General features: G+C 52.1%; 160 protein-coding genes and 1 riboswitch (1 of these 161 running past the window's edge). Of the genes, 89 read left to right on the top strand and 71 right to left on the bottom strand.

What is annotated here, in order from left to right; all coding sequences use genetic code 11:
• The first annotated feature begins 355 nt into the window (after window positions 1-355).
• From HMPREF9081_RS07160 to HMPREF9081_RS06890, 55 genes are all read left to right on the top strand, one after another.
• Window positions 356-5,194 (top strand): TonB-dependent receptor plug domain-containing protein, encoded by a 4,839-nt coding sequence (locus tag HMPREF9081_RS07160; protein ID WP_006306446.1) that lies wholly within the window; start codon window positions 356-358, stop codon window positions 5,192-5,194.
• 130 nt (window positions 5,195-5,324) lie between these two features.
• Window positions 5,325-5,999 carry an energy-coupling factor transporter transmembrane component T gene (locus HMPREF9081_RS07155; RefSeq protein WP_071778224.1) on the top strand — a complete coding sequence of 225 codons (675 nt, stop codon included), beginning with the start codon at window positions 5,325-5,327 and terminating at the stop codon, window positions 5,997-5,999.
• Window positions 6,000-6,010: 11 nt separating this feature from the next.
• Complete coding sequence (locus tag HMPREF9081_RS07150; protein WP_006306444.1) at window positions 6,011-7,483, top strand: ABC transporter ATP-binding protein; 1,473 nt, start codon at window positions 6,011-6,013, stop codon at window positions 7,481-7,483.
• 23 nt (window positions 7,484-7,506) lie between these two features.
• Window positions 7,507-8,094, top strand: a complete 588-nt coding sequence (locus tag HMPREF9081_RS07145; RefSeq protein WP_006306443.1) for an MptD family putative ECF transporter S component — start codon at window positions 7,507-7,509, stop codon at window positions 8,092-8,094.
• Between the two features lie 180 nt (window positions 8,095-8,274).
• Complete coding sequence (locus HMPREF9081_RS07140) at window positions 8,275-8,547, top strand: ACT domain-containing protein (RefSeq protein ID WP_006306442.1); 273 nt, start codon at window positions 8,275-8,277, stop codon at window positions 8,545-8,547.
• A gap of 15 nt (window positions 8,548-8,562) precedes the next feature.
• Window positions 8,563-9,924, top strand: a complete 1,362-nt coding sequence (locus HMPREF9081_RS07135) for a PFL family protein (protein WP_040394742.1) — start codon at window positions 8,563-8,565, stop codon at window positions 9,922-9,924.
• Between the two features lies 1 nt (window position 9,925).
• Window positions 9,926-10,558 carry an endonuclease III gene (nth, locus tag HMPREF9081_RS07130; protein WP_006306440.1) on the top strand — a complete coding sequence of 211 codons (633 nt, stop codon included), beginning with the start codon at window positions 9,926-9,928 and terminating at the stop codon, window positions 10,556-10,558.
• A 19-nt stretch (window positions 10,559-10,577) separates the two neighbouring features.
• The gene (locus tag HMPREF9081_RS07125; RefSeq protein WP_006306439.1) at window positions 10,578-11,027 is read left to right on the top strand and encodes an N-acetyltransferase; all 450 of its coding nucleotides are present in this window, start codon (window positions 10,578-10,580) and stop codon (window positions 11,025-11,027) included.
• Window positions 11,028-11,039: 12 nt separating this feature from the next.
• Window positions 11,040-12,053, top strand: a complete 1,014-nt coding sequence (gene aroF, locus HMPREF9081_RS07120) for a 3-deoxy-7-phosphoheptulonate synthase (RefSeq protein ID WP_006306438.1) — start codon at window positions 11,040-11,042, stop codon at window positions 12,051-12,053.
• Window positions 12,050-12,940 (top strand): prephenate dehydrogenase, encoded by an 891-nt coding sequence (locus HMPREF9081_RS07115; protein ID WP_006306437.1) that lies wholly within the window; start codon window positions 12,050-12,052, stop codon window positions 12,938-12,940. Before aroF ends, HMPREF9081_RS07115 begins: the two co-directional genes overlap by 4 nt.
• Window positions 12,941-13,031: 91 nt before the next feature.
• A complete protein-coding gene (gene lexA, locus HMPREF9081_RS07110; protein WP_040394738.1) occupies window positions 13,032-13,646 on the top strand; it encodes a transcriptional repressor LexA in 615 nt (204 codons plus the stop codon).
• A 267-nt stretch (window positions 13,647-13,913) separates the two neighbouring features.
• Complete coding sequence (cbiD, locus tag HMPREF9081_RS07105) at window positions 13,914-15,020, top strand: cobalt-precorrin-5B (C(1))-methyltransferase CbiD (protein WP_006306435.1); 1,107 nt, start codon at window positions 13,914-13,916, stop codon at window positions 15,018-15,020.
• On the top strand, window positions 15,017-15,658 hold the full coding sequence (gene cbiE / locus HMPREF9081_RS07100; protein WP_006306434.1) for a precorrin-6y C5,15-methyltransferase (decarboxylating) subunit CbiE: 642 nt from the start codon (window positions 15,017-15,019) through the stop codon (window positions 15,656-15,658). The genes cbiD and cbiE overlap by 4 nt, the downstream gene beginning before the upstream one ends.
• Window positions 15,655-16,230: a precorrin-6Y C5,15-methyltransferase (decarboxylating) subunit CbiT gene (gene cbiT / locus HMPREF9081_RS07095; RefSeq protein WP_006306433.1), complete on the top strand. Its 576-nt coding sequence runs from the start codon at window positions 15,655-15,657 to the stop codon at window positions 16,228-16,230. The genes cbiE and cbiT overlap by 4 nt, the downstream gene beginning before the upstream one ends.
• Before the next feature lie 9 nt (window positions 16,231-16,239).
• Window positions 16,240-16,995 (top strand): precorrin-4 C(11)-methyltransferase, encoded by a 756-nt coding sequence (gene cobM, locus HMPREF9081_RS07090; RefSeq protein ID WP_006306432.1) that lies wholly within the window; start codon window positions 16,240-16,242, stop codon window positions 16,993-16,995.
• Window positions 16,992-18,080: a cobalt-precorrin 5A hydrolase gene (locus tag HMPREF9081_RS07085; protein WP_006306431.1), complete on the top strand. Its 1,089-nt coding sequence runs from the start codon at window positions 16,992-16,994 to the stop codon at window positions 18,078-18,080. The genes cobM and HMPREF9081_RS07085 overlap by 4 nt, the downstream gene beginning before the upstream one ends.
• Complete coding sequence (gene cobJ / locus HMPREF9081_RS07080; protein ID WP_006306430.1) at window positions 18,068-18,823, top strand: precorrin-3B C(17)-methyltransferase; 756 nt, start codon at window positions 18,068-18,070, stop codon at window positions 18,821-18,823. The genes HMPREF9081_RS07085 and cobJ overlap by 13 nt, the downstream gene beginning before the upstream one ends.
• Entirely contained in the window at window positions 18,820-19,602 is a 783-nt protein-coding gene (cobK, locus tag HMPREF9081_RS07075; protein WP_006306429.1) for a precorrin-6A reductase, read from the top strand. Before cobJ ends, cobK begins: the two co-directional genes overlap by 4 nt.
• Before the next feature lie 15 nt (window positions 19,603-19,617).
• A complete protein-coding gene (locus HMPREF9081_RS07070) occupies window positions 19,618-20,253 on the top strand; it encodes a precorrin-8X methylmutase (RefSeq protein ID WP_006306428.1) in 636 nt (211 codons plus the stop codon).
• Window positions 20,254-20,262: 9 nt separating this feature from the next.
• Complete coding sequence (locus HMPREF9081_RS07065) at window positions 20,263-21,630, top strand: cobyrinic acid a,c-diamide synthase CobB (protein WP_006306427.1); 1,368 nt, start codon at window positions 20,263-20,265, stop codon at window positions 21,628-21,630.
• A complete protein-coding gene (gene cobU, locus HMPREF9081_RS07060) occupies window positions 21,618-22,190 on the top strand; it encodes a bifunctional adenosylcobinamide kinase/adenosylcobinamide-phosphate guanylyltransferase (protein ID WP_006306426.1) in 573 nt (190 codons plus the stop codon). Before HMPREF9081_RS07065 ends, cobU begins: the two co-directional genes overlap by 13 nt.
• Window positions 22,190-23,722 (top strand): cobyric acid synthase, encoded by a 1,533-nt coding sequence (locus tag HMPREF9081_RS07055; RefSeq protein ID WP_006306425.1) that lies wholly within the window; start codon window positions 22,190-22,192, stop codon window positions 23,720-23,722. The genes cobU and HMPREF9081_RS07055 overlap by 1 nt, the downstream gene beginning before the upstream one ends.
• Complete coding sequence (cbiB, locus tag HMPREF9081_RS07050; protein WP_006306424.1) at window positions 23,719-24,687, top strand: adenosylcobinamide-phosphate synthase CbiB; 969 nt, start codon at window positions 23,719-23,721, stop codon at window positions 24,685-24,687. The genes HMPREF9081_RS07055 and cbiB overlap by 4 nt, the downstream gene beginning before the upstream one ends.
• Window positions 24,684-25,472 (top strand): adenosylcobinamide-GDP ribazoletransferase, encoded by a 789-nt coding sequence (gene cobS, locus HMPREF9081_RS07045; protein WP_006306423.1) that lies wholly within the window; start codon window positions 24,684-24,686, stop codon window positions 25,470-25,472. The genes cbiB and cobS overlap by 4 nt, the downstream gene beginning before the upstream one ends.
• Window positions 25,463-26,341 carry a GHMP family kinase ATP-binding protein gene (locus tag HMPREF9081_RS07040; protein ID WP_006306422.1) on the top strand — a complete coding sequence of 293 codons (879 nt, stop codon included), beginning with the start codon at window positions 25,463-25,465 and terminating at the stop codon, window positions 26,339-26,341. Before cobS ends, HMPREF9081_RS07040 begins: the two co-directional genes overlap by 10 nt.
• A 21-nt stretch (window positions 26,342-26,362) precedes the next feature.
• Window positions 26,363-26,986 carry a histidine phosphatase family protein gene (locus tag HMPREF9081_RS07035; protein WP_006306421.1) on the top strand — a complete coding sequence of 208 codons (624 nt, stop codon included), beginning with the start codon at window positions 26,363-26,365 and terminating at the stop codon, window positions 26,984-26,986.
• Window positions 26,983-27,357, top strand: a complete 375-nt coding sequence (gene crcB / locus HMPREF9081_RS07030) for a fluoride efflux transporter CrcB (RefSeq protein ID WP_006306420.1) — start codon at window positions 26,983-26,985, stop codon at window positions 27,355-27,357. The genes HMPREF9081_RS07035 and crcB overlap by 4 nt, the downstream gene beginning before the upstream one ends.
• 122 nt (window positions 27,358-27,479) lie before the next feature.
• Window positions 27,480-28,310, top strand: coding sequence for a 4-hydroxy-3-methylbut-2-enyl diphosphate reductase (ispH, locus tag HMPREF9081_RS07025; RefSeq protein WP_006306419.1), 831 nt, complete (start codon window positions 27,480-27,482; stop codon window positions 28,308-28,310).
• A complete protein-coding gene (rpsA, locus tag HMPREF9081_RS07020) occupies window positions 28,307-29,461 on the top strand; it encodes a 30S ribosomal protein S1 (protein ID WP_006306418.1) in 1,155 nt (384 codons plus the stop codon). Before ispH ends, rpsA begins: the two co-directional genes overlap by 4 nt.
• Window positions 29,462-29,706: 245 nt before the next feature.
• Window positions 29,707-31,101 (top strand): DUF512 domain-containing protein, encoded by a 1,395-nt coding sequence (locus tag HMPREF9081_RS07015; protein WP_006306417.1) that lies wholly within the window; start codon window positions 29,707-29,709, stop codon window positions 31,099-31,101.
• A gap of 27 nt (window positions 31,102-31,128) precedes the next feature.
• Entirely contained in the window at window positions 31,129-32,454 is a 1,326-nt protein-coding gene (gene der, locus HMPREF9081_RS07010; RefSeq protein ID WP_040394728.1) for a ribosome biogenesis GTPase Der, read from the top strand.
• Window positions 32,454-33,035, top strand: coding sequence for a glycerol-3-phosphate 1-O-acyltransferase PlsY (plsY, locus tag HMPREF9081_RS07005; protein WP_006306415.1), 582 nt, complete (start codon window positions 32,454-32,456; stop codon window positions 33,033-33,035). Before der ends, plsY begins: the two co-directional genes overlap by 1 nt.
• 89 nt (window positions 33,036-33,124) lie before the next feature.
• Entirely contained in the window at window positions 33,125-33,571 is a 447-nt protein-coding gene (locus HMPREF9081_RS07000) for an ACT domain-containing protein (RefSeq protein WP_006306414.1), read from the top strand.
• Between the two features lie 18 nt (window positions 33,572-33,589).
• The gene (locus HMPREF9081_RS06995) at window positions 33,590-34,891 is read left to right on the top strand and encodes a homoserine dehydrogenase (protein ID WP_006306413.1); all 1,302 of its coding nucleotides are present in this window, start codon (window positions 33,590-33,592) and stop codon (window positions 34,889-34,891) included.
• On the top strand, window positions 34,888-35,841 hold the full coding sequence (gene thrB / locus HMPREF9081_RS06990; RefSeq protein ID WP_006306412.1) for a homoserine kinase: 954 nt from the start codon (window positions 34,888-34,890) through the stop codon (window positions 35,839-35,841). The genes HMPREF9081_RS06995 and thrB overlap by 4 nt, the downstream gene beginning before the upstream one ends.
• A gap of 135 nt (window positions 35,842-35,976) precedes the next feature.
• On the top strand, window positions 35,977-37,011 hold the full coding sequence (argC, locus tag HMPREF9081_RS06985; RefSeq protein ID WP_006306411.1) for an N-acetyl-gamma-glutamyl-phosphate reductase: 1,035 nt from the start codon (window positions 35,977-35,979) through the stop codon (window positions 37,009-37,011).
• 31 nt (window positions 37,012-37,042) lie between these two features.
• Window positions 37,043-38,254 carry a bifunctional glutamate N-acetyltransferase/amino-acid acetyltransferase ArgJ gene (argJ, locus tag HMPREF9081_RS06980; RefSeq protein WP_006306410.1) on the top strand — a complete coding sequence of 404 codons (1,212 nt, stop codon included), beginning with the start codon at window positions 37,043-37,045 and terminating at the stop codon, window positions 38,252-38,254.
• 13 nt (window positions 38,255-38,267) lie between these two features.
• Window positions 38,268-39,152: an acetylglutamate kinase gene (gene argB, locus HMPREF9081_RS06975; RefSeq protein ID WP_006306409.1), complete on the top strand. Its 885-nt coding sequence runs from the start codon at window positions 38,268-38,270 to the stop codon at window positions 39,150-39,152.
• 12 nt (window positions 39,153-39,164) lie between these two features.
• Window positions 39,165-40,382 (top strand): acetylornithine transaminase, encoded by a 1,218-nt coding sequence (locus HMPREF9081_RS06970; protein ID WP_006306408.1) that lies wholly within the window; start codon window positions 39,165-39,167, stop codon window positions 40,380-40,382.
• Window positions 40,382-41,317: an ornithine carbamoyltransferase gene (argF, locus tag HMPREF9081_RS06965; protein WP_040394725.1), complete on the top strand. Its 936-nt coding sequence runs from the start codon at window positions 40,382-40,384 to the stop codon at window positions 41,315-41,317. Before HMPREF9081_RS06970 ends, argF begins: the two co-directional genes overlap by 1 nt.
• Window positions 41,318-41,505: 188 nt before the next feature.
• The gene (locus HMPREF9081_RS06960; protein WP_006306406.1) at window positions 41,506-42,720 is read left to right on the top strand and encodes an argininosuccinate synthase; all 1,215 of its coding nucleotides are present in this window, start codon (window positions 41,506-41,508) and stop codon (window positions 42,718-42,720) included.
• Window positions 42,717-44,141, top strand: a complete 1,425-nt coding sequence (gene argH / locus HMPREF9081_RS06955; RefSeq protein WP_006306405.1) for an argininosuccinate lyase — start codon at window positions 42,717-42,719, stop codon at window positions 44,139-44,141. Before HMPREF9081_RS06960 ends, argH begins: the two co-directional genes overlap by 4 nt.
• 107 nt (window positions 44,142-44,248) lie before the next feature.
• On the top strand, window positions 44,249-44,758 hold the full coding sequence (locus HMPREF9081_RS06950) for a hypothetical protein (RefSeq protein ID WP_006306404.1): 510 nt from the start codon (window positions 44,249-44,251) through the stop codon (window positions 44,756-44,758).
• A gap of 319 nt (window positions 44,759-45,077) precedes the next feature.
• Window positions 45,078-46,781 carry a ribonuclease J gene (locus tag HMPREF9081_RS06945; RefSeq protein WP_006306402.1) on the top strand — a complete coding sequence of 568 codons (1,704 nt, stop codon included), beginning with the start codon at window positions 45,078-45,080 and terminating at the stop codon, window positions 46,779-46,781.
• Between the two features lie 157 nt (window positions 46,782-46,938).
• The gene (locus HMPREF9081_RS06940; protein ID WP_006306401.1) at window positions 46,939-47,790 is read left to right on the top strand and encodes a transketolase; all 852 of its coding nucleotides are present in this window, start codon (window positions 46,939-46,941) and stop codon (window positions 47,788-47,790) included.
• 2 nt (window positions 47,791-47,792) lie between these two features.
• On the top strand, window positions 47,793-48,734 hold the full coding sequence (locus HMPREF9081_RS06935) for a transketolase family protein (RefSeq protein ID WP_040394722.1): 942 nt from the start codon (window positions 47,793-47,795) through the stop codon (window positions 48,732-48,734).
• A gap of 313 nt (window positions 48,735-49,047) precedes the next feature.
• Entirely contained in the window at window positions 49,048-50,097 is a 1,050-nt protein-coding gene (locus tag HMPREF9081_RS06930) for an ABC transporter substrate-binding protein (RefSeq protein ID WP_006306399.1), read from the top strand.
• 24 nt (window positions 50,098-50,121) lie between these two features.
• Entirely contained in the window at window positions 50,122-51,450 is a 1,329-nt protein-coding gene (gene rimO, locus HMPREF9081_RS06925) for a 30S ribosomal protein S12 methylthiotransferase RimO (protein WP_006306398.1), read from the top strand.
• Window positions 51,450-51,941: a CinA family protein gene (locus HMPREF9081_RS06920; RefSeq protein WP_006306397.1), complete on the top strand. Its 492-nt coding sequence runs from the start codon at window positions 51,450-51,452 to the stop codon at window positions 51,939-51,941. Before rimO ends, HMPREF9081_RS06920 begins: the two co-directional genes overlap by 1 nt.
• Entirely contained in the window at window positions 51,938-52,588 is a 651-nt protein-coding gene (locus HMPREF9081_RS06915; RefSeq protein WP_006306396.1) for a hypothetical protein, read from the top strand. Before HMPREF9081_RS06920 ends, HMPREF9081_RS06915 begins: the two co-directional genes overlap by 4 nt.
• Window positions 52,589-52,631: 43 nt before the next feature.
• Window positions 52,632-54,206: a hypothetical protein gene (locus HMPREF9081_RS14475; protein WP_006306395.1), complete on the top strand. Its 1,575-nt coding sequence runs from the start codon at window positions 52,632-52,634 to the stop codon at window positions 54,204-54,206.
• 23 nt (window positions 54,207-54,229) lie between these two features.
• On the top strand, window positions 54,230-55,294 hold the full coding sequence (locus HMPREF9081_RS06905; RefSeq protein ID WP_006306394.1) for a tartrate dehydrogenase: 1,065 nt from the start codon (window positions 54,230-54,232) through the stop codon (window positions 55,292-55,294).
• Between the two features lie 72 nt (window positions 55,295-55,366).
• Complete coding sequence (galU, locus tag HMPREF9081_RS06900; RefSeq protein WP_040394719.1) at window positions 55,367-56,248, top strand: UTP--glucose-1-phosphate uridylyltransferase GalU; 882 nt, start codon at window positions 55,367-55,369, stop codon at window positions 56,246-56,248.
• 10 nt (window positions 56,249-56,258) lie between these two features.
• Window positions 56,259-57,488: a DUF445 domain-containing protein gene (locus HMPREF9081_RS06895; protein WP_006306392.1), complete on the top strand. Its 1,230-nt coding sequence runs from the start codon at window positions 56,259-56,261 to the stop codon at window positions 57,486-57,488.
• Window positions 57,485-58,774, top strand: a complete 1,290-nt coding sequence (locus tag HMPREF9081_RS06890) for a DUF445 domain-containing protein (protein WP_006306391.1) — start codon at window positions 57,485-57,487, stop codon at window positions 58,772-58,774. Before HMPREF9081_RS06895 ends, HMPREF9081_RS06890 begins: the two co-directional genes overlap by 4 nt.
• A gap of 4 nt (window positions 58,775-58,778) precedes the next feature.
• Here the strand turns inward: HMPREF9081_RS06890 and HMPREF9081_RS06885 are convergent, their stop codons facing one another.
• From HMPREF9081_RS06885 to rplM, 3 genes are all read right to left on the bottom strand, one after another.
• Entirely contained in the window at window positions 58,779-59,222 is a 444-nt protein-coding gene (locus tag HMPREF9081_RS06885; RefSeq protein ID WP_006306390.1) for an RrF2 family transcriptional regulator, read from the bottom strand.
• Window positions 59,223-59,343: 121 nt separating this feature from the next.
• A complete protein-coding gene (gene rpsI / locus HMPREF9081_RS06880) occupies window positions 59,344-59,736 on the bottom strand; it encodes a 30S ribosomal protein S9 (RefSeq protein ID WP_006306389.1) in 393 nt (130 codons plus the stop codon).
• A gap of 26 nt (window positions 59,737-59,762) precedes the next feature.
• Window positions 59,763-60,188, bottom strand: a complete 426-nt coding sequence (gene rplM, locus HMPREF9081_RS06875; RefSeq protein WP_006306388.1) for a 50S ribosomal protein L13 — start codon at window positions 60,186-60,188, stop codon at window positions 59,763-59,765.
• Window positions 60,189-60,594: 406 nt separating this feature from the next.
• Here rplM and rplU point away from each other — a divergent pair, with 406 nt between their 5' ends.
• The 20 genes from rplU to purD all read left to right on the top strand — a co-directional run bounded on the left by rplU (window position 60,595) and on the right by purD (window position 76,691).
• Entirely contained in the window at window positions 60,595-60,906 is a 312-nt protein-coding gene (gene rplU, locus HMPREF9081_RS06870; RefSeq protein WP_006306387.1) for a 50S ribosomal protein L21, read from the top strand.
• Between the two features lie 3 nt (window positions 60,907-60,909).
• Window positions 60,910-61,230 (top strand): ribosomal-processing cysteine protease Prp, encoded by a 321-nt coding sequence (locus tag HMPREF9081_RS06865; protein ID WP_006306386.1) that lies wholly within the window; start codon window positions 60,910-60,912, stop codon window positions 61,228-61,230.
• Complete coding sequence (gene rpmA, locus HMPREF9081_RS06860; RefSeq protein ID WP_006306385.1) at window positions 61,227-61,529, top strand: 50S ribosomal protein L27; 303 nt, start codon at window positions 61,227-61,229, stop codon at window positions 61,527-61,529. Before HMPREF9081_RS06865 ends, rpmA begins: the two co-directional genes overlap by 4 nt.
• Window positions 61,530-61,593: 64 nt before the next feature.
• Complete coding sequence (obgE, locus tag HMPREF9081_RS06855; protein WP_006306384.1) at window positions 61,594-62,877, top strand: GTPase ObgE; 1,284 nt, start codon at window positions 61,594-61,596, stop codon at window positions 62,875-62,877.
• 13 nt (window positions 62,878-62,890) lie between these two features.
• A complete protein-coding gene (locus HMPREF9081_RS06850) occupies window positions 62,891-63,190 on the top strand; it encodes a YhbY family RNA-binding protein (RefSeq protein ID WP_006306383.1) in 300 nt (99 codons plus the stop codon).
• Window positions 63,187-64,311: a glutamate 5-kinase gene (gene proB, locus HMPREF9081_RS06845; RefSeq protein WP_006306382.1), complete on the top strand. Its 1,125-nt coding sequence runs from the start codon at window positions 63,187-63,189 to the stop codon at window positions 64,309-64,311. Before HMPREF9081_RS06850 ends, proB begins: the two co-directional genes overlap by 4 nt.
• 9 nt (window positions 64,312-64,320) lie before the next feature.
• Window positions 64,321-65,577 carry a glutamate-5-semialdehyde dehydrogenase gene (locus HMPREF9081_RS06840; protein WP_006306381.1) on the top strand — a complete coding sequence of 419 codons (1,257 nt, stop codon included), beginning with the start codon at window positions 64,321-64,323 and terminating at the stop codon, window positions 65,575-65,577.
• Between the two features lie 161 nt (window positions 65,578-65,738).
• Window positions 65,739-66,359 carry a nicotinate-nucleotide adenylyltransferase gene (gene nadD / locus HMPREF9081_RS06835; protein WP_040394711.1) on the top strand — a complete coding sequence of 207 codons (621 nt, stop codon included), beginning with the start codon at window positions 65,739-65,741 and terminating at the stop codon, window positions 66,357-66,359.
• Window positions 66,343-66,918 (top strand): bis(5'-nucleosyl)-tetraphosphatase (symmetrical) YqeK, encoded by a 576-nt coding sequence (gene yqeK, locus HMPREF9081_RS06830; RefSeq protein WP_006306378.1) that lies wholly within the window; start codon window positions 66,343-66,345, stop codon window positions 66,916-66,918. The genes nadD and yqeK overlap by 17 nt, the downstream gene beginning before the upstream one ends.
• A 37-nt stretch (window positions 66,919-66,955) precedes the next feature.
• Window positions 66,956-68,005, top strand: a complete 1,050-nt coding sequence (locus HMPREF9081_RS06825; protein ID WP_006306377.1) for an LCP family protein — start codon at window positions 66,956-66,958, stop codon at window positions 68,003-68,005.
• A gap of 14 nt (window positions 68,006-68,019) precedes the next feature.
• Window positions 68,020-68,364 carry a ribosome silencing factor gene (gene rsfS / locus HMPREF9081_RS06820; protein WP_006306376.1) on the top strand — a complete coding sequence of 115 codons (345 nt, stop codon included), beginning with the start codon at window positions 68,020-68,022 and terminating at the stop codon, window positions 68,362-68,364.
• A gap of 7 nt (window positions 68,365-68,371) precedes the next feature.
• Complete coding sequence (locus HMPREF9081_RS06815) at window positions 68,372-69,280, top strand: CvfB family protein (RefSeq protein ID WP_006306375.1); 909 nt, start codon at window positions 68,372-68,374, stop codon at window positions 69,278-69,280.
• A gap of 89 nt (window positions 69,281-69,369) precedes the next feature.
• A complete protein-coding gene (locus tag HMPREF9081_RS06810; protein ID WP_006306374.1) occupies window positions 69,370-70,320 on the top strand; it encodes a chemotaxis protein in 951 nt (316 codons plus the stop codon).
• A 106-nt stretch (window positions 70,321-70,426) separates the two neighbouring features.
• Window positions 70,427-70,915, top strand: a complete 489-nt coding sequence (gene purE / locus HMPREF9081_RS06805) for a 5-(carboxyamino)imidazole ribonucleotide mutase (RefSeq protein WP_006306373.1) — start codon at window positions 70,427-70,429, stop codon at window positions 70,913-70,915.
• A 64-nt stretch (window positions 70,916-70,979) separates the two neighbouring features.
• Window positions 70,980-71,693 (top strand): phosphoribosylaminoimidazolesuccinocarboxamide synthase, encoded by a 714-nt coding sequence (gene purC, locus HMPREF9081_RS06800; RefSeq protein WP_040394708.1) that lies wholly within the window; start codon window positions 70,980-70,982, stop codon window positions 71,691-71,693.
• A 5-nt stretch (window positions 71,694-71,698) separates the two neighbouring features.
• Window positions 71,699-73,150, top strand: coding sequence for an amidophosphoribosyltransferase (gene purF / locus HMPREF9081_RS06795; protein ID WP_006306371.1), 1,452 nt, complete (start codon window positions 71,699-71,701; stop codon window positions 73,148-73,150).
• A 6-nt stretch (window positions 73,151-73,156) separates the two neighbouring features.
• Window positions 73,157-74,206 carry a phosphoribosylformylglycinamidine cyclo-ligase gene (gene purM / locus HMPREF9081_RS06790; RefSeq protein ID WP_006306370.1) on the top strand — a complete coding sequence of 350 codons (1,050 nt, stop codon included), beginning with the start codon at window positions 73,157-73,159 and terminating at the stop codon, window positions 74,204-74,206.
• Window positions 74,199-74,831, top strand: a complete 633-nt coding sequence (gene purN, locus HMPREF9081_RS06785) for a phosphoribosylglycinamide formyltransferase (RefSeq protein WP_006306369.1) — start codon at window positions 74,199-74,201, stop codon at window positions 74,829-74,831. Before purM ends, purN begins: the two co-directional genes overlap by 8 nt.
• The gene (locus HMPREF9081_RS06780; protein ID WP_006306368.1) at window positions 74,828-75,421 is read left to right on the top strand and encodes an IMP cyclohydrolase; all 594 of its coding nucleotides are present in this window, start codon (window positions 74,828-74,830) and stop codon (window positions 75,419-75,421) included. The genes purN and HMPREF9081_RS06780 overlap by 4 nt, the downstream gene beginning before the upstream one ends.
• A gap of 10 nt (window positions 75,422-75,431) precedes the next feature.
• On the top strand, window positions 75,432-76,691 hold the full coding sequence (gene purD / locus HMPREF9081_RS06775) for a phosphoribosylamine--glycine ligase (RefSeq protein ID WP_006306367.1): 1,260 nt from the start codon (window positions 75,432-75,434) through the stop codon (window positions 76,689-76,691).
• Window positions 76,692-76,756: 65 nt separating this feature from the next.
• On the opposite strand, the gene HMPREF9081_RS06770 is transcribed toward purD, so the two are convergent.
• Window positions 76,757-77,515, bottom strand: a complete 759-nt coding sequence (locus HMPREF9081_RS06770; protein WP_040394705.1) for an HAD hydrolase family protein — start codon at window positions 77,513-77,515, stop codon at window positions 76,757-76,759.
• 156 nt (window positions 77,516-77,671) lie between these two features.
• Here HMPREF9081_RS06770 and HMPREF9081_RS06765 point away from each other — a divergent pair, with 156 nt between their 5' ends.
• From HMPREF9081_RS06765 to HMPREF9081_RS06725, 9 genes are all read left to right on the top strand, one after another.
• Window positions 77,672-79,006, top strand: a complete 1,335-nt coding sequence (locus HMPREF9081_RS06765) for an MATE family efflux transporter (protein ID WP_006306365.1) — start codon at window positions 77,672-77,674, stop codon at window positions 79,004-79,006.
• 149 nt (window positions 79,007-79,155) lie between these two features.
• A riboswitch (cobalamin riboswitch) is annotated at window positions 79,156-79,355 on the top strand.
• Between the two features lie 139 nt (window positions 79,356-79,494).
• Window positions 79,495-80,439, top strand: a complete 945-nt coding sequence (gene nikB, locus HMPREF9081_RS06760) for a nickel ABC transporter permease (protein WP_006306364.1) — start codon at window positions 79,495-79,497, stop codon at window positions 80,437-80,439.
• Window positions 80,436-81,248 carry a nickel transporter permease gene (gene nikC, locus HMPREF9081_RS06755; RefSeq protein WP_006306363.1) on the top strand — a complete coding sequence of 271 codons (813 nt, stop codon included), beginning with the start codon at window positions 80,436-80,438 and terminating at the stop codon, window positions 81,246-81,248. Before nikB ends, nikC begins: the two co-directional genes overlap by 4 nt.
• An 11-nt stretch (window positions 81,249-81,259) precedes the next feature.
• Window positions 81,260-82,825: an ABC transporter substrate-binding protein gene (locus HMPREF9081_RS06750; RefSeq protein WP_006306362.1), complete on the top strand. Its 1,566-nt coding sequence runs from the start codon at window positions 81,260-81,262 to the stop codon at window positions 82,823-82,825.
• 18 nt (window positions 82,826-82,843) lie between these two features.
• Window positions 82,844-83,641 (top strand): ABC transporter ATP-binding protein, encoded by a 798-nt coding sequence (locus tag HMPREF9081_RS06745; protein ID WP_006306361.1) that lies wholly within the window; start codon window positions 82,844-82,846, stop codon window positions 83,639-83,641.
• A complete protein-coding gene (locus HMPREF9081_RS06740) occupies window positions 83,622-84,452 on the top strand; it encodes an ABC transporter ATP-binding protein (RefSeq protein ID WP_006306360.1) in 831 nt (276 codons plus the stop codon). Before HMPREF9081_RS06745 ends, HMPREF9081_RS06740 begins: the two co-directional genes overlap by 20 nt.
• 235 nt (window positions 84,453-84,687) lie before the next feature.
• A complete protein-coding gene (locus HMPREF9081_RS06735; RefSeq protein ID WP_006306359.1) occupies window positions 84,688-85,314 on the top strand; it encodes a DUF47 domain-containing protein in 627 nt (208 codons plus the stop codon).
• Entirely contained in the window at window positions 85,307-86,305 is a 999-nt protein-coding gene (locus HMPREF9081_RS06730; protein ID WP_006306358.1) for an inorganic phosphate transporter, read from the top strand. Before HMPREF9081_RS06735 ends, HMPREF9081_RS06730 begins: the two co-directional genes overlap by 8 nt.
• 78 nt (window positions 86,306-86,383) lie before the next feature.
• Window positions 86,384-88,000 carry a nucleoside kinase gene (locus HMPREF9081_RS06725; protein ID WP_006306357.1) on the top strand — a complete coding sequence of 539 codons (1,617 nt, stop codon included), beginning with the start codon at window positions 86,384-86,386 and terminating at the stop codon, window positions 87,998-88,000.
• Between the two features lie 54 nt (window positions 88,001-88,054).
• Here HMPREF9081_RS06725 and HMPREF9081_RS06720 read toward each other — a convergent pair whose 3' ends face one another.
• The 9 genes from HMPREF9081_RS06720 to hisG all read right to left on the bottom strand — a co-directional run bounded on the left by HMPREF9081_RS06720 (window position 88,055) and on the right by hisG (window position 96,170).
• Window positions 88,055-89,443, bottom strand: coding sequence for a pyruvate carboxylase subunit B (locus HMPREF9081_RS06720; RefSeq protein ID WP_006306356.1), 1,389 nt, complete (start codon window positions 89,441-89,443; stop codon window positions 88,055-88,057).
• A gap of 201 nt (window positions 89,444-89,644) precedes the next feature.
• Window positions 89,645-90,349 (bottom strand): bifunctional phosphoribosyl-AMP cyclohydrolase/phosphoribosyl-ATP diphosphatase HisIE, encoded by a 705-nt coding sequence (hisIE, locus tag HMPREF9081_RS06715; protein ID WP_006306355.1) that lies wholly within the window; start codon window positions 90,347-90,349, stop codon window positions 89,645-89,647.
• The gene (gene hisF / locus HMPREF9081_RS06710) at window positions 90,349-91,149 is read right to left on the bottom strand and encodes an imidazole glycerol phosphate synthase subunit HisF (RefSeq protein WP_006306354.1); all 801 of its coding nucleotides are present in this window, start codon (window positions 91,147-91,149) and stop codon (window positions 90,349-90,351) included. Before hisF ends, hisIE begins: the two co-directional genes overlap by 1 nt.
• A 1-nt stretch (window position 91,150) precedes the next feature.
• A complete protein-coding gene (gene hisA / locus HMPREF9081_RS06705; protein WP_006306353.1) occupies window positions 91,151-91,873 on the bottom strand; it encodes a 1-(5-phosphoribosyl)-5-[(5-phosphoribosylamino)methylideneamino]imidazole-4-carboxamide isomerase in 723 nt (240 codons plus the stop codon).
• Window positions 91,870-92,499, bottom strand: a complete 630-nt coding sequence (gene hisH / locus HMPREF9081_RS06700) for an imidazole glycerol phosphate synthase subunit HisH (protein ID WP_006306352.1) — start codon at window positions 92,497-92,499, stop codon at window positions 91,870-91,872. Before hisH ends, hisA begins: the two co-directional genes overlap by 4 nt.
• Before the next feature lie 9 nt (window positions 92,500-92,508).
• On the bottom strand, window positions 92,509-93,108 hold the full coding sequence (gene hisB / locus HMPREF9081_RS06695) for an imidazoleglycerol-phosphate dehydratase HisB (RefSeq protein WP_006306351.1): 600 nt from the start codon (window positions 93,106-93,108) through the stop codon (window positions 92,509-92,511).
• The gene (gene hisC, locus HMPREF9081_RS06690) at window positions 93,105-94,169 is read right to left on the bottom strand and encodes a histidinol-phosphate transaminase (RefSeq protein WP_006306350.1); all 1,065 of its coding nucleotides are present in this window, start codon (window positions 94,167-94,169) and stop codon (window positions 93,105-93,107) included. Before hisC ends, hisB begins: the two co-directional genes overlap by 4 nt.
• Complete coding sequence (gene hisD / locus HMPREF9081_RS06685) at window positions 94,153-95,508, bottom strand: histidinol dehydrogenase (RefSeq protein WP_006306349.1); 1,356 nt, start codon at window positions 95,506-95,508, stop codon at window positions 94,153-94,155. Before hisD ends, hisC begins: the two co-directional genes overlap by 17 nt.
• Complete coding sequence (hisG, locus tag HMPREF9081_RS06680) at window positions 95,508-96,170, bottom strand: ATP phosphoribosyltransferase (protein WP_006306348.1); 663 nt, start codon at window positions 96,168-96,170, stop codon at window positions 95,508-95,510. Before hisG ends, hisD begins: the two co-directional genes overlap by 1 nt.
• A gap of 154 nt (window positions 96,171-96,324) precedes the next feature.
• Here hisG and HMPREF9081_RS06675 point away from each other — a divergent pair, with 154 nt between their 5' ends.
• Window positions 96,325-97,281, top strand: a complete 957-nt coding sequence (locus tag HMPREF9081_RS06675; protein WP_006306347.1) for a D-2-hydroxyacid dehydrogenase — start codon at window positions 96,325-96,327, stop codon at window positions 97,279-97,281.
• A 6-nt stretch (window positions 97,282-97,287) separates the two neighbouring features.
• Here HMPREF9081_RS06675 and HMPREF9081_RS06670 read toward each other — a convergent pair whose 3' ends face one another.
• The 16 genes from HMPREF9081_RS06670 to cobO form a co-directional block, all read right to left on the bottom strand.
• Window positions 97,288-97,824: an HD-GYP domain-containing protein gene (locus HMPREF9081_RS06670; protein WP_006306346.1), complete on the bottom strand. Its 537-nt coding sequence runs from the start codon at window positions 97,822-97,824 to the stop codon at window positions 97,288-97,290.
• Window positions 97,821-98,999, bottom strand: coding sequence for an ATP phosphoribosyltransferase regulatory subunit (gene hisZ / locus HMPREF9081_RS06665; protein WP_006306345.1), 1,179 nt, complete (start codon window positions 98,997-98,999; stop codon window positions 97,821-97,823). The genes HMPREF9081_RS06670 and hisZ overlap by 4 nt, the downstream gene beginning before the upstream one ends.
• A complete protein-coding gene (locus HMPREF9081_RS06660) occupies window positions 98,996-99,316 on the bottom strand; it encodes a YerC/YecD family TrpR-related protein (protein WP_040394699.1) in 321 nt (106 codons plus the stop codon). Before HMPREF9081_RS06660 ends, hisZ begins: the two co-directional genes overlap by 4 nt.
• Window positions 99,317-99,419: 103 nt before the next feature.
• Window positions 99,420-100,352, bottom strand: a complete 933-nt coding sequence (locus tag HMPREF9081_RS06655) for an HlyD family secretion protein (protein ID WP_040394697.1) — start codon at window positions 100,350-100,352, stop codon at window positions 99,420-99,422.
• A 79-nt stretch (window positions 100,353-100,431) separates the two neighbouring features.
• A complete protein-coding gene (gene alaS, locus HMPREF9081_RS06650; protein WP_050795061.1) occupies window positions 100,432-103,053 on the bottom strand; it encodes an alanine--tRNA ligase in 2,622 nt (873 codons plus the stop codon).
• A 133-nt stretch (window positions 103,054-103,186) separates the two neighbouring features.
• The gene (locus HMPREF9081_RS06645) at window positions 103,187-105,781 is read right to left on the bottom strand and encodes an FtsK/SpoIIIE family DNA translocase (RefSeq protein ID WP_006306341.1); all 2,595 of its coding nucleotides are present in this window, start codon (window positions 105,779-105,781) and stop codon (window positions 103,187-103,189) included.
• A gap of 73 nt (window positions 105,782-105,854) precedes the next feature.
• The gene (locus tag HMPREF9081_RS06640) at window positions 105,855-107,132 is read right to left on the bottom strand and encodes an amidohydrolase (protein ID WP_006306340.1); all 1,278 of its coding nucleotides are present in this window, start codon (window positions 107,130-107,132) and stop codon (window positions 105,855-105,857) included.
• 11 nt (window positions 107,133-107,143) lie between these two features.
• Complete coding sequence (locus HMPREF9081_RS06635; protein ID WP_006306339.1) at window positions 107,144-108,385, bottom strand: adenosylhomocysteinase; 1,242 nt, start codon at window positions 108,383-108,385, stop codon at window positions 107,144-107,146.
• A gap of 13 nt (window positions 108,386-108,398) precedes the next feature.
• Window positions 108,399-108,968 carry a cob(I)yrinic acid a,c-diamide adenosyltransferase gene (locus tag HMPREF9081_RS06630; protein ID WP_006306338.1) on the bottom strand — a complete coding sequence of 190 codons (570 nt, stop codon included), beginning with the start codon at window positions 108,966-108,968 and terminating at the stop codon, window positions 108,399-108,401.
• Window positions 108,968-111,037 (bottom strand): polyribonucleotide nucleotidyltransferase, encoded by a 2,070-nt coding sequence (locus HMPREF9081_RS06625; protein WP_006306337.1) that lies wholly within the window; start codon window positions 111,035-111,037, stop codon window positions 108,968-108,970. The genes HMPREF9081_RS06630 and HMPREF9081_RS06625 overlap by 1 nt, the downstream gene beginning before the upstream one ends.
• Window positions 111,038-111,159: 122 nt before the next feature.
• Complete coding sequence (rpsO, locus tag HMPREF9081_RS06620; protein WP_006306336.1) at window positions 111,160-111,426, bottom strand: 30S ribosomal protein S15; 267 nt, start codon at window positions 111,424-111,426, stop codon at window positions 111,160-111,162.
• A gap of 85 nt (window positions 111,427-111,511) precedes the next feature.
• Complete coding sequence (locus HMPREF9081_RS06615) at window positions 111,512-112,471, bottom strand: bifunctional riboflavin kinase/FAD synthetase (RefSeq protein ID WP_006306335.1); 960 nt, start codon at window positions 112,469-112,471, stop codon at window positions 111,512-111,514.
• A gap of 38 nt (window positions 112,472-112,509) precedes the next feature.
• On the bottom strand, window positions 112,510-113,421 hold the full coding sequence (gene murB / locus HMPREF9081_RS06610; protein WP_006306334.1) for a UDP-N-acetylmuramate dehydrogenase: 912 nt from the start codon (window positions 113,419-113,421) through the stop codon (window positions 112,510-112,512).
• Entirely contained in the window at window positions 113,418-113,912 is a 495-nt protein-coding gene (trmL, locus tag HMPREF9081_RS06605) for a tRNA (uridine(34)/cytosine(34)/5-carboxymethylaminomethyluridine(34)-2'-O)-methyltransferase TrmL (protein WP_006306333.1), read from the bottom strand. The genes murB and trmL overlap by 4 nt, the downstream gene beginning before the upstream one ends.
• Before the next feature lie 110 nt (window positions 113,913-114,022).
• A complete protein-coding gene (gene ilvD / locus HMPREF9081_RS06600; protein WP_006306332.1) occupies window positions 114,023-115,675 on the bottom strand; it encodes a dihydroxy-acid dehydratase in 1,653 nt (550 codons plus the stop codon).
• 172 nt (window positions 115,676-115,847) lie between these two features.
• On the bottom strand, window positions 115,848-116,384 hold the full coding sequence (gene cobO, locus HMPREF9081_RS06595) for a cob(I)yrinic acid a,c-diamide adenosyltransferase (protein ID WP_006306331.1): 537 nt from the start codon (window positions 116,382-116,384) through the stop codon (window positions 115,848-115,850).
• 56 nt (window positions 116,385-116,440) lie between these two features.
• Here cobO and HMPREF9081_RS06590 point away from each other — a divergent pair, with 56 nt between their 5' ends.
• The gene (locus HMPREF9081_RS06590; RefSeq protein WP_006306330.1) at window positions 116,441-118,063 is read left to right on the top strand and encodes an SGNH/GDSL hydrolase family protein; all 1,623 of its coding nucleotides are present in this window, start codon (window positions 116,441-116,443) and stop codon (window positions 118,061-118,063) included.
• A gap of 35 nt (window positions 118,064-118,098) precedes the next feature.
• Here the strand turns inward: HMPREF9081_RS06590 and queA are convergent, their stop codons facing one another.
• The 17 genes from queA to smc all read right to left on the bottom strand — a co-directional run bounded on the left by queA (window position 118,099) and on the right by smc (window position 139,400).
• Window positions 118,099-119,130, bottom strand: coding sequence for a tRNA preQ1(34) S-adenosylmethionine ribosyltransferase-isomerase QueA (gene queA, locus HMPREF9081_RS06585; protein WP_006306329.1), 1,032 nt, complete (start codon window positions 119,128-119,130; stop codon window positions 118,099-118,101).
• Window positions 119,131-119,146: 16 nt separating this feature from the next.
• Window positions 119,147-120,226 carry a SpoIID/LytB domain-containing protein gene (locus HMPREF9081_RS06580; RefSeq protein ID WP_006306328.1) on the bottom strand — a complete coding sequence of 360 codons (1,080 nt, stop codon included), beginning with the start codon at window positions 120,224-120,226 and terminating at the stop codon, window positions 119,147-119,149.
• An 88-nt stretch (window positions 120,227-120,314) separates the two neighbouring features.
• A complete protein-coding gene (locus HMPREF9081_RS06575; RefSeq protein WP_006306327.1) occupies window positions 120,315-120,911 on the bottom strand; it encodes an epoxyqueuosine reductase QueH in 597 nt (198 codons plus the stop codon).
• A gap of 1 nt (window position 120,912) precedes the next feature.
• Window positions 120,913-121,941 (bottom strand): Holliday junction branch migration DNA helicase RuvB, encoded by a 1,029-nt coding sequence (gene ruvB, locus HMPREF9081_RS06570; protein WP_040395518.1) that lies wholly within the window; start codon window positions 121,939-121,941, stop codon window positions 120,913-120,915.
• Between the two features lie 24 nt (window positions 121,942-121,965).
• Window positions 121,966-122,568, bottom strand: coding sequence for a Holliday junction branch migration protein RuvA (ruvA, locus tag HMPREF9081_RS06565; protein WP_006306325.1), 603 nt, complete (start codon window positions 122,566-122,568; stop codon window positions 121,966-121,968).
• Window positions 122,569-122,664: 96 nt separating this feature from the next.
• Complete coding sequence (ruvC, locus tag HMPREF9081_RS06560; protein WP_040394693.1) at window positions 122,665-123,159, bottom strand: crossover junction endodeoxyribonuclease RuvC; 495 nt, start codon at window positions 123,157-123,159, stop codon at window positions 122,665-122,667.
• A gap of 59 nt (window positions 123,160-123,218) precedes the next feature.
• On the bottom strand, window positions 123,219-123,947 hold the full coding sequence (locus tag HMPREF9081_RS06555; protein ID WP_006306323.1) for a YebC/PmpR family DNA-binding transcriptional regulator: 729 nt from the start codon (window positions 123,945-123,947) through the stop codon (window positions 123,219-123,221).
• A gap of 41 nt (window positions 123,948-123,988) precedes the next feature.
• Entirely contained in the window at window positions 123,989-125,194 is a 1,206-nt protein-coding gene (gene tyrS, locus HMPREF9081_RS06550) for a tyrosine--tRNA ligase (RefSeq protein WP_006306322.1), read from the bottom strand.
• 13 nt (window positions 125,195-125,207) lie between these two features.
• Complete coding sequence (locus HMPREF9081_RS06545) at window positions 125,208-127,292, bottom strand: transglycosylase domain-containing protein (RefSeq protein WP_006306321.1); 2,085 nt, start codon at window positions 127,290-127,292, stop codon at window positions 125,208-125,210.
• A gap of 105 nt (window positions 127,293-127,397) precedes the next feature.
• Entirely contained in the window at window positions 127,398-129,752 is a 2,355-nt protein-coding gene (locus HMPREF9081_RS06540; RefSeq protein ID WP_006306320.1) for an endonuclease MutS2, read from the bottom strand.
• A 9-nt stretch (window positions 129,753-129,761) separates the two neighbouring features.
• Window positions 129,762-132,275 (bottom strand): U32 family peptidase, encoded by a 2,514-nt coding sequence (locus HMPREF9081_RS06535; RefSeq protein WP_006306319.1) that lies wholly within the window; start codon window positions 132,273-132,275, stop codon window positions 129,762-129,764.
• The gene (gene scpB / locus HMPREF9081_RS06530) at window positions 132,272-132,931 is read right to left on the bottom strand and encodes an SMC-Scp complex subunit ScpB (protein WP_006306318.1); all 660 of its coding nucleotides are present in this window, start codon (window positions 132,929-132,931) and stop codon (window positions 132,272-132,274) included. Before scpB ends, HMPREF9081_RS06535 begins: the two co-directional genes overlap by 4 nt.
• Entirely contained in the window at window positions 132,918-133,646 is a 729-nt protein-coding gene (locus tag HMPREF9081_RS06525) for a segregation and condensation protein A (RefSeq protein WP_006306317.1), read from the bottom strand. The genes scpB and HMPREF9081_RS06525 overlap by 14 nt, the downstream gene beginning before the upstream one ends.
• Before the next feature lie 8 nt (window positions 133,647-133,654).
• Window positions 133,655-134,284: a site-2 protease family protein gene (locus HMPREF9081_RS06520; RefSeq protein WP_006306316.1), complete on the bottom strand. Its 630-nt coding sequence runs from the start codon at window positions 134,282-134,284 to the stop codon at window positions 133,655-133,657.
• A gap of 16 nt (window positions 134,285-134,300) precedes the next feature.
• Window positions 134,301-134,846 carry an NUDIX domain-containing protein gene (locus HMPREF9081_RS06515; protein WP_006306315.1) on the bottom strand — a complete coding sequence of 182 codons (546 nt, stop codon included), beginning with the start codon at window positions 134,844-134,846 and terminating at the stop codon, window positions 134,301-134,303.
• Between the two features lie 35 nt (window positions 134,847-134,881).
• Window positions 134,882-135,817, bottom strand: coding sequence for a signal recognition particle-docking protein FtsY (ftsY, locus tag HMPREF9081_RS06510; RefSeq protein ID WP_006306314.1), 936 nt, complete (start codon window positions 135,815-135,817; stop codon window positions 134,882-134,884).
• Window positions 135,818-135,836: 19 nt separating this feature from the next.
• Entirely contained in the window at window positions 135,837-139,400 is a 3,564-nt protein-coding gene (gene smc / locus HMPREF9081_RS06505; RefSeq protein ID WP_006306313.1) for a chromosome segregation protein SMC, read from the bottom strand.
• A 142-nt stretch (window positions 139,401-139,542) separates the two neighbouring features.
• Between smc and fba the strand changes: the two genes are divergently transcribed.
• A complete protein-coding gene (fba, locus tag HMPREF9081_RS06500; RefSeq protein ID WP_006306312.1) occupies window positions 139,543-140,541 on the top strand; it encodes a class II fructose-1,6-bisphosphate aldolase in 999 nt (332 codons plus the stop codon).
• A 320-nt stretch (window positions 140,542-140,861) separates the two neighbouring features.
• Here the strand turns inward: fba and HMPREF9081_RS06495 are convergent, their stop codons facing one another.
• Together HMPREF9081_RS06495 and HMPREF9081_RS13850 are read right to left on the bottom strand one after the other, a co-directional pair.
• Window positions 140,862-141,599 (bottom strand): UTRA domain-containing protein, encoded by a 738-nt coding sequence (locus tag HMPREF9081_RS06495; RefSeq protein ID WP_040394690.1) that lies wholly within the window; start codon window positions 141,597-141,599, stop codon window positions 140,862-140,864.
• 200 nt (window positions 141,600-141,799) lie between these two features.
• Window positions 141,800-142,138, bottom strand: coding sequence for a hypothetical protein (locus HMPREF9081_RS13850; RefSeq protein WP_154647295.1), 339 nt, complete (start codon window positions 142,136-142,138; stop codon window positions 141,800-141,802).
• Between HMPREF9081_RS13850 and HMPREF9081_RS06490 the strand changes: the two genes are divergently transcribed.
• Complete coding sequence (locus HMPREF9081_RS06490; protein ID WP_154647294.1) at window positions 142,029-143,177, top strand: glucose PTS transporter subunit IIA; 1,149 nt, start codon at window positions 142,029-142,031, stop codon at window positions 143,175-143,177. The two genes, HMPREF9081_RS13850 and HMPREF9081_RS06490, sit on opposite strands and share 110 nt — an antisense overlap.
• 73 nt (window positions 143,178-143,250) lie before the next feature.
• Entirely contained in the window at window positions 143,251-144,909 is a 1,659-nt protein-coding gene (treC, locus tag HMPREF9081_RS06485) for an alpha,alpha-phosphotrehalase (protein ID WP_040395517.1), read from the top strand.
• A 145-nt stretch (window positions 144,910-145,054) separates the two neighbouring features.
• Here treC and HMPREF9081_RS06480 read toward each other — a convergent pair whose 3' ends face one another.
• The 23 genes from HMPREF9081_RS06480 to coaD all read right to left on the bottom strand — a co-directional run.
• Complete coding sequence (locus HMPREF9081_RS06480) at window positions 145,055-148,246, bottom strand: efflux RND transporter permease subunit (protein ID WP_006306306.1); 3,192 nt, start codon at window positions 148,244-148,246, stop codon at window positions 145,055-145,057.
• A 12-nt stretch (window positions 148,247-148,258) separates the two neighbouring features.
• Window positions 148,259-149,389: an efflux RND transporter periplasmic adaptor subunit gene (locus HMPREF9081_RS06475; RefSeq protein ID WP_425358246.1), complete on the bottom strand. Its 1,131-nt coding sequence runs from the start codon at window positions 149,387-149,389 to the stop codon at window positions 148,259-148,261.
• Between the two features lie 248 nt (window positions 149,390-149,637).
• Complete coding sequence (locus tag HMPREF9081_RS14810; RefSeq protein WP_218916823.1) at window positions 149,638-149,775, bottom strand: putative dsRNA-binding protein; 138 nt, start codon at window positions 149,773-149,775, stop codon at window positions 149,638-149,640.
• Window positions 149,768-150,601 carry a class II aldolase gene (locus tag HMPREF9081_RS06470; RefSeq protein ID WP_006306303.1) on the bottom strand — a complete coding sequence of 278 codons (834 nt, stop codon included), beginning with the start codon at window positions 150,599-150,601 and terminating at the stop codon, window positions 149,768-149,770. Before HMPREF9081_RS06470 ends, HMPREF9081_RS14810 begins: the two co-directional genes overlap by 8 nt.
• Window positions 150,598-152,082: an FGGY-family carbohydrate kinase gene (locus tag HMPREF9081_RS06465; protein ID WP_006306302.1), complete on the bottom strand. Its 1,485-nt coding sequence runs from the start codon at window positions 152,080-152,082 to the stop codon at window positions 150,598-150,600. The genes HMPREF9081_RS06470 and HMPREF9081_RS06465 overlap by 4 nt, the downstream gene beginning before the upstream one ends.
• Window positions 152,083-152,084: 2 nt before the next feature.
• Window positions 152,085-153,455 carry a PTS galactitol transporter subunit IIC gene (locus tag HMPREF9081_RS06460; protein ID WP_006306301.1) on the bottom strand — a complete coding sequence of 457 codons (1,371 nt, stop codon included), beginning with the start codon at window positions 153,453-153,455 and terminating at the stop codon, window positions 152,085-152,087.
• A gap of 72 nt (window positions 153,456-153,527) precedes the next feature.
• Window positions 153,528-153,809, bottom strand: a complete 282-nt coding sequence (locus HMPREF9081_RS06455) for a PTS sugar transporter subunit IIB (RefSeq protein WP_006306300.1) — start codon at window positions 153,807-153,809, stop codon at window positions 153,528-153,530.
• A gap of 1 nt (window position 153,810) precedes the next feature.
• Entirely contained in the window at window positions 153,811-154,275 is a 465-nt protein-coding gene (locus tag HMPREF9081_RS06450) for a PTS sugar transporter subunit IIA (RefSeq protein WP_006306299.1), read from the bottom strand.
• A gap of 21 nt (window positions 154,276-154,296) precedes the next feature.
• Window positions 154,297-155,034: a GntR family transcriptional regulator gene (locus HMPREF9081_RS06445; protein WP_040394687.1), complete on the bottom strand. Its 738-nt coding sequence runs from the start codon at window positions 155,032-155,034 to the stop codon at window positions 154,297-154,299.
• A gap of 192 nt (window positions 155,035-155,226) precedes the next feature.
• Window positions 155,227-155,943 carry a ribonuclease III gene (gene rnc / locus HMPREF9081_RS06440; protein WP_006306297.1) on the bottom strand — a complete coding sequence of 239 codons (717 nt, stop codon included), beginning with the start codon at window positions 155,941-155,943 and terminating at the stop codon, window positions 155,227-155,229.
• Window positions 155,944-155,947: 4 nt separating this feature from the next.
• The gene (fabF, locus tag HMPREF9081_RS06435) at window positions 155,948-157,192 is read right to left on the bottom strand and encodes a beta-ketoacyl-ACP synthase II (RefSeq protein ID WP_040394686.1); all 1,245 of its coding nucleotides are present in this window, start codon (window positions 157,190-157,192) and stop codon (window positions 155,948-155,950) included.
• A 31-nt stretch (window positions 157,193-157,223) separates the two neighbouring features.
• Complete coding sequence (locus HMPREF9081_RS06430) at window positions 157,224-158,171, bottom strand: NAD(P)H-dependent flavin oxidoreductase (RefSeq protein WP_006306295.1); 948 nt, start codon at window positions 158,169-158,171, stop codon at window positions 157,224-157,226.
• Window positions 158,172-158,452: 281 nt separating this feature from the next.
• Window positions 158,453-158,689 carry an acyl carrier protein gene (locus HMPREF9081_RS06425; protein ID WP_006306294.1) on the bottom strand — a complete coding sequence of 79 codons (237 nt, stop codon included), beginning with the start codon at window positions 158,687-158,689 and terminating at the stop codon, window positions 158,453-158,455.
• Between the two features lie 35 nt (window positions 158,690-158,724).
• The gene (gene fabG / locus HMPREF9081_RS06420; RefSeq protein WP_040394685.1) at window positions 158,725-159,468 is read right to left on the bottom strand and encodes a 3-oxoacyl-[acyl-carrier-protein] reductase; all 744 of its coding nucleotides are present in this window, start codon (window positions 159,466-159,468) and stop codon (window positions 158,725-158,727) included.
• Window positions 159,469-159,505: 37 nt separating this feature from the next.
• A complete protein-coding gene (fabD, locus tag HMPREF9081_RS06415) occupies window positions 159,506-160,441 on the bottom strand; it encodes an ACP S-malonyltransferase (protein ID WP_006306292.1) in 936 nt (311 codons plus the stop codon).
• A gap of 11 nt (window positions 160,442-160,452) precedes the next feature.
• Entirely contained in the window at window positions 160,453-161,400 is a 948-nt protein-coding gene (gene fabK, locus HMPREF9081_RS06410; protein ID WP_006306291.1) for an enoyl-[acyl-carrier-protein] reductase FabK, read from the bottom strand.
• On the bottom strand, window positions 161,400-162,404 hold the full coding sequence (locus tag HMPREF9081_RS06405; RefSeq protein ID WP_006306290.1) for a beta-ketoacyl-ACP synthase III: 1,005 nt from the start codon (window positions 162,402-162,404) through the stop codon (window positions 161,400-161,402). The genes fabK and HMPREF9081_RS06405 overlap by 1 nt, the downstream gene beginning before the upstream one ends.
• Complete coding sequence (gene plsX / locus HMPREF9081_RS06400; RefSeq protein WP_006306289.1) at window positions 162,397-163,410, bottom strand: phosphate acyltransferase PlsX; 1,014 nt, start codon at window positions 163,408-163,410, stop codon at window positions 162,397-162,399. The genes HMPREF9081_RS06405 and plsX overlap by 8 nt, the downstream gene beginning before the upstream one ends.
• A 33-nt stretch (window positions 163,411-163,443) precedes the next feature.
• A complete protein-coding gene (fapR, locus tag HMPREF9081_RS06395; RefSeq protein ID WP_040394684.1) occupies window positions 163,444-163,998 on the bottom strand; it encodes a transcription factor FapR in 555 nt (184 codons plus the stop codon).
• 188 nt (window positions 163,999-164,186) lie between these two features.
• Complete coding sequence (rpmF, locus tag HMPREF9081_RS06390) at window positions 164,187-164,366, bottom strand: 50S ribosomal protein L32 (protein WP_006306287.1); 180 nt, start codon at window positions 164,364-164,366, stop codon at window positions 164,187-164,189.
• Between the two features lie 15 nt (window positions 164,367-164,381).
• Window positions 164,382-164,882 carry a YceD family protein gene (locus tag HMPREF9081_RS06385; RefSeq protein WP_006306286.1) on the bottom strand — a complete coding sequence of 167 codons (501 nt, stop codon included), beginning with the start codon at window positions 164,880-164,882 and terminating at the stop codon, window positions 164,382-164,384.
• 55 nt (window positions 164,883-164,937) lie between these two features.
• Window positions 164,938-165,477 (bottom strand): ATP synthase subunit B family protein, encoded by a 540-nt coding sequence (locus tag HMPREF9081_RS06380; protein WP_006306285.1) that lies wholly within the window; start codon window positions 165,475-165,477, stop codon window positions 164,938-164,940.
• Window positions 165,478-165,513: 36 nt separating this feature from the next.
• A protein-coding gene (gene coaD, locus HMPREF9081_RS06375; RefSeq protein WP_006306284.1) for a pantetheine-phosphate adenylyltransferase crosses the window boundary here: on the bottom strand, window positions 165,514-165,789 show its 3' portion. It continues 216 nt past the right edge of the window; only the last 276 of its 492 coding nucleotides appear in the window; its start codon lies off the right edge, out of view — the gene reads right to left on this strand; its stop codon occupies window positions 165,514-165,516.

Raw genomic sequence — 165,789 nt, 5'->3', positions numbered from 1 at the left:
CAACCAAAGACTCGTGATGATTCACGGGTCTTTTTTGTTGTGTATTACGGCATATTAGCTTCCCCCGTCGAAACGGGGGAAGTGGCACGCGCAGCGTGACGAAAGGGGCGCTTGTACCTTGTTTGACAGAATATATTTTAGGGGCGCTTATTTCTCAATTTATTTGATAATTGATTTTTTTCTCAAATTATACTGGAAAAATGAAAAAATTGTGATATAATATCAATGTTAAAATGATAGACAGAATCATTCTATTGGATTCTGCTTTATCATTCGTATTTCGAGGGACAGAAAGGTGTTTTCCATGAAAACAAGGGCAAGAGCCGCATTGACATGTGCCGTACTGCTTCATGTTATGGCATCCGTATCAACTACATTTGCGAACGAAGGTTCGGAACGGGGGGGTAACTACTCCACGGATGAGATTCGTGTAGAGGCGGATGCAGCGAAGGAAGAGGCGAAGTATGAATCGCAGTCCACGACGATTATCACGGCGGAGGATATTGCGAAGAAGCAGGCGAAGTCTGTTGAGGATATTATCTTTGACGAGACGGGCATGACACGAAATATCGACGCGATGGGGCGCGTGACCGTCTCCATTCGTGGAGCGGAGCCGCGCCATACGCTCATCCTAATCGACGGTCAGCCTGTGATGGGCGACTTTGCAAAGTACACGGGTGCAGGTGACGAGCTGCAGCGTCTTGGGACGGAGAATGTCGCACGTATTGAGATCATTCGCGGGGCGGCGAGTGCGAAGTATGGCGCGGATGCCATCGGCGGTGTTGTCAATGTCATTACGAAGGAGGCGGCGAAGAAGCCGGGACTGCAGCTGAACATCGAGGGACGGCGCACAAAGGGCGACAGCGACGTATTTCCCTATACAAACTTTTTCCTGCGTGCGGATGCGGGGCAGGTCGGGAAGCTGCGTCTTGCGGCGTACGGCGGGAAGCGGGATATTCTGCCGATCTACAGTACAGAAACCTTCGGCGGTCTCATCAAGAGCGGCGACTCTTATAAAGACGAGGAAAGCCGCGTGCGAAACTCGCTGCGCTACTATGGCGACATCAAGAATATCGGACTTGTCGCCTCTTACGACCTCGACAAGAATCACAGCATTTCTCTGAGTGCAGATCATACGGCAGAGGATATGGAGTCCTTTGTCAAGCGATCCAATTCAGGGGGAGAAGGGCTGCAGCACTTTAAGCGTGAAGTGGATCGCAATAACTATCGCCTCTCCTATCAGGGGCGCGGCAAGAGTTCAGACTGGAATGTCTCTCTCGACTATGCAAAGATGAACGAGGACGACATCACGCTGACCTCGGACTATATCAATTCCCCCTATGAGGGAAAGAACACGCTCAACTACATCGACGACCTCATGCATCAGCAGTGGAGTTTTAAGGCATCGGCGAATACGCAGCTGAGCAGCGATCATCTGCTGACCTACGGCATTGGTTATACACAGGAAAAGGGCGAGGGCAGCCGTATCAAAAATGCGCCGAACAGCTATACGCGCATGATTGATCCGTGGGATTACGATAAGAACCTTTATACGAAAGGCGGCGCGGGTGCGCCATCTTCGCACGTGCACGACTATGCGATGACGCGAAATGAAGCGGGAGTACCGAAGTATGACAATGAATACGAGTGGTATGGCCATAAGGACGCCGCCGGGCGCTCGCTGGCACCGCCCTATACGTATCAGGACTATCTGAAATACGGACCTTATGGAGTTGATCTCGATGGGAATCCGGCGCCGCCGGATGTTATGGAACGACTCATGGCATTCCGTAAGCAGCTAGTTGATGATCCGCGAAACCATGATCTGACACATATTATTGATGCGCCGGAATTGGCAATCAATAACTACTATGACCAGAGATTTGCTGATTATGATCGTAAAATGTATGGACATGCGGTGCTTTGGAACGGAAAGGCGTTCAATGAGGAATTTGAGGCGCGGCAGAACCGATTGACGATTGGCACAGCGGAGATCAAGAAGCAATATGTGTTTTTGCAGGACGCATGGCAGGTCAATCGAAATACGCTGCTTTCGCCAATTCTGCGCATCGATCACAGCAGCCTTTTCGGCACACATGCGACGTTCAATATCGGCATGACGCACAACATTGGTGGAAAGTCGAACCAGCGCTTCAAGGCGAATGTCGGCACGGGTTATACAGAGCCGGGCATGGGGGAGCTGTACTACAACTGGGAGATGTACGCAGGTGCGCCGATGGGGCTGGAGCGTGCGCGTCTCGGCTACTACTGGGTCGGAAACCCCAATCTGAAACCGGAGAAGTCCGTGAACTTCGATATTGGGCTTGAGGGCGAGAGCAAGGATGGCAGGGATAGCTACCGTATCAATGCTTTTCACAATCGCATCCGAAACTATATGACAACGTACTTCACGGGCTATCTGATGGATTTTCATCCGGAAATTTCCGCTGATGGCAGATGGCTCCTGCCGCCCGATATGATTTACAGCTTTAAGAACATCGGACGGGCGGAGATCACGGGACTCGAGGCGGAGTATAACCATCGTTTTGACCGTCACTGGTCAACGAAGGTCGGCTATACCTATCTTCATGCCATCAACAAGAGCGACCCGATGATGCCCGACCGTTTGCTCAATCGGCCGCAGCACAAGCTCGACCTCGGCGTGACTTACGAGAATGCGGGGTGGCGCGCGACGCTCTGGGGGAACTATTACGTCAAGATGCTTGACAGCAACAGTGTTGCGAACAACGGCAACTATTACGACAGCGACGGCGTGACAGGAAAATGGCACTACAACTTCGCCGAAGGCGGTAAGCAGACGTACGAGACAAAGACCTTCGGTATCTGGAACTTCATCCTGCAAAAGAATCTCGGCAAGGATTCGAGCGCCTATATCGGCGTGGACAACATCCTGAACCACCGCGACGACGACCGCGCGTTCCAAGAGCGGATGTACCGCATCGGTGTAAATATGAAATTCGGTCCCGATGCAGATACCGTGCCGATGACTGCGGAGGAGCGTGCGGCACGTACGGCGGCAAACGAAGCCACGTTGGAAAAGAAGGCACGCTTTATCATCCCACCGTTCGACATGGAGAAGGAGCTTGGTCTGCGTGTGATTGGAGACTACCGCTGGCGGTGGAACTCCTTCACGGGAAAGGAAAAGCCCTCGGAAGCGCGCGTCACAACTGTCGCGAGTGTCGGCGACAGCGCGTATAATAACTACCTTGAGAAGGCGGAGCACGGATTCGAGCAGCGATTGCGGGCGGGCGTGGATGCGCGCCTTGACGAGAATACGAACATCACCGTCCTCGGCAGTCTCGCGGGTACGGCGGGCGTCGATACGGAGACGGATGCGGCACAGTCGAAGGGACTGAACCATGCACGCCTCGATACGGCGGATGTGACGCGCCATGCAAAGGAGTGGGATTTCTCCCTCGGGCGGCTGACTGAACCGATGGGTGTGACGGGCTACTACTTCGGCAAGGAGTACGACGGCGGACGTGTCGTCTGGACGGGCGCCCATACGCAGGTGCGTCTCGGCTACGGCGACTTCCGGCACTCGACGGGCGTCACAGACTCCGCCTATACACATGCGACGCGCCAGAGCTTCGTGCGCGGCGTGACCAAGGAGGAATGGTTGGGCTATAAAGCGGCCGCGATCAACAGCCGTACGACGGACGCCATTCCGTATTATCCGAACTACAGCACGCTCATTAAGGATACCCCGGGCTTTGACGGACTTTATCAACGGCTCGCCAAGGCGCAGAGTCTGGCAGAGGAAAAGCAGATTCTTGATGAGTATCTGAATGTTGTCAAACAGGATAATCCCCAAGCATATCAGGAATTGATGAACCCCATGCAAGGGCAAATAGTGCACGATGACTTTGCATGGTACAAGGTGACGGTGAAGGACCAACATGGCAACGTCGTCGGGACATATCTTTCGCAGAAGAGTCCGCAGCTCGATGCATTGCACGTGTACGAAAGCTTTTCCTATCAAGACAGGTTTGATCGCGCGAAGATGGAAGGAGCTGCCCGGGCTGTGTGGAATTCAGCAGAGGCGAATTTGGAAGCGACGCAAACCGAGACGAACAAATATAAGAGTGATATGGTGGGACTTCCCGATGGATACTATACTATGACCCATGAATTTTACGGTTACGGCACATATCATGGGAAGAAGCCAATATTTGACTACAATTTGAAGATGAGTGATTTGCAGCCCGGAGATTTCAAACCAATGACAAAGGATGAGGCGAAAGAGCGCACCATTCGTTCCTCGTGGGATAAAAGCCCTTACCACGTGGTGCAGTCAGAGAGAAGATATCCGGACTCTCCCGATGTCTCATTTACAGCAAAAGGGAAGATTCCGGCGGGCAATAAGAGGGGGATCTCGCATCTCGGTCAAACGATTATCAACTATCTGATTGATGATTATAATTGGAGGCCGGAGGACGCGAGCGCTCTGCCGCTCAAGCTGCTGAAACGCGCAGGATATTTTGTCCTGCAAGTCGGCACTGTCCTCGAGCGCGATCGCATCCCCGCGATTAAGCAGGCGGCATATATGCAGGTGCGCCATGAGGTTTCGCCGAATATCGGCGTTGGGGTGTTTTATCTGCGCTCGCTCGGCGGCAATACGCATACCTTCCGTGCGGCGAACGGAACGGGGAACGATGTCAATACGTTCGACACGCTCGCGAATGTCGTCGGTGTCGGTGCGCGCTATCGGCTCACGAAGAATGCCGCGCTCTCCTTTGACTACGGTGCGAACTTCACGGACTTCGGACGCTATATGAACGGGCACACGCGTTATGAGCATGCGTCGGGCATGTCTGACTTCGCCGTCAAGGGGCGTGAGCGCGGCAATACGCCGACGTTCTGGGTCATGCGCCTCGATGTCGGGCAGGCAGATATGGATGTCGCGGGCAGCTGGAACGCATTCATCGACTACAAGCGTTTCGAGCACGGTTCATTCTTCGGCGGCAACGGGACGGAGTCTCTGCCTGACCGCTACCTCGACGGCATCAAGAGCTTTACCATCGGTGCGAGCTATGTCCCCGTGCAGAATCTCATGGTCGAGGCGTTCTACACGTTTGGTGCGAAGGGCATCGATGCGCGTGATACGCTCTATGGTCCGGAGCATTTCCGCCTCGGCGACTATGCACGTATGCAGGTGACGTACCGGTTCTAAGCTGTTGCGTTTGGAAGAAAATACTGATAAAATGAGGTCGTTTATGAACGATCTTGTTTTATTATTCACGGACAAAAATAGGAAGGTGACCATACTGACAATATCATCAAAGCCGTTCGATTTTCGGACGATGTTATATTTGAATCTGCTGCTCATGTGCGTTCTGATCTCTTCAGGGCGGCAGGAGGTGTTGATTCTGTCCTTTCTACTCTCGATTCTTGTCTTTGCGACGGTTGGAAGTGCGGCGCAGACGGTGAAATTTATCCTCGGCTTTCTCGCACTGCTTGTGCTCCAATACGGGGCGGAGCTGCTGCGCGGCACGGATCTGCCGCGCGGATTGATTTTTATGCCGCAGCTGATTGCCTTTATCGCACTGCGCATCTATCCGTTTGTCGTGCTTGGCATTGCGCTCAAGAAGAGCACGAACATTGCGGAGATCACGACGGCACTCTCGCGTCTGCGTCTCCATCGGGGCATTATTCTCAGCATTGTGGTGATGATCCGCTATCTGCCCGCGATGAAGGATGATTTTCGCGTGATTGTGGACGCAATGTGTCTCAAGGGGATCCCCGTGTCGCTCGGCTATGTCGTGCGTCATCCGATGAAGGCGATCGAGTATTTCATTGTACCGATGCTGTTCCGCAGCGAGAAGATCACGGAGGAGTTCTCGGGTGCGGCGCTCGTCAAGGGCTATGAATACAGCGGGATGCGCACGTCCTATTTCGATGTCCGCATGAGCGGGAAGGACTGGGCGATGATCTTCCTTGCGCCGCTTGCCTTTGCGCTCTGTCTTACCGTTGTTTGAGGGTATGCGCTATGATTGAGTTACAGAATGTAGGCTTTCAATATCAGGACAGGGCGCAGTGGAGCATCGACGGGAACTCCTGCACGGCAGGGGCGGGCGAGGTGATTGTGATTGCGGGGGAGAGCGGCTGCGGGAAGTCGACGCTGCTGCGCCGCATCAATGGTCTCTGCCCCGGTTTCTACGAGGGCACAACGGAGGGGAAGGTTCTCCTCGCCGGACAGGATGTGCAGAATCTCCGCATTGGGGATATTTCGCGGATTGCGGCGACGGTGTTCCAGAATCCCGACAATCAGTTCTTTACGCTTGATGTGCTGTCTGACCTCGTGTTTGGCTGTGAAAACTTCGGTGTGCCGCGTGATGAGATAGAGCGGCGGCTGCGCTCTGTCGTGGAGACACTTTCGCTTGAGCGCTTTCTTGGACGGAAGTTCTCGGAGCTGTCGGGCGGGGAGAAGCAGAAGATTGCGATTGCCTCGGCACTGATGCTGGAGTGCAAGATTCTCCTGCTGGACGAGCCGTCGGCAAATCTGGACTATCCGTCGATTGCACTTCTTCGACATACGATTAAGGAACTGAAGGAGCGAGGATATACAATCGTGGTGGCGGAGCATCGTCTCTACTATCTGCACGGCATATGCGACCAACTCATCATTATGGAGCAGGGGACGATAGTGCGCCGCTATTGCGGTGCGGAGATGAATGCACTCAATAACGAGGAACTGAACGCGTTCGGCATACGCGGTTTTGATCTCTTTCATACGACGGCAGTTGATTTTTCTGCGTCTACGAATGGCGGGAAAGAATTGCTCGCACTCGATCATATTTCGTTTGACTATGTGCGCGGGCAGGATGTCTTGCGCGATGTCACGTTCTCTGTGCGTGCGGGCGATCGCATCGCGCTCCTCGGGCATAACGGCTGCGGCAAGAGTACACTCGCGAAAATCATCTGCGGGCTGCTGCGGGAGCGCCGCGGTCGTCTCTCTGTTGGCGGGGAGCCCCTTGCCGCACGCAAACGCTATACGGCGGTCAGCTATGTGATGCAGAATGTGGATTTTCAGATCTTCGGCTCAAGCCTATACAATGATCTCCTGCTTGGAAATGAGGAGGCGGAGGACATCGATGCACGCATTCGTACGGTGCTTGCGCAGTTCCGTTTGCTGCCGCTGATTGACGAGCATCCTATGCGGCTGTCGATGGGGCAGAAGCAGCGGCTTGTGATTGCCGCCGCCTGTCTCCTGCACAAGCGCATCGGCATTTTCGATGAGCCGACGAGTGGTTTGGACTATGCCAATATGCGGACGGTCTGCACGCTTATTGATGAATTTACAGGGGCGGAGAATGCCGCCATCATCATTACGCATGACTACGAGTTCATCATGAATTCGTGCAACCGCGTGATTCTCCTCGAGGATGGGCGGATTGCAGAGGATTTTGCACTGCGGGACGCAGCCACACTTGAGCGACTCTTTCGTGAGCGTATCAGATAACGATACATTGGAGGAAAAACATAATGAATGCTTGGAAAATCAGTGACTTTGTCCTGATTGGTATACTCTCGGCACTGTACGGCGTGTTGGTGCTCGGCATCGGTGCGCTGACGGTGCTACTATCGCCCGCAATGCACGCGATGAGCCCTGCGCTCATCGGTGTGCTGCTCGGAACAGTGTTCCTGTTTGTGGTGAAGAAGATTCCGAAGTTCGGCGCAATCACGCTCTTTGTCGCGATCAGCACGGCGTTGTTCGCTGGATTCTCGGGGATGATGTATGTCCCGTTCGTCGGCTCGGTGACGGCGGTCGCATTCATCGTGGATGTGTTCGTGCGGCAGGTCGGACAGCGCATTCCAGTGCTCGCGGCGGGCTATGGGCTGATACAGGCGGCATACGTCTTCGGCGGCGCAATTCCAATTCTCTTCTTCCTTGAGCAGGAGATGGCACGCTGGCAGGAGGCTGGCATGGATCTGGAGCGAATTCAGAAGTTCGTCGAGCACAGCACGGGCATTTTCCTTGCTGCCGGCATGGGGATTGCATTCCTTGGTGGCGTGATCGGGATTTATATTGGGAAGCAAATTCTGAAGAAGCATTTTAAGGAACTGAATTAAGACCTGTAAAAATATCTTTGTTATTCTTGTGTAGCCTTGTCATTGCTAAACTCGCGGATTTGCTATAAAACTTGGTATGTCACCTCCTTGCATATACCGTTCATATCTGCTATAACTAAATGTATGCCGTATTCGCCCGGAATTGTGCGAATGCTTATTTTTCGATGAGGAGTGACGACGATGAAGCTGGTTGTGACGATTGTCGGACGGGATCAGGTCGGTATTGTGGCGATGGTGAGCGGGATTCTCGCGGAGCAGCGTGTGAATATCATGAATGTGAACCAGAATATCATGGATGGTTTCTTCAACATGGTCATGATCGCGGAGATGCCGGATGACGCGGAAATTCGCCTGAAGGACTTGCAGGAGCTCCTGCGGACGAAGGGGAAGGAGCGCGGTCTTGAGATCAAGCTCCAGCACCAAGAGATCTTTCAGGTCATGCACAGCATTTGAGTGAGGAGCGGCAGAGTGATTACTTTTGAGGACATCCGTGAAACCAATCGGATGATTACGGAAAACCGTCTTGATGTCCGTACGATCACGATGGGGATCTCCCTGCGGGACTGTGCGCATCCAAATATCGACAAGTTCTGTCAGAACGTGTATGAGAAGATTACGCGCTCGGCAGAGTACCTCGTGCGTACGGGTGAAGACATCGAAACAGAGTTCGGCATTCCCATCATCAACAAGCGTATCTCCGTCACGCCGGTCGCGATTGCGGCGGACGCGTGCCGGACGGATTCATTTGTGCCCGTGGCGGAGGCGCTTGACCGTGCGGCGAAGGCGGTCGGCGTCAACTTCATCGGCGGTTTCTCCGCGCTGGTCGAAAAGGGGATGACACATGGCGACCGCGTGCTCATTGACTCGATTCCTCAGGCGATGGCGGCGACCGATATTGTCTGCTCCTCAGTGAATATCGGCTCAACGAAGGCGGGCATCAATATGGATGCTGTGCGTGAGATGGGCGAGACAATCAAGCGGACAGCGGAGCTGACGCGTGAGCAGGAGGCAATCGGCTGTGCGAAGATCGTCGTGTTCTGCAACGCCCCGGGGGATAATCCCTTTATGGCGGGGGCGTTCCACGGCGTTGCCGAGGGCGATCGCGTCATCAATGTCGGAGTCAGCGGTCCAGGCGTCGTGAAACATGCGCTTGAGGACCTGAAGGGCGCGGACTTTACGGAGATTGCAGAGACGATCAAGCGCACGGCGTTCAAGATAACACGCGTGGGGCAGCTCGTTGCACGCGAGGCGTCGCGGCGGCTTGGCGTGCCGTTCGGCATCATTGATCTCTCCCTTGCGCCGACATCGGAGGTCGGAGACAGTGTGGCGCGTATTCTTGAGGAGATGGGACTCGAGGCGTGCGGTGCGCCGGGGACGACGGCGGCGCTTGCCCTCCTCAACGATGCAGTTAAGAAGGGGGGGCTCATGGCGAGCTCGCATGTCGGCGGCCTTTCGGGCGCATTCATCCCCGTCAGTGAGGATGAGGGCATGATTGACGCGGTGGAGCGTGGCAGCCTCTCGATTGAAAAACTCGAGGCGATGACCTGCGTCTGCTCGGTTGGTCTCGATATGATCGCAATCGAGGGCGATACGCCCGCCGCGACGATTTCCGCGATCATTGCGGATGAGGCGGCGATCGGCATGGTGAACAACAAGACGACGGCGGTGCGTGTGATCCCCGTGCCGGGCAAGAAGGTCGGCGAGGGTGTATCATTCGGTGGCCTCCTCGGCTATTCGCCGATTGTACCCGTGCGCAGTAGTTTCAGTTCGGCGGCATTCATTGCGCGCGGCGGTCGGATCCCTGCGCCGACGAGGTCGCTGACGAACTGATATGAGAGTAACGAAAGCCATCAAAGCCGAGCAGCTCCGCATTCTCCGCACACTCTATCCCAATGCGAAGCCGGCACTGGAATTCAAGACACCGTTCGAGCTCCTCATCGCGGTGATCCTCTCGGCGCAGTGTACGGATGTGCGCGTGAACATCGTAACGAGCCGACTCTTTCCGCGTGCGAATACGCCCGAGGCGATTGCCGCGCTCGGGCAGACAGAGCTCGAGAAGGCGATTCACGACTGCGGGTTCTTCCGCATGAAGGCAAAGCATATTCTCGAAACCTGTGATATCCTATTGCAGGAATACGGTGGAGAGGTTCCGGCGGACTTCGAGGCGCTGCAAAGACTCCCCGGAGTCGGACGCAAGACAGCAAATGTTGTGATGAGCGTCGCCTTTCATGCACCTGCGATTGCGGTCGATACGCATGTGTTTCGCGTGGCGAACCGCCTGCGTCTTGCGGTCGGCAAAACACCGCTCGAGGTGGAGAAGGGACTGCAAAAGGCGATTCCGCGCGATGATTGGAGCGACGCGCATCACTGGCTGATCCTCCATGGACGTCAGCTCTGCAAAGCGCGCAAACCCCTCTGCGCCGACTGTCCGCTCAGTCCGGTCTGTCCGAGCAGTGCTGCATAAATGAAAGGAGCGTGGAGGCTTGATTTATCGCAAGGCGCGATTTGATGACATCGAGTCCATCTATGGACTTGTGAATATCTATGCGGCACAAGGCGAAATGCTTCCGCGTTCGCGCAACACACTCTACGAGAATCTGCGCGACATGGTTGTGGCAGAGGAAGAGGGGCGTGTGATCGGCGTCGGAGCTCTGCATATCATGTGGGATCGGCTCGCCGAGGTACGCATGATGGCGATTGCTCCCGAACATACGCGCCAGGGAATTGGCGCGGAGATTGTGCAGCTGCTCCTCAATGAGGGCGATGTACTTGGGATTGAGAAGGTGTTCACGCTTACCTATAAGCCGGATTTTTTTCGAAAACTTGGCTTTATCCGCATCAGTCGGGAGGAACTGCCGCAGAAGGTTTGGAAAGAGTGCATTGACTGTCCGAAATATCCGAACTGTGATGAGATCGCTATGATCAAGGTATGATGGAGGCGCATTATGATTGTTGTTATGAATCCCAGAGCCACACAGGCGAATATCGATCAGGTCACTGCAAAGATCGAACAGGCAGGACTCCGTACGCACCTCTCAAAGGGTGAGGATCGCTTCATCATCGGTGTAATCGGCGATAAGAAGATTATCGCGGGTCTTGAGATGAATATGATGGAGGGAGTTGAGAAAACGGTTCGTATTACAGAAAAGTACAAGCTGGTCAGCCGTGACTTCCATCCATCGAATACGATTGTGGACGTGGCAGGGTTCCCCGTTGGCGGTGAGCAGCTCGCCATCATGGCGGGACCCTGCTCTGTGGAGAGCTATGATCAACTCTACGATGTTGCGGTCAAGGTCAAGGAAGCAGGCGCTCAATTTCTGCGTGGAGGCGCATTCAAACCTCGTACGAGTCCCTATGACTTTCAGGGGCTCGGCCTTGAGGGGCTGAAGATTCTTCGCGATGTGGGTGATAGAACCGGTTTGCGCGTAGTAACTGAGGTCGTAGACAAGGACGATATTGAACTCGTGTCGGAGTACGCTGATCTCCTGCAGGTCGGAGCGCGCAATATGCAGAATTTCCAAATGCTCAAGGCTCTTGGAAAAGTACAGACACCCGTGCTCTTCAAGCGCGGACTCTCCGCGACCATCAGTGAATGGCTGAATGCGGCCGAATACATTGCTGCAGGTGGGAACGGCAATATCATCTTCTGTGAACGCGGGATCCGTACCTATGAAACATTTACACGCAATACGATGGATCTCAACGCTGTGGCAGCACTGAAGGAATTGACTCATTTCCCTGTCATTGCCGATCCAAGTCACGGCACAGGCCGTTGGCAGATGGTGCGCCCCTTGGCGCGTGCTTCCGTTGCGGTTGGGGCAGACGGTCTCATCATCGAGGTGCACTGCCATCCGGAGGTGGCTCTTTCGGATGGGGATCAGAGTCTTGTCCCGCGCAATTTTGAGATGCTGATGGATGAGGTGCGCCAGATTGCGCCTGCCGTCGGGCGGCGTGCATGAGCCGCACGAAGCTTGCCATCATCGGTGTGGGGCTCATCGGCGGATCGCTCGGACTTTGCCTCAAGGCGGCACTCGGCGATGGCATCTATATTACGGGGCTCTGTCGTTCGGAGGCATCCATGCGCGCCGCGATAGACTGCGGCGCGGTGGACCATGCCTCATCGGATCTTGCAGCTGTGGTCGGAGATGCGGATATCGTCTATCTTAGTCCGCCGGTTTTGCAGATCGTACCGATGGTGGAGAGGATTCTGCCATATTTGAAAGAGGGCACGATTCTGACGGATGCGGGCAGTACGAAGGGCTATGTCTACGAGGCTCTGCATCGGATTTTGCCCCCGCATATATACTATGTGCCGGGGCATCCCATGACGGGACGTGAGAAGAGCGGTGTAGAGGCGGCAACGAAGGATCTCTTTGTCAACAAGGCATATGTCATCATCGATGACCCGGCGGTGCCGCAGGAGGTCAAGGAGCGACTGATGGCAGTTCTGTGCCATACGCGCGCGAATTTTACGACGCTCGATCTGGAGCAGCATGACCGCTGTGCAGCAGTCATCAGTCATGTGCCGCATCTGGCGGCAGCGGCACTCGTCACGCTGCTCAATCGCAGCGGCGATGATCTGGACTCCTGTCTCAAGCTCATCGGCGGTGGATTCAAGGACACAACGCGCATTGCTTCATCCAATGCGGACATGTGGGCGGACATCTGCATGACGAATGAGAAACCGATTGCAGATTCCCTGCGTCAGCTGCAGACGATCCTCAGTGAGGTTATTACCGCAGTAGAAGCAGGTGATCGGCAGGCAGTGCACGATTATTTCGTTGCCTCAAAGGAGCGCCGCGATGGCATTCTCCACGATGCGGAACAAAAATTTGATACAAATTGAGAATTTTTTGTGCAACCCTCTTTTTTTTAGAACGTATATATGATATGATATAAAAAACTATATGCGTATGATCCTGTCAGGGGGTATAACCGTGAAGAAAACCAGAATATCCACACGGCGCCAATCCGAAATTTTGCAGTATATCAAAGATTTTTTGGTGGAGAAGGGATATCCGCCCTCGGTGCGTGAGATCGGAACTGCGGTCGGGCTGAAGTCCAGCTCGACGGTGCACCGCTATCTCGCCATGCTCGAGGAGAACGGCGCGATCCGACGGGATGCGACGAAGCCGCGCGCGATCGACATCATGGGCGAGAATCCGTGGGGCCGCACGATTCCCGTGCCGCTTGTCGGAACGGTGACGGCGGGGGAGCCGATCCTCGCAGAGCAGAACGTGGAGGAGGTATTCTCCTTCCCGCGTGGGCTGATCGGTACGGCAGAAGATGTGTTCATGCTGCGTATCCAGGGAGACAGCATGATCAACGTCGGTATCTTCGACGGGGACTTCGTGCTCGTGCGCCAACAGCCAACGGCGAACAATGGGGACATTGTCGTGGCGCTGATCGATGGCGAATCCGCGACGGTGAAACGTTTCTTTCGTGAGAAGACGTGTATTCGACTGCAGCCGGAGAATGACTCGATGGAGCCCTTTTACGAAACAGATGTACAGATTCTCGGCAAGGTCATCGGACTCTATCGTCATATCTGAGGGAAGCACTGATAAATTCAGTCACGCCATCTTAGCGCATCTTTTTTGCCCGCACAACGCCTGCAAATCCTCCACATAGCTTTGGCTATGCGTCCGGTTTGCCTCCTTGTTCGGACGAAAAAATCTGCGCCAATCTGAGGGTCTATTTTATCAGCGATTCCCTGAGATGTATTTGGGGAGTATCGTGTGAAAAGCACGGTGCTCTCTTTTCATTTATCCCAAGGAATGGTATAATAATTCTGTTTTTCTGTCATTTGTGAGGTGATTATGGCAAAGGAACTGCGCAGCGGTTATACGACGGGAGCATGTGCGGCGGCAGGCGTCAAGGCGGCGTTTCTCTTTCAGGCGGGTGCGGATTGGCGTACGGTCGAATTGACGGCACTCGATGGGACACCCCTGACGATTCCTGTGAAGGACGTTGCAGAAACCCCAGAGGGCATCCGCGCTGAGGTGGTGAAGTTCTCGGGCGACGATCCGGATATCACGAACGGTGTTTCCGTGTTTACGACGGTTGTACTGCGGGATATGGCGGGGATTGAATTCCGTGCGGGCGAGGGGGTCGGCACGGTGACAAAGCGTGGAATGAGCCTCCCTGTCGGTGAGCCGTCGATCAATGAGGGCCCGCGCACGTTGATTCGCAATGTGATCGCGGAGATGACGGGACGTGCGGATTTCGGCGCATGTGTGACGATCGCCATACCTGCAGGCGTGGAGCTTGCAAAGAAAACCCTCAACCCCGTGCTCGGCATCGAGGGCGGGATCTCCGTGATCGGGACGACGGGCGTGCTCCGTCCGATGTCGGAGGAGGCGTTCAAGGACTCGCTCGTGCCGCAGATTGACGTGGCGCTCGCATCAGGTGAGCCTGTGCTCGTATTCGTACCCGGAAAGATTGGCGAGAAGATTGCGCTTTCGCTTGGCGTACCGAAGACTGCACTCATCGAGACGAGCAATTTCATGGGCTTTATGCTCGATCGTGCGGCAGAGCGTGGGGCAGAGCGCATCCTCATCCTCGGACATACAGGCAAGCTCGTGAAGATGGCAGCGGGTGTCTTTCATACACACAACCGCATTGCAGATGCGCGCCTTGAAACACTTGCCGCCTATGCGGCAGCAGAGGGACTGGTACAGGATGACGTGCGTGCCGTCCTCGCGGCGAATACGACGGAGGACGCGATGGAGATCATCGCTGCTGCCGGTCTGATGGAGCGTGTCTGTGCCGTTGTTGCGGAGCGCGTGCACATCCGTGCGGAGCGCTATCTTTTCGGTAAGGTTCAGGTCGGTGCACTGATGGTGAATTTTGCGGGGGATATTCTCGGCGCGGATGCGCGGGCACATTCCTTTGCGCATACCTATGGATGGAGACTTGAGCAGTGAGTCATAAGATTATCGTGGTCGGCATAGGCCCGGGGGATCCCGCTTATCTGTTGCCAAAAGCACAGAAAATAATAGAGAATGCACGTATCATTGTCGGAGGAAAGCGTGCACTAGCGGATTATTCCCATAACGGAGCGCGGGCGTGTGCCATCGGTGCGGATGTTTCGGCCGTTCTCACATTTATCAAGGACAGCCTTGCAGCAGATGATGTGGTTGTCATGGTCTCAGGCGACCCCGGTTATTACTCCCTGCTCGATGCCCTGCGGCGTACGTTTCCTATTGAACGGATTGAGGTCGTGCCTGGGATCAGCTCATTTCAGCTTGCGTTTGCACGGCTGGCTTTGCCGTGGCATTCTGCGCGCCTCCTCAGCTTTCATGGGCGTGAACCGCAGGCTGAGGAACTTCTCCGCGCACCGGGCGTCGTGCTTGGCATGTTGACGGATGGGCGCAACAACTCGCAGACGATTGCCGCACGTCTTCTTGCGTGCGGATGGCGGGATGAGGATGCCATGTATGTCTGCACGCGGCTTTCGTATGCGGATGAACATATTTTAACGACGACATTGGGTGCGGCAAAGGATGACAAGGGCATTGGGCACGGCGTCATCGTTGTCTGTGCACATGAGGAGACTATATGAATCTTGGAATAAAGGACGAGGAATTTGTGCGCGGCAAGGTGCCAATGACGAAGGAGGAAATTCGCATCCTCACGATTGCCAAGGCGCAGATTGCACATAATGCGGTTATCTGCGATGTCGGTGCGGGTACTGGTTCTCTCTCCATTGAGGCGGCACGGCTTGCTCCTGCGGGGCATGTCTATGCGATTGAAAAGAATCCCGAGGGCATCGGACTGATTGCGGAGAATGCAAAGCGTTTTGGCGTTGAGAATATCACGGTCATAGATGGGGCGGCACCGGATGCACTGGCGGGACTGCCCGAACTGGATGTGGCTCTGATCGGCGGCAGCGGACGAAAGCTTTCGGATATCTTGGATATCATCGGAGAGCGACTGCGCCTCAATGGCCGCATTGTGGCGAACGCGATCACGGTGCAGACGGTTGCGGCATGTCTGGATTATTTTCATACACATGCGGATCGCTATACCTACGAAGCGATACAGGTGCAGATCAGTCGACTGGAGCGTGTCGGTCCCTATGATATGGCAAAGGCGCTCAATCCGATCTACATCATTACAGCACAGCGAAAGTGAGGAATCTATATGATCCATATTGTCGGTGCGGGGCCCGGTGATCCCGAACTCATTACCGTGAAGGGCGCACGCTATCTCGCGGAGGCGGATGTCGTCATCTATGCCGGCTCGCTTGTCAATCCTGCGCTTCTCGATATGTGTAGGGATGATGCAGAAATTCACAACTCGGCACATATGACATTGGATGAGGTTGTAGAAACAATAGCGCGTGCAGAATCCGAGGGAAAGATGACCGTGCGTCTGCATACGGGTGATCCCGCGATCTACGGGGCCATTCAGGAGCAGATGGATGCATGGAAGAAACGTGGCTTCGACTATGATGTCGTGCCCGGCGTGAGTTCCTTTCTCGGCACGGCGGCGGCGCTACGGCAGGAGTATACACTGCCCGGCATCTCTCAGACGGTCATCATCACGCGCAACGAAGGGCGTACACCCGTGCCGGAGCGCGAGAAACTCCGCAGTCTTGCCGCACATCATGCGACGATGTGCATCTTCCTCTCCATTGCGATGATCGAGGAGGTTGCGGCGGAGATGATTGCGGGCGGCTACGAGGAGTCAACGCCGATCGCGATTGTGCAGCGTGCGACATGGCCGGAACAGAAGATTCTGCGCGGCACGCTTGCGACGATTGCCAAGCAGGTCAAGGAGGATGAGATCGATCGTACAGCGATGATTGTAGTCGGGGACTGCCTTGATACAAAATATGATCTCTCGAAGCTCTATGCACCTGGGTTCTCGCATATGTTCCGGGACGCAAAATCGTGAGAACGGCGCTTCTTGCGCTGACAGTGGGCGGCGCACAGCTTTCTGCCCGTCTCTCTGAGGCAGTCGAGGGCGGCGGTACGATATATCTGCCCGAGCGTCTGTGCGGCAGTATTTCGGAAGATCACGATATTGTGTACTTTACACATCTTGCGGATGTTATAAAGACGACGTTTACACGCTATGATGCCATGATCTGTGTGATGGCGACAGGAATTGTTGTGCGCATGCTCGCGCCCTATGTGCAGAGCAAGCTGTACGATCCAGCGGTGCTTGTCTTTGACGAGGCGGGACAACACGGCATCAGCCTGCTCTCAGGGCATATCGGTGGTGCAAACGAACTCACGCGAAAATTGTGTGCGGCGGTCAACGCCGATCCCGTCATAACGACGGCGACAGATGTGACGGGTGTTCTCGCGCCCGATGTGATGGCAGGGCGTCTTGCTCTGCGTCCCGTTCCGAAGTCCGCGATACAGGTGCTCAATACGGCTCTCCTCGCGGGACAGGAAATCGCGTATTATATTGCGAGCGATCTGCAGCAAGCGCCGTTCTATGAAGCACAGCTGCACGCACAGGACATACAAGCGCGACTCTTTCGGGGAGAGATACCGCCCGTAGGAGTGAATGAATATCGCGTTATTATCATGCGAGCCAAAGATGTTCCGAACGAGCATGAGCCGCGTACGCTCTACCTTACGCCGCGCCGCCTGATTGCGGGTGTCGGCTGCCGTGCGGGTGTGACCGAGGCGAAGATCCTACGCGCGCTGACGGAGGCTTGTTGCATGATTGGACGTGAGCCGTCCGCCATTGACATCCTTGCGAGCACCGTGGTTAAGCGCGACGAGCGCGGCTTGTTGGCGGCGGCAGAAACCCTCGGACGCGAGATCCGTTTCTATCCAAACGAGGAAATCGCAGCGATGATTGAACGATACGGACTCACGGAGTCCGATTTTGTCCGGCAGACGATCGGCGTCGGGAATGTATCCGAAGCGGCGGCGCTCTGTGCGGCAGGAGAAGCAGGCGGGCGCATGGCGCTTGGAAAAACAGCATTTGAGAAAGTGACGGTGGCACTCCTATGGGAAAAATAAGTGTTGTAGGCATCGGTCCCGGAAGTTTGGATGATATGACCTATCGTGCGCGGCGCACGATCGAAGAGGCGACGACGGTAGTTGGTTACAAGCGCTATGTGGATCTGATTGCAGAGCTGATCGATGGGAAAACGGTACTTGATACGGGCATGACGCAGGAGATCGATCGCTGCCGTGCGGCACTCAAGGAGGCATCCGCAGGAGAAAATGTTGTCGTCATCTCGAGCGGTGATGCCGGCATCTATGGCATGGCAGGGCTCGTCCTTGAACTGCTTGTGAAGATGGATGACTCGGAGAAGCCCGAGTTCGGCGGTGTCATCCCAGGCGTTTCGGCAATGAGTGCGGCAGCAGGGCTTCTCGGCGCGCCCATTATGCATGACTTTGTCGTTATCAGTTTGTCCGACCTGCTCACGCCGTGGGAGATCATTCAGGAACGTGCCGAATTTGCGGCAAAGGGGGACTTTGTCACGGCGCTCTATAATCCGCGCAGCAACAAGCGCGTGGGGCAGATCAACGCCGTGCAGGAGACCTTCCTGCGCTATCGAGTACCGGAAACGCCCGTCGGTATTGTGACGGAGGCAAGCCGTACAAATGAGGCGACGCTGATCTCGACACTTGGTGAATTTACAAAAGAGGATATCAATATGTTCTCAATCGTCATCATCGGCAATTCCAAGACGAAGAAAGTCGGAGACTGGATGATTACGCCGCGCGGCTATCAGAAGAGGGAGCCGGGGCTTTGATATTCACGGCGGCAGGTACGCAGGACGGACGCGAAATTGTGCGCCGCCTCTGTGCGGCGGGTTATGATGTGGCTGCGTCGGTGGTCAGCTCCTACGGACAGCAGCTTCTTGCGGAACAGCAGAAAGACGGGAACGGTCGCCTTGTCATCAATGATAAGCCTCTTGATGAAGAAGGTCTGCACGATTTTTTTGCGGAGCACGGCATCCGCATCTTCGTAGACGCGACGCATCCTTATGCAGTTAATGTTTCGCGCAACGCCATGACGGCATGTGCGGCAGCGGAGATCCCCTATATCCGCTTTGAGCGCGATCTTACGGACATCTCCTATGAGAATGTACATCTCGTGCACTCCTATGAGAAGGCAGCAGAGGCTGCGGCGCATTTTGGGAAAAATGTATTTCTGACGACGGGAAGCCGCAATCTGGAACGCTTTGTGAAGGCGAAGCCGCTTGTAGACTGCACACTGATCGCGCGTGTCCTCCCAACGGCAGAGGTGATTGCACTCTGCGAGGGGCTGGGACTGACCCCTGCACAGATCATCGCGATGCAGGGGCCTTTTTCGCGTGAACTCAACCGCGCCATGTACGAGAAATACGAGGCAGATGTCGTCATAACGAAGAACAGTGGGGCGATCGGTGGAACGGACGCAAAATTTCAGGCGGCGGCAGATCTCGGCCTTCCTGTTGTCGTGATTGATCGCCCTGTACTGGATTATCCGCATCTGGCGCATACGTATGAAGAAGTGAAGCAATTTGTCGATTCTGTGACGGAATCGTAGAAATCGGAGTTTTCCATGGATTTTATCAAGGAACCAATGGCGATCGAGAACCGTAGCATGGAACTGATTGCACCCCATCTGGAGGATCTGGATCTGGATGAGCGCGCGACGAAACTCTACTCGCGCCTGATTCATGCCTCCGGTGATGTCGGCTATGCACCGATCACGCGCGTACATCCGGAGGCGATTGATCGCGCCATCGAGGCGCTGAAGGCGGGTGCACATATCTATACGGATGTCGAGATGGTGCGTACGGGCATCAACAAGAAAAAACTTGCCTCGTTCGGCGGCGAGGTGCACTGTCTGGTTGCAGATCCTGATGTCGCCGTTCGAGCGAAAGAATTGGGCATTACACGCGCGATGGTTGCCATGCGTCAGTTTGGCAAGGCTCTCAACGGTAGCATTGTTGCCATTGGCAACGCGCCTACGGCGCTCTTTGAGGTGCTTCGCCTCGTACGTGAGGAGGGGATTCGTCCCGCGTGCATCGTTGGCATTCCCGTCGGATTTGTCGGTGCGGCGGAGTCTAAGGCAGCGCTTGCTGCGCATGGGATCGTTCCATACATTACCGTAGAGGGCACAAAGGGCGGTAGTCCAATCGCGGCAGCGGCGATCAACGCGCTCATGTATCTGATCGACAATACGCGTCCCTGAGGAGAAAACATGCAGTGGAATATTCCCCGCATTGTCGTTTCGGCGACGCAATCGGGCGGCGGCAAGACGACACTCGTCACAGGGCTTCTCGCCGCACTTCGCGCACGAGGACTTACGGTGCAGTCGTTCAAGGTTGGACCGGATTACATTGATCTCGGCTATCATAGGCTTGCGAGCGGGCGCACAGGGCATAACCTCGATACATGGCTTGTGCCTGAGGCACGTCTGACGGAGATCTTTGCACGCGAATGCGCGGGCGCGGATATTGCCGTCATCGAGGGAGTCATGGGGCTCTATGACGGCGGACGGCGCGGCATCAGTTCGACCGCCGCGATCGCAAAGGCGCTCGGTGCGCCCGTCCTCCTCGTGATCGACGCAAAGTCGGTTGGGGCATCAGCGGCGGCGACAGCGCTTGGCTTCCGTGTCTATGACCACGACATCAATCTTGCGGGCGTACTCCTCAACCGCCTCGGTAGTGGGACGCACGAAGAGATGATTCGTGAGGCGATGACGGGCATTGACCTGCGCGTCTATGGGGCGCTTCGCCGTGACCCTGCGCTTTCACTCCCTGAGCGCCATCTCGGGCTGACTCCGGTGGAGGAACATGCGGCAGCGGCGATGATCCGTGCCGTGGGGGAGCGTGTGGAGACGGGGCTGGATCTGGACGGGATTCTGGAACTTGCCAAGAGTGCCACACCGCTTTCGATCACAGAGAGCAGGAACGCGGAAAAATTTGTTCCCGTACGCATCGGTGTCGCACGCGACGAGGCGTTCTCCTTTTACTATGCGGCAAGCCTCGCAGAACTTGAGGCGCACGGAGCGGAGATCGTGGCTTTCAGCCCCCTGCATGATGAGGCATTGCCCGATGTCGATGGTATCATCATCGGCGGCGGCTTCCCGGAGATGTTTGCGGAGGCGCTTACTGCGAACCTATCCATGCGTGCTTCCATTCACCGTGCGGCAGAGGATGGAATGCCCATCTGCGCCGAATGCGGCGGCTATATGTATCTGATGCAGTCACTCGTTGATTTTATCGGCACAGAGCATGAGATGGTGGGCATATTTCCCGTTCGCGCACGCATGACGGAGAAATTGCAGATGGTGGGCTATGTGGAGGCGGAGCAGATGGCGGATACCATCCTTGGCTCTGCAGGGCTAATCCTGCATGGACATGAGTTCCATTTTTCGGTGGAAGAAACGAATGATACGGCTGAGCTTGTGCGCCCGTTTATGTTTACGAAGTTGCGCAACGGAGCGCAGTACGTAGCGGGCTGCATCTATAAAAATGTGCTTGGAAGCTATCTGCACCTGCATTTTGCAGGCTGTCAAGCTGCCGCAGGTTACTTTGTGGAGGCGTGCCGCAGATGGGGCAGATAATTTTGGTTACGGGCGGCGTCCGTTCGGGCAAATCCGCATTTGCCGAACGCTATGCCGCGCACTGTGCTGCGCAACGTGAAACGCGAGTCGCCTATATCGCAACGGCGCAGGTCTACGACGAGGAAATGCAGATGCGTGTCGATCTTCATCAGTCGCGCCGCCCTGCGGATTGGGTGACCTATGAGTCTCCGTTTGACACAGAGCATGCAATTTATGCGGCGGGGCAGTCTTGTGGTGTAATTCTCTTTGACTGCATTACGATGTTCCTGAGCAATGATATGCTCCAATATCCCGAGGAGGAGCAGGAACGCGATTCCTTTGTGCTCCATGTCGAGGAGCGGATCGGGGCACTGATTCACGCGGCTGAGGAAGTGCCTGCGACTACGATCTTTGTCACGAACGAGGTGGGGTCAGGCATTGTCCCTGAGCATCGCCTCGGACGCCTCTACCGGGATATGGCGGGTCTTGCGAATCAACAGATCGCGCGGAGTGCCATCGAGGTCTATCTTGTCACCTGTGGGATTCCCGTGAATATCAAGAAAATTGCGGAGGCGATCTGATGGCAAAGAGCATTATGCTGATGGGAACGAGCTCCCATGTGGGAAAGAGCATTCTCACGACGGCGCTTTGCCGTATCTTCCATCAGGAGGGGCGGCGTGTTGTGCCGTTCAAGGCGCAGAATATGGCACTGAACTCCTATGTTACACTGGACGGTTACGAGATGGGACGTGCGCAGGTCGCACAGGCAGAGGCGGCAGGGCTTGCGCCGATGGTCGATATGAACCCTGTGCTCCTAAAGCCGACGGGGAATTCACAGTCGCAGGTTGTCATCATGGGCGAGCCGGTCGGCAACATGAGTGCGCGTGAATATCACAAGGGCTATTCGCTCAAAGCGTGGGGGGCAGTCGAGGAAGCTCTTGACCGTCTCCAAGCGGAATACGATCTGCTTGTGATTGAGGGGGCGGGCAGTCCCGCCGAGATCAATCTCAAGGCAAACGATATTGTGAATATGCGTGTCGCAAAACATCTGCGTGCACCCGTCCTGCTCATCGCCGATATCGATCGCGGCGGTGCGCTTGCTTCCCTTGTAGGGACACTTGAACTTCTCGATGAGGAGGAGCGCGCGCTTGTCAAGGGTCTCGTCATCAATAAATTTCGCGGTGATGTGACCCTGCTGACACCCGCGCTTGATTTCCTTGAGGAAAAGACGGGAAAGTCCGTGCTCGGTGTTGTGCCGCATATTGAGCAGCTAGGCATTGACGAGGAGGACTCCGTGTCGCTTGATGAAAAGCACTACGGGGATGCCTCTGCGCGCGGTGATCAACTGCGCATTGCCGTTATCCGCACGCCAAAGCTATCGAATTTTACGGATTTTGATGCCTTGGCGAACGAACCTGATGTCGCGCTCTACTATGTGACGACGCCCGCAGAACTCGGAGCGCCCGATTTCATCCTCCTGCCCGGCTCGAAGAATACGACGGAGGATCTGCTCTACATTCGTGAAACGGGGATTGAAGCGGCAATTCGGGAGCGTGTGAAGGATGGAACGCCGCTCTTTGGTATCTGCGGCGGCTATCAGATGCTCGGCAGAGTTGTGCGCGATCCGCTTCATACGGAGTCGGAATATGATGAAACAGCGGGCTTCGGCTATCTGCCAATTGAAACGACCTTTGCCGCACATAAACGTCTGCGGCAAGTCACGGCATCGGCAGAGCTTTCATTTCTCGGCACACAGATTTCGGGAGTGAATCTCCAAGGCTATGAGATCCATATGGGAGAAACGTGCTTCGTCGAGGACGTTCATCGTCCGTTTCACATTATTTCGGCAGGCGGAACTGCGATCGATGTTCCTGATGGCGCGGTTTCGGCAGATGGGCTTGTTATGGGCACATATATTCACGGTGTCTTTGATGACGACAACTTTCGGCGCGATCTGCTCAACCGTCTGCGTGTACGGCGTGGCTGGGAAGAAACGTCCGTGCAGCATCGCTATCGCGAAGCGAAGGAGCGCGCCTATGATCGCCTCGCGGAAACGGTGCGTGCGAGCATTGATATGGACAAGCTGCGGGCGATTATGGAGGGGAGCAGATGATTCCTGCCTCGCTTATCGCTATGGCGGCATTCTTCCTCGATACTGTCCTCGGTGACCCGCAGTCGCGGTGGCACCCCGTTGCCGTACTTGGTCGACTGATCTCGTGTTTTGAAAAATTGCTTTATCCCATAAACGGAAGCGATCAGCGAAAATTTGCAATGGGGGCACTCCTTACACTGCTCGTGCTCAGCATCTCTTATACGTTTGCGGAGGGACTTTTGCTAGCGGCACGCGCGCTTCCTGTAGCATGGGGAGTGGATATCGTCAGTGCGATCCTGCTCTATTTCTGCATTTCACCGCGTATGCTCGCAAAGGCAGGACAGGACATCCATGCACTCCTCATCAAAGGGGATCTTGCGGCGGCACGCGAGCACGTTGGGTATATTGTCGGGCGCGATACAGCGCAGCTCGATGAGGCAGATGCGGCGCGTGCGACGATTGAGACCGTGGCGGAGAATACTGTGGACGGCGTGATTGCGCCGCTCTTCTTCTTTGCGTTCGGCGGAGCCCCACTTGCCGTGCTCTATCGCGCGGCGAATACAATGGACTCCATGCTCGGGTATAAGAATGAGCGCTATCTTTACTTTGGCCGCATGGCGGCACGCGTAGACGATATTCTGAACTTCGTACCTGCACGCATCACGGGTATGCTTTTCGTGATGGCGGCGTTTCTCCTCGGTTATGACGGGCGTAATGCGCTGAACATCCTTGTACGCGATGCTGCAGGACATCCGAGTCCGAACGGCGGATATGCGGAGGCTCCTGTTGCAGGAGCGCTGCACATTCGACTCGGTGGTGTGAACTACTATTTCGGAGAGCGGCATTTCCGCGCCTACATGGGGGACGCGCATATGGATATTTCGGCAAAGCATATCCTTGGGGCAATCCGTCTCATGTATACGGCGACCGTGCTCTTTCTGCTTTTTTACTACCTGTTTTTTCTTTACTATAGAGGCGTTTCATGAACTCCTTTCTGATTGGACTTCAATTTCTCACACGGATTCATATTGTACGGCAGACTGTTTGGACGGCGGAGGACTTCGGACGGAGTACGCGTTTTTTTCCGTTGGTCGGTCTCGTCCTCGGTATCTGCTATGCAATTGCCGCGTGGCTTCTCATTTTTAGCGGTATATTCTTTGGGATGAGCGCAGTGATAGCAGCACTGCTTCTCATTTTGCAGCTCGTTTTGACGGGCGGACTTCACGCGGACGGCTTTATGGATACGGCGGATGGCGTCCTCTCGGGACGGGAGCGGGAACGCAAGCTTGAGATCATGAAAGACAGCCGTGTGGGATCGTTTGGTGTTGTTTCCTTTGTCATGCTCATGATTTTGCAATTTGCACTGCTTCATGATATGACTCCGTACCTCCTCCTGCCTGCGCTCTTTGTTATGCCGATCATCGGCAGGATGGCGATGGTGCTCGCAGTATCCTGTTTTCCCTATGCCCGCAAGGACGGGGTAGGGAAAACATTTGCGGATATGGCGGATCGGAGGACCGTTGTGATCGCCGCCGTCACAACGGCTGTGCTCGTCGTTCCAATTGGATTTCTCGCGACCATCGCACTCATCCTTGGCACAATCTTTGCACTTCTCTTTTGCCGCGCAATGACGAAGAGTCTCGGCGGTGTGACGGGCGATGTCTACGGTGCGGCGACCGTGCTCACAGAGACACTTGTGCTCGCGGTATTTTCAATTGCGTCAACCCATCCGAATGTGTGGGGGCTTTTTTGGGGGCTTTTATGGAAATAATTGCAAAAGCGCCGGCATCCTGCGGCGAGCTTGTGGAAGGTGTCCTCGATGGAACGCCGTTTCTTGTGACTGCACCCATCAGTACGTATGCGACAGCAACGGTCTCGGATCAATTTACGGGGATACATGGATTGGGAGAAAAGGCTGAGGAGGCGATGAAACGGACACTTTCTCTCATTGGAAGGCAGAATTTCCCCTTTGGCATCCGTCTGGAATCACAGATTCCGCGGGGCAAGGGGATGGCATCCTCCAGTGCCGATATTGCAGCGGTGTCCTACGCTGTTGCGCGCGCATTCGGCCGAGAACTCACGGGACGTGAGCTCATGGACATTGCGATTGCGATTGAGCCGAGCGACGGCATTGCCTTTGCGGGGCTTTCTCATGTGAGCCACACGACGGGTGAACTCTTTGGACAATATAGGAATGTTCCGCTCCTTGCCATCTCCATCTTCGACGTAGGGGGAACGGTTGACACGATCGCGTATTATAAGAGTAAAGGAAACAGCGGCAGTCAGGACGCCGTGTATCGGCAGCTGCTTGATACAGTGGATCAGGCGTTTCGAATGCAAGGTCAACCGCAGGAAGTGCTACTGGGGCAGGCAGCGACGGAGAGTGCGCGGCTGAATCAAAAACATCTTGAGAAGCCGCACCTCGATGAGTTTATTGCGTCCGTACAGGGAAAGGGTGCGCTTGGCACGCTTGTGGCACACAGCGGTACCGTGGTCGGCGTACTCTGGGCATCGGATATGCGCGCGGCGGATGTGGAGCAGCGTACGAAAGAACTTGCTGCAGAATTCACAGAAGTGTATCACTATATGCAGACAGCACGCCTGATTTCCGGCGGAGTTATCTGCGAGATTCGATCGTAATTTTAGAAAGGGAAGGGGAATATGACAGAAATCATCATCATTCGTCATGGGGAGACGGAGTGGAATAAGACGGGGCGCTTTCAGGGACATTCGGATGTACCGCTTTCGGAGGAAGGGCGCGCACAGGCAGAGGCGCTCGGACGGAATCTCGTGCTCGATCACGCGGATGCCATCTATGCGAGCGACCTCACGCGTGCAATCGAGACAGCGACACCTCTTGCCAAACGGTTCGGTTTGACGGTTATGCCCGACCCACTGCTGCGCGAACTCAATTTCGGGGCATGGGAGGGACGTAATTTTCAGGATGTCAATACGGAATCTCCGGATGCGATGAAGCGCTTTTACAGTGATCCGGAACGTGTCGATATTCCGAACAGCGAGCCGTTTCCGGACTTTCAAAAGCGCGTAGCAGGGCGTGTACGTGAGATCGTCCTTGAGCAGCGCGGGAAACGTATCATTATCGTCTCACATGGAGCGTCCATCCGCATTCTGCTCGCCGACATCCTCTTCATGCCGATTCGTTCCATCTGGCATGTATCCCAGCTCAATACGGCGGTCAATAAGATTCGCTTTGAGGACGATGGCTTTGCCGTTGTCACACTTATGAACGATACGTCTCATTTGCGCACGGGGGAGGCGCGATGAATCTCCTTGCCGTGGGGATTGGTGGAGCGATTGGAGCCGTCTGCCGCTATCTCTTCGGGCAGATGATTCCGAAGATGGGGAGTGGATTTCCCCTTGGTACATTTGCTGTCAATGTGATTGGATGCTTCGCTATCGGTCTGATTGTCGCCATGGTTGGAAAGCACAGCGACATTGACCCGCGCCTTGTTCTCTTTTTGCAGACGGGGATCTGCGGCGGCTTCACAACATTTTCGACATTCTCTCTTGAGACGTTGGCTCTGATTGAGGATGGTTGTTTTGCCGTCGGCGTTCTCTACATCGTCTTGAGCGTATTGCTCGGTCTTCTTTCACTTTTGGCAGCAAAAATTTTGGTTGGCGGCTGGCATTTGTAAGAGAAAATAAATTTTTTATTTGCGCGTAAGAGATTGGCGTGTTATACTGTTCTACAGATTGTGTGGATAGGATTCTGTATATGTGGATTTATTGAGAATCAATATACGCTTTGGTGAGGTCTATGGAGGTTATCTTAGCTGAACATTTGGGCTTCTGCTATGGTGTGAAGCGCGCCATTGAGATCGCCCGACAGAATGCCTCCTCGGATGGCTCTTCCAGTACGCTTGGTCCGATCATTCATAATCCGCAGATGGTGGAGCGCCTGAAAAATGAGGGCGTTGGCACCGTCGGCTCCCTCGAGGAGATGGACGATGGACTCATCATCATCCGCTCGCACGGGGTGGGACCAAAGGTGTATGAGGAGGCGGAGTCACGCGGTTTAGAACTCGTGGATGCGACGTGTCCGCACGTCAAAAAGGCGCAGCTTTCGGCAAAACTGTTATCCGAGGAAGGCTATACAGTTGTAATCGTCGGAGAGAAGAACCATCCGGAGGTCAAGAGTATCTTCGAATGGACGGCACAGGACGCCTATATTATCGAGACCGAGGCGGAGGCAAACGCACTCCCGCGCATCGGAAAGCTTGGGATCGTTTCACAGACGACATTTTCGGGAGATCGCTTTCGGAGCATCGTGTCCTGTCTTTTGGAAAAGTCACGTGAGATCAAGATTCTACGCACCATATGCACGGCGACGGATCTGCGCCAGGCAGCGGCATTGGATCTTGCCGAGAAGGTGGACGTGATGCTTGTCATCGGCGGCAAGAATAGTGCGAATACAACGCGGCTTGCCCAGTTATGCGCCACAAAGTGTAAAACATATCACATCGAGACTGTGGAAGAACTGCAGGACGATTGGATTAAAGATGTTAATAAAATTGGTATTACAGCCGGTGCTTCTACACCGGACTGGATTATCAAGGAGGTTTATAAACAGTGTCAGAGCAGAGCATGAAAGAACTTTTGGAACAGGAAGATATGCCCGATATTCAGGAGCGTACCGTTGTCAAAGGGGTTGTCGTACAGGTATCCCGTGACGAGGCGTATGTGGATATTGGCTACAAGCAGGAGATTCCTGTCTCTAAGAGGGATCTTGCCGTTCCTGCGCCGGACGATGCACGCGATGTCGTGAAGGTCGGCGATAAGATCGATGTCTACATCAAGTCCCTCGGCGGTGACAATGGCGGTAGCCTGTCCAAGGTCGAGGCAGATAAGATGGCAGCTTGGAAGGACATCGAGGAGATTAAAGAGAAGGGCGAGACCGTCGAGGCGAAGATCGCAAAAGAGGTCAAGGGCGGTCTTGTCGCGTACGTCATGGGTCTGCGCGGCTTCATTCCCGCATCCCAGATGGAACTCCACTTTGTCAAGGATCTCGCAGTCTATGTCGACCAGACGGTTGAGGCAGAGATCATCGAGATCGATGTTCAGAAACGTCGTCTTGTCCTATCGCGCCGCAGACTTCTCGAGCGCGACCGCGCGGAGAAGGAAGAGGCTGTGTTCTCGGCAATTGAGCCGGAGCAGATTGTGCGTGGTACAGTCAAGCGCCTTGTCGACTACGGTGCGTTCATCGATATCGGCGGCGTGGATGGGCTTGCTCACATCTCTGATCTTGCATGGCACCGCGTCAAGCATCCATCTGAGGTGCTTGAGGTTGGTCAACAGCTCGATGTCTTTGTCAAGAGCGTTGATCGTGATGCAAAGCGCATCTCTCTCTCTGTAAAGGATACGCTTCCGGATCCTTGGGTGGAGAAGGCAGAACAGTATGCCGAGGGCGACTTCATCGAAGGAAAGATCATCAAGCTGACGGACTTCGGTGCATTTATGGAGATCGAGCCTGGCTTTGACGGTCTCATTCCGATGGGCGAACTTGCCGAGAAGCGCATTGAACGTGCGGATGAGGCTGTTCACACGGGCGATATTGTCACGGTCAAGGTGCTCCGTATTGATACGAAGCGCAAGCGCATTTCGCTTTCGATCACCAAGGCAAAGCGCGATGCAGAAGCTGCTGATATCAAGAAGTATGTGGACGAGCATCAGTCAGAAAAGGCGGAAGCCAGCGAAAATACGGAAGGTCAGGTCGAGGCACATCTTGACTGGCTGAAGTAAGGGAAGCACTGATAAATTCAGCCACGCCATCTTAGCGCATCTTTTTTGCCCGTACTTCGTCGGCAAATCCTCCACATAGCTTTGGCTATGCGTCCGGTTTGCCTCCTTGTTTGGACGAAAAAATCTACGCCAATCTGACGGACTTCATTTTATCAGCGATTCCCTAAGGACTGCTTGTCAATAATTTTATAGGAACGACAGAGGAGTGATGTATATCACTCCTTTTTCATGGAAAGGAGGGGAATATGGCAAGAACGTATCCGGGTGTCATTCTGCGTGTCTTAGAGGGAAGCATTGCGGAGGAATTGGAACTCGTACCGGGAGATAAGATTATCGCGGTCAACGATATGCCCCTGCGCGATATCATCGATTTCAGCTTTGCGATGGCGGATGAGGAGATTGCGCTGCTTGTGGAGCATCCAGATGGGGAGCAGGAACTCATCGAATTCGACAAGGACTACGATGAGGACTTCGGCGTGGAGTTCGAGCATGCCGTCTTTGACGGAATCCGCCCCTGTGCGAACCACTGTTATTTTTGTTTTGTCGATATGATTGCGCCGGATATGCGCCATAGCCTCTCCATCAAGGATGATGACTATCGTCTTTCCTTTCTCTATGGTAATTTTGTGACACTGACGAATATGGGAGCGGCAGATTTCTCGCGCATTGAACGTTTTCATCTATCTCCGCTCTATGTATCCGTGCAGTGTACAAATCCGGCACTGCGCGCCGAGATGCTGCGGTATAAGGGGGCTGCGGATATTCTTGGGCAGCTTGCAAAGCTCGAGGCAGCAGGTGCGGACTACCATACGCAGGTCGTGCTCTGCTATGGGCTGAACGATGGGGAAGAACTCGAGCGTACCATCCGTGATATTACTGTGCGCCGTCCCCATGCGCTCTCTCTTGCGATCGTCCCCGTGGGGCTGACAAAGCATCGTTCGGATCCGTTTCCGCTCATGCAGTTTGACCGGGCTGGCGCTGCGCGTGTGATCGATCAGGTGGAGGTATGGCAGAAGCGAATACGTGCAGAGGAAGGCCGCACCTTCATCTATTTGGGCGATGAGTTCTACTTTCTCGCTGGGCGTGAGGTGCCGCCAGCCGAGATGTACGATGGGTTTCCCCAGCTCGACAACGGCATCGGGCTGACGCGCAATTTTATCGAGGAGTGGACGAATGCCGCCGCATATGTGGAGGAGGAAACGGAGAAGGCAACGCTTGCGGTGGTCAGTGGGACTGCAGTTGCACCCGTGATGGAGCGACTGGCACGTGAGCTTGATCCCCGCGGAGAGCGAATTCATGTCCTTCCCGTTGTCAATGAGCATTTTGGCGCAACGGTGAACGTCTCGGGACTTCTCACAGGGCACGATATTGCAGAAGCGCTGCGTGCACTTTCTGCTCCCGTAGATGGCGTTCTGATCCCCGCTGCCTCTTTGCGTGAGGGTGAAGATGTATTTTTGGATGATCTTTCTCTTGATGATATGCGGGGAATGTTCCCGGCGCTTCGCATCGAACCAGTGGCAACGGGGCGTGATTATCGAGAAGCGCTTGCTGCATGGAAGGGCTATCACCGTGAACGCCCCAGCGGCGGATATACGTGGCAGAGCAATGCGGGCTATACGAAGTCCGCTGCAAGTTATTAAACCAGTAAAATGGAAGGAGTGAAGACGATGAGCAAGCCTATTGTGGCAGTCGTCGGACGTCCGAATGTCGGTAAATCGACGCTGTTCAATCAGATTGGCAAGAAACGTGTTTCGATTGTCGATGATATGCCCGGAGTGACGCGTGATCGCATCTATATGGATGCGGAATGGCTGAACCATGAGTTTACGATCATCGATACAGGGGGGATTGAATTTGACGAGAGCGATCATATCCTTCGCTCCATGCGCAGTCAGGCAGAACTTGCGATGGAGGAGGCGGATGTCATTCTCTTCCTCGTCGACGGACGTGCGGGGCTGACATCCTCCGATGAAGAGGTTGGTAGACTCCTGCGGCGGACGCAAAAACCTGTCATCCTTGCCGTCAATAAAATTGACAGCTTTGACCGTGAGGCACTGATCTACGATTTCTATTCGCTCGGGCTTGGTGATCCGATTCCCATTTCCGCATCGAATGCGATGAACCTCGGTGATCTGCTGGATGCGATTGTGGCATCCTTTCCCGAGGATACGGGAGAGGGGGCAGAGTCCGATGAGATTGCAATCGCCGTGGTAGGACGTCCGAATGTCGGAAAGTCCTCCCTTGTGAATCGCCTCCTTGGAGAGGAACGTGTCATTGTCAGTGATATGCCCGGAACGACAAGGGATGCGATTGATACACATTTCGTGCGGGACGGGGCGAATTATCTTCTTATCGATACGGCAGGAATGCGCCGCAAGGGGAAGATTACGCTGCCCGTGGAGCGCTACAGTGTCATGCGCTCACTGCGTGCAATTGATCGTGCGGCTGTCGTCGTCATGGTCATCAATGCCGCTGAGGGGATTCTGGAGCAGGATACGAAAATCGCGGGCTATGTGCATGAGTCCGGTAAGGGTGTTATCATTGTTGTCAACAAATGGGATATTTTCCCCGATAAGAACGACAAGTCGACACTTCGGTTTACAGACGATCTGCGCGAGAAACTGGGCTTTCTCCAATATGCCCCGGTGCTCTATACATCGGCGCTCACAGGACAGCGTGTTGAGCGTGTAACGGAGCTTGTCAAATACGTGGCGGAGCAGCAGTCCATGCGTATCAAGACCAGCGTACTCAACGAGCTGATTCGCGATGCTGTTTCGGTCAATCCACCGCCGACGAAGAAGGGGAAGCAGCTCAAAATCCTATTCGTTACGCAGGTGGGGATCGCACCGCCGACATTCATCATATTCGTGAACGATCCGGAACTCATGCACTTTTCCTATCTGCGCTTCATTGAAAATCGCCTGCGCGAGAGTTTTGGCTTTGAGGGAACGCCGCTTCGCCTCGTTGTGCGTGCGCGTAAGGAGGAAGAGTGATGATGGAATATATTCTCACGGGGGTCCTCGCCTATCTGATCGGATCGATTCCGAGCGGGCTGATCCTCGGAAAACTCTTCTGGCATACGGATTTGCGTGAGCACGGGAGTCACAACATTGGTGCAACGAATGCGTGGCGCACACTCGGGAAGGTGCCGGGCATCATTATCTTTATCGCGGACAGCTTCAAGGGACAGGCAGGTGTTTTGCTGGGGGGTATGCTCGTTGGTACGCCGTTTGCCGCTGTCATTGGCGGACTATTTGCGATCATCGGGCACAGTTTCTCGCTTTTTCTCCGTTTTCGCGGTGGGAAAGGGGTTGCAACATCACTTGGCGTTTTGACTATGCTGATGGGGAATGTGACATTTATTGTCTTTGTGCTTTGGTTTACGATTGTCTATATGACGCGTTACGTTTCACTCGGATCGGTCGTTGCAGGTTTTCTGACACCCATTCTTGCCGCTCTTTTCTCCTATCCGATGGAGTACATTGTGTTTTCCGTGATTGCAGCGATTCTCGTGATTGTACGCCATCGTGAGAATATCAAGCGGCTGATGAACGGGACGGAGAATAAAATTTAATTCATGCTTCTATTTGGCGATTGGCTTTCTATATGATATACTTTGACTGTCTGTTATAAGGGGCTTTCTATCCATCGGGGGAATGATTTATGAAAATTGATATGACGGGTGTCTATCTCGTGCGCGAGGAGATTTTGCCGAAAGCGATCAAGAAGACCATTCTCGCAAAGGAAATGATTAACCGGGGCGAAGTGCGCACCGTCAACGAGGCGGTTTCCAAGGTAAATCTCAGCCGCAGTGCGTACTACAAGTACAAGGATTATGTGTATTCGTTCTTTGATGCGACACGCGATAAGATTGTCACGCTCTCCATGCTGCTCAGCCATCGTTCCGGCACGCTGCAGGCGGTTCTTCGCGTCATTGCCGAAGAGGGCGGGAATGTCATGACCATCAATCAGGGGCTTCCTGCACGGGGGGCGGCTACGGTCACGATCTCCCTTGAAACGATAAAGCTGTGCGACGGACTGCAGACACTGTTGGAAAAAGTAGATGTGGTCGATGGGGTACAAAAGCTCGAAGTAATCGGGCAGACCTAATAGGGGGAATGAGATTCTGTGAATACGATTAAGATAGCACTTCTCGGAGCCGGTACGGTTGGCTCCGGTGTTGTGCACACATTGTCTATGAATGCGGCAACGATTACAGGACGCTGCGGCGCATACATTGAGATTAAAAAAATCCTGGTACGGGACGCGAAAAAGCATCGCCCCGAAATCGAGGGGATTCCTCTAACGGATAGTTTCGATGAGATTCTGAACGATGATGAGATCTCCGTCGTTGTAGAGGTTATGGGGGGGATCGCTCCGGCAAAGGACTATATGTTGCGCGCGATGACAGCGGGGAAGCACGTTGTTACGGCAAATAAGGATGTTATTGCCGAGCATCTCTCCGAGCTCTATACCGTTGCGGATGCAAACAATGTGGACTTCCTCTATGAGGCGAGTGTCGGCGGCGGCATCCCCATCATCAAGCCGCTGAAGGAGTGCCTGACGGCGAACAGCATTACAGAGATCATGGGCGTTGTCAATGGGACGACGAACTATATGCTGACAAAGATGACAGAGAAGCATGTCAGCTATGATGCCGTTCTGCGTCGTGCGCAGGAAAAGGGGTATGCGGAGGCAAACCCTTCGGCTGATGTGGACGGTCTGGATGCGGCACGCAAAGCAGCTATTCTTGCCTCTCTTGCTTTCGATACCGTCATCGGTTTCGAGGATGTTTCCGTTGAGGGAATTTCGCACATTACCGAGGATGATATCGAATACGGTCTCAACCTCGGCTATGTCATCAAATTGCTTGCGGTCGGGCGCAATACGGATGAGGGGATTGATGTTCGCGTACATCCTGTGTTCCTCCCCAAGACACATCCGCTCGCCTCAGTCAATGGCGTATTCAACGCGATTTTTGTACGCGGCAATGTTCTCGGTGATGCTATGTTCTACGGGCGCGGCGCAGGTTCACTTCCGACGGCGTCGGCGGTTGTTGCGGACATCATCGAGATTACGCGAGATATTGTAGCCGGTACAACTGGACGGATGAAGTATAAGATCGGGGAGAAAAAGAAGCTCTGCCCCGTGGAAAAGACGAAGTCCTCCTATTATTTGCGCCTTGTTGTTGCGGATGAGCCGGGTGTTCTCGGCGAGATTGCAACGACGTTCGGCCATGCGGGGGTCAGTCTCAAGTCCGTAATTCAGGCGCGCTGGACGGAGGAAGGCAATGCGGAGATTGTCGCCGTGACCCATGTTGTTACCCATGCTGCCGCATCCGCTGCCGTGGAAGCGCTACAGGCACTTCCTGTCGTGCGTGAGGTGCGCAGTCTGATCCGGGTCGCGGACGGGCAGGAGGACTTGTTATGAGCGAACGATCCGTACGAGTTCGGGTTCCTGCGACGAGTGCAAATCTCGGTCCCGGCTTTGATGCGCTGGGGATTGCCTGTACGCTCTACAATGAAATGACGCTGACCCTCACGCATGAGCCGGGGCTTCATATCTCTGCGCGTGGTGAGGGGGCTGCCTATATTCCGGGCGATGAGCGCAATATCGTATGGAAGTCCATTCAGTATCTTCTGCAGCGTGCAGGTTGCGCGGAGGAGTTTCAGGGCGCCCGCATTCGTATGAGCAATCGAATTCCCCTTTCGCGGGGGCTTGGCAGCAGTGCTACGGCTATTGTCGCAGGACTCACGGCGGCAAATGCCTTGATTGACAGTCTGTTCAGTCGCGATGATCTCCTGCAGCTTGCAACGGATATCGAGGGGCATCCCGATAATGTGGCGCCCGCGATCTACGGTGGCTTTACAGTGAATACGGTGACGAATGGTCGTGTGGAGTGCTTTTCGTTTTTGCCGCGTATCTTTCTGCGCTTTGTCGTCATGGTTCCGGACTTCTATCTCTCGACGAAATCTGCGCGACAGGTGTTGCCGGTCGAGGTACCGATGAAGGATGCCGTGTTCAATATCAGTCATGCGGCGATGATGGTGGCTGCACTTGCACGCGGTTCGGAAAAGCATCTCCATAATGCATTTGCAGATGCCCTTCATCAAAACTATCGTGCATCGCTGATCCCGGGGATGTTTGATGTCTTTGCGGCAGCGAAGAAAGCGGGAGCATACGGCGCCGCGCTCAGCGGTGCGGGCCCCTGCCTGATTGCCTTTGTTCCCGAACAACGCAACTGCACAGAGGATGTGGCAGCTGCCATGCAGGAAGCGTTCCGTGCACATGATATCGAGGCACGTCCGCTTCATCTGCGCCTCGATACGAAGGGGGCACGCGTCCTGCGCCGCAAGGATACAGCCGCCTCGAAACAATGACGTTTGCCGGTTTTCACAGCACATTTGCCGAATGGCTGTGGAACCGGCAAATTTTTTTGAAAAAAGGGTTGAAAAATTATACACTCTAGATGTATAATTATTAAATCTTTTCGGAGATGAAATGGAGGAGATGAGATGAAAGCAAGTATTGTGGGAGCATCTGGTTATGCGGGAGAAGAACTTATTCGTCTGCTGCATGGACATCCGAATGTCGAGATCGCTCATCTGACCTCGGAGCGGCATACGGGGGAACGCATATCGAAACTTTATCCACATTTGAAGAATATTTATGAGAATGAATTCGAATCCATGGAGAATGTTCGCCGCATTGCCGAGGGCAGTGATGTGCTCTTCATTGCGCTTCCTCATGGGCATGCAATGAAGATTGTAAAAGAACTTGCAGAGCTGCCCGTGCGCATCATTGATCTGGGTGCGGACTACCGTTTTACAGATACTGCCGTATATGAGGAATGGTACCATGTGGAGCATATTGACACGCATGCAGATCGTGCCTATGGGCTTTCAGAACTCTATCGTGAGCAGGTGCGCTCGGCGCGCATCATCGGCAATGCTGGCTGCTATACGACGGCGAGCATTCTTGCATTGGCGCCGCTCGTCAAGGCACACCTTGTCAACACGGACTCGATCCTTGTCGATGCGGTGTCCGGTGTATCAGGTGCGGGACGCTCCCCGAAGGAGAGCACACATTACCCGGAGTTCTACGACAGTTTTACGGCATATGGTGCCGTGAGTCATCGCCATACGCCGGAGATTGAACAGGCTCTGCACGATGTTGGCGGTGAAAACATCACGATCAATTTTACGCCGCATCTCGCGCCAATCTCGCGTGGAATTCTGACGACATGCTATGCGACGCTACATGAGGGCATATCTGCAGACGAGATTGACGAGGCGTTCGTGTCGCTGTACGCGGATGAGTTCTTTGTCCGTCTGCTTGGCCGCGGTGCATACCCCGCAACGAAGCAGGTGCGCGGCACGAATTACTGCGATATTGCATGGCATATCGACCCGCGCACACACCGCGTCATCGTATTCTCTGCCATTGATAATCTGGTCAAGGGTGCGGCAGGTCAGGCGATTCAAAATATGAACATTGCCTTTGGGCTGGATGAACGCACGGGACTCGATCTCGTGCCCATGTATCCGTAAGAGTGGTTCCGTAAGCGAATGGAGGAAATATATGTTTAGTGAAGCGAATGCCAAAGCGGGTGTTACATTCCCAAAGGGATTTCAGGCAGCCGGCGTCAAGGCGGGCATCAAGAAGAGCGGCAATCTCGATGTTGCCGTGATCTACACTGAAAAGGAAGCCGCAACTGCGGGAACATTTACGAAGAACGCAGTTGCGGCGGCACCCGTACACGTTTCCAAAAAAGTGGTTGCGACGCATGCGGCACATGCCATCGTCGCAAATGCCGGCTGTGCGAATGCATGCACGGGTGCACAGGGGGAAAAGGATGCCGCCGCTATGCAGCAGATCGCGGCAAATGCGCTCGGCTGTACGCCGGATGATGTTATTGTCGGCTCGACGGGCATCATTGGTCAGCTTCTACCAATGGACAAGGTGGATCAGGGAATCAAAGCGGCGGTAAAAGAGCTGTCGGTGGATGGAAGCATGAACGCGGGCAACGCGATCATCACGACGGATACATATTCAAAGGCGGGCGCGACCTCCGTCACGATCGGGGGAAAAGAAGTCCGCTTCGGCATTATCGCGAAGGGCTCCGGCATGATTCGCCCCGATATGGCGACAGTGCTCTGCTTCATCACAACGGATGCGGACATTGACGGCGTTCTCCTGCAGGAAGCACTTTCCGAGGTCATTGAACACAGCCTCAATATGATCTCGATCGACGGCGATATGAGTACGAACGATATGGCGATTGTGCTCGCCAATGGTGCCGCCGGGAATCCGAAAATCACGGAGAAGAATGCGGATTACGAGATGTTCAAGGAGACATTGCTCGTACTCTGTCAGGGTATCTCGGAAAAGATCGCGGCAGACGGCGAGGGTGCAACCAAATTCATCACTGTTCATGTGAAGGGTGCGAAATCGTTTTCTGACGCAAAGACGGTTGGAATGAGCGTTGCGAACAGTCCACTCGTGAAGACGGCGTTCTTCGGTGAGGATCCAAACTGGGGGCGCGTGATCTGTGCGGTCGGCTATGCGGGCGTGCCGATGGATCCGAACCACACGACGGTGAAGTTCGGCGGTATTCCTGTCTATGCAGACGGTGTCGGTGCTTCCTATGATGCCGATGCGCTGCGTACGGTTATGACGGCGCATGATATCGTTGTTGAGATTGATCTGAAGGATGGGGATTCCGAAGCAAAGGTCTGGACATGTGATTTCTCCTATGAATACGTAAAGATCAACGGTGAGTATCACACCTGAGAGGAGGAACGCCATGTACTCTGATAAGGACAAAGCGGAGATCCTTGTAGACGCACTGCCCTACATTCAGGAGTTTTACGGGACGACTGTTGTCATCAAATACGGCGGCAACGCCATGATCAATGACGCACTCAAGGAAAATGTCATGCGCGATGTAGCGCTGATGAAATTTGTCGGAATCCGTCCGATTCTTGTACACGGGGGAGGTCCAGAGATCACGGGCTTCCTCAAAAAAGTCGGCAAGGAATCCTCGTTTGTTTCCGGTCTTCGCGTAACGGATGAGGAGACGGTGGAGATTGCCGAGATGGTTCTCGACGGCAAGCTGAACTCGGAGATCGTGGGACTCCTCAATCTGCGCGGCGTGCGTGCTGTCGGACTCAGTGGGAAGGATGCAGGGCTCATCAAGGCTAAGAAGAAGCTCGCGACCGTATATGAAAACGATATGGAACATGAGGTTGATATCGGCTATGTCGGTGCGGTTACAGAGATTGACACTGCACTCATCACGGATCTCCTGAATCAAGGCTATGTTCCGGTCATTGCCCCTATCGGTATGGGAGAGCACGGGGAGAGCTACAACATCAACGCAGACTATGTTGCGGCAGAGATTGCGGGCGCCATGCGGGCGGAAAAAATGCTGCTCCTCACAGATGTCGAGGGTGTCTATCAAGACTTTACAGACAAGGGGAGCCTGATCTCCCAGCTTCGTATGGATGAAGCAAAGGAATACATCCGTAGCGGCGTCATCGACGGCGGTATGATCCCGAAGGTGGAGGCATGCCTCAGGGCACTTGAAGCGGGAGCGCACAAGGCACATATCATCGACGGGCGTCTGGCGCACTCGATCATCTTGGAGATTTTTACCTCACGCGGTATCGGAACAATGGTGCTTCCGTAGACAGGAGCGACGATGAAAAAAGAAAGCGAAATTATCACACGGGATCAAGAGAGTTATCTTCCCGTTTTCTCACGCTATCCGATTGTCCTCGATCATGGGGACGGTTCGTATGTATGGGATGTGAACGGGCGCAAATATCTCGATGCGCTCGGTGGAATCGCGGTCAATGTGCTCGGTCACAACTATGCGCCGCTCGTAAACGCGATTGGCGATCAGGCAAAGCGGCTCATCCACGTATCGAATCTCTACTACACTGAGCCGCAGGCGGATGCCGCCGCAAAGCTGTCAGGGCTGACGGCAGGCGGCAAGGTGTTCTTCGGGAACTCGGGTGCCGAGGCGAACGAGGGCGCAATCAAGGCGGCGCGCAAATACGCGCATACGATCCGCCCGAACAAATCGCAGATCATCACAGCGCTTGGCAGCTTTCATGGGCGTACGATCGCAACGCTGACGGCGACGGGGCAGGAGAAGTTCCACAGGGGCTTTGAGCCGCTACCGCAGGGATTCGATTACGTGCCGTTCAATGACATTGCCGCGCTCGAAACACAGATGAATGAGAACACGGCAGCGGTTATGCTCGAGCCAATTCAGGGGGAAGGCGGTGTTCGTACTCCTGCGGATGGTTATTTGCAGCAGGTGCGTGAACTCTGTGACAAATACGACGCCCTTCTGATCTTCGACGAGATCCAGACGGGGATGGGGCGCACGGGCAGTTTCTATGCCTATAAGATGTATGGTGTAACGCCCGACATCGTAACACTTGCAAAGGGGCTTGCAGGCGGTGTTCCGACCGGAGCATTCATCGTCACAGAGAAGATCGCTGCGGCATTTCATGCGGGTGACCATGGCTCTACGTTCGGGGGGAATCCGCTCGCCTGCGCGGCGGCGAATGTCGTGCTCAATACGATTGCGAATGATGATTTCCTTGCGGGGGTGCGAGATGTGGGAGCACACTTCAAGCAGGCACTCACGAATTTGCAAAAAAAATATCCCGCACACATTGTCGAGGTGAGGGGTACGGGGCTGATTCTCGGCATGGAGATGAAAGAGAGCGAGGATGCAGCTGCAATTGTGCGCCGCATGCTTGAGCAGGGCGTCATTATCAACTGCACGGCAGGCAATGTCCTGCGCTTTATTCCACCGCTGATTTTCTCAAAGAATGAAGTGGATGAATTGATCGCGGTATTGGATCACTGCGTTCTTGACATATGTGGCAAGGGAGGATTATGATGAACAAGGGTATGGACTTACTCTCCATCCATGAGCTCAGTACAGACGACGTGGAGGAGATTCTTATTCTTGCCGAAGAGCTTAAGGCAAAGCAGAAAGCGGGTATTCCGCATCCGCTGCTTCAGGGCAAGACACTCGGCATGATCTTCGAGAAATCTTCGACGCGGACACGCGTGTCCTTCGAGGTCGGCATGTACCAGCTCGGCGGACAGGCGCTCTTTCTCAGCAGCCGGGACCTGCAGCTCGGGCGCGGTGAGCCGATCAAGGATACGGCGCGTGTGCTCTCACGGTATCTCGACGGCATCATGATCCGCACCTACGGGCATGAACGCATTGAGGAGCTGGCGCGCTATGCGGATATTCCCGTTATCAACGCGCTCAGCGATCTCCTGCATCCCTGTCAGGCACTGACCGATCTGCTCACGATCCGTGAGCACAAGGGCAAAAATCTTGCGGGGCTCAAGATGGCATATGTCGGAGACGGCAACAATATGACCCATTCGCTCATGTATGCCGCGTCAAAGGTCGGCATGCACTTCGCGGCAGCGACACCCGAGGGATATGAGCCGAATGCCGAGGTCGTAGCAAATGCGAAGGCAGATGCGAAGGCGACGGGTGCGACCATCACGGTCACGCACAATCCGATGGAAGCGGTTGCGGGCGCAAATGTCATCGTCACGGACACGTGGGCGAGCATGGGGCAGGAGGCGGAGCACGACGCACGCACGGCGGTCTTCCGTCCCTATCAGGTGAATTGGGAACTCGTTGCCGAGTCAGGCGATGCGCGCTGCATTGTCATGCACTGTCTGCCGGCATATCGGGGAGAGGAGATCACGGAGGATGTCTTTGAGGAGTTTGCCGATGTGATCTTTGACGAGGCGGAGAATCGCCTCCACGTTCAAAAGGCAATCATGGCGCTCGTTATGGGCGACTGATAAGGAATCGCTGATAAAATAGACCCTCAGATTGACGTAGATTTTTTCGTCCGAACAAGGAGGCAAACCGGACGCATAGACAAAGCTATGTGGAGGATTTGCAGGCGTTGTGCGGGCAAAAAAGATGCGTCAAGATGGCGGTGCTGAATTTATCAGTGCTTCCATAATATTAAGGAGATGTTTCAAATATGGCAAAGCAGATCAAAAAGGTAGTTCTTGCGTATTCTGGTGGCCTTGATACCTCGGTTATCATTCCGTGGTTGAAGGAGCATTATGATGGTTGTGAAGTTATTGCTGTCTGTGCCGATATCGGGCAGGGTGAGGAACTCGATCCGGTGCATGACAAGGCACTTGCCTCCGGTGCCTCGAAGGTGCACATCGTTGATCTGACGAGGGAGTTCCTCGAGGAGTATGTCTGGCCGACACTCAAGGCGGGCGCGGTCTACGAGGGAAAGTATCTGCTTGGTACATCGTTTGCACGTCCCGTGATTGCAAAGGCACTTGTCGATATCGCCAAGCGCGAGGGTGCCGACGCGATTGCACATGGCGCAACAGGCAAGGGGAACGATCAGGTGCGCTTTGAGTTGACCGTAAAGGCGCTCGCACCGAACCTTGAGATCATCGCCCCTTGGCGTGAGTGGGATCTTGACTCCCGCACGGCTGAGATCGCATATGCCAAGAAGCATGGCATTCCGGTTGCAGAGGACAACAAGACGTACAGCATGGATCGAAACATCTGGCATCTCTCCCATGAGGGGTCTGATCTCGAGGATCCTGCAAACGAACCGAAGAACTCCATGTTCCTCATCTCCTGTGCACCGGAGGATGCGCCGGATGCACCGGAATACGTCTCCATCTCGTTCGAGCAGGGGGTTCCCATTGCCGTCAACGGTGAGAAACTCGGCGCGGTCGAACTCCTGACCAAGCTCAATGAGATCGGTGCACGCAACGGCGTTGGCATCGTCGATATCTGCGAGAATCGTCTCGTCGGCATGAAGTCGCGCGGTGTCTATGAGAATCCGGGTGGCTCGATCCTCTACTATGCACACCGCGAACTCGAATACCTCTGTCTTGATCGTGCGACCTATCACTACAAGGAAGGGCTTGCAATTCGCTACGGCGAGCTTGTCTATGATGGCATGTGGTTCTGTCAGCTGCGCGAGGCGCTTGCCGCATTCGTGGACAGCACGCAGGAAAGTGTGACGGGCGAGGTGCGCCTCAAGCTCTACAAGGGTAACATCATCTCTGCGGGTGCAACGTCGCCGTATTCTCTCTATAGCAAAGAATTTGTCACGTTCGAGCACGACGATGTCTATAATCAGGCGGACGCGACGGGCTTTATCAACCTCTTCGGGCTGCCGCTCAAGGTGCGCGCACTCATGCAGGAGGAGCAGAGTAAATGAGCGAAAAGCTCTGGGGTGGTCGCTTTTCCAAGACGACCGATGAGATGATCAACGAGTTTCAGGCATCCATTGGATTTGATCGTCGCATGTACCGCGAGGACATCGCAGGTTCGCTTGCGCACGCCGCCATGCTTGCCAAGGCGGGTATTCTCTCGAAAGAGGATTGTGCGGCAATCGAGAAGGGACTGCGTGATATCCTCGCGCAGATCGAGCACGGAGAATTTTCGTTCAGTGTAGAACTCGAAGATATTCATATGAATATCGAAAAACGCCTCACGGACGCGATCGGCGATGCAGGCAGTCGTCTGCACACGGCGCGCAGCCGCAACGATCAGGTAGCACTTGATACACATATGTTTGTGCGCCATGCTGTCGTGGAAGTGCTGGGGTCTATCAGAGAACTACAGCAGGCATTTGTGGAGACTGCATCCGCAAATAAGGATGTTATCATGCCGGGGTACACGCATCTGCAGCGTGCTCAGCCCATCCTCTTCGCGCATCATCTTATGGCATATTTTTGCATGCTTACGCGGGATTTTGAGCGTTTTCAGGGCGTCTATGCGCGGACAGACATCATGCCGCTTGGTGCCGGCGCACTCGCGGGCACAACCCTGCCGATCGATCGTGCGTTTGTCGCGAAAAAATTGAACTTCGAGCGCATCTATATGAACAGCATGGATGCGGTCAGTGACCGCGATTACATCCTTGAATTCCTCTCGGCAGCCTCTATCCTTATGGTTCACCTCTCGCGCCTCTCGGAGGAGATCATCCTCTGGTGTTCTCGTGAGTTTTCCTTCGTGGAACTGGATGACGCGCACTGCACTGGCTCGTCCATGATGCCACAGAAGAAAAATCCTGATGTCTCTGAGCTTGTACGCGGCAAAACGGGACGCGTTGTCGGTCATCTCATGGCGATGCTCACTGCAGTCAAGGGGCTTCCGCTTGCCTACAACAAGGATTTGCAGGAGGACAAGGAGGGGCTGTTTGACGCCATCGACACGGTGAAGTTCAGCCTTGCAGTCTATGCCCAGCTCATCCGCGGCATGAAGGTGCGTGCGGATGTTATGCGCCATGCCGTCGAGGAGGATTTCTCGAATGCGACCGATCTTGCAGATTATCTTGTGCGCAAGGGAATGCCGTTCCGTCAAGCACACAGCGTTTCGGGACAGGCGGTCGCACTCTGCATTGAGCGCGGCATTTGGCTCGCGGATCTCTCCCTTGGGGACTATCAGAAGCTTTCCGCGCTCTTCGAGGAAGATGTGTATGAGGCAATTCGTCCGGAAACCTGCGTTTCCTGTCGAAACTCCTATGGCGGAACCTCGTATGAACAGACAGCAATGCAACTGAATGCGGCGCAAGAGCTGATGACGGAGGAGCAGGATCTCATTTCTGCCCTTACAAAGAAGCAGGAAGTACTCTAAGCTCTTTGGCGCTAAGTGCTAAAGATTTATCAAAGAGTAATACACTGTTAAGAGCTGTCAAAACATAGGGACAGATAATAGGAAATGACAGAAAAGGAGGAGTTTCGATGAAGAAATGTGCGATACTGGCTGCGGCGATCGGTCTTTCTCTATCTTCGGCAGCGATGGCAGCGCCGATCAATCATCTCGGTGCACATGATACCGCTGTCGGCGTCGGTACGAAAGAAGCCTACATTGAGCATAAGGCGACGGATGAGATTACGATCGGCGTGGGTCGTAATGACCGCGATGAGTATGGCAATCCGAAGGATGTTTATCTGCAGTACAATGTCCTCGGACAGAACATCCGTCTGCTCGGCGGCTATCGTTGGGATATGGGGCAGACAAACAAGGACAATGCTTATGGCGGATTGGCTCTCAGCACGCCCACAATACCAGTCATTGGATTCAATGCCTATGCATCCTACATTGCGGGTAAGGATTTCAACGAGTCTCAGGTTGGCCTCAACAAATCCCTGATCGCAAATCTGGATCTCAATGTAAACTATCACAATTTCAAACCGGATCACGGAAAGCATGAGAACGGTGTCGGCGTCGGTCTTACGATGCGTTTCTGATCCCTATTGTACAATTGGACACTCTCCGCACATGGAGGGTGTCTTTTTATGCGTGCTGCTAAATTTTATTTGCATTGTTGGTCTTGGAATGGTAGAATAGCCCTAAGTGAATGGATCGGATCATTTTTCTTGCGGTTTTCGAGTTGCTGTGCGGTCGTTTTTTTTCACAGCAATGATGTCGGAAACGGCGCTTTCCCATGTGGCGACAATGGAGGATTTCCTCCGGTCGCTATATTTTCGTGTGGATGAATTCTGATTTCATGATCGAATGGATGAGCATTTATTGAAATAGGGATACAGTGAAGATGTCCCGCATACTATGGAGGTGTGTTTTTTGTCGTTAAATCGTAATGGCAATCATGGGAAAAATGTGCAGAAGGTACAGGTCATACCGCTTGGCGGTCTTGGCGAGATCGGAAAGAACATGACTGCCATCCGCGTGGATGATGAGATTCTCGTTGTGGACTCCGGGCTTATGTTCCCGGAGGAGGATATGCTCGGCATTGATCTCGTCATTCCGGATATCACGTATTTGATCGAGAATCGGGACAAGGTCAAGGCAATCGTCCTGACGCATGGGCATGAGGATCATATCGGTGCTCTGCCCTATGTGATGAAGCAAATCCCCGTCCCTGTCTACGGGACACGGCTGACGCTCGGTATCCTTGAGGGGCGTCTCAAAGAAAACGGTGTAGATTCGAGCAATCTGCACTCCGTGATGGCAGGGGATATCATCAACATTGGATGCTTCAGCGTCGGCTTTATCCGCGTGAACCATTCGATTCCCGATGCCGTCGGGCTTTCGATCAAGACGCCCGTCGGCATGATCGTCCACACGGGCGACTTCAAGCTGGACTACACGCCGGTGGACGGGCAGATGACGGACTTTCGCCGCTTCTCCGACCTCGGCAACAAAGGGGTTCTGCTCCTTCTTGCGGACAGTACGAATGCAGAGCGTGAGGGGCATACGGCGAGTGAGCGTACGGTCGGTGCGGCGTTCGATAAGTCGTTTCATAACGTGCGTGGGCGCATCATCGTCGCGACGTTCTCCTCGAATGTGCATCGCATCCAGCAGGTTATCGATACGGCAGTGAAGTACAAACGCCGCGTTGCCGTGCTTGGTCGCAGCATGGAGAATGTCGTCGGTATCTCCCTTGAACTTGGCTATCTGAATGCGCCGGAGGGCACAATCATCGGCATTGATGAGGTCAACAACTTCCGTCCCGAACAGATCGTCATCGTGACGACGGGCAGTCAGGGCGAACCGATGTCCGCGCTCTCGCGCATGGCGGCGTCCGATCATCGGAAGATCACAATTGTGCCGGGCGATACTGTCATCATCTCGGCGACACCGATTCCAGGCAACGAGAAGCTGGTTTCCAAGACTGTGGATAATCTGATGAAGCTTGGCGCAAATGTCATCTATGGGCGCGACAAGGGCATCCACGTTTCGGGACACGGTAGCCGTGAGGAGCTCAAACTCATGCACAACCTCGTGCGACCGAAGTTCTTTATGCCTGTTCATGGTGAGTACCATCACCTTGTCCAGCACGCGAGTCTTGCGCGCGAGCTTGGCATGCCGAAGGAAAATATTTTCATCAGCGAGAACGGTCAGATTCTCGAATTCACGAAGGAGAAGGGGCAGGTCGTTGGGCGCGTGCAGTCCGGCATGGTGATGGTTGACGGTCTCGGTGTCGGTGACGTTGGCAACATCGTTTTGCGTGACCGCCGTCAGCTCTCGCAGGATGGTATCCTCATTATTGTAGTTACGATGGATCGGCAGAATAATCGCGTGGTTTCGGGACCTGACATTGTTTCACGCGGATTCGTCTATGTGCGTGAGTCGGAAGCTCTGATGGAGGAGGCACGAGCGCGCGTTCAACAGGCGCTTGATCGCTGTGAGGATGAAAACGTGCGCGAATGGTCGGCGATTAAATCGAATGTACGCGATGCGCTCAGCCGTTATCTCTTCGATAAGACACGCCGTCGCCCGATGATTCTGCCCATCATTATGGAGATCTGAGATAGTTTCATAGAGAGGAAGTCGCCTTCTTGGGGTGACTTTTTCATTTGTAAATATTTCAGAAAAAATGTGACTTTATGTATATTGCAGGCAAAAGAAAAAAAGGTAAAATGAATGCAGTATCGATAATAATTTGATTGGGGCAAGGAGGAGTTTTATGACGGCAGCTGAACAGAAGGAGCTCCGGCTTTTTGCGGTGAAGGTGCGTGAGGGGATTTTGCGCGGCACGCACGCGGCAAAGAGTGGTCATCCGGGTGGCTCACTTTCATCGACGGAGTACTTTACCTATCTTTACAACCGAGAGCTTCGCGTAGATCCGAAGAACCCACACGATCCGAATCGAGATCGTTTTGTCCTCTCGAAGGGGCATGTTGCACCCGGTCTCTATGCAACGCTTGCCAATCGTGGCTTTTTTCCGGTGGAGGAACTCCTGACACTCCGTCATATCGATTCGCGTCTGCAGGGGCATCCGAACATGAACCTCACGCCGGGTGTTGATATGTCTACAGGCTCGCTTGGGCAGGGAATCTCGACAGCGGCAGGAATGGCAAAGGGCGCAAAGTATCTGGGGAAGGACATCAATGTCTATACACTCCTTGGTGACGGCGAACTTGCTGAGGGGCAGGTCTGGGAGGCACTCATGTTCTCCGCCCATTTTAAGCTCGACAATCTCTGCATTGCGGTGGATATCAACGGGCTTCAAATTGATGGAGCGACGGCAGATGTCATGAATACAGCTCCCGTTGATAAGAAATTCGAGGCATTTGGCTGTGCGGTCATCTCGATTGATGGACACGACTACAATGCCCTCGAGGAAGCGTTCAAGACGTTCCATGCGAATAAAGGGACGGGCAAGCCGACGGCGATTTTGATGAAAACGGTGAAGGGCAAGGATATCTCCTTCATGGAGAACAAGGCCAGCTGGCATGGCAAGGCACCCAATGATGACGAACTCGCACAGGGACTCGAGGAACTTGCTGCGATTCGCAAGGCGATTGAGGAGGCATGAGCATGGCAGACGTAAAGAAAATTGCAACGCGTGACAGTTACGGGAATGCACTTGTAGAACTTGGCAAGGAACACACGGATGTCGTTGTCCTAGATGCGGATCTTGCAGGTGCAACGAAGAGCGGAACCTTTAAGAAAGCATTTCCGGATCGTCATTTCAACTGTGGAATTGCAGAATGTGATATGGTCGATGTCGGCGCGGGACTCTCGACGATGGGACTTGTTCCATTTGTGTCAACCTTTGCCATGTTTGCGGCGGGACGTGCCTATGAGCAGGTGCGCAATACCATCGGCTACCCGCATCTGAATGTCAAGATTTGCGCGACACACGGCGGTATCTCGGTCGGCGAAGATGGAGCCTCTCATCAGTGCTGTGAGGACTTTGCACTGATGCGCACGATTCCTGGGATGACGGTTATGTGTCCCTCGGACGATGTCGAGGCACGAAAGATGGTGCACGTTGCATACGAGATGGATGGGCCTGTATACATTCGCTTCGGTCGTGCAGCAACGCCGGTTTACCATGATGAGTCCTTCACGTTTAAGGTAGGCAAGGGAGAGGTCCTTCAAGAAGGTAAGGATGTAGCGATTATTGCAACGGGCATTCTCGTTCCCGAGGCGATCGAGGCGGGAAAACGTCTTGTAGCCGAGGGGATTCATGCTCGCGTGATCAATATGGCGACGATCAAACCCCTAGATGAGGAACTTATCATTCAGGCAGCTCAGGACTGTGGACGTGTTGTGACGGTTGAGGAACACAATATTCTTGGTGGCTTGGGCGAGGCTGTTGCTGCTGTTCTCGCAGAGAAATGTCCGACACTTGTGCACCGCATTGGCGTTCGGGATGAGTTCGGTCATTCTGGACCTGCAGCGGAGCTGCTGAAACAGTTCGGACTCACTGCAGAGCATATTGTGGCACAGACAAAGACACTCGTTGGAAAATAAGTAAGGAATCGCTGATAAAATAGACCCTCAGATTGGCGTAGATTTTTTCGTCCGATTGAGGAGGCAAACCGGACGCATAGCCAAAGCTATGTGGAGGATTTGTCGACGAAGTGTGGGCAAAAAAGATACGTCAAGATGGCGGGCTGAATTTATCAGTGGTTCCTAAATTTGGAAGGGCGCTTTTACCTTTGTAGAGGCGTCTTTTTATTGCACAAGAGTAGCTTGCCTCGTACGGATAAAATGGCTTGTGGATTTTGGAGGAATTGTTTATAATATACAAAGGCTAATTTTTCTAACCGAAAGAGGATTTTTCATGAAGCGGTATACTCTGTTTATCATGATAACAGTCATCCTCGTGACACTGTTTGCTGTGGGGTCTGCATATCTGTCGTCGGGGGGGCGTGGTGTCCAGCGCCATCCCATGCAGGAAATTACAGCCTATACATCGTTTCCGGCAGAGGTTGCGGCGGTGCTGTCCGAGGAATATGAAAAAGAGTATAATATCCGTGTCAACTTCGTTCAGCTGTCATCCGAACAGATTCTAAGACGTCTGCGTGAGCAGTCTCTTGGTGAAAGTGATGGCAAGGCGGCGCTCATTCTGGCAGACCGTGAGACACTGGATCGTGCGGCTGCTGCCGGCTATCTCATGCCATATATCTCAGAGAAAAGTGATCAGGTTGCAGATTCGTTCCGTCATCCAAATCGCTACTGGACAGGAGTATGGTACGATCCTGTGGTTTTTGCGGTGAATCAGGATTATCTGCGGACTCATCTCGACCTGCCAAACTCGTGGCAACAACTCGCACAGCAGCGCGACGTCCGCATCGGAACAACAGATTTCATGGCGGCAGATGCCTCCTCGAATCTGCTCTACAGTATGATTGCCGAGTATGGGGATCAGCGTGCCTTTGAAATTTGGCGCAGAATACAGCCGAAGATTATGCAGTACTCTAAATATCTGCATACACCAGTACGACAGGCGGGAATGGGCGAGGTGGATCTTTCGGTGGCAGTTTTGAGCGAAACGCTCCGCTATGTGCACGACGAATATCCCATTCGCATTCTTTATCCTACAGATGGGACGTCTGCTGTCATCTATGGCACGGGCATTGCATTTCGCTCGCCGGAGCGTGATGCGCGCGCGGCAGAGGTGTTTGCGGACTGGCTGCTGTCGGATGAGGCACAGCTTGCACTTGCGCAGCATCGCTTCTATTTCCTGACGACGAATCCCATGACGCTTTCCTATCAGATGTTTGCGGGGAAGAATATCAATATTTTTAGGAGCAGACCGTATTTTAGCAAGGAGGAAAAGGAGATCCTCCTGGATCGCTGGATCAAAGAGGTACGGTTCTATGAAGAGTAACGGAAGCCAGAGGAGAGTTTATCAGTGAAAGCGGGTTTTATCAGTCTCGGTTGTGCAAAGAACCTTGTTGATACTGAGGTCATGCTCGGCATTATGCGGGAGCATGGAATTGAGATCACCAATGAGCCGGCAGAGGCGGATATCCTGATCGTCAACACCTGCGCCTTCATCCAATCTGCAAAGGAAGAATCCATTACAACAGTACTCGGGATGGCGGACTATAAGGAAACAGGGCGCTGCCGCAGTCTCATTGTTGCGGGGTGTCTCGGGCAGCGGTACGGGCAGCAACTGCTCGATGAGATTCCGGAGGCCAATGCCATCATCGGCACGGGAGCGTGGAGTCGCATCATGGAGGTTATCCAAGAAACGCTGAAGGGCCGACGGCTTTTGATTGCGGGGAAGGACGAGACCATCTATGATGCCAAGACTCCGCGCGTGCGTACAACGCCCAACTATACTGCCTATGTGAAGATCGCAGAGGGCTGCGATCATCGGTGTGCATTCTGTGCGATTCCACTGATTCGCGGCAGCTTCCGAAGCCGGGATATGGAGGATATTATTGCGGAGGCGCAGGAACTGGCAGAGAACGGTGTGCGCGAGCTCATTTTGATTGCGCAGGACAGCGCAAACTATGGTCTGGATCGCTATAAAAAGCCAATGCTTCCAGCGCTTTTGCGGGAGCTGGCGAAGATTGAGAAAATTGCATGGGTTCGCGTATTATACAGCTATCCGAAATACTTTACGGATGAACTCATCGAGGTGTTTGCAACCGAGCCCAAGGTTGTAAAATATGTGGATCTTCCTCTTCAACATGCACATAATGCCGTCCTGCGGTCGATGAACCGCCCAGATACGCGTGAAGGTGTGGATAAGCTGATCAAAAAGCTGCGTGACCGCATTCCGGGGGTGGCGATTCGCTCGACCTTCATTGTTGGCTTTCCCGGCGAGACAGACACACATTACCAAGCGCTTCGTTCCTTTGTGGAGGAGCAGCGTTTCGATAAAGTTGGAATCTTTACTTACTCCGAGGAGGAGGGTACGCCTGCAGCAAATATGGCGCATAAGGTCTCCGAGGAGGTTATGCAGGAACGCTATCATGATTTGATGAGCCTCCAGAGCAAGATCTCGGAGGAGATTAATATCAGTTTCGAAAATCAGGAAATGGATGTCCTGATCGAGGGGCGTGATTCAGAACAGCAGGCGATTGCGGTTGGACGTTCCTATCGGGAAGCTCCTGAGGTGGACGGGCAGATCTACATCGAGGACGATACAGTGAGTCGTGTGGGCGATATTGTACGCGTCCGCCTCCTTCAGGGATTTACCTATGACATTGTGGGTGAGAGGGTGCACTGATGGCTTTTGCAGATGAAACGCTGTCTGAGAGGACGGGGCGGGAACTGCATGAGGCGGGATTGACGATTGCCTGTGCGGAATCCTGTACCGGAGGACTCCTTACAAGTACGCTCACAGATATGTCCGGCAGTTCCAGCTATGTCATGGGAAGCATTGTATCCTACGCCAATCATGTGAAGGCACGTATCCTCCACGTTTCTGAGGAGACTCTTACCGTTTACGGTGCCGTTTCGGAGGAGACGGCGCGAGAGATGGCAGAAAATGTGCGTCAACTGATACAGACGGACATTGGAGTGGGAATTACGGGAATTGCAGGTCCTGGCGGCGGTTCGGCAGAAAAGCCCGTCGGACTGGTTTATATTGCGGTAGCCGACCACACACATACAGTTGTCCGAAAAAATAATTTTTCCGGAACACGGATAGAAAATAAACAAGCGGCAGTTGAAAAAGCACTTGCCATGATCTGCAACGTGATAAGGAGAACCACATGATAAAGAGGTATCGAAAAATAGCTGCAACCGTCTTTGCTTCGGCGGTTTTATCCAGTGCATCATATGCATTTTCTGCTGAGGCAGCAGATGTGGAGACTGTGCAGGCTGTGGGACAATCGGTACCGGAACTTTCCTACTCCTATAAGAGTGAGGCTTACGGTTATCAGATCCTGTGTCCGAAACCACCTGTCGGAGTCATTCCTGCCAGTACGCTGTTTGAAAATCGCACAGGTGAGATTCTGATTTTTGAGAACGAAGAATATCACATCAAAAATGCGTGGGTTGTTCTCATCAATGCATTTCCCGAGGAAGCTCTGCCCGATCTCAATCGCATTGATCCCGAGGAAGCTACCACACTTTTGGCACGCATTATGGGAAGCAATGGTTATGAAGGGATCATGCTTGTCAAACTGACTGAGAACAATAAGGCGATCTTTGCCACCACAGCCAAAGAGGTTGAAATTGATGAAGATGGTGATGGTATAACAGATGCCACTGCGACGGCAGACAATCAAATGGCAGTCTTGTTTTTCCGCGGCGAAAACGGAGAGCGCTACGGACTCGAGCTTATCGACAATCCGGATTTGCGTGCCGCATCTGTCGCTTCTTTTTTGGCCGGGGCACGTACACTGCACGCACGGATGTGAGCAGTTGTTTTCATAACGATAGAGAATTGAAGGAGAAATATCAATGAAGATGTCATCAAGGAAAACAATGCTCACCGCTGCGGTGCTTGTTACACTTTCATCGGGGACTACATATGCTGCTACGCCGGAAACGGTGGATTCACAGGATCTGTTTCATGCCAATCGACTGGTGACAGATCCTGCTAAGAATCCTGCGGTAGAGGAAACTTCTGTAGGCGATCAGTATGAGGCGTCGATTTCAGGACAAAAGAAGACATCTTCATCTGCACAGGCGCCGGAAACATCTACGCAGGTAAAGCCCGCGCGGCTTCGTTGGGAGAGTGTTGATGCACGCCTTGCAGCGCGCAATAATGAGCCCTCCTTCAATCTTTCCGCACAAAAGGCAAAGCCTGTCATCATCACAGCGGAAGATATCCGTCGTGAGGAGAAGCTCGCGGCGAAAGAGGGGCGTCCTGTCCGTGAGCTTGTCGGCGACGTGAATATGAATCGTCCGGTACCGCCGCCAAGACCAAAGAAATCAACATCTCATACCGAGGCAGAGAGTTATGTGAATGGGGCTGCGGCATCCACATCCACCAATGCAATGTCTTCCACAGACCATCCGCGTTCTGCGCAGGCATCTGCTGCATCGAATGAGATGTATCGGACTCCTTCCGGTTCGGGGCGGCAGATGTCTGAACAGGCAGCTGTTGCGTCAGGTCAGGCTTATGCACCATTTAACGCGCAGCATACCGACCAACAGGCTCCCGGATCTACGCAGCATGGATACATATCACAAACTGCCCCCAATACGGTCACCTCATCGAATACGCCATCTCCGGATATTATGCAGCAGGCAGAGAGAATGGCACAGACCCCTTCTTCCGGTTCGGGGCGGCAGATGTCTGAACAGGTAGCTGTTGCGTCAGGTCAGGCTTATGCATCGTTTAACGCGCAGCATACCGACCAACAGACTCCCGGATCTGCACAGCATGGATACGTATCACAAACTGCCCCCAATACGATCACCTCATCGAATACGCCATCTCCGGATATCATGCAGCAGGCAGAGAGAATGGCACAGACCCCTTCCTCGACGCTGCCGTCTGCAACAGTCTCCTCTGCAGGAGCGGTCGCAGAGGTGGAACAGCGCCCCTCACGCTCGCATTATTCCCAGCTTCCGCATGAAGAGTTTTCTCTGACACCTGCTGCAGAGAACGGCGCAGCGCCGAGACAGCCGGAGAAATTCGAAGCCCTTGGGGGTATGCCTGCACAAAGACCTATTGCCCCAGCTGTCAAAGATGTGGCACCAGCGGTGGAACGTTCTGTGCGTCCGGAGGGTGTTCCTGCGTTGTCTCCGCGGCAGGTAACGCAGAATAATGTGGATGATCTTGCCGGCATTTCGGATGAGGTGCGCCGTCATATTCTGGCCGGTCAGCTTGCCATGGAGGTTCAGCTTCAGAGGGATCCGAGCGTTGCAGGGATGCGCGCCATTACGAAAGTACTGCGCGAGAATACAACACTGACACGTTTGCAGAAGATTGACTTCCTCATTGGTTTTGGACGCGCACTGCACCGTAGTGGTCTCCCGCGTCAGCAGGAAGCACTTCTCATCAAGACGATTGCAGAATCATTTTGACAGGAACCGGATGGGGGACAGCTATGAAGCATTTTAATATTGCGGTGATTGCGGGGGACGGAATCGGTCCCGAGGTCATTGCCGAAGGAAAAAAAGTATTCTCCGGAATTGCTGAGATGGACGGCGGTTTTTCGGTTTCCTTCGAGGATTTCCCATGGGGCTGCGAATACTATCTGAAAACGGGCGAAATGATGCCGACAGACGGGCTGGATATCCTGAAGCCGTTCGATGCCATCTATCTTGGTGCGGTTGGCTATCCGGGGGTTCCGGATCACGTTTCCCTCGGCGGACTTCTGCTTCAAATTCGACGCGGATTCGATGAGTATATCAATCTTCGTCCTGTTCGCCTTTTGAAAGGTGCACCATGCCCGCTCGCAAATGTTCTGCCGGACGACATCAATATGATTGTCGTGCGTGAAAACAGTGAGGGAGAGTACGCAAATGTCGGTGCGCATCTCTATCCCGGGACAGAGCGTGAGATGGCGCTTCAGACGGGGGTGTTTTCCCGCCATGGCTGCGAACGTGTCATACGCTATGCGTATGAGCTCGCACGCCTTGAAAAACGCTCTCTCACCTCAATCTCCAAGGGGAATGCACTGCGCTACTCGATGGTGTTCTGGGATGAAATCTTCGCAGAGATCGGTCGGGAATACCCAGACGTGGAGACGCACAGCCTTCTCGTCGATGCTGCGAGCATGTTCTTCGTCAAGGATCCGGGGCGCTTTGAGATCGTTGTGACCAGCAATCTGTTCGGCGATATACTGACGGATCTCGGTGCAGCGATTGCGGGGGGAATGGGGCTTGCGGCAGGTGCAAATCTCAACCCTGAGCGAAAATACCCGTCGATGTTTGAACCGATCCATGGGAGTGCACCGGACATTGCGGGTCAGGAGACTGCAAATCCGCTTGCTTCCATCTGGTCCATCAGTCAGATGCTCGAGTTTCTCCATGAACAGGAGTGGGCAGAGCGTATCCTGTCTGCAATCGAAACACTTCTTGTGGAGCGGAGGACACTCACACCGGATCTGGGCGGCAGTGCCAAGACATCGGAGATCGGCGCAGCGATTCTTGAGATTTTGGAGCGCTGAGCGAAAAATATCAGAAAAAGCGCGAGGCTCGACCTCGCGCTCTATTTACATAAAGGATGGAGCGTGCATGAGATGAAAGAAAAGCGCATTCGTAAAGCTGTCATTCCCGCGGCAGGATATGGAACACGATTTCTCCCTGCAACCAAGGCAACACCGAAGGAGATGCTGCCCATTGTAGATAAGCCGACCATACAATATATTGTGGAAGAGGCACTTGCAAGCGGTATTGAGGATATATTGATCATCAGTGGTCACGGCAAGCGTGCCATTGAGGATCACTTTGATTCGGCACCGGCACTCGAGCATGAGCTGGAACGGAAGGGAAAGGAAGACCTACTGAGGCTCATACGAGAGACGACGGATGTCAATGTGCACTATGTGCGACAGAAATATATGCGCGGACTCGGAGATGCTATCCTCTGTGCGCGCAGCTTTGTTGGAAACGAGCCGTTCGCTGTGCTCCTTGGTGATGATGTTGTCTATCATCCGAAGAAGTCTGCCCTGCGTCAGTTGATTGACGTATACGAGGAGAGAGGTGGATCCGTTCTCGGATGTCAGGTGGTATCGGATGAACAGGTATCATCGTATGGCATTGTTGCGGGGGATATGACAGGGAATGCACGCCTGATGCGTGTTTCCGACATGGTAGAGAAGCCATCCCTTGAGGAGGCACCCAGCCGCATGGCTGTACTCGGACGCTACATTATCAGTCCCGAGATCTTTACCATCCTGTCTGAAACGAAACCGGGAAAGGGCGGTGAGATACAGCTCACGGATGCACTTAAGGTGCTGGCGCAGCGTGAGGCTGTCTATGCCTATGACTTTGAGGGAAAACGCTACGATCTTGGGGACAAGCTGGGGTTCTTAGAGGCGACAGTTGAATTTGCACTGCGCCGTGAGGACCTCGGTGCTGATTTCAGGAAATATCTGAAGAGACTCGTGGAAACACTGTGAGGCGATCCGATTGCAGAAGGAAAATCAGGCAAATCTTGCGCTTGCTGTCAGTGTGTTCGGCGCAATTGGAACGGCGGGGCAGGGGAGTTCTCTCCTCGTTACGACTCTTCATCATGGTTTTCTGGCAGCGACGATCGGCGGTCTTGCAGACTGGTTCGCGGTAAAGGCAATCTTCGGGCGGCCCCTCGGGATTTCTCATCGGACGGATATTCTGCGTCGGAACCGTGCGCGCATCATGGAGTCGCTCGTCCTCTTTTCCTCTGATGATCTGCTCAGTAAAAAAAATATCATGGATGTCATCGAACGGGAACAGATTGGTGCGCTTGTCGTGGAGTATCTACAGCATCGCGGCGGGCGGGAACGCCTCATTGATGCTACTGTGGATATTCTCCGAAACGTGGCCTCCGATGTGGACAGTCACCATATTTCAAAGGAATTGACACCCTATGTGATTCAGGCGCTCCATGCACTCCCCTTGGAGGAGAGTTTTGCCGAACTTCTGAATGTCCTGACAGAAGAGCCCCATGCAGATCGTATCTTTAATATGCTGATTCGCATGGGGTTGCAGCTCGTTCGGACACAAGTCTTTCAGGATATGCTCCGTGAAAGTATCGCATCCATTCGAACGGAATATGAGGGCGATGGAATGGTACGCGCCTTTGTCTTGTCTTTTTTTGATAATGAGATGATTGCCGCGTGGCTGACCAGTCGTTTGGAGGAGTTATTGACATCTGCGATGACGCATGATGACCAGAGGCATAGGGATGGTGTTCAAGCACTTTCTTCTTTTGTCACATCACTGCGAACGAATCCAAATTTGCATGAAGCACTTCATCGGTATAAACTTCATGTCATAGATAATATAGATATTGAGAATATGCTGGCGGACTTTATTGAGCATCGTATGAAGGGAAATCACCCCTTTTGGATTCCCTACGTGAGAGAACTTCTGAATGAAAAACTAGATCTGTTCGTGCATTCGGAAAGCTGGCAGAGTCGTGTTGATCGCTGGATCAAGGCGCTGGCTGCCGGTGAGGTGGACAAACATCATGGAATGATCGCGGATTTTGTCCGTGACTATCTGAATCAAAAAACGGACGATGAACTCATCCTCTTTGTCGAGAGCAAGGTGCGCACCGATTTGCAGATGATTCGCATCAATGGCGCCATCGTCGGTGCCTTTGTCGGCATGGCTCTGTCACTCGTTGTGAGCTTTGCGGAAAGGATGTGGGGGCTATGATCCAAGCGTGGAACAAGGCGAATACAGCCCTTTTGAGTTCATTCTTTCTCTTTCTTATTTCGCTGTATCTGCATCTGCATTTCCCCTCTACACTTTGGGCGGACGGTATGCTTATGGTCAGTGAGGCGGCTCTGGTCGGTGGTGTCGCCGACTGGTTCGCGGTTACGGCACTCTTTCGGAAACCTCTCGGATTTCCCTACCATACGGCGATATTGCCGCGTCGACGGGACAGCTTTATCCAAGCGATTGTCGTTATGGTGCAAAAGGAGTTTTTCTCACGACGTAAGATTTTCCGACATATTGAGAAGATCCATTTAATTCCGATGATGGAGGCATTTTTACACAAAAGGGAAACCGAGGAACAGCTGACAGGAACCGTTCTTCACTTTATTCGCGCAACATTTCTGCGTAAGAAAAATAAAAAGGCGATTGCCTATCTGTCGGCACGCATTAAGAAGCTGCTTCTGCAAGAAGATCCATCGGAACTTATGTATCGTTTTGATGTACTGTCCAGAAGCAATGCATGGGATCAGAAGGCGCTCGCCCGCATAGCCGTGCTCCTTGCACAGGAGGTGTCCACGGAGGAAACGCGGCAGTCCATTCGAGAAACATTGGCGGAACTGGAGCGTGAGAAAATTGGAGATGGATTTTTATCGCGTCTTCTCGAGGTCACCAATACAGTCAATCTGGATGAGGGGACAGAACTGATTCAGCGGCACACCTGTAACCTGCTGAATGAACTTGGAAGGGATCATTCTCCACTCCAAGAAAATGCCCTTGCACTCCTGCATGACTGCCTGTCGGATCTTCGTCAAGACGCAGAACTGCTGCAAGTTGTTCGTGACTTGCAGGAGCGGCTTGCGCAGGAACTCCCCCTTGATGAAACCCTTGCCCGGCTCTTCCATGACCTGCGAAAACATTTCCAAATGGATCTGAAGCGCGAAGTAGATCCGATCGCGGAGCATATGCCGGCCTTCTACACACATTTACAAACCATACTTCATGTCGAGTATCAGCATATGCTCACTCTTGTCGAGGAGCGTCCGGAACTCCAAAAGATCATTACTAAGGTGCTTTACGACCTCTTGGCCCGCTCGGCACTTCATGCACAGACGCTCGTCGGCGTTATTGTCGGGAATGTCCTGTCGCGCCTGACCGATGAGGAACTCAATCATCTCATCTATGACAAGGTAGAGGAGGATCTGCTCTGGATCCGTATCAACGGCTCGCTTGTCGGTGGATGCATCGGTTTCATTCTCTTTGTCTGCATGAGTCTTTTCTCGTGAGAAATCAGATAAAGTACATGAGATTTTCGTTGCTTTCCTCATGATTCAGTGCAGATAGGAGATCTTCCAGTGTAACGGCATTCAATGTTTCAAAAATACTCTTGTCCAACAGATCAAATACATCACGGGCAAGAATATGATTTAGAGACTCCATCTTTTCAGAGGAAGAACCGGTCTTTTCGATCAGGGAAATCTCAATGGAAGAGAGGATGTCATAGGCAGTAATCTGCCGTGGAGGACGGGAGAGCTGATAGCCGCCCTGAGAGCCTTTGATTGAGTTGACCAGCTTGCTGCGCTTGAGCAGGGAAAAGACCTGTTCAAGATAGATCTTCGAGATGCCAAGATGCTCTGATATACTGATGATCGTAATGGGTGAGGAAGCATCGTAGTTTCGTGCCAAAAATACCATTGCTGCGATGCCATAGCGACCTTTTGCGGAAATCTTCATGGATTTATCCTCTTTCAGTAAAACATAGTTTTTCTGTCCATATAATATGTTAAAACTCCAAAAATGTCAAACAAAAAATCCCTTCTTAGATGAAGAAGGGATTTTTGTTGTAGAAAATGAATTAGCGCTTCGAGAACTGAGACGCCTTACGTGCTTTCTTGAGACCGTACTTACGGCGCTCCTTCTCACGCGGATCACGTGTCACGAAACCTGCCTTCTTGAGCGCAGGGCGCAGTTCTGCATCCATCTCGATGAGTGCGCGCGTGATACCGTGACGAATTGCACCGGCCTGACCGGACGCACCGCCACCGGATACATTGGCGATCACATCGTATTTATCGATGGTCTCTGTCAGGTTGAGCGGCTGACGAACAATCAACTCGAGTGTCTTGAGACCAAAGTATTCTGCCATTTCACGACCATTAATCGTAACCTTGCCGTCGCCCGGAACGAGACGAACGCGTGCGACCGATGTCTTGCGGCGACCTGTGCCGTAGTATGTGACTTGTGCCATCGAACAGATTCCTCCTTTTACGAAACTCAGCGAATATCAAACGCCAGCGGTTCAGGCTTCTGTGCTGCATGGGGATGTTCCGGTCCAACATAGACGTTGAGTTTGCGGAAAATCTGCGCACCGAGGCTGTTCTTCGGCAACATCCCCTTGACAGCGTGTTCGATGACACGGGTGGGGAAGCGCTCGAGCATCTGACCGGCAGTCGTAAAGGTTGTGCCGCCCTGATAGCCGGAGTGACGGAAATAGGTCTTGTCCGTCAGCTTCTTTCCCGTGAATTTCACTTTCTCAGCATTGATAACAATGACATAATCGCCGGTGTCAACATGCGGTGTATAGATGGGCTTGTTCTTTCCGCGCAGAATCTTTGCAATCTCTGCTGCGAGGCGTCCGACCGTCTGATTCTCAGCGTCTACCACATACCACTTGCGTTCAATATCGGCGGCTTTTGCCATAACCGTGGTTTTCACGTAATTCCCCCCTAGAGAGTAAGAGCATTCAATTATGATTGAGTTGATATGATAAGTTGATGCAATATCTGCTCATGCCTCCGGGGCTAATGGATACATGAAAAATATCACACGTCGCTATTCTATGAAATTTTTACTGGAATGTCAAGTTGTTTTATTCATCGCACCAGGGGCGTTTCACGGACCTAAATTGCAATATCAAGGACCACAATGAACTTTGACAAAAAGCCACTGCGACGAGCCTTGACAGCAATCAACGAATATGATATTATCCACTGACATAGGCGTATAGCCTGTTTGGGCGTGAGCTCATTCCCAACCGCGCGGCGAGGTCATGTAATCAGCTCTGCTGAACCATAGCCGGCGAGTAACGATATAGGGAGGTGTTTTCATGTATGCAATCGTAAAGACGGGCGGCAAGCAGTACAAGGTCGCTGAGGGTGATACCATTTTTGTGGAGAAGCTCGAGGCAGGCGAGGGCGAAACCGTTGTGTTCGATCAGGTTCTGACCGTTGTGAATGACGGCAGTGTCAAGGTCGGTCGTCCGATGGTGGACGGTGCAAAGGTGACGGGTAAGGTCATGGCACACGGCAAGGGCAAGAAAATTCTGGTCTTCAAGTATAAGGCAAAGTCCAACTACCGCAAGCGTCAGGGTCATCGTCAGCCGTTCACGAAGGTTGTCATCGAGAAGATCGAGGCATAATCTGTGATTTCAGTTGAGATCTTCACAAATGCGGATGGGATGATTATAGGGTATCGTGTCAAAGGACACAGTGGTACGGCAGAGCACGGACATGATATCGTCTGTGCCGGTGTATCGGCTCTGACCCAGTCTGCGCTTCTCGGGATCATGGAGTATCTGCATCGCACCGTCATCTATGACATTGCGAGCGGGAATCTCGAAATGCGGTTCTCTGAGCCGCCGGATGATTGTACGGAAGCAATTTTGCGCACCATGTATATGGGTCTCGCAGAAATTGAGAAGATCAGCCCGAAGGACATTCAAATTCAGGAAGTAAAGGGGTGAACAGATTGTTCTCGTTTGATTTGCAGCTTTTTGCACATAAGAAGGGTGTCAGCTCGACGCGCAATGGTCGTGACAGCCACTCCAAGCGCCTCGGCGTGAAGGAGCAGGCAGGCACGCATGTGACGGCTGGCAGTATTATTGTTCGTCAGCGCGGCACGCATTTCCATCCGGGGCATAATGTCGGTATCGGCAAGGACGATACGATCTTTGCGAAGATTGACGGCAAAGTTGCCTTTGAGCGCAAGGGGCGTCATCAGCGCCAGATCAGTGTGTATCCGCTCACGGAGGCCGCTGTTTAATTTTGTTCTATGCGGATGCCTGTACCTTGGGGGTACAGGCTCTTTTCTATAAGAGGGGGGACGTATGCAGTTCATTGACCGCGCACAGATTACGGTGAAGGCAGGAGACGGCGGACACGGGAAATCCGCGTTCCGCCATGAAAAATTCATGCCAAAGGGCGGTCCGTCGGGCGGTGACGGCGGACGCGGCGGAGATGTGATCTTTCGTGCTGACCGTAACCTGAATACGCTTCTCTCGTTTCGGTTTCATCGTAAATTCCTAGCGAAAAACGGGGAAAATGGTGAACACAAGAATCAGTACGGAAAAAATGCACAGCCTCTCTATGTCGATGTTCCTCCGGGGACACTTGTGACCGATGAGGCAACGGGCGAGGTCCTTGCCGATCTCACAGAGGTCGGTATGGAAACGGTGATTGCACGCGGCGGACGCGGGGGACGCGGCAACGCAAAATTTGCCAACGCCGCGAACCGTGCACCGTCCTTTGCCGAGTTCGGCGAGCCGGGGGAGAGCCGCAAGCTCCGCTTAGAACTTAAGCTGCTCGCGGATGTCGGACTTGTCGGCTATCCGAGCGTTGGCAAGTCGAGCCTTGTCGCATCGTGCTCGGCAGCGCGTCCTGAGATTGCGGATTACCACTTTACAACGCTGACCCCCGTGCTTGGCGTTGTGCAGACGGACTATGAGAAGAGCTTCGTCATGGCAGACATTCCTGGACTCATTGAGGGAGCTGCCGACGGCGTTGGACTCGGGCATGACTTCCTCCGCCATGTGGAACGCACGCGTCTCATTCTGCATATCGTGGATGCTTCCGGTATCGAGGGACGCGATCCCGTGGAGGATTATCACAAGATCAACAAGGAACTCGCGCGCTACAGTGAAAAGATTGCAAAACGCACACAGATTCTCGTAGCAAATAAGATTGATCTGCCGTCCGCAGAGGAGAATCTGCCACGCCTCAAGGAACTTGCACAACGCGAAGGGCTGGAGTTCTTTGCCATCTCTGCGGCAACGCGCGTAGGCGTGCAGGAACTGATCGATCATGTCGGTGCATGGTTGGAGGCTTACGTCCCGGAACCCGAGGCAGAGGAGGAGGATGTCGCGGTCTATGACCAGAACGCCGAGGACGACGAGAAGGTGACAATCTCGCGCAACGATGCGGGTGATTTCATTGTATCCGGCAAAGCGATCGAAAAACTCGTTGTGATGACAAACTTCAATAACGACGAGGCGGTACGACGTTTCCAATATATTTGGCGGCTCAAGGGTCTGGATGAAAAACTCCGCGCACGCGGCATCAAAGAAGGCATGACCGTTCACATCGGAGATATGGCATTCGACTATCAGGATTAATGGGGGAAATACTTTGCTGCGAAACTCGCTGAACAGTAAGCAGATTCGAAAACTGCGCTCACTCGGCATGACGGAGGAGGTCATCGTCATGATCGGCAAAGAAGGTGTGACGCCGACGGTCGTTGCCTCTGCACGCGAAGCAATCAAAAAGCGCGAACTCATTAAGGTACGCGTTCTTCAGAATGCGCCGGAGGATCCGGCAGATGCCATTACCGTTCTTGCGGAGCGTGCAGATGCCAACCTTGTTCAGATCATTGGCAGAAATGGGCTGCTCTTTCGGCGGAATTTCGAGAAGCCGAGGATCGAACTATGAGTGCAAGAGATCGTCTGCGCGAGGCGAAACGTATTGTGGTCAAGGTGGGAACCAGCACCCTCACGCATCCGTCGGGTGGGATGAATCTCCATCGGATCGATCATCTTGTGCGGGAACTGATTGATGAGGCGAATCAGGGCAAGGACATCCTGCTGGTATCCTCTGGCGCGATTGCGGCAGGGATGAATACACTTGGGCTGAAAGAGCGTCCCGCAGGTATCCCCGCACGACAGGCGCTGGCGGCGATTGGGCAGGGGGCACTTCTGCATATCTATGAGAAGTTCTTTCATGAGTATGGACGGACGATGGCACAGGTTCTCCTCACAAAGGAGAATGCAGCGCGCCATCACCAATATATGAATTCACGCAATACGCTGCTCGCACTCCTCGGTATGAACGTCATTCCAGTTATCAATGAAAATGATGCGGTAGCGGTCGATGAGATCAAGATCGGGGACAACGACAATCTGTCAGCCGTAGTTGCGGCACTCGTTGATGCAGATGCACTGATTATCCTCTCAGATATTGATGGAGTCTATACGGCGAACCCGCGCACGGACACATCCGCAACTCTAATTTCTGAGATTCCGGAGATTACACCTGAGATCGAACAGCTTGCAGGTAGTGCAGGCTCCGCACAGGGGACAGGCGGCATGCAGACCAAAATCGAAGCGGCGAAGATTGCTCAGAACGCTGGTGTAACGATGGTGATTGCGCGTGGCAATGAGGATGGCACAATCCGTTCCATTTTGCGCGGTGAGGAAATCGGAACACTCTTTCCTGCACGTGAAGCGCACCTTCGCGCACGCAAGAGCTGGCTCGCATTCGGTAAGCGGCTGATGGGTGAAATCTCCGTAGATGATGGGTGCATTGCTGCCATGCGGCGCGGAGCAAGTCTTTTGGCAGTTGGTGTGACGGCGGTTTATGGAGATTTCTCTGCGGGAGAGACGGTGCGTGTCCTCAGCCCCTCCGGACAGGAGATTGCGCGTGGTATTGCAGCATATGACGCAACGGATGTTGCACGCCTGATGGGACATCAGACCGCTGACTATCAAGAAATCATTGCGGATGCGGCACATGAGGAAATCATCCATCGGGACAATATGGTGCTGATGGTATAAGGAGGAGCGATGATGATCGAGCAGGAGATTCGCACGCAGGCAGAGGCGGCAAAGGCAGCCTCCTATCAACTCGCATCACTTCGATCAGACGTGCGTAACAGAGCACTTCATGCAATGGCAGATGCATTGATGCAGCATACCGAATCCATTCTTCATGAAAATGCGGCAGACGTTGCGGAAGCGAAAGCTGCAGGAACACGAGCCTCCTATCTGGATCGTCTGCGCCTTGATGCGAAACGTATGGAAGCGATGTCAGAAGCGCTTCGTCTGACGGCGGCTCTTCCGGATCCTCTGGGACGTGAAGATTATTCGGTACGTCGCCCGAATGGTCTTGAGATCAGGCGGCTACGCGTTCCTCTCGGCGTGATTGGGATGATCTACGAGGCACGGCCGAATGTGACAGCGGATGCAATCGGACTCTGTCTGAAATCGGGCAACGCAGTTCTCCTGCGCGGCGGTTCGGACGCACTTCGCTCCAATCGTGTTATTGCCGATATTCTCTCCTGCGTCGCATATGATTCCGGAATTCCGACAGGAGCAATCCAACTACTTGCCATGAAGGAACGTGCCGCCGTCGATGTCATGACGCATCTGACAGGTCTGCTCGATGTTATCATTCCACGCGGAGGTGCAGGACTCATCCGGCATATTGTAGAGAACAGCTGTGTACCCGTGATTGAAACGGGTGCCGGCGTCTGTCACATCTATGTGGATCGCGTAGCGGATCTCCCGATGGCGCTCCGTATTGTTCAAAATGCAAAGGTGTCGCGCCCGTCTGTATGCAATGCGGCAGAAACTCTTCTTGTTCATGAGGAAATTGCGGCAGAGTTTCTGCCGCAGATGGCAGCAATACTTTCCGCCGATGGAGTGGAGTTGCACGGCTGTTCCAAAACCCGTGTCATTCTTCCGGACATTGCGGCGGCGACAGAGGAAGATTGGGCGACTGAGTATGGTGATCTTATTCTTTCGATTCGTGTTGTCGAGGATATGGATGCGGCAATCTTCCATATCAATCGCTATAATACGGGACACTCCGAGACAATTGTCACGAATGACATCCGCGTAGCACATGATTTCCAGCAACGCGTTGATGCCTCGACGGTCTACGTCAATGCCTCAACACGCTTCACAGACGGATTTGAGTTCGGATTTGGCGCAGAGATCGGTATCAGCACACAGAAGCTCCATGTCCGTGGTCCAATGGGTCTGGACGCACTAACGAGTACAAAGTATCTTGTCTACGGTGAAGGGCAGATTCGAGAATGAACGAATGCGGCAACTGATCGGCTATCTTCGTACACTGTTCCAATATGCAAAAACACCAAAAGGACGGCATGATATCCTCGACTATTTGCTTGCTGCCGGCATATTTTTTCTCATTATAACCCTTGTATTTGTGATCCTCAATCTTGTGAGGTGAAAACGACGTGGAAAGACGAATCGGAATTATGGGCGGAACATTTGACCCGATCCATATGGGACATCTCATTACAGCGGAAATGGTGCGTTGTGCAGTGCCATTGGATGAAGTGTTGTTTATCCCGTCTGCTCGGCCGCCGCACAAGGATGGGACACGCGCCGCATCCCCCGAAGACCGGCTGGCTATGACGAAACGTGCCGTGCAGGAGAATCCTCATTTTTCTGTGTCGGATATCGAACTGAAGAGAGATGGTCTTTCCTATACGGTGGATACAATCGCAGAACTTCAAAGTCGATCACACGGAGCAACGCTTTTCTTCATTACCGGAGCAGATGCGATGAATGATCTCTACCTCTGGCATGAGCCGAAACGTCTGCTACGCTCCTGTCAATTTATTGTTGCGACACGGCAGGGGGTTCCGCTCGATGAACTCTTACTTGCGGAAAAGTTTACGGCAGAGGAACGCAGTCACATTCAGGTTCTGCCAACGCCGCACTTGGAAATCGCATCGAGTACGATCCGTGCACGGATACGAGAAGGACTCTCCATCAGATACCTCGTGCCACGCACGGTAGAAGAGTATATTGAGAAAAGGGGGCTGTATCGTGAGCATGACAAAGAGCTATGAGGAAATGCGCACTATTCTTGAGCAGCAGCTGACGGAAGGCCGCTATCGTCATTCTCTGGGGGTCGCAGATACGGCTGCCTCACTGGCACGACGCTTTGGAATGAATGAGGAGCGCGCACGCGTTGCGGGGCTCCTGCATGACTGTGGACGCACATATGAGGTCACAGAGCTTCCGCTGGAGGCACGACGACGCGGAATTCCGATCGGAAAAATCGAGTCTGCGATGCCGCTTTTGCTTCATGCCTATGTGGGGGCGTATTTGATCTACGAAGTCTATGGCGTCAATGATGCTGCAATTGCGCAGGCAATCTGGCGGCATACCGTCGGCGGCGCAAACATGACGGCACTCGACAAAATCATCTATTTTGCGGATATGATTGAACCGTCCAGAACTTACCCGGAGGTGGAGCGGTTGCGTGAGCTCGCACGTACCGCATCATTGGATGAGATGATGCTCGTCGGACTGACCGAGTCCATTCTCTTCGTTGCACAGAAGGGCGGCCTTATTCATCCCGATACCGTGACCGCACGGAATGAACTTCTGCTTGAACAACACTGAACAGAATGGTATTTTATAAAAAGGAGAGGGGGAGGCGATGTCGGAATACGATGCAGAGGAACTTGCTGCTCAACTCCAAAGTGAAAATTCGCGTGAAAATATAAAAAAACGCCGCAACGAACGAAAACGCAAACGCCGCATCGCATTTCTGCGTGGGATCTTTCGCCTCATCTGTACCCTCGTTCTCCTTGTAGCAATCAGTATTGCCGGGTATTATCTGATCGGATGGGGTATACAGGCATATCGTGATGTGCACGATATGTACGAGGCGTATCTGATCCGACAGGAAGCAAATCGCGGTGAGGTTGACATTCGTTTCGACGGTTATACCAATGTTCTGGTGCTTGGTCTGGATGATTCCGTTAATGTGGACAATGCCGAGGAGAAACGTGCCGACGCAATCCTCCTGATCAGCATGGAAAACGCCACGGGCAAAGTGCGTATCCTCAATATTCCGCGCGATACTTGGGCTGTGATGCCACAGAACAAGGGAGAGACCAGACTCTCCCATGTCTATGCGGTCGGTGGAGCCCCACTGATGGTACGAACAATCAACCAAATGTTCGATATTTCTATTCATCAATATGTTGTCATCGATCTTGCGACATTCGGACAGATTGTAGACGCTGTTGGTGGCATCGATCTCTATGTCGAACAGAATATGGATTATGACGATCCCGAGGCAGGGCTTTTCATCCATATGCGTCAAGGATACCGCCATCTGGATGGAAAAGGAGCGGAGCACTATCTGCGCTATCGGAGCGACGATCTCGGCGATCTCGGGCGTACACAGCGGCAGCAGAAGTTTGTCAAAGCATTCTACGCCAAGCTCCTGCGCGTCGATACATTACCGAAGGTGCCGGCAATTGCAGATATTATAAAACAAAATGTCACAACAAGTGCGGAACTCTTTGACTCCGTGCACATCGGCAATGTCATTCGAAAACTGAGCATCGAGCCACCACGCACGATCATGCTGCCCGGCGATTTCTCACGTGATGATGATACCGTTTGGATTATGGATCGTGCGGCAACGGATGAAATTATTCATGAACTTTTCCCGCCGGAAGAAGCGGGAACAGAGTAGCAGGAGGGAACAGCTTGACAGAGCAGGAAAAATGCCGTGTGATTTGCAAGGCGGCAGATGAGAAAAAGGCACGCGATATCGTGCAGATGGATATGATCGGGCTCATGTCGACGAACGATTATTTTGTCATCTGCTCGGCAAATACCGCGACACAGGTGCGCGCGATTGCAGACAACATCGAAGAGAAAATGGAAGAAGCCGGCATTTCTTTTCTTCACAAGGAAGGTTATCGTGAGGGCGAGTGGATCTTGCTCGACTACGGCGATACTGTCGCACATGTCTTCCAACAGGAAGCCCGCGAATACTACGCATTGGAGCGCCTGTGGGGGGATGCAAAGTTGACTCCATACGAGGAGTAAACAGCCTATGCAGGAACAAACACGAAAGCCGGAATACCTAAAACGCTCCTGCAAGTATGGTCCGAGTCAGGTCGCGGAGCTCACCGCTGTACGTGAGAGTGAACTTGGCGTATTTCTGGACGCAGAGACAGGTAATACGAATGATGATATCTTGCTCCATACGGTTCAGCAGACGGCTCCCGTCAAGGTCGGTGATCGTGTCCGCGTCTTTCTCTATCTCGACCCGAAGCGGAGACTTACCGCAAGTATGCGTACGCCCCGCATGAAGGAGGGACAGGTTGCCCGTCTGCGTGTCATCAATGTCACGAAGGAAGGCGCATTTCTCGATGTCGGTGCGGAGCGCGGCATTTTTCTGCCCTATGCAGGAATGCGTGGGCGCCCGCAGATCGGAGAAACCGTTTGGGCAAAGCTCTATACGGATAAATCCGGGCGCCTTGCCGTAACGATGGAGGTCGAAGATGAGCTGCGCCGTGCCTCACGCCCCGCAGAGGGGGTACGTGTAGGAGACCGCCTCAAGGGCTCGGTCTACAATATCACCGAGCGCGGCGCATTCCTCTTTACGGAGGAACGCTATATTGTCTTCATTGATCATCGTGAGATTCCGCATCGTCCGCGTGTGGGTGAAACCGTCGAGATGCGTGTGACCTATCTTCGTGAGGATGGACGACTGAACGCCTCTTTGCGTCCCCCAAAGGAAGAGGCGCGATTGGAGGACGCGGATCGACTTCTCAAACTCTTGAAGGAGCATAACGGCAAGATGCCCTATACCGATTCCACATCGCCTGCCGTCATTCAGGATCGCTTTCATATCAGCAAAGCTGCATTCAAACGGGCGCTGGGACGATTACTCAAGGACGGTCTCATCGAGCAGCGGGATGGTTGGACCTATTTGTCTGAGGAAAACAAAAAGTCCTAGTTTTTTCTTAAGATAGGCAGGATTTTCCCCCCGAAGGGCGAATAGAGAGCATAGCAAACAATGTTTACAAGCATGGGGGAGAGAGATAAATGGCAGAGACGGTCACTGAAGAGAGAAAAGGAATCCTGCTTGAAACAGGAACGAATGAATTTGAAATTGTCGAGTTCAGTATTGGAAAGGTGAACTACGGCATTAATGTTGCGAAGGTGCGCGAGGTTATTACGCGTGCGCCAGTCACGGCTATGCCCGAGGCACATCCCTATGTCGACGGTCTGTTTACCCTGCGCGGCAAGGCGATTCCGCTTGTCAACATGGCACGTTGCCTCAATCTCCAGACAGTGGACGAATTGCAGAACATCATTGTCACAGAGATCAATAATTACGATATCGGCTTCCTCGTTGGCAGTGTCTATCGCATTCACCGCATTTCGTGGAAGAATATGGAGCCCGCCCCGAACGTTGGTGAGGGATCGCGTGTGGTCGGTATCATCAAGATGGAAGATCGTATCGTCCTCCTACTCGACTTTGAAACCATCATTGCCGAGATCAATCCTGAGATCAACCAGAAACTCACGACAGTCGCGGAGGCGACGCAGGATGCTAAGACACGTCGTGGAACAGCTCATATCGTCGTTGCAGAGGACTCCAAGATGCTTCGTGATCTGTTGGTCACGACACTTCATGAGGCTGGATACAAGTTCATCCGCGACTTTGGAAACGGACAGGATGCATGGGACTATCTGCAGGATCTTGCACGTAAGAACGGACCGATTGAGAACCATGTGCGCATCATTATCTCTGACGTAGAGATGCCAAAGATGGATGGACATCGCCTCTTGAAACTCGTGCGTGAAGATAACCGTCTGGGCGAGGTTCCGCTCGTCTTGTTCTCCTCCCTCATCAGTGAGGAGATGAGGCGCAAGGGCGACAGTCTGGGCGCGTCCGGACAGGTCTCCAAGCCGGAGATCAACCAACTCATTGACCTTTTGGATACGCTCACTTTCGGTGAACCTCTCCACGATGTCAGCGATGAAAACTAAATTAATATGATGTAAGGGCTGCTGTACCACTGTATGGCAGTCCTTTGTTCGTTCTATTGACATGACTCTAAATTCTCGTTATCATAGAGGTTAAGGAGATGGTAAAATGAAGGTAGCAGTCCTCATGGGAAGCGACTCTGATTGGCCAATCTTAAAGCCGGCGGTTGAGCTTCTGAAGCAATTTGGCATTGAGCCTGTAGTCAAGGTTGCCTCGGCACATCGTACGCCGTCAAACGTGCGTGATTTTGTCATGGAGGCAGATCACAAAAAAGAGTTTGCCGCATTCATTGTTGCAGCGGGCGCGGCAGCACATCTTGCAGGGGTTGTAGCAAGCTATACCATTAAGCCCGTCATTGGCATTCCGGTCAACGCAACACCTCTGAACGGTATGGATGCGCTGCTCAGCACGGTACAGATGCCCTCGGGAGTTCCCGTTGCGTCGATGGCGATCAACGGTGCAAAGAATGCCGCTATATTTGCTGCAGAAATTCTCGCAGTATACGATTCTTCCATTGCGGAAGCTCTCATGGACTATCGAGAAAAGATGGTTCTTGAAGTGGAGGCGAAAGCGGATCGGGTTGCCGCACAACTTTAATCTGAATGTAGTACATGGGAGTGTTTTCCTGTAATTGAGGAACATGGAAAGGGAGGCCTATAAAATGGAGCGAAAAGAGGCTCTTTACGAGGGTAAGGCAAAGATTATCTATGCAACGGATCGTCCGGACGAGTATCTCGTTTACTACAAGGATGATGCAACGGCAGGGAACGGTGCAAAGCGCGGTACGATTGCAGATAAAGGCATCATGAACAATAAGATGACGGCATTCTTCTTTGATCTTCTGGCAAAGGAAGGGATTCCACATCACTATATTTCTATGCCGAGTGATCGCGAGATGATCGTGAAAAAACTCACGATCATCCCACTCGAGGTCATCATCCGCAATGTAGCAGCAGGGTCACTTGCCCAACGCCTCGGGCTTGAGGAAGGTGTTCCCATGCCGTTCCCAGTCATTGAGTACTGCTACAAGAACGACGATCTTGGCGATCCGATGCTTAACCGCTATCATATTCGGGCAATGAAGATTGCAACAGATGCAGAGTTGGACGAGATTGAGCATATGTCGCTGAAGATCAACGATGTACTTACAAAATTCCTCAAAACGAAGCGCGTCGATCTCATTGACTTCAAACTTGAGTTCGGCAAAGATGTGGACGGGAACATCATCCTTGCCGATGAAATCTCGCCGGATAACTGCCGTTTCTGGGACAGCGATACGAAGGAAAAGCTGGATAAGGATCGTTTCCGCCGTGACCTCGGCAATGTAGAGGATGCCTACAAGGAAATGCTCCACAGACTGACGGGAGAAGCATAAGCACAATGTACGAAAAAGTGCCAAAGTGGAAGGAAGAGTGCGGAATCTACGGAGTATACTCCCATGCAGAGGATGTAGCCGAGATGACGTATCTCGGTCTCTTTGCGCTCCAGCACCGCGGACAGGAGAGCGCTGGCATCGCTCTCACGGATGGCTATTGGATCGATGTGAAAAAGGGGATGGGGCTTGTCAGCGAGGTCTTTCGCGAACAGCTCCCACATCTTGACAATGCCAAGATCGCCATTGGTCATGTCCGCTATGCAACGACGGGCTTCAGCCTTGCGGCGAATGCCCAACCACTCCGCGTCAACTATGCGGGAGGTGCACTTGCACTCGCGCACAATGGTGATCTCACAAATGCCGCACTGATCCGCCGTGATCTTGAACTTCAGGGAACCGTCTTTCAAACGACGATTGACTCCGAGGTCTTTGTCCACCTAATCGCGCGTTCACAGAAGACATCCATTGAGGAGCGTATTCTTGAGGCGGTCAAGGTCGTGCGCGGTGCTTTCTGCCTTTCGATTATGACAGAGGATAAACTGATTGGTGTGCGCGATCCACAGGGATTCCGTCCATTGTGCATCGGGAAGACGCCGGATGGCGGGTGGATCCTCTCCTCTGAAACATGCGCCCTTGAGGTCAATGGCGCTGAATTTGTGCGCGATGTATTGCCTGGCGAAATGATTGTCGTTGACAGCGATGGGCTGAAATCCTATCGCTTTTCCAATGGGGAAGACATTGCTTCCTGCATTTTTGAATACATCTATTTCGCGCGCCCGGACTCCATCATTGACGGACAGAGTGTCCATGCGGCGCGCTTTGAGATGGGACGTGTTCTGGCACGGGAGTCCGGCCTCCGCGGAGATGTTGTCATCTCCGTACCGGATTCCGGGACGACGGCAGCAACAGGATTTGCCTATGAAACGGGGATTCCGTTTGCGGAGGGACTGATCAAGAATCGCTACATCGGTCGCACCTTCATTCAGCCCACCCAGAAACAACGTGATGCAGCGGTCAAGCTTAAGCTGAGTCCGGTGCACTCAGTCGTAGCAGGAAAATCGGTCATTATGGTTGACGACTCTATCGTGCGTGGAACAACGAGTGGGAAGATTGTACGTCTGCTTCGAAATGCGGGAGCACGGGAGATTCACGTCTGCATCAGCAGCCCGCCGATTACGGATCCCTGCTACTACGGAATCGATACGTCCATTCGTAAGGAGCTGATCTCAGCGACGAAAAGTGTCGAGGAGATCTGTTCCTTCATCGGGGCGGATTCCCTGCATTTCATCTCGATTGAGGGGCTGCGGCAATGTGTTCCCGCGCTCAATCCGGATCACATGTGCTATGCCTGTTTCAACAATGATTACCCCGTTCCCGAGGAAGACGCTACCCTTGATGAGGCTGACAAGATCATCCTCGAGCGGCGTCGGATTGCACAGCGTGAAAGGGGGCTCTGAGAGCCGATGGAGAAAATGACCTATCGCAGCGCAGGAGTTGATATCGACGCAGGAAATAAATCCGTGTCGATGATTAAGGACGCCGTGCGCGCGACCTATCGTCCCGAAGTACTGGGTGATCTCGGCGGCTTTGGGGGATTGTTCGCTCTCGATACAAAGTCATACAAAGAACCTGTTCTCGTTTCCGGTACGGATGGTGTCGGTACAAAACTGCGCCTTGCCTTTCTGCTGAACAAACATGATACGATCGGACAGGATGCTGTCGCAATGTGCGTCAACGATATTCTCGTACAGGGAGCGGAACCCCTTTTCTTCCTTGACTATCTTGCCGTCGGCAAACTCGAACCGACACAGGTTGCCGAAGTGGTAACAGGTGTCGCGCGGGCGTGCAAGGAGTCCGGCTGCGCCCTGATCGGCGGTGAAACCGCCGAGATGGCGGGCTTCTATCCCATCGGAGAGTATGATATTGCAGGGTTTTCAGTCGGCGTTGCGGAACGTTCCAAACTTATCACGAGCGCACGTGTAAACGCAGGAGATATATTGCTTGGCCTGCCCTCCTCAGGCGTTCACTCAAATGGATACTCCCTTGTACGAAAAATCGTCTTTGAGCACAAGGAATTCAAGGGCGATGAATACATGGAGATGCTTGGCAAAACGATTGGGGAGGAGCTGCTGACACCGACCCGCCTCTATCCTCGCGTTTGCCTACCACTTATTCGAGAGTTCGATATTCACGGCATGGTGCATATCACAGGCGGTGGTTTCTACGAGAATATTCCACGCGCCCTGCCCGAACATATGGGAGCAGAGGTGAACGATGCAGCATGGGAAATGCCGCCGATCTTCCAGCTCCTTCAGGAGTGGGGAAATGTGGATTGGCCGGAGATGTACCGTACGTTCAACATGGGGATCGGCATGATACTCATTCTTTCGCCTGAGGAAGCAGAGCACGTGGAGGCACATCTGCATGCACAAGGAGAAGCGGTCTATCGTATTGGTCATGTAACGGAGGGGGCTCATGAGGTCGTCATCAAGGGCGGTGTCTTTGATGCGTAAGGAAAAACTGGGCATTCTCTGCTCAGGGCGAGGTTCCAATCTGGCATCCATCGTCGAAGCAATTGAACGTGGCGAGATTCGTGCCGAAATCGCCGTCGTCATCTCTGACAAGATCGATGCCTACGCACTGGAGCGTGCACGTGAGAAAGGAATTCCTTCCATTGCTGTCGTCTATCGGGACTATCCGGAACGTGCAGACTTTGAACGAGCCCTGATTGCAGAGCTGCGTGCCCACGATGTAACCCTTGTCGTTCTTGCGGGATTCATGCGCATCCTGTCTCCCGTCTTTGTCCATGCGTATACAGGACGCATACTAAACATCCATCCGGCACTTCTGCCAAGTTTTCCGGGAGCACACGCTCATCGCGATGCACTTGCTTACGGAGTGAAGGTCAGTGGTTGCACTGTTCACTTTGTGGATGAGGGCATGGATTCCGGTCCCATCATCCTGCAGGCTGCTGTTCCTGTGATGGAGGGCGATACAGAGGAAACACTTGCAGAGCGTGTCCTTTCGCAGGAACATCGAATATTTCCTGAAGCAATCAAACTCTACGTCGAAGGACGACTGCATACGGATGGGCGAAAGGTGCATATCCTGCCCGCCGCTGAAGGAGAATCATTATGAAGATAAAGCGTGCTCTGATCAGTGTATCCGACAAGACCGGCGTTGTAGACTTCGCGCGTGTACTGAACAGGTCGGGAGTCGAGATTATCTCCACCGGCGGTACGATGAAGACGCTGCGCGAGGCCGGTATTCCCGTGATCTACGTCAGTGATGTGACAGGTTTCCCTGAAATCATGGATGGGCGCGTCAAGACGCTGCATCCGTTCGTTCACGGGGGGATTCTTGCAGTGCGGGGGAACCAGACACATGAAAAAGCACTGCGTGAACTAAAGATCACACCGATCGATCTCGTTGCCGTCAATCTCTATCCCTTTAAGGAAACCGTTGCGAGTCCCAATGTCACGCTTGCCGAAGCCGTTGAACAGATCGACATTGGAGGTCCTGCCATGATTCGTGCAGCAGCAAAGAACTTCAAATTTGTCACTGTGATTACAAATCCTACGCGCTATACAGAGATTGCGGAGAAGATTGAGAAGGACGGTGCGGTCGATGGTATGACGCGTATGAAACTTGCCCATGAGGCATTTGCACATACGGCAGACTATGACAGTGCTATCAATGCATATCTTGCCGGTCAGTTGAAAAAATGAGGAAGATGACGTGAACATTCTCGTAATTGGATCGGGAGGGCGTGAACACGCTCTTTTTTGGAAACTCAAAGAAAGTCCGCAAGCGGACAAAATCTATGCGATTCCCGGCAATCCGGGCATGGGAGAGACGGTGGACATCTCCGTAACGGATAATGCGGCAATTCTGCGCTTTGCTAAAGAGAAGGAGATCGGTCTTGTAGTAGTCGGTCCAGAGGTTCCTCTCATCAATGGTCTCGTTGATGATCTGGAGAAGGCGGGCATTCGTGCATTCGGTCCGCGTGCAAATGCCGCTCAGATCGAAGGATCGAAGGCCTTCGCAAAGAACCTCATGAAGAAATATGGGATTCCAACCGCACGCTATGAAGTGTTTACCGAAGCAGAACCTGCACGCGCATACGTTCGTCGCACGGGTGCACCGATTGTCGTCAAGGCGGACGGACTTGCCGCCGGAAAAGGCGTCATTGTCGCCATGACAGAATGGGAGGCGCTTGACGCCGTCAACGCCATCATGGAAGACAACACCTTTGGTGATGCAGGAGCACGCGTCGTCATTGAGGAGTTCATGGAGGGGGAGGAGGCATCTCTTCTTGCCTTTACGGACGGAAAAATCATTCGTCCCATGATCAGCGCACAGGATCACAAGCGCGCCTTTGATGGGGATCTAGGGCCGAATACAGGCGGCATGGGTACCTACGCTCCTGCGCCGGTCATGACACCGGAAATGACGGAGCGCGCAGTGGAGGAGATCCTGAAACCGACCATTGCAGCTATGGAAAAAGAGGGATGCCCCTACCGCGGCTGCCTCTATCTCGGTCTGATGGTTACGCACGAAGGTCCAAAGGTTGTCGAGTTCAACGCACGTTTTGGCGATCCGGAAACGCAGGTCGTCCTGCCGCTGCTCGATGGTGATCTCGTTCAGATTATGTGTGCCTGCGCGGACGGAACCCTTGCCGATGTTCCCATTCATTGGAAGGATGGAGCAGCGGTGTGCGTTGTCCTCGCGGCAGGCGGATATCCTGCCTCCTATGAAAGAGGGGATGTGATTCACGGAATTCCGGACGCAGAGAATGCCGGCGCACTTGTGTTTCATGCGGGCACAGCAGCGAAGGATGGGAACATTGTCACGAACGGTGGGCGTGTACTTGGTGTTGTCGGCATGGGGAAGGATATCACAGCTGCGGTAAAAAAGACATATGAGGCTGTCGAAAAGATCTCCTTTAAGAATGTTTATCATCGCAAAGACATTGCACATCGTGCATTGAATCGCTAATCAGTCAATAAAAATATGGGTCTGTTGTACGAAGGTAAAAACTTCGTGCAACAGACCCATATTTTTTAGAGATGATCGCGTAGCATTGCACCGACAGAACCATAGACAGCATATGCCGCTTCGTGCATAAATGATTGTGCACGCTGTACAGTAAATCCTTTATATTTCTCAATCATGACGAGATCATTGCGATCATCTCCAATGATGAGAAGTTCAGCACTATCCCACCGCTTCCATTGAATAAGTGTTTCGATGCCCGTACTCTTGTTTACACTGGCATGATTCAGATCGAGGAACTGCCGATTTATATTTCCTGTGAATTGCTGTGGAAAGTCTTCTTCGATTGCTGCAAAGGCTTTAACAGCTTCCTCAGTGTCACGAAACCGCATCCCGATTTGGACAACATCCTTGAGGTTCATTGCATCTTCGATGCTGTTAAGCGGCGTTAAAAAGGAGGCAGGAACATCCGTGCGAAGACGATATGTGTAGGCTTGCTCGGGTGTAAAAAAGAGCATTCCGTCCGTATAGTTCAGAACATGTTGCGAAGGAAAAAAAGCTTTCATAATATCATAGGAGAGTGGCGTTGACGAAATGACCGACCCGTCCGTTTCATGAATCGCTGCGCCGTTGCAGCAGATATAGAAATCTACGGGAATCTGATAAGCCCTCGCTTCTTTGTCAATTAAACTGTAGTCTCTGCCCGTAACAATTCCGAATTTATTTCCTGCATCACGCCAAGCGTGAATGGATGCAATGGTTTCTGTAGCAACACCCTCTTCTGGAACAGATAGTGTGCCGTCGTAATCACTGAACGCTATTTTCATAGACTGTATTCCTCCGATTTCTCTCATATATTCTCACTAAATCAAAACTACCGTATTGGAGCTGAAATGTCAATTCATATTCTCATATTATTGACAAGTATTATCATTTTGTGATAGCTTGTTGAAATGTGATTTAGGGAGCAGGGAGAGGATACTGTGCTGACATCCTATGACAAAAACTATTTGAAGATCGGACTTCCTGCGGCGTTGGAAGGCGTCCTGATGATTTTTCTGAGCAATGCCGACATCATTATGGTTGGCATGCTCGGAACAGGCGCCATTGCGGCAGTCAGTATCTTTACACAACCTCGCATGATGCTCCTCACCGTGGCACGTTCAGTCGCGGCCACCGTTACCATACTGATTGCTGAACGATTCGGCCGGGATGAACACGACACCTATGGCGATATTCTCAAAAAAACGATGGTTCTGGTTATCGTCGTTCTTGGACTTGCTCATGTCGGCTTCTTTATCTACCTTGATTCTATTCTTCTCTGGATGGGCGCACAACAGGACTATTTAACGGATGCCATGATTTACGGTCTCTGGACATTACCCGCCGTCTTTATCACATCTGTCACAACACTCATGCAGGCAGTCATGTTTGGTCGTGGAGAATCCATGCGCGTCCTCTCGATCAATATACAAGGAAATGTTATCAATGTCGTCCTCAATGCACTTCTCATCTTTGGGCTCGGTCCATTCCCACAGCTTGGTGTACTTGGCGCCGCACTCGGGACGGTCGGAGGCTCTATATGGTCATTCTGCCTCACCCTGCGTGTGCTCTATATATGGGGCATCTTCAATCAAGGGAATTATTATCTGACACGCACATATATGCGTGAATTTCTCAGCGTATTCGGTGGGATTTTCAGCGAACAGGGATTTGAGCGCATCGGTATGGTTGTTTATACACGCATGGTCGCCGAACTTGGGACAATACCCTATGCTGTCCATGCAATCGCTATGAACTTCTGTGATTTCTATTACAGTTTCTGCAATGGGATGGGCAAGGCGAGTACAGTCCTCGCAGGGCACAATCGGGATATACATAAGCAGGATGAGTGGAGGCGCTATCTCTGGAGTGGAATGCGCTGGAGTTTGATTTTTTCCATCGCAGCATTTCTCATAACATTTCTCCTGCGTGAGGAAATCTTCGGCATCTATGCTCATGATTCGTCACTCGTGCCGCTCGGAAGTCTGATCATCGCATATGTCGCTGTCGTGAGCTTTCCGGAGGCATATCAGATGGTATGTACGGGAATTCTGCGTGCCAGTGAAAAAACAACGCAGGTCGCTGCGTACTCCTTTGTGAGCATTACGGTACTTCGCCCCATCATCACATATATATTCCTCTATAAACTCAATATGGGACTTGAGGGAGCATGGATGTCTCTCGTACTGGATCAAAGTATACGTGCCGCATGTGCCGGGCTCCTCTTGTACGGTGTATATCAAAAAAATTACCACGGCACATGGAAACTATTCTAAGCACGAATAATAACAGCAGATAAAGGACTTATTGACTATCCAAACGAAATAATCTGGAATAAATGTATTGACAAGTATACCAGATATGGATATACTACATTTTGTGTTATTATAAAATTAAATAATACGTTGCGAGTGTCAATGGACAATGTACTTTGTACTTTGAAAATGTCCGTTGTGCGATGAGAGGAAAATGGGTGTGATGCCCATGCTGTCCCGCAGCCGTAAATAGGGAGTGTTCTTCCACAGGCACAGAGCCTGTGCCCGTAAAGTCACTGGTGCAAACCGGGAAGGCGGAGGAACGCGCTGATCTATGAGCCGGAAAGCCTGCTCGCAATAGGATTCATTGCTGGACTCACGAGAGATGGGGAGATGAATAAGGCAATGATGTGTCTTGCACAGAGACATATCATTGCAGCTTGTTTGTGCCGCTTTTTCTTATGAGATAAGCGGTTTTAATATGCAATAATTACAAAGGAGTTGGGGAGTTGAGTGCAAAAGCCTTGCTGATGCGTCTTGGCCAAATGCTGCTCACGTTATTGGGTGTAACGTTCTTAACATTTGCGCTGACATTTTTTGCTCCAGGTGATCCTGTGGATGCGATCTTGGAGACGGGCGATACCATTGTTTCGCAGGAGACAATCGAGCGAACACGCCATGAGCTCGGGCTCGATCTTCCGTTTCATCAGCAGTATATTCGCTGGCTGGATGGGGTTGTACATGGCGATATGGGAATGTCCTATTCTGCGAAGATCCCTGTGAAGGATAAGCTTCTCCAGAATCTGCCGGGGACACTGCTCTTGGCAGGAACAGCGGTTATTATGATGCTGCTGATTTCCATTCCGGCAGGCGTTGTGTCGGCACTTTATCGCAACCGCTGGCCGGATCAGATCATCCGCATCTTCACCTTTCTCGGTGTCTCCATGCCAAGCTTTTGGGTGGGACTCATTCTGCTCTATGTCTTTGGTCTAAAACTGGGGCTTTTCCCGATTGCGGGCGGCGAGGTAAGTCTGGATCGTATGATTCTTCCTGCCTTTACGCTTGCGATCCTGCTCTCATCGAAGTATACGCGGCAGGTGCGCACGGCTGTGCTTGAGGAGCTCGGACAGGACTATGTCACGGGTCTTAAGGCACGCGGTATGGCGATGTCACGAATTCTCCTGCGTCATGTCTTGCCAAATGCTTTCCTGCCGCTCATCACACTGCTCGGTCTTGCCATTGGCTGGCTGCTCGGTGGTGTTGCCGTTATTGAGATTGTATTCTCGTGGCCGGGCATCGGACGTCTTGCTGTGCGTGCGATTGAGACACGCGACTACCCGCTCCTGCAGGGCTTTGTCCTCTGGATTGCAACGCTCTATATGATTGTGAATCTGATTGTTGATATATCCTATACCTATCTGGATCCGAGACTGCGAAAGGGGGCGAAATCATGACAAGAGATGCGCTTCTCTTTCGTCTCTATACGGGGCTGATCCTGTTGATTGCGCTCGCTGCAATCTTTGCGCCTTTGCTTACTTCGTATGATCCATATGAATCGCAGATTCAGATGTCTCTGCTCCAGCCATCTGCCGAGCACTACTTCGGAACGGATAAGCTGGGGCGTGATCTCTTTACTCGAGTGCTCTATGGTGCACGGGTTTCGTTGACAATGACACTGTTTGTTGTCGTTCTCATTGCGGGGCTTGGCACGCTGATAGGTGTCATCTCCGCCTATGTCGGCGGCAAGGTCGATACAGTAATCATGCGGCTTGCTGATATTTTTCTGGCATTTCCGGGCATTGTGCTTGCGATTGCAATTGCAGGTGTGCTTGGCGGCAGTGCTGTCAATGCAGTCCTGGCCATTGTGGTTGTCGGTTGGACGAAGTATGCACGCCTCGCACGCAGCTTGACCCTGAAAGTGAAGCAGCAGGATTATTTGGCTGCCGCCATTACAAACGGTACACGACAGGCGGATATGATTCGGCGGCATATCCTGCCGAACATCCTGCCGATCATCATTGTGACAGCGGCGCTCGATATTGGGGCACTCATGATGGAGCTTGCGGGGCTCTCCTTCCTCGGATTCGGCGCACAGCCGCCGACGCCGGAATGGGGCCTCATGCTGAATGAGGGCCGCCAGCTGATTCAGACGGCGCCCTGGCTTATGATCTTCCCCGGACTGGCGATTGTCATCGTCGTTGCGGTATTTAATCTTTGGGGAGATAGTCTGCGGGATATTATGGACCCGCGCAAGGTGAATTAAAGGAGGAACAAATGGGAAAGAAAAAAAGATGGCTTGCGGCACTTCTGACTGGCTGTATGGCAGCAGCGCTCCTGACAGGCTGCGGCGGCGGAAACCAGTCCGCAGGCGACAAAACGACGCTGAAGGTCGGCGTTACAAATTTTGCGGATTCTCTTGAACCCACGGAGAATGCATTTGGATGGGTCGTCATGCGCTATGGCATGGGGGAGACACTGACGCAGTTTGATGAAAAGATGAACATCCAGCCGTGGCTTGCCGAGAGCTGGGAGATCAGTGACGATAAGCTGACGTGGATATTCAAAATTCGTGATGTTAAGTTTTCGAACGGCAGGCCTCTGACAGCTGCAGCGGTCAAGGCATCCCTTGAGCGTACATTTGCGAAGAATACACGCGCAGCAACCTTCTTCAAGTATACGAATATGGAGGCGGACGGACAGACACTCAAGATCACGACAGAGAAGCCGGCACCGAGTATGCTTGGTTATCTCGCAGACCCCCTCTTCCTCATCGTCGATGTCGAGAGCGAAAAGGAACGCAATTTTGCAACACAGGGGCCCATCTGCACCGGTCCGTACATCTGCGAGTCCTTCGTGAAGGAAAAGGCCGTCATGAAGAAGAACCCGAACTACTGGGGCGGAGAAGTTCCCTTTGAAACGGTAGAGATTCCGTCCATCGACGATCCGAATACACGCGCGATGGCTCTCCAATCGGGTGAGGTCGATATGGCAGTCAACATTGCTGCCGGTGATATTGGGCTCTTCAGCGACACTGCGAAGTTCCATGTTGACCGCATTGCATCGCTGCGTACGGTTTTGGCGCGCATCAACCAAAAGGGGATTCTTGGCGACCCGAAGGTACGCGCTGCGTTCATTTCGATGACGGACCGCAAGGCGTACAATGAGGTTATCCTCAAAGGGACCTTTATCCCGGGAAAGGCTCCGGTTCCGCCCTCTCTTGACTATGGTTTCGATCAGCTGACCGATCCGAATGCCTATAATGTCGACCGCGCAAAGCAGCTCCTCGACGAGGCAGGCTGGAAGGATACAGACGGCGACGGCATTCGCGATAAGGACGGCAAACCGCTGTCTGTGGACTTTATCATCTACAACAGCCGTGCTGAGCTGCCGATCTATGCAGAGGCAGTCCAGGCAGATGCGAAGAAGGTCGGCATCGATGTGAAGGTCAAGACGGTTGATTACAATCTTCTTGATAAAATTGGAATCAATGGTGAGTATGACCTGCTGATTTCCAACATCACGACGGCAAATACGGGTGACCCCGAGATTTACCTTAACTGGTACTGGCGCACGAACATCAACGGCAACAACCCGCAGAACGGCTCCGGTTACAGCAATCCTGCATACGATGCGAAGTGCGCTGAACTCGCCGTTGAATTTGATCCTGCAAAGCGCCGTCAGCTGATGATCGATATGCAGCAGATCCTGCTGGACGACGGCGCAGCGCTATTCCTCGGTTATCCCGAGACGAACATCATCAGCTCCACGAAGATCACGGGCGCAATTATGCATCCGGCAGACTACTACTGGATCACGAACAAGATCAAACCTGCAAAGTAATAAGGAGGAGAAGCCTGAATGTTAATTGAGGTGCGAGGGCTCAAAATCGCATACGAGGGCACGGAAATGGTGCACGGTGTGGACTTCACTCTCAAGGGCGGAGAAGTTCTGACCATTGTCGGCGAAAGCGGCAGCGGAAAGACCACCGTCATTCGGGCGATGCTGGGCTGCCTGCCACATGTCGGCAGAGTAACAGCCGGTGAGATCCTCTATGACGATAAGGATATGGCGAAATGCTCTGCAGAGGAATGGCGTCATGTCAGCGGCAAGACCGCTGCGATGATCTTTCAGGACAGCGGGAGTATGATGGATCCGATCCGAACCATCGGTGAACAGTTCGTAGAGTACATTCAGACACATGACACGATGGGGACGAAGGAAGCAACTGCACAAGCACAGGATATGCTCGCGCGTATGCATCTCTCGAATCCTACGAACGTCATGAAGAGTTTTCCGTTTGAACTCTCCGGCGGTATGCGTCAGCGTGTCGGCGTTGCCATGGCGATGTTCTTCAAACCGGCACTTCTGCTTGCCGATGAGCCCACGTCTGCATTGGACGTGACCACGCAGGCACAGGTCGTTAATGAAATGATGGATATCTGCCAGAAAGACGGCACATCGATTGTCCTTGTGACACATAATCTCGGCGTTGCCGCCTATATGTCTGACCAGATCTTGGTCATGCAGAACGGCAATGTCGTTGAACACGGAACCGCCGCAGAGATTATTGAACACGCGCAGAATCCTTACACAAAGGAACTCCTGCGTGCCGTACCGCAGATTGGAGGGGAGCGTTATGACGCAGTCGGAGCGTGAGAAAATTCTTCGCATCGAGCATATAACGAAGCGCTTTCCTCTGGAGGGCGGCAAGGTCCTTACAGCGTGTGACAATGTGACATTTCCCGTGTATCGTGGAGAGATTCTCGGTATTGTCGGTGAGAGTGGCTGCGGCAAGAGTACGCTTGTGCGTACGCTCATGCAGCTGCATGCGCCGTCCGAGGGACAAATTTTCTTTAAGGATCAGGAGATCACGGGGCTGAAAGGTGAGGCCGCGCGCAATATGCGGCGCAATATCCAGATGGTATTCCAAGATCCGACGACATCGTTTAATCCAAAGATGAAGATCAAGGACATCATCTGTGAACCTCTGCGCAACTTCGGACTCCTCAAGGGGAGTGCACGGGACAAGGCGGCTGAATTATTGCGGCTTGTCGATCTGCCCGAGGAATTTGCCGAACGCTATCCTGCAAATATGAGCGGGGGACAGCGTCAGCGCGTCGGGATTGCGCGTGCACTGGCATTGGAGCCGGAGATTCTGGTCTGTGATGAGGCGACGAGCGCGCTTGATGTTTCTGTGCAGGAGACGATTGTTGAACTGCTTGTCCGTATTCAGCGGGAACGCAATTTGACCATTCTCTTCATTTGTCATGATTTGGCACTGGTATCACGCCTTTGTACGCGCGTTATTGTCATGTACTTCGGAAAAGTTGTGGAGCAGCTGGATGGACGAGATCTCGCACATGCAAAGCACCCCTATACTCGAAAACTCCTATCATCCGTATTCACTCTTCTGCCGAAGGGGAAAGCTCCGCGTATCGTTGTTCCAGATGTAGAAATTCCTGCGTAGTCGGCATTTCAAATGACAGATAGATAAAATAATATACCGTAAAAGAGCAGCGATCTTTGCTGCTCTTTTACAATGCGCTCTTCCTTCTAATCTATTTTGCAGAAATATTGAATCGCCATATAAGCGGTTTTCAAATTTTATCTTGCTGTCAATCTGAAATAATGATATTATTGTGTTGTAGGTTTTTTATGTATATCCCTCCAACTTCAATCTTCTTAGGGAGGAATCTGGATTTATGTTTAATTTCAAGCAGAAAGATGACGAATTCTTTGACTTGTTCCTTGAGAGCGCAAAGTTCTTTCAAAAAGGGGCAGGCGTCTTGAATGATGTCATGCAGGATTATACTTCCGCAGCTGCAAAGGTGGAGGAAATCAACCGTATTGAACATGAAGCAGATGCCATCAATGACCGCATCATCGACAAGCTGAACCTCACCTTTATCACACCAATTGATCGCGAGGATATCTATGCCTTGGCAAACGATCTTGACGACGGTGTTGATCTCTTGCAGGGGATACTACAACGTTACGAAATGTACCGCATGGGAAAGCCCATGGCGGGTGCCGTCAATCTGACAAAACTCCTGATCTCTGCCACAGAAGAGGTTGTGCGGGCCGTTTCCTATCTTGAAAATATACGAAAAAATCAAGTCCAGATACTGGATGCTTCACACAAAATTGAGCGCTATGAGAGCGAAGGGGATCTCATCTATCGGAGTGAGGTGGCATATCTTTTCGATAACGAGAAGGATCCTATCGAGCTCATTCGATGGAAAGATGTTTTAGAACAGTTGGAGGATACGCTGGATCATTGTGAACTCATTGCGGATATGCTGCGGGGAGTGGTAATGAAATATGCCTGATTTCCAGCTTTTGATCTTCTTAGTCATATTTTTAGCACTGCTATTTGACTTCATCAACGGCTTTCATGATACCGCAAATGCAATCGCCACATCTGTTTCGACGCGGGCGATTCGTCCGCAACACGCAATCATCATGGCTGCGGTTCTCAATTTCTTTGGTGCCATGTATAGTACCGGCGTTGCAAAGACGATTGGATCGGATATTGTCAAATCAGCCTCCCATGTAGATGAGCATATTTTGATTGCGGCACTTTTTGGCTCTGTTATATGGAATATCATAACGTGGAGGTTTGGTATGCCGTCGAGCAGCTCGCATGCACTCATCGGCGGACTGATCGGTGCGGTACTGATGTCTGCTTCCGGCATGAATGGCTTAAATTTCTATGGCATCGGGAAAATTATTCTTTCCCTGATCCTCTCACCACTTGTTGGAATGGCACTGGGATGTGTCATTATGATGTTGCTATTTCGCTTCTTTGGTCGTTTCCGTCCTACATCCATCAATGGCAAGTTCAAGAAAATGCAGATCTTAACAGCAGCTACGATGGCATTTTCGCACGGCTCGAACGATGCACAGAAATCCATGGGTATCATGACACTGGCGTTGCTTGCCGGGGGATACATTGATGTATTCGAGGTTCCAACCTTTGTCAAGGTACTTGCAGCGACTGCTATGGCTTGTGGAACGGCTGTTGGCGGTTGGCGTATCATTAAGACAATCGGTGGAAAGATATTCAAGCTCCAGCCGATTTCCGGATTTGCGGCAGATCTGAATTCCTCCATCATCATATTTGGTGCAACCCTTTTGCATCTGCCCGTAAGTACAACACATGTGGTTTCTGGCTCGATCATGGGTGTCGGTGCAGCAAAACGCATCAATGCAGTTCGCTGGGGAGTTGCGCAACAGATGGTTGTCGCGTGGGTGATGACGATTCCTTGTACTGCAGTAATGGGTGCGATCACGTATAAGTTTGTAACATTTTTTATTTAATTTGGAAAAATCCTGCTCGTATTACGATATTACGAGCAGGATTTATTTTTCTATAGAGAGAAAGGGAAGGGGATTCTTATGGACAACAATTTGATTATGAAGGCAAAAGAGGCTCAAAGTTCCTATTCCAGTTTGATTGTCGCAGCTAAAATCAACGGAGAAATACGCGATATTCAAACGCCGCTTACAAAAGGCGATACTGTTCAATTTGTTGAGCTCAACTCATCGCAAGGCTGGACAATATATCGACGCTCCGTGCTGTTCCTCCTCATTGCGGCACTGAACCAAATAGAGGAAAATGCTGAGGTTATTGCAAAATTCACAGTCAATAAGGGACTTTACTGCGAAATCAAAATTCCAAATCGTACGATTGATACATCTTTTATCCAAGAAATAGACCGTCAAATGAGGAAGATGATTGCGCTGAACCTTCCCATTGTAAAACATTATATTCCTCGTCAGGATGCGATTGACCTGTTTCAAAAACTGGGACGTGAGGGAAAAGTAAATCTCCTCTCCGCGCTATCCAAGCCCCTTATCAGCATATATACCTGTGCGGAGTATTCGGACTATCTATATGGACCAATGCTATATGAAACAAAAGAACTTGGTCTTTTTGAACTCGACTGCGAACCGGACGGTGTATTGATCCGAACACCGGACGAAATGACAAACGGGCAAATCAGAGAGCGCATCAACCAGCCCAAATTTGGCTCGATCCTCACGGAATCGAAAGCGTGGGCAGATATCTTGGAGTGCCGCTTTATTTCCGATCTCAATCGTATCAACAAGGAAAATTCAATAGGAGAACTCATTCGTATTTCAGAAGCGTTGCAAGAAAAGCGCATTGCACAAATTGCAGATCATATTTCTTCCCACCGCGAAAATATTCGCCTGATCCTGATTGCGGGGCCATCCTCATCTGGAAAAACATCGTTTGCACAGAGGCTCCGCATACAGCTGCGTGTCAATGGACTGCGTCCGGTAATGATCTCTCTGGATGATTATTTTCTCAACCGTGAGGATACGCCGCTAAATGAAAAGGGGCAGTATGATTATGAGTCCCTTGAAGCATTGGATACAAAGCTCTTTAATCAGGATATGATTGATCTTCTTGCTGGAAAGAAAGTCCAAATTCCACGATATAATTTTATAACGGGAATGAGAGAGTGGAAGGATGATACTTTTCTCTCCATACAAGCAGATCAGCCCATTATTATTGAGGGAATTCATGGGTTGAATGAATATCTGACAAAGGATATTCCCCGCATCAATAAGTACAAAATTTATATCAGTGCTTTAACGCAGCTCAATATCGATGCACACAACAGAATACCAACGACAGAAGTGCGCTTTTTACGCAGACTCGTACGGGATTATCAATTTCGCGGGGCAAAGGCACTTAAGAGCATTCGACAATGGCCGGATGTCAGGGCAGGAGAGGAGAAATACATCTTCCCGTTCCAAGAGGAGGCAGATGTGCTCTTCAATTCCGCACTGATCTATGAGATCGGTGTCTTAAAGAAATATGCCGTACCTCTTCTGGAAGAGATCAACTGTGGCGAGGAAGGATATACCGAGGCGCGCCTCATCCTGCGATTCCTCCAATATGTCGATGAGATTTCTGCCATAGACGACATTCCAAATAACTCCATTTTACGAGAATTTATTGGCAAGTCAGTATTCTTCTCATGAAAAAAGCTAGGGCTCTATCCAAAGAGCTCTAGCTTTTTTAGAAACAAACTACGTTTACTCTTTTACGTAAGCAGTGATCGGCTTATAATGCTTCTGGAAGAACTCTTCCGCAACCTGCGGGAAGAGAGCATAGGAGAGAACATCCTCATCCGAGGGGTTGAGATATCCCTTGGCTTTCAGTTCTTCCTTGAACTCTGCGAACGTCGTTGCCTTTGCATCCTCAATGGAGCAGTCCTCAATGATGTCCTCCGGTGCAATGCCAAGCGTGTCAGTCAAGAACTTGCGGTCGATCTCAACAGGGGTCCTGCCGAACTTGCCGCGTGCGAGATCTTTGAACTCAGTCGGAACCATCTTGTAACGCTCACCGGTCATCACATTGAAGGTCGCCATCGTACCGACAATCTGCGAGGACGGCGTAACGAGGGGAGGATAGCCGACATCTTTGCGAACACGCGGCATCTCATCCAGCAGATCCTGATACTTGTCCTCCATACCTGCTTCCTTGAGCTGGTTTGCGAGGTTGGAAAGCATTCCGCCTGGAATCTGGAAGTCCAGCACGTTCGGGTTCACATCGAAATAGCCTTTGAGGTTGAATGTCTTGATGAGATCCTGCTTGACTCCGAGGAAATACTTCGAGATCGGCGTCATCGCCTGACGGTTGAGTCCCGTATCACGCTCCTCACCCTCAAGCATCGCCACCATCGTCTCCGTACACGGCTGCGAGGTGTCACTTGAGAAGGGGGCAAGCGCGGTATCAATGATGTCAACACCAGCTTCGACCGCCTTCAAATAGGTCGCATGACCGAATCCGGAAGTGCAGTGCGTGTGAAGATCAATAGGAATCTTCACCGCAGCTTTGAGCTTCTTGACAAGATCTTCTGCCACATACGGCTTCAGAAGCCCTGACATATCCTTAATGCAAACGGAATGGCAGCCCATCTTTTCAAGTTCAACAGCAAGCTCAACAAAGCTCTCATTCGTGTGAACAGGACTGATCGTATAGACCAGACAACCCTGAACATGCGGCTTCTCGGGGCACTTGAGTGCCGCGTCAATCGCAACCTTGAGGTTGCGGATATCGTTGAGTGCATCAAAAATACGGAATACACCAACACCATGTTCGGATGCCTTCTGAACAAACTTCTCCACAACATCGTTGGAGTAGTGGTTATATCCAAGCAAGTTTTGTCCACGGAGAAGCATCTGGATCGGCGTTTTGAGATTCTTCTTCAAAATATCCAAACGTTCCCACGGATCCTCATCAAGGAAGCGCAGGCAGCTATCAAACGTAGCACCGCCCCATGCCTCAAGAGAATTGTAGCCAATCGCATCCAGTGCAGCAAGCTGCGGAAGCATGTCCGAGATTCTCATGCGGGTTGCCAACAGTGACTGGTGACCATCACGGAGGACAGTCTCAGTGATTTTGACCGGATTCTTTGCCATAAAAGAACACTCTCCTTGATTAAAAAGTATAATCAAAAATTATATAACCCAACATCTAAATTATAGATTCAAATTGGATTATTGTCAATGACAAGTTATAAAATTCACATATTTTTACACAAGCTTTGCAGCCAGTTTTCTCACGCCCCAACTATCCATAATTACCATTATGGATAGTTGGGGCGGAAAATCAACGTGAAACTACATGTCTGGCCGCATTCCTGTTTTTCCGGAAAATTTATGATAGCTGCCTCCGTTATGTCTGCGCTTCAATTCCTCAAGCAAATCCTCCGGCGTCATATTATGATACGCCAACAACACCAAGCAGTGATACCAGAGATCGCCCATCTCATAAAGCACATCCTCGCGAATGTTGTTTTTGGATGCAATGATCGTCTCGGCCGTTTCTTCGCCAAGCTTTTTTAAGATCTTGTCTTGACCTTTGTCAAAAAGATAATTGGTATAGGAACCTTCGACGGGATGAAGCCGACGGCTCTGGATCACCTGATAAAGATCAGACAGAATCTCCGTGAGCGACATTTCATCATTTGCATTCACAGGAACGATGCTGTTTTCGTTTGCACGATAAATTTTTCGCCCGCTAAAGCACGAATACGAGCCCGTGTGACAAGATACGCCCGTCTGTTTTACACGAAGAAGTATCGTATCACCGTCACAGTCATATGAGATCTCCTGCACGCGCTGCACGTTTCCGGAGGTTTCACCTTTTTTCCAAAGTTTTTTGCGGCGGCGGCTGTAATACCATGCAAATCCCGTTTCAATCGTTTTTTCAAGCGATTCGCGATTCATGTACGCGAGCATCAGCACCTGATTGTTCTCTTCCTGCACAACAGCAGGAACAAGACCACGCTCATCAAATTTTACCATTGAGATATCAACATTCATCAGAATCGAACCTCCAGTCCACGTGACTTTAAGTACATTTTCACTTCTTTTATGGAAAGTTCCCCATAGTGAAACAAGGATGCAGCGAGTACAGCATCTGCTTTCCCTGCCGTGAGCACATCATAAAAATGTTCGAGAGCACCCGCTCCTCCCGAGGCAATCACAGGTACATTTACATTCTCAGAGACAGCCCATGTAAGCTCAATGTCATATCCATCCTTCGTACCGTCAGCATCCATGCTTGTCAGTAAAATTTCTCCAGCACCAAGCGCAACAACATCCTTTGCCCAAGAAACGCAGTCCTTCCCTGTAGGTGTACGTCCTCCGTTAATATAGACCTCCCACGAGTCTGCGCCATTACGTCGTGCATCAATCGCAACGACAATGCACTGACTTCCAAATCGCAAAGCTCCCTCGCGTATGATTTCCGGATCTTTCACTGCCGCAGTATTGACAGATATCTTATCTGCCCCTGCTTTCAGCATATGGTGCATATCCTGTAAACTGCGAATCCCGCCGCCTACAGTGAGTGGAATAAAAACTTTTGAAGCACAGTCGGATACAACATCAACCATGGTATTCCGTTCTTCATTCGATGCCGTAATATCCAGAAATACGAGTTCATCCGCGCGTTCTTTATCATAGCGTTCGGCTAATTCCGTCGGGCTTCCGGCATCTCTCAATCCGACAAAGTTTGTCCCCTTAACAACACGACCATCCTTGACATCAAGACAGGGGATAATGCGCTTTGCAAATGTTTTCTTCAAGATGGAACTCCCCCTTTCAAAAGATGAATTCATCTCAGCGAGCCGCAACAATTGCCTCAGATAAAGAAAGTGTTCCTTCGTAAATGGATTTGCCGGCAATTACACCGACGATTCCATCGACTTCACGTTTTTTGAGTGCATGAATATCTTCCAATGACTTCACGCCGCCGGATGCAATGATATCCACACCGGACTCGATTGCCAGTTTTGAGGTTGCCTCAATATTGACGCCTGAGAGCGTTCCGTCCCGCGATATATCAGTGTATATGATCGTTTTCAGACCAAATGAAGCAAGTTCTTTTGCCAATTCAACGGCAGGAATTCCGCCCGATACCCCCCATCCATCAATGACCGTAATTCCATCCTTGGCATCAATTCCGACGACAATGCGATCACGATAACGCTGACAGGCTTCCTTTATAAGGCTGCGATTCTGTACGGCGACAGAGCCAAGAATCACACGCTTTACGCCAAGTTCCAATGTATTTTCTATGGTTTCGAGAGTGCGTATACCGCCGCCAACCTCAATGGGAATTTGAACACTACTGAGAATTTTCTTGATTACCTCAGTGTTTTGGGGCTTTCCCGCAAGTGCTCCATCAAGGTCAACCACATGCAGGTACTCTGCTCCCTCCCGTACCCAACGAAGGGCGACATCTTCGGGGTTGCTGCTGTAGACTGTTTCCTTGGCAAAGTCACCTCTAAGCAGACGGACACATTTTCCATCGCGTAAATCAATGGCAGGAAAAATAATCACCTGCTTCCCTCCTGTCCATTACGAATAAAATTTTGAATAACTTTTAACCCGGTATCCCCCGATTTTTCCGGATGAAATTGTGTTGCCATAATATTTCCGGCAGATATGGACGCCGTAATTTTCTCTCCATAGAAACACGTTGAAGAAATGATAGAAAGCTCTGCAGGGACCGCATGATAGCTGTGCACAAAATACACATACGAAGCCTGCGGTACGCTCTTAAACAGCCCCTTGTCCCTGTGTGCTTCCGAAATATCGAGCGCATTCCAGCCCATATGTGGGATTTTTTCATTTGGCGCAGATATTTTTCGCACATGACCGCGTAGCAAACCAAGCCCCTCTATACCGAAAGATTCCTCACTTCCCGAAAAAAGAATTTGAAGACCTACACAGATCCCAAGCAAGGGAACCTCACGATCAACGCATTCCTGAATGGCAGGAATCAATCCCGATTCCTTGAGCTGCTTCATGCAGTCGCCAAAAGCGCCCACTCCCGGTAGAACAATTTTATCTGAAGAAAGAATGTCGTCGGCTTTCCCACTCACACGAACTTCTGCCCCCAATGCCGCAAAAGCCTTCTCAACGCTGAACAAATTTCCAGCTCCGTAATTTATAATTGTAATCATAGCATTTCCTTACAGAACACCTTTGGTCGATGGAATCATATCCCCCAGTCGCACATCCTTTTCTACAGCAATCCTGAGTGCATGTGCGAGAGCTTTGAATACAGCCTCCACCTTGTGATGTGAGTTCGTACCATAGAGAATCTTCACATGGAGTGTGATTCCCGCATGAAAGGCAAATGCGCGCAGGAACTCCTCCGTGAGCTCTGTATCATAACCACCGATCATCGGCGTCATCGGTGTATCCCCTGGATCGTAGACGAGAAATGGACGCCCGCTGATATCCAGAGCCGCCAAAACCAATGTCTCATCCATGGGCAGATAGAACGAGCCATATCTCGTTATTCCACGTTTTTCACCAAGTGCGGCATGAAATGCCTGTCCCATTGTAATGCCGATGTCCTCAACGGAGTGGTGTCCATCGACTTCAATATCACCATCACATTTTACGGTCAAATCAAATCGCCCATGAGAAGCAAACAGTGTCAGCATATGATCGAAGAAGCCGATCCCCGTATCAATCTCAGAGATTCCCGTGCCGTCAAGCCCAATAGCAACATGCACATCTGTTTCCGCCGTTTTGCGATATATTTCCGCATTGCGCTCACTCATGGATTGCCCTCCACAAAAGATTTCATGACACGATATACCGCATCATTTTCATCCGGACGACCGATGGAAATACGCAGCATATTCTCTAATCTTGATATCTTTCCAAAACTCCGTACCCCAATGCCACATTTGATGAACTCTTCATTTAATGCCTCTGCATTAGGATAATGAAGCAGAATAAAGTTGGCACGAGATGGATAGACAGTTACTCCTGCAAGGCGTTCATAGTCTTCCCGCATACGCTCGCGCTCTGCACAGATCATCTGAATCTGCGGCTCAAACTCCGTTCGCATCTGGAACACGGTATCTGCGGTGACCAAGGACAATACGTTCATGTGATACGGCATATATGTCTTTTCAAGCATAGCGATCACATCACTATGCGCAAGCATATATCCCACACGACATGAGGCGAGCGCATACGCCTTTGAAAAGGTACGTGCAATCATCATATGCGGATATTTTTCCAGAAGAGGAATGGATGTATTTCCATAAAACTCGACATATGCTTCATCAATCAGAAATGCACATGAAATATTCTCTGCAATATGTTCAATCTCTTCAATCGTCAACACCTGCCCTGTCGGATTATTCGGATTGCAGATAACCGCGAGGGAGGCCTCATTTTGATTGACCGTCTGAATAAACGCGTCTACATCCAGTGTAAAATCATCCCGCAGCGAAACAGCAACCCCCTCTGCATCCGCTGAAGCAGCATAGATTCCATACATAGAGAATGAAGGCATCGGATAAACAATCTTATGGTCTTTGTCGCCTCCAAAAGCATAGAATACCTTCTCTATGATTTCACTGGAGCCATTTCCTATGATAATGTTTTCCGGATGGTAACCGTACGCCTCTCCAATCTGCTCACAGAGCAAATGGTATTCTTCATCGGGATAGCGTGCAAAAGCCACGCGTGACAGGCGCGACATAATACGCTCCTCGACCAAGGGAGGCTGTCCAACATTGGATTCGTTGGCATTTACTTTAATACGCCAATCCAATTCGCGCGTGTCATACATTGGCATGGACGCCAAACCGTCACGATAATTCAGCATGTTCTCCCCTCCTGATCTGAATGGCACGTGCGTGGGCATCAAGTCCTTCTGCCTCAGCAAGACGGATAATATCATCACTGACCTCGTCAAGCGCCCTCTGCGTATAAGAGATAATACTCGTACGCTTCATAAAGGTCTCGACGTTCAAAACGGAATAGAAGCGTGCCGTACCACCCGTCGGCAGCACATGATTGGGGCCCGCGAAATAATCCCCAAGCGGTTCCGGCGAATACGCTCCAACGAAGATGGCACCTGCACATCTGATCTGAGGCAGCATATGAAAAGGCTCTTTTACGAGAAGTTCCATATGCTCAGGTCCCGATACATTTGCAAGAGCTATTGCCTGTTCCATATTCTCGGTCACAATGATATGTCCATTATCTTCGATCGAAGCACCCGCGATGTCCTTGCGCGGAAGCACTTCCAACTGACGCTGCACTTCGCTCATCGTGTTCTCTGCCAATGACCGGTCATCGGTGATGAGAATACTTGAGGCAAGCGGATCGTGCTCTGCCTGGCTGAGGAGATCGGCTGCGATGTATTGGGGGGATGCGCTGTCATCTGCGAGAATCAAGATCTCGCTTGGTCCCGCAAGCATATCAATGTCTACATGACCGTATACTTCTTTTTTGGCAAGGGTGACAAAGATATTTCCGGGTCCCGTAATCTTATCGACACGCGGAACAATCTCTGTCCCATACGCCATCGCCGCGATTGCCTGTGCTCCCCCCATTTTGAATATCTTATCGATGCCAAGGAAATGAGCTGCCACGAGAACGTAGGGGTTGATAATTCCATCCTTCGTCGGGACAGCCATAATGATTTCTCCAACGCCCGCGACAAGAGCCGGAATCGCATTCATCAGAACCGACGAAGGATATGCCGCCGTCCCTCCCGGAACGTAGATGCCGACACGGGAGAGCGGAAGAACCTCCTGTCCAAGAATTGAGCCATGCGCGCGATACGTCATCCATGAGCGCGGTTTTTGTTCCTCATGATACGAAAAGATGTTGTCGGCAGCCTTCTTGAGCGAGGCAACAACGTCCGGATTGACACTGCGTTCAGCCGCCTGAAACTCTTCCTCGGACACCATCAAATTCTTCGGTGTCAAGTCCACATGATCCAGTAATTTCGTATAGTGGAAAAGAGCCTCATCCCCCTTGTATCGAACATCTCGGACAATACGATGAACGAGATCTATCGGAGAAAGGTCCTCACCAAAGATTTCCACATTACTCTGTCGAATACGATCGTTCAATGTAAGCTCATCAAATGCTTTTTTCTTGAGCAAACGCTCAGCTACCTCTATTCCAATATCTGCAACAGAAACGATATTCATCAGATTTCCCCACTTTCCAGAACCTGTTTCAGATCGTTTACAATTTTATAGATACGGTCGAATTTCAGCTTGAAGCTCACGCGGTTGACAATGAGACGTGCACTGACATCCATGATGTGTGCAATTTCTTCCAAATCGTTTTCGACCAGTGTTGTCCCAGTTTCCACAATATCGACGATGCTCTCGGAAAGCCCAACGATAGGCCCCAGCTCAATCGAACCGTTCAGCTTTATATACTCCATCTGCATTCCCTGTCGGGCAAAGAATTGCTCTGCAATATTGGGATACTTGGTCGCCACCCTTGTATGTGCGTAATCCATAAGATGAGCTCGCTTTTCTTCGCGTGGTACAGCCATCATCAAACGGCACTTTCCAAAGCCAAGATCGAGCAGTTCATAGACATCCTGTCCAGATTCCAGGAGCACATCCTTGCCGATAATGCCGATATCCGCTGCGCCATATTCTACATAAGTGGGTACATCCGACGTTTTCGTGATGATAAATTGAACCTTGAGATCATGATTTGAAATCACGAGTTTACGCGATTTTTCACTCATATGCTCCGCCGTGATTCCAACTTTTTCAAACAGGCACGCGGACAAAGAGAACAACTTTCCCTTTGGCAATGCGATCGTTAGATAATCGGCTGTATATTTCTCCATGTAATCCCCTCTTATCCTTTAGCTAATTAAAGAACTAATATGACCGTATACTACCACGTTGGAGATAATAGGTCAACTAATCAAAAAGGATTTTTAACTCTTATATCGAATAGTCACTATTATAGAAAAGCCATCCGAACAAAAGGAGCCACAGATGACACTTCAAATATTATCATTTGTGAAGCTGAGTGATAAACAGATGGAACTGATCCATCAAAGCCATTCGGATTGTCATCTCAGATGTATACGTCCAAAGGAAGCCGGAGATGCACTTGCTGATGTTCATATCCTATTGGGCTACGATTCACAAATGGATATGAAAAACCTGCTCCCCCAAATGCCGCATCTACAATGGATTCACACATACAGCGCCGGTGTTGAACAACTTCTCGCGAATGAAATTTTCACGCGGTCCGATATATTGCTGACCAATTCGCGCGGAATCCACGGTATTCCCATGGCGGAGCACGTTCTCGGAACAATGCTCGCGTACAGCCGCCGTCTCATTGAGGCATGGGAGAACCAGAAGACGCATGTATGGAAACGCCTGACCGAGCCGGACGAGCTGTTTGGAAAGACGGCTGCTGTCATCGGTTTGGGCAGCATTGGCAGAGAGATTGCAAAACATCTCAAAAACATGGGGATGCGGATTGTCGCTGTAAAGCAAAAGGAATCGACCGAGCCTTTTGTAGATCAGTTGTTCACCATAGATCATCTCTCGGATGCGCTGTCCTGTGCCGACTATGTGATCGTTACCCTCCCACTGACGCCCCAAACAAAGAAAATATTTAACGCCGATACTTTTAATATGATGAAAGAAAATTCTTTTTTCATCAATGTATCCAGAGGTGATGTGGTCGAGGAAGCCGATCTCGTTGAAGCTCTTGTGACAAATCGTATTCGAGGCGCTTCGTTGGATGTCTTTACCACAGAGCCGCTCCCCGAAGACTCTCCTCTGTGGAACGTGCCGAATCTATTCATTACCCCACATCACTCTGCGATCTCACCAATGTATTTGGATCGATCACTCAAGATTTTTCGAAACAACTTGCAGATCTTCCCACAGCGCATCGGAATGCTCAACGTCGTCGATAAGCAGCGCGGATATTGACCAGCCTCAGTTTTGTGCATCTGCCTGCTTTAATATGGACAGCACCAGAGAATCCTCTGGTGCTGGTTTTTTTTGATGGTATTGAATAATATCCGCCTCTGCCACGTCTCCTATTGCACGTAGCCGATCTGCTCCAATATACGGATGGCTCACATAAATGTAGAATGCCATGCCGATTCTTCCACAGATACCATATGTATCTTTGCGACGGATGAAATATGGTATTACGGACGGCGCGAAACGATCAGCAAGAACGGCAAATACCTTCCCCCAAATATCCGCCGCGCCCTTTACGCGACCGATATCATGGAGCAACGCACAGCGAATGAGCAGGATATATGTATCCAACTCCATGCATCCTCGCTTTGCATAAAGGTCCTTTGCCGTAAGTGCAACACGAAAGGCATGATATTGATCTGCCGCATGCATAGCATAGAACAAATCCCTCTCGGCAAGGCTCAGATAAGACCTTACAAACAGATGTCCTTCTGGACCCATCCGCCCGCACAGTGCTCGTATAAACTGGTGTATGCGTTGTTTCATCCGAAATACTCAAGACGGCTATATCCGCGCCTCTTACAGGAAAGTTCGGCTTCTTCACGGGATTGCCCCTGCATCCCGAGCTCTGCTGATTTACCCTCCCTGCGCAATTCCATCGCCCGCTTTATTGCATTCTTGATGAAGTCATCCGCATATCCGATATACACATCCTTCACCACAGGTGGAATCTGGATCCCTTGACGATTCAGTGCCAAGAGGATTCTCTCCATACCGAGCGCAAAGCCCGTCGCTGGCTGGGGATGTCCATAGTCGGTCAAAAGGCGATCATAGCGCCCGCCGCCGCACAGAGGAAAGCCCAGACCAACGGAATAGCCTTCGAAGACCATCCCCGTATAATAGTTAAAATCGCGGATGATGCCCAGATCGAAACGAACATAATCGCCATATCCGTAGGATTTGATCAGCGCATAAATCTCAGCTAGATTATCAACAGCAGAGCGACCTTGCGAGTTGAGGGGGAAATCATAGAGGCGTTTCAAAAGATCTTCTCTGCCATTTAAGAGCGGGAGTTTCTTTAAATTCTCCTGATCCTCGATCGAAAGGGGCAATGTGTCAATCATCTGATCCATGAGAACGATATCGTGCCGCTCAATGGCGGATTTGAGTGCTCTGCACAAGGACTCCTCAATCGCATAATACGCCAGCATGGCGTCCAGAAAGGCAACCTGCCCCAAGTGTATCTGAAAATCCTTGATGCCACACCGCAGGACAGATTCGATCGCCAGTGAAATAATCTCAGCATCGGAAGCAGGGGTTTCGCTCCCCATCAGTTCGACACCCGCCTGATGAAACTCGCACTGACGCCCCATCTGAGTTTGCTCCATACGAAATACATTGCAAATATAGGACAGTTTCAGAGGAACAGGGGCGTCCTTCAGTCGAGTGCTGACAAGCCTTGCGATGGGTGTCGTCATTTCATTGCGAAGCGCAAGCAGTTTGTTCTTATTCCCCAGCAGCATGAAGAGAGAGTTCTCTTCCAATATGCGTGGAGCAAGCGTTTCCAAATGTTCGATGGTCGGTGTGATGACCTCATCATAACCCCATGAGCGAAATAAGTCGGACAACGTATTTTCCATATGGCGCATTTCTGCCGCATCTCCGGGCAGGAGATCCCGTGTTCCATACGGCGTTTCCAAAATGAGCTTTTCAGAATTCATCTGTGATTCTCCTTATCGACCGGATGTGCAACAATGCCCTTTTCAAGTACAAGTGTGTATCCATCTGCCCCATAGTTCAGACAGCGTTTGACGCGGCTGATGGTCGCAGTACTGGCACCGGTATGCGTAACGATATCGTCATAGGTGCTTCCTTCATGTAGCATACGGGCAACATCCAGCCGCTGTGCCATCGCACGAAGTTCCCCGATCGTACAGACATCTTCAAAGAATTGATAGCACTCCTCCATGGTATCCAATGAAAGGATTGCGCGACACAGTTGATCGGTCAGATCGTCTCTCAATTTCTCATTTACCATATGCAGATCCCTCTCATGAACACTGCGGTTCATCTTGCTGATTCGTTCCCAGTATAGCACAGAATGCCATGTACGAAAAGTTTAGGTATGCATCACACATTGATTACGGGAGAAAATGCAGTACGATGTTTTCCTCATTCCCTGCAATTCGATCCGGCGGCACAGAGATACGAACGATTTTCACATCTTCTTTCTCTGATTCGGCGCTCTCCTCAACCGTTCCCTCGGCAGACTGACCACCCAATTCATATCGGACAATTTGCCCCGGATAAATCTTGCTCACATCCTCTGCAGATATCTCTGCTTCAATCCAGCAGTTTTCCGCAACATCCAGTGACAGGATTGAATCGCCGCTGTCGATACGGTCGCCCTGTTTTACGAAGATCGCCGACACATCTCCTTCTCTCGCGGCAAATAGCCCTATTGCCCCCGTATGATCGCGCGCTTTTGTCAAGCTCTCCTCTGCTTTCTCGAGTTGTTCTTCTGCCGCACGCAACGCCGCAGGATTCGGCACTCCTGCACTTTGTCTGCTGCCGAGTGTCAGAGCACTCTTCTCCTGCTCGTACGCCGCAGTTGCTTCATCTCTTTTCGCCGCACTGACTGCCCCCATCTCATAGAGCTCTTTCATTCGCTCCATACGCAAGCGCGCAGCATCCAGACGTTCCGATTGCACGGGCAAATTCTGAGATGTCGCTGCAGCTTCATATCGAATTTGTGCAACATTCTGTTGTGCAAGTTCTACATTTTTCTGCAAGCGGGCGATTTCCTCATCCGAGAATACATTTTGTACCGTGACGAGGAGCGTTCCCAGCATCACATGATCGCCCTCCGCTATGTGTATTTCTTGAACAATCGACGGATTTCCCGCCTGCAATGTGCTTTGTTCATGGACGAGATGCGCATTTGACAGCGTAAGCTGATCCGATCGCCCCATCCCATACAGCAAGAAAAACGAAACACAAACTACAATGAGCAGAAAAAGGATCAGAAGCAAGTATGCTCTTTTTTTTAAGAGATCGGTAATGTCGTTTTCCATAGAAGCCTCTAAACATTTTATCAGTGATTCCCTAAAAAATATGGCTGTCAGCGATGTGACAGCCATAAACCAATACATGTTATTCGACAGAGACCTGCTGACGTATCACAGCAACCGCCTCGTCAAACGCCTGTGGAAGCTGTTCCGGATTCTTTCCGCCCGCCTGCGCCATATCGGGACGTCCGCCACCGCCGCCGCCCACGGCTTTCGCAGCAGCCTTAATGATATTGCCCGCATGAGCCCCCAGCTGCACGGCAGCCTTATCCGCCTTGACGACGAGGCTGACCTTATCGTCAACAACAGCCCCGAGAACAACAATGCCTGCTTCCAGTTTCTCACAGATAAGATCTGCAATATGACGAAGCTCGTCCATGGAGTCCACATTGACTTTCCCGACAACGACATTGAATTTTCCAATTTCCTGCATCGCCATAAGGAGCTTCTGGGCATCCGCCTTATCACGGAACTCTGCAAAACTCTTCAGTTGCTCCTGCATACTCTTTCTCTCGCTCAAGAACTTATCGACCTGAACACAAAGATCTTCGGGCTTTGTCTTCAGTTTGTGCGAAAGTTCCTGAACGGTCTGTGCCATCTCCGTAGCATATGCGAATGCAGCACGTCCCGTGATCGCCTCGATGCGGCGCACGCCCGCCGCTACACCCGATTCGCTGACGATCTTGAACAGTCCGATCTGTCCTGTGTTCGACACATGAGAGCCACCGCACAACTCAATGCTGAACTGTGGTACACTGACAACACGTACGATATCGCCGTATTTCTCTCCAAAGAGTGCCATCGCGCCAAGCGCCTTCGCCTCATCAATCGGCATCATGGAGATTTGCAGATCGCTCGAACGAAGAATCTCCTCATTGACAAGTTCCTCGACATCGCGCAGCTGCTGCTCGCTCACAGGCTCGAAATTCGTGAAGTCAAAGCGCAGACGCTCAGGGGTGACAAGAGATCCTGCCTGTTGCACATGCGCGCCCACGACACGCTGAAGAGCCGCCTGAAGGAGATGTGTTGCCGTGTGGTTGCGCGCAGAGGAGAGCTTCTTCTTCGCATCAAGATGAATCTCTACCGTGTCTCCACGCTGCAGTTGCCCCTCCTCGACATAGGCGACGTGATAGACCGTACCGTCGGGCAGACGCTTTGTATTGCTGACCGAGAGATAGCCAAGGTCACTGCGCAAGATGCCCTCATCGCCGACCTGTCCGCCGCCTTCCGCATGAAAGGGCGTTGTGCTTAGGATAATTCCTGCACTCTCACCGTCCTGCAGCGAATCGACAAGCTCGCCTTCGCTCCAGATTGCGACAACAGTCGCTTGTGTCGCTGTAGCATCCTCCGTCAGGCTGCCGGTATCTATCCCCGACAGATCGGGAACAGATACCGCCTGATTTTCCGCACGTGCGCTTCTTGCACGCGTGCGCTGCTTCTCCATTTCCTGATGAAAGCCATCATCATCCAAGGAAATCCCGTTTTCATGAAGAATTTCTTGGGTAAGTTCTCGTGGAAATCCGTAGGTATCGTAGAGTTTGAATCCGACAGTTCCAGGAAGAACAGCTTCCCCCGCTTCCTTCAGCCGGGAAATCTCATCGTTCAGAAGTTCGATGCCCTGTGCAAGTGTGGAGGCAAAGCGATCTTCCTCCACGCGTATGACACGCTTGATGTAATCCTGTTTTGCCAGAATCTCACTGAAGTCCTTCGCATTGCGGAAGATCGCAACAACGGCATCAACTGCACCGTCGAGGAAGGGCTTTGTGATTCCGAGCATACGTCCATGACGGATCGCACGGCGAAGCGTGCGACGGAGAACATACCCGCGCCCCTCGTTCGACGGCAGAATGCCATCCATAATCATGATGGCGACGGAGCGTGCATGGTCCGCAATCACCTTATGGGAAATGTCCTTTTTCGGATCTTCCCCATAAGGCACATCCGCAATCTTGGACGTGTACTCGATGATCGGATAGAGCAGATCCGTCTCAAAATTCGTTCTCTTATTCTGCACAACGGAGGCAAGGCGCTCCAGCCCGCAGCCCGTATCAATATTCTTGTGTGCGAGAAGGTTGTACTCGCCTTCCTCCGTGCGGTCATACTGCGTAAAGACGAGATTCCAAATCTCAAGGAAGCGATCACAGTCGCAGCCAACGCCGCAGGTCGGTTCTCCGCAACCACGATCTTCGCCGAGATCAATGTAGATCTCAGAGTCCGGCCCGCAAGGACCGGGACCGATCTCCCAGAAGTTGTCCTCCAATGCGACGATATGATCCGGAGACACGTCGGTCTCTGAGAGCCATATAGAACGCGCCTCGTCATCCTCGGGGTAGATGGAAACCCATAGCTTATCTTTCGGAAGCTCGACAACCTCCGTCAGAAATTCCCACGCCCAAGGGATCGCCTCCTTCTTGAAGTAATCGCCGAAGGAGAAGTTTCCAAGCATCTCAAAGAAGGTCTGATGACGTGCGGTGCGCCCGACATTTTCGATATCACCCGTACGCACACAGCGCTGACAAGTCACAATGCGGTTTCTGGGCGGCTTCATCTTGCCGGTGAAAAAGGGCTTCAAGGGAGCCATTCCGGCACCGATTAAAAGAAGGGTGGGATCGTTGTCGGGAACGAGGGAGTAACTGGATAAACGAAGGTGGTCTTTTTTTTCTGCAAAGAACTGCAGATATGCTTCACGCAGTTCATTGCCGGTCATGTACTTCAATGCAATCGCCCTCCTAAAACCATGTTCGTAAAGAACTTGAGTGTGCGTAAGTATAGCATAAAATTGAGGAAAAATATAGGAATCCACACGCCGCAAATCGGTATACACGATGCAGATTCTCATGCTACATGAGACTTTTTACCAATTCTTTTGCCTGTTCCGAAGTCATGAGGATTTCCCTTGGCTTATTGCCGCCGGCACTGGGGCCGATGATGTGTAGCTCCTCCATCGTATCGACCAATCGTGCGGCTCTTGTGTAACCGACACCAAGTCTGCGCTGAATATTGGATGAGGATGCTTGTCCCGTGGACATAACGATCTCTACCGCATCAGGGAGAAGCTGATCCTGTTTGATCTGTGAACCGCCTTCCTCTACGCTGTCATCTTCTGCCGCATCAGTCTCCATAAAGTCGATCAGCTCCTCATTCTCACTGATCTCCTGTTCCTGTGCACGGATGAAGTCCAACAGCATCTCAACTTCTTCATCGCTGATGAATGCCCCCTGCACACGGATTGGCTTGGCAGCTCCCTGCGGTGAGAAGAGCATATCGCCCTTCCCGAGCAGCGTTTCCGCTCCGCCGCGATCCAATATGGTGCGCGAATCCACCTGTGAGGATACCGCAAAAGAAATACGCGACGGCAGATTTGCCTTGATGATGCCCGTGATGACATTGACGGATGGGCGCTGCGTCGCAAGGATCATATGGATTCCTGCCGCACGCGCCTTTTGCAGGATTCTGCAGATGGCATCCTCCACATCCTTGGGCGAAACCATCATGAGATCCGCCAACTCATCAATGACAATGACGATGAGCGGAAGTTTTTCCTCCGGATACCGTCGATTGAACGACTTGATGTCACGAACGCCATGATTTGCAAAAATCGAATAGCGTTTCTCCATCTCCTGTACTGCCCAGTTCAGCACAGACGATGCCTTCTTCGGATCGGTCACAACCGGAACCATGAGATGCGGAATCCCATTGTAATTCGAAAGTTCAACCATCTTTGGGTCGATCAGGATAAACTTCACTTCATCCGGCGTTGCCTTGAACAGAATACTCGAAATCAAGGTGTTGATGCACACGGACTTACCAGAGCCTGTTGCGCCTGCCACCAAGAGATGCGGCATTTTCCCAATATCCGCAAAAATCGCCTGTCCGCTGATATCCATGCCGAGGCCAACGGTGAGTTTTGAAGATGCGCCCTGAAACTCAGGGTTCTCCAAAACCTCTCGGAGCTGAACGCTCTCTAGCGTGCGATTTGGAATCTCGATACCGATTGCCGCCTTCCCGGGAACAGGTTCAATGCGAACGGAGGATGTCGCAAGCTGCAGGGCAATATCCTCCGCAAGATTGGTAATCTTACTCACCTTCACCCCGGGCGCAGGTTCCAGATCAAATCGCGTGACCGCAGGTCCATGACAAGTGCTGACAACCTTCGCATTTACATGAAAACTCTCGAGTGTCTTCTGTAAGATCTGTGCATTTTCTCGTATTTCCTGCGCGAGCATCGCATTCTCTTTCTTGATATGCTTGGAAAGAATATACGTGACTTTGGGCAGCTCATACGGACGCTCGCCCGCCTCATCTGCGGCACCAACAGTTGGAGGAACAGGAAGAGGATCGGACAGATCCCTGTTTTCTTCGACCACAGGGAAGGTGGAGGAGTTCGCATCCTCTGTAATATCGTCGGTCTCTTCCTCCTCTGTGGGAGGACACTCCTCCATCACCTCTGTGGGCTGCTCCACAGGAACGACAGGAACATCCTCGCATCGTTCCAATTCTCTTTCATAGTCAAATGGAAACGACACAGAAGCAGCTTCCTCTTCATCGACAGAAATCGGCTTCTCTTCCGAAACAATCGTCTCGCAGCCCTCCTGTACGGGCTCTGTTTCATGCACTTCCGCTTCCTCGTATGGGATAGCTTGTGCTTTCTGTTCGGGGGCATGTGTTTCTTGAACCACCTCTATTGGAGCAGTTTTAAGAACATTTTTTTCCTCCGCAAACATTGGATCATTTGCTTGATTGTAAGGAACAGAAGCGCAGCTATCATGAACGAGCGCGGATGTTTTCAGTTCGATCTTCTCTGTAGCGATACTTACTTTTTCGCGTGTCGTACTGATAACAGCCCCTGCCACATTTGCACCTTTCTTCGCCTGTTCTTTGGTTTTCATATAGCCGGAGGCAAGTGACCATGTCGTAGCCAAGAGCACAGAACCGACGATGATCGTGCTCAGCAGAATAATCGTGCCATCCACGCCAAAGCAGGCGCGCATGAGAAAGAGAACGCCGCCGCCGATCAATCCCCCGCCGTCCGCGAGATTCTGCGGCAGTATTTCCTCGTCCACGGGCACAACGAAGTGATGCCATGCAGCAAGAAGTGAAACAAACAAGCCGATGACACCAAAGAATTTTTTTGTATAGAGCAGCCCACGATGATGAATAATGTATTGCAGACTAATCAGGGCAATGATCAAAATGGCGAATGACGCGCCCCAACCAAACAGATAGCGAAAAAAATCTGCAAAAAAGAATCCAACAAAGCCGACGTTCAGCCCAAGAATGCCAATCGCTGAAATAAGCGCAAATGCCAGAAGGATAAGGCCAATGAGTTCATACTTCCGTCCTGATCCGTTCGGTGCCGTATTCCTCCGTTTGGTGGAAACAGACCGCGACGTTCGTCGGCCAGAACTCTTCTTTCCCAAAAACAATCCCTCCATATCACATTATGCCCCCGCCCTAAGAGAGCGGAGGCATAGCATCAAAACACGTTGGCTACGACATACCAGTATACTATTTTGTCAGGAGATCTGCAACTTTTTGCGCCTCAAACAGGATGCGTTCCTCATCCAAGGTCTTGAGTTCACCGTTCTCCATCAGGATTCTGCCATCAACCATCACTGTATCAACGGATGTAGATTTTGCAGAGTACGCAAGGAGTGACACGGGATTATAGCAAGGCGTCCACGCAGCGCCATGCATGGAGAAGAGGACAATATCCGCCTTATTCCCTGCCTGCAGACGACCGACATCATGGAGGGAAAGCGCCTGTGCACCGTATTCTGTCCCCATTTTGACCGCAGTGAGCGCCGGAACAGCAAGCGGGTCGAGCGTATGCACCTTGTGCATGAGTGCGGCAAGCTGCACTTCGTCCAGCATATCCAAATTGTTGTTGCTGGACGTACCGTCCGTCCCAAGCGCGACACATATGCCCTCTTCCAGTAGGCGGGGCACTGGAGCTGTTCCACTGGCAAGCTTCATATTGCTGCCGGGGTTATGCGCGACGCGAATATGATACTTCTTGATGATGTCGATATCCTCATCATCAAGATGTACGCAGTGCGCGGCAAGCGTTCCATTCTCGAACAACCCCATCGAAGCGACATGAGCAAACGGACGCTTCCCATATTCCTTCAGGCAGTTCTCGACTTCGCCTACGGTCTCCGACATATGGATATGTACTTCTGCGCCAAGCGCCTTTGCCTTCGCCGCAACCTTCTTCAAATACTCCGGTGGGCAAGTATAGAGCGCGTGTGGGCCAAACATAACCGTGATACGGCCATCTGCCGCTCCATGGAAATTCTCATAGAGGGAAGCATTTTCCTCCAGCTTTTTCTCACTGTCCGGCACAACGCCGATCAGACCTCTGGACAGTACGCCGCGCAACCCCGAGGTCTCAACGACCTCGGCAACGCGTTCCATATCCGGTCCGTACATATCGGCAAATGCCGTCGTTCCGCTGCGGATCATCTCAACAGCGGCAAGCATTGCCCCCCAGTAGATATCATCCGAACGCAGCTTTGCCTCAATCGGCCAGATCATCTGCTCCAACCAATCCATGAGCTTCATATCGTCCGCATAGCTGCGCAGGAGCGTCATGGACGCATGGGTATGCGCGTTGACAAATCCGGGGATCGCAAGATGTTTCGTTCCGTCAATGGTCTTGTCCGCTTGAAAATTTTCCGGAACCTCCCCTACGAACACAATTCGGTCATCCGTAATACCAATATTGGCAACGGGAGCAGTCCCATCCGGCAAAAGCGCAGTGACATTCTTGATCAGCGTATTCAATACAGTCTCTCCTATGCCAGTCCGAGGTATTCTTTTTGTTCCGCACTGAGCTCATCAATGGAAACGCCAAGGGAATTCAGCTTGATGTTCGCAATCTCAACATTGATCTCATCCGGCATGAGATGAACCCCCTTCTTCATCTCCTTGCCATGCCGTACGAGATGCAGTGCAGAGAAGAACTGCACGCCGAAGGACAGATCCATGATCTCTGCGGGATGTCCATCTCCTGCAGCAAGGTTGACCAAACGTCCCTCTGCAAGGAGATATAAGCGGCGTCCGTCCGGCTGAACGAACTCCCTAATATTGTCGCGCACAACTTCATTGGATGTCGACCCCTCGGTCAGTTCGGGGATATTGATCTCCACATCGAAGTGACCGGAGTTCGCCATCATCGCGCCGTCCTTCATCACATCAAAATGACGCTTACAGAGAATATCCTTGTTGCCTGTGAGCGTCAGGAAGATATCGCCAACCTTGGCAGCTTCGTCCATCGGCATGACATAGAAGCCATCAAAGACGGCTTCGATCGCCTTGATCGGATCCACTTCTGTGATGATGACATTGGCGCCAAGTCCCCGCGCACGCATCGCGCCGCCCTTACCGCACCAGCCGTAACCCGCAATAACGACGGTCTTGCCCGCAATGACGAGGTTTGTCGTGCGCATGATGCCGTCCCACGTGGACTGTCCAGTGCCGTAGCGATTGTCAAAGAGATACTTGCAGTAAGCGTCATTTGCCGCAATCATCGGGAACTCAAGTTTTCCCTGACGCTCCAATGCCTTCAGGCGATGAACGCCCGTCGTCGTCTCCTCCGAGCCGCCGATGAGTCCGGGAAGGAGATCGCGCCGCGTTGTATGAAGCATATCGACCAAATCGCCGCCGTCATCAATGACAATGTCCGGATGAATATCAAGCGCCTTATTGAGGAATACGGCGTATTCTTCCTCCGTGCAACCATGCCACGCAAAGACATGAATGCCCTCCTCCACCAGTGCTGCGGCAACATCGTCCTGCGTGGACAGAGGATTGCTGCCCGTGACGGCAACCTCTGCACCGGCATGTTTGAAGATCGTTGCCATATAGGCGGTCTTCGCCTCGAGATGCAGGGTAATGACCATCTTGATGCCTGCAAACGGCTTCGTGACCGAATACTCCTTGTCAGCTGCCGCCATTACCGGCATGAAACGCTTCACCCAGTCAATTTTCGCGTGACCGGACGGTGCCAATTTGATATCCCGAATCATTGATTTCATGTAGATTTCTCCTTTAGTTCTCAATTCCCTTACGTGCACAAACGCCTTGTTCATAGTAGTGGCGTACTTCCCTCATATCTGTGATAAGATCTGAACGGTCAAGCAGCCATTCAGGCGCATTTCTTCCTGTGCAGACGAGCTCCATTTCGGGGGGCAGGATCTGCAGTAATTTCTCCATCTGCTCCCTCTGCAAGAGTTCAAAAGACAGAGCAATATTGACCTCATCCAAGATGACGAGATCCGCTTCTTTTTTTTCCACCACCTTCATCACACGATCAAATCCGGATGTAAGCAGGGAAACATAATCCTCCGGTGGTTTCCCTTTGGGAAAGATGACAACATCCTTTCCCAGAAGCTCCCGCGCTTTTTCATCCATCATCCCCTCCTCTGCGACGAAGAAGGGTTTTCCACTGGTCTCAAGCATCATGTTGGGCATTGCCCGCAAGACCTTCTGCTCGCTATAGGCAAGGCTCTTCATAAACTGCATCATGTAAACGCAATGTCCTGCCCCCAAAGCTCGGATGGCAAGACCGATTGCCGCCGTCGTCTTCCCCTTACCGTTTCCTGTATATACTTGAATCATCAGAGGAGTGCCTTGTGACTAACGTTGATGCGCCCTTTCTCGTCAATCTCGATGACCTTGACCTCGAGCTGGTCACCGATCTTTACAACATCCTCGACGTTCTCTACGCGATGTTTTGCAAGCTGCGAGATATGACAAAGCCCTTCCTTGCCGGGCAGGAGTTCCACAAATGCGCCGAACTTCAGGAAACGCGTGACACGTCCCGTATAGACCTCGCCGACCTCAACCTCGCGCACGATGTCCTCAATCATCTTGCGGGCGCGATCCATTGCTTCCATATTAGGGGACGTGATGAAGATATTTCCATCCTCATGAATATCGACATCGACGCCCGTTTCATCAATGATCTTACGGACGACCTTGCCGCCCGTTCCAATGACATCGCGAATCTTATCAATGTCAATGGTGATGACCTCCACGCGCGGTGCATACGGTGAGAGTTCTTCTGCCGGCTTATCGATGCACGCGAGCATCTTCTCAAGGATGAACGCACGCCCCTGCTTTGCCTGCGCCAGCGCTGAGGCGAGAATATCCCGCGTAATTCCGGCAATCTTGATGTCCATCTGAATCGCCGTAATGCCCTTCGTCGTACCGGCAACCTTGAAATCCATATCGCCGAGGGCGTCTTCCATCCCCTGAATATCCGTCAGGATGGAATAGTCATCCCCATCGCGCACAAGCCCCATCGCAACGCCGGATACGGGGCGCTTGATCGGAACACCAGCACACATGAGCGACAGCGTGCTCCCGCAAACACTTCCCATTGAACTTGAGCCGTTCGACTCGAGAATCTCCGATACAAGACGGATCGTATAGGGGAAGTCCTCAATCGACGGAATCATCGGGAAGAGCGCACGCTCCGCCAGAGCTCCATGCCCAATCTCACGCCGTCCGGGGCTGCGCATCGGACGCGCTTCGCCGACGCTGTAGCCGGGGAAATTATAGTGATGCAGATAGTGTTTCGTCGTCTCAGGACCAAGCCCATCGATGATCTGCTCGTCCCCAATGGAACCAAGAGTTGTGACGGTCAGCACCTGTGTCTGTCCCCTAGTAAAGAGACCGGAGCCATGTGTACGCGGCAGGATTCCAACCTCGCAGCTGACAGGACGCACCTCATCCAGTGCACGACCATCCGGACGGATTTTTTCGTGCGTGATCATATGGCGGACGATTCCCTTTTCGATCTTGTAGAGAATCTGGGAGATTTCCTTTGTGGCGTCCGGATATTCCTCAACGAAGTGCTCGATCGCCTCCGCCTTGATGGCGGCAATATCTGCATCACGCACAAGCTTGTCACTGTTGCGTGTCGCGACATCAAGACGCTCCTCTGCATATGCGCGCACCTTGGACTCCAGTTCCTCAGATACCGTGAAGATCGCGGGCGTCTGTTTCTCTTTTCCGCATGCACGCTGGATATCTTGCTGAAACTCAACGAGTCGGCGAATCTCGGCATGACCAAACAGGATTGCGTCCAACACAACCTCTTCGGAAAGCTCGTTTGCCCCCGCCTCCACCATCATCACAGCATCATGCGATCCTGCCACGGTAAGATTGAGTTCCGAAACAGCACGCTGCGCCTCCGTCGGATTGATGACAAATGCACCGTCAACATAGCCGACACGCACGCCGGCAATCGGTCCCATAAAGGGGATATCCGATACCGTAAGCGCACAGGAGGCACCGATCATGGCGGCGATTTCCGGAGGATTATCCTGATCAACACACAAAACCGTCGCCACGATTTGAACATCATTCCGAAAACCGTCGGGAAACAGGGGGCGAATCGGACGGTCAATCAGACGTGCACAGAGCACGGCGTCACTGCTCGGGCGTCCCTCCCTCTTGATGAAGCCACCTGGAATCTTACCTGCCGCATACATCTTCTCTTCGTAGTCCACCGTCAGAGGGAAGAAATCGACACCTTCGCGCGGCGCACTCGATGCAGTTGCCGTTACCAAGACAACGGTATCCTCATAGCGAACCAAGACGGCTCCGTTCGCCTGCTTTGCCATCTTTCCTTGCTCTATGGTTAGTTTTCGTCCGCCCAGCTCAATTTCGAAACATTGCATAATATCCTCCTAGGTCTCTCCACTCGTTCCATACGACAAAAGCATTCGACAAAACATCATAGAATCCTTGTCCCGATAGCAAAAAAGCGGGGAAGCCCCCGCTCTTTCCTCGTGCTGAAATATTACTTACGCAGATTGAGCTTCGTAATGATCGAGCGATAACGCTCGATATCTGTCTGATACAGATAGCTCAGAAGGCGGCGGCGATGTCCAACCATCTTCAGAAGCCCGCGGCGTGAGTGATGATCTTTTTTGTGTTCCTTCAGATGTTCCGTCAGGTACTGAATGCGTGCCGTCAGGACAGCGATCTGAACCTCGGGTGAACCGGTGTCACCCTCGTGAACTGCGTGTTCCTTAATGATTTCCTGTTTCTTTTCCTGCGTGAGCATATAAAATCCTCCTCATAAATTTTCACCACTGACCAAGAAAACGTCGGATTATTCGTGATCTGAGTCATGGTCCTGTTAGCGTTCATCATATTACCATAGAAATATTTTCTTGTAAATGAAAATTTTTATCGAATATTCGTTCTACACGCTCTTTATCTTCTGCAATCTGACGAATTAAGTCATCAACAGAGGAAAAACGTTGTTCATCTCGTATTTTTTCATAAAAAGAAATCATGATCTCTGCACCATAAAGATCCCTCTTGAACTCTAGGATATGAACTTCCAATCGTCGATCACAACCATTGAATGTAGGGTTGTTTCCAATATTTGCGACCGCTCGGTAGATCTGCTCCTGATACAGAACTGTTACAGCATAGACACCATTCGGCAGATGCTCATACTCCTCGTATAATGTCAGGTTTGCTGTTGGAAAACCAAGCTTGCGACCACGTGCCTGACCGTGTATGACAGTTCCAATGATGGTAAAGGGATAGCCGAGATATGCATTTACCTGTGACAGGTCCCCTTGCTCGATCAAGGAACGAATTCGCGTACTGCTCACGGGAGCCCCATCGCGCATAACAGAGGCGCATACGATCAGCCGGAATCCGTACTTCATGGATTCTGCATAAAGGAGCGCCGGTGTCCCTTTCCCCCTATATCCAAAGGTATAATTTTCCCCCACAACAACGTATTGCGGTGAAAAATATTGTCGAAGAAGTCGGATAAAATCATCCGCACTCGTTTCAGCAAAATCCGTGGTAAATGGAATTTCCACCAAGGCATCGACACCGAGATTCTTTAGTATATGCAGGCGCATCGTGTCACCTGCAATCCTGCGTGGGGTGTGCTCCGGAGCAATAATGGAACGCGGATGGTTTGCAAACGAAAAAACAAGCGCAGTACCTTTTATCTCCTGCGCTTTCCGTACAGCTGTCCGAATGATCTCCTGATGCCCGATATGAAGACCATCAAACATGCCGAGTGCAACAACGATATTTGCGTATCTCAATGTGAAATCAACAAGCTCTTTATATTTTTCCATGGGGAAGAAGCATTCTCCTCAAAAGTATATTCCGTGGCTCAAAGTTCTCCAATTACACGTAGTTCAGGGAAGAGTTCGACCGCATGTTTTGCATACACCCGCTTCTGCACGACAGAAACCAACTGTAGCACATCCTGTGCCGTAGCATTTCCAATATTGATGATAAACCCCGCATGTTTCTGCGAAACCTGTGCACCGCCGACCGTAAGCCCCTTTAGCCCTGTCTGATCGATCAGCGTCCCGGCAAAGTACCCGGGGGGACGCTTAAACGTACTCCCTGCACTCGGATACGTGAGCGGCTGCTTGCTTGCACGGCGGTCGTTCAGATCTTGCATTTTTTGCAAAATAATATGCACATCTTCTTTATGCAGATGTAAGCGTGTTTCGCAGATGGCTTCGTCACAACTCTGGAAAATACTGTGGCGATATCCAAAATCCAATTCATCTGCGGAATACAGGTGAATATCCCCCGTAGGAGTAACCGTCTTTACCGAAGCAACAACGGATTTCATCTCATCATCATAGGCTCCGGCATTCATGAAGATGGCGCCGCCGATGCTCCCCGGAATTCCACAGGCAAACTCAAGACCGGAAAGGCCGCGTTTTTGCGCAAATGCGGCAATATCACGAAGCAAAGCACCGGCATCGACGATGAGATCCGTCCCCTCACAGGCAACGTTTGCCATCTTATGGCTGAAACGTATGACAAGACCACGTATGCCACCGTCACGAACCAATATATTGGAACCATTGCCAAGCAGCGTAATCGGCTCTCCATATTCCTTTGCCATGCGAATGATCTTCTGCACTTCCTCCGTATTCTTCGGATAAAACAGCAGATCTGCAGGACCCCCGATCCGAAACGTCGTATGAAAACGCATGGGGGCATCCGCAAAGAGACGCGTGGCATCAAAATCTTTGTAACAGGCACGCACAAAATCCTTGTTCATATGTGATCCGATCCCCCACAGCCTATCCCGGCAAGACATAAATCGACAAAGTTATTTTGACGCAGGGCTTCATACGCAACCACTGCAACAGCATTGGACAGATTCAAAGAACGCGCCCCTTCCTGCATTGGTATACGAATCGTATGCTCCTCATTGGCAGCCAAAAGTGATTTCGGAAGCCCGGCAGTTTCCTTTCCGAAGACAAGAAACACATCCGTCGTATATGCAATATCAGCGTATATATGTGCGGCTTTCGTGGTACAGAAGTAGAAGGGATGTCCTTCATACTGCTTTTGAACATCCGCAAAAGAATCATGATAATGCACATTGACGAGATGCCAGTAATCCAGCCCAGCTCTTTTCAAATACTTATCATCCGTTGAAAATCCAAGCGGTCGCACAAGATGAAGATCCATGCCCGTTCCCGCACATAATCGTGCAATATTTCCTGTGTTTCCAGGAATTTCAGGCTCAACCAGAACAATATGCATGTGATATGAGCCTCCCACGCTCTTCCAGAAACAATGCAACGCCATTATAGCGAATTACGCCCATAAAAACAACCCACAGGAGCACAAAGTCCCGTGGGCTGCAGGATATTCTACTGTAAAACAGCACCCGCATTTGCAGATGTTGTCAACTTTGCATAGCGCGCAAGATAACCTGTCTTGATTTTAGGTTCCGGCTGTACCCAGTTTGCACGACGCTTTTCGAGCTCTTCGTCACTGATCTCGAGCTCAAGCTTCCGATTCGGAATGTCAATCGTAATCATATCACCGTCTTCGATCAGGGCAATCGGACCACCCGACATCGCTTCCGGCGACACATGACCGACACAGGCTCCCTGACTTGCACCGCTGAAACGACCATCCGTGATCAGACCTACCTTCAACCCCATTCCTGTGATAACCGCAGTCGGATTGAGCATCTCCTGCATACCGGGACCGCCCTTCGGTCCCTCATAACGGATGACAACGACATCCCCATCATGAATCCGTCCCTCCATGATGGCATTGACACCATCCTCTTCGGAGTTAAAGCAGCGTGCCGTACCACGATAGGTAAGCATGTCATCCGCGACCGCTGATGCCTTGACAACAGCGCAATCCGGCGCAAGGTTGCCGCGCAGAATGGCAAGACCGCCCTCGGGACGATACGGATTCTCGACACTGTGAATGACAGTAGAATCCAAAATCTCTGCATGTGCAATGCGCTCACGCACCGTTCCTGTAACGGTCAGCGCATCCAGATGCAGCAGATTTTTCTTCGACAGTTCTTTCATCACCGCCGAGATACCGCCTGCCTCATTCAGATCCTGCATATGATGCGTTCCGGCAGGACTCAGCTTCGTAATGTACGGTGTGCGTCGGCTGATCTCGTCGAAGAGCGGCGGCGGCAGCTCGATCCCGGCTTCGTGTGCAATCGCAGTAAGATGCAGAACGGTGTTGGACGATCCGCCAATGCCCATATCGACCGTAATGGCGTTCTCAAACGCTTCACGCGTCATAATGTCACGCGGGCAAATATTTTTCTCGACGAGATCAAGGATGACCGCTCCTGCGTGCTTGGCAAGCAAACGACGCTCCCCCGTGTAGGGAGCCGGGATCGTTCCGTTGCCGGGGAGCCCCATGCCAAGCACCTCGGTCAAAGAGTTCATCGTATTTGCCGTGAACAGACCGGAGCAAGAACCACAACTCGGACAGGCATGCTCCTCAATCGCAGTCATTTCACGAGCATCCATTTTTCCTGCAGCAAACATGCCGGCTGCTTCAAATGCCTGACTGACGCTGATGTCACGTCCACGATGACGACCTGCAAGCATGGGACCGCCGCTCACGAGGATGGCGGGAATATTGAGGCGCGCAGCTGCCATGAGCATACCGGGCACAACCTTATCGCAGTTCGGGATGAGGACAAGTCCATCAAAGCCTGATGCCATTGTAACGGCTTCAATCGAGTCCGCAATCAGTTCACGGCTCGCAAGGGAGTATTTCATCCCCGTATGCCCCATGGCGATTCCGTCGCAGACACCGATCGACGGAAATTCAATCGGTGTTCCGCCTGCCGCAGCTACACCGAGTTTAACTGCTTCCGCAATCGTGTTCAGGTGAAAATGTCCCGGGATAATCTCGTTAAACGAGTTGCAGACACCGATGAGTGGCTTTCTGAGGTCCTCAGAACCGTACCCGTTTGCATGAAAAAGCGAGCGATGGGCACAACGTGTCGCTCCCTTTTTTACAACATCACTTCTCATAAAACTCTCCCAATCTACTATGATTTATAGACGATACACACATCCATAAACCAAACACAATTTACAAAGACATGACAGAGATTTTAACGCATTCTATGCTTTTTTTCAATAGCCTACGTCAAAGAGCATGTATCATGCGTGGCATATATAGGTTGAATATGCTATAATTGAATTAGAATTCAATTCCCTTTTGTGCTTTTATGCCCTTTTGAAAGGGATGTTTGATGAGACGCATCTCCGTGACGAGATCCGCTCGATCTATGAGTTCCTGTGATGCATTGCGTCCCGTGAAGACCAAATGCGTTCCAGCGGGGCGAACAGAGAAGAGCTTCTCCAAATCCTCCACTGCAATGAACCCGAAGGAATAGGCATAGTTAAACTCATCGAGAATAACCATATCCCATGCATTGCTCTGAAGTTCCTCCATTGCCATACGAAGAAGCTCTGCGGCTGCGCGCCGATGTTTCTCCTCTGCTCCGGCATCTCTCTGCGAAAATCCGAGCCCTCCTTGACGGATTTCAATGCAATCGTTTACAGCGGAAAGAGTTTTAATGGCTTCGAGCTCACCATAGACCCAGCTCCCCTTGATGAATTGCAGAATCAACACGCGCATACGATTCCCCCACGCACGCATAGCCATTCCTAGTGCGGCTGTTGTCTTTCCTTTTCCATCACCGGTGTGAACGATGATAAGACCTTTATTTTCCATATAATCCCTCAACTTTCTTAATGTTAGAGAATAGACGATATATTTTGGGTGGATACATGAAACATTATTTTTTTTTCACGGGCATTATTTTTCTTGCTGTTCTTGGATGTATTTTTTGCATTGAACGAATGGATCTTCTGAACCTGAGGCAGATTGACATTACAGTCAACGTTCAGGAGGCAGACGGAAGCTCGACACTCATGTGGGAACGTCTTCCCTATCCCTGCTATTATCGCATTGACACATACATCAAAACCACAGGAATAATTTCCGAGGAATCGATCTATGAACATGTAAAGACAGAGTTTACCACTTCTCCTTCCTATCCAGTTTCCTCTGCACCGATTCCTTTCTATTATCGGATTACAGCCTATGGGATGTTTGGCGCTGTGACCACCCCTTCAACACCGATCTCAACACCATATTTCATGGCAGAATCTCCGATTCCGATCTACCATTACACAGAAGATCATCCTGCCAGCCTCATGCCCTTCCTCGTATGGCACAGCATTCCAAATGCCGTGCTCTACGAGGTTGAGATCCTCTCAGCGCCACCTGCACAGGAAGGCGGTACGGAGCTTTCCCAAACGAATCATTTAACAAGCACACGCAGCATTTTCACAAATGGATGGCAGGCAGATCTTCGCGCCTATGCCTCCTATGAAAAGCTGTATTGGCGTGTACGCGCCCTCGGGCTTAAGCATGAACCCATCGGAAATTTTTCAACAGCGGAACCGCTGTACCTCGATAAGTCAGCGGATTTTCCAAATCGCCCAATTCCAAACACCTACGATCAGGTGATGAACTTCCGCCAGCCACTCTATCCGGTATATCAGTGGATTCCATTAAACGGTGTAACGCGATACGAGGTAGAACTGTTGACACAGCCACCTGTAGAGACGCACGGAACAGCGCCGGATCCGAATCGTGCATGGGCGCAGACAATTACCGCTACCAATGCCGTCTACGATGAATATGCGCGCCCCTATGCCGGTAGCTACTACTGGCGCGTACGTGGACTGGATGCGAATGACAACACAATTGGCACATGGTCGGATCTTGCCTCATTCACCGTTGCCCCACCATCTGATACGCGCATCTATGCAGCGGCACTCGGAGACAGCATCACGCATGGAGGCGGAGCGATTTCAAGCTCTCCCGCATTCCTCGAGTACAGCTATACAACCTATCTGCCCTTTGACTGCATCAATCTCGGACGCAGCGGTGACACAGCCCATACGACAATGGAACGCTTCGAGCAGGATGTCCTTCCCCTTCATCCCGCAAATCTTCTGATTCTGACCGGTTCAAACAGTATGCGAGTAAACGGTATAACGGCGCAGGATATCATCAATGACCTAGATGAGCTACAGAAAAAATGTCTTGCTCATGACATCCGACCAATCTTCCTGACACTCCTGCCGCTCAATCCGGAACGCATTTCGCTTGCCTTCCACTCAGATACAGACCTTTCCTGGAAGTGGAAGATGACTGTCGTCAACACATGGATTCGATCACAGAAATTCTATGTGGACATGGAGCCATATTTCTACGATTCACAGAAACGTATCCTAGATCCATTGCTCTCTACTGACGGACTACACCCCAATATTGAGGGAAAGAGAATGATGGCAGAAATAATCAATGCGCACCGCGACGTTTTCCAAGAACTTCCATAATGCAAAGCAACGCGACAAATAATCGCGTTGCTTTTTTATGCTCTTGACTCAATCATCATAGCATCGCCAAAGGAAAAGAATCGATACTCTTCTTCAACCGCCATCCGATATGCCTCAAGTGTGAATTCACGTCCCGCAAAGGCACTGATGAGCATAATCAGGGTAGATTTCGGCAGATGGAAGTTCGTTATCACAGCGTCTACAATTTTAAATTGATAGCCGGGATAGATAAATATATCCGTCCATCCGGCCCCCGCATCAACTGTTCCCGTTCGTGCAGCCGATGCTTCCAGCGTGCGAATGGATGTTGTCCCAACGGCGATCACACGACGCCCCTCGTCTTTCGCCGCATGAATTAACGCTGCGGTTTCTATGGGCACAGAATAAAACTCCCGGTGCATCACATGATCTTCGATCACATTGGCATGAACCGGACGAAATGTTCCAAGTCCGACATGAAGGGTGATAAAGCCAAATTGAACCTCCTTCCCCCGCAGTTCTTTCATGAGTTTTTCCGTGAAGTGAAGTCCTGCCGTCGGAGCGGCCGCCGACCCCTTGACCCGACTGTAGATCGTCTGATAACGCTCACGATCTTCCAGTTTCTCGTGAATATACGGCGGAAGGGGCACACTGCCCAAACGATCCAGAATTTCCTCAAACACGCCATTATAAATAAACTTTACAATACGACCGCCAAAGTCCGTATGGTCGATGACCTCACAGGATAGTTCATCATCAAAATGTACAATGGAGCCAATACGAACTTTTTTTCCCGGTTTCACAAGTGCTTCCCATTGGTTTCTGTCAATTTGGCGCAGAAGAAAGACCTCAACCTTCCCCCCCGTTTGACTCCTCGTCCCGATGAGGCGCGCCGGAATAACACGCGTATCGTTGAAGATCAGAACATCGCCCTTCTTCAGAAAATCTCCAAGCTGAAAGAAATGCCGATGCTCTATGGTATGCTCTTTCGGATTTAAGACCATGAGACGGGAGCTATCCCGTGGCTCTGCCGGAATCTGCGCGATACGCTTCTCCGGAAGATCGTAGTCAAAATCAGAAATATCCATAAAAGCTGCACCTTGCCTAGTATAATTTTTCAAGTGTTACGCCTGTGTAGTAATGAAAGAGAATATCCTTGTAGCTTTTTCTCTGATCTGCAAGAGTTTTTGCCCCCCATTGAGATAAGCCAAGTCCGTGACCAGATCCATATCCGTTAAAGATAATTTCAGATTTACCATAACCCACATGGAACAACGTACTCGGCAAGGAAAACATGGAACGCAGGTCATTCCCCGACAGAATGACACACCCCTTTGACCCGATAAATTCCATCGATCGAACGCGCCCAGAAGGGGTACGATCTTCGCTCCCCTTGCCTATAATTAGAGGAGAAAGTCGTATCTCCCTAAGCATTCCGAGTATCTTTCCGTCAGCTTCAATTTTCTGCACAAAGGATGCCATCGAGATACTGCGGTTCCACGGCTGTGTCTGCATTTGCGTTTCTGTTACAGCGCGCAGATAGGGGACGGAGCTCCCCCAAACATTTTCACTGGACTCTGTCATCCCACCGGAGTCCGTGTGGAAGAGCGCATCAATGATCGCTCCCTTATAGAACAGAACTTCTCCGCGCGTATTGTTGACCGCCTCCGTTGTCGTCCGTATTTCTGCGGACATCCCCTCATAGACCTGACAATGTGACGTATTGCAGAGGTCAAACCCCTCCTCACTATGACGCTTGCGATTTTTCAATGCAAATGTACGCGCAGCCACGCTTTGTGCGCACAGAGCCTCCGCAGGCCAGTTGGACGGCATTTCTTTCGGAACGACGCCATAGAGATAGTCTTCGACCTGTATATTATTGATAACAGTAAGCCCATTCTTTTTCAGGAGCGTAATATATCCGCGATACGGCGCACCATTGACCATGATAAAGCCGGTGGTATCCGGCTGAATGATAAGTCGGTCTGCCTTGATTGTCTGACCGTTCAGTAAAAGCTGATCCTGCAGAATACGAATATCGAGCTCTTTTTCCTGTGAAATTTCAAGAACAGGTTCTTTGTCCGGATCTTCATATACATGAAGTCCGCCATTTGTTGCCGCAAGCCGAACCTCGGATACGCTCTGACTGAGTCCAATCATGATTTCCGGTTGCCATGAAGCCATAGCCTGTATCGGCAGCACAGCAATCACAGAAAACAAAAAAAACAGAAAAGTCCAAGACGGCGTTTCATTACAATGTCTTCTTTCACGATTATGCCATGAGGCGCAGGCGTTTTTTCTCTTTATTTTCCTTGCGCTGAATTTTCCGAAGTGCACGGCTGTATCGCTCTTCCTCACTGAACACACAACCGCAGTAGGACTGGCGATAGAGCCCAAGTTCCTTACTTCGATCAATTCCCTCTTGCCAACCGATGCGAAAATCCTCGTAGTAGAACGAAACACCATATTCTTTTGCAAAGCGCTGTGCAACAGATCGCATGAGATCATGCTGCTGATAAATGCTGTAAAACAGTGTTGAAGTGAAGCTGTCAAAGCCGTGCTCTGCTGCGTATTTCGCTGCCTGCTCCAGACGCCATGTATAACACATACAGCAGCGCCCCTTCTTGGTTCCCTCTGCCGGAAGAGCCTTTTTTAGGAAGTCGCGCATTGCATACGTTTCATCTGCAATGAACTTCATTTCCATAAGTTCCGCAAACTTTCTTGCATTTTGCAGGCGCTCATCCCACTCCTGATAGGGATGGATGTTGGGATTGAAGAAGTATCCCGTGGGCTCGATACCATCGAAACGAAGTTTTTTCAAAGGATAGCAGGAACATGGTCCGCAGCACATATGCATGAGTAAATTCATCTCAGAGCAGTTCTCCTTGTATGTCGTCATTCTGTGGAAATGGCATCCCCATATGTTCGTACCCGCCGCGCGTCACAATCCGTCCGCGCGCGGTGCGCGCGATAAAGCCCAGTTGAATGAGATAGGGTTCGTAGACATCCTCGATGGTTTCCACCATCTCACTGAGTGCCGCCGCAAGTGTCTTTAGTCCAACAGGACCGCCGGAGAAGTTTTGAATCATGACCTCGAGCATACGACGATCCTTATTCTCGAGCCCCTTTTCATCAACCTCGAGGGCTTCCAGCGCCTCGATTGTAACCGCCTTCGATATGACACTTTCGCCTGCCACTTGTGCGATATCACGCACACGTTTCAAAATACGGTTCGCAACGCGTGGGGTTCCTCTGGAACGATGTGCGATCTCCAATGCGCCTTCCCGCTCAATACGAACCGATAGAATTTCCGCTGTACGTTCAATGATAAGGAGGAGCGCCTCCGGTGTATAGTACTCCAAACGTGATTGAATACCGAACCGATCGCGCAGAGGCGCAGAGAGTGCCCCCGTCTTTGTGGTTGCCCCGACAAGCGTGAACGGCGCAAGATCCAGACGCAGGGATCTTGCGCTAGGTCCCTTGCCAATGATGATGTCAATGGCGTGATCCTCCATTGCCGAGTATAGAATCTCCTCGACATGATGAGAGAGGCGATGAATCTCATCAATAAACAGAACATCATGCTCCTGTAAATTCGTGAGTAGGGAGGCAAGATCTCCCTGCCGCTCGATAGCGGGTGCTGATGTCTGACGGAAATTGGCTCCCATCTCATTGGCAATGATCGCTGCCAGCGTTGTTTTTCCAAGTCCGGGAGGACCGTAGAGGAGCACGTGATCCAGTGACTCATTGCGTGAGAGTGCTGCCTGTATGAATTTGGACAGATTTGACTTCACCTTATCCTGCCCGATATATTCATTCAGACGGCGCGGCCGGAGGCTGTACTGCCATCCGTCCGTCGTCTGCTCCTCAAAAGAAACGAGTTCCTCATCCTCGTACATATCCAACGTCGAATCCCTCCTTTCTCAAAAGCGCTGCAGTTCTGCCAAAGCATAACGAATGATCTCTTCCGTACTTTCCCAATCGGATCTTTTCTTGAGCACTGATTGAATCTCACTTTGTTGAAATCCAAGGGTAAGGAGGGCCTCTGTTGCCTCCGCAACCATATTTCCCGTGCTGTCCGCAATGTTGACGGTATCGTCGGTAATGTTGGACGACTCAAAGGAATCCGCTGACAGTTTATCCTTGAGTTCCAGAATGATCCGTTCAGCGGTCTTTTTTCCGATGCCTGGGAGTTTCGTGATTGCCTTGGTATCCTTCCGGTGAATGAGTCGATAGAATTCGTCTGCAGTCGTCGCTGAGAGAATTCCCTGAGCCACCTTCGGACCAATCCCCGAAATACCAATCAGATGCTGAAAGAGATCATATTCCTCCTGCGAAAAAAAACCATAGAGGAGAATGGCGTCCTCACGAACATGCATATGCGTATAAAGCAGAACTTCTTCACCGATCACAATATGATTGCGTGTCTGATGGGAGATGAACACGCGGTAGCCGACATCATGGACATCCAAAAAACAATAATCCGAAAAGATATGCGATATTTTTCCTCGTAAAAATCCAATCATTCCCAAACTCCCATGTCTTCTAAAGAATCGCTGATAAAATGAAGTCTATCCGATTGGTGCAGATTTTTTGTCCTGCCTGAATTTATCAGTGCTTCCCTAAATTCGGTTGCGCCATGCAATACTGTCCACACAATGCGCAGCACTGATAGCAACGGCGAGAGCATCGGCAGTATCATCCGGATGGGGCGGCGCAGGAAGATTTAAGAGTTTCGTCACCATATATATGACCTGTTCCTTCGTCGCCTTCCCGTACCCCGTCACCGATTGCTTGACCTGTAGCGGCGTCCGTTCCACAATCGGAATATTGTTCTTTGCCGCAGCAAGAAGCACAATACCGCGTGCCTGTCCGACCGGAATCGCCGTTGTGACATTCCGATTGAAGAAGAGTTGCTCCACTCCCATCGCATCAGGTGCATACTTTTGAAGCAACGTTTCCAGTTCTGTATAAATTTTTAAAAGACGCTTTTCTACCGGCATTTTGGATGGTGTCGTAATCGCACCATAGGCATGTGGGCGCAAGCGTGAGCCAGACTGCTCCACAAAGCCATAGCCACAGATTGCAGTCCCTGGGTCAATACCGAGTACTAACATTTTCATATCCTTAAAAGAGTGCAGACATCGCGTCTGCACTCTTTTAAGCAAACCTCCGCTTATTCGTCCATTTCATAATTGCTGTAGACGTTCTGAACATCGTCATTATCCTCGAGCGCGTCGATCAGCGTCTGCATCTTTTCGGCGTCTTTGTCGGCAAGATGAACTGTCGTATCAGGAACCATCGTCACCTCAGCGGAAGCCGTTTCGATTCCCTTTTCTCCGAGAATCGCTTCAATCGCATCGAAAGCATCCGGCTCAGCAATGATCTCAAAGACATCGTCCTCTGCACGCATATCCTCTGCGCCCGCCTCCAAGACGATTTCCAGAAGAGCATCCTCATCGTCAAACGCCTCACGTTCCACGATAAAGACAGCCTTCTTCTTGAACATCCATGAAACGCAGCCGTCCTGACCAAGATTGCCGCCATACTTTGAAAAGAGATGACGGACATCCGCCGCCGTACGATTGCGGTTATCCGTCAGAATATCGAGCATGACCGCCGTACCGCCAGGACCGTAGCCCTCATAGAGAAGTTCTTCGTAATTGCTTCCCTCCGTAGCACCAAGCCCCTTCTGGATGGCACGGTTGATATTGTCCTTTGGGATATTGTTTGCCTTTGCCTTAGAAAGTGCAAGTTTTAAGCGCATATTGCCGGTGGGATCTCCGCCGCCCATACGGACGGCAATTGTGATCTCGCGTCCGATCTTCGTGGTGATCTTTCCACGGATGGCATCATTCGCTCCTTTTTTTCGTTTGATATTTGCCCACTTTGAATGTCCCGACATCGAAGTTCTCCTTCCATTCCTGCTCCGAATGGAGCAATCTCTCAATATACAAGCTGATAGTGCCTTTTCTTTCCTTTTTTGACGAGTGCGGTACCGTCATAGAAATCCGACTCCTGCAATACATAGTGCTCATCCGTAACGCGTACATCGTTCAGGGTAAGACCACCCTGTTGGATCAAGCGTCGCGCCTCCCCCTTCGATGGGAATACGTTTCCGCGCGTAAGAGCATCCACAAGTTTTTCACCGATCACCGTATGAATCTGCGGGAGATCTGTCGTCGCACCGCCGCTGAAGAGCGCTCTTGCCGTTTTCTGTGCCTTCTGTGCCTCCTGCTCACCGTGAACAATCTTCGTCGTCTCATACGCAAGAATTTCCTTGGATCGATTGATCTCCTGCCCCTCCGCAGCAGAAAGGCGGTGGACCTCATCCATCGGAAGATACGTGAGAAGGGACAGGCAGATCTCGACATCAGAGTCATCGATATTGCGCCAATACTGGTAGAAATCATAGGGTGAGGTTTTCTCCGCATCGAGCCAGAGCGCACCACCCGACGTCTTTCCCATCTTCGTCCCGTCACTCTTCGTAAGCAGCTTGTTTGTGAGTCCGAATACCGTAGTATTCTTCTTGCGTCGGCAGAGTTCCACGCCCGCGATGATATTTGACCACTGATCGTCTCCGCCCATTTGCAGCTTGCAGTCATAGCGCCTGTTGAGTTCCATGAAATCATATGCCTGCATAATCATATAGTTGAACTCGAGGAAGGTCAGCCCTTTCTCCCAGCGCTGCTTATAGCTCTCAGCAGCAAGCATGCGATTGACGGTGAAATGCGCTCCAATATCGCGGAGCAGGTCAATGTAGTTGAGCTTGCGGAGCCAGTCTCCGTTATCCACCATGATTGCCCGATCATCCGTAAAATCGATGAAGCGGGAAATCTGCTTTCGGAAGCAGTCGCAGTTGTGGTGAATGATCTCATCGGTCATCACCTTGCGCATATCCGTGCGTCCCGATGGATCACCCACCGTACCGGTTCCGCCGCCGACAAGGCAGATGGGACGATGACCCGCCCGCTGCATATGGGACATTGCCATCAACGCGATCAAATGCCCTGCGTGAAGGCTGTCTGCCGTGGGATCAAAACCCGTGTAAAAAGAAATCTGTTCCTGCCCGAGGAGTTCACGCAGTCCCTCTTCATCCGTACACTGCGCGAGAAAACCGCGTTCCTTCAGTATATCAATGGCGTTCAACAACTTACCCCTTTTCTCAGTTTTGTCCTTTTTCTACGCCCATTCCAGGTTCGGGCGCTTCCCCGGAAACGGAAGCTGCTGTGCGTGACGCAGAGGCATTTGCATTCGCCTCACTCTTTCCTGCATTCGGCGCATTGGCAGACTTTCCTGTTTCCTTCCCTTTTTCATCCGTGCTCTTCTTTGCATCCTTGTCTTTCTCTGGAGCTTCAATCGGTACATCCGATGATGCGGCAAACGAGGGAGCTTCCTCGAAATGACGCACCGGAAGCCCCACGTGTGCTTTCAGCATAAATGCCTGCCAGATAACAGCAGGCGTCGTTCCTCCCGCCATGCCATGCAGGTCGCCAACGCTGTCATTACCAACCCAGACACACGCAACCAGATCCGGTGTATATCCCACGAACCATGCGTCATGATAGTCACTGGTTGTTCCCGTCTTTCCCGCTGCAGGTCTTCCAATGTTGGCGCGTGTTCCCGTACCACGTTGGATAACATCCTCCATCATCGCGGTCATGGTGGCAGCATTCGCTGCAGAAATCACGCTTTTTTCCTTTCGCTGCGCCTCCTCGAGCACCTTGCCAGTACGCGAAACGACTCGGATAATGGCGACCGGCTCGACATGGATGCCGCGATTCGCAAAGGTGCCGTATGCGCTTGTGAGCTCGAGCGGTGTGACCCCGCGCGTCATACCGCCGAGTGCGATGGCAAGATTACGATCATTCGTTGCACCGTCAAGAACAAAGGTCGATATCCCCATCTGCTGTGCATAGTAGATCGCCTTGTCAATCCCAATATCCTGCGCGATCCGAACCGTCGGAACATTGAGCGACCAACGCACGACATCGCGCAACCGCACCTTCCCAGAGAAGTTGCGGCTATAGTTCTGCGGCTCCCATCCGCCGATCTTCAGCGGCTTATCGTCAATGATGGAATCTGCCGTATAGTTGTTCTCAAGTGCTGCAACGAAGACAAAGGGCTTAAATGCAGAGCCGGGCTGACGCACTGCCTGTGTCGCACGATTGAACTGATCCGTTCCGCGTCCACCCACCATCGCTTTGATATATCCCGTATGCGGATCGATCGCGACAAGCGCCCCCTGTGGCTGCACAATACCGTTCTCATCGGTAAAGTATGCGGGAAGGTTCTGCATCGCATTTTCTGCTGCCGCCTGCAGATTCATATCAATGGTCGTATAAATTTGCAGACCATCCTTGTAGATGGCATCATCTCCATATTTCTCCGCGAGCTGTTGGAGTACATAATCAACGAAATAGGAAGGACCGTTGGCTCCATCGCTGTTGTTCTTAGCAATGGTAAGTGCTTCCTTCTTAGCCGCATTCGCCTCACTCTCACTAATATAGCCGTACTTTGCCATCTGGTCGAGAACGACAGCTTTGCGCTCGGTCGCCGCCTCCATATTGTTGAGGGGAGAGTAGTAGTTCGGACTCTTCGGAATCCCCGCGAGCATCGCACATTCATTCAGCGTCAGATCCTTGACATCCTTGCCGAAATACGTGCGTGCCGCCGCCTGAACCCCATAGGCGCCCTGTCCGAAATAGATCTGGTTCATGTAGAGCTCGAGGATCTCCTGCTTCGTATACTGACGTTCGAGTTGGAGTGCAAGAAACACCTCCTGAACCTTGCGTTTGAACGTTCGATCCTGTGTCAGATACGCATTCTTTGCGAGCTGCTGCGTGATGGTAGATCCGCCCTCTGTGAGCTCGCGCCCCTGAATGTTCGCCAAAACGGCACGCATGATACCGCGCGGATCGATGCCGATATGCTCATAGAAACGATTGTCCTCAACCGCGATGAATGCGTTCTGAAGATCTTTCGGAATCTCATTAATACCGACAGGTCTACGGTTCTCTGCCGCATGAATGTTGGCTATCTCGTTGCCATGAATATCGTAAATCTGCGACGATGCCGGCGGAACGATATCCTCTGCCAGATTCGGTCTGGTATTCAAGCTTGCCGTGAGAAATCCGCAGCCAACACCGATGATCATGACAAACAGTATCAGCCCTATGGCGAGAATTGCTTTTCCAAGAATGGAGCCATTCTTGGACTTCTTTGTCGTTTTCTTTTCGCTTTTCTGCATAGATACCTTCCTGTCCGGATCTTTCTCCTATAATCTAATTTCTTTATTTTATCACAAACTTGGAATTTTGTAAGGATATTTTATTAAAAAGGTGCGGTACGCGACCTACTTCAGCTCCACAACCGTCGCGCCCGTTCCACCCTCAGAAATATCGGCAAACGAAAAATTGAGGACAGACCGATGGTGCTTCAGATAGTCCTGCAAGCCCTGCCGCAGAGCACCCGTTCCCTTCCCGTGAATCAGTAAAATCTTAGAGAGACCCATAAACACCGCATCATCGATAAATTTACCCAGAACGGACTCGGCTTCGGCTACCGTCATACCGCGCACATCGATCTGTGGACTTATGTCTGTCGCCTTTCCGGAAATCGAAGAAGATACGTGAAGTTTCCCCGCACGCTGTTTCTTCTTACGCGCAACAAACCTGCAGGCATTCATCTTGACAATCGTGCGCAGTCCGCCGACTTGAACCGTGAGTTCCTTCCCCTGGATGGCGAGCACCGTCCCCTCCTGCGCAAGGCTTGGAATGTAAACGATATCACCGCTTTGAACCTCACCCGCACGTACAGGTTTTCCTACAGACTCGTTTCGCTGCGCATCTCCCTCAACATATGCCTCATTCAGCCGATCTCTGGCTTCCTGAATCGCCTTGCGGCGCTCTTTCACACCATGATCGTCAAATTGCTCTTTGAGCGATTTGATTGTTTCCTCGGCGCTGCGCCGCGCCATGCGGACAATATTGTTCGCCTCCTCGCAGGCCTTGTGAAGAAGCTCCTGCCGCATTTTCGTGAAAGTATCGCGCTCGGTGCACAGGCGCGCTTCCCTTGCTGTGAGCTCGGCTTCCTTCGCATGAAGCATGTGATTTCTTGCCTCGTAGTCCTTTTTCTCCTGTTCAAGTTCGTTGACTACGTTTTCAAAATGCGTATGTTCCTCGCTGATATAAATTTCCGCACGCGCCACAATATCCGGTGACAGTCCAAGCTGCCGGCTGATCGAGAACGCATTGCTTGCTCCCGGAATACCGATCAAAAGACGATAGGTTGGACGTAGCGTTTTCAGATCGAATTCGACCGAGGCATTTTCAACGCCCGTTTGCGTATAGGCAAACGTTTTGAGCGCAGCGTAGTGCGTCGTAGCAACGGTGCATATGTTACGCCGTAAAAAATGTTCAATAATGCTGCGTGCAAGTGCCGCGCCTTCATCCGGGTCAGTACCGGCCCCGACCTCGTCCAGAAGGATGAGGTCGCCCTGCTCCGCCTTGTCGATAATGCGCACGATGTTCCGCGTATGCGCCGAAAACGTGGATAGACTCTGCTCAATGCTCTGCTCATCTCCGATATCCGCGTAGATGTTGCGGTAGACGGGAATCTCCGAATCCGGCGCCGTCGGAAGGAAGCATCCGGTCTGTGCCAAGAGCGCCAAAAGCCCAAGCGTCTTCATGCTCACGGTTTTGCCGCCCGTATTGGGACCCGTGATCAAGAGAACGGAGAACGACTTCCCGAGTTCTATATCGATCGGGACAACCTTGTCCCGTGGGAGGAGCGGATGCCGTGCCCTCTTCAGGTGAACACGGCCATTCCGATTCAATGTCGGCGGATATGCCTCCATCTCACGCGCGAGTCTGGCACGCGCAAAGATGAGATCGATCGTCGAGAGAATCGCACAGTTCTCCTCGAGAATGCGCGCATTTTGGGCAATCTCTGCCGTCAGCTTTCGCAGAATCCGCTGAATCTCCTGCGTACGGGCAAGCTCCATCTGCCGCACCGTATTATTGAGCTCCACAGTCGCGAGCGGTTCCACAAAGAGCGTCGCACCGCTGGCAGATTGATCGTGGATCACGCCCGGAAAGTAATTGCGGTATTCCTGCTTGACCGGGATGACATAGCGCTCATCGCGCACCGTGACAATAGCTTCCTGAAAGTACTTCTGATTTGCTGCATCATGCAAAATCGCAGAGAGTCGATCCTTCGCACGCGCCTGCGCCGTTTGAAGCTCCCGCGTGATTCTGCGCAGTTCGGGACTTGCATCATCACGGAAATTGCCATGCTCATCGATGGCATCTTTCAGATGACGCTCCACCATCCCGAGAATTTCAAGCGGTCTCGCCTGTTCCTTGAGGATTGAAACATCTATATCGAGATCGCGGAAAAAATACTTCACATTCCGCATTCCTGCCATCGTGCTCATAACGGACCGAAGCTCATCGACCTCAAGGACGGAACCCATCGATGCCTTTTTCATGATCTGACGCAGATCGTAGATGCCGCCGAACGGCGGTGTCTGCATCTGCAGAACCTGCACAGCCTCTGCGGTCTCCTGATGGAGCCGCACAACCGCATCATAGTCGCCGGAAGGCAGTGCATTGCGGCAGAGCTCCTTGCCACGTATGGTGGAGGCAAATGTAGCCAACCAATTTGTTATCTTCTCGTACTCTAATACCTTAAATGAATCAGTGTCCATAAACACCTCTTATAAGATCCCGCGGAAATAATGCCCGCGTGTGATATCGCCGTCCTCCTGCATGCGCAGGTATTGCTCATCTTCTTCTCTGAGGGGAACCGCAAGCTGCATTGCAGTCCGATATGCTTTGACAATTCGCTGCAAAGCACCGACAGAGATTCCGCGTCCCTCGATCCGAAGCGTCGCAATGCCCATAGCACGCATCTGCGCCGCATACGGAAGCAGAGATAGTTGCTTGCTGTTCAATATATGCATGCGGCAGAACTGATCCGTCAACACCGGAAAATCGACATTTTTGCGGTCACGGAGGAAGTAATTCTGCGTGCGGCAGGGCATGGAGCATTTCCCCGTATCGAGATTCCCCAGAAAGCTGCCTAGGACACAGTATTCGGAAATCATGAGCGGAAGACGCCCGCCAACGATTGCCGTAAGTGGAACGGGGCTTGATTTTACCATGCGTTCCATCTGTTTGCCGTTGAGCTCCGGCGACAGTGTCGCCTCAGAGAATCCATAGGAATGCAGAAAATCCAATGTGGAAACATTGTAGGAGATCATCGAATAGTCCGCATGCAGGGGAACGTCCATGCATGCACGCGCAAGAAACGCAATGCCGATATGATGGACATGCAGTGCCGCAGGCAGCTTCTCTCCAAAACCGTCAAAGAGGCGCATCAAAGCAGCCTGTTCATGCTCATGAACGATGCGTGGCGTGTTGTAGTCAATACGAACATCACGTTCCTTCGCATAGTCCCACGCAGCCTCATAGTCGCCCTTTTGAAGTACGGTTCCGGAAAAATTCTCCCCCCCGTACAAAATACCGTCTGCTCCCGCCGCTACAGCAGCCTTCATTGCGTCCATATTGTCGACGGCAACCATCAGGGACGATGACATCGCGGGCGAAATCTCTGCTCGTTGCGAAACGGGAAGCATTGTATTTCCTGTGATAAAGCGTATGGTATCTTCACGTCTTTTTTGAAACTTATGCGTACGAGATTCTTCCAAGGCGGCAATGGCAGAGCGGCGAATTTTATTCAGCTCGCTGACCGGCACCATCACCGAATCGTCCATGTCACAAAGAAGTTCATCAAGGGAAAATACTGTTGTACCGAGGCGCCCCATCTGTTTCTGAACCGTTTCCACAGTAAGCGGACGATTATTTGCGGCAGCAACGACATAGTCGCTCTCCACCTCTGCGTGATTCCCTGCATCATCCTCCATAGAGAGGCGCAATTTCTCGCCGCATCTGGCATAAAGCGCCGCATGCAAAGGGATTCTGGAAGAGTGCTCAGCGTCATAGGAGCGCCGTGCGGCCTCCATAAGCCTTGCGTCATAGACCTTGAAAACACGATCATTCATGTGGACTTTTCCACGGATGGGAAAAGATACGACATCCCCTGCCCCCGCCTCAATGCACGCCTGTCCTCGCGCATCATAAAGATGCTCGATCTCCGCGCTGACCCGCCCGCCAACCTTCACCCAGAAATCCACTTGATCGCCAACGGCAAGATTTCTGGTCAGTTTCACTGAAACTCGTCTCGCATTCCGATCATATGCAGTGACCCGCCCAATGAGGAGACCGCGATTGTTCGGCCGCCGGTCGCTCATCATGTGCCTGCCCTGATGCTTCTCCATATAGGCGGTGGTAAAGTCACGATTGAACACCTGTGCAAGGTGGTCTCGATCGATATCATCAACCTGCATGCTCTGCGCATCAAAATGATGGTCGATCGCCTTGCGATAGACATGCACAATCGTGGCGACATACTCCGGACGCTTCATGCGCCCTTCGATTTTGAGTGAATCGATCCCCGCATCAAGCAGCTGCGGAATGAGTTCGATCGCATTCAGATCGCGTGGGGAGAGCAGAAAGTTGCCGGCAGATGCGCCAAGCACATCATTTCCATTCACATCGACGAGGGTATAGGGCAGACGGCAGGGCTGTGCACAGCGCCCGCGATTTCCGCTGCGTCCGCCGATCATACTGCTCATCAAACATTGTCCGGAATAGCAGACGCAGAGTGCACCGTGCACGAAGCACTCGATCTCAACTCTACTGTTCGCACAGATATGACGTATTTCCGCGATAGAGAGTTCGCGCGCCAAAACAACGCGAGAGAAGCCAAGTTCCGCGAGCGCCTGAACCCCTGCAAGATTATGCACCGTCATCTGCGTGCTCGCATGAATCGGCAGCTGCGGTACAATCTGCTTTGCCAGACGTACTGCTCCAAGATCCTGTAAGAGAATGGCATCCGCTCCGGCATCGTAGAGAAAGGACAGGTATTCCTTTAGTTTTGGAAGTTCATCACTGTCTACAATCGTATTGACCGCAACATGAACCTGCACATTTTTCAGATGTGCGTGCTGAATGACATCCACCAGTTCGTCTTCATCAAAATTCGAAGCATAGGCGCGCGCACCGAACATTTTCCCGGCAAGATATATAGCGTTTGTTCCATTTTCAACGGCAGCGAGAAACGCTTCCTTCGTTCCTGCGGGAGCAAGCAGTTCAACCAATGCACTCACTCCTTCGCATCACGAGGAGTTGCAGTATCTCTTTGCCGGATTTTCTCAACATCGTCATTCCCATCATCATATTCAACCAGATCTGCAGCGGCATGCATTTCCTCAAAGAGCCGAAGCTGGTCATCATCCAGTGTATCCTTTACATCATCCGTATCAGGCAACGCCGGAAGGTCTTCAATCTGCTGCAATCCGAATGCGCGTAGGAACAAGTCGGTCGTCCCATAGAGAATTGGGCGTCCAACAACCTGTTTGCGGCCCATCTCACAGATCAGTTCCAATTCCAGAAGCCGACTGATCGAACGCTCTGCGCGAACGCCGCGGATATGCTCCACTTCCTGCTTCGTAATGGGCTGTTTATACGCAATGATGGAAAGCGTCTCCATTGCAGAGGAAGAGAGCGTCGGCTGTACCGTTTCCGATAGTTTTTTTACCCACGGAAAGGCATTCGGATGGGTTACAAGTTGATAGCCACCGGCAGATCTGCGTAAAAATATACCGCTCCCCCGCTCCGACAGAACATGTTCGAGCTCTGTCAATGTTTCTTGGACCTCCCATGCGGGTGCTTCGATGATCTCAGCGAGTTTCGGTATGGAAAGCGGAAGTCCGGCAGCAAACAGAACGGCTTCCAATATGCTTGTCCGGCTAAGAGACTCCACGGCGCCCCTCCTTTACCGAAATAACGATCTCATGATACAAACGTTCTTGTGCAATATATACCATCTGCATTTTGGCGAGTTCCAAGAGTGCTAAAAACGCCGACAGGAGTTCCTCTCGCGTTCCTGTCGGAAATGCCTCATTTAACTTGATTCTGCCATTTTTACGCTGAAGCAGTGCGAGTATATCCGTCATCTTGTCCTGCACACGATATTCCTCTGCCGATACGACGAGAGCGGGAATCACAGGATCTTCGCGGATGCGCCGAACATCGGAAAAGATACGCATAAGAGCCTCTGCCGAAAGCCCCATAACGGGAAGACGAGCTGTAGGCAGCGGCATCGGCGCGCGCTCCACATAGGGACTCTGTGCATCGTTCAGGGAAAAGAGAATGGAGGACACCTCTTTGAATCGGCGGTATTCCAGCAGACGCTCCACAAGCTCCAGCCGCGGATCCTCTTCGTGCTCTTCTTCTCCACTACTTTGAGGAAGCATCATGCGGGACTTAATGCGCAGGAGTGTCGCCGCCATCACTAAGAACTCGCTCGCATATTCAATGTCAAATTGATACAACGTATCGATATAGTCCAGATATTGCCGCGTCAAATGCGCGATAGGAATATCATAGAGATCGATTTTGTTCTTTTCAATCAAATGCATGAGCAGGTCCATCGGACCCTCGAACGCATCCAATTTTACAAGATAGTCTGTTGCCATATATGCACCTAAAACAGGAGAATACTTCCAATCACTTTATAGATTCCATAAACCAGTCGGAAAAGCGGCATCAGGACAACACTCAACAGCGGTGTTGCAATGAACACAATCATAATCAACAGGCTGTAACGCTCAATAGATTGGTAGCGATAGGCAAGGTCGGGTGGCAGAAGATTGCGCAGGATATGCGAGCCATCGAGCGGAGGAATCGGGAGCATGTTGAATATGGCAAAATTGACATTGTAGACGAAGATCATCTGAATGATGCTGTAGGTAATCGGAGAAACATCCAGATTGTGCGATCGGATAAAGAGAATTGCATAGAATGCAATAAAGCCCAGCAGAAGATTCATTGCGGGTCCCGCAACAGACACGAGAATATCATCCCGTTTCGGCTGGCGGAAGTTGCTCGGGTTGACCATGACAGGCTTTGCCCATCCAAAACGGACGAGAAAGAGCATAATCAGCCCGATGGGGTCGATGTGTGCGCGCGGGTCAAGCGTCAGCCTGCCCATCAGCCGCGGCGTAAAGTCACCGAGCGACACAGCGACACGCGCATGTGCATACTCGTGAAAAGTCATAGCAATGATGAGTCCCGGAATTCCAAGCAGCATCTCTTCAAAGTTAAATCCGAACATATTTTTCTCCCACTGGTCAGCCGCGCAGGCGTTCTTCTGCCATCATCAGTGAGATGATGGTCTTCGAGTCAATGATCTCCCCTGTTTTTATCATGGCAAGAGCCTCGGAGAAGGGCATCTGAACGACATTGACGAATTCATCTTCATCTGTGTGCTGTTTCCCGACCGAGAGATTCCGAGCGAGATACAGATGAATGTACTCATTGGAGAATCCGACCGTCGTTGCAATCACGGTCAGTTTATCGTATTGAGCCGCCGTATATCCGGTCTCCTCCGACAGTTCCCGACGTGCACAGTGCAGAGGATCCTCCCCCTCCATATCCAACTTTCCTGCCGGAACCTCAAGCGTCACCTTTCCAATGGGATAGCGAAACTGGCGCACCAGAATTACATCTCCATTCGGCAGTACAGGAAGAACCGCGGCAGCACCCGGATGGTGGATCCACTCGCGCATCGATTCCTTCCCATTCGGCAGGCGCACCGTATCGCGACGCACATGGAGCAAGGTTCCATCAAATATATTCTCACTGCTACATTTTACTTCTACAAGATCCTCATACATAGTGGATTCTCCTTTCGATCAATACAATCCGCATACTACTGCTGTGCTTCGTCCCCATGTTTGAGAAACAGCGCACTCACAAAATCCTCCGCATGGAAAGGTCGAAGATCATCCATTCCCTCCCCGACGCCAATCCATTTGATCGGAATGGAGAGCTGTGACTTGATCCCGATGGTCACGCCACCCTTTGCAGTACCGTCGAGTTTCGTAAGGACAACTCCCGTGACAGGTGCAGCCTGCGTAAAGAGCTCTGCCTGGCTGATCGCATTCTGCCCCGTCCCGGCGTCAAGCACAAGCAGTGTTTCATGCGGTGCCCCCGGAATCTCACGTCCGATGACACGATAGATCTTCTCGAGTTCCTGCATGAGATTGGACTTTGTTTGGAGTCGTCCCGCCGTATCGACAATGACGATATCGATACGGCGCGCCTTCGCCGCCTGCAATGCGTCAAAGACAACCGCCGCAGGATCCGAACCCTCTCCATGTTTGATGACTTGTGCATCGGCGCGCTTGCCCCAGATCTCGAGCTGGTCAATGGCGGCAGCACGGAAGGTATCGGCTGCTGCCAAGAGAACCGTTTTGCCCTGTCGACGATAGTAGGCACTCAGCTTCCCGATGGTCGTCGTCTTGCCGACGCCATTCGTACCGACCACGAGTAGAACCGTCGGTCCCTGCTCTGCCATATGGAAGGTAGTCTCTCCAGCCTCGAGAATCTGAACAATTTCCTTTTCCAAAAACGGGATCAGATCCTCAGGCGTGCGAATCTCTTTTTGCTTGATGCCCTTTCGTACCGCCGCGATGAGCGTCTCTGTCGTCTTAACCCCGACATCCGCCATCAGCAGAGTTTCCTCAAGATCATCGATCAGCTCATCGTCAATATCCGCATATCCAATAATGAGCCGCTCGATATTATGTGTGAAGTTCTCCCGTGTTTTCGTCAAGCCCTTTTTCAGCCGATCAAAGAATCCCACAATAACTCCTTTCTGCCCCTTAGGCAGTCTGTACCGTTTCGTAATCCTTCATGCGTATGGATAGGACTTTGGAAACGCCTGCATCCTCAACGGTAACACCGTACATTGTGTCTGCCGCGCGCATGGTGCCCTTTCGATGTGTGACGACGATAAACTGCGTATTTTTTGCAAACTCCCGCAAAAACTCGCCAAAGCGCGATACATTTGCCTCATCAAGAGGTGCGTCAATCTCATCCAATATGGAAAACGGTGAGGGACGATAGCGCAGAAAGGAAAAGAGGAGTGCAATGACCGTGAGGGCACGCTCACCGCCCGAAAGCGCGGACAGATTCTGCCGCTTTTTGTCGGGCAGTGTCACAAGAATCTCAACGCCACTGCTCAGTATATCCTCTTTGTCCGTCAGACGCAATTCCGCAATCCCACCGCAAAAGAGACGCACAAAGATCTCGTTGAAATACTCCTGAATCTGGTGAAACGCGTCACGAAAGGTGCGCGTCATATCCTGATCGATCTTTTGGATGATCTGCTCGATGTCCTGCTTCGCGGCTCTCAGATCCTCGATCTGCTCCTCTTCTTCTTCGTATCGCGCTTTCTTTTCCGCATACTCCTCGACGGCATTGGGATTGATGGAGCCAAGTTCCTGGATGGAACGCTCGAGTGCTTGCAGACGCTCTTTGAGAAAGTGCGGATCCGCATCCTGTGCATCTGCAGCTGCCATTTCCGGCGTTACACCGAAATCCGACAGGAGTGTCGCACGGCAGTCCTCCAAGCGTATATGGATGCGTTCCAACGCCTTATCACAGTCGTGCTGCTTTGTACGAATATTTTCCACGCGTGCAATCGCACTCTTGATGGCGGCATCCAGTACACGACTCTCTGCCTCATGGGCAAGACGCTGATCTTTCAGCACGGCACTTTGATGTTCCCGCTCTTGGAACGCCGCATTCTGACGGTCAATTTTGCGTTCCAGCTCAGACAGGCGTACCTCATCCTTTTGTAGTCCATTCGTAAGCTGTGCAGACTGTTCTACAATATCTTTCAGTGCCTTTTCTGCCTCTGCACGCTCAAATTCACGAGATGTCCTGTGCCGCGCCCTCGTTTCAATCTCCGTAGACAATGCAGCTAGTGCGATGTCCAATTCGTGCAGACGCTCCTCATGTTCTCTGCCGTCGGTACGCAGCACCTCACATTGTTCAGTCAACTGTGCGATTTCCTGCGTAAAACGTGCCTCATGTGTCTTGCACTGGGAAATATGATGCTCAAGCCGCGTGCGTTTCTGTGCCAGCTCCACACCGTGCGCAAGGCGCGCCTCCTCCGCACACTCCATCGCATGAATCGTTTCGGTCTGGTCTGCGATACGTTCCTGCAGCACATCACACTTTGCACGCTCTGTTATGAGCTCCTGCACCAACCGTTCTGCCTCAGCTCGTTTCTCCGTATGACGTTCATCCGTTTCCTTAAAATGAAGTCTATGCTGCTCCAATGCGGCGTGCATTTCCTTATGGGTATCCTCATGTGCACGCAGGCGGCTGAGCAGTGTATCGATCTCTGCACGGCGATTCAGCAATGTGGACTGCTGCTTTCGCCGTCCACCACCGGAGAGCGAACCGCCCGGATTTAACAGTTCCCCTGTAAGCGTCACAATGCGGAGGCGATAGCCCTCCTGTTTTGCTGCGATCAGAGCCTCATCCAAGGTTTCCATCACGAGTGTCTGCGCGAGCAGATGATCGGCGACCTTCTGAAACTTCCCATCTGCCTGAACAAGGGTGTTTGCCCAACCGACAACGCCTCGATAGCGTCCGAGATCAATGGCACGCGGTTGACGCACGGCGATCGTTGTCAGCGGCAGAAAGGTAACACGCCCGCCATTCTTGCGCTTCAGATAGGAGATGGCAGCCTTTGCCGTGTCCGTATCCTCCGTGACAAGATTCCGTACACTCGCGCCGAGTGCCACATCAATTGCCGTAAGATAACGCTCCGGTATACGAATGAGATCTGCAACTGTTCCCGCAACACCGCCGCGCCACCCCTCCTTCGCCTGCAGGACGGTTTGCACGTCCCGCCCAAAGCCCTCATAGCTGTCCTGCATGCGACGCTGAAAGTCAAGGCTCTGCTGCAGGCGGGCAAGTTCCGTATCCGATTTTCGAAGCTGTGCGTCATCATGCTCAATCGCTCGGCGAAGTACTTCTGCTGCCGTACGGAGGTGCTCTCCTTCCTGAGAGATCTCCTGTGCTCTCTTTTCTGCAACTGCAAGCTTGCACCGCTTATCTGCAAGTTCGCGTTCGGTTGAGGCAAGGAGCACACGACGACGTTCCATTTCCTCTCTCTGACGCACCTCATTCTCATCCCCCTGCTCAGCAGAGCTCAGAGCAACAGCAAATTCCTCCCGTAATCGTGCCAACACACGCTGCACGGAGGCGCGAGAAGACTCTTGACGCGCAATTTTCTTCTCCTTATCAGAAAGAAACCCCTGCAAACGCTCGAATTCTTCCCGAGCAATTGCACGTTCTGTCTTTTTTTCCTCGATCTCTGTGTTTTTGCACACCAAAAGAGCGTCGATCTGGACGAGTTCCTGTTCCGTTGCTTCAATCTTGGCAGAGGCAGACTGCCGCCTCTGCTCCATATCTGCTTTGCGCTGATCGCCCTGTTCCTGTCGCCCCCGGATGAGCGCCGCCTCCTGTCGGAGCGTGTCCAACGTTTCCTGCAGGCAGCGGCTTTTCTGCTCCTCTGCATGAAGGCGGCAGTCTATTGCGGCAATATCTTTCTCAATTGTGTTTTTTTTCGCTTCCGCATGCATGCGTTCCCGCATTTCGCACGCCTCTTCGTCGCGATGGGAACGCAGAGCCGCCTCCTCGATCTCCTGTTCCCGCGTGAGTTGATCATATTGCTGCAACAATGCCGTCAGTTGATACGTTCGGCGCTCCGCATCGAGCGCACGGAACTGCATCGTTTTTTCCGACTGTACGGCAAGCGGCTCCAGTTCTGCCGCATGTGCATACATGATATCATTCAGGCGTACAAGATCGCCCTCATTCTCGCGCAGTTTGCGCAGTGCCTCCTGCTTGCGCGTGCGGTACTTCGTGATACCTGCAGTTTCCTCGAAGAACACGCGGCGATCTTCGGGGCGGCTGTCGAGAATATCATTCAGGCGGTTCTGCCCGATGATGCTCATGCCGTCATGCCCGATGCCCGTATCTGCAAAGAGCTGATAGATGTCCTTGATACGGCAGCGTGAATCATTGAGGTACACCTCACTGTCACCGTTACGATAGAGGCGGCGCTTGACAACGACCTCATCGTAGTCAATGGGCAGCTTCTTGTCCGTGTTGTCAAAGACCAGTACAACCTCGGCAACACTGAGGGCACGACGCTCGGCAGAACCGGCAAAGATGATGTCCTCAGAGCGCAGCCCGCGCAGCATACGAATATTCTGCTCACCGAGAACCCAGCGAACGGCATCGGTAATATTGCTTTTTCCGCTCCCGTTCGGTCCCACGACAGCAGTGATCCCCTGATCGAATTGAACCACAATTCGATCAGCAAAAGACTTGAATCCGTACGCTTCCAAGCGCTTTAACTGCACGCAACGCACCTTCCTTTACAGATTAGTTCATTCATTATAACAGAACGGATGGTAAATTTCAAAAAACGGTATCTTCCGTAAATAAACTATGCTATAATAAAAGCGTTCGTGGGATAGTTTTAACTTAATAGGGGGTAATCATATGCCACTTGTCGGAACAAAGGAAATGTTTAAGAAAGCCTATGAGGGCGGATATGCCATCGGCGCTTTCAACGTCAACAACATGGAGATCGTTCAGGGCATTACAGATGCTGCCGGCGAACTCAAGTCCCCTCTTATCCTGCAGGTTTCTGCAGGTGCACGCAAGTATGCGCGCCATGAGTATCTTGTTCATCTCGTCAAGGCAGCTCTTGAGATCAACAACATTCCCATCGCTCTGCACCTCGATCACGGTGCAGACTTCGACATCTGCAAATCCTGCATTGACGGTGGCTTCACGTCCGTCATGATCGACGGTTCCCATCTGCCGTATGCCGAGAATGTCGCGCTTGCAAAGCGCGTTGCCGAGTATGCACACGCACATGGCGTTGTCGTTGAGGCAGAGCTTGGACAGCTTGCAGGCATTGAAGACGATGTCAACGTCTCCGCAGAGAATGCATCCTATACGAAACCCGAGGAAGTGCAGGACTTCGTCGAGAAAACGGGCGTCGACTCCCTCGCCATTGCGATCGGTACATCGCACGGTGCGTTCAAGTTCACGCCGGATCAGTGCACGCGCAATGCGGATGGTGTTCTCGTACCGCCCCCGCTTCGCTTCGACATTCTCGAGGAGATCGAAAAACGCATCCCAGGCTTCCCCATCGTCCTTCACGGTGCTTCCTCCGTCATTCCGAAGTATGTGAAGATCATCAACGAGAACGGCGGTCATATGCCCGATGCGGTCGGCATTCCCGAGGATCAGCTGCGCCGCGCGGCAAAGTCCTCCGTCTGCAAGATCAACATCGACTCCGACCTGCGTCTCGCAATGACGGCAGGCATTCGCGAGCACTTCAAGAAGGAGCCGTCTCACTTCGATCCGCGTCAGTATCTGACCGACGGCCGCAGCTACATCAAGGAGCTCGTCACCCACAAGATCAAAGAGGTGCTCGGCTCTGACGGCAAGGCTCCTGAAGTTCAGGCGCTCATCGACCAGAGCAAGTAATTCCTCATTGAACTAAGAAATACGATATGACCTTATTTCGTATACTGCACGGAATAAGGTCATATTTCTATCTGGCGAATTGTCAAATCAAGTGCAAAATCAAGGCTTCTTGGCATACCTCAGGTGTAGAAACGCAATGCGATCCGAGAAGACCCGCACCTTTCAGAAAAAGACTGCCGTATCGCAAAAAAACTTCGCAAAATGGCATCACAAAGAAACATGCAGGAACGGGTCGGGGCAGAAAATTTGTAAATTTTGTGCCTGTAAATAAGGTCGAATTCAGTCATTCGTAATTGATCAGCGTTTCTTTAGTTTACCACTTACTTCACCTGCCGTGATCTTCTCCTGACAGCCGTGTCCTCAAAGCAAAAATACTCCGGATGATGGCGGGACTGCGTGTACTCGAACTGTATGCCCTCGGCATTGTACGTTCTCCCACTGACCACGGCCAAACAGTTGTAGTCCCCCATTTCCAGCCAGTGCATATCCAAATCGGCAGCATACTCCACCGTCATGCGGCGGCGGCTGGTAACGATGACCATGCCCAGATCGTTTTCTATGTAGTCATAGATGGAGCGGGAAGCAATTTCCGGGGTGAGATCGGGCACTGCCTCACGCAAAAACAGATTGATATCCAGAATCAAGGCTTTTCCATCCAGATAGCGGATGCGGCGCACATCATAGATGTCGCTGCCCAAGGGAAGCCCTGTTTTTTGTGAAGTTTTTTCATCCACAACGCCCTCGGCGAAATGAATGACGCGGGTAACCGCCTGAAAGTGATTGCGGGCAGCGGCTTCACGGAAGGATTCAATGCCGCCGATCATAAACTCGTTTTGCTCCGTCGGCTGATATATCACCCGCATCCTCCGCCCCTGCCCGGCCTGGATATAGCCCTGCTCGATGAGACGAGCCAGGGCGCGGCGCAGCGTGGCGCGAGAGCAGCCGTACGCCTCCGTCAGTTCGTTCTCAGAGGGAAACACCGCTTCGGCGGGATAGATGTTTCCCTCTATTTTTTGTTTCAAGTCCTTGTAGATGATCTCAAACTTGGCTGCCGGCATCCTACTCATCCTTTCTTGTCTATACATCTTAGTATAAATAATGCAGGCAAAAAGGTAAAGCACGAATCAGCGATTTTTATGATGAAAAATTGGCACTATGATAAAAGTTACGGACAAAAGAAAATGCAGTACTCCTAAGCAAACCCTAGTGGAGCAAGCGGCGTAGAGTGTGCGACCCGCCCCCTGCGGATTTTAATCGTTCAAGCGCAGCGCGTTTGGAATCCGCAGGTATTTAGGCGGACGAGCACACGTCCGCTTGCGTAACGAGGGTTCTGCGTGGAGTACGCATCGCGAATCCGTAACAGTTGCCATAGTCCCAAAATTTTATTCAAAACGTTATTTTCCCTTGACTTGTATAGATAAGGCGGAACCAGAACATCTTGCAGCGGGCAGCGGCCATCACCGCAGAGATTTTCGCACCGCTCATTCCTGCGATCATCACCGGGGGACTTATCCTCGGTTTCCGCAACTGCATCGATCAGCTTTACCTGTTCGAGAACAGTCGGTTCGGCGATTTCCAGCGTCGTGTTCAGCGGCATCACCGGCTCCTTCCGCGAGGTGTTCGGCGCCATCTTCGGCTTCATCTATGCGCCGCTCGTTATCACCGGTCTGCATCACATGACCAACGCCATTGACTTGCAGCTGATCGCCGACTATCACGGCACCATGCTGTGGCCGATGATCGCCCTATCCAACATCGCCCAAGGCAGTGCCGTACTGGGCATGATGTACCTGCAGCGGGGCAATGCCTCCGCGCAGGAAGTCAATGTCCCCGCATGGGTTTCATGCTATCTGGGCGTGACGGAGCCGGCGATTTTCGGTGTCAACCTCAAGTACTTCTTCCCCTTTATCTGCGGCATGACCGGCTCGGCCTGCGCCGCTGTCCTCTGCGTCTCCACGGGCACCACGGCGAACGCCATCGGCGTGGGTGGCATCCCCGGCATTCTCTCCATGCAGCCCCAGACCATGCCCACGTTTGCAATGGCGATGATGGTCGCCATTGCAGTGCCCTTTGTCCTGACGGTTATTGTGGGCAAAAAGAAGGGCATCGACAAGCAGGCACAGCCCGAAGCAGCAGAGACCGTCGCTGCAGAGGAGAATGTGACAGTGAACGCAATGGAAAGCGAGCATGACTTCACGGCGTTCCTGGACGGGGAGGTAATTTCTCTCAAAGAAGTGGGCGACGGCGTTTTCTCAGAAGGCATTGTCGGCGAGGGACTGGCAATCCGCCCCGTCAGCGAAACGCTCTGCGCCCCGGTCTCCGGCAAAATCATGATGCTGATGGAGGATTCCCGCCATGCGGTGGGCATGACGCTCTCGAACGGCGTGGAGATTCTGCTCCATGTGGGCATTGATACGGTAGATATGCAGGGCGACGGCTTCTCATATCTCGTGCATACGGGGGATGAGGTCAAAGCCGGAACGCCGCTGCTCACCTTCAGCCGCGAGAAAATCAGGGCTGCGGGTCATCCCGATGTGACCATCTGTGTCATCACCAACAAAAACGGCGTGGAGACCTTTGCCTTCCACACGGGTATGATCGGCAAAACCGGAGAAACGGTGATCGCATCGTTTTGAGCAAACAAAAAGCAGGAGCATCGTCAAACGCATGACGATGCCCCCGCCTCTGATGTACGGAGAGGAAAACACGATGGCAGACTTCAAGAACAAAGTGGTTTATCAGATTTACCCGAAGTCCTTCAAGGACTCCAACGGGGACGGTATGGGGGATCTGCGGGGCGTTGCAGAAAAACTGGATTATTTAGCGGATATGGGCGTGGACTACCGTTGGCTTACCCCCTTTTTCGTCTCGCCGCAAAAGGACAACGGTTATGATGTAGCCGATTATCTGGACATCGACCCTCACTTCGGCACCATGGCGGATTTTGATGCACTGGTGCAGGCCGCCGATGCCAAGGGGCTTAAAATCATGCTGGACATGGTGCTGTGCCACACGTCCGACCAGCACGCGTGGTTTCAGCGGGCACTGGCCGGCGATGAAAAATACCAACGCTACTATATCCTGCGTGACGGCCGCAATAAAAAAAGCGCGGACGATCCGGGCGAGCCGCCGACCAACTGGCAGTGCGCTTTCGGCGGCAGCGCGTGGCAGTGGGAGCCGCGCCTGCGCAAATGGTATCTGCATTTGCACGATGTAAGTCAGCCGGATTTGGATTGGACGAATCAAAACGTGCGGGAAGAACTCGCCAATGTGGTGCGGTTTTGGAAGGAGCGGGGCGTGGCCGGATTCCGCTTTGATGTCATCAACCTCATCGCCAAACCGGAGGTTTTTGCAGATGATACCAAGGGACTGGGACGGCGGCTTTTTGCCGACGGGCCGCATATTCACGAATATCTGCGGGAACTTGTGCAAAACGCCGGCATTGACGATATGATGACGGTTGGTGAGATGGCGTCCACGGATCTGGAAAACTGTATCCACTACACCCGCCCTGCCAATCACGAGCTATCCATGGCGTTCAACTTTCATCACCTGAAGGTAGATTACAAGGACGGGGACAAGTGGGCGTTGATGGAGCCGGACATGGCTCAGCTTAAACAGCTCTTCTCTGCATGGCAGACGGGCATGGCCGAGGCGGGCGGCTGGAATGCGCTCTTTTGGTGCAACCATGACCAGCCCCGCATCGTCTCCCGCATGGGGGATGAGGAAACGTACCGCGTGGAATCTGCCAAAATGCTCGCGGCCTGCATTCACCTGATGCGCGGCACGCCCTACATTTATCAAGGGGAAGAATTGGGCATGACCAATGCTTGCTACACCTCCATCGAAGATTATCGGGACGTGGAAAGCCTGAACTGCTATCGCACCCTTTTGGAGCAGGGCGTAGCGGAGGCGGATGCCTTGAAGATTCTGGCCGCCCGCTCCCGTGACAATGGTCGCACTCCGATGCAGTGGTCTGCCCAGCAATACGCAGGCTTTTCCACGAAAAAGCCATGGATTCCTCTGGCGAAAAACTATCCCGCGATCAATGTGGAAGCGGCGCAAAAGGACGAAAACTCCATTCTGGCGTTTTATAAGCTCCTGATCAAATTGCGCCATGAAATGCCCATCATTGCGGAGGGGGATATTCGATTGATCGAGGAGGACAATCCCAACGTGATCGCCTATGAGCGCACATGGCAAGGGGAACGGCTGACGGTGTTCTGCAATTTCCGCCCCACGTCCGTTCGGCTGCGCCATGCTTTTCTGCAGGACTTTGCAGACGCGCAAAAACTCCTCGGCAACTACCCCAGTATGGAGGAATGTCTCAGGCCGTATGAAGTTTTGGCCTTTTATCGCCAGACGTGATCCTGTTCCAATATTTCGTCGTAGTAGCCGTCAATTCTGATAGCAAAAAAACGGGGGGTACATATCCCCCGTTTTTTGCTCGCTGCGCGCCCCCTTCCTCCGTCTCGGATGGAGATATCCTTTTGATATGCGAAGTTTGAGTGAGTTACATATAATCATCCGCCGTGCGCGTCTTTGCCTTTTTGCCAATTCCAAACATACGCGTGATGCGGTCCACAATGACATAGAACACGGGAATGAGGAAGATGCCGAGGACGGTGGCAAAGAGCATGCCGCCGACGACGGCGACGCCCATGCCGTTACGCGCCGCAGCGCCCGCGCCGGATGCCATGCAGAGAGGCAGACAGCCGATGATGAACGCGAACGAGGTCATAAGGATCGGTCTGAGACGCAGCCCCGCCGCCTGAATCGCCGCTTTGAGGGGATCCATGCCGCGGTCAACGCGCACCTTGGCAAACTCGACAATCAGGATCGCGTTCTTTGCCGCAAGACCGATGACCATGATGACGCCGATCTGCATATAGACGCTGTTCTGATAGCCCGCTGCCGGAATGCCGATCATGCCGAAGATCGTCGCGAGGATGTACTCGGAGAAGAGTGCCCCGAAGATGCCCGTCGGCACGGTAAAGAGAACGGCGAACGGTACGCTCCAGCTCTCATAGAGTGCCGCAAGGCAGAGGAAGACGAATACAAGGCAGAGTGCAAGCACCTGCATGGTCGAATCCGCCGACTTCTGCTCCTCCCGGCTCTGCCCCGACCACTCGATGCTGAATCCGGAGCCTGTGTGCTTCTGGACAATCTCGGTGATGGCTTTCATCGCATCGCCCGAGCTGTAGCCTGTCCCTGCACTGCCTTGGATCTGGATGGAACGCGCACCGTTGAAACGGCTGATCTGCGTCGGTCCCGTTGTGAGTTTCGGCTTGAGGAGGGTATCAAGCGGCACCATGCCGCCCTGCGAGTTCTTGACAAAGACAAACTTCGCTGCCTCTGCCTCGGTGCGATAGGTCACGTCGGACTGCAGCACGACCTTGTAGGTGCGCCCAAACTGGTTGAAGTCATTGACCTCATAGCCGCCGAAGTTGACCTGCAGTGCCGTAAATACATCCGAGAGCTGAACGCCGAGGTTCTTGACCTTTTCGCGGTCGATCTCATACTGATAGCTCGGTGCGTTGATCTTAAACGTCGTCCGCACGCCCCGCAGCTCGGGGCGTGTATTCGCCTCGGCAAGAATCGCATTCACGATGTCGTTGAGCTCGGTATCGGAGTGACCGGTCATGTCCTGCAGCTGCAGCGACCAGCCGCCGACATTGCCGAGACCCGGCAGCGCGGGCGGATTGATGGCGATGACGAGTGCCTCGGGCGCCTCCATTGCGCCGGCGCGGAACATGGTGCCGACCGCAGCGGCAACGGACTCAGCCAGTCCTGCACGCTGCGACCAGTCCTTCATGCCGACAAAGACGACCGCGCCATTGGAGTTCGCACCGCCCGCGAGGATGTCAAAGCCGTTGATGGACATGACGGCGCTCTGCCCCTTGATCTCACGCTGTGCCGCCTGCTGGATCTTGTCCACGGTCTTCTGCGTCTGGTTCGTGGACGTACCCGACGGCAGCTGAATCGCGACCAGCAGATAGCCCTGATCTTCCTCGGGGACAAACGTGGTCGGCAGATTCCGATAGATGATCGCCGTGAGCCCGCAGACGATGAGGAGGAAGATAAATGCAACCCTCGCCTTGCGGATAAACTTGCTGACGATGCCGACATAGCCCTTGCGCGTCGCATCAAACCAGTTGTTGAAGCGGTCAAAGAAGCGGTCGAGAACGCTCTTTGTCCCATTCTCTTTCTTAGGTTTGAGCATGAGCGCACAGAGCGCGGGCGTCAGCGACAATGCGACGAAGGCAGAAATCGCCATTGAGATTGCAATCGTGAGCGCAAACTGCTTATAGAGCACGCCCATCATACCGCCGAGGAAGGCAACGGGGACAAAGACCGCCGCAAGCACGAAGGCAATCGCGACAACAGGACCCTGCACCTCCGACATCGCACGCTCCGTTGCATCAATCGGCGTGAGCCCGCTCGCCATGTGGTGCTCGACGTTCTCGATGACGACGATTGCGTCGTCGACGACGAGACCGATCGCAAGCACCATTGCAAAGAGGGTCAGCGTATTGATGGAAAAATCCAGCAGAACGAACGCGCCGAATGTACCGATGAGGGACACGGGCACGGCGAGCAGCGGGATGAGTGTCGCGCGCCAGCTCTGCAAAAAGAGGAAGATGACGAGCACGACGAGCAGCAGTGCCTCAAGGAAGGTATGCACAACCTCCTTGATGGACGCATTGATGTAGTCCGTGCTGTCAAAGACCGACTTCATCTTGAGTCCGGGCGGGAAGGTCTTTTGCGCCTCCTCGAGGATCTTGCGCACCTCGGCAAGCGTAATCATCGCGTTCGCGTCGGAGGTCAGCTGAATACCAAAGCCGACGGCGGGGTAGCCGTTAAATTTCGCAACAATACTATTTTGACGCTGCCCCGTCTCAATGCGTGCGACATCCTTCAGACGGACAAACGTACCGTCCTTACCCGAGGCGATGATGACGTTGCCGAACTCCTCAGGGGTCGTAAGTCTCCCCTGCACCTTGCCCGTGAACTGCTTTTCCTGCCCGTTCTGCGTCGGCATACCGCCAACGGTTCCGGCAGGTGCCTGTACGTTCTGCTCGTTGATTGCCCGTGTAATGTCCGCAACAGTCAGTCCAAGCTCCGCGAGGCGGTCGGGGTTCATCCAGACGCGCATCGCATAGTCCGCACCGAATACCTGCACCTCGCCCACGCCGCTGACGCGCTTGATTGCATCGAGGAAGTAGAGCGTTGCATAGTTCTTCATGAAGGCGCGGTCATACGTGCCGTCCTCGGAGTAGAGTGAGACGAAGTACGCCATCTGTCCCGAGGATTTGCGCGTCGTAACGCCCGCCGCCTGCACAGAGGACGGCAGGCTGGCATTTGCGCCCGCCGCATTGTTCTGCACCTTGACGGCATCCATATCGCCGTCCGTGCCGACATCGAACGTAACAGAGAGGCTGTAACGCCCCGTATCATCAGAGGTGGAGCTCATGTAGTCCATCCCCTGCGTACCGTTGATCTGCTCCTCGATGACCTGCGCCACCGTTTCATTGACGACAGCGGCACTCGCACCGACATAGTTCGCCGAGACAGCAACCGTCGGCGGAGAGATCTGCGGGTACTGTGCGATCGGCAGGGAGAATCCTGCAATCGTACCGATGATGACGATCATCACCGCAATGACAATCGCAAAGATCGGCCGATGAATAAAAAACTTTGCCAAAGGATCTCCTCCTTACTGCGCAGGCGTAAGCTCACGCGTATTGAACATGGAGGAATCCTCCTCAAGCGAGAATCCCATCTCGTTCGCCGTCACCATTGTCACCGCAAGATCGCCACCCTCCTGAAGGGTCGTGAGCCCTTCGACCACGACGATGTCCGAGGTATCAAGTCCGTCCTTGACCACATAATAGCTGCCGATCTTATCGCCAAGCGTGATGGTGCGGGCAACCGCCTTGTTGTCCGGTCCTACGAGCATGACAAAGGACTTGCCGAGAAGCTGCTGCACGGCGCGCTCCGGAACGAGGATCGCGTTCGGCAGCGTGTCGCCAATGAGACTGACGCGCGCAAACATTCCGGGCAGGAGCAGCCCGTCCGGATTGTCAAAGAGTGCCTTGACCGTGAGTGTGCCCGTCTGCTGTGCAAGCGCACGGTCGGAGGTTACGATGTGCCCGATGATCGGATACTTCGAACCGTTCGAGAGTGTCAGCTCCACGACAACAGAGCCGATACCGCCCGTCTTTGCCGCCTGTTCGACAAAGTTCAGATACTCGTTCTCCGAGAGGCTGAACTGGGCAAAGATCGGGTTCGATGTACCCATCGAGACGAGCGTCGTCGTACCCGCCGAGACAAACGTGCCCATTGCCACATCATCCACGGAGAGCTGCCCGGACATCGGCGCATAGATCACCGTGTCGTCAAGATTTTCCTGCGCCTGACGCACAAGTGCTGCATTCGCTGCTACAGCCGCCTCGTAGGCATTCACCTGTGCCTGCTGCGTCGAGAGCGTCTGCTCTGAGATCGCCGCACTCGCATAGAGCTGCTGGTAGCGGCCGAGATCCATACGCGCGTTGTTCAGCGTCGCCTCGGACTGGGCAAGAACCGCCTGTGCCTGAAGGAGAGCACTCTCATACTGGCGGGAATCAATGCGATAGAGCGGCTGCCCCGCCGAAACAAACTGTCCGCCCACAATGTATTTCTCAACAATATTGCCGGAGACACGGGATCGGATCTGCACCTCGTCCGTGCCCATAATCTGCCCCGCATAGACATGTGTGAGCGGCGTATCCTGACGCAGAACATTCATCGCCTTGACTGCCGTCGGACGCGCGCCGCCTGCCTGCTTATTGCCGCAACCGCTCAGCATCGCAGCGAGCACAAAGACCACAACGACCAAAACGCCCAGACTTCTTCTGCTTTCAAACAAATAAAAAACCTCCTCTTTCCCATTCCCCACAAATGTTGATTTCAACCATATTTATGAAGAAGGGCAGGTATCCGCATGGGACTCCCTGCCATAACAGAATCATATTATCGAAGCACGCCGAAAAAGTCAAGAATTGATGTGTACTCCAACGGAAAGTTTAATTGAAATTTAAGATGTTACGAATGCACTTACCCTCCCTTGATACGACTGAGTGCATCAGCCGCCGCATGCTTCTCCGCCTCTTTCTTGCTGCGTCCTGTTCTCTCTTCAACAAAAAACTCGCTGCATAATTTACAGCGAGCTACAGTTATATCTTTTCTATCCATTAATTTTCTGAACAAGATTCTCAGCTACATGGGCAACTTCGTCCACAGCTTGTAAACTAATCGAGATAATCTGATTTTCTTTATGGTTTTTTTCGTAAGCTTTTCCATACGTAGCAACAAAAACTCGACGAAGATCCGCACCATAGTTGATTTTAATAAGATTATATTTGCGTGCTTCATGAATAATATCGAAAGGAATACCTGATCCACCATGAAGTACAAGCGGTACGGGGCTTATTTCCGCAATCTTTTTCAAAAGAGGCAAATCGATATGAGGTACTGCGTCGATTCCATGGACATTTCCCACTGCAACCGCAAGGGTGTCACATCCTGTCCTCTCGACAAAATCTGCGACCATATTGGGATCCGTTTTCGCATCAGCTTCGCTGACCAAATCATCTTCCTTCCCGCCAATAGAACCCAGCTCAGCTTCCACGGGAAGATTATAGAAATGACAGTATTCCACAGCACGCCGCACTTCAGCAATATTTTCCTCAAAAGGCAAATGAGAAGCATCTATCATAATGGAGGTGAATCCGGCCTTAACACAAGCACATACATCTTCATAGGATTTCCCATGATCAAGATGTAGACCAATCGGTGTATCATTATTTTCCTGTGCGCGGCGCGTTAAATATGCAATCGTATCAGGATCGGACAGGCGGAGATTATTGGATGAAATCTGAACATATCCCGGTAGTTTTGCTGCATTCAAGCCTTTGACAATGGCAAATGTCATCTCCATATTTGTCGTATTAAATGCAGGAAGAACAAGTTTCCTGCGCTGTGCATATGACATCAAGTCAAAGCCATTTATCAGTTTCATTTGAAGCCTCCTATACTATGTTCCATCATTATTTTTCTTTCATATAGTTCCATATAGGCTGTATACAGGCGATTGAGCTTCTCCGCATATTCTGCATTCGGATGTACGGCACGCACCGACATTGGCACACGCTTGGCAAGCGATGGATATGCATAGACAAGAGCACCATAAGAGACCGCCTCATCAACCTCTGTCACAAATATGGTTTGGTTCAATGCATCCGCTTTGAGTTGAAGCCAAAGATCATTTTTGGTCGCAGGACCAATAACTTTAATAGAGGAAACGGCATTATCTTTCCCGATAAATGTATCATACAGATGCCGTAGCTCCATACAAACACCTTGCGCAACAGCATAAAAGAAATCTTTTATGCTTGTATTCGCTGTCAATCCATAAAGCATCCCGCGCGCATGAATGTTTTTATCCGGACTCCCGCTGCCGACGAGGTGTGGAATAAAGAGAAGTTCTTGTGCACTCTGCATCTTCCCTGCACGATAATCCTCCAACAGATCCATATAAACTTGATCTGCCTCTTTTTGACTAAGCCGAAACATCTTACGAGCCCATTCATAAGAGAGGCCTGCTGCCGGAAGGGAGCCATATAGTGTAAATTTTTCAGGAAAAACAAACCGTCCTCCTGCAAGTTTAGCCGAACGCTCGCACTCTCCCATCGGATATGCAGAGGAGATTCGCAAGAACCCTTCCGTTGTGCCTGTCGAATTAAGCAGCTCGCCTTCTTTTAGTCCAACGGCAAGAGAACCAACCATGTGGTCATGTCCGACCACTGAAACTCGCGTGTTTTCGTCAAGACCTAGTCTTCGAGCCATGGAAAGCTCAATCACGTGGGCAACATCTCCTCCATAAGCAAGAGGCGGAAAAATACTCCGAGGCACACCATACAACATAATGAGCTCTTCAGACCACTCTCCACGACGCAAATCAAACGCCATTGTTCGACTCGCCATCGTGCTTACAGTCTGACGAATACCCGTAAGTAAAAAAGAAATATAATCCGGCAAATTGAGCCAGGTCAGTCCTTCTTCCCATGCAATATGGCAATGTTGTTCCAACCATTTAATTTTAGCAATGCTGTAATTACTGTGCGGTGGCAATCCTGTAATCTCTTGAATTCTCTGCCAATCTGTGAAAGAAAGGCTATCGATATATTCTTTCCCTCGGCTATCATTCCATGCAAGCATAGGGCCCATAAGAGCCCCTGCTGCATCTACAATAACGCCCATCTCTCCGACACTAGCAATAAGAATATGCTCTATATGCCAGCAACCGGCCATTGCGAGATTTTTGATTTCATCCGTGATATTCTGAAATAACAGTGCACTGTCAAAATCAACTTCATCACGAATAATAATCTTCGGTGTGCGAAAACTCCTTTTGCTGCAAAGTTCAGCTGTGGATGTATCGAACAGAAGAATCTTCGTATTCGTTGTTCCTACATCGATAACGACCGCTGCTGCCTGCACAATCAGTCGCTCCCCTCCGCATATACAACATTCTTCGTCATACGATACACACCGTAGACAACAACTGCAATAACCGGAATGAAGGCCAGCGCCATCACATCTCCATCAAAAATCTTCAGCACCCAGAAGCGGAATGGATTCCCACCGTCGAGGAAACTCGATACCATTCCTGTCGATCCGGCAGGCATCTGGAAATTGACATCTGCAGCCATCTGCGTAACAAATCCGGCAATATTGGTTGCCACAAACAAATCTGCTATGATACAGGGAATTGCAATGATTACTGCCCGGAAAACATTTCCTTTTGTCGCAAGCACAATCATAGAGGCGAATACTGCGAGGTTTGCAAGATCACCAAGGGGCAAAACACCATTGCCAGGCAGTACGAAAGCAAGGATAACGGCAATCGGCGTAAGAAGAAGTGCCGTGGAAATAATCGCCGGATTTCCGATCGCAACAGCAATATCAAGACCAATGTAAAGATCTTCACGCCCCGGATAACGTTTTTTAAGGAAGCCCTTAATAGCGTCAGACAGCGGCAACAATCCTTCCATAAGGATACGTACCATGCGAGGCAGTATAAACATAACCGCACCGATATTAATCCCAAGAGAAAGGATGCCTTTCAGATCATACTGCGCAATGACACCGACAAGAACGCCTAGAATAATCCCAATCATCATGGGTTCACCAAAAAGCCCAAAGCGTTTCTGAATGGTAGCCGGATCGATAGAGATTTTATTAATGACAGGAATTTTCTCAATGATAAGATTACCCAACAAACCAATGGGAAAAAACACCGCGGAAGAAAGTGTCGGAAGAGAAATTCCCTCAAGGTCAAAATAACGCTGCAACATGGGGGCACTCCAATCCGCAAGCTTTAGAATGACCACTGCAATAATTCCCGCAGCAAGAAGTCCCAGCCAAAAGCTCCCCGTGCTGTAATAGACGAGTGTCCCACCAAGAGCAAAATGCCAATAATTCCACATATCAACATCTACCGTTTTGGTAAGACGCAATGCCAACATCACAATGTTAATGAGAATCGTCAGGGGGATAACAAATGCTGCAATCGGTCCTCCCCATGTAATCGCAGCAAGTGGCGGCCACCCTAGATCGGTCACAGGCAAATTAACGCCACTATTGATAACCATTGCTTGAGCAGCAGGACCTATACTGGACGTCAAAATTCCAAAGATAGCATAAATGCCGACAAATCCAATACCTACAGTCAATGCTGAACGCACCGCCTTAGCGAGAGGAACTTGGAAAACAAGTGCGAAAAAGAACAATACAACCGGCAGCATCACCGTCGGTCCCATGCCCAAAATAAATTGGACAATCTCCAAGAGTGTGTTTCCAAATGCTTCCACGATTCCTACCTCCTTGCCAAAATAAATAAATATACTTTCAACATCTTAGCATTTTCACTCTTACGCTATGCTTCAATCTTTTAAGATCTCACGTATTTTCTCATAGACTTTCTCTTCCCCAATGCCTGTGATAAGAGGCAGACCTTTAACAACAGGTATTGTTGTTTCGTAGGGGATATTCGTCGTTGAAACGATCAGATCTGCACTTCCATCATGCCCCGGAACACTTGCAACATTGATCTGTTGGTGCGTCATCTCAATGCCCTGTTCTTTGCAGTAAGCAATGACCTTTTCTGCAACCTCTGTAGATGTCGCTATACCTGTAGCACAAACAAAGAGTACATGCTTCGCCATATCAGATTTCTCCTTTCAACTTGCTATCTAATATTTTATAAATTTCAGTCGAATCACAAGATAACAATTTCTCCAATTGCTTTGCATCACGAATCAGTTCCGTAATGCTTTTTAGGATGTTTAACTGTTTCTGCGATTCATTTAACGCCAAAAGAAATACAACTCGAACATCTGTGGTTTCATCATCTGTCCCCATGACAGTGAATGTAACAGGATGTCTCAATACGCCAACACTGATTGCATTCTGCTTGACATATTCGGGATCCGTGTGTGGAATAGCTACCCCAAAGGGCTCTGTTGGCAGCCCTGTCGGAAAATTTTGTTCCCGTCTCCTTACCCCCTCTAAAAAGCCCTCATTGACAAGATTAAGATCATAGAGAGGCTTTGCCAACTGTTCAAAGATTTCATTCTGCGTCGATGCAATAACATCTGTTTGAACAAGATCTTCGTTTATAATAATCTTCACAAAAGCCCTCCTTTAGAATATCTATCTTTGATAGACTGTACCTAGGTAATATCGATTCGATTTCAGCCATACGTTGCCGAACTCGACCACTTTGCTCGAATCCAGATGGACTAACTGAACTAGATGTAATACAGGTGCATCATCTGAAACCTGTAAGAAGGCTGCACGCTCTCTGCCGACTACACGAGCCGCATATTGACTCTCCGAGAACTTAATCTTTGTTCCCGCAATTCGTTCAATTGCAGTAAAAAGAGATTCCTTGGTAAAGTCAACATATTCAACACCCCGACACAAGGAAATATTTACTCGATTTTCAATCAGCATGACAGGCTCACCATCAACGCTTCTGACACGCTTCAAATAAAAGACATCATCTCCCGGGGAAATATTCAATCGATCCGCTGTGTAAGGATTTGCCGGCTCAATATGAGCCTCTATTACCATTGTCTCAAACTGAATATTTCGCTCAGCAAGAGCCTCAGCAAAAGAGAGAAGCCCCTTACTCAGTGGATAGGAAATCTTATTATCTGTAACAAAAGTCCCTTTCCCTTGTACCTGTGACAGCAACCCCTCATCACAAAGAATTGCAATTGCCTTTTTTACAGTTCCACGACTAACCTTTAGAAAATTCACTATACTGTTTTCAGAATCTATCTGCTGCCCATACCCCCATGTTCCGTTATAAATATTATTGCGTATCCAATCAGCAACCTGTTCGTACAACGGCGTCATACCATTCTTTTGAAGATTGTTTGTCATGATAAACATCCTTTGTCTCATAGAAATATATAGATGTACTTACTTGTCTATATACAACTATGTACATCTTGTATTTTACAGCATTTTACAATAAAGTCAATAGTGATTGAGAAAAATATATAATTTTTATGAAATGATAAAAGAAGCGAGGCTGTTGCACGAAGTTTTCTAGCTTCGTGCAACAGCCCCAACTCACTCCTTCTTTATACATCTGAGCGCGGCTTCTGCCGCATGCTGCTCCGCCTCTTTCTTGCTGCGTCCTGTCCCCTCTCCCATCGGCTGCCCATCGATGCGGACAAGAGTCGTAAAGCGCTTATCGTGGTCAGGCCCCGACTCACCGATCAACTCGTAGGAGATTGTCGCATGGCGCTTCTGCTGGATATGCTCCTGCAACGTCGTCTTGTAGTCCCGCGTGACATGCGTACGCTGAACGAGCTGCGCTTCAGCGGCAAGCTGGCGTGCAACATAGTCACGTGCTGCTGCCCAGCCACCGTCCAGATAGACTGCGCCGATGACCGCTTCAAACGCATTCTCGAGGTTGTTCTGACGCTCGGCGCCTCCATTGTGTAGTTCCCCGCGTCCGAGTCTCAGATAGCTGCCGAGATCAAGCTGACGTGCGAGGCGCGCGAGTGTCTCACTCTGCACAAGGCTCGCACGCATCTTGGTAAGCTCTCCCTCGGAGCAATCCGGAAAGAGCGCATACAAATAAGTGCTGGAAGCAAGTTCCAGCACGGCATCGCCCAGAAACTCCAAGCGCTCGTTATGTGCGATGACATCCTTCGCCTCATTTGTATAGGAAGGATGCGTCAGCGCCTCGTCCAAAAGGGCGATGTTGTCAAAGGAAACTCCCATATGCACAGAAAGGCGCACAAGCTCAGCGCGCCTTTCTGCCGCCATTTCATATGCCATGGGATTACTTCTGATACTTCTTGACCACGAGGCAGGCATTGTGCCCACCAAAGCCGAAGGAGTTCGAGATCGCCGCACGCACTGTCTTGGCGCGCGCTTTGTTCGGTACATAGTCGAGATCAAGCCCCTCATCCGGTGTATCATAGTTGATCGTCGGCGGAAGCATATCGTTTTCGACTGCCATTGCGGTCGCAATGAGTTCGACGCTGCCCGCAGCCCCCAAGAGATGCCCTGTCATCGACTTGATGGAGGAAACGGCGACATCCTTTGCTGCCACACCCCAGACCGTCTTGATCGCCTCGGTCTCACACATATCGTTCATATGCGTGGAGGTACCATGTGCATTGACATAGTCGATCTCCTTTGGGCTTAGCTCCGCATCATTCAGCGCAAGTTGCATGCACTTTGCCTGATATTCACCATGCGGTGCAGGACTCGTAATGTGATAGCCGTCCGAATTCGAACCGTAGCCGACAAGCTCGGCATAAATGTGCGCACCGCGCGCCTCAGCGTGCTCGAGTGTTTCGAGTACAACCAGACCCGCACCCTCACTCATGACGAAGCCCGAGCGGTTTTTGTCGAACGGGCGCGAGGCATGGGCAGGATCGTCGTTATGATCTGTGCAGAGTGCCTTCATCGCCGCAAATCCCGCGCTCGCCGCCTCGGAGATACTTGCCTCCGTACCGCCGGCGATCATGACATCCGCCTCACCGCGCTGCATTACACGATAGGCGTCACCAATGCAGTTCGCACCCGTCGCGCATGCTGTCACAATGCAGGACACGGGACCATGCAGACCGTAGTTGATCGCAACCTGCCCGGCCGCCATGTTGGCAATCATCATCGGAATGAAGAAGGGGCTGACGCGCTCCGGCCCCTTATCGAAGAGGCGCTCATATGTGCTGTGCATCGTCTCAATCCCGCCGATGCCCGCGCCGACATAGGCACCGATGCGGTCACGATTCTCACTTTCCAGATCAAGCCCCGCATCCTTGATTGCCATACCGGCAGACACAACGGCAAACTGAGCATAGCGATCCATGCGCTTTGCCTCTTTCTTGTCGATGTAGCCCTCGATGCTGAAATCCTTAACCTCGCCTGCAATCTGCGCAGCATAGTTTGTCGCGTCAAAGCGGGTAATGCGCTCAATGCCGTTCTTGCCCGCGAGCAGAGCCTCCCAGAACGCATCCTTACCAATGCCGATCGGTGTGATCGGGCCAACCCCCGTAACGACAATTCTCTTCTTCAAACCAACCGACTCCTTTCCTAGAGCTTGCACCCTAGTTCGCTGCCTCAAGCTGCTGTTTCAGCTCCTCAAATATCTCATGAACACTCAAAATTCGGTCAATACGCGGCATGAACTCGCCCGTAAAGACAAGTCCCGTCTCAAGATCGCCCTGCTGGGCACGTGAGAGCGCACGGATGATACAGAAGTGATGATCGCACTGCTTGAGGCAGCGGTCACATACCTTCGGCGGTACAGGACCTTCGATGATCCGCGCGGAAAACGGCGTGCGCACAGCACGCCCCGGAAGCCCCACAGGACTGTGGATGATGACAATGTCATCCTTCTTCGATTTCAGATAGTACTGCTTGAGCGACGGCGCAGCATTGGACTCCACACATGCCGCAAAACGCGAACCGAGCTGTACGCCATCCGCGCCCATCTTATGCAGGTCGGCAATATCCTGTCCCGTCAATATCCCACCGGCGGCAAAGACCGGAATCTTCACTGCCGCACGAACATCCGAGATAATATTTCGCACAGACTGATCTGTACCGAGATGCCCGCCTGCCTCCTTGCCTTCGACAACAACCGCTGCCGCGCCAAGTTTTTCAGAAATCTTTGCCAGCTTTGCCGTGGAGACAATCGGCACAATCGGTGTGCCTGACTCCTTGCCAAGCTGGAACATATCGCGGGAGAACCCCGCACCGGCGACCACGAGGTCGATTCCCTCGTCAATCGCAATTTTAACGGCATCCGAAAAGTCGCTTGCCGCGACCATTTCATTGATGCCGATGATCCCATTGGGAGAAAGTGAGCGCGCGAGCCGAATCTCATAGCGCAGTTCCTGCGGCTTCATGCCGGAGGCCGCGATGAGTCCGATCCCGCCCTCGTTTGCAGCAGCGGCCGCAAGCCGCGCCGTAGTGATGCGGATCGCCATACCGCCCTGAATGATGGGGACGGTGGCAATCTTATTGCCGATCCTCACCTCGGGTAGTCTCATATAAGCCCTCCAATCGGGAGAGTGTGCCACACAGCAGCACGACGTTCACCGAACCTCTTCTCTCCGCAAGAAGTTTTGGCTCCCCTCCCGTCCGCAGTTTCATCGGCACCCTGCCGAATCCGAATGGAAGGCGAATCTATAACAGCAGGGCATACACCTGCCCTGATTTTATGCAAAGTCAATAAACTACCTTTTGAGAAAAATCCCGTGCGCCTGAGCTGTCACGGGATTTCCCTAAAAGGCCGGATGTGTGCACGATTGCGGCAAAATACCGCAGTGTCCTACTTGTTTTGATGCTGATCGATGTAGTTGACGACATCCTGAACCGTCTTAATCTTCTCAGCAGCCTCGTCGGGAATTTCTACATTGAATTCCTCCTCGAAAGCCATGATGAGCTCAACAATGTCGAGCGAATCTGCGCCAAGATCGTCAATGAAGGTGGACTCGAGGGTGACCTCGTCAGCCTCTGAGCCAAGCTGTTCGACGACGATGTCGCGAACCTTGTCAAACGTTGCCATGCATTTTCACCTCCTTCAAATAAATTGATTGTATGCTACATAACCATGCCGCCGTCTACATTCAGCGTTTGGCCGGTAATGTACGATGCCGCGTCACTTACAAGGAAGAGAACGGCATCGGCAACATGCTCCGGTTTGCCGAGCGTTCCAAGAGGAATCCCCTCGACAAGCTTTTCACGAATACTGTCCTTGAGAACAGCTGTCATATCGGTATCAATGAATCCGGGGGCAACCACATTGACCGTGATCCCACGTGGGGCAAATTCCTTCGCCGCTGCCTTCGAAAAGCCGATCACGCCCGCCTTTGCCGCAGCATAGTTCGTCTGTCCAACGTTTCCGATCTCGCCGACTACGGAGGAGAGATTCACGATGCGTCCGCTGCGCTGCTTCGTCATAAACTTCGCGGCAGTCTTTGTGCAGGCGTAAATCCCCTTGAGGTTCGTTCCAATGACCGCATCAAAATCCTCATCCTTCATGCGGATGAGCAGCGTATCACGCGTAATGCCCGCATTGTTGACGAGAATATCCAGTCCGCCAAGCTCTCCATGTACGCGCGTGACCATCTCGGCTGCAGCAGCACTGTCCGACACATCTGCCTGAATGAGCATTGCCGTACCGCCCTGCTCCTCAATGATCGCCTTGACCTCCTCGGCAGCAGCCTGATTGCCCGCATAGTTGACGGCGACCTTTGCGCCCTCCTGTGCAAGCCGGATGGCGATTGCACGCCCAATACCACGAGAGCCGCCCGTAACAAGAGCAACTTTACCCTCAAGAAGCATGGATTTCCTCCTTAATTGCACCGAATTCATTTAATCATTACTTCTTTAGTGTGTCAAGTGTTTTTTGCAGGGATTCGACATTCTCGACGTTCAGACTCTTCAGCGCCTTGTTGATGCGCTTGTTAAAGCCCGCGAGTGTTTTGCCGGGACCGCATTCGACGTAGGTGTCCGCACCAAAGTCACACATCGTGTTGACACATGCAATCCAGCGCACAGGATGATCTGCCTGCGCGACGAGGTTCGCCTTGATCTCTGCCGCCGTCTGCTGAAGTCCGCCCGTGTAATTCGAAACCACAGGGAACGCCGCATCGTGCAGCTCCACCTTGTCGAGCTCTGCCGCGAGCTTCTTTGCGGCAGGTTCCATGAGCGTCGAATGGAATGGTGCGGAAACCGGCAGAATGACCGCCTTCTTTGCGCCCTTTTCCTGTAGCAGTGTCACTGCGTGCTCCACGCCCTTTGCAGTACCCGCAATGACCGTCTGCCCGGGACAGTTGAAATTGACCGCCTGAACGGCGCCCACGGTGCTTGCCTCGGCACAGGCGGAGATGATCGTCTCATCGTCGAGACCGATGACCGCAGCCATCGCGCCCTCGCCCACGGGAACAGCTTCCTGCATATAGGCGCCACGCTTATGCACGAGCAGAACAGCGTCTTGGAACGACAGTACGCCGGCAGCGACAAGCGCCGCGTACTCACCGAGGCTGTGCCCCGCCGCAATCTCCGGCTCGACGCCCTCCGCACGCAGGAGCTCCGAAGCAATGACTGCCACCGTGAGGATGGCGGGCTGCGTATGCTCGGTCAGCCGCAGCTGATCGGCAGGCCCCTCAAAGCAGAGTTTGCTGATGGAGTATCCCAGTGCCTCATCCGCCTCGGCAAAGCGCTTCTTTGCGAGATCATAGGCATCGAAAAAGTCCTTTCCCATACCGACAACCTGCGCCCCCTGTCCGGGGAACAAAAATGCAAGTTTTCCCATAGCATTGCTCCTTACTCGTAGGTCTTGCGTGCGGCGTCAAACACGCCCGGAAGACCGCTTACGATATCCTCGATGATCTGCGCAACGGGCTTGATGTCCGAGAGCATGCCGGAGATCTCACCGATCATGACGGAGCCGTTTTCAACATCACCCTCGTGTGTTGCACGATGTAGGCTGCCGACGCCGAGCTGCTCAAGCTCCTCGTTCGATGCGCCCGCCGCCTCCATTTCCTCGTACTTGCGGGAGAGCTTGTTCTGAAGGACGCGTGCTGGATGTCCGAGTGAACGCCCCGTGACGACGGTCGAGCGATCCTTTGCTTTCAGGACAGCCTTCTTGTAGTTCGGATGTGCAATACACTCCTCGCTCAGTACAAAACGCGAGCCCATCTGGATTGCCTGTGCACCAAGCGCGAACGCCGCCGCCATGCCGCGCGAGTCACCGATGCCGCCTGCACCAATCACGGGAACATCGACCGCATCCACTACCTGCGGCAGGAGCGCCATCGTCGTAATCTCACCGATGTGACCACCGGACTCCGTGCCCTCGGCGATCACGGCATCCACACCCGTGCGCACGAGACGGCGTGCCAGAGCCACCGATGCCACTACGGGGATGACCTTCGAGCCGATCTCCTTGAGTGCCGGTACATACTCACCGGGATTGCCCGCGCCTGTCGTAATGACGGGAACGCGCTCCTCAAGCACGACCTGCATGACCTCCTTAACAAAGGGACTCATGAGCATAACATTCACGCCGAAGGGCTTATCCGTCCAGCCCTTAACCTTGTGAATCTCGTTCCTGAGTGCGTCGGGCGGCATATGTCCGGCACCGATCAGCCCAAGCCCCCCGGCATTGGAGACGGCAGAGGCAAGCTCGGCTGTGCCGATCCATGCCATACCACCTTGGAAGATTGGATACTTGATGCCAAGCATCCGACAAACCGGATTGTTCTCAAACATTAACCGTTTTCCTCCTTCGCCCATTTCATAATACACGATGCCCATGTAAGTCCCGCGCCGAAACCTGCAAGGGCAATGTTGTCTCCCTTTTTGAACTGCTGCGCGTGCGCCGCCTCCGCGAGGGCGACAGGGATGGATGCGGCAGACATATTGCCGTAACGATGAATATTTATAATTACTTTGTCCATCGGCATCGCAAGACGCTTCGCTGCCGCCTGGATAATACGGATATTCGCCTGATGCGGGACGAGGTAGTCGAGTTCCTCGCGTTGCATTCCCGCGCGCTCAAGGGATGTCTCCACCGTTCGTCCCATAACCTTGGTTGCAAAGCGGAACACCGCCTTGCCGTCCATGTGAACGAAGTTCAGACGCTGTTCGATTGTCTCGGGCGTCACAGGACAGAGGCTGCCGCTCGACGGAATATCGAGAGCATCGCCGCCCGAGCCATCACTGCCAAGATCGAAAGACAGCATGCCATAGCCGTCCTCAACAGCACCAAAAACAGCAGCGCCCGCACCGTCACCAAAGAGGATACAGGTATTGCGATCCTGCCAGTCAATAACCTTCGACAGCGTTTCACCGCCGATCACGAGAACGCGGCGGTAGACACCGCTTTCAATGAACTGCGTCGCAATAGAAGCGGCGTAGACGAAGCCCGAGCACGCCGCCGAGAGGTCAAATGCCGCCGCCTTCTTTGCGCCGAGGCGATCCTGAAGCACACATGCCGTCGACGGGATAATGCGATCCGAGGTAAGCGTCGCCATGATGATGAGATCGAGATCCGCCGCGTCGACATGTGCGTCACGCAGCGCCATCTCTGCCGCACGCTGTGCAAGCACTGAGACTGGCTCGTCCTCGGCAGCGATTCGCCGCTCATGAATGCCCGTGCGCTCAACAATCCACGCGTCATTTGTCTGAACCATCTTCTCAAGGTCGAAATTCGTCAGCACCTTCTCGGGAACATAGTAGCCTGTTCCTAGGATGCCCGCACTGATCTTAGGCATGATCCTTCTTCCTCTCCTTTGCCAGAGCATCACGGATCTGATCCAGCACCTTCCCGTTCACGTAGTCCACCGTGACGCCGATCGCGCTGGCGACGGACTTGGCGTCCGATGAACCATGCCCGATCACGCAGCAGCCGTTTACACCGAGGAGCGGCGCACCACCGTACTCCCTCACATCCAGCCGCTTGCCGAGACGACGCAGCGTCGGCATGAGGAGCAGGGCACCCAGTTTTGCCATCAGCCCCGCCCCGCGAATCTCCTCCTGAATGAGTCCCAGAATGGTTTTCGCAAGCCCCTCTGCAAATTTTAGCACAACATTGCCGACAAATCCATCACAAATGACGACATCGAAATTTCCCTTGGGCACATCGCGCCCTTCAGCATTGCCCATAAAGTGTATATTTGGCTCAGCCTTGAGCAGAGGATAGGTCTCCTTCGCCTGTTCGTTCCCCTTCGTATCCTCCTCGCCAATATTGAGGAGACCGACGCGTGGACGCGCGATCCCGAAGACGTACTGTGCGTAGAGCGATCCCATCACCGCACTCTGCACGAGATGTTCGGGCTTGGAATCGACATTCGCTCCTGAGTCAAGCATAAGCGTCACACCGTCGGGCGTCGGCATCGGTGTTGCAATGGAAGGACGCCCGACACCGCGAATGCGCTGCAGGATCAGCTGCGCAGCCGCAACGGCAGCCCCCGTCGAACCGGCGGAAAATACCGCATCGCAGCTGCCTTCCTTTACAAGACGTGTCGCAACAACAACGGAGGAATCCTTCTTCGTACGCACCGCCTCTGCCGGGTGCTCGTTCATGCCAATGACCTCGGAGGCGTGCACAATGGAGATGCGCAACGCCGTCGGATCCGCCCCGTGCAGCTCCGCGCGAATCTGCTCCTCATCGCCGATCAGCACGATCTCGCAGTCGTATTTCTTCGCTGCATCCACCGCACCCTGCACAATCTCCTTCGGTGCAAAATCACCGCCCATCGCATCGACCGCTATACGCATCCTGCACTCCCTTCTCCCATGCCGCTTCGTCACTCACTTATGGAGCGATACTACAATAAACTTTGCACGAAAGACTTCCTTGTCTTCCCGATAGGTCTTCACCCAGACAAAGATCTTATTGCCGCGCACCTTCACAATCTCCGCATGCGCGATGACTGTCTCCCCTTTATGAATCGGAGTCTTGTATTTCACATTGGCAACCCCCGTCATCGCGACAGGTGCGTCAATAATCGCGAGAGCAAGAGAATTTGCCTGAGAAAAGAGCGCCGTGCCGCGTGCAATCTCCGAGTCTGCAAATAGAAGATCATCCGTGACCCTGAGCGCCGATGTCCCCCGCACCCCCAGTTCGAGCGAGAGGAGATCACCGACCACCTCGGTATGGGGAATGGCGCGTACCTTCTCGCGTGTGTTCTCCGCAAGCGTGCGCACACGCGCGCGCAGTTCCGGAATTCCGAGCTCCGTGCGGTCAAGACGTACCGTCTGCACACTCACGGCAAGTTTTTTCGCAAGCGCTTCATCCGTCAGAAATGGTTCTTTCCGTACAGCCATGACCAGCATCTCCTGCCGTCGCCGCTTTTTCTCCGTCATCACGCCACCCCTCTCTCAAATTTATGCGTGTACTGCGTTCATAAATTTGTTATTTTTAGCACCTGCTGCTATCAGTATGGACGCATTATACTAGGTACTAAGTATTTTTACAAGAGGATTTAATTAAAAAAACAAAAGAGCCGCCGCAAAAAATCAACTGACTTCTTGCAACAGCTCCTGACAGATTCTCATTCAGCCGCCTCGGCCACAGGCTTTCCGTCATAATAGCCACATTCCATGCACACATGATGCGGAAGCTTCGGCTCATGACACTGCGGGCACGATACATAGTGCGGCGCTTCGAGTTTCCAGTTTGCACGACGGCGATCGCGGCGCGCTTTCGATGTCTTTCTCTTTGGTACTGCCACTTTGGATACACCTCCTTAATCATTCTTGAGCAGGCTCTCTAAAGCCGCCAGTCGGGGATCCGGCACGAATGTGTCACAGTCGCATCGTCCCTCGTTCAGGTTCTGCCCACAGACGGGACAGAGCCCCTTGCAATCAGACTTACACAGCTCACGCAGCGGCTCAGCCACAAGGAGGGTGTCACGCACAAGATCGTTCAGAATGATGGACTCACCATCATAGATTTCCGCCTCATCCGTTTCTCCCGGAGTCTTCGCATAGTCCTCAGAAAAATCAAGCGTGATCTCCCGCTCTCCCTCCACGAGGCAGCGGTCACACACATAGCTGCGGCACGCATGTAGCGTTCCAGTAACACGCAGAACCGATCCCGTGTTCATCACCGTGCCGTCGACACAAATCTCTCCGCGAAAATGTCCGGCATCGTCCCCCAAATCGAGAGATTCCGGCACAACAGCGAATGAGAATGTACAGTTCTCACCAAGAGGAAACGTCCCCTCTAGAACATCCAGCTTCATCATCACGCATGACCTTTCACATTATAGCGGCGGTTTTCGGCGTTGTCAAGGAGCGTTTTCAGAGTTCCTGTACATCCTCCTGCGGTGCATTCATCTGTGCCTTTGCCGTACGCAGGACATTCATCGCCTGATTCAGCCCCATCTCAGCCTGCTGCACCCCCTTGAACGTGCTGCCTACGTGGGCAATCAGCTGATCGAACACCTGATTCGCATAGGCATCCGCATCGCTCTGGAGACGCACGGCACTCGTCTGCGCCTCCTCCATGATCTCGCGCGCCTGATCCTGCGTCTGCTGCATAATCGTGCGTGCACGCTCCTTCGCCTGAATGACGATCTCACTGTCCTCAAGCATCTGATTCGCGCGTACCTGTGCGGCGTCGACAATCTCCTTTGCCTCCTCGCGCGCACGATTGATGATGCGCTCCTGCTCCTGCATAATCTCCGCTGCGCGGTTCAGCTCCTTCGGGAGATCCATGCGCAGCTCCTCCACGAGATGCACAATCTCATCATCATTCACAAGCGCTTTGTCGCTGAAGGGGAGGTGGGACGCGTCCGCAACCAGATCTTCGAGCTTTTTCAGCGTATCAACTACTGCCATAAATTGATCTCCTTTTCCTTCGCAGCCTCGAGTACATTATCTCCGAGGGGGTTTTCCATACAATTTCATGATTGCCAGCTCCACCGACGGCGGTACAATCCCCTGCACCGGTCCGCGGAAGCGGATCAGCTCACGCACGCCGGAGGAACTGATAAAGGTCAGATCGGGGCGCGTCAGCAAAAATATCGTATCACTCTCGGGCATGAGATGACGAACCATCGCTGCATGATTCTCCTCATACTCGAAGTCCTTCACCGAACGCAGTCCACGTACCACCACGCGCGCATTCTGCTGCTTCATATAGTCCGTCAA

Origin of the sequence: Centipeda periodontii DSM 2778 (assembly GCF_000213975.1) — a bacterium.
GTDB classification, from domain to species: domain Bacteria; phylum Bacillota; class Negativicutes; order Selenomonadales; family Selenomonadaceae; genus Centipeda; species Centipeda periodontii.
This window is presented reverse-complemented; position numbering and strand designations above follow the sequence as displayed.

Bases quoted from the DNA above. Each gene is read 5' to 3' on its own strand.
- fabG (WP_040394685.1), bottom strand. From the start codon at position 159,468: ATGCTTCTTGAGGGTAAAGTTGCTCTTGTTACGGGCGGCTCTCGTGGT.
- fapR (WP_040394684.1), bottom strand. From the start codon at position 163,998: ATGACGGAGAAAAAGCGGCGACGGCAGGAGATGCTGGTCATGGCTGTA.
- fabD (WP_006306292.1), bottom strand. From the start codon at position 160,441: ATGGGAAAACTTGCATTTTTGTTCCCCGGACAGGGGGCGCAGGTTGTC.
- fabK (WP_006306291.1), bottom strand. From the start codon at position 161,400: ATGTTTGAGAACAATCCGGTTTGTCGGATGCTTGGCATCAAGTATCCA.
- hisC (WP_006306350.1), bottom strand. From the start codon at position 94,169: ATGCTGAATTATCGTGACGGTTTGGCGTCCATGCCAATGTATGACACG.
- HMPREF9081_RS06670 (WP_006306346.1), bottom strand. From the start codon at position 97,824: ATGAAACAACGCATACACCAGTTTATACGAGCACTGTGCGGGCGGATG.
- HMPREF9081_RS06740 (WP_006306360.1), top strand. From the start codon at position 83,622: ATGACGCAGTCGGAGCGTGAGAAAATTCTTCGCATCGAGCATATAACG.
- purN (WP_006306369.1), top strand. From the start codon at position 74,199: ATGCGTAAGGAAAAACTGGGCATTCTCTGCTCAGGGCGAGGTTCCAAT.
- cobO (WP_006306331.1), bottom strand. From the start codon at position 116,384: ATGGAAAATAAAGGTCTTATCATCGTTCACACCGGTGATGGAAAAGGA.
- HMPREF9081_RS06545 (WP_006306321.1), bottom strand. From the start codon at position 127,292: ATGCAGAAAAGCGAAAAGAAAACGACAAAGAAGTCCAAGAATGGCTCC.
- HMPREF9081_RS06770 (WP_040394705.1), bottom strand. From the start codon at position 77,515: ATGAAAATAGCGTTCAGTGATTACGACGGCACACTATCTGTTCCAGAA.
- HMPREF9081_RS06810 (WP_006306374.1), top strand. From the start codon at position 69,370: ATGGCAGAGACGGTCACTGAAGAGAGAAAAGGAATCCTGCTTGAAACA.
- purM (WP_006306370.1), top strand. From the start codon at position 73,157: ATGGAGAAAATGACCTATCGCAGCGCAGGAGTTGATATCGACGCAGGA.
- cbiT (WP_006306433.1), top strand. From the start codon at position 15,655: ATGAATCTTGGAATAAAGGACGAGGAATTTGTGCGCGGCAAGGTGCCA.
- cobM (WP_006306432.1), top strand. From the start codon at position 16,240: ATGATCCATATTGTCGGTGCGGGGCCCGGTGATCCCGAACTCATTACC.
- argH (WP_006306405.1), top strand. From the start codon at position 42,717: ATGAGCGAAAAGCTCTGGGGTGGTCGCTTTTCCAAGACGACCGATGAG.
- HMPREF9081_RS07070 (WP_006306428.1), top strand. From the start codon at position 19,618: ATGGATTTTATCAAGGAACCAATGGCGATCGAGAACCGTAGCATGGAA.
- trmL (WP_006306333.1), bottom strand. From the start codon at position 113,912: ATGCATATTGTTCTGGTTGAGCCTGAAATTCCTGGAAACACAGGAAAT.
- HMPREF9081_RS06470 (WP_006306303.1), bottom strand. From the start codon at position 150,601: ATGAAACTGATAAATGGCTTTGACTTGATGTCATATGCACAGCGCAGG.
- HMPREF9081_RS06385 (WP_006306286.1), bottom strand. From the start codon at position 164,882: ATGATGAAGCTGGATGTTCTAGAGGGGACGTTTCCTCTTGGTGAGAAC.
- HMPREF9081_RS06890 (WP_006306391.1), top strand. From the start codon at position 57,485: ATGATCCAAGCGTGGAACAAGGCGAATACAGCCCTTTTGAGTTCATTC.
- fba (WP_006306312.1), top strand. From the start codon at position 139,543: ATGCCACTTGTCGGAACAAAGGAAATGTTTAAGAAAGCCTATGAGGGC.
- ruvC (WP_040394693.1), bottom strand. From the start codon at position 123,159: ATGTTAGTACTCGGTATTGACCCAGGGACTGCAATCTGTGGCTATGGC.
- argF (WP_040394725.1), top strand. From the start codon at position 40,382: ATGAACAAGGGTATGGACTTACTCTCCATCCATGAGCTCAGTACAGAC.
- HMPREF9081_RS07035 (WP_006306421.1), top strand. From the start codon at position 26,363: ATGACAGAAATCATCATCATTCGTCATGGGGAGACGGAGTGGAATAAG.
- plsY (WP_006306415.1), top strand. From the start codon at position 32,454: ATGATGGAATATATTCTCACGGGGGTCCTCGCCTATCTGATCGGATCG.
- HMPREF9081_RS07145 (WP_006306443.1), top strand. From the start codon at position 7,507: ATGAATGCTTGGAAAATCAGTGACTTTGTCCTGATTGGTATACTCTCG.
- HMPREF9081_RS06590 (WP_006306330.1), top strand. From the start codon at position 116,441: ATGAAACATTATTTTTTTTTCACGGGCATTATTTTTCTTGCTGTTCTT.
- HMPREF9081_RS06475 (WP_425358246.1), bottom strand. From the start codon at position 149,389: ATGCTGAGCGGTTGCGGCAATAAGCAGGCAGGCGGCGCGCGTCCGACG.
- HMPREF9081_RS06520 (WP_006306316.1), bottom strand. From the start codon at position 134,284: ATGTTCGGATTTAACTTTGAAGAGATGCTGCTTGGAATTCCGGGACTC.
- ispH (WP_006306419.1), top strand. From the start codon at position 27,480: ATGGAGGTTATCTTAGCTGAACATTTGGGCTTCTGCTATGGTGTGAAG.
- HMPREF9081_RS06970 (WP_006306408.1), top strand. From the start codon at position 39,165: ATGAAAAAAGAAAGCGAAATTATCACACGGGATCAAGAGAGTTATCTT.
- HMPREF9081_RS06945 (WP_006306402.1), top strand. From the start codon at position 45,078: ATGGAGGTGTGTTTTTTGTCGTTAAATCGTAATGGCAATCATGGGAAA.
- HMPREF9081_RS07040 (WP_006306422.1), top strand. From the start codon at position 25,463: ATGGAAATAATTGCAAAAGCGCCGGCATCCTGCGGCGAGCTTGTGGAA.
- argJ (WP_006306410.1), top strand. From the start codon at position 37,043: ATGTTTAGTGAAGCGAATGCCAAAGCGGGTGTTACATTCCCAAAGGGA.
- HMPREF9081_RS07055 (WP_006306425.1), top strand. From the start codon at position 22,190: ATGGCAAAGAGCATTATGCTGATGGGAACGAGCTCCCATGTGGGAAAG.
- HMPREF9081_RS06735 (WP_006306359.1), top strand. From the start codon at position 84,688: ATGTTTAATTTCAAGCAGAAAGATGACGAATTCTTTGACTTGTTCCTT.
- HMPREF9081_RS06905 (WP_006306394.1), top strand. From the start codon at position 54,230: ATGAAGCATTTTAATATTGCGGTGATTGCGGGGGACGGAATCGGTCCC.
- rpsI (WP_006306389.1), bottom strand. From the start codon at position 59,736: ATGGCACAAGTCACATACTACGGCACAGGTCGCCGCAAGACATCGGTC.
- hisH (WP_006306352.1), bottom strand. From the start codon at position 92,499: ATGATTACAATTATAAATTACGGAGCTGGAAATTTGTTCAGCGTTGAG.
- HMPREF9081_RS06615 (WP_006306335.1), bottom strand. From the start codon at position 112,471: ATGGAAAAATATAAAGAGCTTGTTGATTTCACATTGAGATACGCAAAT.
- HMPREF9081_RS06725 (WP_006306357.1), top strand. From the start codon at position 86,384: ATGGACAACAATTTGATTATGAAGGCAAAAGAGGCTCAAAGTTCCTAT.
- queA (WP_006306329.1), bottom strand. From the start codon at position 119,130: ATGGATATTTCTGATTTTGACTACGATCTTCCGGAGAAGCGTATCGCG.
- HMPREF9081_RS06455 (WP_006306300.1), bottom strand. From the start codon at position 153,809: ATGGCGAAGCATGTACTCTTTGTTTGTGCTACAGGTATAGCGACATCT.
- HMPREF9081_RS06425 (WP_006306294.1), bottom strand. From the start codon at position 158,689: ATGGCAACGTTTGACAAGGTTCGCGACATCGTCGTCGAACAGCTTGGC.
- HMPREF9081_RS06525 (WP_006306317.1), bottom strand. From the start codon at position 133,646: ATGGCAACAGACTATCTTGTAAAATTGGATGCGTTCGAGGGTCCGATG.
- rnc (WP_006306297.1), bottom strand. From the start codon at position 155,943: ATGGCATATGAAATGGCGGCAGAAAGGCGCGCTGAGCTTGTGCGCCTT.
- purC (WP_040394708.1), top strand. From the start codon at position 70,980: ATGGAGCGAAAAGAGGCTCTTTACGAGGGTAAGGCAAAGATTATCTAT.
- argC (WP_006306411.1), top strand. From the start codon at position 35,977: ATGAAAGCAAGTATTGTGGGAGCATCTGGTTATGCGGGAGAAGAACTT.
- cobJ (WP_006306430.1), top strand. From the start codon at position 18,068: ATGGGAAAAATAAGTGTTGTAGGCATCGGTCCCGGAAGTTTGGATGAT.
- HMPREF9081_RS14475 (WP_006306395.1), top strand. From the start codon at position 52,632: ATGAAGATGTCATCAAGGAAAACAATGCTCACCGCTGCGGTGCTTGTT.
- argB (WP_006306409.1), top strand. From the start codon at position 38,268: ATGTACTCTGATAAGGACAAAGCGGAGATCCTTGTAGACGCACTGCCC.
- murB (WP_006306334.1), bottom strand. From the start codon at position 113,421: ATGAACAAGGATTTTGTGCGTGCCTGTTACAAAGATTTTGATGCCACG.
- HMPREF9081_RS07015 (WP_006306417.1), top strand. From the start codon at position 29,707: ATGGCAAGAACGTATCCGGGTGTCATTCTGCGTGTCTTAGAGGGAAGC.
- hisG (WP_006306348.1), bottom strand. From the start codon at position 96,170: ATGGAGAAATATACAGCCGATTATCTAACGATCGCATTGCCAAAGGGA.
- der (WP_040394728.1), top strand. From the start codon at position 31,129: ATGAGCAAGCCTATTGTGGCAGTCGTCGGACGTCCGAATGTCGGTAAA.
- HMPREF9081_RS07000 (WP_006306414.1), top strand. From the start codon at position 33,125: ATGAAAATTGATATGACGGGTGTCTATCTCGTGCGCGAGGAGATTTTG.
- HMPREF9081_RS06885 (WP_006306390.1), bottom strand. From the start codon at position 59,222: ATGAAGATTTCCGCAAAAGGTCGCTATGGCATCGCAGCAATGGTATTT.
- thrB (WP_006306412.1), top strand. From the start codon at position 34,888: ATGAGCGAACGATCCGTACGAGTTCGGGTTCCTGCGACGAGTGCAAAT.
- HMPREF9081_RS06950 (WP_006306404.1), top strand. From the start codon at position 44,249: ATGAAGAAATGTGCGATACTGGCTGCGGCGATCGGTCTTTCTCTATCT.
- HMPREF9081_RS06920 (WP_006306397.1), top strand. From the start codon at position 51,450: ATGGCTTTTGCAGATGAAACGCTGTCTGAGAGGACGGGGCGGGAACTG.
- cobS (WP_006306423.1), top strand. From the start codon at position 24,684: ATGAACTCCTTTCTGATTGGACTTCAATTTCTCACACGGATTCATATT.
- HMPREF9081_RS06445 (WP_040394687.1), bottom strand. From the start codon at position 155,034: ATGACAAACAATCTTCAAAAGAATGGTATGACGCCGTTGTACGAACAG.
- HMPREF9081_RS07140 (WP_006306442.1), top strand. From the start codon at position 8,275: ATGAAGCTGGTTGTGACGATTGTCGGACGGGATCAGGTCGGTATTGTG.
- treC (WP_040395517.1), top strand. From the start codon at position 143,251: ATGGCAGACTTCAAGAACAAAGTGGTTTATCAGATTTACCCGAAGTCC.
- HMPREF9081_RS06635 (WP_006306339.1), bottom strand. From the start codon at position 108,385: ATGAAATCAATGATTCGGGATATCAAATTGGCACCGTCCGGTCACGCG.
- HMPREF9081_RS06935 (WP_040394722.1), top strand. From the start codon at position 47,793: ATGGCAGACGTAAAGAAAATTGCAACGCGTGACAGTTACGGGAATGCA.
- HMPREF9081_RS06750 (WP_006306362.1), top strand. From the start codon at position 81,260: ATGGGAAAGAAAAAAAGATGGCTTGCGGCACTTCTGACTGGCTGTATG.
- hisF (WP_006306354.1), bottom strand. From the start codon at position 91,149: ATGAATTCATCTTTTGAAAGGGGGAGTTCCATCTTGAAGAAAACATTT.
- alaS (WP_050795061.1), bottom strand. From the start codon at position 103,053: ATGACCGGCAATGAACTGCGTGAAGCATATCTGCAGTTCTTTGCAGAA.
- ruvA (WP_006306325.1), bottom strand. From the start codon at position 122,568: ATGATTGGATTTTTACGAGGAAAAATATCGCATATCTTTTCGGATTAT.
- HMPREF9081_RS06380 (WP_006306285.1), bottom strand. From the start codon at position 165,477: ATGGCAGTAGTTGATACGCTGAAAAAGCTCGAAGATCTGGTTGCGGAC.
- HMPREF9081_RS06515 (WP_006306315.1), bottom strand. From the start codon at position 134,846: ATGTATGAGGATCTTGTAGAAGTAAAATGTAGCAGTGAGAATATATTT.
- cbiB (WP_006306424.1), top strand. From the start codon at position 23,719: ATGATTCCTGCCTCGCTTATCGCTATGGCGGCATTCTTCCTCGATACT.
- HMPREF9081_RS06745 (WP_006306361.1), top strand. From the start codon at position 82,844: ATGTTAATTGAGGTGCGAGGGCTCAAAATCGCATACGAGGGCACGGAA.
- HMPREF9081_RS06575 (WP_006306327.1), bottom strand. From the start codon at position 120,911: ATGAATTTACTCATGCATATGTGCTGCGGACCATGTTCCTGCTATCCT.
- HMPREF9081_RS06495 (WP_040394690.1), bottom strand. From the start codon at position 141,599: ATGCCGGCAGCCAAGTTTGAGATCATCTACAAGGACTTGAAACAAAAA.
- HMPREF9081_RS07160 (WP_006306446.1), top strand. From the start codon at position 356: ATGGCATCCGTATCAACTACATTTGCGAACGAAGGTTCGGAACGGGGG.
- ruvB (WP_040395518.1), bottom strand. From the start codon at position 121,941: ATGTACGAGGATGAGGAACTCGTTTCTTTTGAGGAGCAGACGACGGAC.
- crcB (WP_006306420.1), top strand. From the start codon at position 26,983: ATGAATCTCCTTGCCGTGGGGATTGGTGGAGCGATTGGAGCCGTCTGC.
- HMPREF9081_RS06645 (WP_006306341.1), bottom strand. From the start codon at position 105,781: ATGGAGGGATTGTTTTTGGGAAAGAAGAGTTCTGGCCGACGAACGTCG.
- HMPREF9081_RS06940 (WP_006306401.1), top strand. From the start codon at position 46,939: ATGACGGCAGCTGAACAGAAGGAGCTCCGGCTTTTTGCGGTGAAGGTG.
- cobU (WP_006306426.1), top strand. From the start codon at position 21,618: ATGGGGCAGATAATTTTGGTTACGGGCGGCGTCCGTTCGGGCAAATCC.
- HMPREF9081_RS07155 (WP_071778224.1), top strand. From the start codon at position 5,325: ATGTTATATTTGAATCTGCTGCTCATGTGCGTTCTGATCTCTTCAGGG.
- HMPREF9081_RS13850 (WP_154647295.1), bottom strand. From the start codon at position 142,138: ATGCCGCTGAACACGACGCTGGAAATCGCCGAACCGACTGTTCTCGAA.
- HMPREF9081_RS07115 (WP_006306437.1), top strand. From the start codon at position 12,050: ATGAGCCGCACGAAGCTTGCCATCATCGGTGTGGGGCTCATCGGCGGA.
- HMPREF9081_RS06660 (WP_040394699.1), bottom strand. From the start codon at position 99,316: ATGGTAAATGAGAAATTGAGAGACGATCTGACCGATCAACTGTGTCGC.
- HMPREF9081_RS14810 (WP_218916823.1), bottom strand. From the start codon at position 149,775: ATGGATAGAAAAGATATAACTGTAGCTCGCTGTAAATTATGCAGCGAG.
- ilvD (WP_006306332.1), bottom strand. From the start codon at position 115,675: ATGAGAAGTGATGTTGTAAAAAAGGGAGCGACACGTTGTGCCCATCGC.
- HMPREF9081_RS06915 (WP_006306396.1), top strand. From the start codon at position 51,938: ATGATAAAGAGGTATCGAAAAATAGCTGCAACCGTCTTTGCTTCGGCG.
- purF (WP_006306371.1), top strand. From the start codon at position 71,699: ATGTACGAAAAAGTGCCAAAGTGGAAGGAAGAGTGCGGAATCTACGGA.
- nikC (WP_006306363.1), top strand. From the start codon at position 80,436: ATGACAAGAGATGCGCTTCTCTTTCGTCTCTATACGGGGCTGATCCTG.
- HMPREF9081_RS06780 (WP_006306368.1), top strand. From the start codon at position 74,828: ATGAAGATAAAGCGTGCTCTGATCAGTGTATCCGACAAGACCGGCGTT.
- nth (WP_006306440.1), top strand. From the start codon at position 9,926: ATGAGAGTAACGAAAGCCATCAAAGCCGAGCAGCTCCGCATTCTCCGC.
- galU (WP_040394719.1), top strand. From the start codon at position 55,367: ATGAAAGAAAAGCGCATTCGTAAAGCTGTCATTCCCGCGGCAGGATAT.
- HMPREF9081_RS06675 (WP_006306347.1), top strand. From the start codon at position 96,325: ATGACACTTCAAATATTATCATTTGTGAAGCTGAGTGATAAACAGATG.
- HMPREF9081_RS07150 (WP_006306444.1), top strand. From the start codon at position 6,011: ATGATTGAGTTACAGAATGTAGGCTTTCAATATCAGGACAGGGCGCAG.
- HMPREF9081_RS06960 (WP_006306406.1), top strand. From the start codon at position 41,506: ATGGCAAAGCAGATCAAAAAGGTAGTTCTTGCGTATTCTGGTGGCCTT.
- HMPREF9081_RS06840 (WP_006306381.1), top strand. From the start codon at position 64,321: ATGATGATCGAGCAGGAGATTCGCACGCAGGCAGAGGCGGCAAAGGCA.
- HMPREF9081_RS06815 (WP_006306375.1), top strand. From the start codon at position 68,372: ATGCAGGAACAAACACGAAAGCCGGAATACCTAAAACGCTCCTGCAAG.
- hisB (WP_006306351.1), bottom strand. From the start codon at position 93,108: ATGAGTGAGCGCAATGCGGAAATATATCGCAAAACGGCGGAAACAGAT.
- HMPREF9081_RS06405 (WP_006306290.1), bottom strand. From the start codon at position 162,404: ATGCCTAAGATCAGTGCGGGCATCCTAGGAACAGGCTACTATGTTCCC.
- rpsA (WP_006306418.1), top strand. From the start codon at position 28,307: ATGAAAGAACTTTTGGAACAGGAAGATATGCCCGATATTCAGGAGCGT.
- HMPREF9081_RS06540 (WP_006306320.1), bottom strand. From the start codon at position 129,752: ATGGACACTGATTCATTTAAGGTATTAGAGTACGAGAAGATAACAAAT.
- rplU (WP_006306387.1), top strand. From the start codon at position 60,595: ATGTATGCAATCGTAAAGACGGGCGGCAAGCAGTACAAGGTCGCTGAG.
- yqeK (WP_006306378.1), top strand. From the start codon at position 66,343: ATGACAAAGAGCTATGAGGAAATGCGCACTATTCTTGAGCAGCAGCTG.
- HMPREF9081_RS06555 (WP_006306323.1), bottom strand. From the start codon at position 123,947: ATGTCGGGACATTCAAAGTGGGCAAATATCAAACGAAAAAAAGGAGCG.
- HMPREF9081_RS06825 (WP_006306377.1), top strand. From the start codon at position 66,956: ATGTCGGAATACGATGCAGAGGAACTTGCTGCTCAACTCCAAAGTGAA.
- HMPREF9081_RS07065 (WP_006306427.1), top strand. From the start codon at position 20,263: ATGCAGTGGAATATTCCCCGCATTGTCGTTTCGGCGACGCAATCGGGC.
- HMPREF9081_RS06430 (WP_006306295.1), bottom strand. From the start codon at position 158,171: ATGAGACTACCCGAGGTGAGGATCGGCAATAAGATTGCCACCGTCCCC.
- cbiD (WP_006306435.1), top strand. From the start codon at position 13,914: ATGGCAAAGGAACTGCGCAGCGGTTATACGACGGGAGCATGTGCGGCG.
- HMPREF9081_RS06730 (WP_006306358.1), top strand. From the start codon at position 85,307: ATGCCTGATTTCCAGCTTTTGATCTTCTTAGTCATATTTTTAGCACTG.
- HMPREF9081_RS06720 (WP_006306356.1), bottom strand. From the start codon at position 89,443: ATGGCAAAGAATCCGGTCAAAATCACTGAGACTGTCCTCCGTGATGGT.
- HMPREF9081_RS06625 (WP_006306337.1), bottom strand. From the start codon at position 111,037: ATGCAATGTTTCGAAATTGAGCTGGGCGGACGAAAACTAACCATAGAG.
- obgE (WP_006306384.1), top strand. From the start codon at position 61,594: ATGCAGTTCATTGACCGCGCACAGATTACGGTGAAGGCAGGAGACGGC.
- hisIE (WP_006306355.1), bottom strand. From the start codon at position 90,349: ATGAATGTTGATATCTCAATGGTAAAATTTGATGAGCGTGGTCTTGTT.
- purE (WP_006306373.1), top strand. From the start codon at position 70,427: ATGAAGGTAGCAGTCCTCATGGGAAGCGACTCTGATTGGCCAATCTTA.
- HMPREF9081_RS06655 (WP_040394697.1), bottom strand. From the start codon at position 100,352: ATGGAAAACGACATTACCGATCTCTTAAAAAAAAGAGCATACTTGCTT.
- HMPREF9081_RS06630 (WP_006306338.1), bottom strand. From the start codon at position 108,968: ATGATTCAAGTATATACAGGAAACGGTAAGGGGAAGACGACGGCGGCA.
- hisD (WP_006306349.1), bottom strand. From the start codon at position 95,508: ATGAATATCGTTTCTGTTGCAGATATTGGAATAGAGGTAGCTGAGCGT.
- rpsO (WP_006306336.1), bottom strand. From the start codon at position 111,426: ATGCTCACGCAGGAAAAGAAACAGGAAATCATTAAGGAACACGCAGTT.
- HMPREF9081_RS06580 (WP_006306328.1), bottom strand. From the start codon at position 120,226: ATGGCTTCATGGCAACCGGAAATCATGATTGGACTCAGTCAGAGCGTA.
- plsX (WP_006306289.1), bottom strand. From the start codon at position 163,410: ATGCGTATAGCGGTCGATGCGATGGGCGGTGATTTTGCACCGAAGGAG.
- rplM (WP_006306388.1), bottom strand. From the start codon at position 60,188: ATGGCAAAAGCCGCCGATATTGAACGCAAGTGGTATGTGGTAGACGCT.
- aroF (WP_006306438.1), top strand. From the start codon at position 11,040: ATGATTGTTGTTATGAATCCCAGAGCCACACAGGCGAATATCGATCAG.
- HMPREF9081_RS06930 (WP_006306399.1), top strand. From the start codon at position 49,048: ATGAAGCGGTATACTCTGTTTATCATGATAACAGTCATCCTCGTGACA.
- hisZ (WP_006306345.1), bottom strand. From the start codon at position 98,999: ATGAATTCTGAAAAGCTCATTTTGGAAACGCCGTATGGAACACGGGAT.
- proB (WP_006306382.1), top strand. From the start codon at position 63,187: ATGAGTGCAAGAGATCGTCTGCGCGAGGCGAAACGTATTGTGGTCAAG.